At 60.1% G+C, this 226,811-nt stretch carries 205 protein-coding genes, 4 tRNA genes and 1 other RNA gene (2 of these 210 cut by a window edge); 115 read left to right on the forward strand and 95 right to left on the reverse strand.

All coding sequences use genetic code 11. The annotated features are described in order from the left end of the window. From KUV39_RS02135 to KUV39_RS02150, 4 genes are all read right to left on the reverse strand, one after another. Nucleotides 1-7: the 5' end (the start) of an ATP-binding cassette domain-containing protein gene (locus tag KUV39_RS02135; RefSeq protein ID WP_008560427.1), read on the reverse strand. It extends 815 nt beyond the left edge of the window; only the first 7 of its 822 coding nucleotides appear in the window; it begins with the start codon at nucleotides 5-7; the stop codon falls past the left edge of the window. Between the two features lies 1 nt (nucleotide 8). Further along, complete coding sequence (locus KUV39_RS02140) at nucleotides 9-1,115, reverse strand: ABC transporter permease (protein ID WP_008560832.1); 1,107 nt, start codon at nucleotides 1,113-1,115, stop codon at nucleotides 9-11. 90 nt (nucleotides 1,116-1,205) lie between these two features. After that, nucleotides 1,206-2,132, reverse strand: a complete 927-nt coding sequence (locus KUV39_RS02145) for a sugar ABC transporter substrate-binding protein (RefSeq protein ID WP_222458804.1) — start codon at nucleotides 2,130-2,132, stop codon at nucleotides 1,206-1,208. Between the two features lie 157 nt (nucleotides 2,133-2,289). Beyond that, entirely contained in the window at nucleotides 2,290-3,120 is an 831-nt protein-coding gene (locus KUV39_RS02150) for a MurR/RpiR family transcriptional regulator (RefSeq protein ID WP_008560784.1), read from the reverse strand. Nucleotides 3,121-3,200: 80 nt separating this feature from the next. Here KUV39_RS02150 and KUV39_RS02155 point away from each other — a divergent pair, with 80 nt between their 5' ends. Together KUV39_RS02155 and iolG are read left to right on the forward strand one after the other, a co-directional pair. Next, nucleotides 3,201-4,316 carry a Gfo/Idh/MocA family protein gene (locus KUV39_RS02155; RefSeq protein WP_222458805.1) on the forward strand — a complete coding sequence of 372 codons (1,116 nt, stop codon included), beginning with the start codon at nucleotides 3,201-3,203 and terminating at the stop codon, nucleotides 4,314-4,316. Nucleotides 4,317-4,336: 20 nt separating this feature from the next. Further along, a complete protein-coding gene (gene iolG, locus KUV39_RS02160) occupies nucleotides 4,337-5,338 on the forward strand; it encodes an inositol 2-dehydrogenase (RefSeq protein WP_050673374.1) in 1,002 nt (333 codons plus the stop codon). Between the two features lie 159 nt (nucleotides 5,339-5,497). Here the strand turns inward: iolG and KUV39_RS02165 are convergent. After that, nucleotides 5,498-5,573: transfer RNA gene (locus tag KUV39_RS02165), tRNA-Ile, on the reverse strand. Between the two features lie 261 nt (nucleotides 5,574-5,834). On the opposite strand from KUV39_RS02165, the gene purM reads away from it, so the two are divergent. From purM to rnd, 3 genes are all read left to right on the forward strand, one after another. Beyond that, complete coding sequence (gene purM / locus KUV39_RS02170; RefSeq protein WP_222458806.1) at nucleotides 5,835-6,881, forward strand: phosphoribosylformylglycinamidine cyclo-ligase; 1,047 nt, start codon at nucleotides 5,835-5,837, stop codon at nucleotides 6,879-6,881. After that, nucleotides 6,878-7,474, forward strand: coding sequence for a phosphoribosylglycinamide formyltransferase (purN, locus tag KUV39_RS02175; protein WP_008562939.1), 597 nt, complete (start codon nucleotides 6,878-6,880; stop codon nucleotides 7,472-7,474). The genes purM and purN overlap by 4 nt, the downstream gene beginning before the upstream one ends. Nucleotides 7,475-7,588: 114 nt before the next feature. Further along, nucleotides 7,589-8,746, forward strand: a complete 1,158-nt coding sequence (rnd, locus tag KUV39_RS02180; protein ID WP_008559387.1) for a ribonuclease D — start codon at nucleotides 7,589-7,591, stop codon at nucleotides 8,744-8,746. 72 nt (nucleotides 8,747-8,818) lie between these two features. On the opposite strand, the gene KUV39_RS02185 is transcribed toward rnd, so the two are convergent. After that, on the reverse strand, nucleotides 8,819-9,343 hold the full coding sequence (locus KUV39_RS02185) for a hypothetical protein (RefSeq protein ID WP_222458807.1): 525 nt from the start codon (nucleotides 9,341-9,343) through the stop codon (nucleotides 8,819-8,821). A gap of 135 nt (nucleotides 9,344-9,478) precedes the next feature. On the opposite strand from KUV39_RS02185, the gene KUV39_RS02190 reads away from it, so the two are divergent. Further along, nucleotides 9,479-9,889: a SufE family protein gene (locus tag KUV39_RS02190; RefSeq protein WP_008559927.1), complete on the forward strand. Its 411-nt coding sequence runs from the start codon at nucleotides 9,479-9,481 to the stop codon at nucleotides 9,887-9,889. On the opposite strand, the gene KUV39_RS02195 is transcribed toward KUV39_RS02190, so the two are convergent. Further along, nucleotides 9,886-10,632: a helix-turn-helix transcriptional regulator gene (locus KUV39_RS02195; RefSeq protein WP_222458808.1), complete on the reverse strand. Its 747-nt coding sequence runs from the start codon at nucleotides 10,630-10,632 to the stop codon at nucleotides 9,886-9,888. The genes KUV39_RS02190 and KUV39_RS02195 overlap by 4 nt on opposite strands. Nucleotides 10,633-10,727: 95 nt before the next feature. Here KUV39_RS02195 and KUV39_RS02200 point away from each other — a divergent pair, with 95 nt between their 5' ends. Then, nucleotides 10,728-11,357, forward strand: a complete 630-nt coding sequence (locus KUV39_RS02200; RefSeq protein WP_222458809.1) for a glutathione S-transferase family protein — start codon at nucleotides 10,728-10,730, stop codon at nucleotides 11,355-11,357. A 32-nt stretch (nucleotides 11,358-11,389) separates the two neighbouring features. Here KUV39_RS02200 and KUV39_RS02205 read toward each other — a convergent pair whose 3' ends face one another. Beyond that, entirely contained in the window at nucleotides 11,390-12,112 is a 723-nt protein-coding gene (locus KUV39_RS02205; RefSeq protein ID WP_222458810.1) for a DUF1638 domain-containing protein, read from the reverse strand. A gap of 1 nt (nucleotide 12,113) precedes the next feature. Further along, entirely contained in the window at nucleotides 12,114-12,815 is a 702-nt protein-coding gene (locus tag KUV39_RS02210) for a corrinoid protein (protein WP_008560558.1), read from the reverse strand. 205 nt (nucleotides 12,816-13,020) lie between these two features. Between KUV39_RS02210 and KUV39_RS02215 the strand changes: the two genes are divergently transcribed. After that, nucleotides 13,021-14,133, forward strand: a complete 1,113-nt coding sequence (locus tag KUV39_RS02215) for a PA0069 family radical SAM protein (protein ID WP_419555528.1) — start codon at nucleotides 13,021-13,023, stop codon at nucleotides 14,131-14,133. Between the two features lie 139 nt (nucleotides 14,134-14,272). Here KUV39_RS02215 and bmt read toward each other — a convergent pair whose 3' ends face one another. The 3 genes from bmt to KUV39_RS02230 form a co-directional block, all read right to left on the reverse strand. After that, complete coding sequence (gene bmt / locus KUV39_RS02220; protein ID WP_008561333.1) at nucleotides 14,273-15,295, reverse strand: betaine--homocysteine S-methyltransferase; 1,023 nt, start codon at nucleotides 15,293-15,295, stop codon at nucleotides 14,273-14,275. A gap of 63 nt (nucleotides 15,296-15,358) precedes the next feature. Further along, nucleotides 15,359-17,359, reverse strand: coding sequence for a phosphatidylglycerol lysyltransferase domain-containing protein (locus tag KUV39_RS02225; protein ID WP_222458811.1), 2,001 nt, complete (start codon nucleotides 17,357-17,359; stop codon nucleotides 15,359-15,361). A gap of 144 nt (nucleotides 17,360-17,503) precedes the next feature. Continuing rightward, nucleotides 17,504-17,821 (reverse strand): DUF1476 domain-containing protein, encoded by a 318-nt coding sequence (locus KUV39_RS02230; RefSeq protein WP_008562506.1) that lies wholly within the window; start codon nucleotides 17,819-17,821, stop codon nucleotides 17,504-17,506. A gap of 238 nt (nucleotides 17,822-18,059) precedes the next feature. Between KUV39_RS02230 and purC the strand changes: the two genes are divergently transcribed. The 7 genes from purC (at nucleotide 18,060) to KUV39_RS02265 (ending at nucleotide 27,131) form a co-directional block, all read left to right on the forward strand. Beyond that, complete coding sequence (purC, locus tag KUV39_RS02235) at nucleotides 18,060-18,821, forward strand: phosphoribosylaminoimidazolesuccinocarboxamide synthase (protein WP_222458812.1); 762 nt, start codon at nucleotides 18,060-18,062, stop codon at nucleotides 18,819-18,821. A gap of 108 nt (nucleotides 18,822-18,929) precedes the next feature. Then, nucleotides 18,930-19,160, forward strand: coding sequence for a phosphoribosylformylglycinamidine synthase subunit PurS (purS, locus tag KUV39_RS02240; protein ID WP_008560144.1), 231 nt, complete (start codon nucleotides 18,930-18,932; stop codon nucleotides 19,158-19,160). Further along, nucleotides 19,160-19,828: a phosphoribosylformylglycinamidine synthase subunit PurQ gene (gene purQ / locus KUV39_RS02245; protein ID WP_222458813.1), complete on the forward strand. Its 669-nt coding sequence runs from the start codon at nucleotides 19,160-19,162 to the stop codon at nucleotides 19,826-19,828. The genes purS and purQ overlap by 1 nt, the downstream gene beginning before the upstream one ends. Before the next feature lie 37 nt (nucleotides 19,829-19,865). Then, entirely contained in the window at nucleotides 19,866-21,635 is a 1,770-nt protein-coding gene (locus KUV39_RS02250; protein ID WP_008563116.1) for a sensor histidine kinase, read from the forward strand. A gap of 29 nt (nucleotides 21,636-21,664) precedes the next feature. Continuing rightward, nucleotides 21,665-23,002: a sigma-54-dependent transcriptional regulator gene (locus KUV39_RS02255; protein WP_008562880.1), complete on the forward strand. Its 1,338-nt coding sequence runs from the start codon at nucleotides 21,665-21,667 to the stop codon at nucleotides 23,000-23,002. Nucleotides 23,003-23,608: 606 nt separating this feature from the next. Then, the gene (locus tag KUV39_RS02260; RefSeq protein WP_222458814.1) at nucleotides 23,609-26,653 is read left to right on the forward strand and encodes an Rne/Rng family ribonuclease; all 3,045 of its coding nucleotides are present in this window, start codon (nucleotides 23,609-23,611) and stop codon (nucleotides 26,651-26,653) included. A gap of 67 nt (nucleotides 26,654-26,720) precedes the next feature. Continuing rightward, nucleotides 26,721-27,131 carry a nuclear transport factor 2 family protein gene (locus tag KUV39_RS02265; protein WP_222458815.1) on the forward strand — a complete coding sequence of 137 codons (411 nt, stop codon included), beginning with the start codon at nucleotides 26,721-26,723 and terminating at the stop codon, nucleotides 27,129-27,131. A 74-nt stretch (nucleotides 27,132-27,205) separates the two neighbouring features. Here the strand turns inward: KUV39_RS02265 and KUV39_RS02270 are convergent, their stop codons facing one another. Beyond that, entirely contained in the window at nucleotides 27,206-27,439 is a 234-nt protein-coding gene (locus tag KUV39_RS02270; protein ID WP_222458816.1) for a sulfurtransferase TusA family protein, read from the reverse strand. Nucleotides 27,440-27,532: 93 nt separating this feature from the next. Between KUV39_RS02270 and KUV39_RS02275 the strand changes: the two genes are divergently transcribed. From KUV39_RS02275 to KUV39_RS02285, 3 genes are all read left to right on the forward strand, one after another. Continuing rightward, nucleotides 27,533-28,285 (forward strand): cytochrome c biogenesis CcdA family protein, encoded by a 753-nt coding sequence (locus tag KUV39_RS02275; protein ID WP_008559388.1) that lies wholly within the window; start codon nucleotides 27,533-27,535, stop codon nucleotides 28,283-28,285. 208 nt (nucleotides 28,286-28,493) lie between these two features. After that, complete coding sequence (locus KUV39_RS02280; RefSeq protein ID WP_244998192.1) at nucleotides 28,494-29,726, forward strand: hypothetical protein; 1,233 nt, start codon at nucleotides 28,494-28,496, stop codon at nucleotides 29,724-29,726. Then, nucleotides 29,723-31,186: a cytochrome P450 gene (locus tag KUV39_RS02285; RefSeq protein ID WP_244998193.1), complete on the forward strand. Its 1,464-nt coding sequence runs from the start codon at nucleotides 29,723-29,725 to the stop codon at nucleotides 31,184-31,186. Before KUV39_RS02280 ends, KUV39_RS02285 begins: the two co-directional genes overlap by 4 nt. Nucleotides 31,187-31,387: 201 nt before the next feature. Here KUV39_RS02285 and KUV39_RS02290 read toward each other — a convergent pair whose 3' ends face one another. From KUV39_RS02290 to fumC, 3 genes are read right to left on the reverse strand one after another with little or no spacing between them, the layout of a single operon-like run. Beyond that, entirely contained in the window at nucleotides 31,388-31,606 is a 219-nt protein-coding gene (locus KUV39_RS02290) for a ribbon-helix-helix domain-containing protein (protein WP_008561834.1), read from the reverse strand. Between the two features lie 5 nt (nucleotides 31,607-31,611). Further along, nucleotides 31,612-31,869 carry a DUF4169 family protein gene (locus KUV39_RS02295; RefSeq protein WP_336512797.1) on the reverse strand — a complete coding sequence of 86 codons (258 nt, stop codon included), beginning with the start codon at nucleotides 31,867-31,869 and terminating at the stop codon, nucleotides 31,612-31,614. 21 nt (nucleotides 31,870-31,890) lie between these two features. Next, the gene (gene fumC / locus KUV39_RS02300; RefSeq protein ID WP_008558880.1) at nucleotides 31,891-33,285 is read right to left on the reverse strand and encodes a class II fumarate hydratase; all 1,395 of its coding nucleotides are present in this window, start codon (nucleotides 33,283-33,285) and stop codon (nucleotides 31,891-31,893) included. A 248-nt stretch (nucleotides 33,286-33,533) separates the two neighbouring features. Between fumC and KUV39_RS02305 the strand changes: the two genes are divergently transcribed. Beyond that, nucleotides 33,534-34,103 (forward strand): hypothetical protein, encoded by a 570-nt coding sequence (locus tag KUV39_RS02305; protein ID WP_110732311.1) that lies wholly within the window; start codon nucleotides 33,534-33,536, stop codon nucleotides 34,101-34,103. 195 nt (nucleotides 34,104-34,298) lie between these two features. On the opposite strand, the gene KUV39_RS02310 is transcribed toward KUV39_RS02305, so the two are convergent. From KUV39_RS02310 to KUV39_RS02330, 5 genes are all read right to left on the reverse strand, one after another. Continuing rightward, entirely contained in the window at nucleotides 34,299-34,775 is a 477-nt protein-coding gene (locus KUV39_RS02310; protein ID WP_046210167.1) for an SspB family protein, read from the reverse strand. A 114-nt stretch (nucleotides 34,776-34,889) separates the two neighbouring features. Next, entirely contained in the window at nucleotides 34,890-36,203 is a 1,314-nt protein-coding gene (gene chrA / locus KUV39_RS02315; RefSeq protein WP_222458817.1) for a chromate efflux transporter, read from the reverse strand. 99 nt (nucleotides 36,204-36,302) lie between these two features. After that, on the reverse strand, nucleotides 36,303-36,800 hold the full coding sequence (locus KUV39_RS02320; RefSeq protein WP_222458818.1) for a nuclear transport factor 2 family protein: 498 nt from the start codon (nucleotides 36,798-36,800) through the stop codon (nucleotides 36,303-36,305). A 250-nt stretch (nucleotides 36,801-37,050) separates the two neighbouring features. After that, nucleotides 37,051-37,423, reverse strand: a transfer-messenger RNA (tmRNA) gene (gene ssrA / locus KUV39_RS02325). 75 nt (nucleotides 37,424-37,498) lie between these two features. Next, nucleotides 37,499-38,227, reverse strand: a complete 729-nt coding sequence (locus tag KUV39_RS02330; protein ID WP_008561332.1) for a FadR/GntR family transcriptional regulator — start codon at nucleotides 38,225-38,227, stop codon at nucleotides 37,499-37,501. 142 nt (nucleotides 38,228-38,369) lie between these two features. On the opposite strand from KUV39_RS02330, the gene KUV39_RS02335 reads away from it, so the two are divergent. The 14 genes from KUV39_RS02335 to KUV39_RS02400 all read left to right on the forward strand — a co-directional run bounded on the left by KUV39_RS02335 (nucleotide 38,370) and on the right by KUV39_RS02400 (nucleotide 54,117). Further along, on the forward strand, nucleotides 38,370-39,140 hold the full coding sequence (locus KUV39_RS02335; protein ID WP_244998194.1) for a DUF2182 domain-containing protein: 771 nt from the start codon (nucleotides 38,370-38,372) through the stop codon (nucleotides 39,138-39,140). A gap of 21 nt (nucleotides 39,141-39,161) precedes the next feature. Next, nucleotides 39,162-39,794 carry a DUF1326 domain-containing protein gene (locus KUV39_RS02340; RefSeq protein WP_008559879.1) on the forward strand — a complete coding sequence of 211 codons (633 nt, stop codon included), beginning with the start codon at nucleotides 39,162-39,164 and terminating at the stop codon, nucleotides 39,792-39,794. A gap of 69 nt (nucleotides 39,795-39,863) precedes the next feature. After that, nucleotides 39,864-40,967, forward strand: a complete 1,104-nt coding sequence (locus tag KUV39_RS02345; protein ID WP_222458819.1) for a dimethylsulfoniopropionate demethylase — start codon at nucleotides 39,864-39,866, stop codon at nucleotides 40,965-40,967. Nucleotides 40,968-40,979: 12 nt separating this feature from the next. Beyond that, on the forward strand, nucleotides 40,980-41,972 hold the full coding sequence (gene acuI, locus KUV39_RS02350; RefSeq protein ID WP_046210171.1) for an acryloyl-CoA reductase: 993 nt from the start codon (nucleotides 40,980-40,982) through the stop codon (nucleotides 41,970-41,972). A 216-nt stretch (nucleotides 41,973-42,188) separates the two neighbouring features. Beyond that, nucleotides 42,189-43,835: a BCCT family transporter gene (locus KUV39_RS02355; protein ID WP_222458820.1), complete on the forward strand. Its 1,647-nt coding sequence runs from the start codon at nucleotides 42,189-42,191 to the stop codon at nucleotides 43,833-43,835. 164 nt (nucleotides 43,836-43,999) lie between these two features. Further along, complete coding sequence (locus KUV39_RS02360) at nucleotides 44,000-45,223, forward strand: aminotransferase class V-fold PLP-dependent enzyme (RefSeq protein WP_222458821.1); 1,224 nt, start codon at nucleotides 44,000-44,002, stop codon at nucleotides 45,221-45,223. Between the two features lie 31 nt (nucleotides 45,224-45,254). Next, nucleotides 45,255-46,691 (forward strand): cryptochrome/photolyase family protein, encoded by a 1,437-nt coding sequence (locus tag KUV39_RS02365; RefSeq protein WP_244998195.1) that lies wholly within the window; start codon nucleotides 45,255-45,257, stop codon nucleotides 46,689-46,691. A gap of 113 nt (nucleotides 46,692-46,804) precedes the next feature. Then, on the forward strand, nucleotides 46,805-48,010 hold the full coding sequence (locus KUV39_RS02370) for an SAM-dependent methyltransferase (RefSeq protein WP_222458822.1): 1,206 nt from the start codon (nucleotides 46,805-46,807) through the stop codon (nucleotides 48,008-48,010). Between the two features lie 16 nt (nucleotides 48,011-48,026). Then, nucleotides 48,027-48,467, forward strand: a complete 441-nt coding sequence (locus KUV39_RS02375; protein WP_222458823.1) for a TrgA family protein — start codon at nucleotides 48,027-48,029, stop codon at nucleotides 48,465-48,467. A gap of 28 nt (nucleotides 48,468-48,495) precedes the next feature. Beyond that, on the forward strand, nucleotides 48,496-49,623 hold the full coding sequence (locus KUV39_RS02380) for an NUDIX domain-containing protein (RefSeq protein ID WP_222458824.1): 1,128 nt from the start codon (nucleotides 48,496-48,498) through the stop codon (nucleotides 49,621-49,623). 81 nt (nucleotides 49,624-49,704) lie between these two features. After that, entirely contained in the window at nucleotides 49,705-50,739 is a 1,035-nt protein-coding gene (locus KUV39_RS02385; protein WP_008561129.1) for a cysteine synthase A, read from the forward strand. Then, a complete protein-coding gene (locus KUV39_RS02390) occupies nucleotides 50,736-53,234 on the forward strand; it encodes a DUF3772 domain-containing protein (RefSeq protein WP_244998196.1) in 2,499 nt (832 codons plus the stop codon). The genes KUV39_RS02385 and KUV39_RS02390 overlap by 4 nt, the downstream gene beginning before the upstream one ends. Then, entirely contained in the window at nucleotides 53,227-53,946 is a 720-nt protein-coding gene (locus KUV39_RS02395; protein ID WP_222458825.1) for an alanyl-tRNA editing protein, read from the forward strand. The genes KUV39_RS02390 and KUV39_RS02395 overlap by 8 nt, the downstream gene beginning before the upstream one ends. Nucleotides 53,947-54,027: 81 nt before the next feature. Further along, nucleotides 54,028-54,117 (forward strand) — tRNA-Ser (locus tag KUV39_RS02400). Between the two features lie 534 nt (nucleotides 54,118-54,651). Here the strand turns inward: KUV39_RS02400 and KUV39_RS02405 are convergent. Further along, nucleotides 54,652-57,441 carry a bifunctional aconitate hydratase 2/2-methylisocitrate dehydratase gene (locus KUV39_RS02405; protein WP_222458826.1) on the reverse strand — a complete coding sequence of 930 codons (2,790 nt, stop codon included), beginning with the start codon at nucleotides 57,439-57,441 and terminating at the stop codon, nucleotides 54,652-54,654. Between the two features lie 364 nt (nucleotides 57,442-57,805). Between KUV39_RS02405 and KUV39_RS02410 the strand changes: the two genes are divergently transcribed. The 4 genes from KUV39_RS02410 to KUV39_RS02425 all read left to right on the forward strand — a co-directional run bounded on the left by KUV39_RS02410 (nucleotide 57,806) and on the right by KUV39_RS02425 (nucleotide 62,764). Next, nucleotides 57,806-58,873, forward strand: coding sequence for a LacI family DNA-binding transcriptional regulator (locus KUV39_RS02410; RefSeq protein WP_222458827.1), 1,068 nt, complete (start codon nucleotides 57,806-57,808; stop codon nucleotides 58,871-58,873). A 2-nt stretch (nucleotides 58,874-58,875) separates the two neighbouring features. Further along, entirely contained in the window at nucleotides 58,876-60,180 is a 1,305-nt protein-coding gene (xylA, locus tag KUV39_RS02415; protein WP_222458828.1) for a xylose isomerase, read from the forward strand. A gap of 41 nt (nucleotides 60,181-60,221) precedes the next feature. Beyond that, nucleotides 60,222-61,670: a xylulokinase gene (gene xylB, locus KUV39_RS02420; protein WP_222458829.1), complete on the forward strand. Its 1,449-nt coding sequence runs from the start codon at nucleotides 60,222-60,224 to the stop codon at nucleotides 61,668-61,670. 506 nt (nucleotides 61,671-62,176) lie between these two features. Next, on the forward strand, nucleotides 62,177-62,764 hold the full coding sequence (locus KUV39_RS02425) for a Hint domain-containing protein (RefSeq protein WP_224833306.1): 588 nt from the start codon (nucleotides 62,177-62,179) through the stop codon (nucleotides 62,762-62,764). A gap of 7 nt (nucleotides 62,765-62,771) precedes the next feature. Here the strand turns inward: KUV39_RS02425 and KUV39_RS02430 are convergent, their stop codons facing one another. The 6 genes from KUV39_RS02430 to KUV39_RS02455 form a co-directional block, all read right to left on the reverse strand. Then, nucleotides 62,772-63,386: a nucleotidyltransferase family protein gene (locus tag KUV39_RS02430; protein ID WP_222458830.1), complete on the reverse strand. Its 615-nt coding sequence runs from the start codon at nucleotides 63,384-63,386 to the stop codon at nucleotides 62,772-62,774. Between the two features lie 244 nt (nucleotides 63,387-63,630). Then, nucleotides 63,631-66,048: a GcvT family protein gene (locus KUV39_RS02435; protein ID WP_222458831.1), complete on the reverse strand. Its 2,418-nt coding sequence runs from the start codon at nucleotides 66,046-66,048 to the stop codon at nucleotides 63,631-63,633. A 207-nt stretch (nucleotides 66,049-66,255) separates the two neighbouring features. Then, nucleotides 66,256-67,566, reverse strand: coding sequence for an HlyC/CorC family transporter (locus KUV39_RS02440; protein WP_037302840.1), 1,311 nt, complete (start codon nucleotides 67,564-67,566; stop codon nucleotides 66,256-66,258). Between the two features lie 120 nt (nucleotides 67,567-67,686). Next, on the reverse strand, nucleotides 67,687-68,685 hold the full coding sequence (locus KUV39_RS02445; RefSeq protein ID WP_222458832.1) for a site-specific tyrosine recombinase XerD: 999 nt from the start codon (nucleotides 68,683-68,685) through the stop codon (nucleotides 67,687-67,689). 81 nt (nucleotides 68,686-68,766) lie between these two features. Further along, entirely contained in the window at nucleotides 68,767-70,548 is a 1,782-nt protein-coding gene (locus KUV39_RS02450) for a hypothetical protein (protein WP_222458833.1), read from the reverse strand. Beyond that, nucleotides 70,538-70,687, reverse strand: a complete 150-nt coding sequence (locus KUV39_RS02455) for a hypothetical protein (protein ID WP_008558764.1) — start codon at nucleotides 70,685-70,687, stop codon at nucleotides 70,538-70,540. Before KUV39_RS02455 ends, KUV39_RS02450 begins: the two co-directional genes overlap by 11 nt. Before the next feature lie 82 nt (nucleotides 70,688-70,769). Between KUV39_RS02455 and KUV39_RS02460 the strand changes: the two genes are divergently transcribed. Together KUV39_RS02460 and aroB are read left to right on the forward strand one after the other, a co-directional pair. Next, nucleotides 70,770-71,360, forward strand: coding sequence for a shikimate kinase (locus tag KUV39_RS02460; RefSeq protein WP_008562314.1), 591 nt, complete (start codon nucleotides 70,770-70,772; stop codon nucleotides 71,358-71,360). After that, a complete protein-coding gene (aroB, locus tag KUV39_RS02465; RefSeq protein ID WP_222458834.1) occupies nucleotides 71,360-72,481 on the forward strand; it encodes a 3-dehydroquinate synthase in 1,122 nt (373 codons plus the stop codon). Before KUV39_RS02460 ends, aroB begins: the two co-directional genes overlap by 1 nt. Before the next feature lie 73 nt (nucleotides 72,482-72,554). On the opposite strand, the gene KUV39_RS02470 is transcribed toward aroB, so the two are convergent. Both KUV39_RS02470 and ssb read right to left on the reverse strand, forming a co-directional pair. After that, the gene (locus KUV39_RS02470) at nucleotides 72,555-74,741 is read right to left on the reverse strand and encodes a methyl-accepting chemotaxis protein (RefSeq protein ID WP_222458835.1); all 2,187 of its coding nucleotides are present in this window, start codon (nucleotides 74,739-74,741) and stop codon (nucleotides 72,555-72,557) included. 297 nt (nucleotides 74,742-75,038) lie between these two features. Next, nucleotides 75,039-75,572, reverse strand: coding sequence for a single-stranded DNA-binding protein (gene ssb, locus KUV39_RS02475; RefSeq protein WP_008561849.1), 534 nt, complete (start codon nucleotides 75,570-75,572; stop codon nucleotides 75,039-75,041). Nucleotides 75,573-75,917: 345 nt separating this feature from the next. Here ssb and KUV39_RS02480 point away from each other — a divergent pair, with 345 nt between their 5' ends. Then, a complete protein-coding gene (locus tag KUV39_RS02480; protein ID WP_046210484.1) occupies nucleotides 75,918-76,502 on the forward strand; it encodes a lytic transglycosylase domain-containing protein in 585 nt (194 codons plus the stop codon). Between the two features lie 221 nt (nucleotides 76,503-76,723). Further along, the gene (locus KUV39_RS02485; protein ID WP_046210187.1) at nucleotides 76,724-77,098 is read left to right on the forward strand and encodes a hypothetical protein; all 375 of its coding nucleotides are present in this window, start codon (nucleotides 76,724-76,726) and stop codon (nucleotides 77,096-77,098) included. 113 nt (nucleotides 77,099-77,211) lie between these two features. Here KUV39_RS02485 and KUV39_RS02490 read toward each other — a convergent pair whose 3' ends face one another. From KUV39_RS02490 to miaA, 6 genes are all read right to left on the reverse strand, one after another. After that, nucleotides 77,212-79,299, reverse strand: coding sequence for a dipeptide ABC transporter ATP-binding protein (locus tag KUV39_RS02490; protein ID WP_046210188.1), 2,088 nt, complete (start codon nucleotides 79,297-79,299; stop codon nucleotides 77,212-77,214). 132 nt (nucleotides 79,300-79,431) lie between these two features. Further along, nucleotides 79,432-80,874 carry an ABC transporter permease gene (locus KUV39_RS02495; protein ID WP_222458836.1) on the reverse strand — a complete coding sequence of 481 codons (1,443 nt, stop codon included), beginning with the start codon at nucleotides 80,872-80,874 and terminating at the stop codon, nucleotides 79,432-79,434. 13 nt (nucleotides 80,875-80,887) lie between these two features. Beyond that, complete coding sequence (locus tag KUV39_RS02500; RefSeq protein ID WP_050673407.1) at nucleotides 80,888-81,940, reverse strand: ABC transporter permease; 1,053 nt, start codon at nucleotides 81,938-81,940, stop codon at nucleotides 80,888-80,890. A gap of 134 nt (nucleotides 81,941-82,074) precedes the next feature. Next, on the reverse strand, nucleotides 82,075-83,739 hold the full coding sequence (locus KUV39_RS02505; RefSeq protein WP_222458837.1) for an ABC transporter substrate-binding protein: 1,665 nt from the start codon (nucleotides 83,737-83,739) through the stop codon (nucleotides 82,075-82,077). A 380-nt stretch (nucleotides 83,740-84,119) separates the two neighbouring features. Further along, nucleotides 84,120-84,944, reverse strand: a complete 825-nt coding sequence (locus KUV39_RS02510; RefSeq protein WP_008563124.1) for a helix-turn-helix domain-containing protein — start codon at nucleotides 84,942-84,944, stop codon at nucleotides 84,120-84,122. A 228-nt stretch (nucleotides 84,945-85,172) separates the two neighbouring features. Next, nucleotides 85,173-86,045: a tRNA (adenosine(37)-N6)-dimethylallyltransferase MiaA gene (miaA, locus tag KUV39_RS02515; protein ID WP_222458838.1), complete on the reverse strand. Its 873-nt coding sequence runs from the start codon at nucleotides 86,043-86,045 to the stop codon at nucleotides 85,173-85,175. A 146-nt stretch (nucleotides 86,046-86,191) separates the two neighbouring features. On the opposite strand from miaA, the gene pyrH reads away from it, so the two are divergent. The 13 genes from pyrH (at nucleotide 86,192) to lpxB (ending at nucleotide 98,759) form a co-directional block, all read left to right on the forward strand. Continuing rightward, on the forward strand, nucleotides 86,192-86,941 hold the full coding sequence (gene pyrH, locus KUV39_RS02520; RefSeq protein ID WP_008561591.1) for a UMP kinase: 750 nt from the start codon (nucleotides 86,192-86,194) through the stop codon (nucleotides 86,939-86,941). A 217-nt stretch (nucleotides 86,942-87,158) separates the two neighbouring features. Continuing rightward, nucleotides 87,159-87,722 (forward strand): ribosome recycling factor, encoded by a 564-nt coding sequence (gene frr, locus KUV39_RS02525; RefSeq protein WP_008562913.1) that lies wholly within the window; start codon nucleotides 87,159-87,161, stop codon nucleotides 87,720-87,722. 9 nt (nucleotides 87,723-87,731) lie between these two features. Beyond that, nucleotides 87,732-88,490, forward strand: a complete 759-nt coding sequence (locus KUV39_RS02530; protein ID WP_046210192.1) for an isoprenyl transferase — start codon at nucleotides 87,732-87,734, stop codon at nucleotides 88,488-88,490. After that, entirely contained in the window at nucleotides 88,487-89,278 is a 792-nt protein-coding gene (locus KUV39_RS02535; protein WP_008561828.1) for a phosphatidate cytidylyltransferase, read from the forward strand. The genes KUV39_RS02530 and KUV39_RS02535 overlap by 4 nt, the downstream gene beginning before the upstream one ends. Then, nucleotides 89,278-90,456, forward strand: a complete 1,179-nt coding sequence (gene dxr / locus KUV39_RS02540; RefSeq protein WP_222458839.1) for a 1-deoxy-D-xylulose-5-phosphate reductoisomerase — start codon at nucleotides 89,278-89,280, stop codon at nucleotides 90,454-90,456. The genes KUV39_RS02535 and dxr overlap by 1 nt, the downstream gene beginning before the upstream one ends. Nucleotides 90,457-90,460: 4 nt before the next feature. After that, nucleotides 90,461-91,810 carry an RIP metalloprotease RseP gene (gene rseP / locus KUV39_RS02545; RefSeq protein ID WP_046210195.1) on the forward strand — a complete coding sequence of 450 codons (1,350 nt, stop codon included), beginning with the start codon at nucleotides 90,461-90,463 and terminating at the stop codon, nucleotides 91,808-91,810. A 338-nt stretch (nucleotides 91,811-92,148) separates the two neighbouring features. Continuing rightward, complete coding sequence (locus KUV39_RS18725; RefSeq protein ID WP_261394468.1) at nucleotides 92,149-92,274, forward strand: hypothetical protein; 126 nt, start codon at nucleotides 92,149-92,151, stop codon at nucleotides 92,272-92,274. Nucleotides 92,275-92,400: 126 nt separating this feature from the next. Continuing rightward, the gene (gene bamA / locus KUV39_RS02550) at nucleotides 92,401-94,794 is read left to right on the forward strand and encodes an outer membrane protein assembly factor BamA (protein ID WP_046210196.1); all 2,394 of its coding nucleotides are present in this window, start codon (nucleotides 92,401-92,403) and stop codon (nucleotides 94,792-94,794) included. 5 nt (nucleotides 94,795-94,799) lie between these two features. Then, entirely contained in the window at nucleotides 94,800-95,438 is a 639-nt protein-coding gene (locus KUV39_RS02555; protein ID WP_222458840.1) for an OmpH/Skp family outer membrane protein, read from the forward strand. 107 nt (nucleotides 95,439-95,545) lie between these two features. Next, nucleotides 95,546-96,010: a 3-hydroxyacyl-ACP dehydratase FabZ gene (fabZ, locus tag KUV39_RS02560; RefSeq protein WP_222458841.1), complete on the forward strand. Its 465-nt coding sequence runs from the start codon at nucleotides 95,546-95,548 to the stop codon at nucleotides 96,008-96,010. 4 nt (nucleotides 96,011-96,014) lie between these two features. Then, nucleotides 96,015-96,800 carry an acyl-ACP--UDP-N-acetylglucosamine O-acyltransferase gene (lpxA, locus tag KUV39_RS02565; RefSeq protein ID WP_008560764.1) on the forward strand — a complete coding sequence of 262 codons (786 nt, stop codon included), beginning with the start codon at nucleotides 96,015-96,017 and terminating at the stop codon, nucleotides 96,798-96,800. Between the two features lie 4 nt (nucleotides 96,801-96,804). Next, entirely contained in the window at nucleotides 96,805-97,596 is a 792-nt protein-coding gene (locus tag KUV39_RS02570; RefSeq protein WP_222458842.1) for an LpxI family protein, read from the forward strand. Further along, on the forward strand, nucleotides 97,593-98,759 hold the full coding sequence (lpxB, locus tag KUV39_RS02575; protein WP_222458843.1) for a lipid-A-disaccharide synthase: 1,167 nt from the start codon (nucleotides 97,593-97,595) through the stop codon (nucleotides 98,757-98,759). The genes KUV39_RS02570 and lpxB overlap by 4 nt, the downstream gene beginning before the upstream one ends. Nucleotides 98,760-98,966: 207 nt before the next feature. On the opposite strand, the gene mnmA is transcribed toward lpxB, so the two are convergent. After that, complete coding sequence (gene mnmA, locus KUV39_RS02580; protein ID WP_008560559.1) at nucleotides 98,967-100,112, reverse strand: tRNA 2-thiouridine(34) synthase MnmA; 1,146 nt, start codon at nucleotides 100,110-100,112, stop codon at nucleotides 98,967-98,969. A 146-nt stretch (nucleotides 100,113-100,258) separates the two neighbouring features. Here mnmA and sciP point away from each other — a divergent pair, with 146 nt between their 5' ends. From sciP to KUV39_RS18730, 5 genes are all read left to right on the forward strand, one after another. After that, nucleotides 100,259-100,537 carry a CtrA inhibitor SciP gene (gene sciP, locus KUV39_RS02585; RefSeq protein ID WP_008561967.1) on the forward strand — a complete coding sequence of 93 codons (279 nt, stop codon included), beginning with the start codon at nucleotides 100,259-100,261 and terminating at the stop codon, nucleotides 100,535-100,537. 125 nt (nucleotides 100,538-100,662) lie between these two features. Beyond that, entirely contained in the window at nucleotides 100,663-101,382 is a 720-nt protein-coding gene (gene ctrA, locus KUV39_RS02590) for a response regulator transcription factor CtrA (protein ID WP_008561700.1), read from the forward strand. A gap of 177 nt (nucleotides 101,383-101,559) precedes the next feature. Continuing rightward, the gene (gene ligA, locus KUV39_RS02595; RefSeq protein ID WP_222459049.1) at nucleotides 101,560-103,800 is read left to right on the forward strand and encodes an NAD-dependent DNA ligase LigA; all 2,241 of its coding nucleotides are present in this window, start codon (nucleotides 101,560-101,562) and stop codon (nucleotides 103,798-103,800) included. Further along, nucleotides 103,797-105,887 carry an ATP-dependent DNA helicase RecG gene (gene recG / locus KUV39_RS02600; RefSeq protein WP_222458844.1) on the forward strand — a complete coding sequence of 697 codons (2,091 nt, stop codon included), beginning with the start codon at nucleotides 103,797-103,799 and terminating at the stop codon, nucleotides 105,885-105,887. Before ligA ends, recG begins: the two co-directional genes overlap by 4 nt. A gap of 170 nt (nucleotides 105,888-106,057) precedes the next feature. After that, entirely contained in the window at nucleotides 106,058-106,180 is a 123-nt protein-coding gene (locus KUV39_RS18730) for a hypothetical protein (protein ID WP_008560580.1), read from the forward strand. 398 nt (nucleotides 106,181-106,578) lie between these two features. Here the strand turns inward: KUV39_RS18730 and KUV39_RS02605 are convergent, their stop codons facing one another. Beyond that, nucleotides 106,579-107,031 carry an iron-sulfur cluster assembly scaffold protein gene (locus KUV39_RS02605; protein WP_050686460.1) on the reverse strand — a complete coding sequence of 151 codons (453 nt, stop codon included), beginning with the start codon at nucleotides 107,029-107,031 and terminating at the stop codon, nucleotides 106,579-106,581. A 60-nt stretch (nucleotides 107,032-107,091) separates the two neighbouring features. On the opposite strand from KUV39_RS02605, the gene hisI reads away from it, so the two are divergent. Further along, entirely contained in the window at nucleotides 107,092-107,469 is a 378-nt protein-coding gene (gene hisI / locus KUV39_RS02610) for a phosphoribosyl-AMP cyclohydrolase (RefSeq protein ID WP_008561098.1), read from the forward strand. Nucleotides 107,470-107,513: 44 nt separating this feature from the next. On the opposite strand, the gene gluQRS is transcribed toward hisI, so the two are convergent. The 4 genes from gluQRS to KUV39_RS02630 form a co-directional block, all read right to left on the reverse strand. Continuing rightward, on the reverse strand, nucleotides 107,514-108,377 hold the full coding sequence (gluQRS, locus tag KUV39_RS02615; RefSeq protein ID WP_222458845.1) for a tRNA glutamyl-Q(34) synthetase GluQRS: 864 nt from the start codon (nucleotides 108,375-108,377) through the stop codon (nucleotides 107,514-107,516). Continuing rightward, the gene (locus tag KUV39_RS02620) at nucleotides 108,374-108,988 is read right to left on the reverse strand and encodes a class I SAM-dependent DNA methyltransferase (protein WP_222458846.1); all 615 of its coding nucleotides are present in this window, start codon (nucleotides 108,986-108,988) and stop codon (nucleotides 108,374-108,376) included. Before KUV39_RS02620 ends, gluQRS begins: the two co-directional genes overlap by 4 nt. A 33-nt stretch (nucleotides 108,989-109,021) precedes the next feature. Further along, complete coding sequence (trmFO, locus tag KUV39_RS02625) at nucleotides 109,022-110,365, reverse strand: methylenetetrahydrofolate--tRNA-(uracil(54)-C(5))-methyltransferase (FADH(2)-oxidizing) TrmFO (protein ID WP_222458847.1); 1,344 nt, start codon at nucleotides 110,363-110,365, stop codon at nucleotides 109,022-109,024. 370 nt (nucleotides 110,366-110,735) lie between these two features. Further along, nucleotides 110,736-111,530, reverse strand: a complete 795-nt coding sequence (locus KUV39_RS02630; RefSeq protein WP_222458848.1) for an enoyl-CoA hydratase — start codon at nucleotides 111,528-111,530, stop codon at nucleotides 110,736-110,738. A gap of 64 nt (nucleotides 111,531-111,594) precedes the next feature. Between KUV39_RS02630 and KUV39_RS02635 the strand changes: the two genes are divergently transcribed. Continuing rightward, entirely contained in the window at nucleotides 111,595-112,029 is a 435-nt protein-coding gene (locus KUV39_RS02635; RefSeq protein WP_222458849.1) for a PaaI family thioesterase, read from the forward strand. Nucleotides 112,030-112,031: 2 nt separating this feature from the next. Here the strand turns inward: KUV39_RS02635 and asd are convergent, their stop codons facing one another. From asd to KUV39_RS02655, 4 genes are all read right to left on the reverse strand, one after another. After that, nucleotides 112,032-112,922, reverse strand: a complete 891-nt coding sequence (gene asd / locus KUV39_RS02640; protein ID WP_222458850.1) for an archaetidylserine decarboxylase — start codon at nucleotides 112,920-112,922, stop codon at nucleotides 112,032-112,034. Nucleotides 112,923-113,085: 163 nt separating this feature from the next. After that, nucleotides 113,086-113,949 carry a polyamine aminopropyltransferase gene (speE, locus tag KUV39_RS02645; RefSeq protein ID WP_222458851.1) on the reverse strand — a complete coding sequence of 288 codons (864 nt, stop codon included), beginning with the start codon at nucleotides 113,947-113,949 and terminating at the stop codon, nucleotides 113,086-113,088. Continuing rightward, nucleotides 113,946-114,452 carry an adenosylmethionine decarboxylase gene (speD, locus tag KUV39_RS02650; RefSeq protein WP_046210205.1) on the reverse strand — a complete coding sequence of 169 codons (507 nt, stop codon included), beginning with the start codon at nucleotides 114,450-114,452 and terminating at the stop codon, nucleotides 113,946-113,948. Before speD ends, speE begins: the two co-directional genes overlap by 4 nt. Before the next feature lie 196 nt (nucleotides 114,453-114,648). Beyond that, nucleotides 114,649-114,882, reverse strand: a complete 234-nt coding sequence (locus tag KUV39_RS02655; protein ID WP_222458852.1) for a DUF1127 domain-containing protein — start codon at nucleotides 114,880-114,882, stop codon at nucleotides 114,649-114,651. Nucleotides 114,883-114,973: 91 nt separating this feature from the next. Here KUV39_RS02655 and KUV39_RS02660 point away from each other — a divergent pair, with 91 nt between their 5' ends. The 3 genes from KUV39_RS02660 (at nucleotide 114,974) to rpsI (ending at nucleotide 117,501) form a co-directional block, all read left to right on the forward strand. Continuing rightward, the gene (locus KUV39_RS02660) at nucleotides 114,974-116,389 is read left to right on the forward strand and encodes an aminotransferase-like domain-containing protein (protein ID WP_222458853.1); all 1,416 of its coding nucleotides are present in this window, start codon (nucleotides 114,974-114,976) and stop codon (nucleotides 116,387-116,389) included. Nucleotides 116,390-116,551: 162 nt separating this feature from the next. Then, nucleotides 116,552-117,010 carry a 50S ribosomal protein L13 gene (rplM, locus tag KUV39_RS02665; RefSeq protein WP_037302410.1) on the forward strand — a complete coding sequence of 153 codons (459 nt, stop codon included), beginning with the start codon at nucleotides 116,552-116,554 and terminating at the stop codon, nucleotides 117,008-117,010. A 5-nt stretch (nucleotides 117,011-117,015) separates the two neighbouring features. Next, the gene (gene rpsI / locus KUV39_RS02670; RefSeq protein ID WP_008559248.1) at nucleotides 117,016-117,501 is read left to right on the forward strand and encodes a 30S ribosomal protein S9; all 486 of its coding nucleotides are present in this window, start codon (nucleotides 117,016-117,018) and stop codon (nucleotides 117,499-117,501) included. Nucleotides 117,502-117,640: 139 nt separating this feature from the next. On the opposite strand, the gene KUV39_RS02675 is transcribed toward rpsI, so the two are convergent. The 12 genes from KUV39_RS02675 to guaA form a co-directional block, all read right to left on the reverse strand. Further along, entirely contained in the window at nucleotides 117,641-118,492 is an 852-nt protein-coding gene (locus tag KUV39_RS02675) for a glycosyltransferase family 25 protein (protein WP_222458854.1), read from the reverse strand. Between the two features lie 6 nt (nucleotides 118,493-118,498). After that, complete coding sequence (locus tag KUV39_RS02680; RefSeq protein WP_222458855.1) at nucleotides 118,499-119,320, reverse strand: class I SAM-dependent methyltransferase; 822 nt, start codon at nucleotides 119,318-119,320, stop codon at nucleotides 118,499-118,501. Between the two features lie 113 nt (nucleotides 119,321-119,433). Continuing rightward, entirely contained in the window at nucleotides 119,434-120,051 is a 618-nt protein-coding gene (locus KUV39_RS02685; RefSeq protein ID WP_008560159.1) for a TetR/AcrR family transcriptional regulator, read from the reverse strand. Then, on the reverse strand, nucleotides 120,044-120,913 hold the full coding sequence (gene ppk2 / locus KUV39_RS02690; protein ID WP_050673424.1) for a polyphosphate kinase 2: 870 nt from the start codon (nucleotides 120,911-120,913) through the stop codon (nucleotides 120,044-120,046). Before ppk2 ends, KUV39_RS02685 begins: the two co-directional genes overlap by 8 nt. 60 nt (nucleotides 120,914-120,973) lie before the next feature. Continuing rightward, entirely contained in the window at nucleotides 120,974-122,005 is a 1,032-nt protein-coding gene (locus tag KUV39_RS02695; protein WP_244998197.1) for an alpha/beta fold hydrolase, read from the reverse strand. Beyond that, nucleotides 121,956-122,873, reverse strand: coding sequence for a homoserine O-acetyltransferase MetA (gene metA / locus KUV39_RS02700; RefSeq protein ID WP_008562987.1), 918 nt, complete (start codon nucleotides 122,871-122,873; stop codon nucleotides 121,956-121,958). The genes KUV39_RS02695 and metA overlap by 50 nt, the downstream gene beginning before the upstream one ends. 56 nt (nucleotides 122,874-122,929) lie before the next feature. Further along, the gene (locus tag KUV39_RS02705; RefSeq protein WP_046210209.1) at nucleotides 122,930-123,802 is read right to left on the reverse strand and encodes a hypothetical protein; all 873 of its coding nucleotides are present in this window, start codon (nucleotides 123,800-123,802) and stop codon (nucleotides 122,930-122,932) included. A 174-nt stretch (nucleotides 123,803-123,976) separates the two neighbouring features. Next, nucleotides 123,977-125,122: an OmpP1/FadL family transporter gene (locus KUV39_RS02710; RefSeq protein ID WP_222458856.1), complete on the reverse strand. Its 1,146-nt coding sequence runs from the start codon at nucleotides 125,120-125,122 to the stop codon at nucleotides 123,977-123,979. Nucleotides 125,123-125,242: 120 nt separating this feature from the next. Beyond that, nucleotides 125,243-126,145, reverse strand: coding sequence for a DMT family transporter (locus KUV39_RS02715; RefSeq protein ID WP_222458857.1), 903 nt, complete (start codon nucleotides 126,143-126,145; stop codon nucleotides 125,243-125,245). Between the two features lie 142 nt (nucleotides 126,146-126,287). Further along, entirely contained in the window at nucleotides 126,288-127,058 is a 771-nt protein-coding gene (locus KUV39_RS02720; RefSeq protein WP_244998198.1) for a TylF/MycF family methyltransferase, read from the reverse strand. Next, nucleotides 127,051-127,749 carry a phytanoyl-CoA dioxygenase family protein gene (locus KUV39_RS02725; protein WP_222458858.1) on the reverse strand — a complete coding sequence of 233 codons (699 nt, stop codon included), beginning with the start codon at nucleotides 127,747-127,749 and terminating at the stop codon, nucleotides 127,051-127,053. Before KUV39_RS02725 ends, KUV39_RS02720 begins: the two co-directional genes overlap by 8 nt. Nucleotides 127,750-127,966: 217 nt before the next feature. Beyond that, a complete protein-coding gene (gene guaA / locus KUV39_RS02730) occupies nucleotides 127,967-129,535 on the reverse strand; it encodes a glutamine-hydrolyzing GMP synthase (protein ID WP_037302832.1) in 1,569 nt (522 codons plus the stop codon). Between the two features lie 264 nt (nucleotides 129,536-129,799). Between guaA and KUV39_RS02735 the strand changes: the two genes are divergently transcribed. Continuing rightward, entirely contained in the window at nucleotides 129,800-131,353 is a 1,554-nt protein-coding gene (locus KUV39_RS02735; protein ID WP_222458859.1) for a trimethylamine methyltransferase family protein, read from the forward strand. Between the two features lie 130 nt (nucleotides 131,354-131,483). On the opposite strand, the gene KUV39_RS02740 is transcribed toward KUV39_RS02735, so the two are convergent. Further along, nucleotides 131,484-131,789 (reverse strand): DUF6477 family protein, encoded by a 306-nt coding sequence (locus tag KUV39_RS02740; RefSeq protein ID WP_222458860.1) that lies wholly within the window; start codon nucleotides 131,787-131,789, stop codon nucleotides 131,484-131,486. 238 nt (nucleotides 131,790-132,027) lie between these two features. Here KUV39_RS02740 and KUV39_RS02745 point away from each other — a divergent pair, with 238 nt between their 5' ends. Both KUV39_RS02745 and KUV39_RS02750 read left to right on the forward strand, forming a co-directional pair. Then, complete coding sequence (locus KUV39_RS02745) at nucleotides 132,028-133,116, forward strand: DUF6456 domain-containing protein (protein ID WP_222458861.1); 1,089 nt, start codon at nucleotides 132,028-132,030, stop codon at nucleotides 133,114-133,116. A 44-nt stretch (nucleotides 133,117-133,160) separates the two neighbouring features. After that, complete coding sequence (locus tag KUV39_RS02750; RefSeq protein ID WP_008560091.1) at nucleotides 133,161-134,093, forward strand: LysR substrate-binding domain-containing protein; 933 nt, start codon at nucleotides 133,161-133,163, stop codon at nucleotides 134,091-134,093. Nucleotides 134,094-134,246: 153 nt separating this feature from the next. Here KUV39_RS02750 and KUV39_RS02755 read toward each other — a convergent pair whose 3' ends face one another. Continuing rightward, entirely contained in the window at nucleotides 134,247-134,795 is a 549-nt protein-coding gene (locus KUV39_RS02755; protein WP_037302831.1) for a peroxiredoxin, read from the reverse strand. A 490-nt stretch (nucleotides 134,796-135,285) separates the two neighbouring features. Here KUV39_RS02755 and lipA point away from each other — a divergent pair, with 490 nt between their 5' ends. Together lipA and KUV39_RS02765 are read left to right on the forward strand one after the other, a co-directional pair. Beyond that, the gene (gene lipA, locus KUV39_RS02760; RefSeq protein WP_222458862.1) at nucleotides 135,286-136,236 is read left to right on the forward strand and encodes a lipoyl synthase; all 951 of its coding nucleotides are present in this window, start codon (nucleotides 135,286-135,288) and stop codon (nucleotides 136,234-136,236) included. Continuing rightward, nucleotides 136,233-137,378 (forward strand): amidohydrolase, encoded by a 1,146-nt coding sequence (locus KUV39_RS02765; RefSeq protein WP_222458863.1) that lies wholly within the window; start codon nucleotides 136,233-136,235, stop codon nucleotides 137,376-137,378. The genes lipA and KUV39_RS02765 overlap by 4 nt, the downstream gene beginning before the upstream one ends. Nucleotides 137,379-137,442: 64 nt before the next feature. Here the strand turns inward: KUV39_RS02765 and KUV39_RS02770 are convergent, their stop codons facing one another. Beyond that, nucleotides 137,443-137,793 carry a hypothetical protein gene (locus KUV39_RS02770; protein ID WP_222458864.1) on the reverse strand — a complete coding sequence of 117 codons (351 nt, stop codon included), beginning with the start codon at nucleotides 137,791-137,793 and terminating at the stop codon, nucleotides 137,443-137,445. A gap of 212 nt (nucleotides 137,794-138,005) precedes the next feature. Further along, complete coding sequence (hpt, locus tag KUV39_RS02775) at nucleotides 138,006-138,551, reverse strand: hypoxanthine phosphoribosyltransferase (protein ID WP_008560618.1); 546 nt, start codon at nucleotides 138,549-138,551, stop codon at nucleotides 138,006-138,008. A 73-nt stretch (nucleotides 138,552-138,624) separates the two neighbouring features. Between hpt and KUV39_RS02780 the strand changes: the two genes are divergently transcribed. Next, nucleotides 138,625-139,086 carry a type II toxin-antitoxin system RatA family toxin gene (locus KUV39_RS02780; protein WP_222458865.1) on the forward strand — a complete coding sequence of 154 codons (462 nt, stop codon included), beginning with the start codon at nucleotides 138,625-138,627 and terminating at the stop codon, nucleotides 139,084-139,086. Between the two features lie 101 nt (nucleotides 139,087-139,187). On the opposite strand, the gene KUV39_RS02785 is transcribed toward KUV39_RS02780, so the two are convergent. From KUV39_RS02785 to KUV39_RS02800, 4 genes are all read right to left on the reverse strand, one after another. After that, on the reverse strand, nucleotides 139,188-140,369 hold the full coding sequence (locus tag KUV39_RS02785) for an ammonium transporter (RefSeq protein ID WP_222458866.1): 1,182 nt from the start codon (nucleotides 140,367-140,369) through the stop codon (nucleotides 139,188-139,190). Between the two features lie 276 nt (nucleotides 140,370-140,645). Further along, nucleotides 140,646-141,143 (reverse strand): CinA family protein, encoded by a 498-nt coding sequence (locus tag KUV39_RS02790; RefSeq protein WP_222458867.1) that lies wholly within the window; start codon nucleotides 141,141-141,143, stop codon nucleotides 140,646-140,648. Between the two features lie 14 nt (nucleotides 141,144-141,157). Beyond that, the gene (locus KUV39_RS02795) at nucleotides 141,158-141,664 is read right to left on the reverse strand and encodes a phosphatidylglycerophosphatase A family protein (RefSeq protein ID WP_008559227.1); all 507 of its coding nucleotides are present in this window, start codon (nucleotides 141,662-141,664) and stop codon (nucleotides 141,158-141,160) included. Next, entirely contained in the window at nucleotides 141,661-142,809 is a 1,149-nt protein-coding gene (locus KUV39_RS02800) for a bifunctional 2-C-methyl-D-erythritol 4-phosphate cytidylyltransferase/2-C-methyl-D-erythritol 2,4-cyclodiphosphate synthase (RefSeq protein ID WP_222458868.1), read from the reverse strand. The genes KUV39_RS02795 and KUV39_RS02800 overlap by 4 nt, the downstream gene beginning before the upstream one ends. Before the next feature lie 259 nt (nucleotides 142,810-143,068). Between KUV39_RS02800 and dusB the strand changes: the two genes are divergently transcribed. The 5 genes from dusB to ntrX all read left to right on the forward strand — a co-directional run bounded on the left by dusB (nucleotide 143,069) and on the right by ntrX (nucleotide 150,410). Beyond that, nucleotides 143,069-144,064 (forward strand): tRNA dihydrouridine synthase DusB, encoded by a 996-nt coding sequence (dusB, locus tag KUV39_RS02805; RefSeq protein ID WP_222458869.1) that lies wholly within the window; start codon nucleotides 143,069-143,071, stop codon nucleotides 144,062-144,064. Further along, the gene (locus tag KUV39_RS02810; RefSeq protein ID WP_222458870.1) at nucleotides 144,061-145,218 is read left to right on the forward strand and encodes a two-component system sensor histidine kinase NtrB; all 1,158 of its coding nucleotides are present in this window, start codon (nucleotides 144,061-144,063) and stop codon (nucleotides 145,216-145,218) included. Before dusB ends, KUV39_RS02810 begins: the two co-directional genes overlap by 4 nt. A 6-nt stretch (nucleotides 145,219-145,224) precedes the next feature. Then, complete coding sequence (locus tag KUV39_RS02815) at nucleotides 145,225-146,622, forward strand: sigma-54-dependent Fis family transcriptional regulator (RefSeq protein WP_046210222.1); 1,398 nt, start codon at nucleotides 145,225-145,227, stop codon at nucleotides 146,620-146,622. Between the two features lie 99 nt (nucleotides 146,623-146,721). Continuing rightward, nucleotides 146,722-149,001 (forward strand): sensor histidine kinase NtrY-like, encoded by a 2,280-nt coding sequence (locus KUV39_RS02820; RefSeq protein WP_222458871.1) that lies wholly within the window; start codon nucleotides 146,722-146,724, stop codon nucleotides 148,999-149,001. Then, nucleotides 148,998-150,410 carry a nitrogen assimilation response regulator NtrX gene (ntrX, locus tag KUV39_RS02825; RefSeq protein WP_222458872.1) on the forward strand — a complete coding sequence of 471 codons (1,413 nt, stop codon included), beginning with the start codon at nucleotides 148,998-149,000 and terminating at the stop codon, nucleotides 150,408-150,410. The genes KUV39_RS02820 and ntrX overlap by 4 nt, the downstream gene beginning before the upstream one ends. Before the next feature lie 54 nt (nucleotides 150,411-150,464). Here ntrX and KUV39_RS02830 read toward each other — a convergent pair whose 3' ends face one another. Next, nucleotides 150,465-151,010 (reverse strand): hypothetical protein, encoded by a 546-nt coding sequence (locus tag KUV39_RS02830; RefSeq protein WP_050673442.1) that lies wholly within the window; start codon nucleotides 151,008-151,010, stop codon nucleotides 150,465-150,467. A gap of 15 nt (nucleotides 151,011-151,025) precedes the next feature. On the opposite strand from KUV39_RS02830, the gene trkA reads away from it, so the two are divergent. The 4 genes from trkA to hflX all read left to right on the forward strand — a co-directional run bounded on the left by trkA (nucleotide 151,026) and on the right by hflX (nucleotide 155,634). Continuing rightward, a complete protein-coding gene (gene trkA / locus KUV39_RS02835; protein ID WP_336512801.1) occupies nucleotides 151,026-152,444 on the forward strand; it encodes a Trk system potassium transporter TrkA in 1,419 nt (472 codons plus the stop codon). Beyond that, entirely contained in the window at nucleotides 152,445-153,995 is a 1,551-nt protein-coding gene (locus KUV39_RS02840; RefSeq protein ID WP_222458874.1) for a TrkH family potassium uptake protein, read from the forward strand. Nucleotides 153,996-154,123: 128 nt separating this feature from the next. After that, nucleotides 154,124-154,363, forward strand: coding sequence for an RNA chaperone Hfq (hfq, locus tag KUV39_RS02845; protein WP_008204623.1), 240 nt, complete (start codon nucleotides 154,124-154,126; stop codon nucleotides 154,361-154,363). Beyond that, on the forward strand, nucleotides 154,363-155,634 hold the full coding sequence (gene hflX, locus KUV39_RS02850) for a GTPase HflX (RefSeq protein WP_008560146.1): 1,272 nt from the start codon (nucleotides 154,363-154,365) through the stop codon (nucleotides 155,632-155,634). Before hfq ends, hflX begins: the two co-directional genes overlap by 1 nt. An 88-nt stretch (nucleotides 155,635-155,722) precedes the next feature. On the opposite strand, the gene KUV39_RS02855 is transcribed toward hflX, so the two are convergent. Beyond that, on the reverse strand, nucleotides 155,723-158,200 hold the full coding sequence (locus KUV39_RS02855) for a penicillin acylase family protein (RefSeq protein ID WP_222458875.1): 2,478 nt from the start codon (nucleotides 158,198-158,200) through the stop codon (nucleotides 155,723-155,725). Nucleotides 158,201-158,308: 108 nt separating this feature from the next. On the opposite strand from KUV39_RS02855, the gene KUV39_RS02860 reads away from it, so the two are divergent. After that, entirely contained in the window at nucleotides 158,309-159,211 is a 903-nt protein-coding gene (locus KUV39_RS02860; protein WP_336512806.1) for an NAD(P)-dependent oxidoreductase, read from the forward strand. 88 nt (nucleotides 159,212-159,299) lie between these two features. On the opposite strand, the gene KUV39_RS02865 is transcribed toward KUV39_RS02860, so the two are convergent. Together KUV39_RS02865 and hemB are read right to left on the reverse strand one after the other, a co-directional pair. After that, on the reverse strand, nucleotides 159,300-159,875 hold the full coding sequence (locus KUV39_RS02865; RefSeq protein WP_037302401.1) for a lipid-binding SYLF domain-containing protein: 576 nt from the start codon (nucleotides 159,873-159,875) through the stop codon (nucleotides 159,300-159,302). A 171-nt stretch (nucleotides 159,876-160,046) separates the two neighbouring features. Beyond that, on the reverse strand, nucleotides 160,047-161,045 hold the full coding sequence (gene hemB / locus KUV39_RS02870; protein WP_046210227.1) for a porphobilinogen synthase: 999 nt from the start codon (nucleotides 161,043-161,045) through the stop codon (nucleotides 160,047-160,049). A 197-nt stretch (nucleotides 161,046-161,242) separates the two neighbouring features. On the opposite strand from hemB, the gene KUV39_RS02875 reads away from it, so the two are divergent. Together KUV39_RS02875 and mfd are read left to right on the forward strand one after the other, a co-directional pair. Continuing rightward, nucleotides 161,243-161,767, forward strand: coding sequence for a hypothetical protein (locus KUV39_RS02875; protein WP_008560230.1), 525 nt, complete (start codon nucleotides 161,243-161,245; stop codon nucleotides 161,765-161,767). Between the two features lie 75 nt (nucleotides 161,768-161,842). After that, on the forward strand, nucleotides 161,843-165,304 hold the full coding sequence (gene mfd / locus KUV39_RS02880; RefSeq protein WP_222458877.1) for a transcription-repair coupling factor: 3,462 nt from the start codon (nucleotides 161,843-161,845) through the stop codon (nucleotides 165,302-165,304). Nucleotides 165,305-165,396: 92 nt separating this feature from the next. On the opposite strand, the gene KUV39_RS02885 is transcribed toward mfd, so the two are convergent. The 3 genes from KUV39_RS02885 to KUV39_RS02895 form a co-directional block, all read right to left on the reverse strand. Then, on the reverse strand, nucleotides 165,397-166,620 hold the full coding sequence (locus KUV39_RS02885) for a multidrug effflux MFS transporter (RefSeq protein ID WP_222458878.1): 1,224 nt from the start codon (nucleotides 166,618-166,620) through the stop codon (nucleotides 165,397-165,399). A 218-nt stretch (nucleotides 166,621-166,838) separates the two neighbouring features. After that, the gene (locus KUV39_RS02890) at nucleotides 166,839-167,492 is read right to left on the reverse strand and encodes a DsbA family oxidoreductase (protein ID WP_222458879.1); all 654 of its coding nucleotides are present in this window, start codon (nucleotides 167,490-167,492) and stop codon (nucleotides 166,839-166,841) included. Beyond that, entirely contained in the window at nucleotides 167,489-169,033 is a 1,545-nt protein-coding gene (locus tag KUV39_RS02895) for a class I adenylate-forming enzyme family protein (RefSeq protein WP_222458880.1), read from the reverse strand. Before KUV39_RS02895 ends, KUV39_RS02890 begins: the two co-directional genes overlap by 4 nt. 64 nt (nucleotides 169,034-169,097) lie before the next feature. On the opposite strand from KUV39_RS02895, the gene KUV39_RS02900 reads away from it, so the two are divergent. Next, a complete protein-coding gene (locus tag KUV39_RS02900; protein ID WP_008561209.1) occupies nucleotides 169,098-169,721 on the forward strand; it encodes a helix-turn-helix domain-containing protein in 624 nt (207 codons plus the stop codon). Between the two features lie 13 nt (nucleotides 169,722-169,734). Here the strand turns inward: KUV39_RS02900 and KUV39_RS02905 are convergent, their stop codons facing one another. After that, a complete protein-coding gene (locus tag KUV39_RS02905; RefSeq protein WP_008560703.1) occupies nucleotides 169,735-169,965 on the reverse strand; it encodes a hypothetical protein in 231 nt (76 codons plus the stop codon). A 225-nt stretch (nucleotides 169,966-170,190) separates the two neighbouring features. Then, the gene (locus tag KUV39_RS02910) at nucleotides 170,191-172,017 is read right to left on the reverse strand and encodes an extracellular solute-binding protein (RefSeq protein WP_222458881.1); all 1,827 of its coding nucleotides are present in this window, start codon (nucleotides 172,015-172,017) and stop codon (nucleotides 170,191-170,193) included. A 412-nt stretch (nucleotides 172,018-172,429) separates the two neighbouring features. Here KUV39_RS02910 and KUV39_RS02915 point away from each other — a divergent pair, with 412 nt between their 5' ends. Together KUV39_RS02915 and KUV39_RS02920 are read left to right on the forward strand one after the other, a co-directional pair. Continuing rightward, nucleotides 172,430-173,203, forward strand: a complete 774-nt coding sequence (locus KUV39_RS02915; protein WP_222458882.1) for a 3-hydroxybutyrate dehydrogenase — start codon at nucleotides 172,430-172,432, stop codon at nucleotides 173,201-173,203. A 155-nt stretch (nucleotides 173,204-173,358) separates the two neighbouring features. After that, a complete protein-coding gene (locus tag KUV39_RS02920) occupies nucleotides 173,359-174,387 on the forward strand; it encodes a patatin-like phospholipase family protein (protein ID WP_222458883.1) in 1,029 nt (342 codons plus the stop codon). Between the two features lie 42 nt (nucleotides 174,388-174,429). On the opposite strand, the gene KUV39_RS02925 is transcribed toward KUV39_RS02920, so the two are convergent. From KUV39_RS02925 to KUV39_RS02940, 4 genes are all read right to left on the reverse strand, one after another. Continuing rightward, on the reverse strand, nucleotides 174,430-175,122 hold the full coding sequence (locus tag KUV39_RS02925) for a DUF502 domain-containing protein (RefSeq protein WP_008559618.1): 693 nt from the start codon (nucleotides 175,120-175,122) through the stop codon (nucleotides 174,430-174,432). Nucleotides 175,123-175,205: 83 nt separating this feature from the next. Continuing rightward, nucleotides 175,206-176,120, reverse strand: coding sequence for a pseudouridine-5'-phosphate glycosidase (locus tag KUV39_RS02930; RefSeq protein ID WP_272877462.1), 915 nt, complete (start codon nucleotides 176,118-176,120; stop codon nucleotides 175,206-175,208). Then, nucleotides 176,117-177,022 carry a PfkB family carbohydrate kinase gene (locus KUV39_RS02935; RefSeq protein ID WP_008562565.1) on the reverse strand — a complete coding sequence of 302 codons (906 nt, stop codon included), beginning with the start codon at nucleotides 177,020-177,022 and terminating at the stop codon, nucleotides 176,117-176,119. The genes KUV39_RS02930 and KUV39_RS02935 overlap by 4 nt, the downstream gene beginning before the upstream one ends. 262 nt (nucleotides 177,023-177,284) lie before the next feature. Then, on the reverse strand, nucleotides 177,285-178,103 hold the full coding sequence (locus KUV39_RS02940; RefSeq protein ID WP_222458884.1) for a DUF4198 domain-containing protein: 819 nt from the start codon (nucleotides 178,101-178,103) through the stop codon (nucleotides 177,285-177,287). A 7-nt stretch (nucleotides 178,104-178,110) separates the two neighbouring features. On the opposite strand from KUV39_RS02940, the gene KUV39_RS02945 reads away from it, so the two are divergent. Next, nucleotides 178,111-179,295 carry a HupE/UreJ family protein gene (locus tag KUV39_RS02945; protein ID WP_222459052.1) on the forward strand — a complete coding sequence of 395 codons (1,185 nt, stop codon included), beginning with the start codon at nucleotides 178,111-178,113 and terminating at the stop codon, nucleotides 179,293-179,295. Nucleotides 179,296-179,409: 114 nt separating this feature from the next. On the opposite strand, the gene KUV39_RS02950 is transcribed toward KUV39_RS02945, so the two are convergent. Next, on the reverse strand, nucleotides 179,410-180,045 hold the full coding sequence (locus KUV39_RS02950; RefSeq protein ID WP_008560632.1) for a thiamine phosphate synthase: 636 nt from the start codon (nucleotides 180,043-180,045) through the stop codon (nucleotides 179,410-179,412). Nucleotides 180,046-180,271: 226 nt separating this feature from the next. On the opposite strand from KUV39_RS02950, the gene KUV39_RS02955 reads away from it, so the two are divergent. From KUV39_RS02955 to KUV39_RS02965, 3 genes are all read left to right on the forward strand, one after another. After that, nucleotides 180,272-181,018: an RNA methyltransferase gene (locus KUV39_RS02955; RefSeq protein WP_008560503.1), complete on the forward strand. Its 747-nt coding sequence runs from the start codon at nucleotides 180,272-180,274 to the stop codon at nucleotides 181,016-181,018. 80 nt (nucleotides 181,019-181,098) lie between these two features. Further along, the gene (gene ctaA, locus KUV39_RS02960) at nucleotides 181,099-182,247 is read left to right on the forward strand and encodes a heme A synthase (RefSeq protein ID WP_222458885.1); all 1,149 of its coding nucleotides are present in this window, start codon (nucleotides 181,099-181,101) and stop codon (nucleotides 182,245-182,247) included. A gap of 2 nt (nucleotides 182,248-182,249) precedes the next feature. Next, entirely contained in the window at nucleotides 182,250-183,719 is a 1,470-nt protein-coding gene (locus KUV39_RS02965; RefSeq protein WP_222458886.1) for a carboxypeptidase M32, read from the forward strand. A gap of 60 nt (nucleotides 183,720-183,779) precedes the next feature. Here the strand turns inward: KUV39_RS02965 and KUV39_RS02970 are convergent, their stop codons facing one another. After that, nucleotides 183,780-184,130 (reverse strand): DUF6614 family protein, encoded by a 351-nt coding sequence (locus KUV39_RS02970; protein WP_222458887.1) that lies wholly within the window; start codon nucleotides 184,128-184,130, stop codon nucleotides 183,780-183,782. A 125-nt stretch (nucleotides 184,131-184,255) separates the two neighbouring features. Then, a complete protein-coding gene (gyrA, locus tag KUV39_RS02975; protein WP_244998234.1) occupies nucleotides 184,256-186,967 on the reverse strand; it encodes a DNA gyrase subunit A in 2,712 nt (903 codons plus the stop codon). A gap of 227 nt (nucleotides 186,968-187,194) precedes the next feature. Between gyrA and KUV39_RS02980 the strand changes: the two genes are divergently transcribed. The 3 genes from KUV39_RS02980 to pgl all read left to right on the forward strand — a co-directional run bounded on the left by KUV39_RS02980 (nucleotide 187,195) and on the right by pgl (nucleotide 189,797). Then, entirely contained in the window at nucleotides 187,195-187,467 is a 273-nt protein-coding gene (locus KUV39_RS02980) for an usg protein (RefSeq protein WP_008561063.1), read from the forward strand. Between the two features lie 192 nt (nucleotides 187,468-187,659). After that, nucleotides 187,660-189,129 (forward strand): glucose-6-phosphate dehydrogenase, encoded by a 1,470-nt coding sequence (gene zwf, locus KUV39_RS02985; RefSeq protein WP_209032993.1) that lies wholly within the window; start codon nucleotides 187,660-187,662, stop codon nucleotides 189,127-189,129. Next, nucleotides 189,126-189,797 (forward strand): 6-phosphogluconolactonase, encoded by a 672-nt coding sequence (gene pgl / locus KUV39_RS02990; protein WP_222458889.1) that lies wholly within the window; start codon nucleotides 189,126-189,128, stop codon nucleotides 189,795-189,797. The genes zwf and pgl overlap by 4 nt, the downstream gene beginning before the upstream one ends. A gap of 107 nt (nucleotides 189,798-189,904) precedes the next feature. Here pgl and KUV39_RS02995 read toward each other — a convergent pair whose 3' ends face one another. The 4 genes from KUV39_RS02995 to KUV39_RS03010 all read right to left on the reverse strand — a co-directional run bounded on the left by KUV39_RS02995 (nucleotide 189,905) and on the right by KUV39_RS03010 (nucleotide 194,132). Next, complete coding sequence (locus tag KUV39_RS02995) at nucleotides 189,905-190,381, reverse strand: acyl-CoA thioesterase (RefSeq protein WP_008561909.1); 477 nt, start codon at nucleotides 190,379-190,381, stop codon at nucleotides 189,905-189,907. 190 nt (nucleotides 190,382-190,571) lie between these two features. After that, nucleotides 190,572-190,645, reverse strand: a tRNA-Gly gene (locus tag KUV39_RS03000). 86 nt (nucleotides 190,646-190,731) lie between these two features. Then, entirely contained in the window at nucleotides 190,732-192,816 is a 2,085-nt protein-coding gene (locus KUV39_RS03005) for an ASKHA domain-containing protein (RefSeq protein WP_222458890.1), read from the reverse strand. Nucleotides 192,817-192,941: 125 nt separating this feature from the next. Then, nucleotides 192,942-194,132: a CaiB/BaiF CoA transferase family protein gene (locus KUV39_RS03010; RefSeq protein WP_222458891.1), complete on the reverse strand. Its 1,191-nt coding sequence runs from the start codon at nucleotides 194,130-194,132 to the stop codon at nucleotides 192,942-192,944. Between the two features lie 226 nt (nucleotides 194,133-194,358). Here KUV39_RS03010 and guaB point away from each other — a divergent pair, with 226 nt between their 5' ends. The 3 genes from guaB to KUV39_RS03025 all read left to right on the forward strand — a co-directional run bounded on the left by guaB (nucleotide 194,359) and on the right by KUV39_RS03025 (nucleotide 199,480). Further along, entirely contained in the window at nucleotides 194,359-195,807 is a 1,449-nt protein-coding gene (guaB, locus tag KUV39_RS03015; protein WP_050673459.1) for an IMP dehydrogenase, read from the forward strand. 50 nt (nucleotides 195,808-195,857) lie between these two features. Then, a complete protein-coding gene (locus KUV39_RS03020; RefSeq protein WP_222458892.1) occupies nucleotides 195,858-197,069 on the forward strand; it encodes an RsmB/NOP family class I SAM-dependent RNA methyltransferase in 1,212 nt (403 codons plus the stop codon). 95 nt (nucleotides 197,070-197,164) lie between these two features. After that, on the forward strand, nucleotides 197,165-199,480 hold the full coding sequence (locus KUV39_RS03025) for an ATP-binding response regulator (protein ID WP_050673461.1): 2,316 nt from the start codon (nucleotides 197,165-197,167) through the stop codon (nucleotides 199,478-199,480). 72 nt (nucleotides 199,481-199,552) lie between these two features. On the opposite strand, the gene KUV39_RS03030 is transcribed toward KUV39_RS03025, so the two are convergent. Next, the gene (locus tag KUV39_RS03030; RefSeq protein ID WP_222459053.1) at nucleotides 199,553-200,146 is read right to left on the reverse strand and encodes a gamma-glutamyl kinase; all 594 of its coding nucleotides are present in this window, start codon (nucleotides 200,144-200,146) and stop codon (nucleotides 199,553-199,555) included. A 213-nt stretch (nucleotides 200,147-200,359) separates the two neighbouring features. On the opposite strand from KUV39_RS03030, the gene recA reads away from it, so the two are divergent. The 3 genes from recA (at nucleotide 200,360) to KUV39_RS03045 (ending at nucleotide 204,625) form a co-directional block, all read left to right on the forward strand. Beyond that, nucleotides 200,360-201,427, forward strand: coding sequence for a recombinase RecA (gene recA / locus KUV39_RS03035; RefSeq protein ID WP_008560254.1), 1,068 nt, complete (start codon nucleotides 200,360-200,362; stop codon nucleotides 201,425-201,427). 167 nt (nucleotides 201,428-201,594) lie between these two features. Continuing rightward, on the forward strand, nucleotides 201,595-204,246 hold the full coding sequence (gene alaS, locus KUV39_RS03040) for an alanine--tRNA ligase (protein WP_222458893.1): 2,652 nt from the start codon (nucleotides 201,595-201,597) through the stop codon (nucleotides 204,244-204,246). 91 nt (nucleotides 204,247-204,337) lie between these two features. Then, nucleotides 204,338-204,625, forward strand: a complete 288-nt coding sequence (locus tag KUV39_RS03045) for a DUF1330 domain-containing protein (protein WP_008561696.1) — start codon at nucleotides 204,338-204,340, stop codon at nucleotides 204,623-204,625. 75 nt (nucleotides 204,626-204,700) lie between these two features. Here KUV39_RS03045 and KUV39_RS03050 read toward each other — a convergent pair whose 3' ends face one another. From KUV39_RS03050 to KUV39_RS03075, 6 genes are all read right to left on the reverse strand, one after another. Beyond that, nucleotides 204,701-205,285 carry a VOC family protein gene (locus KUV39_RS03050; protein ID WP_008560834.1) on the reverse strand — a complete coding sequence of 195 codons (585 nt, stop codon included), beginning with the start codon at nucleotides 205,283-205,285 and terminating at the stop codon, nucleotides 204,701-204,703. Between the two features lie 109 nt (nucleotides 205,286-205,394). Next, the gene (gene typA / locus KUV39_RS03055; RefSeq protein WP_222458894.1) at nucleotides 205,395-207,215 is read right to left on the reverse strand and encodes a translational GTPase TypA; all 1,821 of its coding nucleotides are present in this window, start codon (nucleotides 207,213-207,215) and stop codon (nucleotides 205,395-205,397) included. A 135-nt stretch (nucleotides 207,216-207,350) separates the two neighbouring features. Beyond that, a complete protein-coding gene (locus tag KUV39_RS03060) occupies nucleotides 207,351-207,686 on the reverse strand; it encodes an SMR family transporter (protein ID WP_008562763.1) in 336 nt (111 codons plus the stop codon). Nucleotides 207,687-207,732: 46 nt separating this feature from the next. Next, nucleotides 207,733-208,905, reverse strand: a complete 1,173-nt coding sequence (locus KUV39_RS03065) for an HD domain-containing protein (protein ID WP_008560406.1) — start codon at nucleotides 208,903-208,905, stop codon at nucleotides 207,733-207,735. Continuing rightward, nucleotides 208,898-209,146 carry a hypothetical protein gene (locus KUV39_RS03070; protein ID WP_008561023.1) on the reverse strand — a complete coding sequence of 83 codons (249 nt, stop codon included), beginning with the start codon at nucleotides 209,144-209,146 and terminating at the stop codon, nucleotides 208,898-208,900. Before KUV39_RS03070 ends, KUV39_RS03065 begins: the two co-directional genes overlap by 8 nt. Next, nucleotides 209,146-209,799, reverse strand: a complete 654-nt coding sequence (locus KUV39_RS03075; protein ID WP_008559513.1) for an alpha/beta hydrolase — start codon at nucleotides 209,797-209,799, stop codon at nucleotides 209,146-209,148. Before KUV39_RS03075 ends, KUV39_RS03070 begins: the two co-directional genes overlap by 1 nt. Nucleotides 209,800-209,989: 190 nt before the next feature. Between KUV39_RS03075 and iscR the strand changes: the two genes are divergently transcribed. The 10 genes from iscR to KUV39_RS03125 all read left to right on the forward strand — a co-directional run bounded on the left by iscR (nucleotide 209,990) and on the right by KUV39_RS03125 (nucleotide 219,737). Next, a complete protein-coding gene (gene iscR / locus KUV39_RS03080; protein ID WP_037302391.1) occupies nucleotides 209,990-210,448 on the forward strand; it encodes a Fe-S cluster assembly transcriptional regulator IscR in 459 nt (152 codons plus the stop codon). An 86-nt stretch (nucleotides 210,449-210,534) separates the two neighbouring features. Beyond that, nucleotides 210,535-211,578, forward strand: a complete 1,044-nt coding sequence (locus KUV39_RS03085; RefSeq protein ID WP_222458895.1) for a cysteine desulfurase family protein — start codon at nucleotides 210,535-210,537, stop codon at nucleotides 211,576-211,578. 15 nt (nucleotides 211,579-211,593) lie between these two features. Then, the gene (gene sufB, locus KUV39_RS03090; protein WP_046210254.1) at nucleotides 211,594-213,117 is read left to right on the forward strand and encodes a Fe-S cluster assembly protein SufB; all 1,524 of its coding nucleotides are present in this window, start codon (nucleotides 211,594-211,596) and stop codon (nucleotides 213,115-213,117) included. A gap of 38 nt (nucleotides 213,118-213,155) precedes the next feature. Next, nucleotides 213,156-213,470: a heavy metal-binding domain-containing protein gene (locus KUV39_RS03095; protein WP_008560327.1), complete on the forward strand. Its 315-nt coding sequence runs from the start codon at nucleotides 213,156-213,158 to the stop codon at nucleotides 213,468-213,470. Between the two features lie 66 nt (nucleotides 213,471-213,536). Then, complete coding sequence (sufC, locus tag KUV39_RS03100) at nucleotides 213,537-214,295, forward strand: Fe-S cluster assembly ATPase SufC (RefSeq protein ID WP_037302389.1); 759 nt, start codon at nucleotides 213,537-213,539, stop codon at nucleotides 214,293-214,295. Then, nucleotides 214,296-215,576 (forward strand): SufB/SufD family protein, encoded by a 1,281-nt coding sequence (locus tag KUV39_RS03105; protein ID WP_222458896.1) that lies wholly within the window; start codon nucleotides 214,296-214,298, stop codon nucleotides 215,574-215,576. Next, complete coding sequence (locus tag KUV39_RS03110) at nucleotides 215,576-216,067, forward strand: YIP1 family protein (protein WP_222458897.1); 492 nt, start codon at nucleotides 215,576-215,578, stop codon at nucleotides 216,065-216,067. Before KUV39_RS03105 ends, KUV39_RS03110 begins: the two co-directional genes overlap by 1 nt. A gap of 4 nt (nucleotides 216,068-216,071) precedes the next feature. Continuing rightward, the gene (locus KUV39_RS03115) at nucleotides 216,072-216,653 is read left to right on the forward strand and encodes a YIP1 family protein (protein WP_050673469.1); all 582 of its coding nucleotides are present in this window, start codon (nucleotides 216,072-216,074) and stop codon (nucleotides 216,651-216,653) included. After that, nucleotides 216,646-217,866: a cysteine desulfurase gene (locus KUV39_RS03120; RefSeq protein WP_222458898.1), complete on the forward strand. Its 1,221-nt coding sequence runs from the start codon at nucleotides 216,646-216,648 to the stop codon at nucleotides 217,864-217,866. The genes KUV39_RS03115 and KUV39_RS03120 overlap by 8 nt, the downstream gene beginning before the upstream one ends. Before the next feature lie 227 nt (nucleotides 217,867-218,093). Beyond that, entirely contained in the window at nucleotides 218,094-219,737 is a 1,644-nt protein-coding gene (locus tag KUV39_RS03125) for an O-linked N-acetylglucosamine transferase, SPINDLY family protein (RefSeq protein WP_222458899.1), read from the forward strand. A gap of 164 nt (nucleotides 219,738-219,901) precedes the next feature. Here the strand turns inward: KUV39_RS03125 and KUV39_RS03130 are convergent. Further along, nucleotides 219,902-219,991, reverse strand: a tRNA-Ser gene (locus KUV39_RS03130). A gap of 119 nt (nucleotides 219,992-220,110) precedes the next feature. Between KUV39_RS03130 and KUV39_RS03135 the strand changes: the two genes are divergently transcribed. From KUV39_RS03135 to KUV39_RS03165, 7 genes are all read left to right on the forward strand, one after another. Next, nucleotides 220,111-220,962, forward strand: coding sequence for a DUF2059 domain-containing protein (locus KUV39_RS03135; RefSeq protein ID WP_222458900.1), 852 nt, complete (start codon nucleotides 220,111-220,113; stop codon nucleotides 220,960-220,962). A gap of 223 nt (nucleotides 220,963-221,185) precedes the next feature. After that, a complete protein-coding gene (locus tag KUV39_RS03140) occupies nucleotides 221,186-221,773 on the forward strand; it encodes a 50S ribosomal protein L21 (RefSeq protein WP_008562449.1) in 588 nt (195 codons plus the stop codon). 11 nt (nucleotides 221,774-221,784) lie between these two features. Continuing rightward, the gene (gene rpmA / locus KUV39_RS03145) at nucleotides 221,785-222,054 is read left to right on the forward strand and encodes a 50S ribosomal protein L27 (RefSeq protein ID WP_008561540.1); all 270 of its coding nucleotides are present in this window, start codon (nucleotides 221,785-221,787) and stop codon (nucleotides 222,052-222,054) included. Between the two features lie 173 nt (nucleotides 222,055-222,227). Then, nucleotides 222,228-222,767: a GNAT family N-acetyltransferase gene (locus tag KUV39_RS03150; protein ID WP_037302379.1), complete on the forward strand. Its 540-nt coding sequence runs from the start codon at nucleotides 222,228-222,230 to the stop codon at nucleotides 222,765-222,767. A gap of 106 nt (nucleotides 222,768-222,873) precedes the next feature. Continuing rightward, entirely contained in the window at nucleotides 222,874-223,908 is a 1,035-nt protein-coding gene (gene obgE, locus KUV39_RS03155) for a GTPase ObgE (protein ID WP_008562209.1), read from the forward strand. Continuing rightward, a complete protein-coding gene (gene proB, locus KUV39_RS03160) occupies nucleotides 223,896-225,002 on the forward strand; it encodes a glutamate 5-kinase (RefSeq protein ID WP_008559711.1) in 1,107 nt (368 codons plus the stop codon). Before obgE ends, proB begins: the two co-directional genes overlap by 13 nt. Nucleotides 225,003-225,076: 74 nt before the next feature. Continuing rightward, on the forward strand, nucleotides 225,077-226,342 hold the full coding sequence (locus tag KUV39_RS03165; protein WP_222458901.1) for a glutamate-5-semialdehyde dehydrogenase: 1,266 nt from the start codon (nucleotides 225,077-225,079) through the stop codon (nucleotides 226,340-226,342). A 77-nt stretch (nucleotides 226,343-226,419) separates the two neighbouring features. Here the strand turns inward: KUV39_RS03165 and KUV39_RS03170 are convergent, their stop codons facing one another. Next, a protein-coding gene (locus KUV39_RS03170) for a histidine phosphotransferase family protein (protein ID WP_008562428.1) crosses the window boundary here: on the reverse strand, nucleotides 226,420-226,811 show its 3' portion. It continues 205 nt past the right edge of the window; only the last 392 of its 597 coding nucleotides appear in the window; the start codon falls outside the window, past its right edge; it ends in the stop codon at nucleotides 226,420-226,422.

Below are 226,811 nucleotides of genomic sequence, written 5' to 3' on the forward strand. Positions count from 1 at the left end.
GGGTCATATCAACGCTCCCCCGTCACGCGCTTGCGGATATAGTTGTTGAACAGAACCGCGATCAGGAGCATGCCGCCAAGGAAGATCTGGAACCAGTCCTGGTCAAAGTCGGTGTAGGTCAGCCCGATGGTCACCATGCCAAAGATGATGGCGCCAAAGAATGCCCCGATCGCCGAGCCGTAGCCCCCGGTCAGGAGACAGCCGCCGATAACCGCCGCGATGATGGCTTCGAATTCTTTCATGAACCCGCGGCGTGCGTCGGTTGAACCTGCATCCATCACGGTGATGATGGCAACCAATGCGGCACAGATCGCTGTCACCATGAAGAGCGAGATCTTGACCTTTCGCACCGGAACACCGGAATTTGCAGCGGCGTTGCGGTCCCCGCCTGATGCAAACACCCAGTTGCCTTGCGGTGTGCGCAGCAAAACGTAGGTGGCAACCAGCGACAGCGCGATGAACCACAGGATTTCGACTGGAATTCCGGGCACCTTGGGGGTGCCGTTCTTGAAGGTGTCGATCAGGCCGATCTCTGCCAGCGCAACGAAAATCGGACCGAAGGCATCGCCGGAAAAGAAGGGCGCGAGCCAGTCGTCCTGGACTGCGTCACGGACGCCTCGCAGCTGGGTAGAGCCGCCCGACGCAAGTTTCAGACCAACAAGCGACGCGCCACGCAGGACGAAGAGAAACGCCAAGGTCACGATAAAGGAGGGCAGGCCGGTGCGCAGGACAATCATGCCATTCATTGCGCCAAGACCAGCCGCCACCGCCATGGTCAGCGGGATCGCCACAATAAGGGGCAGGCCAAAGGTGACGACACTTGCGCCAAAAATGAGACCTGCAAAAGCCACCATGGAGCCGATGGAGAGGTCAAACTCCCCCCCGATCATCAGCATGGCGGCGCCAATCGCGAGGATGCCCAGCTGGGCTGCGGGGGTCATGAAGTTCATGATGCCAGACAGCGTGAACATGGCGCTGTCGGCGGTGATCAGGAAGAAGGCGGTTACCAGGATAACCCCGGCGATTGCACCCAGTTCGGGCCGCTTCATCAGCCGCGCTCCCAGGCCTTCTTGTTTTAGACGTTCGTCTTGGACGGTTTGGGCCATGTTGGCCATCTCAGGCACTCCCTTCAGACAAAGAGAGGCCGTGGCGCGGCAGAATGCGCCACGGCCCCCTGAATGGATTAAACGTTTCGCGAAAAAGGCTTAGCGGATGCCTTCAGCGCTCAGCTCAACCACTTGGGACGCTTTGTCCGCGGTGATCAGGTTCGGGCCGGAAGGCACGTTGCCGCCGGGGATCAGGCCATAGCTTGCGTTCAGCGCCAGGAAGGAGACCGGCAGGTAACCTTGCAGGAACTGCTGCTGGTCGATTGCGAAGGCCGCTTCGCCTTTGGAGACGCTTTCGAGGAAGCTTGCGGAGAGGTCAAAGGTCGCAACATTGACTTCACCGGTCCGGCCAACCGATGCAACCGCACGGATTGCAGGCTCACCAACCAGCGACGCGCCAAGACCCATCACGGTGTCGATGTCGGGGTTGGATTCGAGCGCGGCTTTCACCTTGGCTTCGACTTCTGCGGGGTCGTTTTGCGTCGGGATCACGTCAACAGACCCGCCAAAACCATCAGAGAACCCCTGGCAGCGCAGGTCGAGCGCAACGTTGCCGACCTCCTGGTTCACACAGATGCCAACGGTGCCACCCATAGAGGCCAGTTTCTCGCCCGCGGCCTTGCCTGCGGTGTATTCGTCCTGACCAACGTGCAGCAGCGCGCCGAGCTCTTTGGACACGTCAGAGCCGGAGTTCATGGAAATCACGGGAATACCTGCCTCGACCGCGCGCTTGATGGACGGTGCCAGTGCGTCGGCGTCAGGGATGGACACGACCAGCCCATCGGGCTCTTGGTTCACAGCTGCGTCGATCAGCTGGCTCATCTGAACCATGTCAAAGGTCTCGGGCGAACGGAAATCAACGTTGGCACCGGTGTGTTCTGCCGCCTTGTCGACGCCGTTTTTGACAACCGACCAGAACGGGTCGTTAGCCTGGCCGTGGGCGACAACAATGATGTCCTGCGCCAGTGCGGGTGCTGCCATTGCGAGTGTTGCGGCAACAGCCGCTGTCTTAACCAAAGTCTTCAATTCTTCCTCCCATATGTGTTGGCCATACGTCTGGCCATCAGGTCCGTAGCGACAGATCTGGGCTACGGTGCCCCTCTCTTTTCGGCCTTCAGCCGAGGGGTGGATCCCTCTCGAATCGCACCCGTGGAAAATTTATTCCATTTTTGAAAAGGCCGAGTCAAGTTGCCTTCCGCTTTTCTGCGGTCAGAACGGAAAGCGCCGTGGTGAGGGTGAGGGAGGCGTTGAGAGAGCGGAAACCCGCGACCTCGTGTTCGCGCACAACAAGGGTTTCGGTCGCGAATTCGAAGAGGGGGCATTTTTCTGAGTCGGTCAGCCCAAAGACCGTCGCCCCGCGTTCAGCGGCGATCCGGGCATCGTTGATCGTGGTCTGCGAAAAGGGGGCGAAAGTCACCGCAAGCATGGCGTCTTCGGGGCTGACCAGGTGGTGATTGCTCAGGTGGCCCACGTGGGTGTGCAGATGCGTGGGGACGTCCAGGTTTTCCAGAAGATACGCCATGTTGCTGACCACGGCAAACGCCCGTCTTGCGCCGATCAGGTGGACAATCCTGGCTTGAGACAGGCCCTCTGCTACCTTTATAAGGCCATCATTTGCAACGGAATTTCCAAGAGAGATGAGCGATTTCTGTCCAGCTTCGGCAAAATCGGCGAGCAGTTGACCGCTGCTGTGGTCCTGATCGGATCGCAGTGTGGCAAGCCGTTCCTCGTAGTCGGGGCGGAAACTGGTGTACTGCTCGCGAAAAAGGGCCTGCATATCGGAATAGCCGCCAAAGCCGAAGACTTGACAGAAGCGCATGTAGACAGAGGGCGCAACGCCCGCTGCCTTGGCCATATCTGAGACAGTCGAGACGGCAACAAGGTGGAGATTGCGGCGGGTGAACGTGGCGCATTGATCCATCCGCTTCGGCAGGGTTCCGATGATTTCATCCAGCCGGTTAATCGCGGCAGTGATGGTTGCTGGCGGCTGCGCTTGCTGGTCATTTTCTGTCACGGGCTGTCCTCTTGCTTGACAGGCTTAGTTTAATCGCTCATCACCAAAAATGGAACAAAAATTCCATATAGGAGGGGATTGTGATTCTACGCCTTGGTCTGATTGGTACCGGATTTATGGGCAAGGCCCACGCGCTTGCCTATCGCGCGGCTGGCGCAGTTTTTGGCGATCTGCCAGAGGTGCAGCTGTCCGTCCTCTGCGATACGCCAGCTGCAAGTGCGCAGAAATACGCACGACAGTTCGGTTTTGCCCGCCCCACCGATGACTGGCGCGCGCTGGTGGCGTCCCCTGACGTTGACGTTGTTTCGATCACCACGCCGAACGGCCTGCACAAGGAGATGGCGCTGGCGGCGATTGCGGCGGGCAAACATGTCCATTGTGAAAAACCCATGGCGTTGACGATTGAAGACGCCGAAGAGATGGAAGCCGCCGCGCGGACAGCCGGCGTTCATACGATGGTGGGGTACAACTACATCCACAATCCAGCGGTGGGACATGCGCGCAAGCTGATCGCGGATGGTGTCATCGGCACCCCGGTCCATTTCCGGGGGTGGGTGGATGAGGACTATCAAGCCGACCCGAATTTGCCCTGGACCTGGCGGGCGCGACGCGCGGATGCGGGGCTGGGCACGCTGGGGGATCTCGGCTGCCATCTGGTGTCGATGTCGCAGGTCCTGATGGGTGAAATTGACAGCCTCATCGCGGACACTCAGATCATTCACAAAACCCGCCCCATGCCTGATGGCTCTGGTCATGGTACGGTTGAAAACGAAGATACCGCCTCGGCCATCTTGCGCTACAAAAACGGTGCACAGGGGACGATGTGTACCTCGCGCTCTGCCTGGGGTCGCAAGAACAAGCTGGATTGGGAAGTCCACGGCACAAAGGGGATGATCACCTTTAGCCAGGAACGACTGAATGAGCTGCAGCTTTTCACCAACGAAGGCCCGCGGGCAGAGCAGGGGTTCCGCACGATCCTGACGGGCGCCGATCACCCGCCCTATGCCGCCTTTTGCCCTGCGCCGGGCCACCAGCTGGGGTTTGGCGATCTAAAGACCATCGAGGTTGCAAATTTCCTGCGTGCTGTTGCGGCCGGACAGGAAACATATCCGAATTTCACGGACGCGCTTGCCATTGAGCGTGTCATTCATGCAATCGACACATCCGCCCGCGACGGCGCACGTGTATCCCTCTGAGTTCCTTGAAAGGACAAATCATGAAAGTTGCTCTCTTTGGTGCGGGGCGCATTGGCAAGGTCCATGCCGCATCGATCAAAACCGACCCGCGCTCCGAACTCGTCGCGGTGACCGATGTCATGACCGAAGCCGCCGAGGCGCTTGCTGCGGAATACGGCATCAAGGCCTGTTCTGCCGACGAAATCCTCGCAGACAGCAGCATCGACGCTATCTTGATTGCATCCTCCACAAACACGCATTCCGATCTGATCGAGGCAGGTGTTAAGGCGGGCAAGGCGATTTTCTGTGAAAAGCCGATCGACCTGTCACTGGAGCGGGCGCATCAGGTCCTCAAGATCGCGGCCAGCCATGACAAGCCGATGATGATGGGCTTCAACCGTCGTTTTGATCCGAACTTCATGGCGCTCAAGGCGGCGCTTGAGGCGGGCGAAATCGGCAAGGGTGAGATGCTGGCCGTCACCTCTTATGACCCCGCGCCACCCCCGGTGAGCTACATCAAGGTCTCTGGCGGTCTTTATCGGGACATGATGATCCACGATTTCGACATGTGCTCTTATCTCTTCGGGATGCCCAAGAGCGTCATGGCTCACGGCTCGTGCCTGGTTGATCCGCAGATTGGTGAAGCAGGCGACATTGACACGGCGGTCGTTGTTCTGACGTATGAAGATGGCCGGATTGCAACCATCCGCAACTCGCGCCGTGCGCCTTATGGCTATGACCAGAGAGTTGAGGTGCTGGGATCGGACGGGACGCTTGCAGCCGAAAATGAGTTGGAAAACACCGTTGTGAAATCCACCACCTCCGGCGTTACCTCAGCCAAGCCGGTCTATTTCTTCCTCGAACGCTACATGCGGGCCTACGGCATTGAATGGTCTGCCTTTGTCGACGCCGTTGTGGACGGCAAGCCGGTCCCCGCAGGCATTCAGGACGGCGTGAATGCGCTTGCCCTTGCTGAGGCTGCAAATCAGTCGCTGCAGTCCGGCCGTCCGGTGGATGTCACGGCAGAGCTGACAGGCGCCTGATCGCCCGAGTGAGCGGCGTAGCAGCCGTTTGAGTGAGCTGACAAGGCCGTGGGTCAGGTGGGTAACTGCCTGACCCTTTTTCGTGCCAAGGGCCAAAGGTGGACCGCCACGACGATCTGTCGCGACTGCAGCGCGATGGCGAGAGGGGATGTGTGGAAATGGTAGGCCCGGCAGGATTCGAACCTGCAACCAAAGCGTTATGAGCGCTCTGCTCTAACCGTTGAGCTACAGGCCCGCCACGGTTTGGTTATGTAATCGCGGCGAAGAGGTCAAGCCGAGATCGCGCCAGACGGGTCTTCTTTTCCCAGGGGAAACAGGCGCTTTGCCCCATTGCCAAACGCAACGGATGCTGTTGCCCGATCATGGGGCGGTTTCCCTGCACGCCGCGGTGAAAATGCGGACTGTCGGCCACGTCTGGGCATGTGGCAGATTCCCTTGTTTCTTTCTTCCCTGCCTTGCGCTAAAGGCTGCGCAACGTCTTTGAAGGAGCACTGAGATGACCAGCGGCAAGAACGGTTTGACCTACGCAGACGCGGGGGTGGATATTGATGCAGGCAACGCTTTGGTGGATCGCATCAAACCCGCCGCGAAACGGACCAACCGTTCTGGCGTGATGAGCGGGCTGGGTGGTTTTGGCGCGCTGTTCGATTTGAAGGACGCCGGATACAACGACCCCATCCTGGTCGGCGCAACGGACGGTGTTGGCACCAAGCTGCGCATCGCCATCGACACTGGTGTCGTGGACGGTGTGGGGATCGATCTGGTTGCGATGTGTGTCAACGATCTGGTTTGCCAAGGCGCAGAGCCGCTGTTCTTCCTCGACTATTTCGCAACTGGAAAGCTGGAAACAGAAACGGCTGCCCGCATCATCGAAGGCATCGCCGAGGGCTGCGTGCGCTCCGGCTGCGCGCTGATCGGTGGTGAGACGGCTGAAATGCCGGGCATGTACCCCAAGGGCGATTTTGACCTCGCGGGCTTTGCCGTCGGCGCAATGGAGCGCGGCACTGCGCTGCCTGCTGATGTGCAGGAGGGGGACGTCCTTTTGGGGCTCGCTTCTGACGGGGTTCATTCCAACGGGTATTCTTTGGTGCGCAAGCTGGTTGAGGTTTCTGGCCTTGGCTGGGACGCAGACTGCCCATTCGGCGAGGGCACATTGGGTGAGGCGCTGCTGACGCCAACCCGTCTTTACGTCAAACAGTGCCTTGCAGCGGTGCGGGCAGGGGGCGTGCATGCGCTGGCCCATATCACCGGCGGCGGTCTGACCGAAAACCTGCCGCGTGTGCTGCCCGAAGATCTGGGGGCGGACATTGACCTGAACGCCTGGGAGCTGCCGCCCGTCTTCAAGTGGATGGCTGAAACCGGCGGTATCGCCGAGGCGGAGATGCTGAAGACCTTCAACTGCGGCATTGGCATGATCCTGTCCGTTTCTGCAGAGCGCGCAGATGAACTGATTCAGGTGCTGGAAGCCGAGGGCGAAACAGTCTCGCGTCTGGGCACTGTGACGGCTGGTGCGGGTATGCGCTACTCGGGCAAGCTGCTGTGAGCCACAAGCGCGTCGCGATCCTGATTTCGGGCGGCGGCTCCAATATGGTGTCGCTGGTCGAGAGCATGACCGGCGATCATCCAGCGCGGCCCTGTCTGGTGTTGTCGAACATTGCCAGTGCTGGCGGGCTGACAAAAGCTGCCGCAGCTGGCATCCCGACCGCTGTGGTGGATCACAAACCCTTCGGCAAGGACCGCGCGGCGTTTGAGGCAGAGCTGGTCAAGCCAATCCTTGACGCTGGCGCCGACATCGTTTGCCTCGCCGGTTTCATGCGCGTGCTGACAGACGGCTTCGTGTCGCAGTTTCAGGGGCGGATGCTGAATATTCATCCCTCGCTGTTGCCCAAGTACACAGGTCTGAACACCCATGCACGGGCGCTGGAGGCAGGTGACCGCCAGCATGGCTGTACCGTTCACGAGGTCACGGCCGTTCTGGATGACGGACCGATCCTGGGGCAGGCGCGCGTGGATGTGGCCGCGGATGATACGCCTGAAACCCTGGCGGCCAAGGTGTTGGTGGAGGAGCACAAACTCTACCCTGCGGTGCTGCGCCGCTATGCGGCAGGGGATCGTACCCCCGTAATTCTCGGCTAAATGTCACACAAGGGCGTCAGCTGCATCCCGCAGCTGGCGCCCAATTGCATTGCGCAAGGCGAGCGCGTATCACCGATGCATATGATGACCTGAATATCTGGATATCTTCGCTTTATGAAAACGATCACGACCACCGATGAATTGGAAACCTTCTGTCAGGAGGCCGCCCAGCACCCATATGTGACGGTGGACACGGAGTTTCTCCGCGAACGCACGTATTTTTCCAAACTCTGTCTCGTCCAGCTGGCCTATCCCGGCAAGGATAACGAAAACGCTGTCCTGGTGGACCCGCTGGCGGATGGCCTGTCACTTGAGCCGCTTTATGCGCTGTTTCGAAACGAGTCCGTGGTCAAGGTCTTTCATGCCGCCCGCCAGGATCTGGAAATCTTCTGGGTTGATGCGCAGGTCTTTCCGACGCCGCTGTTTGACACGCAGGTCGCTGCGATGGTCTGCGGCTTTGGCGAGCAGGTCGGATATGAGACGCTGGTGCGCAAGATCGTCAAGCAGGGCCTGGACAAGACCTCTCGCTTTACGGACTGGTCACGCCGCCCGCTGAGCGATGCGCAGAAAACCTATGCGCTGGCGGATGTGACCCATCTGCGGCAGATTTACGAACATCTTGCAGCTGAACTCAAACGGACGGAGCGGTCTCATTGGGTGGCGGAGGAACTGCAGGTTCTGACCGATCCTGCCACATATGAAATCAATCCCCGCGATGCCTGGCGCCGGGTCAAGACGCGTACCAACTCGGGCAAGTTTCTCGCCGTTGTGCGCGAGCTGGCAGCCTTTCGCGAAACCTATGCCAAAACAAACAACGTGCCCCGTAACCGGGTTTTCAAGGATGATGCGCTGGTTGAGCTTGCCTCGACCAAACCACGCTCCGCGTCTGATCTGGGCAATTCACGGCTCCTGCTGAGAGAGGCGCGCAAGGGCGCGATTGCCGATGGCATCCTTGAGGCCATCGCAAAAGGTGTCGCGTGCCGGGCAAGTGATCTGCCGCAGGTCGATAAGAGCCGCGAAAAGATGCAGGTAAATCCTGCACTTGCAGATCTGCTGCGGGTTCTGTTGAAGGCCAAGACCGAAGCCTCTGGTGTTGCCGCAAAACTGATCGCGCCGAGCGCGGATCTGGATGCGATTGCGGCGGGTCAGCGCAATGTTCCTGCCCTTAATGGATGGCGCCTTGAGGTGTTTGGCGCAGATGCGCTTCGCCTGTGCAACGGCGAGATTGCGCTGGCAGCCAAGGGCCAATCGGTAAAGGTTGTCACGCTCTGACAGCCCGTCATCGGTCTCAAACGAAAAAAGGCGCCGCAACGGGCGCCTTTTTTCGTTTCAGGTCGGGGTCCCTCAGCGGCGGCTTTCCCTTGCGTTCTGCTCGGCAACGACACGGATGCTGCGCACACCGGCCAGCTGCTGACGGGTCAGGCTGACAGCGGCCCGGAGGGTGCGGGTGCGATCACTGCCAACAGGTGTTCTATATCCGGGATAGATGGCGCGGAACGTGAAATCCAGTGTCGCGTCCTTGGTCCGTTCATCGCGGTCAGCCTCGTCCAGGCGCAGCTCAACCCCGTAGGCGCCCTGACGTGCAGCGATCCCGGTGGCATAAACGATGGCCCCTGTTGGCGTCCGCTCCACGCGCATGTCGCTTACGCTTTGGACCAGAACGGTCTGGTCAACGGCCTCGGGGCGGGCAAAGACACTGACCCGGTCTTTTTGCGGGATCAGCGGGTTAACCGGTGCGCTGCTGTCCTCAACCACTTCGACCTCATCCGATCCACCGAACCAGTTCAGTGGGTTGACGCGCGAGTCGCGAAAGCCACAGCCAGACAGTGCCACGGCCCCGATCAGGAGGACTGCGATTGATCTTTGCATGATGGTTCACCCGTTCAATATGTCCACGCTAGTGCTACCCGATTGCAGACCACTTGAAAAGCTGTTGAAAAGCCATTGTTTGCGGCTTAGGTCCACCTGTGTCGCCGGGCAGAAACGAAATGAGGAAAAACCGTCATGGCCAGTGCAGCCTTTGAAGAGATTGTCGAGGATTTCGAGTTTCTCGAGGATTGGGAAGATCGCTATCGCCACGTGATCGAACAGGGCAAGGCGATGGCGCCTCTGGATGATGCGTTGAAGGTGCCGGCCACCAAGGTGGATGGTTGCGCCAGCCAGGTTTGGCTGCACCCGACCATCGAAAACGGCGTGTTCCACTTTGATGGCGAAAGCGATGCGATGATCGTTCGGGGCCTGATCGCGGTGTTGCGCGCGCTTTACAACGGGCTGAGCGTCGCAGAGGTGCTGCAGGTGGATGCACGGGCAGAAATGGGGCGCCTTGGCCTGAATGAACACCTGTCTGCGCAACGCTCAAATGGGCTGACCGCGATGGTGCAGCGCATTCGCGAAACCGCCGCTGCAGCCGCCTAACCCCCTGATCGTGGGGACCAGCCGCAACTGTATTGGTCATTCTCGGCCAGCCAGGCTTCTTCACGGGCGCGCAATTTTGCTATGAACTCCCGCAGGAGTGTCACCCGGCGAGGGCGAAAGCTCTCGTCGGTATTTTTGTATCCGTCGATGCGGGTGACGTGAAAGCTGCGAAAATCCTGTCGTTTGCAGCACCAGGCAAGCAGCATGACACTGCGATCATAATATGACAGGGCAAGCGGATAGATCCGCCGTTCGGTTCGTGCGTCTTTCAGGTCGCGGTAGCCGATGTCCAGCGCCTCTTCGGCCCACATGGCTTCCCGCAAGAGGGTCATGTCAATTGTGGGTGTGGCGGGAGTGTTGAACCGCTGGACCAGATTGACCGCATGCATGGCCTGTCGCTGTTGGCGTTCGGGAAGGGTGGCGAGGATTTTGACCAGGGCGTCATTGGCGGCTTGCGCGAGATCCGCATCACCGCGCTGGTTTACATCCGCCAGACCAAGCGTCAGCGCCTCCAGTTCGATCTGGGTAAAGGTCTGCGGGGGCAATGCGGGATCTTCGACCATCGTATAGCCAAGACCTGCCTCGCCCTCGATCCGGGCACCTGCTGCGCGCAGGCTGTCGATGTCACGATAAATCGTGCGTTCCGAGACCTCCATCGCGGCGGCAAGCCGCGCGGCCGTCACGGGCGGTCTGAGGCCCCGGATAAGGTGCAGAAGACGAAAGAGGCGATCTGTTTTGGCCATGGCTTTCTATCGCAGGTTCATCCTGACAGGAATTGGCAGGAGCCTAGCCACATAAGCCGATCATCAGCAACAGCGAAGTTTGAAAGGTCATTGATATGCCAACGCTTTACCACTCTCCCAACAGCCGGTCTTCCCGTGTGATCGCACAGCTCATGCTCATGAAAAAGCTGGACGCGGTCGAGATCGTAACCGTCGATGTGCCCCGCCATGACGGCGCCGGTCGCCGTGACCCGCGCAACCCCCATCCCGAAGGCAAGGTGCCCTATCTTGTCACCGATGAAGGGCAGGGCATCCGCGAGAGCGCGGCGATCATGATGTATCTGGATGAACTCTTTGGTCAGCCGTTCAGCCCACAGATCGGCTCGCCTGATCGGGGCCGCTATCTCAGCTGGATGGCCTACTCCGGTGGGGTGCTGGAACCGGTTCTGGTGGCGGCCTTTTCCGGTCTGGATCACGCCGCATTCAAGAGCACGTTCCGCAGCATGGAAGAGGTCTGCACAGCGCTGGAGGCTGCGCTGGAGGGGGGCTGCTTTCTCTTGGGGGATGCGCTCTGCGTTGCGGATATTCTGCTGGCATCGCCTTTCCAGTGGGCGCCGCACCTGATGCCGGACAGCCCTGCGATCAAGGCTTGGGTGAAGCGGGTCGATGAGGGTCTTGATGGTGACGCAATAGCGGCGTTCGAGGCCGAGGCGATGAAAGAGCTGAGCGCGCTGGAAGACGCCTGAAGCGCGACGGCAAAAAAGGGGGGTGTGCGGGATCAGTCCCGCGCGCCGCCACCCCACTGCAACATCGCCCCCTCAAGGTCGCCATAGCCGGTGTGGCGATGCTCAAACGCCAGTCCCATCCGGTCGGCGCAGTCTTTCGCCTTGGCAAGAAGATCAGCGTCGGTGATCTGTGACTGGTAGACCAGCTTGGTGTAATTCCCGAACACCATGTCCCGCAGTTCCGGATGCTTATCGAGGCCCATTGGTCGCCAGACAAAGGCGTCAAACTGTTTCACCAGGAAATCGGTCAGGTAGAAGGCGGTGATTTCGCCCTCATCGGTGTGGCGGGCAAAGGTCTCGTTGCCTTCAAAGAAGGAATAGCAATGCGGCCCTGCGATCATCTCGACACCAAGCTCGGCGCATTTGCGCTCCAGCACTCCGCCGGTCCCGCAGTCGGCGTAGACCACATGAATGGTGTCGTAGGTCATGAGATGTTTCGCGACAGCCCCTTCGACAGCATCGACAATCTGTTCAGGATAAAGGTGCAGTTTCGCAGGCAGGCAGGTCAGGTCGATGTGATCCAGTTGATTTGCATCCTTGATGGCAAGGATTTCACGGGCAAGCGCCCCACAGGCAATCAACAGGATACGGCCGGTCTTTTTTTCCGGGGCTGCCAGACCCCGTTCGGTGAGGGAGCTTTCCTCAAGCGAACGCCCTGAGGGCGGTTGGAACGCCGCCCGCTCAGTCAGGCGGGCGGCGCGTCCTTTGCGTGCCAAATCAGGCGCTCATCTGGTTGTGCTTGCGCGAAACAAAGTCCTTGGCCATTTCAACTGCAACGGCGGCATCACGGCAGTAGCCGTCAGCACCGATTGCCTTGCCAAACTCTTCGTTGAGCGGCGCGCCGCCAACCAGAACGATGTAGTCATCGCGCTTGCCTTGCTCGACCATCGTGTCGATCACGACCTTCATGTAGGGCATGGTGGTGGTCAGCAGAGCAGACATGCCGAGGATGTCGGGCTTGTGCTCTTCAAGCGCTTCCAGGTAGTTTTCAACCGGGTTGTTGATGCCGATGTCGACCACCTCAAAGCCTGCGCCTTCCATCATCATGGACACCAGGTTCTTGCCGATGTCGTGGATGTCGCCCTTGACGGTGCCAATGACCATGGAGCCCATGCGCGGCGCACCGGTTTCAGCCAGCAGCGGCTTCAGGATGGCCATGCCGCCCTTCATCGCGTTTGCCGCAAGCAGCACTTCGGGAACGAACAGGATACCGTCACGGAAGTCGGCGCCAACGATGGTCATACCGCCAACCAGTGCTTCGGTCAGGATCTTGTAGGGGGCCCAGCCGCGCTCCAGAAGGATGTTCACACCTTCTTCGATTTCTTCTTTGAGACCATCGTAGAGGTCATCAAACATCTGCTGAACGAGTTCTTCGTCGTTCAGTTCTGCCAGGATGATGTCATCTGCGTCGTCCGACATGGGCGTATTCCTTACTAGGCGGGGGAGTCTCCCCGGCGTGGCATCTTTTTTCCGTATTGGTCCAGATTGTCGCAAGGTGACTGCATTATTTGCGACATTGCCAAGTTCCGAACCGACCTATAGGCGCAAAACTAGCGGATTAATAATGAAGATTTCGCATGCAGATGTTCGGTTCTGCTTGTTTGTTCTTTATTTGTTCTCTCGCATGTCCCATATAGACACCATGTCCGAGTTTTCCGACCAATCCCCCCTGCGTCGCAAAGCGCGCGCCAGTCTCAGCAATGCGGCAGGCCGCTTTGATTTGCAGCGCGCGGCTGTTGATGACGGTTGGTCAAACACGACAGATTCGGACGAGCCCGAGGTCCCGAGGATCGAAACCGACATCCGGTTTGAACAGGCCCGTAGCCTGATCAACTACAACAAATCCCCGGATCTGCCCTTTGACAGGTCAATCAACACCTACAGGGGGTGTGAGCACGGGTGCATCTATTGCTTTGCGAGACCCACACATGCCTACCTTGGCCTTTCGCCGGGACTTGATTTCGAAACCCGGCTGATTGCGCGCCCCAACGCAGCAGAGGTCTTGCGACATGAGCTGTCGTCGCCACGCTACAAGGTTGCGACGCTGGCGATAGGGACCAATACCGATCCCTATCAGCCCTGCGAGCAGGATCTGAAGCTGACGCGGGATTGCCTTCAGGTTCTGTCAGAGTTCGCCCATCCGGTTGCCATCGTAACCAAGGGCGCGCTGGTAGAGCGGGATATCGACATCCTTGCGCCAATGGCCGCGCAGGGCTTGGTGCGTGTCGGGATTTCCGTCACCACGCTTGATCCTGACCTGTCGCGACGGATGGAGCCCCGCGCGCCGTCTCCTGCGCGCCGTCTGGCTGCCATCCGCAGACTGCGGGACGCCGGTATACCCGTGCGCATCATGTGTTCGCCGCTGGTGCCGGGGCTCACCGATCATGAGCTTGAGGCGATGCTGGCAGCAGGAGCCGAGGCCGGGGCAGATGCCGCAAGTTGGATCATGCTGCGCCTGCCGCGCGAGGTTTCAACGCTCTGGCAGGAATGGCTGGCCGAACATGCCCCTTTGCGCGCGGAAAAGGTCATGAACAGGCTTCGGGAAATGCACGGTGGGCGGGACTACGACCCGCGCTGGGGGCAGCGGATGCGGGGCGAGGGGCCGTATGCCGATGTGATCTCCAACCGGTTCAAGACGGCGTGCAAGCGCCTTGGGCTCAATCAACGTTCAGAGCCCCTGCGCAGTGATCTGTTTGCCCGCCCACCGCAGGCAGGCGATCAGTTGGCATTGTTCTGAGCGGGCGCAGATTTTCGCGTCCGTCACGCGCCCGCGCAACAAAAAGGCCCGCAGACACAGCGCGGCATTTGTGCCGATGTGCATCTGCGGGCCCTTGGGCTTTGGGTGTGGGCCTGTTGGCCCGTCAGTTCAGCGCCGATTATGCGCGGCGGCGTCCGCGTCCGCGACGACGCTCACCACCGGCGCTGGCATCGTCACCGGTGCCATCACTGTCGGACGAAAACGGGCCGAGAACCGAAACGATCTGATCGAGGGTTGGGGCATCTCCCCGCGAGCGGGTATCCAGTGCCTCGCGCATGGCGCGCAGGTGTTCCGGCATGGTGCCACAGCAGCCGCCAATGATCTTGGCGCCACAGTCGCGGGCCATTGCTGCGTATTCGCCCATCAGTTCCGGCGTGCCGTCATAATGGATGTGGCCGTCGACGTATTTGGGGATGCCCGCGTTGCCCTTGGAGATGATTGGCCGGGTTGTGCCCTGTGCGGCAAACCCAAGCACGGTGCGCAGGATATCCGAAGCGCCGGTGCCGCAGTTGGCACCATATGCAAGCGGCGCCGGGTCGAAATCCTCGACCAGCTTGGCCATATCAGCAGAGGTCACGCCCATCATGGTGCGCCCGGCGGTGTCAAAGCTCATGGTGCCGCACCAGGGCATATCCGCCAGCTTGAACGCCTCTGCCGCGGCGCGGAATTCTTCTGGTGCAGAAATCGTTTCGAGCCACAGCACGTCAACACCGCCCTCTTTCAGGGCTTCGGCCTGTTCGTGGAACATTTCAACGGCGAGAGCATGGCTCAGCTCTCCAACCGGTTCCATGATTTCCCCGGTCGGACCGACAGAGCCCGCCACCGCGATCTTGCGCTCTGCGCGATCTGCGACATTGCGGCCAAGCTCGGCCCCCGCCATGTTCAGCTCGCGCACACGGCGCTGCGCGTCGTGCAGCTTCAGGCGGGCAGCGGTGCCACCAAAGGTGTTGGTCAGGAACAGATCACTGCCCGCATCAACAGACCCCTGATACAGCGCTTCGATTTTTTTGGGTTCGTCTACGTTCCACAGTTCCGGCGCGTCGCCAGACTGCAGACCCATGTTGAACAGGTTGGTGCCGGTGGCACCATCAGCCAGCAGCGCGTCCTTGCTTTCGAGCAGGGTGATGAAAGTGTTGGTCATGATTTCGTCCTGTCAACGGGGGCGGCGGCGGATCCGCCGGAAAATGGAGAATGGTTCGGTCTTTCATGCCCTGCGGGAGAGGGCAAATGCATTTTCTTCAAGTTCATTATGAGGCGGCTGCGAGGTCGTCTGTTCCACGCCACTGGAGGGCAGGTTTGCGACATATGCGGCTGCGGCCTCCCACGTCATGTCGGCGAGATCCTCTTGGCTGAGGGCCTGCTGCTGCGAAGTGCCGGCGGGGGGCGTCCGGATTGGCTCGGGCCAATGCACCAGGCGGATCAGATCGGCCAGCGCCAGTGCCATCTGGGTCCAATTGGGGGCAGCGGCATAGCGCGGCTCCCAGGTCGGGGCGAAGCTCTCTTTGAAGCGGCGCAGGCCCTTGTCGAAATGCCGTGCCAGCAGGTGATCGGGAACCGCGGCAAGCGACAGGCGGGGGATGGCGCGTGCAGCTGCATCGGTCAACGCAGCCCGGATCAGGGCGTGGCCCGTACCATCAGGGGCGTCGGGGCGCAGGCGAACAAGATCCAGACACCATTCCTCAGCGGCGGCATGAAAGCTCATGAAGCCGACGATCTCGTCGTCCTGCCAGGCAAGAAACACCTCCTGGCGCTGAAGATAGCCGGGCTCAAACCGGCCCATTGTCGTGCCCCTGGCCCGTCCGTGCCGGGCGCGCCAGGCCGCATCAACGTGGCTCATCTGCTCAAGTGGCAGCGCATCGGAGGCGGGCAGAACAACAACGCCCGCTTTTTCGGCCTGACGCAGCTTGCGACGCAGTTGGCGCAGGCGCGGGCCTTGATCCTGAAAACGGTTCGGGCTCAGCACGGCCTCGCTTGCGATGCGCAGAACACGCCAATCAGCCTTGCGGGCGGCCTGAGCACAGACTGCGTCACATTTATAAAGGCACGCTGCGCTGTTGCGGGATCTGGCGTGGTGACGCAGCCCATCGAGGGTTTCGCTGATCCGGCCAGAGATCGGGCCAAAAAGGGCAATGCTTGCCTGTGTTGTATCCAGAACGGCCAGTTGGTTCAGGCCAAAGGCATGGATCCGGCCACCGTTCTGGGCGATGACCTGGGTTTCCGCGCAGGTTCGGTGATGGGGCAGGTGGGCCGCGTCGCGAATGTCGTGCCCCAGTTCATCAACAGACCCCTCTTTTGAAAAGGCTTGCGGGAACAGGAGTGTGGCCCCTGCAACGCAGGCGGGCAGCGCATAGTAGATGAGGCGAAAGGCCACGATCGCTGCAATGATGTCAGCCCCTGCTGTGGTCGGCAAAAGAGCGCAGAGCGCCAGCTCAAACGCGCCTGCACCGCCCGGCGCTGATGAAAGCAACGCCACGCCGAGCGCAATGAAATAGGCTGGCAGCAGCGCCGTCAGGGTGATCTCGCTTCCAGCTGGAAGAAGAAGCCACAGCGCTGTGCCCGCAGCGGTTACGTCAATCAGCGCCCACCCCGCAAATGCAAGCTGCGCGGTGAGCGAGGGCCAGCGCAAAGCTACCGGCCCCATTCGCATCACCGGAAAAACGGCACTCAGGACCAGACCCGTTGCCAGTGCGGCCAACATCAGTGTGCCAATCAGGCGCATTTGGGAGGTGTCACCAACCATCACGAGCGCCGTCGCGCAAATCGCCGCCAACGCCAGCATGAAACTGACAGATACCATCGCCGTCAGGCGTGTTGCGGTCACGGGGCCAAGCCCCGGCATCAGGCGCCAACGCGCAAAGGCTCCGGTGATCAACCCGAACCCGATGGTCTGGGACAAGGCAATGGCCGCCATTCCCGCCCGTCGCGCCCCGCGTCCATCCAGCCCGGTTTGCAGATGCCTGTGGGTAACGCTGTCATAGCGCCCAAGCGCCCAGAAACTGATTGCCGTGGCGATCAAAGCGCCAAGCCATTGATGCAGGGATAACGCGCCCAAAGTCGCGCCGAGCTCGGCAAGATCGGGCAGGGCGACAGTGCGCTGCAGGATGTCGAGGCAGGCAATGGTGACCACCAGCGGCAGCAGAATGCGGATAAACTGTGGTACGTGCCAACGCGCATGTCGCGCGCGGCTGAGCCGAGTGAGTGGCATGACTGTCCCTGGGCACAATTGGTTATAGCCAAAAGCTATAGTCCAGGGAGATTGTTACAGTGTTAACTGCGTAAACTGCGCGCAAATCGATCCGCAAATCCGTCCAGAATGCGCGCAGTCACCCAAGGTGGTCTTGGCTGGTCCTCAGTCGAGGGCGTTCAGGATCTGCGCCTTTGCCTCAAGCAGCAGCTCTGCCCGTTTTGCGCGCACGTCGGCGTCACTGGCCTTGCCCTCCAGATCGCTGTTGACCTTGCGCAGCACATCCTCAAAGCCAGCTTCCTCAAAATCGGCCTTCACAACCTCCTGGGCATAGCTTTCGGCGTCTGCCCCGGATTTGCCAAGCAGATCCGCCGCCCAAAGGCCCAGCAACCTGTTGCATCGGGCCTCGGCCTTGAACTGCATTTCCTCATCATGTGCGAATTTGTTCTCGAACGCCTGTTCGCGATTGTCAAATGTGGTCATAACCCCTCCCACAATACAGATGAAAACACTTACCTTTCAAATATGTGCATGCGCTGGCCCTGCTGCAAGGAAAACCGCCTTCCTTCCTGTCAAAGCGCCAGCAGAAAGGGAGCGGGTGGGGTGAACCACCTGCATTGATGCGAGAATGTGGCAGCAACCTTGCGGCAACGCCCCCCTTGCCTTATGAGGGCGGCAGATCGCGGGATCAGATTCCCGCTCTTTTCCCGAAAGGCTCTGCATGGCACGTCGCAAGAAGATCTACGAAGGCAAGGCAAAGACGCTTTACGAAGGGCCTGAACCAGGCACTATCGTGCAGTATTTCAAAGACGATGCCACAGCATTCAACGCGGAAAAGCACGATGTGATCGAGGGCAAGGGCGTTCTCAACAACATCCTGAGCGAATTCTTCATGCAGGGTCTGGGCCAGATCGGCGTACCGACCCATTTCCTTAAGCGGCTGAACATGCGCGAACAGCTGGTGCGCAGCTGCGAGATCATCCCGCTTGAGGTCATCGTGCGCAACCATGCCGCAGGCTCCATCTGCAAGCGTCTTGGTCTGGAAGAGGGCACCCAGCTGCCGCGCCCGATCGTCGAATATTGCTACAAGGACGATGCGCTTGGCGATCCGCTGGTCACCGAAGAGCATATCGCCGCCTTTGGCTGGGCCAGCCAGCAGGACATGGACGACATCCTGAGCCTCGCGCTGCGCGTCAATGATTTCATGTCCGGCGTGATGCTGGCTGTCGGCATCAAGCTGGTGGACTTCAAGATCGAGATCGGCCGCATCTATGATGGCGATTTCCAGCGACTGGTTGTTGCTGACGAAATCAGCCCCGACAGCTGCCGCCTGTGGGATCTGAAGACCGGCCAGAAGCTCGACAAGGACGTGTTCCGCCGTGATCTTGGCAGCCTGACCGACGCCTATACCGAAGTCGCGCGGCGTCTGGGGGTGATGCCCAACAATCCGCCCGCGCCCGGCAAGCCGACGCTGGTGAACTGATTTAGAACTGCCCAAGATCCCGCCCTGACGAGGGGCGGGATTTTGACTATCTGTCCAACGAAAAGGCCCGATGCCGGGCTTTGTCATCGAAACCTGAGGGAAAACACGATGAAGGCACGTGTGCATGTGATGCTGAAAAACGGAGTTCTGGATCCGCAGGGCGAGGCGGTCCGCCACGCGCTTGGCGCTCTTGGCTTTGACAAGGTGGGCGGCGTGCGCCAGGGCAAGGTGATCGATCTGGATCTGGCCGACGACGCAACCGAGGCGGATGTTGCCGAGATGTGCGAAAAGCTGCTCGCCAACACCGTGATCGAATCCTACAGCATCGAGATGCAGTGATGAAGGCGGCTGTAGTTGTCTTTCCCGGTTCGAACTGTGACCGCGATCTTGCGGTTGCATTTGAACAGGCGGGCTGTGAGGTGTCGATGGTCTGGCACAAGGACAGTGCCCTTCCAGAGGGCGTCGATATTGTCGGCGTGCCCGGTGGTTTTTCCTACGGTGACTATCTGCGCTGCGGTGCCATCGCGGCCCAGTCGCCGATTTGCAAGGCCGTGGTAGAGCACACCAATCGCGGTGGATATGCCATCGGTGTCTGCAATGGGTTTCAGATCCTGACAGAGACCGGCGTTCTGCCAGGGGCGCTGTTGCGCAATGCGGGTCTGAAATACATCTGCCGCACGGTTGATCTGCAGGTGGCGACATCGAACAGCGTCTTCACCGAAGGGTACAAGGCCGGTGACGTGATTGGCGTGCCGATTGCCCACCACGACGGCAACTACTTTGCCGACGCGGAAACCGTTGCGATGCTGGAAGATCAGGATCGCGTGGCGTTCCGCTATGTGGACAACCCGAACGGATCCATTGCCGATGTCGCAGGCATCCTGTCCGAAAACCGCCGTGTGCTTGGCATGATGCCTCACCCGGAACGCGCCGCTGACGAAGGTCACGGTGGCACCGACGGGGCGGCAGTCTTCCGCGCATTGGCAGGGCTCGTCACTGCTGCGTGACTTGTGGACGCGCAGCGGGTTGCGTTAGGTTTTGACCATGACTGCTGCGCGTGACGCATCTTCCGGACCGGATAAGAACCGCTCCCGCACGACCTCGTGGCGGGTGCGCTTTGCGTTGCTGCTGTTGATGGTGGTGGCTGCGGTGACTGTTTGGGTCACGAACCGCGCGCTGACCCACCGTTTTACCGAAAGCACCCGCAACCGCGCCGAGCTGCGCCTGGCGCTTTATTCCGGCAACCTGGTCAGCGAACTGGGGCGCCATGCGATCGTCCCACAGCTTCTGGCGCGCGATCAGGCGCTGATTGCGGCGCTGCAATCCAATGACTTTTCGCTGTCCACGCAGCGGCTGATCTCCTTTGTAGAGGAAATCGGGGCCGCATCCATCATGCTGATGGCAAGCGATGGGCGCACCGTGGCGGCGACCGATCGCAACCGTCTGGGAGAGACCCACCGCAACGCCGCCTATTTCGTGGATGCGCTTCGGGCCAAATCCACCGTGTTTTCTGTTATAGAACGCGAGGTTGGCGGCTATCGCTTTACCTACTCGCGGCGTATCGTCGACACGTCGGGCGTGTTGGGCGTGATCGTGGTCGAGGTGGACCTGCAAAAGTTCGAACGGGCTTGGGCGGGGATTTCCGACGCGGTCATGGTGACCGACAGCACCGGCACCATCATCTTGTCGACGGAATCCCGTTGGCGGGGGCTGGCAGAGAAGGACGCACTTGAACTGCAGCCGCCGGTTGGGGCCATCCAGCGGGCCATTCGCGCCACCACCGACTGGACCGCGCTGCCTGCGGATGCCTACCTGCAGGGCGAAGCCGTGATGCGGCTGGAGTCACGTATCCCCTTTCAGGGTTGGCGGCTCACGTCGTTTACCACCTACGCCTCGATCAGAGAGCGGGTGAACACCGTTCTGGCGCTCGAAATCATGGGATTCGCCATTCTTCTGGCGCTGGCTTTCTATGCGCTTAGCCGACGCACGGCGTTGCGCATGGCATTGTTTCAGCGCGAGTCGGCAGAGCTTCGCGTATTGAACGCCCGCCTGCAGCGGGAAATCGCCGAGCGTGAGCGCATGCAGGAGACACTTGCGGTGGCCGAACAAAGCCTCGCGCAGAGCTCGAAACTGGCCGCTCTGGGGGAGATGTCTGCCGCCGTCAGCCACGAGCTGAACCAGCCGCTGGCCGCGATGAAAACCTATCTGGCGGGTGCGCGACTTCTGCTCAATCGCAACCGCCCCGAAGAGGCGCTCGCGTCCTTTGGTCGGATTGATGATCTGATCGAACGGATGGGGGCGATTACGCGCCAGCTGAAGTCCTATGCCCGCAAGGGCGGCGATGCGTTCAGCCCGGTAAACATGGGGGATGCGCTGGCTTCGAGCCTCTCGATGATGGAGCCACAGCTTCGGCAGCGCCACGTCAAGATCACCCGAACCCTGCCCGAACAGCCGGTCTATGTGATGGGCGACAGGATGCGGATCGAACAGGTGATGGTGAACCTCTTGCGCAACGCGCTAGATGCTACCAAATCAGTGGATGACCCAGAGGTCGAAGTCCTGCTGGCCGCAGGGGAAACCGCGACCTTGTCCGTGCGCGACAATGGGGTGGGCATCAAGGAATTCGAGAGCCTTTTCGAACCTTTCTACACCACCAAGCAGCCCGGAGACGGTGTCGGTTTGGGGCTTGCCATCTCTTCGGGTATCGTAAACGACCTAGGCGGTCGGCTCACCGCCCGCAACGGGCAGAACGGTGGGGCCGTTTTTGAAATGCAATTGCCGATCCTTGTGGATGGCATCGAGGCCGCAGAATAGCGCGGCGTCACGTGATGGAGGGCACGCGAATGGCACAGGCCATGAAAATCGCGATCGTCGATGATGAACAGGATATGCGCCAGTCGATCAGCCAGTGGCTGGCACTGTCGGGCTATGACACGGAAACCTTTGCCAGCGCCGAGGATGCCCTCAAGGTGCTCGGGCCGGATTATCCGGGTATCGTGATCTCTGATATCAAGATGCCGGGCATGGATGGCATGCAGTTCCTCAAAAAGCTGATGGGCAGCGACAGTGCATTGCCTGTCATCATGATCACCGGCCACGGTGACGTGCCGATGGCGGTTGAGGCGATGCGCGTTGGCGCCTTTGACTTCTTGGAAAAACCCTTCAATCCCGACCGCATGTCTGAACTGGCCAAACGGGCAACCGGCGCGCGCCGTCTGACGCTCGACAACCGGGTGTTGCGTCGCGAATTGTCGGATGGCAGCACCATCATGAAAAAGCTCATCGGGTCCAGCCCGGTGATGGAGCGGTTGCGCGAGGATATTCTTGATCTGGGTCAGGCCGACGGCCATGTGCTGATCGACGGCGAGACCGGCACCGGCAAGACGCTGGTTGCCCATGCGTTGCACGCGGTCGGCAGCCGGGCGGGCAAGAAATTCGTCCTGGTTTCCTGTGCCGCGCTGGAGGAGGATGCGCTCTCCAAACGGCTCTTTGGGCCGATGCTGCCGGAAGACAGCATGCTGCCTGCGATCGAAGAGGCCCGTGGTGGTACCCTCGTGCTGGAAGACGTCGAGGCATTGAGCGAGCCACTGCAGGCAAAGCTTTTGAGCGTCATCAACGAGCAGGGCATCCCCGGCGAGACCCGCATCATCGCCATCTCGAACCTTCAGGAGGCAGGCAAGACCTGCGAGGATGTTCTGCGGCCGGATCTGTTTTACCGGCTTGCGGCCCTGCGGATCACGGTGCCGCCGCTGCGCCAGCGTGGCGAGGATATTCTGACGCTGTTCACCCGCCTGTCCGAGCAGTTCTCTGAAGAATACGGCTGTGACGCCCCCCAGGTCAGCGCCCAGGAAGCGGCCCAGCTGTTGCAGGCGCCCTGGCCGGGCAATGTCCGCCAGCTGATCAACATTGCAGAACGCGCGGTCCTGCAGTCGCGTCGCGGCTCTGGCACGATCGCGTCCCTTCTGATGTCCGATCATGAAGAAATGCAGCCTGTGATGACAACCGAGGGCAAGCCGCTCAAGGAATATGTCGAAGCCTTCGAGCGGATGCTGATCGACAACACCATGCGCCGTCACAAGGGCTCCATCGCCAGTGTGATGGAAGAGCTGTGCCTGCCGCGGCGGACGTTGAACGAAAAAATGGCCAAATATGGCCTGCAGCGCTCTGACTACTTGTCTTGATCGAACATTTTCGGGCCACACAGTTGTCTGTCGTGGCCCGAAAATGGCGCTCTGGTTGTTCCAAAAGCTGCGCGGCAAGTGAGCCAGAGAGTGCAGCTTGTCGAATTTTAACGAAAAATTACCCAGTTCACGGCAAAACCGTTCGGAATACACTTTCGCAACGGCCCTGTGACGAATGACCATTGTCATTACCTATCCACAGGTCTTATGCTGCAGAAATGGGGACAAGTCCGTCGTGACCGGGCCCCACATCATGAGATTCGCTGCTTTTGCTTTTGTCCGGCCAGATCCGAGAAAGCAAAGACAGACCGATTGGCCCCGCAATTTCCGGGGCAGCTTACCTCCTGCTGGGCACGTCCCCGCAGGCATATAATCAGGGCAGGGCGCGGATATTCCCACCTGTCGGAGAAGAAACGCGATGACGCGCGCGAGCGAGAACAGCAGACAGGCGGGAGGGCCGGAGCACAGTTCCGGGGCTAACCGCTGTACTGACATGTCCCTTCGTGCGCCAGTTCACATCGCCCAGACAAGTCACCACCCCAATCGTTCACGTCCGCCCGGTAACGGGCCAGATGCGCGCGTGCGCGGTAGGTGCACCAAGGAAACATGGCAAAGAAGATGCTTATTGATGCCACCCACGCGGAGGAAACCCGCGTCGTGGTGGTCGATGGAAACAAGGTCGAGGAATTTGACTTTGAGTCCGAAAACAAGCGCCAGCTCGCTGGCAACATTTATCTCGCAAAAGTAACCCGCGTCGAACCCTCGCTGCAGGCGGCTTTTGTGGACTATGGCGGTAACCGCCATGGCTTCCTCGCGTTTTCCGAGATCCATCCGGATTACTACCAGATCCCCGTCGCGGACCGTGAGGCCCTGATGGAGGAAGAGCGCGCCTATGCCGAAGCGATGCGCGCACGTGACGAGGAAGAGGAAACCAAACCCAAGCGCTCCTCGCGGTCCCGTCGCAGCCGCACCAAGGCCGCAGAGGTCAAATCTGCCGATGTGGTGGAAACCAAGGACGTCACGCCCGAAGGCGACGATCCGACCGCCGCAGAGCCCGCCGCAGCAATCGCTGGGATGGAGACCATCGATCTGACGTCTGATGGGGCGGACGAGGTTGAAAAACTGACAGCCGAGGCTGAAGCGCCGGTTCAGGCACAAGAGACCGATGCAGCCGCAGAGGATGCAACCGTTGCGGCCGAAGCAGAGACCGCAGCAGAGGCCCCCGTGGTCGAGGAAGCCGTCAAAGATGCCTCCGACGCGCCTGAGGTCCAGGACGCTGAGACAGCTGTCGAAGCGGCCACAGAGGACGCAGCAGAAGATGACGCTGCAGATGACATCACCGCAGCGGACGGCTCTGACGACGACGTAAAGGCAGACGACGAAGAGACCGCTGATGGTGACGTGTCCCGCGCCGCAGATGCGACCTCCAAGGACGAGAACATCGAATCCGTCGCGGATGAAGATGACAGCGAAGACATTCGTCCGCCGCGCAAACCACGTCCGCGCCGCTACAAAATCCAGGAAGTGATCAAGGTCCGCCAGGTTCTGCTGGTTCAAGTCGTCAAGGAAGAGCGCGGCAACAAAGGCGCCGCTCTCACCACATATCTGTCACTGGCTGGTCGTTACTGCGTCCTGATGCCCAACACCGCACGCGGTGGCGGGATCTCTCGCAAGATCACCAATGCTGCAGACCGCAAAAAGCTGAAGGAAATCGCCACTGAGTTGGACGTTCCGACAGGCGCGGGCCTGATCGTGCGCACCGCTGGTGCCAAGCGCACCAAGTCCGAGATCAAGCGGGACTATGAATACCTCCAGCGCCTGTGGGAGCAGATCCGCGAGCTGACGCTGAAGTCCATCGCGCCTGCCAAGATCTACGAAGAAGGCGACCTGATCAAACGCTCCATCCGCGATCTCTACAGCCGCGAGATTGACGAGGTTCTGGTCGAGGGCGAGCGCGGTTACCGCATCGCCAAGGACTTCATGAAAATGATCATGCCGTCCCACGCAAAGAACGTGAAAAACTACCAGGACCAGCTGCCGCTGTTTGCCCGCTATCAGGTGGAAACCTACCTCGGTGGGATGTTCAACCCGACCGTGCAGCTGAAATCCGGTGGCTACATCGTGATCGGTGTGACCGAGGCGCTGGTGGCAATCGACGTGAACTCCGGTCGTGCCACCAAGGAAGGCTCGATCGAAGAAACCGCGCTCAAGACCAACCTTGAGGCCGCCGAAGAGGTGGCGCGCCAGCTGCGTTTGCGTGACCTTGCAGGTCTGATCGTCATCGATTTCATCGACATGGACGAGCGCAAGAACAACGCTGCCGTCGAAAAGCGGATGAAAGACAAGCTGAAGACCGACCGCGCCCGCATTCAGGTGGGCCGCATCTCGGGCTTTGGTCTGATGGAAATGTCCCGTCAGCGTCTGCGCCCCGGCATGATCGAGGCCACCACCGCACCATGCCCGCATTGCCACGGCACCGGTCTGATCCGCTCGGATGACTCGCTTGCGCTGTCGATCCTGCGCCAAATCGAAGAGGAAGGCACACGCCGCCGCTCGCGCGAGGTGCTGGTCCGCTGCCCGGTCTCTATCGCAAACTACCTGATGAACCAGAAGCGCGAGCATATCGCTCAGATCGAAGCCCGTTACGGCCTGTCCGTGCGGATCGAAGGCGACGCGCATCTGGTGAGCCCGGACTTCACCCTTGAGAAGTTCAAAACCGCGTCCCGCGTGGTCCCGGTTGCCACGGCGCCCGTCGTTTCTGTCGATACATCCATCATGGATCAGGTCGACGCTGACGAGGCGGAAGAGGCGGAAGCCGCGGAGGCAAGTGAGGCAGAGGCAGCAGAAGTCGCAGTCGAGGCCGAGGGCGAAGGGGAGACCAAACCCAAACGCAAGCGCCGTCGTCGTCGTCGTCGGAAATCTTCTTCCGGTGAAGGGGATGAAAACGCTGCGCAGTCTGCAGAGGGCGATGCAGAGGCGAAAGCTGACGCAGAGGCCGCAGACGGCAAAGATGCCGATGCCGGTCAGGATGATGCCGCAGAGGCAGACGCAGCCGAGGCAAAGACCGCTGACGCGGAAGACGGCGAAGGTGAAAAGAAGAAACGCACCCGAACCCGCACCCGCTCGCGTAGCCGCAAGAAGAAATCGGATGAGGTCGCCGCAGACGCATCCGAGGACACTGCTGCAGCTGACGCGCCGAAGACGGACGATGAGCCGAAAGAAGCTGAGACTGCTGAGGTCGCGGCCGCGGCGGAGGTCAAGGACGACGCTGCCGATGCATCTGTAGAAGCTGCAGCCGAAATCGCAGCAGAGCCCACGCCAGAGGCAGATGCACCGGCAGAGGCAGATGCACCGGCAGAGGACGTCGCTGCACCGGAGGCGGCACCGCTGAACGGCGCGGCTGCTCCAGCTGAGGTCGCAGAAGCAGCAGAGGCGCCCGAAGCTGCCGCCCCCGAGGCCGCAGAAGCCCCCGAGGCAGAGAGCGCCAGCCCCGAGGTTGCGGACATCAAGGCCGAGGAAACCCTCGCCGAAGGGGTCAGCCCGGTAGAGGTTGCGGTCGAAACACCAGAGCCAGCGTTGGCCGAGGCAGAGCCGGAACCGGCCACTCCGCCCAAGCCGAAAAAACGCGGCTGGTGGTCAATCGGTAGCTGATATCAATTCGAAGAAGGCGGGCTCAGGGCTCGCCTTTTTCTTTTTCACCCCATCAATTGGAGAACACATGACGCAACAGCCTGCTGTCGACACCCTGCTTCTGAGCGAACTCATCGCCTGCGAAACCTCCGTCTGGGAGGCGTTGGTCAAAGGTGACGCTGCTGCGGACCTGGCCGCATTGCATCCGGATTTCCTTGGTGTTTACCCATCGGGTTTTGCTGGTCGGGCCGACCACGCCGCGCAATTGGCTGGCGGGCCATCGGTATCGACGTATCGTATCGAACAGCCCCGCATTCTGCGGATTGCTCCGGACTGTGTGCTGCTTGCCTACAAGGCGCAGTATACCCGTGTCGGGACCGAAGAGCCCGCAGCGATGTATGTCAGTTCGATCTGGCAGCGCGGCACGTCAGGCTGGCTCAATATCTTCAGCCAGGACTGCGAGGCATTGCCGGACGGGGCGGAAAACCCACTTCCCTGAACGCAGGTCACAGTACCGGTTTCGTGATCATCCGTGTGACCGAGGCGGTGTTGCAGGTGCGGGGGAAAGCCTGCTCAGCCGCCTTTGCGGATCAGATAGACCTGATGAGCGGAATTGTCGCGGATCTCGACCAGCACGTGACCGGCTTCCTGACAGAAGTGCGGGATATCCACGACCGCCGCCGGATCATCGGCGTGGACCTCAAGAATGCTGCCAATTGTCAATGGTTTCAGCCGCTTGCGCGCCTTGAGGACGGGCAGGGGGCACAGCAGGCCAATGGCGTCTAGGGTCTCAGTCGTATCAGTCATACCTTGCAGATAAGGCGGTTGTTTCATCCTGTCCACAAGGATGTGACCTGCGGCCCCCGTGACCTTTGCCTAGGCGTGGTCTAAGTAGTCTGCATGTTTGGTATTGAAATCATCGACGCAGGTTTGATCCCTGCCATGCTCGTGGCGCTGACCGCTGGATTGATCAGCTTTCTGTCGCCCTGTGTGCTGCCAATTGTTCCGCCGTATCTCGCCTATATGAGCGGGGTGTCTCTGGGTGAAATCCAAGGTACAGCCGCCGCCCGGCGCAAGGCAATCGTGGCAGCGTTGTTCTTTGTCATGGGGCTTTCGACCGTGTTCCTGCTGTTGGGGTTCACGGCGTCGGCCTTTGGGGCGTTTGTCCTGCAAAATCAGGAGTTGTTTGCGCAAATCGCCGGCGTGGTCGTGATTGTCTTCGGCCTGCATTTCCTGTCGGTGTTCCGTATTCCCATCCTCGACCGCGAGGCCCGAATGGATGCCGGCCAATCCGGTGGCTCGGCGGTCGGGGCCTATATTCTTGGTCTGGCCTTTGCCTTTGGCTGGACGCCGTGCATCGGCCCGCAGCTGGGGGCGATCTTGTCAATCGCGGCAACAGAGGCCTCTGTGACGCGCGGGACTGTCCTGCTTGGTGTCTATGCGCTTGGTCTTGGCGTGCCATTTCTTTTGGCCGCGATGTTCCTCAACCGCTCTATGGTGGTGATGAACCGGATCAAGCCCTACATGGGCATCATCGAGAAGGCGATGGGTGCACTGTTGATCTTTGTGGGTCTGATGCTGGTGACAGGGTTGTTCTCGACCTTCTCGTTCTGGCTGCTGGAGACCTTCCCGGCGTTGGCTGCCCTCGGCTGATTTGGCGTGACATCCGAAAGATGAAAGCCCCGCCCGGCAAATGCCCGGCGGGGCTTACTCTTTGTGGGTGCCTTGGCTAAGCTGCGCGGGACAGCATCATCAAGAACAGGTCGGGCAGGCCGTGACCCAGAACAGCGATCGTGATCCAGCGACAGGCACAGCACAACAGGGGCAAATTGAACCCGCAAGAACCGTGCGGCGGCGCAAGATGTTCTATATCCCCGGCTATGATCCCATCCACCCGCGTCGCTACCGCGAGCTGTACCGGAGCGAAGGGGCTGCCCAGGCTGCAATCAGCGGCTATGAAATCGCGCTGAACGCCAAATCCGCAGATGGCGTGGCCACGGACGACGGTCCCCGATACGGCTGGAAGGTTGAGGCCACCATCGACGATTTGCAGACCACCACTGATGTTGAGGTTCTGGTGTGGTCCGACATCGTGCGTGGCTCTATGGCGCCGTCGATTGCGCAGACCTACTGGCAGCTGATCCGAACCGCTTGGATCTACATCTCAACCGGAACGCTGAAACGCTTGATGTGGCTGCGCAAGGGGCCCGTGATTGCGGCGCTTTACCCCGTTGGGGTCTTGATCCTGCAGGCGGTTCTGGCGTTTCTTGTCGCGCTGCTTATTGCGCGCAGCGGACAGGCAGCGGTGGCGCGCATCAGCGACACCAGCTGGGTCGCTGCGGCGGCACAGCTGGTGTTCTGGGGGATTGGCCTTGGGCTGGGCGTTGCGCTGCTGCGGTGGTTTCGGCGGATGGATGGCAAGATCTATGCCTATTATCTCATGCATGACTACGCCCATTCCGCGGCCCTGTCGGGGGCCTATGCACCCGAACTGGAAGAGAGGATTGCCCGTTTCGCAGGGGACATCGCAGTTGCGCTCAATGATCCGCAATATGACGAGGTGCTGGTGGTTGGTCATTCCTCTGGTGCGCACGTCGGAGTGAGCGTGCTGGCGGATGTTCTGCGCATTGGCACCCGCAGCGGTCATGCCGCGCTTGGGTTCCTCAGCCTGGGACAGGTGGTGCCAATGGTGTCTTTTCTGCCGCGCGCCACGCGTTTGCGCCGGGACCTGCGCGATCTGTCGCAGCGCAGGGATCTGACCTGGGTTGATGTGTCTGCGCCCGGTGACGGCTGTTCTTTTGCCCTTTGTGATCCGGTTGCAGTCAGCGGGGTGGCAGACGGTGCTACCCAGGGGCCATTGGTCATCTCTGCGGCCTTTAGCCAGACGCTGAGCCCAGAGCGGTGGGCCGAGCTGCGCTGGCGGTTTTTTCGCCTGCATTTCCAGTATCTCTGCGCCTTTGATGCCCCGGGGGATTACGATTATTTTCAGATCACCGCAGGTCCGCGCAGCTTGCAGGATCGGTACGAGGGGCGCGCGCCCTCGCGCTCTCGTATTGATGTGACGGCGTCGAAATACACCTCGGTCGAGCCATGACAGCGCCCGCGCCCCAACGACACCCACTGCCGCCCCGTGATGCTCCGGCGTCAGACCCGGCGGTTGGTGTCGCCTGTCCGCACCTGTCCAAGGCAACCAACTCCGCCCCGCCCAAGCCGGAGCCACGACCCGACCGCGTGTCGCTTTGGCGCTACCTCCGCCTGTTTCGCGCCGATCTTTTGTCGGCGCAGCCCGCTCGGCTCTACCGGGCCTGGATGGCAGAGTTTCGCACGCCCTTTTTCCGGTCCTTTTTGGTCAATCAGCCCGATCTCATTGATCGGGTGTTGAAGACTGAAGCCGAGACATTTCCAAAATCCGACAGGGTGAGCGAAGGTCTGCGGCCGCTGTTGGGGAGCTCAGTTTTCCTGACCAATGGCGCGAAGTGGAAGCGTCAGCGCCGCATCATCGATCCCGCGTTTGAAGGCGGACGGCTGCGAGACAGTTATCCGTCGATCCATGCGGCCGCCGAAGCCACCGTTGCGCGTCTGGCGACCCTGGATCCGGAGCAACCGGTCGAGATCGAGGCAGAGGCCTCCCATGCTGCCGCCGATGTGATCTTTCGCACGCTGTTTTCCATCCCGATCGAGGACCAACTAGCGCAAGAGGTCTTTCACAGTTTCCGCGCCTATCAGCAGGACCAACCGATCCTCAATCTTGCGGCCTTTCTGCGACTGCCGCGTTGGTTCCCCCGATTTCACCGGCGCAGAAGCCGCGAACATGCGCGCCATATCCGTGGCTTGATCACAGCCCTCACCGAAGAACGGCAACGGCAAATCGCAGAAGGTTGCGCGCCCCGGGATCTGGCGACCAAGATCATGACCACGCCCGACCCCCAAACCGGGCAGTGCTTTTCAGCTGACGAAATGGTGGATCAGGTCGCGATCTTTTTCCTCGCAGGCCACGAAACCAGCGCCTCTGCACTGGCCTGGGCGCTTTACCTTCTGGCCTGCGCGCCTGACTGGCAGGAGGCCGTGGCAGAAGAGGCCCGGGGCGCCGATCTGAGCGAGTTTGCAGCGATGTCCCGCCTCAAAATCAGCCGGGATGTGTTCCGCGAGGCGCTGCGGCTGTATCCGCCGGTGCCGATGATGGTGCGCGAGGCGGCAGAGCCCCGGACCTTCCGCAACAGAAAGGTCCCCAAAGGCGCGCAGATTGTTCTCAGCCCGTGGCACCTGCATCGTCACGAACGCCTGTGGAGCGATCCAGATGGCTTTGATCCCGGTCGCTGGCAGACAGAAAATGGCAAAAGCTGTCAGCGCAGCGCCTACATGCCTTTTTCTGCGGGTCCCAGGGTTTGCACCGGCGCCGGGTTTGCCATGGTTGAAGGGGTGCTGATGCTGTCGATGATCCTGCGGCAGTTCCGGATCTCGCCGGTTCCGGGCAAAACACCTATCCCAGCGGCGCATCTGACAGTGCGATCGAAAAACGGGATCTGGCTGCAGCTGACGCGGCGCGCGCCGTGAACATTCTGAAACGTCATCCAAGACATCCGCGACATCGGATGATGGGCGCAACCTCCTGATTGCAGGCATGATGACTTGGCCCGCGTTTGGACTGCATGGCCCCCCCGATGTTTGAACTCGTGCCGAAAATGGCCGCACCAATACGCCATCGGGAATAACGGGGGCGGGGTATCGGCATGGCAATGCGACGCCGAAGTCCGATCAACGTGACCTTAAACGCCGCAGCACATGCAGCCGTATGGCAGAGGCCAGCCCGCAATCAACCCCGCGTGTTTCATCGATCTCCGCCGCAAGGTCATTGATGGCGCGCCCGTCCGCTGCCGCAATCTCGCGAAAGGCGTCCCAGAACTCGTCCTCCAGCGAAACAGAGGTCCGATGCCCCCGCAAGGTGAGCGAATGTTTGCGTGGCCTTTGGCTCATCCTGATCAGTCGTCGCGCTTGTGGCTGTCGAGCCGCCGACTGTCCTGATCCTGCACCGCCTTGTCGCGCTGTTTCTCTGCCTTGGTGCGACCGAATTTTACCGCATTGCGATCGGCCTGAACCTTCTTGTCGGTCCGGGCCTTGGATTTGCGAAATTGGTTGAGGTTCACGATGTCTGCCATTGTGCCAGAATACTCTGCTCGCAGCGGATTACCAGTGACCAAAGAAAACGCGCTCGGACGAGGGCCGGGCGCGTTTGTCATGTCTGTCTGCTTGGCGCAGGATCAGTCCTTGGGGCCGATCATCTGTTCCGGGCGAACCACGGCGTCAAACGTCGCCTCGTCCACAAAACCCAGTGCAATCGCTTCTTCTTTCAGCGTGGTGCCGTTCTTGTGGGCGGTCTTGGCGACCTTGGTGGCGTTGTCGTAACCGATGGTGGGCGCCAGTGCGGTGACCAGCATCAGGCTTTCCTTCATCAGCTTGTCGATGCGCGGCTCGTTGGCTTGGATGCCGTTCAGCATCCGCTCGGTAAAGCTGTCTGCGGCATCACCCAAAAGCTGGATCGACTGAAGCAGGTTGTAGGACATCATCGGGTTGTAGACGTTCAGCTCAAAATGACCCTGCGAGCCTGCAAATTTGATTGCAGCGTCATTGCCCATCACGTGGGCGGCCACCTGGGTCAGCGCCTCTGCCTGGGTCGGGTTCACCTTGCCCGGCATGATCGACGAGCCCGGTTCGTTTTCCGGCAGGATCAGCTCACCCAGACCAGAGCGGGGGCCAGAGCCGAGGAAGCGGATGTCGTTGGCGATCTTGTAGCAGCTGCCCGCGATGGTCGCGAGCGCGCCAGACAGGAACACCATCGCATCATGCGCGGCCAGCGCCTCGAACTTGTTGGGTGCGGTGACAAAGGGCAGGCCGGTGATCTCGGCCATGTTGGCGGCCACGGTTTCGCCCCAGCCCTTCTGGGTATTCAGGCCAGTGCCGACAGCGGTGCCGCCCTGTGCCAGCTCATAGATGCCGGGCATCGCCGCCTCGACCCGCGCCAGACCCTGACGGATCTGATGGGCGTAGCCGCCGAATTCCTGGCCGAGCGTCAGCGGGGTCGCGTCCTGCGTGTGGGTGCGGCCGATCTTGATGATGTCCTTGAACTCTTCCGCCTTGGCTTCCAGCCCCTCGGCCAGCTTGGTCAGGCCCGGCACCAGCACGTCGCGCACGGACATCGCGGTGGCGATATGCATGGCGGTCGGGAAGGTGTCGTTGGACGACTGGCCCATGTTGCAGTGATCGTTCGGGTGCACCGGATCCTTGGAGCCGATGACACCACCGAGGATCTCGATGGCGCGGTTGGCGATCACCTCGTTGGAGTTCATGTTGGACTGGGTGCCGGAACCCGTCTGCCACACGACCAGCGGGAAGTTGTCATCAAACTTGCCCGCAACCACCTCGCTTGCTGCCTGAATGACCGCATCGGCGATCTTGGCGTCCAGCTTGCCCGACGCCTTGTTGGCCATGGCGCAGGCCTGCTTGATCACGCCAAGCGCGCGCACGATGGCCACCGGCTGTTTTTCCCAGCCGATCGGGAAATTCATGATCGAACGTTGGGTCTGGGCACCCCAGTATTTGTCTGCGGGAACTTCAAGCGGGCCGAAGCTGTCGGTTTCGGTGCGGGTTGCGGACATGTCTGTCTCTCCGTCTGATACTATAACCAGTGACTGAATGTATGCGTCGGTATGCCGTCTAACCGTTGCGGGCTGCGGTGGCAATTGCGCAGTTGCGCGCAGCATAGTCATTCCGGCTGGCGGGTACAGGCCCAATAGGCCATGACCCATTGCACAGCGCCAAAAGAAGCTTAGATTACCCAACATCGAGCCACTCAATTCCGGACCGTCACGAGGACATGCCCTTGAGCCTATTGCGATCTCTGAAAATGCCGCAGATTTCTGCACCGCTGCGCCGCAGTCTTGGTGGCTTTGCTGCGGTGCTGGCGCTGGTTGCAGTGCAGGCCGGCTCGCTTTGTGCCGCAGAGGTGGAGCCATTCTTTGGCCAATACCGTGGCTCGCTTGTGGTGCCAAAGGCGGACGGCACCCGCGAGCGGCGCGATGCGGCCGTGAAGATCGGGCCGGTCGAGGATAATGAGGATGGGTTCTACGTGCAGTGGACCACCACTTCGATCAAACCTGACGGGCGTCGCAAGGCCAAATCCTATGCCATCGAGTTCACGCCAACAGGGCGCGATGACATTTTCGCCGCAGCGATGAAGCGCAACGTGTTTGGCCATACCGTGCAGCTCGACCCGATGAAGGGCGAACCCTATGTCTGGGGACGGATCGTGGGCGATACTTTGACGGTGTTTTCGATGTTTGTCGGCCCGAATGGCGACTATGAAATCCAGCAGTATGACCGGACGCTGGCGGATGGTGGCCTGGAGCTGGTTTATTCGTCCCACCGCAACGGCTTCCCGTTGAAGCGTTTGAAAACCTTCCTGGAGCGGCAGTAGGTCAGCAGATAAACCATTTTTTTACAAATGGTTCTGATCTGATTCTCATGTGGTTCCTCTTGGATGCGAACGGTGTGCCAATGCGCCGTACCCGCCCGTTTATGGCCAGCCACTATCGCTCTTGGTCGCTCATGGCCCGCAAAAAAACGCCCCACCTATCTGGCAGGGCGTTTGATGGAATTACAGCTGATCGGCTTACTTGCGGAAGCTGTCGAGAGAGACAACATCTGCCTCTTTCTTTTCTGCAGCCTCTTCCTGCACCTCGATCTCGATGTCATCATCCAGCCCGTCTTCGGCAACATCGTCCATGTCGTCATCATCGGGCGATTCAAAGCGCAGGCCAAATTCGACCGATGGATCAACAAAGGTCTTGATCGCGTCGTAAGGGATATAAAGAGGCTCGGGCGCGTCGCCAAAGTTCAGCGTGATGGCAAACCCGTCTTCGCCCACATTCAGGTTGTCGAACCAATGCTGCATCACAACAGTCATTTCGCCGGGATAGCGATCAGACAACCAATCCGCCAATTCGGCGTCCGGGTGGGATGTGTCAAAGGTGATGAAGAAATGGTGGTTGCCGGGCAGACCATCCTTGGCCACGCCCTCCAGAACCGAGCGGATCAGCCCACGCATGGCTGAATGCATCAGATTTCCATAGTCAATTTCGCGGGACATTCCGATACCCTTGTTCGATTTGCTTCAGAATACGGATTTCTGGGGGAAACTAAAGAGCCGCTCCGCAAGCTTTCGTAAATTATTTGGGGCGTTTGCGTCGCAGGCTGGCGGTGTTTAAACGATGTGCGACACCGCAACGCCAAGGGTGGCCATGACCGGCAGGATAAGGCTCAGCCGCCCGCGGCAGATCACCCAAACGGCAGGCGCAATCAGCACGAGCATCAGCGCCGCAACATCGAGGCTGGCGATTTGCGGATGGGGCAGGGCCAGCCATGCGCTCTCACTCGCTGTGATCTCGCGGAAAATCACATGCATCAGAAACCATGCAGACAGGTTGAGGATCACCCCGACCACCGCAGCGGTGATGGCTCTGAGCGCGGCACCAAGGCGTGGATGGTTGGTGATCCGTTCGACATGTGGGGCGGCGGCAAAGATCCACAGAAAACATGGCACGAAGGTCGCCCAAAGGGCCACAAGACCGGCCGCAAGTGCCATCCAGACACCGGCCGCCAGCCCACCGGCCAGCATGGCAACAAACTGCGTGACCAGAATCAGCGGACCCGGGGTTGTTTCGGCAAGGCCAAGCGCATCAATCATCTGGCCTGTGTCGATCCAGCCGAAATCGTCGACAACAGTTTGGGACATATAGGCGAGAACGGCATAGGCTCCGCCAAAGGTGACCACTGCCAGTTTGGCAAAGAACCAGCCGATATCGGCAAGAATCTGTGGCCCGGCAATGCTGAGCGCGGCCAGCGGCATCAGCCATAGCGCACCCCACAGCACGATCGGGCGCAATGTGATGGCGGGGTCTTTCATGGGCGCGGTCTTTGCCGCGGCCTGTTCCACTGGGGCACTGCCGTACAGAGCAATGGCGCCAATCAGACCGGCGGTCAGAACCACCAATGGAAATGGCAGGCCAAAGACGAACAGCGCCGCAAACCCAAGCCCCGCAAGCGCCAGATCAAATGGGCCCTTCAGGGCCTTCTTCCGCAGTCGGATGAGGGCCTGGAAAACGATCACGACAACAGCGGCCTTGATGCCCAGAAATCCATCCTGAACAACAGGTTGCGCTCCATAGCTGACATATAGGAATACCAGCGCTGCAATCACCGCTGCACCGGGAAGGACAAACAGCAGCCCGCCAATCAATCCGCCGGGAACGCCGCGCAGACGCCAGCCTGCGTAGGTTGCAAGCTGCATCGCCTCAGGGCCCGGCAGCATCATGCAAAACGACAGGGCGCGCAGGAACTGGTCTTCGCTCAGCCAGGGGCGGTCTTCCACCAGTTCCTTGTGCATCAACGCAATTTGCGCCGCAGGCCCGCCAAAGGACAGAACACCGATCCGGCCAAAGACCTGAAAGAGCTCTCTCAATGACGGATGGGTCGTCGCCTCTGCGTTGGAGCGTGGAGAAGGGGAATGCTGTGTCATGGCAAAATCATGGAGCTACCTGCGTTCGTCACAGCCATAACATCCGCACAGCCCAGAACCAGCGGGAAAGCGACCGAATCTGAGAAAAGACCGTTTGCCTCAGGTGCGTTGCGCAGGTGTTTGGGCGCGCTCGTCGTCGGGGGTGCTGCCGGATTTGCCTGCATCGCTTGCCCAGATCAGCCGCTCACCTGTCATGCAGATCGGCAGGCATTCCGGTGGCAACTGGCCCAGTTGCTCCAGCATGGTCACATAATCAAAGTTCGACAGAAAATCGCGGATCTGACCATCTTTGAATTCAACAACCAACACGCCGAAATAGTCCAGCGGCCCTGCGCCGCCAAACCCGGTCCCGGTGACATGGATGCGCACGCAGCTCAGGTTGCCATCGTCAAGCCCATGTGTCTTTTCCAGTTCCAGCCCGGTCAGGCGGGCCTTCAGTGTCATGACGATTTCGGCATAGTCCTCGGCTGCGGTGACAGCGCCATGCAGCGGGCCTTTCATATTCAGATCAGGATGAAACATCGGCTCGATCAGCTCAGTGCGACCATTGATCCAGACGTCATGGAACCAGGTGTAAAGGCGTTCGTGGTTTTTCATGCAACCTTGACCGATGTGCTAGAACGTTCACGGAAAACTGAACCACAGAGTTTACGAAAAATTCAACGTAAAATTTGCGCTGAACTGCGGAATGTCGCAGGTCGCGGTTGGGACGTATCTGGATCCGTCAACTGACCCCAATGAAGCGACGGCAGCGTTTCATGCGAGGGGGTGCAGAATTTGGCCTTTGGCGCAGGGGATATGCCCGGTCACGTCGAATGGCCGCCAGAATTCATGGTTGGAGAGGGGAAGTGCAGGTTTCTGTTGCCAGGTACCTGCGAACCCCGCCTAACGCGGCTAGGCGCTAGGGCTTAAAGTCGGTTCGACTCGGACTGCTTACGCAGCCAGAGCAACCGGAGCACGATTGTCGTTTGCAATTGTACTGTTTTCGCCGGTAACGGTGGCAGACAGCCGAGACAAAGCTAACCCCTTTAGACGTTCGTCGATCCTATTTCGGCCCCCAGAACCTGAAAATACCCCCAAACGAAGGATACCCCAGTGGTGTTATGGTGGAGCCGCCGGGTACCGCCCCCGGGTCCGATCCGCTTATTACGAGCGCGTTTATGTCCATAGTCCCGAAGGACAGCTCTTATATAGGCGGCAAACTGCAGCTTGCAAAGGGGGGCAGAGGGAAATCCTGCAGGAAATTCTGTTGCTTTCCTGCGCATTATGGTGCCCGCAATCAATGTGTCCTGACCCTAGCGTTTGGCGCGCGCGGCAAAGACATCCGCAGCCAGTTTGCGGGTTTCGTCTTCCAGCGCGCTCAGCCCCTGAACCGCATCAGGCCCATCGCCCGCTTCGATTGCATCAGCGATCCGCGTGTGCAGCGCCAGGATGATCTGCCGGTCACGGGCGGTAAAGGTGATCATGTTCATCAGCGGCTGCATCGCTTCAACCGCGCCTGCAAGCTGATAGGACAGAACCGGATTGCCCGCCCCGTCGACCAGCGCCCTGTGGAAGGCAACATCAGACGCGCAGAATGCCTCATCCGTCAGACCGGGCTGGCCCTGGCGAAAGATCTCTGCGCGCATGGTTGCCAGCTGGTCGGCGCTGCGGCGGGTGGCCGAGAGGGGCGCACAGGCCCGCTCCAGCGCATAGCGCGCTTCGCAGGCCGTGTCGAAACTCACGGCATTCATGCTGAGCAGCAGGGTAGAGGTGGTGATCTGCTGGGAATAGGCGTCCTCGTAATTCAGACGGTTCACAAAGGCACCGCCCGTCGCCCCCCGCTGGGTCCGGATCAGCGACTGCGCAGCAAGCCGTTTCAACGCCTCGCGCACGGTGGGGCGCGAAACCTGAAACTGTTCGGACAACTCTGCCTCGGACGGCAGACGTTCATCCACGATCAGATCCCCGGCCACAATGGCATCGCGAATGGCCTGCGCAATCTGCGCCGACAGGTCGGCTGCGCTGTTGGGGTCAAGTTTCATTTCGGGGCTCCGGCTGCAAGAAATCATTTGTCAGACATTTAAAAGTCTGACATTTGATTCATAGGGGTTGAGTCGCAAGATTGGCAAGCAACTCCTGCACTCGACGCATGAACGCAACCCATCCGAGCAAGGGGCGCCCGCAATGAAAGCAGTCCTGACCCAAAAGATCCGCATGATGCAGGGCTGGCATTGGCTGGGCCTTTTTGCCGTGATCCTGGGGGCCTGGATCGTGCTGTATTTGATGGCGGTGCCTGCGGATCTGCGCGAGGCGGGCCAGATCTATGGCGCTGATTTCTGGCGGGATCTGTGCACGATGACCCCGGATGCGGCGGGCTATCTGCGGATGGTTCTGATGTGGTCCTTGATGTCGGCTGCAATGATGGCGCCGACCGCACTGCCAGCTTTCGCGACCTATGATGACCTCAGCCACGCCGCGCCGGATACCCGGTTTGGTGATCTGGTTGGTGGGTATCTTCTTGTGTGGGGTGGGTTTTCCATCGTCGCGGCCGCGCTGCAGATGCTGTTGTTTCAACTGGGGCTGATTTCTGCGTTTGGCGACAGCCTCTCTGCGGGGCTCAGCGCGGCACTGCTGCTGATTGCGGGGCTTTATCAGTTTTCCAGCGCCAAGGAGGCCTGCCTCAGCAAATGCCGCCGTCCGCTGGTCTTTTTCATGCAGCACTGGGACGAGGGGGCCTTTCGCAATGGTGTGCGGCTGGGGTTGGTATGTCTTGGGTGTTGCTGGGCGCTGATGCTGCTGGCCTTTGTTGGCGGTGTCATGAACGTCGCTTTCATGGGGCTCGCAACCCTCATCATGGTTTTTGAAAAACTGCCCGATCTGGGCCGGTACCTGACACGACCTCTGGGCGTGCTGCTTCTGGGCTGGTCCGCGTGGATCGGGCTCACACTTTTCTGAGATTACTAAGGGAGAGAAAAAATGGCTTTGGATGCTGCGGTCGGGACGGTTCCCTGGACCATCAAGGGGGAGCTGATCCTCAATTGTAACTGTACTGTCTTCTGCCCCTGTGTGGTGTCGCTGGGTCAGCACCCGCCGACCGAGGGCCACTGTCAGGCCTGGGCCGGTGTGCGCATCGACGAGGGGCAATATGGGGACGAAGATCTGTCAGGTCTGAACGTCGGCCTGTTCCTGGAAATTCCGGGCAACATGGGGCGCGGCAACTGGAAAGCGGCGGCGTTCATTGATGATCGTGCCTCTGACGCAGCCTATGACGGCCTGGTCAACATCTTCTCCGGGGCCGCACGCGGCACCACGGGTCTGTTCTCGCTCTTGGTGAGCGAGTTCCTCGGCGCAGAGCGGGCACCGGTTGTCTTTGAAACCGAAGGCAAGGAACGCCGTCTCATGGTCGGCAAAAAGATCCAGGGCGCGGTTGTTCCGGTTGAGGGCAAGGATGGCAAGGACATTGTCGTCACCAATACCGAATACTGGATGGGCCCCGACATCACCGTTGCCAAGGCAACCAAGGGCCGCGTGCGCGCCTTTGGTCGTGTCTGGGATTTTGAAAACCGTTCAGCTGAAATCTGCCAGATCGACTGGCACGGTCCACGCTGATCTTGGGGCAGGCGGCGGGTGGGACCGCCGCCGTATCGCCCCGGTTGCGCCTGGTAGGGAGGAATTGCCATGGCCTTGATCGCACCATCCCGCCGTCTGCGTCGCACACCGTTCTCGGACGGGGTCGAGGCCGCAGGCGTCAAAGGATACACCGTCTACAACCGGATGCTGCTGCCCACCGTCTTTGAAAGCGTCGAAGCAGATTATCACCATCTCAAGCGTCACGTTCAGGTCTGGGATGTCTCTTGCGAGCGCCAGGTCGAGCTGCGTGGCCCGGATGCGGCCCGTCTGATGCAGATGCTGACACCGCGCGATCTGCGCGGCATGACGGCGGGCCAGTGTTTCTATGTCCCCATTGTCGATGAAACCGGGGGAATGCTGAATGATCCTGTGGCGGTCAAACTGTCAGAGGACCGCTGGTGGATCTCGATTGCAGACAGCGACCTGCTGCTCTGGGTCAAGGGGATCGCAAATGGCTGGCGGCTGGATGTTCTGGTGGATGAGCCGGATGTGTCACCTCTGGCAATTCAAGGTCCAAAAGCAGACGAGCTGATGGCGCGCCTGTTCGGTGAGGACATTCGATCCCTGCGGTTCTTTCGCTTTGGCCTCTACCAGTTCGAGGGCCGCGACCTGGTGATCGCGCGCTCTGGTTACTCCAAACAGGGCGGCTACGAGATCTACCTGGAGGGCAGCGACCTGGGTATGCCCTTGTGGAACCGGCTTTTTGAACTGGGCGCAGATCTTGAGGTGCGGGCAGGCTGCCCCAATCTCATTGAGCGGATCGAAGGTGGCTTGCTGAGCTACGGCAACGACATGACCGACGACAACACCCCGCATGAATGCGGTCTGGGCAAGTTCTGCAACACCCACACCGCAATCGGCTGCATTGGGCGCGATGCGCTGTTGCGTGTCGCCAAGGAAGGCCCGGTTCAGCAGATCCGCCCCATCGCGATCAAAGGCGATGCCGTGGGGCCCTGTGACCGGCTGTGGCCTGTCTTCGCAAACGGGCGCAAGGTGGGGCATGTGTCCTCAGCGGCGTGGTCGCCCGATTTCAACACCAACGTGGCCATTGGCATGGTCCGCATGACGCACTGGGACGCGGGCACCGCGCTGGAGGTGGAAACACCGGACGGCATGCGCGCCGCGACAGTGCAGGAAAAATTCTGGATTTAAGGGAGAGACGACATGTTCAATGCATTGGTCGTGAACAAGGATGAAGAAAGCGGCAAGACCTCTGCCGCGGTGGAACAGATCAGCCTCGATCAGCTGCCCGACGGCGAGGTGACGGTGGCGGTGGACTATTCCACCGTGAACTACAAGGACGGGCTGTGCATCGGGCCGGGCGGTGGTCTGGTGCGCAAATATCCCCACGTGCCCGGCATCGATTTTGCCGGCACGGTAGAGACGTCCTCTGATGAGCGTTACAAGCCGGGCGACAAGGTTGTCCTGACCGGCTGGCGCGTCGGCGAAGCTCATTGGGGCGGCTATTCCCAAAAGGCCAACGTGCGCGCCGACTGGCTGGTGCCGCTGCCCGAGGGGCTTGATACCCGTCAGGCAATGGCGGTGGGTACGGCCGGTTTCACGGCAATGCTGGCCGTGATGGCACTGGAAGATCACGGGCTGGTTCCGGGGCACGGTCCGGTTCTGGTAACGGGGGCTGCGGGGGGCGTGGGCTCGGTTGCGACCGCCATCTTGGCCAACCTCGGCTATGAGGTTGCGGCCGTCACCGGCCGACCGGAAACAGCCGACTATCTGAAATCCCTCGGCGCGACCCAGATCGTCGCCCGGGAAGAGATCAACGAGACGGTCAAACGCCCGCTGGAAAGCGAAACCTGGGCAGGCTGCATTGATGCGGTGGGCGGCGATATGCTCGCGCGGGTTCTCGGCCAGATGAAATATGGCGCCTCGGTTTCTGCGGTCGGTCTGGCCGGTGGTGCCGGCCTGCCAGCCACGGTCATTCCCTTCCTGCTGCGAGGGGTGAACCTCCTTGGGATCGACAGCGTGATGCAGCCCTATGACAATCGCCTGCGGGCCTGGCAGCGCATTGCCAAGGATCTGCCGATGGACAAGCTGGAGGCGATGGTCCAGCCCGCAACCCTGTCGGATCTGCCACAACTGGGCAAGGACATCCTGAAAGGCCAGGTCAAGGGCCGCGTTGTGGTCGACGTGAACGCCTGAGCCATCAGGGCGATGTGACAGTCTTGAAAATGCGCGCAGGTTTTGCGCGCATTTTCTGTTTCAACAGGGTCAGTTTTATCTGCTAGCGCGCTGAAAAGCCACAAACAACGCGGGGCGTCCGGATCGGTTCCAGAAAAAATTTCACTTCGGCGGGAACCTGCGCAGCTTTCACTTGTTGGGTTTGTGGACGTTCACAATAACAAGACTGGAACGCGTATGACTGATGAAACGAACAATCAGGGCATCCCGACCCCGGACGGAAGCGCTGATGTAATCGAGACCGACTATGAAATCGGTCAGGACAACCTTGAGGGCTCGGTTGGGCCCATCGGGTTCGACATCCACAATCCTGTATTCATGATCTCCGGCATCGCCGTGATGATGTTTGTATTCTACGCATTGGTGCTGCCAGAGCAGGCTGATGCGTTGTTTGGCTGGCTGCGCGGCACCGTGACCAGCAGTTTCGACTGGTTCTTCCTCAGCGCTGGCAACATCTTTGTGTTGTTCTGCTTTGCGCTTATCGTGACGCCCTGGGGCAGTGTGCGCCTTGGCGGGGACGAGGCCGAACCCGACTACAACTACCTGGGCTGGTTTGCGATGCTGTTTGCGGCAGGCATGGGCATCGGGCTGATGTTTTACGGCGTCAGCGAACCGATGAGCCACTATTCGACTGCGATGGGTGGCATCAGCGTTGGTGAGGATGGCGTCAGAACCGATTGGGCGCCGCTTGGCGCAGCTGCTGGCGATCAGGCAGAGGCGGTGCGCCTTGGCATGGCGGCGACGATCTATCACTGGGGCCTGCACCCTTGGGCGATCTATGCAATCGTGGCGCTGTCCCTTGCGCTGTTTTCCTACAACAAGGGCCTGCCGCTGACCATTCGCTCGGCCTTTTACCCAATCTTCGGCGAACGTGTCTGGGGCTGGACCGGCCATGTCATCGACATCGTGGCGGTGTTTGCGACCCTCTTTGGTCTGGCGACCTCTCTTGGGTTTGGCGCGACACAGGCCAATGCGGGTCTGAACGAATTGTTCGGCGTACCACTCGGCTCGACAACCGAGGTGGTCCTGATCTCGGCCATCACCGCTGTTGCTTTGGTTTCGGTTGTCCGGGGCCTTGATGGCGGGGTGAAGGTGCTGAGCGAGCTGAACATGGGGCTTGCCTTTCTGCTGTTGCTGTTCGTGCTCATTGTTGGGCCGACGCTGCTGATCCTCAGCGGATTTGTCGACAGCCTGGTCGCCTATGTGCAGTATCTGCCGGCCCTTTCCATGCCTTTCGGCCGCGAAGACGTGAACTTCAGCCAGGGCTGGACCGCGTTCTACTGGGCGTGGTGGATCAGCTGGTCGCCGTTTGTGGGTATGTTCATCGCCCGTGTCAGCCGTGGCCGCACCGTCCGTGAGTTCGTGGTCTGCGTTCTGCTGATCCCCAGCCTGGTCTGTGTTCTGTGGATGAGCGTCTTTGGCGGCACCGCGATCCATCAGGTGATCGCAGACGGCTACACCGGTGCGCAGGATGCCGCGCTTGAGCTGAAACTGTTCAAGATGCTGGGCGAGCTGCCCCTGGCGTCCTTGACCTCCTTTGTCGGGATCGTCCTGGTGGTTGTGTTCTTTGTCACCTCATCGGACTCCGGCTCGCTGGTGATCGACACGATCACCGCCGGGGGCAAGGTCGATGCACCGATGCCCCAGCGGGTGTTTTGGTGCGTGTTCGAAGGGGCCGTTGCGATCGTGCTACTTTTGGGTGGCGGTCTGGCCGCCTTGCAGGCGATGGTGATTTCAACCGGACTGTTGTTCACCATTGTACTGCTCTTGATGTGTTGGGCCATCGCGCGCGGCCTGCAGGGAGAGCGCGACCAGATGCGCTGAACCTGCCAGCCATTTTGAAAGCCAACGCCTCGCACCAAACGGTGCGGGGCGTTTTTGTCTGATCAGGGTGGCCCGGCGTTGGATCGGGCCAAACATCACCTCAGTCCTTGACCTGCATGGGGAAGGGCTGCACTGATTTTCTCAGCAAAATGAATGGAGTGATCATGGCCCTCGATATCGACTTTGTCCGCAGTCAGTTCCCGGCATTCAGCGCCGACAGCCTTCGGGGCCAGGCCTTCTTTGAAAACGCGGGGGGCTCTTACACCTGCCAGCCTGTGATCGACCGGCTCAATCGCTACTATGTCGAACGCAAGGTCCAGCCCTATGCGCCCTATGCCGCCTCGCAACTAGCGGGCGCCGAAATGGACGAGGCGCGCAGCCGCCTTGCCGCGATTATGGGGATTGCCACCGAAGAGCTGAGCTTTGGCCCCTCCACAACCCAGAACACCTATGTTCTGGCGCAGGCGTTTCGTCAGTTCATGAAACCGGGTGAGGCGATCATCGTTACCAATCAGGACCACGAAGCCAACACCGGCCCCTGGCGTCGCCTGGCGGACGAGGGGATCGAGATCCGCGAATGGGCGATCAACCCGCAGACCGGTCATCTGGACACCGCCGATCTTGAGACCCTTCTGGATGAAAACGTCCGCCTCGTCTGTTTTCCGCATTGCTCCAACGTGGTGGGAGAGCTGAACCCGGTCACGGAAATCACCGCGCTGGCCCATGCTGCCGGGGCCTTTGTCTGTGTGGATGGAGTTTCATATGCGCCCCACGGCCTGCCCAACGTTGGAGAGCTGGGTCCGGATATCTATCTGTTCTCAGCCTACAAGACCTATGGACCGCATCAGGGCATCATGGTGATCCGGCGCGAATTGGGCGCGCTGTTGCCCAATCAGGCGCATTACTTCAACGCCGACGTTCTCTACAAACGCTTTACCCCAGCCGGACCCGACCACGCGCAGATTGCTGCAAGTGCAGGCATGGCTGATTACATCTCGGCGCTGGCACATCATCACGGCGGGCCAGAGACCGAAGGCGCAGAGCAGGGCGCCTTTGTTCATGATCTCATGCGCGCCCATGAGGTCACGCTGCTGCAACCGCTTCTGGATATGGTGAAGGACCGCAACGATGTGCGCCTTCTTGGTCCATCGGATGCGCAGAGGCGCGCGCCAACCGTTGCGCTCTCGCTCAACCGCGCAGGGGCAGAGGTCGCAGCCGAGCTGTCACAGCACGGCATCATGGCAGGCGGCGGAGATTTCTACGCGGTACGTGCGCTCAAGGCGATGGGTGTGGATACGGACAAAGGTGTGCTGCGGTTGAGTTTCACACATTATACCTCTGAAAAGGAGGTGACACAGTTGATGGAGGCCCTAGATCGCGTGTTGTAAACACATGTGAACAAGGGACCTTGACCGCTCCATGACTGATGGAATTCCGGCAAATGCGCCGGTGATCTGGTGGATCAGGCGCGATTTGCGCCTGTCCGACAACGCAGCCCTGACCGCCGCCGTCGACAGCGGCGCGCCGGTGCTGCCGGTGTTCATCTTTGACAGCCAGGATGAAGATCTCGGCGCGGCCCCGCGCTTTCGTCTGGGGCTCGGGCTTGAACACCTTGCGCAGCGGCTGGAGAGGCGGGGCAGTCGGCTGATCCTGCGGCGCGGCGCGGCGCTTCAGGTGTTGCAGGATCTGCTGAAAGAGACGGGCGCGCAGGCCGTTCACTGGACCCGCGCCTATGATCCGGCCAGCCGGGCGCGCGACACGTTGATTAAAGAAACCTTAAAATCCCAAGGTGTTGCAGCGCATTCCTACAGTGGAAATCTCCTGTTTGAACCCTGGACGGTGGAAACCAAGACGGGGGGGATGTACCGTGTCTATACCCCGTTCTGGCGCGCGGTGCGGGGCCGTGATGTGCCGGGTCTCTTGGCGGCACCCGGGACAATCCCCGCGCCAGAGCAGTGGCCAAACTCCGACCAGCTGGACACATGGAAACTGGCCGCTGCCATGCGCCGGGGCGCGCCTGTGCTGGCGGCCCATTGCCGGGTCGGGGAAGAGGCGGCGCAGGATCGGCTGGATGAATTTATCGAAACCGGCATCGCCCGCTATCAGGATCTGCGCGATCTGCCCGCCGTGGATGGCACATCTGGTCTGTCAGAAAATCTCGCCTGGGGAGAGATCAGCCCGCAACGCATGTGGCACCGAGGGGCAGAGGCAATGGCGCAGGGCGCTGCGGGGGCGGAAACCTTCCTCAAGGAGGTGGTCTGGCGCGAGTTTGCCTATCACCTCATGTTCCACACCCCGCATATCCTGACCAAGAGCTGGCGCGAGGAATGGCAGTCCTTTGCGTGGTCAGAGAACGAAGACACCCCAGAGGTACTGGCCTGGAAACAGGGGCGCACTGGCTACCGCTTTGTCGACGCCGCGATGCGAGAGCTGTATGTGACCGGCAAGATGCACAACCGGGCTCGCATGATCGTTGCGAGCTTTCTGACCAAACATATGCTCACCCATTGGCGGATCGGCCAGAAGTGGTTTGAGCACTGCCTTGTGGATTGGGATCCGGCCTCCAATGCGATGGGCTGGCAGTGGGTGGCGGGCTCCGGGCCGGACGCCGCGCCTTTTTTTCGGGTTTTCAACCCGGATGGCCAATTGGACAAATTCGACCCCAAGGGGCGCTATCAGGCGCAATGGATCGCCGAAGGAAACCCAAACCCGCCAGACACGGCGCGCGCCTTTTTCGCGGCGTGCCCCAAATCCTGGCAGCTCTCTGCGGATATGGCCCGCCCCCGGCCCATCCTTGATCTTAAGGCCGGGCGCGAGCGCGCGCTGGAGGCTTATCAAAACCGCGACAAAGGGTAGGGCGGCCAGCCCGACCCCATCGGCGTTTCCGACAGATCCCTTGCCAGAAACGCCTGATTTGGCCTAGCCTTTTTCAAATCTTGTCATTTGAAGGGAAAGGGGGGTCGCGCCACATGCTGCTCACAACGACCGAAGGACAGAGCAACCTGCCGCGCTATTTCGCGGCCATCTTTGAACGGCTGCAGGCGCTGGAGGTGGGGCAGCTGGACATCAAGCTTTCGGATGGGCGGGTGTTTCGGGTTGTGGGGCGCGAACCCGGACCTGCGGCAGATCTGATCATTCACAACGATGACAGCTTTACCCGGCTTATCCGCGAGGGGGATCTGGGGTTCTCGGATGCTTATCTCGAAGGGTGGTGGAGCACATCGGATCTGCAGGATTTCATGGATCTGGTGCATCTGGGCTATGAACCGGTCTATGACGGCTTTCCGGGCAGCGCCCTGATCCGGGCCTATGAACAGTTCCGTTTCTGGCTGCAGCGCAATCACCGCACCCAGGCGCGGGCAAACATTTCCTATCACTATGACCTTGGGAATGATTTCTACGCGCTCTGGCTTGACGACACGATGACCTATTCCAGCGCAATCTTTGAAACCGGCCAGGAAAGTCTGGAGGCAGCCCAAACCGCTAAATACGCCTCAATGGTGGATCAGATGGGCGTCAAACCCGGTGATCACGTGCTGGAGGTCGGCTGTGGCTGGGGCGGTTTTGCGGAATATGCAGCGCGCGAACGCGGCTTGCGGGTGACGGGGCTGACCATCAGCGAAGAACAGTTGAAGTTCGCGCGCGAGCGCATTGAAAAGGCAGGCCTTTCAGGTCAGGTAGAGCTGCGGATGCAGGACTATCGCGACTGCAAGGGAGAGTTCGACGGCATTGCCTCGATCGAGATGTTCGAGGCGGTCGGGGAAAAATACTGGCCTGCCTATTTCAAGATGATCCGCGACCGGCTGCGCCCCGGTGCACGCGCAACCCTGCAGATCATCACCGTCGGGGACCACCGCTGGGAGGTCTATAAACGCGGCGTTGATTTCATTCAGAAACACATCTTTCCCGGCGGTATGCTGCCTGCGCCAAAGATCCTGCGCGAACAGGTGGAAAACGCGGGGCTGCAGATCGTCAAATCGCTGGAATTCGGTGACAGCTATGACCAGACGCTGCGGCGGTGGCACCACACGTTCAACGACCGTTGGGACGAAGTTGCCGCTATGGGCTTTGACGATCGCTTTAGAAAAATGTGGAACTTCTATCTAACCTCTTGCGCCTCGGCCTTTCGGGCGGGCACTTGTGATGTGACGCAGGTCACGATCTCTCACCGCTGATACGGAAGCCGACACAATGCCCACTGCCGCCCGTTTGATCGCCGCTATCTCTATGGCCCTGGTTGCGATTGTTGCCTCCTACCTCATCATGCCTCTGCTGCCAGAGAAAACCGATTTTGGCTACTTTGTTCCGCTCAATGCAGGGCTTGGTTTGCTGGTCGGTTGGATCTGGGTTGGCCGCAAAACCGGCCACGGATTGGTGAACGCGATCAACAATGGCCTGACTGGCGTGGCTTTGCTGGTCCTTTGGGGTCTGTTCCTGCAAGGCGCGTGGGAAATGTTCCGCCTTGCCATGCGAAACCGATACGATGGTCCTTTTGAGGCGCTTTCAGCGATTTTTGTGATCGCTCTGGATTTCTTTTTTGTCATGGCGGTGCCACATGTGTGGCTGGCGCTTGTGATTGGCGGCGTGTTCTCGGCTTTGCTGACCGAAAACGCCGCAAGACGCTGGCGTTGAGGGCTTGAACTCCAACGGGACTGCGATTTTGGTTGATCTTTTTGTCTATGGCACGCTGCGCCATGTGCCTCTTTTGGAACTGATCCTGGGCCGCACCGGTCCGGACCTTGACGTGCGCGAGGCCCATCTGCCCGGACATGGCGCCTTTGCTGTTGTGGATCAGCCATTTCCGGCCATCGAGGAACGAGAGGGTCACAGGGCGCCGGGACTGCTGCTGCGGGGGCTGAGCCAGGACGACATGGATGCGCTCAACTTCTACGAAGGTGGTTTTGATTACACGCTGCGCCGGATGGACGTGACGCTGCAGGATGGCACGGTTCGCCCGGCGGATGTCTACTTTCCCGAACCGGGGCTTTGGCCCACGGGCGATGTCTGGGATCTGGCGCAGTGGCAAGACAAATGGGGCGCCCTGTCGCTGCGCGCCGCCGAAGAGGTCATGGCCTATCGTGGACGGCTGACCGCCGCCGAGGTCGCCGAGCGGTTCCGCCCGATCCGTATCCGGGCCGCGGCCTGGCTTGCTGCGCAGGACCGTCCGGCTGATCCAGGCCACGACCTGAGCCGTGATGTCGTGGTCCATGCCCATAAACGCGCCTATGTGAATTTCTTCGCGATGGAAGAGATGGATCTGCAATTCCGTCGCTACGATGGCAGCCTCAGCCCGGTGGTCAACCGTGGGGCGGCGCTGGTGGGGCAGGCCTCTGTCGTTCTGCCCTATGATCCGCGCCGCGATGCTGTTTTGCTGATCGAACAATTCCGCGCGGCGACCTATATCGCGGGCTGTCGCACCCCTTGGATGTGGGAGCCGGTTGCGGGGCTGATTGATCCGGGCGAAACCGCAGAGCAGGCCGCCCACCGCGAGGCGCAGGAGGAGGCAGGCCTGTCTCTCACGTCGCTGGAGACGGTCACACGGGCCTATCCGTCAAGCGGAGCATCGGGCGAATTCCTGCATATCTTCGTGGGGATCTGCGATCTGGACACCGTCGGAGAGGGCGGTGGCCTTGATAGCGAAAACGAGGACATTCGCAGCCAGATCCTGAGTTTTGACGCTCTGATGGAGGGCATCGACGCCCAGATCTATCAGGACATGCCACTGGTCACGGCGGCGCTCTGGCTTGCCCGTCACCGCGACCGCCTGCGCCGCGCGCAGACCATGTAACACGAGCTGCAAGCCGGACTGACGGCTTGTGGTCCAACTGCCCCTTGGCTACACCTCAAGGGAATGATCGAAAGGGATACCATGCGCATTGCACATGATCTGGCCGATGCGATCGGCCACACGCCTCTGATCCGTCTGAACCGCGTCAGCGATGAAACCGGGTGCGAGATTCTGGGAAAAGCCGAGTTCATGAACCCCGGCCAATCGGTCAAGGACCGTGCCGCGCTCTACATCATCAAGGATGCCATCGCCCGCGGTGATCTGAAACCCGGCGGAACCATCGTTGAGGGCACGGCAGGCAACACCGGGATCGGCCTTGCGCTGGTGGGTGCCTCCATGGGCTTCAAGACCGTGATCGTGATCCCCGAAACCCAGTCCGAAGAAAAAAAGGACATGCTGCGTCTGGCCGGGGCACAGCTGGTGCAGGTGCCTGCGGCGCCCTATCGCAACCCCAACAACTTTGTGCGCTATTCGGAACGTCTGGCAAAGGAACTGGCCAAGACCGAACCCAACGGCGCGATCTGGGCCAACCAGTTTGACAACGTGGCGAACCGTCAGGCCCACGTCGAAACCACCGGTCCCGAGATCTGGGAGCAGACCGACGGCAAGGTTGACGGCTTTGTCTGTGCGGTTGGCTCTGGCGGCACCTTGGCGGGTGTGGCCGAGGCGCTCCAGCCCAAGGGTGTAAAGATTGGTCTGGCAGATCCGATGGGGGCTGCGCTTTATTCCTACTACACCACGGGCGAGCTCGCCTCTGAAGGTGGCTCCATCGCCGAGGGCATCGGTCAGGTGCGCATCACCAAGAATCTTGACGGATTTAAGCCTGATTTTGCCTATCAGGTGGCCGACGAGGATGCGCTGCCCTATGTGTTTGATCTGCTGCATGAAGAAGGTCTGGTGCTGGGCGGCTCCTCTGCGATCAACATCGCAGGTGCGGTGCGCATGGCAAAGGATCTTGGGCCGGGCAAAACGATCGTGACGGTGCTGTGTGACTATGGCACCCGCTATCAGTCCAAGCTCTTCAACCCGGACTTCCTGCGCGAGAAAAATCTGCCGGTGCCTGATTGGATGACCCATACACCGGCTTCAATTCCCGGTGTATTCGAGGACGTATGACACCTTTAAAAAATCTGTTTTTCAATATGATGGCGGGGCTGATCCTGGTGATTGGCCTCGCTTTCCCACTCTCGGCCCAGACCTCTGAACAGGCGCGCAGCTACTACGATAGCTGGTTGCGGACCGCAGAACGGGCCGAGGATGTCATCGACACCAGCCGCGCCTCAAACATCGCGCTGGAACAGCTGCGCAAGGATCTGACCGACTACCGGCAGACCTTCCAGACCAAGCGCAGTGAAAACGGTGATCGCATTCAGACATTGCAGGGCCAGCTTGATGCCCTCGGACCGGCCCCCGCCGAAGGCGAGAGCGAGCCGGAAGATATCGCGCTCCTGCGCGAGGCTCTGACCAAACAGCTCAACCAGCTGCGCGTGCCCCGCATCGTCGCCGAAGAGGCCTACAGCCGCGCCGACGGCCTGATCAACGAAATCGACAAGATCGTTCGCGACCGGCTGACCAGACGGCTGCTGGAGCGCGGGCCATCCCCGCTGAACCCCGAACACTGGCAGCAGGCGCTGCGCGACATGGGGGTGGCGATCCGGTCGATCGGCAATGAAACCGTGTCACAGCTGCGCAATGATACGACGGGGGAGCGCATTCGTGGCGATCTCGTCGGTATCCTGGCGCTGCTGATCCTCGCCGTGCTGCTGATCCTGCGGGGGCGCCCCTGGGCCCATCGGGCCGGTGATTTCCTGCGTGGCTACGGGGCAAAGGGCACTGGGGTCTGGACCTTTGTGGTCTCGCTCCTTCAGGTGTTCTTGCCGCTGGTTGGCATCATCATCCTTGCCGCTGCCATTGATCTGTCGGGCATTCTGGGCGTGCGGGGCAGTATCTTCCTCGACGCGATGCCCGCCTGGGCCTTTATCATCCTGTCCTTCCACTGGATGGGCGAGCGGCTTTATGCGGCGCGCATTGAAAACGACCTGTTCCCGATCGACGATCGTTACCAGTCGGAAACCCGGTTCCTGATCTGGGCGATGGCGGTGGTTCTTGTCGTGCAGGACGCCTTGGCAACGCTGGAGAGCATCCAGAACATCACCGAGAGCAGCATCGCAGTCTTCAGCTTCCCGCTGATCGTCGCCGCAGCGCTGATCCTGCTGCGGCTGAACCGCATCGGCAGCAAGCAACGACAGGCGCAAGAGGCCCAGAGCGAAGAGGGCGACGAGAGCGCCATTGCAGCCGGCGCCAACCGGGTGATTTCGGTGATCCGGCGGGCCACCTATCTCCTTGGCTTTGCGGCACCGGTGCTTGCGGCTCTGGGGTATATGAACGCGGCCGAGGCGCTGATTTACCCGGCCATGCTGACGCTGGCTGTGCTGGCCGGGCTGTTCGTGTTGCAGCGGTTCTTCTCTGACCTCTACGGGTTTGTCACCGGCAAGGGAGCGGCGGCAAATGACACGCTGTTCAGCGCCCTGATCGGTTTTGCGCTGGCGCTTTTGGCGTTGCCGGTACTGGCGCTCATCTGGGGCGCGCGGGTTGCGGACCTGACAGAGCTGTGGTCGAACTTCCTCAAGGGGTTTCAGATCGGGGATACCAATATCTCTCCGACGGCCTTCATCACCTTTGTTGCGGTTTTTGCCATCGGCTATGCCGTCACACGCATGGTACAGGGCAGCCTGCGCAATACGCTCCTGCCCAAGACACGCATCGACCTTGGCGGCCAGAATGCCATCGTGTCGGGGATGGGCTATGTGGGGATCTTCCTCGCAGCGCTGATCGCCATTTCGATGGCCGGGCTTGATCTGTCATCGCTCGCCATTGTCGCTGGTGCGCTGTCGGTTGGCATCGGTTTTGGTCTGCAGACCATCGTGTCGAACTTTGTCTCCGGCATCATCCTGCTGGTGGAACGTCCGGTGTCCAAGGGCGACTGGATCGAAGTCGGGGGGCTCATGGGCTATGTGCGCGATATCTCCGTCCGCTCCACCCGGATCGAGACCTTTGACCGCACCGACGTGATTGTGCCGAACTCGGACCTGATTACCGGAACCGTCACGAACTACACCCGTGGCAACACCGTGGGCCGGGTGATCGTACCGGTTGGGGTTGCCTATGGCACAGACCCCCGCAAGGTCGAGGCGATTTTGATCGAGGTCGCAAAGTCCCATCCGATGGTGCTGATGAACCCGGCACCTTCGGTGGTGTTCCAGGGCTTTGGCGCCGATAGCCTTGATTTCGAAATCCGCGCCATCCTGCGTGATGTGAACTGGGTTCTGTCGGTGAAATCCGACATGAACTATGACATCGCCCGCCGCTTTGAAGAGGCGGGGATCGAGATCCCGTTTGCACAACGCGACATCTGGATCCGCAACCCCGAAACGCTTGCTCAGGCCGCAGGCCAGGCGTCAGCTGCCGGGCAGGGCGCATCCAGCGGCAAATCCGGCTCCGCATGGTCCGGTGGCAGCTCGAAACCGCCAAAGCCGGATCTGGACGATCTGACACAGCGCGATGACAGCGACAGCACGACAAAAGACGACGGAGACGACGGTGATGACTGATCCCCTGTTCCAACAAGATGCCTACCTGCGCACAGCCGCAGGTCAGGTCATCTCTCACACCGAAGAAGGCGGGCTGGTTCTGAACCAGTCCGTCTTTTATCCAACTGGGGGTGGTCAACCCGGCGACACCGGCGCGCTGAGCTGGGGTGGCGGTCATCTGAACATCATCAACACGGTCAAGGGCGAGGCAGGTGCGATTGTCCTGATCCCCGAGCCAGACGCAGCCTTGCCACCTGTGGGCGCTGACGTCAGCCAGAGCCTCGACTGGGACCGTCGCATGGGCCACATGCGCATCCACACAGCATTGCATCTGTTGTCCGTTGTCCTGCCGCTGCCAGTCTCTGGCGGTGCAATCGGGGCCGAGAAGGGCCGGCTGGATTTCAACATGCCAGAGGCGCCCGAAGACAAGCAGGCGCTCGAAGATGCGCTCAATGCGCTGATTGCCCGCGATCTGGAGGTAACAGAGCGCTGGATCACCGACGCAGAGCTGGATGCCCAGCCCGATCTGGTGAAAACCATGTCGGTTTCACCACCCCGTGGCAGTGGCCGCATCCGCCTTGTTCGCATCGGAACCCAATCCGATCAGATCGACCTGCAACCCTGCGGGGGAACCCACGTCAACCGGACCGGCGAAATCGGGGCTATCCGCCTTGGAAAGGTTGAAAAAAAGGGGAAACAGAACCGTCGCGTCTACATCCATTTGGTCGCGTAACAAGTTCTTTGCAGGAAAGTGAATTTTTTGCTGTTTTCGCTCTTGCAATCCCCCCCGTGATCCGTCAAAAGTCCGCCCAACGGAGAGGTGGCCGAGTGGTCGAAGGCGCACGCCTGGAAAGTGTGTAGGCGGGAAACCGTCTCCAGGGTTCGAATCCCTGTCTCTCCGCCATAACCCCCAAATGGCATCATGTTTCGCGACAACGGCAGCGCCGTATCGCTTGAAGATCTTCGCGTAAGTGTTTGATTTCAAACATGATGTCGGGGTTTGGCGTTTTCCAACCCATGATATCCATCCTATGCCCGCAGGCCGCTTCAGGCGCGGGCCACAGGGCTGTTTTGCCGCTTGTTGATGGTGTGTGGCGCAGTTGGTTTTCGCCCCTCACAGGGGCTCTCTGCGCGCCATTTGACGTTGGCGCTGTTACCGCCTCAATTGTCCGATTTCAGCATGTGGTGTGGTGTCTGTGTCGGGGGCAACCAGACCCGCGCCATGCCTTCCTTCACGCGACAGGGAATCGCGAGGCGGCTCGCCCGCAGAATCACCCGGTATCATCTGGTTAGCCCCCTGATTCCGCCCATCGCAGCCTCAGCGCAAAAAAATTCCAAGAATCAGAGGGTGCAGAATCAAAGCAGAATCAAAAAGGGCGCCGACAGATGTCGACGCCCTGATTTTTTGTCCGCTCCCCGCAGGCGGGGAGGGCGCAGCTTAGAAGTGGACCGAACGGCTACCCGCAGGTTTTTCGACCGGCGGTGCAAATTTGGTCAGGTCGATGCCTTCAACGGCGGTCTTGTATTCTTCCAGCGTGGGCGTGCGGCCCAGGATCGCGGAGAGGACAACAACCGGGGTCGAACCCAGCAGCGACTCGCCCTTCTTCTCGGGCAGGTCCGCCACAACGCGGCCTTGGAACAGGCGGGTCGAGGTTGCCAGAACGGTGTCGCCCTTAGCGGCCTTTTCCTGGTTGCCCATGCAAAGGTTACAGCCCGGACGCTCCAGATAGAGGATGTTGTCATACTCTGTCCGTGCGCTGGTCTTTGGCGCTGCATCGTCGAACTCAAAGCCCGAGTATTTCTGCAGGATCGCCCAGTCGCCTTCTTCCTTCAGCTCATCAATGATGTTGTAGGTCGGCGCGGTCACAACCAGCGGTGCCTTGAACTCGACAGAGCCATTGGCCGCTTCCAGGTTGCGCAGCATCTGAGCCACGATCTTGATGTCGCCCTTGTGCACCATGCAGGAGCCAACAAAGCCCAGATCCACCTTCTTTTCTGCCTTGTAGTAGGAAATCGGGCGGATTGTATCGTGGGTGTAGCGCTTGGAGACGTCCGGGTTGTGAACGTCGGGGTCCGCAATCATCGGCTCGTTGATGGCATCCAGATCAACCACGACTTCGGCGAAATACTTGGCGTTGTGATCCGGGGTCAGGGCTGGAACGTCACCAGACTTGATCTCTGCAATACGCTTGTCTGCGATCTCCAGAAGACGGCCAAGGGTGCCGTTTTCATGGTCCATGCCCTTGTCGATCATGATCTGGATGCGCGATTTCGCCAGTTCCAGAGAGCCGATCAGCGTGTCGTCGTTGGAGATACAGACAGAGGCCTTGGCCTTCATTTCCGCGGTCCAGTCGGTGAAGGTGAACGCCTGGTCAGCCAGCAGCGTGCCGATATGCACCTCGATCACGCGGCCCTGGAACACGTTGTCACCGTGCTGTTCCAGCATCTGCGCCTGGGTTGCGTGCACGACATCGCGGAAATCCATGTGATCGGCCATCTGACCTTTGAAGGTCACTTTGACAGATTCAGGGATCGGCATGGAGGCTTCACCGGTTGCCAGCGCCAGCGCCACGGTGCCGGAGTCGGCGCCAAAGGCCACGCCTTTGGACATGCGGGTGTGGCTGTCGCCGCCGATGATGATCGCGCGGTCATCCACTGTCAGGTCGTTCAGAACCTTGTGAATGACGTCAGTCATCGGGTGATAGACACCCTTGGGGTCGCGACCGGTGACCAGGCCAAAGTCGTTCATGAACTTCATCAGGCGCGGCGTGTTGGCCTGCGCTTTCAGATCCCAGACCGATGCAGTGTGACAGCCCGACTGATAGGCACCATCCACGATGGGCGAGACAACGGTTGCCGCCATCGCTTCGAGTTCCTGCATGGTCATCAGGCCGGTGGTGTCTTGCGAGCCGACGATGTTCACTTTGACGCGCACGTCAGAGCCTGCGTGCAGCGGCTTGTCGGATTTCACGCCCACCGCATTGCGGTTGAAGATCTTTTCAACAGCGGTCAGGCCCTGACCGTCGTTGTGGATCTCCTTGGAGGGGGCAAATGCGGATTTCAGCGGCACGCCAAGGGTTTCGCAGGCAAATGTCTGCAGCTTCTTGCCAAAGACGATGGCATAAGAGCCGCCAGCCTTGATGAATTCCAGCTTCTGCGGGGTAAAGGAGCTCTCAAGCCCGACCAGCTCTTCGCCGTCCGCACTGTAGAGTTTCTTTTCCTTGGTGTTGATCTTCAAAACGGTGCCGGTCGCAACAGAATATTTCTGCTCCAGGATCGGGTTGCCGTCGTTGTTGAGGATCGCCTTGCCGTCCGCGTCGACCTTTTTGACCCAGTTTTTCAGGTCGATGCCGATGCCGCCGGTCACGCCCACGGTGGTCAGAAAGATCGGCGAGATGCCGTTGGTGCCTGCCACGATCGGGGCGTAGTTCACAAAGGGAACATAGGGCGATGCCTGTTTGCCGGTCCACAGCGCCACGTTGTTCACGCCCGACATCCGCGACGAGCCAACGCCCATGGTGCCTTTTTCCGCGATCAGCATGACCTGCTTGGTCGGATGCTGCAGCTTCAGCGCGTTGATCTCTTCCTGCGCTTCCGGGGTGATCATGCATTTGCCGTGCAGTTCACGGTCCGCACGAGAGTGCGCCTGGTTGCCCGGAGACAGCAGGTCGGTCGAGATGTCGCCTTCGGCCGCGATATAGGTGACGACTTCGATTTCCTCGTCGATCTCCGGCAGTTTGGTAAAGAACTCGGCGTCGGAATAGCTTTCCAGGATGTCCTTGGCGACAGCATTGCCTCCCTTGAACCCATCCGCCAGACGCTCCAGATCCGCGTCATACAGGAACACCTGCGTTTTCAGCACTTCACCGGCCTGCGCGGCAATTTTCGCGTCTTCACCCAGCGCCAGATCCAAAAGCACCTCAACCGAAGGGCCGCCTTTCATGTGCGACAGCAGCTCAAAGGCAAAATCAGGGGTGATTTCCGCAACCACTGCCTGGCCCAGGATGATCTCCTTGAGAAAGGCCGCCTTGACGCCGGCCGCGCTGGTGGTGCCGGGCAGGGTGTTGTAGATGAAGAACTGAAGGGAGTCTTCGCGGTGCGCATTGTCGCTGTCCTTGATCTGCTCGATCAGTTCGGCAACCAGTGCGCCATCGTCGATGGGCTTGGGGTGCAGATCCTGCTCTTTGCGCGCCTCGATCTCTTTTAGGTAGTCGGTGTACAAGCTCATGACGATCCCTACAATTTGATATGGTTCAGATGAAACGCCGGAGACGAAAGCCCTGAAAATAAGGGCGACACGCGACTCCTTCGCATTTTGTATGCCGCCGTATACCATCCCGAAGCAACATGCAAGTTTCTCCGCTCTCCTCTGCGCAGATCGGGGCGGGCCGATCATGGCAATGGCTGGGCGAAGACTGTGACATGTGATGCGCCATCAGGGTTAAGATCGGGTTCCGACACGCAGGCAGAATTTGCCCGGGATTTCGGAACAGGGGGCGATGAAATGCGACGCTTGCAGGAAATGATGGACGTCTATCATTAAATGATATACGTCTATCATTATCACAACGACGCAACTGCCGGATCCCGCCATGCGCAAACCAACCCTTCACGATGTCGCTGCCGAGGCCGGGGTGAGCTATGCCACAGCTGATCGCGTGCTGAACAAACGCGGTGGGGTCGCCAAGAAATCCCAAACCCGCGTAGAGGCGGCAATCGCCAAGCTGGGCTATCAGCGCGACATAACCGCAGCCAACCTGTCCCGCAGGCGTCTATACCGGTTCCATGTCCTGCTGCCCAATGCGGCGGGGGGCTTTTTTGCCTCGCTGCGCCAGTTGCTGAGCGAACAGGAAGAGGCCCAGCGCAAGGCGCGGCAGGCGATCACGATCACGCCCGTGCCCCCCTTTGACCCCAAAGCGCTCGCGCTGGAAATTGACCGCGCGGTGGGGGCGGGCTGTGACGGGCTTTGCGTGGTGGCTGTGAACCACCCAGAGGTATCCGCCGCCTTGGGCCGGGCGCGGGCGCAGTCGATCCCGGTGGTGACCCTGGTGGCAGACAGCGCAGAGGGCGATCGTGACTGCTATGTGGGGATTGATAACCGCACCGCAGGGCGCACGGCGGCAGATCTCATCCTGCTTTCCCATCGCAGCCACGCCCAGCGCGGCCTCATTCTGCCGGTGATGGGCAGCCTGCAGGCCCGCGACCACGCCGAACGCTACGCGGGCTTCTGCGAGGTGGTTGCGGATCAGATGGATGTTCTGCCACCGCTGGAGACGGGCGATGATCCGACGCGGTTGAACCAGCTTCTGACTGCAGCCCTCGCCGCAGAGCCGGGGATTACCGGACTATACAATCTGGGGGCCGGGGTTCCGGGCCTGATTGCAGCATTGGACCACCAAGGCAACGACAACATCGCCGGCCGCCCCGTGGTGGTGAGCCACGAACTCTGTGATGCGACCCGCAAGGCCGTCGCTGACGGGCTGATTGATGCGGTGATCGATCAGAAACCCGCACAGGAACTGTCACAGGCGCTCGCCGCCTTAACCGCGCTCAGCGACGGGCTGGCGCTGGATCCCACTGCCGGACAGATCACCCCGGCGGTTCATTTCAAACACAACATGCCCCCGCAGCCTGCGGCCGGGCCAAACAAAGGGGCCTGACCATGGCTGGTTACTTCGATCATATCGCGCCGATTTCCTACGATCCCGACAGCGACGGGCTGGCCTATCGCCATTACAACCCCGACGAAATCGTCATGGGCAAGCGGATGGAGGACCACCTGCGCTTTGCCGTGTGCTACTGGCATAATTTCGTGTGGGAAGGGAACGATCCCTTTGGCGGGCAGACGTTTGATCGGCCTTGGTTCCCGGCCGACACGATGGATCTGGCACGCAAAAAGGCAGATGCCGCCTTTGACATGTTCCGCATTCTTGGCGTGCCCTATTACTGTTTCCATGACCACGACATCCGCCCAGAGGGGGACAGCCTGGCAGAAAGCCATGCCCGGCTGAACGCCATGGGCGATGTGCTGGAACAGAAGATGGCCGATGGTGGCCCGAAACTTCTGTGGGGGACCGCAAATATGTTCTCCAACCGCCGCTATATGGCCGGGGCCAGCACCAATCCCGATCCGGACGTCTTTGCCTACTGCGCCTCCACCGTGCGGGCCTGTATGGATCTGACCCACCGTCTGGGGGGCGAGAACTATGTCCTTTGGGGCGGGCGCGAGGGCTATGAAACGCTGCTCAACACCGATCTGTCGCGCGAGCTGGAGCAGATGGGCCGTTTCCTGTCGATGGTGGTCGACTACAAACACAAGATCGGTTTCCAAGGGGCGATCCTGATCGAACCCAAACCGCAGGAGCCGACCAAGCACCAGTATGACTATGACGTCGCAACCGTTTACGGCTTTCTCAAACGCTTTGGTCTTGAGGACGAGGTGAAGGTCAATATCGAACAGGGCCATGCTATCCTTGCCGGTCACAGCTTTGAACATGAAATCGCCATGGCCAATGCGTTGGGGATCTTTGGGTCCATCGACATGAACCGCAACGACTACCAGTCCGGCTGGGACACCGATCAGTTCCCCAACAACGTGCCAGAGGTGGCGCTGGCCTACTACGAAATCCTGCGCGGCGGTGGCTTTGGCAGCGGCGGCACCAATTTCGACGCCAAGCTGCGCCGCCAGTCCCTGGATGCCGAGGATCTGATTGCCGCCCATGTGGGGGCAATGGATGTCTGCGCCCGCGGCCTGCGCGCCGCCGCCGCCATGCTGGAGAGTGACAGTCTGGAGACGAAGCGCCGCGCGCGCTACGCGGGTTGGGACAGTCCCGAGGCGCAGGGCTATCTGGACAAGGGCGCGACGCTGGACGCCATCGCCGATCAGGCCGAGGCAAAGGCGCTGAACCCGCAGCCGGTGTCGGGCCGTCAGGAACAGCTGGAGGCCCTGGTCAACCGCTTCGTCTGAAGCGACAGACCAGAGCGCCGCAACCGGGAGAGGGGACAGACATGTATCTAGGCATTGATCTTGGCACATCCGGCCTGCGGGCGCTGATGACGGACGCCTCCGGTCAACCCGTTGCCTCAGCCGAGGCGCAGTATTCTGCGCAGCACCCCCATCCCGGTTGGTCAGAGCAGGATCCCGGCAGCTGGATCACCGCGCTGGATCAGGCGATGGCACAGTTGCAGGGCACCCCCGGATACAGCGGCATTCGCGGGATCGCGGTGGCAGGTCACATGCACGGGGCAGTCCTGCTGGATCGCGCCGATCAGGTGCTGCGGCCCTGCATCCTGTGGAACGACACCCGTTCTGCGGCAGAGGCTGCAGAGCTGGACGCGACAGATGAGGTGCGCAGCCTCAGCGGCAATATCGTCTTCCCGGGTTTCACCGCGCCAAAGCTTTTATGGGTACAGCGTCATGAGCCGGAGATTTTTGCGAAAACCGCCAAGGTGCTTTTGCCTGCGGCCTATCTCAATCTGCATCTGACCGGGCGGCATGTGGCGGACATGTCCGACAGTGCGGGCACCTCGTGGCTGGATGTTGGCGCGCGGGACTGGTCGGAACGCCTGCTGAGTGCTGGGCACATGCGGCGCGATCAGATGCCCGATCTGGTCGAGGGCTGCGCGGCGGCGGGCACCCTGCGCGCAGAACTGGCCGCGCACTGGGGGCTTCGCCCTGACGTGGTGGTTTCTGGCGGCGCTGGTGACAATGCCGCTGCGGCCTGTGGCACGGGCGTGATGGCCGAGGGGCAGGGGTTTGTCTCTCTCGGCACCTCAGGCGTGGTGCTGGCCGCCCGTGACGGGTTTCACCCTGATCCGGCAACGGCGGTGCATACCTTCTGCCACGCCATCCCGGATCGCTGGTATCAGATGGGTGTCATGCTGTCGGCCACCGATTGCATGAACTGGCTGGGGCGCATCACCGGGCGCAGCCCTGCAGAGCTGACAGCGCCCATCGGAGACCAGCTTGGCCCACCCGGCACGGCCACCTTCTTTCCCTACCTTTCAGGTGAGCGCACACCACATAACTCTGCCAAGTTGCGTGGTGGCTTTGAGGGACTTGGCGTCCAAACGACCACAGACGATCTCGCGCGGGCGGTGATGGAAGGGGTCAGTTTCGGAATGCGCGATTGTCTTGAGGCGCTGAAGGCCACGGGAGCCGGGCTTGAGCGCTGTCTGGTCATCGGAGGTGGCAGTAAGTCCCTTTACTGGGTGCGTCTGCTGGCAACTGTTTTGAATCTGCCGCTTTGCCTGCCCAAAGATGGCGAATTCGGTGCCGCTTTGGGGGCGGCGCGATTAGCGCGTCTTGCGGTGACGGGCGAGCCCCCCTCGGAGGTCCTGTTGACGCCAGAGATTGCCCAGGTGATCGAGCCCGAGGCCGCACTGCGCGAGCAATATGAGGCCCGCTATCAGCTGTTTCGCAGGCAAACCGCCGCGCGGTTGAAGCCAGTCGCTTGATTTCATTTGATTCGGCGCAATTGCCGCAGCGGATGTGCCGATTGATCGGGGCGAAGGATTCAAGTTGTCTAAAATTGTGTGGATTGTTGCCGGTGGCGCGACAACCCCGTGCGGACCCTTGCCGATGGCGGTGACGGATCACCGGCGCGAGAGGGGCCACCACCCCGACCAATTGTCTGCGCTATGGAAACGGCTGGCCCCGAAATCCGCAGATGCAGGCGCCCGGCTGGGTGCAGGCCGTGGGAAATGGAAACAATAGGTTGGCCTCAGACCTGTTTCCCTGACGGCAGATGGGCTGCTGTGATCCATGATCGTTAAGATTTTGTTCTTTTTTGGACACATCGGCGTGAAGTAACCTGTGTCCAACGCGGCCGGATTTGTCCCGGCGCTCTCTTCATTGCTGCGCAGAGTGTTGCAGCCCAGATCAAACCAGCGAAAGCAGGCCATTGGCCGGTTGCCCCTTGCGCGCAACCGAGGTGGTCGGGCTTTTTAACGGAGACCGTGACGTGCCCTGTTTTACGCCCGGAACACATATTGCGACCCCCTTTGGTGCCTGCGCGGTTGAAGCCCTGAATGTCGGGGACAGGGTCGTGACCCGCGACAACGGCCTGCAAACAATCCGCTGGATCGGTTCGCGTCACCTTGACCATAAAAAGCTGAAGGACGCGGGCGAGTTTCAGCCCGTTCTGATTGCCGAAGGCGCGCTTGGCGATGGGATGCCGGAGCGCGATCTGCTGGTCAGCCCCAATCACCGGGTTCTGATCGCCAATGACAAGACTGCATTCTACTTTGAAAACCGCGAGATCCTGATCGCGGCGAAACATCTGACCGGTCTGAACGGTGTGGATGCGGTGGAAACCAGCAGTATCGAATACATCCATTTCGTCTTTGACCGTCATGAGGTGGTGCTCTCTGATGGGGCCTGGATCGAGAGCTTTCAGCCAGCCGACCAATCCTTGCGAGGGCTGGATCGGGCGCAGCGGCAGGAGGTGCTGGAGCTGTTTCCCGAACTGAAGACGCTGACCCCGAAAACCGCCAGCCCGCAGATTGGTCGGCGCGCCCGCGCAGGCGAGGCGCAGTGGCTGATCCATTGATGTCGCGCTATGGCGCGTCGGTCTGGTTCTGTGCCGCGCGCCAGCTGGCCCAGGCTTCTGGCGTATCCAGATCGGTGAGCGCATGGGAGCCGGGCAGGGGGTGCCGCAGGATCTCTTCGCCGCGCAGAACAGACCGCGCGCCCGCGTCGCCCTGAATGTGCAACAGCGCTTTGAAACAGCGGCTGGGAAAGACAACAGGGTGGCCCATTGTGCCATCTGCACTGGTGGCGCGGTGGATGTGATCTGGGGCCGCGCAGAATGCAGCTGCCATCGTGCTGAGGTCCGCAGTGGTCAGATCCGGCATGTCTGCAGGCACAATCATCACCCCGTCGATGTCTGTCCCAATTTCCCTGATACCCGCGCGGATCGACGCGGCCATGCCCTCTGCTGCGTCGGGCACAGGGATGGGGGTGACAGAGGTATACAGTACAGCTGCGCGGGGATGGTCCGGGGCGGGGAGGGTGACATAGGTCGCAAGCCCGGTGGCCTGCGCCACATCGCAGCGCGCCCGGATCAGGGGGAGCGGGCCGTCTGGGGTGGGCACCATTTCCATCAGCTTGTCGCGCCCCTGCATCCGACGGGAGGCCCCGGCCGCAAGGAGGAGAATGGCGATAGCGGTCATGGTGGTTGTCTCTCCGGTGTCTGGACCGGCGGTTGGGGCCTCCGGTCGGGATATTTTGGGCAAGAAGAAGAAACAGGTCCAGCAAAAGGCGGTGAAAGGTCAGTCTAGCTGACGGAATGTTTCGCGTGCGAAACATTGGGACCGACCTGGGACCCAAGTGTTGCGCATGTGACGTGGGGGAAGCGGTCGCAGCCTGTGCAACAGGGGGCGCAGAAGGTCAGCGTGGCTGACCCTCTGGCGGGGGTTAGCCGCGCATCCGGGCCCCGTCTGCGTCAAAGAGTGGCGATGTGATCAACCGGGCCCGGCGGCGACTGCCGAGGATTTCGATCTCCACCTTCAGCCCCTCTTGTGCGCGCTCTACCGGGACAAACCCCAGTGCGACGGATTTTTGCGCGTGATGCGAATAGCCGCCGGAGGTGCAAAAGCCCACCACCGCGCCATCCAGCCAGATCGGTTCATAGGCGACCACATCGGCGTCGTCTGCGTCGACTTCAAAGGCGCAGAGCTCGCGTGAGGGGCCAGCGTCGCGTTCGGCCTCTGCTGCGGCACGGCCAATGAAATCAACGGGTTTCCTGAAGGAGATAAAGCGATCCAGCCCGGTTTCCGCCGCGGTGTAGTCGGGCGAGAATTCACTCAGCCAAGAGCCGAAGAATTTGTCCAACCGCAGCGACATCATCGCGCGCATGCCAAAGGGTTTCATGCCCAGCGGCTGACCAGCACTCCAGAGCGCATCCCACAGGGCGCGCTGGCTGGGCAGGTCGCAGTAGATCTCATATCCTAGATCACCGGTGTAGCTGACGCGCTGCACGATGCAGTCGGCCATGCCCACGGTCAGGCGGCGCACATCCATGAAGAGCATGTCCGAGACATCGGACCGGGTGCAGGCCTGCAGCACCTCGCGTGCCTTGGGGCCTGCGATCTGAAAACCAGTGCGGGTGTCGGAGATGTTATCAAGGTGAACGCCCGCGTCCATGTTCTGCAGGAACCAGCGCATGTGGTAGGCCTGTGAGCCATAGGAGGCGGTGAGCTGGAACTCTTCCTCACTGAGGCAGGAGATGGTGAAGTCACCGATCAGCCGGCCCTTGGGCGACAGCATCGGGGTCAGCGACAGGCGGCCCACCTGTGGCACCCGGCCGGCCATGATGCGGTCGAGCCAGGCACGGGCGCCGGCGCCCTTGACCAGGTATTTGCCGAAGTTGTGGACCTCGTTGATGCCGACGTTTTCGCGCACGGCCTTCACCTCGCGTGCAGTGGCGTCAAAGGCGTTGGAGCGGCGGAAGGAGGGGGTCTCATACCGCGGCTCGTCTCCTGCCGCGAAATAGTTCGGCACCTCTAGCCCGTATTGCGCGCCCCAGACCGCGCCCATGCCATCAAAGATATCGTACATCGGCGTGGTGCGGAACGGGCGGGCGGCGGGCAGCTCTTCGTTCGGGTAGGCGATGGAGAAGCGTTTTTGATAGTTTTCAATGACTTTGGGCCGGGTGTAGCCCGGGGTGATCCAGTTGCCAAAGCGGGCGCAGTCCATCGCGAATGTGTCACGCTCGCATTCGCCTTCGACCATCCACTGGGCCAGCATCAGGCCAACGCCGCCGCCTTGGGAAAATCCTGCCATGACGGCACAGGCGGACCAGTAGTTGCGCATGCCGGGCACCGGGCCGACCAGCGGGTTGCCGTCGGGGGCAAAGGTGAAGGGCCCGTGGATCACCGATTTGACGCCTGCGCGTTCCAGCGCGGGAAAGCGGTTGTAGGCAAAGGCAATGCTGTCCTCGATCTTGTCGAAGTCATCGGGCAGCAGTTCATGGCCAAAGTCCCACGGGGTGCCATCGACCGCCCAGGGTTTGCAGGGCTGTTCGTAAAACCCGATGCAGAGGCCGCGGCCCTCTTGCCTGAGGTAGCTTTCGCCAGCCGGGTCCATCACATGCGGATGTTCGCCGCCTGCGTCGATGATCGCGGCGATTTCCGGCACCTCATCGGTGACGATATATTGGTGCTCCATCGGGTGCAGCGGGAAGTAGACGCCGGCCATTGCACCGACCTCGCGCGCCCAAAGACCGCCTGCGTTGACGATATGTTCGGCGTGCACGGTGCCCTTGTTCGTGACCACATCCCAGCTGCCGTCGGGGCGCTGGTTGGTCTCTACCACCTTGCAGTGGGTTTCGATCGTGGCGCCGCCCATGCGCGCGGCCTTGGCGTAGGCGTGGGTGGTGCCGGAGGGGTCAAGGTGGCCGTCGAGCGGATCATAAAGCCCGCCAACAATGCCGTCGATATTGGTCACTGGCGCGATCTTGGCGATTTCTTCGGGAGAGACGATCTCTGTCTCCAGCCCCATGAAACGGTGCTTGGCGCGTTCTGCCTTCAGCATGTCGAACCGTTCCTGATCTTCGGCCAGGGTGACGCCGCCCACGTGGTGGAGACCGCAGGACATGCCGGTGATTTCTTCGAGTTCGCGATAGAGCTTGATGGTATAGCCCTGCAGCGCGGCCATGTTGGTGTCGCCATTGAGCGTATGAAAGCCGCCGGCGGCGTGCCAGGTGGAGCCAGACGTCAGCTCGGAACGTTCGATCAGCATGACATCGGACCAGCCGAGTTTGGTCAGATGGTAGAGAACCGAACACCCGACGACACCGCCGCCGATCACTGCTACCCGTGTGGTTGTTTTCATCGCCGTCCCCGTTGTGTCGTGTTTGCACTCGTTGAATATATTCTGGACACATGTGAACAGTAGTCCAGTGGAAAAACGACACTCCCCGTCGGGAACCGGGTATTTGCGGCGGGTTTTGCGTGGCTTTTCGCAAAAAGCGCATGAAAAAGGCCGCTGCCCGGTTGGAGCAGCGGCCATTCAGATCGCAGGCGACAGCTGGTTTTGGGATCAGCGCAGGGGGCGGATCTTCAGCTCTGTCACGCGGTTGCCCTCGCGGGCGGTGACCTCGAAGCGGAAGTTGTGGAAGGAAAACACCTGTCCCACCACCGGAATGGTTTGCGCCTCGTGGATGACGAGGCCTGCGATGGTGTTGGCCTCTTCGTCGGGGAGGTTCCAGTCGGTCGCGCGATTGAGGTCGCGAATGGTGGTCGCCCCATCAACCAGGTAATGGCCATCGGGTGCTTTTTTGACGACGGTTTCTTCATCCGGGTCGAATTCATCGGTGATCTCGCCGACGATTTCTTCGAGGATGTCTTCCAGAGTGATGAGCCCCTGAAGGGTGCCGTATTCATCCACGACCAGCGCAAAATGGGTACGCGCGCGCAGGAACTGGCGCATCTGATCATCAAGCGTTGTGGTTTCCGGGACGAAATAGGGCGGTTTGGTCACGCTGGTGATCTTGAAGTTGCGCAAGGAGGCAGCATCGCCATCCGGGCCACCGATCTGGGCATACATCTCGCGCAAGAGATCCTTGGCGTGGACCACGCCGATGATGTTCTCTGGCTCGTCCTTGAACACCGGCAGGCGGGTGTGGGGCGAGGTGAGGCATTGTTCCAGGATCTTCTGCGGGTCGAGATTGGCATCTATCATCTCGATGTTGGAGCGATGCAGCATGATTTCTTCGACAAAACGGTCGGAGAGATCGAGCGCGCCGAGGATACGGTCGCGGTCTTCCTTTTCCACCACACCTTCGGAGTGACCAAGGTGCAGCGCGCCTGCGATCTCTTCGCGCACCGCCATGATGTGGCTGTCGGGATCAATCCGCACCCCAAACAGGCGCAGCACGCCGCGGACAAGCAGGCGGACCGCCCCCACCACAGGCGCCAGCACCGTGACCAGAACCCCGATCGGAGGCGCCACGGCAGAAGCCGCCTTTTCGGCGTTGGAGATGGCGTAGGTCTTGGGCAGAACCTCGGCAAAGATCAGAACCAGCAGGGTCATCACCAACGTCGCAAGAGCCACGCCGCTTTCGCCAAGGGCGCGGGTGAACAGCGCAGTGGCGAGGGAGGTGGCAAGGATATTGACCAGGTTGTTGCCCAGCAGGATGGAGCCGATCAGGCGTTCGCTGTCTTCGGTGATGGCAAGGGCGCGTTTCGCCCCCTTGGAGCCCTTGTCGGCCTGGCTGCGCAATTTGCCACGCGAGGAGGCCGTCAGCGCGGTTTCAGAGCCGGAAAAGAAGCCGGAAAGAACCAAAAGAAAGACAATTGCGCCTGCTGTGGTCCAGAAAGCGGAATCGGCAAAGGTGGATGTGCTGTCCATCATGTTCCCGAAAGTGTGTTGAGATCCCCATGGTTATGGGGTGCGTAGGGCCATGTCGCAAGGGGCAGCTGCGCCTGTGTCGCAGGTGAAGGGCAAATATTCGGCCTTACCGCGCCGGGCTCAGTCGTTGGTGTCGGCGTCAGTGTCGGTGTCAGGCGCGCCACCCTTGCTGGCTGCGGCGGTGCCCCGGGCGAGTGGATGGTGTTCCAGCACCAGTTCGCTCAGCCGGGCGTCAAGGACATGGGTGTAGATTTCGGTTGTGGCGATATCGGCATGTCCCAAAAGCGCCTGAATGGCGCGCAGGTCTGCACCATTGGCCAACAGATGCGTGGCAAAGGCGTGGCGCAAGGTGTGTGGGGACACTGCCTCGGGGGAGATGCCAGCGGTGACCGCGAACTCTTTTATCAGCAGATAGAACCGGTGCCGCGTCAGGTGGCCGGATTTCCCGCGCGAGGGAAACAGGTATCGCGATGGCGGCGCGCCCTTGGCGACAGCGGCCTCCTCTGCCCTGTCGCGATGTGCCAGCCAAGCGGCAAGCGCATCGCGGGCGGGCGGCGACAGGGGCACCATCCGTTCCTTGCCGCCCTTGCCAAGCACCAGAAGCATCCGCGGATCTCCTCGGGCTGCGGTCACAGGCAGGCCCACCAGTTCGCTCACCCGCATGCCGGTGGCGTAGAGCAGTTCCATCAGGCAGGTGTTTCGGATCCGGTCAGGCAGGTTGCGACCAGACTGGCGCGCGGCGTCCAAGAGTTTGTCGACCTCGATCACCTCCAGCGTCTTGGGCAGTGATTTCTGTCGCCCGGGCCCCTTGATCTGGATCGCCGGGTTGTCGTTGCGCCAGCCTTCGTCAAAGGCGAAGCGGTAGATCTGCTTGATGGCCGAGAGCCTGCGGGCACGGGTGGCACGCGACAGGCCTTCGGCGTCACAGGCGATCAGATAGGATTCGATCTGATCCCGGCTGGCGGTTTCAAAGCCGATTTGTCGCGCGGCGAGCCAAGCTGCCACATCCTTGAGATCGCGACCATAGGCCAGCAGCGTGTTATGTGCGGCGCCAAGATCGGCAGCCTGCGCATCAAGAAAGGTGGAAATCCACTGAAGATCATCACGTGGGGCGGGCATCTGGGGTGCGGTATCCTTTGGCCGGGCGGGTGGCTGAGATCAGAGCACATGTATCGAAATGATGATACCAGGATGTGGCAGTCAGTGCCGCTCCAGCAGCATCAGTTGCAGGGCGGCGCGGCGGGCCGTGTCCTCTAGCCCGACTGCGCGGAACATCGCCAGCGCATCTGTCAGATCGCCAAGATTGCCATCTGCGCCCCGTCCAAACAGGATCATTGCGCGCAAGATCGCCTCTCCCAGTTGGCCGTCTGTCAACAGCGCCTGCAGCTCTGCCGGGGGTTCGCTGCCGTCTGCAAATGCCGCTGCAATGGCCTGATCGCGACCTGTGCGGGCGCGCGCCATATCGGGGACGCCCTGCGCGATCGACGCCCAGAACGCGGCCTGATCCGATCCGCTTGGCGCCTCATGCGAGGCGGTTTCATAGGTCGGGGCCAGCAATCGGATGCGCCAGGCCAGCTCTGCGGCGTCTCCCTCTAGCGGGATCCGGGCGAGCTGGTCTGCGAAGAGATCGGCAAATGCGGTTTCGATCCGCGCGGTCTGCATGGCGCGCCAGGCGGTTGGCAGGGTTTTGGCCACCGCTTCGCTGCTGCCCGTCTGCAGGGCGGTTTCAAAGCGTTGCAGGGCTGCGACCCGATCCCAGACGCCACCAGAGGCGGCAGGGCTGCGTTCACTATATAGGCCAAGCAGGTGATTGGGATTGAGCGCACCAATCCGGGTCAGCCGTTCTGCGGCTTCGAGCTGGGCCTTCCAGCCTGCGATGTCACGCAGGTCGGCGGCGGCAAAGGCGCGGGGCAGGGTGGCGGTCGGGCGACGTTCTCCGATGGTTTCAAACAGGCGGAACGTCAGCGGATCGGAGTGTTTGGGCGCTGGCAGCGGGGCTGCGTCTTCGTAGAAGTCGGGATTGAGGAAGCGATCGAGAAGGTCGAGCTGTGCCTTGGACAACAGCTCCAGAGCCTGCGCCGCCTCCCACAAGAGTACGGCTGTCTGCCAATCGCCAAGCCGGGCCGCGCAGAAGATGCGCGCGGCATAATCCGGGGCGAGATGGGGCTGGCGCTGCAGCGTGGAGCAGGCAATCTGTTCGTCTCCGGTCAAAAGCGTGGCGTTCAGCCAGCGGCGAAAACGGGCCTTGGTTTTGGTCGGGCCTGCCTGCTCGGCCAGCGCCTGGGCCGGATCGGGGGCCCCCAGATCCATCAGACGGTCAAGACGGGCCAGCAGCAGTGTTTCGGCGCCCTCTGCGGGGGCGCGGGTTTCCGACAGCAACAGCGTGAACATGAGCGACTGCATCGCGGGAGAGCGTTCGACGGGGATTGCGTGCAGGAGACGGGCCAGAACCTGCGCGTCGCTGCCGCGCCACAGGTCGACAGGCAACCCCGTGCTGGCAGGTGACACAAGGCCAATCGGGGGCGTGAGACTGGTCAGGGGGGTGACCGTCACCTCTGGCAGGCTGGCTGATCCGGTGACTGGCGGTTCCAGCAGGACGGTTCCGGGCAGGCCGGGGTCTGGCGCTGGCGTGGCGAGCCAGTCAATGGCCGACAACGGATTGCTGCTGCGCGCGTTGGGTTTGGCTGGGCTGGATTGATCCGGGCTGGCCTGCGGCGAGCCGGGCTGTGGCTGGCCCGTCTTTTGGTCGCGGTTTTCGGCGGGGGCAACCGTTGCGGTTTCCGCCCGTGCCAGCGTCGGGGCGGCCATCAATGCAGCGGCCAGCACACACAGGCTCACCCCTGTGCAAAACTGCGCACGAAACCCGCCGGATCGCGGGGCCAGATGGGGCGCAGGGCCACCATCTGGGGGGCAGGAGAGAGAAGAGGCGGGCAGGGCAGCACGCGCCTGCGTTGGGACAGGTTGTCCCGGTTCAATCGGCATTCAACACCACCGGTTTGCGCACTTCCTCGGTCGGGGCATCAAAATCGGCGCCGAACCAGGGGCCGACATAGGCATAAACCACCAGACCAATCGCTGCGAGGATAACAATGTAAAGTAGGTATTTGATCAATCGCCCCATGGGTGTCCCGCTCACTTGCTTCTTTGGCTTTTGTGCAAGTTATATATGGCCTTTTGCGGAATATCACGTCATTCACTAAGTTATGAGCGAAAAAGAGCAAACACCAAGCCGCCCGACGGAGAATCCGGGTCAGTGGCGGCTGAAAAAGACCATTGTCATGGTGGGGATGATGGGCGCTGGCAAGACGGCCGTGGGTCGTGGGCTGGCGGCTCGGCTGGATGTGCCCTTCCTCGACAGCGATCACGAAATCGAAGTGGCCGCAAACCGCACGATCCCGGAAATCTTTGCACGCGACGGCGAGCCATTCTTTCGCCAGAAGGAACGGCAAGTGATCAGCCGCCTGCTGGAGGAGGAACGTGGGGTTCTCTCTACCGGGGGAGGCGCGTTTCTGGCGGAGGAAAATCGCCGGACAATTTCCGAAAAAGGTGTGTCGGTCTGGCTGAAGGCAGATCTTGACGTGCTGTGGAACCGGGTCAAGCACCGCGACACCCGCCCCCTGCTGCGCACCGCCGATCCGCATGCCACGCTGTCTGCGATCTACGCCGAGCGGGTCCCGTTTTATGCGCAGGCAGATCTGGCGGTTGTGTCTGACGGCAAGGCATCGATTGAAGAAATGGTGAGCCGGGTGATCGAAGCGCTCAAGGCGCGCCCGGACGTGTTGGAGTGGACGTAATGGAACAGGTGGTACATGTGCCACTGGGCGATCGCGCCTATGACGTGGTGATCGGACCTGATCTCTTGGCTGGAATTGGCGCGCGGCTAATGCCGATGCTGCGCCGTCGGCGGGTGGCTGTGTTGACGGACGAAACCGTGGCCAGCCACCATCTGGATGCCCTGCGCGCGGGGCTTGCGGCAGCTGAGATCGAGATGGAGGCGCTCGCCCTGCCACCGGGAGAAGCGACCAAGGGCTGGCCGCAGTTCACCCGCGCGGTGGAATGGCTGCTGGAGCAGAAGGTCGAGCGCAATGACATCGTCATCGCCTTTGGTGGCGGCGTGATCGGTGATCTGGCCGGTTTTGCCGCGGCGGTCCTGCGTCGCGGTGTCAGGTTTGTGCAGATCCCGACCTCTCTGCTGGCGCAGGTCGACAGTTCGGTGGGCGGCAAGACTGGGATCAACGCGCCCCAGGGCAAAAACCTGATTGGCGCGTTTCATCAGCCGTCTCTGGTGCTTGCTGACACCGCGCTTCTTGGGACGCTGACAGCGCGTGATTTCCTCGCTGGTTATGGCGAAGTGGTGAAATACGGCCTTTTGGGGGATGCGGCGTTTTTCGATTGGCTGGAAACAAACGGCCCTGCGCTTGCGGCTGGGGATATGGATGCCCGTGTCGAGGCGGTCAGACGCTCTGTTCAGATGAAGGCGGATATCGTCGTGCGCGATGAAACAGAGCAGGGGGACCGCGCCCTTTTGAACCTTGGCCATACGTTCTGCCACGCGTTGGAGGCGGCGACGGGTTATGGCGATCGGCTGTTGCACGGCGAAGGTGTTGCGATTGGTTGTGCGCTGGCGTTTGAACTGTCGTCGCGCATGGGGCTGTGCAGTCAGGAAGACCCCAGCCGGGTGCGGGCGCATCTGAAAGAGATGGGCATGAAGACAGATCTTGCCGACATTCCGGGCGATTTGCCGGATGCGGCGGCGCTGCTGGAGTTGATGGGGCAGGATAAAAAGGTCGTGGACGGCCAGCTGCGCTTTATCCTTGCGCGGGGAATTGGTCAGGCATTTGTGACCTCTGACGTGCCAAGGGAGGCCGTTCTGGAGGTCTTGCAGGACGCATTGGCCGACAAGACCGCGGCCTGACCATAAAGACCAGATCAAAGGTCAAAACAGCCCCCGCCGTGTCGGGGGCTGTTTTATGTTTGTGGCAGTTTGTTCAGGCGACGCGGACGTCGTCGTCATAGGAAGCGGCCGGTTCTGCCATTCCCCAGTCGTCCAATGGCTCTGCCCCGTGGGGCTGGGGCGTCTCGGCGGGCTCCAGTTTGAACTCTCCGATCATGTGATTGAGATCACTGGATTGTTGGAACAGATGGCTGGCAGAGGCGGAAGTTTCCTCTGTCATGGCGACATTGTTCTGGGTCATCCGCTCCATGTCGCTTACTGCGTGGTTGACTTCGCTCAGCTGGCTGGACTGGGATTCCAGGCCCTGAGCGATGGAGACCACCAGATGAGAGATCTCTCTGACCTGGCTGCTGACATCGGCCATTGCCTGTCCCGCCGAAGTGACCAGCCGCGAGCCGGTCTTGACCTGGTTGGAACTGCGGGCGGTGATTTCGTCGATCTGGGAAACCGCATCCGAACACCGCTGTGCGAGACGCTGGACCTCTGAGGCGACGACCGCAAAACCACGGCCGGCTTCGCCTGCGCGCGCGGCCTCAACCCCGGCATTGAGCGCAAGGAGGTTGGTCTGAAAGGCGATGTCCTCGATCACCTTGGTGATCTGAGAGATCTCATTGGAAGAGGTGCGGATTTCTTCCATCGCGCCCACCGTCTGTTGGACGATGTTCTCGCAATCCTGCACCTTGTTCTGGGTGGTTTCGCTCAGCCCTTCGGCCTGTTTGGCGCTTTGAGCGGATTGGCCGACACTTTCGGTGATGCTGTCCATCGCTTCGGAAGAGCGTTCAAGCGCTGCCGCCTGCGATTCCGTGCGGCGGGACAGGTCGTCCATGTTGGCGGCGATGGTTTGGCTGTTTTCGCCAACCGAAAGGGCCGCCTCGCGCACGGTGCTCATTGCGTCCTGCAGGGTTTCTGCCAGCGCGTTGAAGTCGACCTGCAGGCTTTGGAAGTCTTCCGGGAAATCCTTGTCCAGCCGATAGGTCAACGCCTTGTTGCTGACCTGGTTCAAGGCAACGGCAATTTCGTTGGAGACGAACTGCTGTTCCTGCGAGGCGCGTGCCAGGGCCTCGTCTGTTTCGCGTTTCTTGATCGCGTGACCGCGCAGGATCTCTGCCTGACGGGCGATGCTGCCGATCTCGTCCCCGCGTTTCTTGCCGCTGACCTCATGGTCGAGATCGCCCGCGCCAATTTCCTCAAGTGCGGTGGTCACTGTCTTGAGACTGCCGGTGATGTCCCGTGCCACCAGATAGGCGCTGATCAACATCAGGGCCAGAACGGCTGAGAGCCCGGCAAGCGTCTGATAGAACGCCTGTTGATTGCGGGCGTCAAACGCGTGGAAGTCCTCCATCAGCTGCGCGGAAATCTGTTGCTCGATCGCCTGAACCTCGTCAATGGCGGCAGAGGCCAGTTTGTCCCAGCTTTGCGTATTCAGGTTCTCCGGCGGGGTGCCTGCCTTGATTGCCTTTCTGGCGGTGTCAAAAGCCTTGTAGCCCTTGGTTTCCAGACGGGCATCGAACAGGGCCACGCTTTTGGCATCAGACAGCTCGTGAAACACCCGTAGCCGTTCCTTGGACTGCAGATAGGCGATTGTCATCTGGGCAGAGTGGTCTGCGCTCCAGCCCAGGCTATAGCCGACAACCCCGATGGAGCGTTGAAGTTTGTAGGCGTCCTTGGCCATCTGAAGATAGGTGAGGGCCATCGCGCGTTCGGCCAGCTCTGTGTCATGCACCAGCACCTCAAACGCCAGGGCGGTTTCAAGCAGGTGCAGGTTCAAAAGGGTGTAGAACTCCTTGGCGTCGCTTGCGGTCAGGCGGCGCGCGTCCACATCGGTGCGAATGGCGGTCAGCTGCTCCAGTTCGTGGTGGGCTTTTTTGACAAACACGCGGGTGTTTTCATGAAGCTGCGACAGATCCGCGGCTTCGATCAGCGCCAGCATCTGTGCACGGCGTTCTTCAACGATCGCGCGGTTCTCTTTCAGCGTTGCTGGAACTTGGGTGGTGTCTGAGGCCAGGAAATACGCCGTCGTGCCGCGTTCCTCCTGCAATTGGCGCACAAGATCAGATGTCACCAACATGATCTCTTGCGTCTGGGTGGTGTCGAAACTCGCCCGTTTGTTGAGATTGTATAGAACAACCCCGGAAATCCCCATAATGATGAGGAGAGGAATGCCGATCAGAAAGAGGATTTTTGATCTGATCGAGAATGCATGTAGTACCCGAGAAACCATACTGGAACGCTCCGCCTAACTTTAGGTCACTGAACGGGCCTAGCGGCTGAAGTCCTAACGAACTGTTTAACGAACAGGGGTTTAGGAATTTGTTAGGTACCGGAAAACGAACGAAAAATCCGGTTGAAATGGAAAGTGTCCATAAAAATAGGGGGCACAGCGACCTGTGCGGCCCAAGGCTTTGCATAGGTATTCGATCAAATTGTACTGAAAAAAAGCCGGCTCCCTCGGGAACCGGCTTTTCCTTGAAGATGCAGCCGTGAAATCGGTTGCAATCTGACGTTGTTGGCGGGTGACTTAGAACGGGATTTCGTCGTCGTCGATGTTGTGCGAGGCGCCACCCTGATTGCCGCCGCCAAAGCCACCGCCCTGGTTGCCGCTGTCGTAGCCGCCACCGCCATAGCCGCCGCCCTGACCACCGCCATAGCCGCCACCCTGGCCGCCGCCGTAGCCACCGCCACCGCCCTGTCCGCCATCATTGCGGCCATCCAGCATGGTCAGCGTGCCGCCAAGGCCCTGCAGAACAACCTCGGTGGAATAGCGGTCCTGCCCATTCTGGTCCTGCCATTTGCGGGTCTGCAGCTGGCCTTCGATATACACCTTGGAGCCCTTGCGCAGATATTGCTCTGCGACGCGGACGAGACCTTCGGAGAAGATCGCGACCGAGTGCCACTCGGTCTTTTCGCGGCGTTCGCCCGTGTTGCGGTCTTTCCAGGTTTCGGAGGTCGCGATCCGCAGGTTGCAGACCTTGCCGCCGTTCTGGAAGCTGCGCACTTCGGGGTCGCGGCCAAGGTTGCCGATCAGGATGACTTTGTTGACTGAGCCTGCCATGGGATCTGTCCTTTTTGTTCTGTGTGCGGAGAGCGATGCCGCTGTCAGGCAGGGGCTGCCCGACCTTGCTGCATCATGTCCCCGAGGGCGTAAATCGGAGGCACCACGAATCTGGACGCGGCGCGTTGGGGGCCACAGTATCGTTCCGCGGGGAGGCTGAAAACCAGCTAGATGGGGATATATCGGGCCGGGCTGGCCATTTTGCGATGCGGCTGGGCCAAGGGCACGCCTGCCTTTCCATCGATGGTTGCAGGCGGTTCTGTGCAGATCGGCGCGAAGGTGCTTTTCTTTTTAGTCAATCCGGATATAGTTTCGCGCAATCAGGGACAGGGTAAGGCATTTTTCATGCGGAAGCTGTTGGTGGGGGTTGTGTTGGTTGGCGTTGCGTCGGCCCAGGTTGCGACCGCGGATATGTTTAGCACCAAAAGCCAGCGTCAATTGTTCGCCTCGCATGCGCGGGTCTTGGACAGTCGTGCGGCGGGTCAATACAAGAACTCTGTGCGCCTGCAGCCGCCCACGATCCACACGCCATCCAAATACGGCAGTCTGCCCTATACCGGCAAATACCGGGGCCAGTACCTGCAGACTGCGCGTGCCGCCGCCAAGAAACACGGCGTGCCGGAGGATCTGTTTCTGCGGCTGGTCCAGCAGGAAAGCAACTGGAACGCGACCGCCAAGTCGCACAAGGGGGCTCTTGGTCTTGCGCAGCTGATGCCGGGGACGGCGCGGGCGCTTGGGGTGGATCCCCATGATCCCAAGCAGAACCTTGAAGGCGGGGCGCGCTATCTGGCGCAGCAATACCGCAAATTCGGGTCCTGGCGGCTGGCGCTTGCGGCCTATAACGCAGGCCCTGAGGCCGTGCGCAAACATGGTGGCGTGCCACCGTACCGCGAGACCCAGAATTACGTGAAGAAGATCTGGGGCAGCTGATCGGGCAGCTCGCCCTTGCGCCCTGATCTGATGGCCTAGCCCATTGAGTGTGAGCAGTTTTTTGCGCATCCCAGCCAGGTGCTGCGCGGGGGAGCGCTGTCAATCCCTTCGCTGGGATTAATCTTCTGATAATTTTCCTTAATGCCGTGTTAACTCCGCCAAGCCGCCAGAAAGTTGCCTTAATCATTTGTCAACTATTGGCGAAACCAGGAGGAAACCCAGTGTCTTACAAGCGCTTTGACGAACGTCTCACTCAGATGCAATGGCAGCCGCAGGCTGGTCCGTCGCCGCAGATCGTGGACAGCGTCATTGCCGAACGTCACCCGATAACCATTCGCGGGGTGGAGTTCACGCTGGCCGGTGCAATCCTGGGCATTTTGATTGGTGTGGGGCTGAAAGGCATCTACACCCCCGGCGCGCCTTGGGGGCCGGAGAGCGGTTTGACCGGTCTTCTGGTGGGGGGCGCTGCCATCGGGGGGGCGGCTTTGTCGCTGGTGGCGGCTGTGGTTGCGATGCTGCGGCACCGGGAGATGCCACGGCTGATGCAGTTTGCCTCGATGAACCTGCTGATGATCGTGATGCTGCTGCTGAGCTGATCGGGACCATGACATCTGGCTGGGCTTAGACCCGGCCATGAAAAACGGCGCGACAGAGGAGAGCTGTCGCGCCGTTTGTTTTGGTTGCCGGACGATATGGTCGGGCGATTGGCTTACTCTGCCGCGATCTTGATCACGGGTTCCATTTCGTCCAGATCTGCCGCGCTTAGGTGGCATTTCACCTGATGTCCGTCCGCCAGTTGACGCATTGGCGGCACGTCACGTTCACACAGGCCATCGCCCACTTTGGATTTCCAGCGACAGCGTGTCTGGAATGGGCAGCCCGGCGGCGGGTTCATTGCGGATGGAATATCGCCCTCCAGCACGATGTGGCGTTTCTCTACCTTGGTGTCGGCAATCGGCACGGCGCTCAGCAGGGCTTCGGTATAGGGGTGATAGGGCGGGGCAAAGACCTGATCGGTGGTGCCCAGTTCGACCACATGGCCAAGATACATCACCATCACCCGATCGGACAGGTAGCGCACGATCGACAGATCATGAGAGATGAACAGCAGCGTCGTCTTCTGTTCGCGCTGGATCTCCATCAGCAGATCGGTGACGGCCGCCTGAACAGAGACATCCAGCGCCGAAACAGGTTCGTCCGCGACCACGATGCGCGCATCTCCTGCAAAGGCCCGCGCTATGCCGACCCGTTGTTTCTGCCCACCCGAGAGCTGGCGTGGCATCCGGTCGGCAAAGGCGCGTGGCAGCTTGACCAGATCCAATAGCTCCAGCATCCGCTGTTTGCGATCTGCCTCGGAGGATCCGATGCCAAAGATCTCCAGCGCGCGCTGGATCTGGCGCCCCACGGTCATGGAAGGGTTCAGCGTGTCAAAGGGGTTCTGGAACACCATCTGCACGTCTGAAATGGTCTTGGCATCGCGCGCCTCGATCGGGGTGGATTCGATATTCTGCCCATCCAGCTGGATTTGACCGCTGGTGGCTGTCTCCAATCCCATCAGCACCTTGGCAAAGGTGGATTTGCCACAGCCGCTCTCGCCGACGATGGCGAGCGTTTCGCTCTCGCGGGCTTCGAAACTGAGGGTCTCATTGGCCTTCACCACCTTGCGCGCGCCATTGTCAAACAGCGCATTGGCCGAGACCTCATAGTATTTGCGCAGATCGTCGATTTTGAGCACCACGTCGCCAACGTCGGCGCGGGCCTTTTGATCACCGACACTCAGCGGTGCGGCCCAATCGATTTCGTCATGGCGCAGACAGCGGGTGTGATGGCGGTCGTTTCCGGGGATTGCCGCCATCTGGATGTCGCCTGCATCACAGCGCCCCGGTTCGAAATAATCGCACCGCGGGCCAAAGTTGCAGCCGGGTGGGCGTTCGTGGGGCAGGGGGAAATTGCCGGGGATCGCCACCAGTGGGCGGGCATTCTTGTCCGCGCCCGGCAGCGGGATCGAACGGAACAGCGCCTGTGTGTAAGGGTGGCGCATCTCGTCAAAGACGTCGTGGATAGAGCCGCGCTCTACCGCCTCGCCGGAGTACATCACACAGAGCCGGTCACAGGTTTCCAGCACCAGGCCAAGGTTGTGTGAGATGAACAGCATCGAGGTGCCGTATTTCTTGCCCAGATCCTTGACCAGTTCCACCACAGCGGCCTCTACCGTCACATCAAGCGCGGTGGTGGGTTCATCCAGGATCAACAGCGATGGCTTGGACATGAGCGCCATCGCGATCACGATGCGCTGTTGCTGGCCACCTGACAGCTGATGGGGAAAGGAGTTCAGCATCCTTTCCGGGTCGGGCAGGCGCACATCCGTGACCACCTCGAGCGCGCGTCTGTAGGCTTCGGCCTTACTGACCCCCTCGTGGATCATCGGCACTTCCATCAGCTGCTTGCCGATCTTCATCGCCGGATTGAGCGAGGCCATCGGTTCCTGATAGATCATGGCGATTTCATTGCCGCGCACATCGCGCAGTTCTTCGGCCGTCATCTCTGCAAGATCACGGCCCTTGAACTTGATTGAGCCGCCCACGATGCGGCCGTTCTTGCCCAAATCCTGCATGACCCCAAGCGCGACGGTGGATTTGCCGCAGCCGGACTCTCCCACCAGTCCGACCGCTTCACCGGGTTGCACGGCGACCGAAAAATCCATCACCGCAGGAATTTCGCGCAGGCGGGTGAAAAACGAGATCGACAGCTTGTCGATTTCCAGGATCGGACCGTCATAATCTGCCAGTTTGTTCATTGTCTTTTCTCCTTGTTGGAGCGGGAAATCCGTCTTTCCTCTGCTCCAAATATCCCGGGGGCTGCCAACTGTCGCGCCGCTGGTTCAAACCCTGATGGCGGCGGGGCTGGCCCCCGGTCCTGTCGGTTCGGATCAATCACGCAGGCTTTCTTCGCGCAGTCCGTCGGCCAAGAGGTTGAGGCCCAGAACCAGGCTCAGCAGGGCCAGTGCCGGTGGCAGCGGCGGATGCAGGTAGATCGCCAACAGTTTGCGCCCGTCATTGATCGTGCTGCCCCAATCCGGGCTTTCCGGTGGCAGGCCGAGACCAAAGAACCCCAAGGTGCCAAGGAGGATGGTCGTGTAGCCGATCCGCAGGCAGAAATCGACGATCAGCGGTCCGCGCGCATTTGGCAGGATTTCCCACAGCATGATGTACCAGGGCCGTTCTCCACGGGTCTGGGCCGCGGCCACATAGTCGCGGGTCTTGATGTCCAGCGTCAGGCCCCGGACAATGCGAAACACGGTGGGGGAGTTCACGAAGACCACCGACACGAACACGACCAGAATGCCGCCCGGCACGTCAAAGAAATCGAGCGGCCAGAAGGAAATCTTGGATCCCGCCTCGTTGATCAGCGACATGTAGCCCAGAAAACCGGGGATCAGCACCAGGGCCAGCCACAGCATGTTGGCTTGTGGGCGGGTGCGGTAGCGCGAATGCAGCAGGACTCCGGCAAAAACCAGCGGAAAGGCAAAAAGCACAACCGCGATATACTGCGGCAACCCGGTCGCTACGATCTCTGGCGTGACCAAGAGATAGAACAGCAGGATCACCGGAAAGGCGAGCACGAGATTGGCAAGGAACGACAGAAAGGTATCCAGCCGCCCACCATAGTAGCCCGCAGGCAGCCCGAGGGTGATGCCGACCATAAAGGCAAACAGGGTCGCAAGCGGTGCGATCTGCACCACCACCCATGCCCCATCAATCAGGCGGCTGAACACGTCGCGGGCCAGATTGTCTCCGCCCAGCAGATACCACGCCGCCACGCCTGCGTCTTTACTAGCACCTGGGATCGGAGTGCCGGGCAGCTTGTTCTTCATGCCCGAGACCTGAGCAACAGAGTCATGGGGGGCAATCAGGTCCAGCGCGCCAAGAATGCCGGTAAAGACCCAGAACATCACCAGCCCGAAACCGATCATGCCGATGGGGCTGTCAAACAGTTTGCCGTAAAGGCCCAGCCTGCGTTTGAAGCTGATCGAGACGAAGAACAGCAGGGCAAGGGCAATCCACACCGGCAACATCAGCTGCGACATCGCGCCAATGATGCCGCCTGCGGTTCCAAACAGGATGCCAAAGACGATGTGGATCAGCACGATGGCCACCGCCGCCAGAAGGGACAGGCGCACGCCCAGTGCGGCCAGCCCTTCGGGCGTGGCGGTCTGGCCAGGGGCACCATAGGGGCCCTGCGCGCTGGCCCGCATGCCGCCTGCAACGCTGAGGACCATCCAGGCGATGATGCTGACACCAAGGGCGGCGAGGCTGAGAAAAAGGATCGGGGTGAGGAAGGACAGGCTTCCGGTCCAGCTAAGGGGTTCCATGGGGCGTCCTCTCTCAGGAAATCCGGATGCGGGGGTTCAGGTAGACATAGCCGATGTCGGAAATCAGCTGCGTGAGCAGCACGATGACAACGGAGATGACGGATATCCCCAGCAGGAGTTCGATATCGTTGTTGCCTGCCGCTTCGACCAGCGACCAGCCAAAGCCCTTGTAGTTGAACAGTGTCTCGACAATGACGACGCCGCTCAGGAGCCAGGGGAATTGCAACATGATGACGGTAAAGGGTGCAATCAGGGCGTTGCGCAGGGCATGACGCATGACGATGTTGGGAAATGACACCCCCTTGAGCCGCGCGGTGCGGATGTATTGGGCGGTCATGACCTCTGTCATGGAGGCGCGGGTCATTCGCGCGATATAGCCGATCCCGTACAGGGCGATGGTGATGACCGGCAGAAAGAAGTTTTCGATCGTCGGCTCTGTCATTGCGGAGTTCGCGGTCCCCTTGAACCACTTCAGCCCGACGGTGGAAGAGGTGAACACAGCAATGAAAATCACGCCAGAGACATATTCAGGCGTGGCCGTTGTCAGGATCGACGCGGTAGACAGCGACCGGTCCGTCACAGAGCCTTCGCGCATCCCGGCAAGGACGCCGATCACCAGCGCCGTGGGGATCATGACAATCAGAACCCACATCATCAGATAGCCGGTATTGCCAAGGCGGACCTCGATGATGTTCCAGACACTGTCCTTGAAGCGGGTGGAATAGCCCCAGTCCCCCTGCAGCACCCCACAAAAGCGCGGGGCGTTGTCCGCCTCTTCCTGTGAGACCGCACCGGTGATGCATCGGCCGGTTATCCCGTCCTCGGTTGCCCCCCGCCATCCCGGCAGAACCCCCAGCCATTGGCCGTATTTGACCGGCATTGGCTGCAGATACCCGTTCTTGTCGAGCCAGCTGGCGACGGCTTCATCCGACATGCGGAAGTTGCCTTCGGTTTTCGCCAGTTTTTCGAGGTTCGGGTAAAGATTGGTGAGGAAGAACACGATGAACGTGAGGCACAGGGCCGTCAGGATCATCACGCCCGTTCGGCGTAGAATGAAGAGTGCCATGGAATGTCCTGTTGGTCTGTCACGCAGATCGGGGCCGCGCGCGATGAGTTGCGCCGCGCATCATCGGCCAGCTGCGTTTGGGCTGGCAGCCTGCCCCGATGGGGCAGGCCGGTGGCTGGTTCAACCCGGACAGATCAGGCGGCCCAACCCCATTTGTAGTGGTGGTGCTCAAACGAGATGTGCATGTCGGCACCGCTGACGCCTTCGCGCATGTGGCGATAAAGCGAGCGCCAGTAGGGCTGGATAGTCACGCCTTCGTCCTGGATGATGGCTTCCATCTTGGCCATCACTTCGCGCCGCTTGTCGGCGTCTGCGATGGACAGCGCTTCGGCGAGCAGGGCGTCAAACTCTGCGTTGGACCAGCCGAACTCATTCCACGCCTCACCCGAGCGATAGGCCAGCGCATGGATCTGTACGCCCAGCGGGCGGTGGTTCCAGTTGGTGGAGCTGAAGGGATATTTCACCCAGTCATTCCAGAAGGTGGAGCCAGGCAGAACGGTGCGTTTGACCTTGAAACCCGCGTCGCGCAGCTGTGCCGCCACCGCGTCGGTGGTGTTTTTGCGCCAATCATCGTCAATCGAGATGATCTCATGCTCAAAGTCGAGCATGCCCGCCTCTTCCATCAGGGCCTTTGCCGCTGCGGGATCCACCTTGCGTGCTGGCAGTTCGGCGTATTCCGGATGGATCGGACCGACGTGGTGGTTTTCGGCTGGCTGGCCGCGACCGCCATAGCCCAGTTCCAGGCACACGTTGTTGTCGACGGCCATCGCCAGCGCCTGACGAACACGTTTGTCGGCATAGGGTTTCTTGCCGTCCACCTCTGCGAGCTGATTGGGGCGCACGACAATGGTGGACATTGTGACAACTTCGGATTTTACGTAGCCGAGGCCGTCCATCACGTCGATGAACTCTCCAACGGATTCATACAGCAGATCAACCTCGTCGGATTCCAGCGCCGCGAGCCAGGACGCGGAGTCGGTGCCGAAATCGACATATTCGATCCGATCTAGCGCTGGCCGACCAAAGACCGCTTCGCCCCACCAGGTGTGGTCAGTATTGCGATCGAGTGCGGCCTTGACGCCAACCTCCAGCTCGCTCAGCACATAGGGGCCCGTGCCGACATTCTGGGTGAAATCGTCGGTCTGAAAACTGCTGTGGACGATCGCCGCCGGATAATCGGCCATGCCGGGGATCAGCGAGATGTCGGATGTTGGCAGTGTCAGCCGGACGGTATGGCTGTCGACCACCTCGATTGCGCCATCAATTGCCTTGCCGGTATTGCCGTCTACAAGCGTGCCAAAGCGGCCGGCCATGGAGTTGCCTTCCACGTCCTTTTCACACCAGCCCGCGATGTTGCGCGCAACGTCCTCGGCGGTGAAGTCATCCCCGTTGTTCCACTTCACGCCCTTGCGGACATTCAACGTGTAGACGGTGGCATCATCGTTGATCTCCCAACTGTCGAGCAACATGCCACGGATGGAGCCGTCGTTGTTGTACTCTACCAGATATTCCATTGTGCCGCGGGTCAGGTTGCCCATCTGGGACCAGTCGTAGGTGCGCGGATCCTTGAGAGGACGGACCTCCATCTGGCAGCGCATGGTGCCGCCTTCCTTCATGTGGCCGGCGGCCTGAACCGGACTGTCCAGACCGATCAGCCCATAGGCGGCAGAGGCGGAAACACCGAGCGCAGTGGCGCGGGTCAGAAATTCGCGTCTGTCCATCTTCCCCGCAAGTGCTTCAGAGGCATACATCTTTGCGGCCGGGTGGATCGCGGTCCCGGTGATGGTGTCGTTTGTCATGTAACTCTCCCTGTCGTGCCACGTATCTTTCCTCTGGGACGGCTAGGTGCCTGGTCATCTGCCTGGCGCCTGACGTGGTGCTGTTGTCAACAATTGTTGCCCCGTGACGACATTCGGCCCCAGATGCGGTGTCACGTCAATGCGCGAAATCGACGTTTTCACATATTTTTCCGACATTTCAGGGGTCGATTTTTGATTTTTGCGACCTACGGCGTGTCGTTTTTGTCTGGAACTAGGCATAGGTGCCCAGTTCGATGCGGCTGATTTGAGTGGAGATTCTCGCGCATTTTAGGGCAGTCTGTTTGACTGGTCGCGCGGCTCATGCGTTGCGGCCTGCCAGAGCAGCTCTGTGGTCCGGTCGGAGTGATTTGCGGGCGCGCTCAAGCCGCCTTTTTCAGACGCTCACGGGCCTGTTTGCGCAATCGGCTTGGGGTTTCGCCAGTATGCTGGGTGATGAACCGCGTGAAATAGGCCGCACTGCCAAAGCCAAGGGTGGCCGCAATGTCGCGCATCGGGAGGTCGGTTGAAACCAGCAAGCTTCGCGCAGCATGCAACTGACGCTCTGTCAGCAGGGCTCCCGCTGTTTTCCCGGTTTCAGCCTTGCAGACCCGCGTCAGATGGGTCGGCGTGACATTCAGCTCGGTGGCGTGGTCGGCCATGCTGGCATGCTGTGCATAGCACTGAACGATCCGGGCGCAGTAACCTTGCGCCAGCCGCTGGGCTGCGGTCAGTTTCGGCTGAGCCGTGTCCTGCGCAGACAGCAGCCGACGGATATGGATCGCCAGTAGCGCGCCATGTGCCTGCATGGCCCGGTACCAAAGCGCAGGGCGGGTCTGCTGCTCATTCTGCATGGCCTGGATCGCCGCGTTTATCACGGCCTGATCCTGAGCGTCCGGAATGCGCAGCGCGACGGCCTGTTCGGGAAAGTCCATCGGGGTGGATGCCGGGATGATCATCGCCTGACCGATACATTGGCGACCCATTTCCATGGACCATAGTGTGCCCGCAGGAACAAAGATCGCACTATTGGGCCCGAACCCGCGTTGCTGGCCGTTCAGAAAAACCCGACCCTGTCCGCGTGTGATCCAGATGAGTAGGTGATCGTTCAGATCGTGGGCCAGTTCCAACTGCCAGGCGCCGTCAGCGCAAAGCTGGGCGAGGGGGCTGACTTTGATCTCTCCAATATTGGTCGGGTCAAAAGGCATAAGTTCACTGATTATATGTGTGGCATTCAAATTTCTGACCGCACAAGGACACGAAAAAATGATTCTTGCAAGTTTATGAGGCCACTTGTGCTGCACAATCTTGGATTTAGTCAAGAAAGTAATATTTCTCGCACTTAGGGTTCGATATGCGCGCAAAAATTTATTCGAAAAGATCGATACAGCCCATTGGTGTGGGGGCTTGGCGTATAACTATCTGAAAATGCTGAGTTACGCCGGTCGGTGGTGGATCCAGTCCTTCATGCGACCGCGAAACCATGTGCGTTGGCGTTTGGCGAACTGTCGGGTGGCAACAGAGGCCTGTTCGCGGGCGTCGTCTTCGCTGATCTCTCCACGATGGAACGCCATCAACTCGGGCACGCCGATGGCTTTGCACGATGGCAGAGCGGGATCGTAGCGGTCTGCCATCGCCGCGATCTCCGCCATCGCACCGGCCGCCATCATCAGGTCAAAGCGGCGACGGATACGGTCTTCCAGCCAGCTTTTGTCGGTGTCAAAGACGATTGCGGTGCAATCCGCTAAGGACAGATTCGGCGGCGGGGTGTCCGCTTGCCAGTCTGCCAGGCCGCGTCCAGTGGCCGTCAAAACCTCCCAGGCTCGTTGAACACGGGCGCGGTTCAAAAGGTCGATCTTGGCGGCTGTCGGCGCGTCCAGGGCGGCGCGCAATTCTTCCAGGGAAAGGGCATCGCCTGCTGCGCGAACCTCTGGCGGGGTTGCGGGAATATCGGCGAGCCCTTGTGTGAGCGCCGAGAAATAGAGCCCGGTGCCGCCAACAATGATCGGGCGGGGGCCAGATTTGAGAATGGGAAGAACCTCCCGCAGCCAGTGACCGGCGGAGTATTCGGCATCATATGGCAGGTGCCCGTAGAGGCGATGCGGCGCCAGGGCCTCTTCCTCCGCCGAGGGGCGGGCCGTAATGATGCGCCAGCAGTCATAGACCTGGCTGGCATCGGCATTGATGATTACACCGCCTTGGGTTGTTGCAATCTCCAGCGCAAGAGCCGATTTTCCCGATGCAGTGGGGCCGGCAATCAGGACGGGCTTGTCCGGGTCAATCTGGGGCAGCGTCGCTGACAAGCGCATGGGTTGTGTCCTGTTCCTTGGATGTTCCGGCCCGTTGACGGTTCTTGCGGCAAAGGCACGAAAAACATCCCGGCAGCGCATTGATCCCGCCGCCGATTTGCTTCATTTTGCGGCCAAATTAACCCCGTCATATTCCGGAGCGCAACATGCCCCATAACATCGATCAGCCGGAGGCCACGCCGGCGGCAACCTATAAACGTGTGATGCTGAAAATCTCGGGCGAGGCGCTCATGGGGGATCAGGGGTTTGGCCTGCATCCACCGACCGTTCAGCGCATCGCGCAAGAGGTCAAATCGGTCCGCGACATGGGGGTCGAGATCTGCATGGTCATCGGCGGTGGCAACATTTTCCGCGGGCTGTCCGGCTCGGCGCAGGGGATGGAGCGTACAACGGCAGACTATATGGGCATGCTCGCAACGGTGATGAACGCGCTTGCGATGCAATCTGCGCTGGAAGGTCTTGGTGTCTTCACACGTGTCATTTCGGCAATTCGCATGGATGAGGTGGCAGAGCCCTACATCCGCCGCCGCGCGGTGCGCCACCTCGAAAAGAAGCGGGTCTGCATTTTTGCAGCGGGAACCGGCAACCCCTATTTCACGACGGATACAGCTGCGACGCTGCGCGCCAATGAAATGGCCTGCGAAGCGATCTTCATGGGCAAGAACGGCGTCGACGGGGTTTATGACAAAGACCCCAAAGAGCATGATGACGCAGTTCGCTATGACGAGATCAGCTATGACGAAGTGCTGGCCAAGCGCCTGAAGGTCATGGATGCCTCTGCCATCGCGCTGGCGCGTGACAACAATCTGCCGCTCATCGTGTTCCCGCTGGATGAGCCGGGCGGGTTCCGTGGCATTCTGGCCGGGCAGGGCACCTACACGAAGGTGCAGGGCTGACGCCGCCAAAGCGCCGCTTTTGCGAAGTTGATCAAACCGCGTTGCAGCCCCGGCCGTAACGCGGTTTTTTCCTGTCTGCCTTGGCGGGGAGATGGGCCCAAAGTGGCCCAATTCGGGCAAACCCAGGGGTGAAAACCGCCGCATGATCGCTATACAACGCCTTGGCAATGGCTTATGAGCATAGCAAACACCGCCTCAAGTCAGGGGAGAGAGCAGAATGTCTGACGATTTTATTCTTGATACCGATGATCTTCAGCGCCGCATGGATGGCGCAATGGGCAACCTGAAAACCGAATTCGCTTCGTTGCGGACCGGTCGTGCGTCTGCCTCCATGCTGGAGCCGGTCATGGTGGATGCCTATGGCTCCATGACGCCGATCAACCAAGTTGGCACCGTCAACGTGCCCGAACCACGCATGGTTACCGTGAACGTCTGGGACAAGGCCCTGGTTGGCAAGGTTGAAAAGGCCATCCGCGAATCCGGTCTGGGCATCAATCCGCAGCTCAACGGCACCATCATCATGCTGCCGATCCCTGAGCTGAACGAAGAGCGTCGCCGCGAACTGGGCAAGGTTGCAGGTCAATACGCCGAAAGCGCGCGTGTTGCGATCCGCAACGTGCGCCGTGATGGTATGGACCAGATCAAGAAGGCAAAAGCCGACGGCATGTCCGAAGACGATCAGAAACTGTGGGAAGGCGAAGTTCAGGAGCTGACCGACAAGATGATCAAAGCGGTTGATGCGGCTCTGGAAGTGAAACAAGCCGAAATCATGCAGGTCTGATCCTGACTGATGTCACAGAGAGCAGACACCGCCTTGGCGCCTGATCCGGTTGCTCAGACACCGGATCGGGGCCCCAAACATGTTGCGATCATCATGGATGGCAACGGACGCTGGGCCCAGGCGCGGGGTCGGCCGCGTTTGTTCGGGCACCATGCCGGTGCCAAACGTGTGCGGGAGGTGGTGGAATGCTGCCCCGCGCTCGGGGTGAAATACCTCACCATCTTTGCCTTCTCTACCGAGAACTGGAAACGCACCCAGGTTGAGGTTGCGGGCCTGATGAGCCTGTTTCGCCGTTACATCTCCAAGGAGATGAAAGCGCTGTCACAGCGTAATGTGCGGGTGCGCTTCATCGGCGATCGGGTTCGGCTCGACAAGAAACTGGTGGGTCTGATGGATCAGCTGGAGCAGGAAACCTCCTGCAATGACGGCACCCATCTGACCATCGCGTTGAATTATGGCGGGCGGGACGAGGTGGCGCGCGCCACCAAGCGTCTGGCGCGTGACGTGGCTGAAGGGCGGCTCAATCCCGATGACGTGGATGAAGAAACCCTTCCGAAATACCTTGATACCCATGTGTTGCCCGATCCCGATCTGGTGATCCGCACCAGTGGAGAAGCGCGGATTTCGAACTTCCTGCTGTGGCAGTCCGCCTATGCAGAGTACGAGTTCATCGACACGCTGTGGCCGGACTTCTCTGCCGAGGAGCTAAAGCGCCTGTGCGATGCCTACGGTCAGCGGGACCGCCGATTTGGTGCGGTGAAACCATGAGCCGGGCGGAGCGTTGGGCCGATCTGATGCCGCGGCTGATTTCTGCGGTGGTGATGATTGCGGTTGGCGGCTTTGCCGTTTGGCGCGGCGGGGTGATCTTTGATGTGCTGATTGCCGCCTCCTGCGGCGGCATGATGTGGGAACTCTTGCGGATGGTTGCGCCGCATCGGCAGGGGCTTGCACTGCCACTTGGCGTTTTGGCGATGGGGGCTGTCCTGGCGGCGTCGCTTCTTGGCGGAACCTATGGGTTGGCGATGTTGCTGGTGCCTGTGCTGCTGGGGGTGATCGGGCTGGATCAGCGGCGTGGCACATTCGCAGGCTTTGGCCTTTGGGTGATGTTTGCCGCCTTTGCCTTTATCTGGATGCGTAGCGCCCTTGGGCTGGACTGGATGGTCTGGCTGGTCGCGGTTGTGGTCGCAACCGATGTCGCGGGCTATTTCGCAGGCAAGGCGCTTGGCGGACCCAAGTTCTGGCCCCGCGTCAGCCCCAAGAAGACATGGTCTGGCACCGCTGCCGGATGGCTGGCCGCAGCGGCGGTGGGCGCGGTATTTGCCGCCGAGGCGGGCATCGGCCTTGGTGTGGTGGTGTTGTCGGTCCTTGTCTCTATGGCGAGCCAGGCAGGCGACGTTGCTGAAAGCGCGCTCAAACGCAAGATGGGCGTCAAGGATTCAAGCGGGCTGATCCCCGGTCATGGCGGTCTGTTTGACCGTTTCGACGGTATGCTGGGTGCGGCGGCGATGGTGCTGCTGGTGCTGAGCATCTGGGGGCTGCCCGGCGGGGCAATGTAATGCGAAAGATCTCTATTTTCGGGGCCACCGGATCCATTGGTCAAAGCACGATCGATCTGATCCGGCGGGCCCCTGATGCCTATGATGTGGTGGCCCTGACAGGGGGCGGCAATATTGCGCAGCTGGCGCGTGATGCGATTGCGCTGCGGGCAGATGTGGCCGTTACCGCCTATCCAGACCAGCTGGATGCACTGCGCGCGGCCCTGGCCGGCCATGATATCGAGGCCTCGGCTGGGCCATCAGCCCTGATCGAGGCTGCGCAGCGGCCCGCAGATTGGGTGATGTCGGCCATTGTCGGCGCGGCGGGGCTTGCCCCTGGTCTGGAAGCGCTGAAGCAGGGGGCAACGCTGGCGCTTGCCAACAAGGAGTCGCTGGTCTGTGCCGGCTCTCTCTTGCTGGAGACGGCGCGGCGGCACAATGCGCGCATCCTGCCGGTCGACAGCGAACACTCGGCGGTGTTTCAGGGGCTGGTGGGCGAGGACATGGCCGCGGTTGAGCGGATCGTCATCACCGCCTCTGGCGGGGCCTTCCGCGATTGGCCACTTGCGGATCTGAAAACCGCCACGGTGGCGCAGGCGTCCTCTCACCCCAATTGGGATATGGGGCAGCGCATCACGATCGACAGCGCGTCCATGTTCAACAAGGCGCTGGAGGTTATTGAAACACGAGAGTTTTTCGACGTGCGACCCGAGCAGATCGAGGTGGTGGTTCATCCTGAATCCATCGTCCATGCGCTGGTGGGGTTCAACGATGGCGCCTTGATGGCGCATCTTGGCGCGCCGGATATGCGCCATGCCATCGGCTATGCGCTGCACTGGCCCGACCGTCGCGATCTGCCGGTGGAGCGTCTCGACCTGGCAAAGCTCACACAGCTGACATTCCGCGCGCCGGATCCTGCCCGCTATCCCGCCTTGCAGCTTGCCTATGATGTGATGGCGCGCGGAGGTCTCATGGGAGCGGTCTTTAACGCGGCCAAAGAACGGGCTCTCGATCATTTTATCGCCGGGCGTATCGGATTTCTTGATATGGCCACATTGGTGGCACAGGTGTTGGCGCAAGTGGACGAGCGGGCAGGCGAGTACGGCATTGATGATGCCATGACCCTTGATACCGTGACCCGCATGGACCATCTCGCCAGAGGTGAGGTCGACAACGCAATTTTGAAACAGACAGGGTAAACCATTGGATCTTGTTTCCTTCCTGCCGCAACTCGGCGGTTTCTTCTATGTGATTGCCAGCTTCGTGGTTGCGCTTTCGGTGATCGTGGCAGTGCACGAATATGGCCACTACATTGTCGGCCGTTGGTCTGGCATCCACGCCGAGGTGTTTTCGCTGGGGTTTGGCCCCGTTCTGTTCAGCCGCGTGGACAAACGCGGCACCCGCTGGCAGATCGCTTTGCTGCCGTTTGGCGGCTACGTGAAGTTCCTTGGCGATTCCGATGCGGCGTCCGGCAAGGACGCTGCCGCAATGGCAGAGGCATCGGCTGATCCGGTTGCGCTGCGACGCACCATGCATGGCGCCCCCCTGTGGGCCCGTGCGGCAACCGTTGCTGCGGGGCCGGTGTTCAACTTTGTCATGTCCGCAGTTATTTTCGCTGGTGTGTTTTTTGCCTCTGGCACCATCCGCAATCCGCTGACGGTTGCAGATGTGATGCCGCTTCCGGGGTTGGAGCAGGATTTGCAGGCGGGCGACCAGCTGTTGCAGGTCGAGGGCATCTCGGTCCCCTCGCTTGAAGATAGTGCCGCCTGGGAAGGCTTCCGCACGTCTGTTCCGGAACAGCAGCCGCTGCGCTATACCGTGCTGCGCGATGGCCAGCAGGCAGAGGTGCAGGGCCCTTATCCCTGGCCGCCGCATGTGCGGGGTGTCGCCCCCCGCAGCGCAGCGGCAGATGCGGATTTGCAGCCGGGTGATGTGATTGTTGCGGTAAACGGCGCGCCGATCTTTGCCTTTGACCAGCTCAAGCGGGCAGTTGAAGGCGGCGAGGGTGCTGAGTTGCAGCTGGAGATCTGGCGTGATGGAGACACCTTTGCCACCGCACTGACGCCGCGCCGGGTGGATGAACCACAGGCAGATGGCGGGTTTGCGACCCAGTGGCGGATGGGCATCGTCGGTGGTCTGGCCTTTGAACCGGCCTCCGAGGCCGTCAGCCTGAGCGATGCAATCATTGCCGGGGGCGCGCAGGTTTGGGGCGTAGTGGACATGTCCCTGTCCGGCCTGACCCATATGATCACCGGCGCGATCAGCACCTGTAATTTGTCCGGCCCCATCGGTATTGCGGAAACCTCTGGCGCGATGGCCAGCCAGGGCGCAGAGAGCTTCATTCGGTTTATTGCGGTCCTGTCGACGGCTGTAGGCTTGCTGAACCTCTTTCCTATTCCGGCGCTGGATGGTGGGCATCTGATGTTTTACGCCTACGAGGCAGTTACCGGCAAACCGCCAAGTGATGGTGTGATGCGGGTGCTGATGACCTTTGGCATCGCCGCGATCCTGACGCTGATGCTGTTTGCTTTGGGCAATGATCTGTTCTGCTGAGCGGGAAACCAGACGACTTAGCGAGGGCTGCCGAGCAATCGGTGGCCCTTTTTCGTAGGTGATCTTTCGTGGGTGGCATTCATGGCCCGTCGTGAAAGGTCGCGTTTGGGACCGGTCGGCGCCAGGGGGTGACAGGGCGCTGGGTACTGAGCGTCAGGGAATTGGATAGAACTTTAACGATCTCATCCAAGGCTGTGGCCCTTTGCGCCCAACTGTCGCCACATTCCCCGATTAACCCTTTGGTAATCTGCTGGTGGGCAGCGCATGGGCGGGTCTTTGCCGGTTTTGCGCTGTGGCAGATGTGGGAAAGTTGACATCAACGGGGGAGAGTGGACGCCATGAGTAGCCTGCATATCACCAATACGGGATTTGGCCTGTTTGTACGCCTGAATTGGGACCGCGCACTGTCGGTTGCGACAATTCTTGGGGCGCTGGTTGCAGGTGCATGGATCGGCAGTCTCTGACTTTTCAAGCTGTTGGACGCTCTTTTGCGCGTGGGTTGAACCCACGCGCCTTTTTGTTGGTTTTGACAACAGCGAATAAACCCGATACGCACGTTTCAAAGCTGTTAAAAAATCGGGTTTTGAACGATGGTTCGGGGGAAAGTCGCGGGTAAATCCTGTGGAGGGCGCACATTGGGTGCCCATATTTTGTATAAAAACGTATCTGCGGCAGCGCTGGCTGTTGCCCTGGGATTTGCCCTGGCGCCTGATTTCGCGGCCGCTCAGAGCTATAGTTTCACAAACGTTCAGGTTGAGGGCAATCAGCGCATTCAAACCTCGACAATCGTTGCCTACACCGGCATCGAGCGTGGCAAATCCGTGAGCGCGGGCGAGTTGAATGACGCCTACCAGCGCATTCTGGACAGCGGTGTGTTCGAGAGCGTGGAAATCGTGCCGCGCGGCAACACGCTGGTCATCAAAGTCACCGAATTCCCGACCATCAGCCGGATCAGCTTTGAAGGCAACCGCCGCATCAAGGATGACGCACTGCTGGCGCTGATCGAGTCTTCGCCGCGCCGGGTCTTCAATCCGACCGTCGCAGAGCGCGACGCCGCCGCCCTGGCTGAGGCCTATGGTGCCCAGGGGCGTCTTGCTTCGACCGTGACGCCGCGCATCATCCGCCGCAGCGACAACCGCGTCGATCTGGTGTTTGAGATCTCTGAAGGCGACACCACTGAGGTGGAGCGCGTGTCCTTTGTGGGCAACCGAGTGTTCTCTGACCGCCGTCTGCGTCGGGTTCTGGAAACCAAACAGGCAGGCCTGCTGCGCACTTTCATTCGCGCTGATACCCTGATTGAGGATCGCCTGCAGTTCGACCGCCAGGTCCTGCGCGATTTCTACCTATCGCGCGGCTATGTCGATGTGCGGGTCAACAGCACCAACGCCGAAGTCACCGAAGAACGCGATGGTGTGTTTCTTGTGGTTGATATCACCGAAGGCCAGCAGTTCACCTTTGGCGACATTTCCGTCACCAGTGAGATGTCTGAGGCAGACGCGGATGAGTTCCGCGATGTCCTGCGTCTGCGCCCCGGCGTTGTCTACAATCCAGCGCTTGTCGAAAACGCGATCACCCGACTGGAGACGCTCGCAATCCGCAAGGGGATCGACTTCCTGCGTGCCGAGCCGCGGGTCACACGCAATGACCGTGATCTGACGCTGGATGTCGAATTTGTCCTGACCCGTGGACCCCGCGTCTTTGTCGAGCGGATCGACATTGAAGGAAACACAACCACGCTGGATCGCGTCATCCGTCGGCAATTCCGCACGGTTGAGGGCGATCCCTTCAACCCGCGCGAAATCCGCGAAAGCGCAGAGCGCATCCGCGCGCTCGGTTTCTTTGAAACTGCAGAGGTCGAAGTTCGCGAAGGCAGCTCGCCCAGCGAGGTTGTCGTTGATGTGGACGTGGTCGAACAACCAACCGGTTCGTTGAGCCTTGGCGGCGCGTATTCCGTCGATGACGGTTTTGGTCTGGCTTTGGGGTTGTCGGAAAACAACTTCCTGGGTCGCGGGCAGCGTCTGTCTTTCAATATCTCGACAGCGCAGGACGCCGAGGAATACACTCTTGGCTTTACCGAACCCTTCCTGCTTGGCCGCGATCTGCGGTTTGACTTGGATCTCGGTCTGGCCGAAACGGACTCCAGCTTCTCGGAGTATGACACCAAACGGGCATTCTTCTCGCCTGCGCTGACATTCAACACCTCGGAAAGCACCCGTCTTCAGGTCCGCTATACCTGGGATATGGACGAGATGATCAGCCGGGGGAATGACACGAACGGGACACCGCTTGCAGGCCCGGTCGTTCGCAGCGAAATTGCGCAGGGCGAACAAAACGCCAGCACCATTGGCTTTACTTACACCTACGACAGCCGCCTGAACGGGTTGGACTCCAACCGCAGCTTCTTGTTTGAGGTTGGCGCAGATTACGCCGGGCTTGGCGGCGATCAGGAGTATGTGCGCACCACAGCCAAGATTGTTGCGCAGCGCCGCATCCTGAACGATGAAGTCACTCTGCGGGCAACCATCGAAGCAGGTGCCTTCAGCTGGCAGGGCGATGGCTTTAGCCGGTCGATTGATCGATTTGTTCTGTCCCCCAGCATTCTGCGCGGCTTTGAACCCGGTGGTGTTGGTCCGCGCGATCAGTCCTCCAATGGGGCGGGTGGCAATTACAACGACTTCCTCGGCGGCAATTATTACGCGGTGGCGCGTCTTGATGCAGAGTTCCCGCTGGGTCTGCCTGAAGAGATCGGTCTGCGGGGTGGTCTTTTCTACGACGTCGGCAACCTGTGGGGGCTGAACAACGCCAACACCGGCGCATCCAGTGCGATTGTCGGGCGTGAAGGGTCGTTCCGCCACGTCGTCGGCTTCTCGCTTCTGTGGACCACCGGCTTTGGCCCGCTGCGCTTTAACTTCTCCAAAGCGCTCAAGAAAGAAGACTTCGATGAAGAACAGAACTTTGACCTGACCTTGCAGGCGCGGTTCTGATCGTAATGGAGATGGCTGTGGACACACGGCACATGAGGGCGCTGGCGGGATGGCTGGCGCCTTTTGTGTGCGCGGTTGCGACGGTTTCCGGTACGGTGGCAAATGCACAGTCCCCGGGGCTGCCCGGCGTGGGCTTCTCCATGGGAGAGCCATATCAGCTGGGTGCGCCACAAACGGGGCTTTTGACGATTCAGTCTGACCGGCTTTATGCCGAGAGCGCCTTTGGTCAGCGCATCGCCCGCGAGCTGGAAGCAGAAGGCGCTGTTCTTACTGCAGAAAACCGCCGCATCGAGGCCGAACTGCGGGCAGAGGAACTGGACCTTACCGCGCGTCGGACCGAAATGGACCCAGCGGCCTTTCGTACGCTGGCTGATGCCTTTGACGAAAAGGTTCAGGAAACCCGCCGCAGCCAGGACCGCAAGCTGCGGGAGATCAACCAGATGGGCGAGGATGCCCGACGCGAGTTTTTTGCCGCCTCATTGCCCATTCTTCAGCAGATCATGCGTGAGGCAGGGGCCGGTGCGATCCTCGAACACGCCAGCGTGTTTCTCAGCTCGGATGCGTCGGATGTGACGGATCTGGCAATCGCCCGCATCAATGACGTCCTGGGCGATGGGACAGCACCGGAAGACGGCAACGAATAGCCTGCACACTGTCACGGCTGCTGCATCGTGGCAGGGCGGCCTACGCTTGCCCCGGCGGCGGGCAGTTGCTAGGACATAGTCAACATTCAGAAAACGGGAAAACCGCAATGACAACCGAGCTGAAAAGCGCCGACATTCATCTGATCCAACGGATCCTGCCGCACCGCTACCCGTTCCTGCTGGTGGACAAGGTTGTCGAGATCGATGGCTATTCCTCGGCCTGCGGCATCAAGAATGTCACCATGAACGAGCCGCATTTTCAGGGGCATTTCCCGGGAACGCCGATCATGCCGGGCGTCACCATCGTCGAGGCGATGGCCCAGACCGCTGGCGTGATGCTGGGCGTTGGCATGGACATGATCGACACCGAGCTGCTGATCTACTTCATGAACATCGACAAGTGCAAATTCCGCCGCAAGGTCATCCCCGGTGATGTTCTGAAAATGCGGGTTGAAACCACCCGTGGCAAGCCGGGCGGCAAGATTTTCAAATTCAAGGGTGTCGCAACCGTGGATGGCGAAGTCGCAGCAGAGGCCGAGTTCTCTGCCATGGTCGATCTGCAAAAGGACTGATCGCATGAGCCAGATCCATCCCAGCGCGGTGGTCGAAGAGGGGGCCAAGATCGGCGCGGACTGTATCATCGGTCCGTTCTGTCTGGTTGGCGCCGAGGTTGTTCTTGGTGACCGGGTTGAGCTGAAAAGCCATGTAGTCGTCACCGGCGATACCGAAATAGGGGCCGACACCATCGTCTTTCCCTTCGCCGTGCTGGGCGAGGTGCCGCAGGATCTGAAATTCAAGGGCGAGAAGAGCCGCACCGTGATTGGGGAACGTAACCGGATCCGCGAACATGTGACGGTAAATGCCGGCACCGAAGGTGGCGGCGGCGTGACACGTATCGGGGACGACGGTCTGTTCATGGCCGGTTGCCACATCGCCCATGATGCGCAGATCGGCGATCGGGTGATCGTGGTGAATTCGGCAGCTGTGGCCGGGCACTGTGTTCTGGAAGATGACGTGATCATCGGGGGGCTTTCCGGGATCCACCAATGGGTCCGCATCGGCCGAGGCGCCATTATCGGCGCGGTGACCATGGTGACAAACGATGTGATCCCCTATGGTCTTGTGCAGGCTCCGCGCGGTGAGCTGGATGGTCTCAACCTTGTTGGTCTCAAGCGGCGTGGTGTGCAGCGTTCTGACATCACGGCGCTGCGTGCGGCCTTTCAGATGCTTGCGCAGGGCGAAGGCACCTTTCAGGAACGCGCCCGTCGGCTGGGCGCTGAAACCGAAAGCGCCTATGTGCAGGAAATCGTTGAATTCATCACGGGCGAGAGCGATCGTTCTTTCCTGACTCCGGGGGGCTGAGCAGGTGCTGGCACTTATTGCGGGCCAGGGGGCATTGCCTGCTGAACTGGCCCACCGTCTGAAAGACCGCCCGCTGGTCTGTGCAATGCGCGGCTCAGAACCGGACCACATCGAGGCAGAGCTGACTTTTCGCCTTGAACAGCTGGGCAGCTTTATCGCCCGGCTGACCGCCTCGGGGGTGACAGAGATTTGCCTCGCTGGCGCCGTGCGCAGACCGGCGATTGATCCGTCCGAAATTGATGCCGAAACCATGCCATTGGTGCCGATCCTGCAGGGCGCGATTGCCGCCGGTGATGATGGCGCGCTGAGGGCGATCATCGGGATTTTCGAGCAAGCCGGGCTGAGCGTGCGCGCCGCGCATGAGGTGGCACCGGATCTGCTGATGGGCGAGGGCGTTCCGACGGAAATCCAGCCAGGTGAGCTGGATCGCCCGGACGCCGACCGTGGCGCCGAAGTGGTTGAGGCAATGAGCCGGGCAGATGTTGGTCAATCCTGTGCCATCCGCCGTGGCCAAGCGATTTCCGTCGAGAACCTTTTTGGCACCGACTGGATGTTGCGCGCCCTGGCCCAACGTCCGGATGGGACTGGCGGCTTGCTGTTCAAGGCACCCAAACCCGACCAGGACCGCCGCGCCGATTTGCCCACGATCGGGCCGCAGACTGTTGAACTTGCGGCGCAGGCCGGGCTCTCTGGGATTGTGCTGGAGGCAGGCGGGGTGATCGTCTTGTCGCAGGGCGAGGTGATTGCAACCTGCAATCGTCTGGGCCTGTTTCTCTGGCTGCGCCCCGCAGCATGAGCTTGCGGGTCTTCATCCTTGCGGGGGAGCCTTCGGGCGACCGTCTGGGTGGGGCCCTGATGGCGGGTCTGCGCGCATTGCGTCCTGATGTGACCTTTGAAGGCATTGGCGGGCCGCTCATGGCAGAGCAGGGCCTGACCTCGCGGTTCGATATGTCCGAACTGTCGGTCATGGGGCTGGCAGAGGTGCTGCCGAAATATCGTCATCTCAAACGCCGGATTCGTGAAACCGCCGATGCGGTGATCGAAAGTCGGCCGGATGTGATGATTACCATCGACAGTCCCGACTTCTCCCTGCGGGTTGCGGCACTGGTGAAAGACGCCTGCAACGTGCGCACTGTTCACTATGTTGCCCCATCTGTCTGGGCATGGCGCCCCAAACGCGCCCAGAAGATGGCCAAGGTGATCGACCATGTTCTGGCCCTGTTGCCGTTTGAGCCCCCTTATATGGAGGCTGCGGGCATGGAATGTGATTTTGTCGGCCATCCGGTGGTTGCGGAACCGCAGGCCAGTGGAGCCGAGATTGCAGCATTTCGCGCGGCGTATGATCTGGATGATGCGCCGTTTGTTCTGGCCTTGCCCGGATCGCGTCGCTCTGAGGTGAGCCGCCTTGCACCGGTTTTCGGCGCCGCTCTGCGCCAGTTTCAGCAGACCCATGCCGAATACCGCATCGTAGTGCCTGCCGCCGCGCCGGTTGCCGATCTGGTGCGCGCAGAGCTGAGCGAATGGTCCGATACCGCACTGGTGATCGACCCCAACACGCTGGAGCCTGAGGTGGCCAAGGCCCACAAACGTGCAGCCTTTGCCGAGGCAGAGCTGGCCCTTGCAGCGTCTGGGACCGTCTCTCTCGAACTTGCGGCAGCCCGCACACCGATGGTGATTGCCTATAAATTCCAGTGGCTGACCTGGCAGATCATGCGCCGGATGGCGCTGATCGACACCGTGACGCTGGTCAATCTCGTCAGTGACACCCGCGTTGTTCCAGAGCGGCTTGGCCCGGACTGCACCCCTGACAAGATCGCCAAGGCGCTGAAAAAAGTGAAGGCAGATCCGACGGCGCAGGCCGCTGCGATGGCCACCACGATGGACCGTCTGGGAGAGGGCGGAGAGGCGCCAGGCCTGCGTGCCGCGCGTGCGGTTCTGGCGCGTCTGCCGCATAGCTGACGGTCTGCGCGCAATCCTGAAACTGTCTATGGGCTAACCTGATATCTGGTGGCACAACGAATGTGGCTAGCCAGATTTGGTGTGTTTGATGCGATTTTGGAAACAGACTGGTAAATTTCCACGGCCGCTCAGCGATAGATCCTGACCAAAGTGTTAACGCCCCGCCCTGCACCGGAGCAGGGCGTTAACCTCATCTTAGTAAACGACTCAGTTACCTTTCCAGATCCAGCCGCCGCCATAGATGCGAGAGCCTTCACCAGCATAGAAAACACAGGCCTGGCCGGGGGATACGCCTTCCTCCGGGGTCAAAAGCTCGACCTCGGCCTCGGTTTCGGAAATCGGGCGGATGATGGCCTCACGCGGGGGGCGGGTGGAGCGGACTTTGACCTTCAGGTGCCACTCCGGCTGGCTGGTAAACGGAGCATCCCCAAGCCAGTTGATCTCGCGCACGGGGATGGTGCGGGTCGCCAGCATTTCTTTTGGCCCCACAACAACTTGCTTGTTGTCCACATCCAGCTTGACCACGTATAGCGGTTCGCTCAGCCCGCCGATGCCAAGACCACGGCGCTGGCCGATCGTATAGTGAATCACCCCGTTGTGCTGACCCAACACGCGGCCATCGGCATGAACGATTTCACCCGGTTCCGCCGCACCGGGACGCAATTTTTCGATCACGCTGGCATAATCGCCGTTTGGCACGAAACAGATATCCTGACTGTCAGGTTTGTCGGCCACGGCCAGGCCGTACTGCGCGGCCATTTCGCGGGTGGCATCCTTGGACGGCAGATGGCCCAGCGGAAAGCGCAGGTAATCCAGCTGCTCAGGTGTCGTGGAAAACAGGAAATAGCTCTGGTCGCGATTGGCGTCTTCGGCGGAATGCAGTTCCGGCCCGTGAGCGCCCATCTTGCGCTGAATATAATGTCCGGTGGCCATGCAATCGGCTTCCAGATCGCGTGCGGTTTCCAGAAGATCCTTGAATTTCACCCGTTCGTTACAGCGGATGCAGGGGACCGGGGTTGCACCAGCCAGATAGCTGTCAGCGAATTCATCGATAACGGCATCCTTAAAAATGTTCTCATAATCGAGAACATAATGCGGGAATCCCCGTTCCTCCGCCACGCGGCGGGCATCGTGAATATCGATGCCGGCACAACAGGCGCCCTTTTTTGCTAGGGCCGCTCCGTGGTCATAAAGCTGCAGCGTCACACCCACCACATCATAGCCCTGATCGGCCAAATATGCAGCAACTACAGAGCTGTCGACGCCACCCGACATGGCCACGACCACCCGTGTTTCGGACGGGGGTTTGGCAAAGCCAAGCGAATTCAGCGGGGGATTGGACTCCTGCGCCATCAGGCACTCCTCGAAATCAGGGGGATAGACGCCGCAGAATATAGGAAAATCCTAACGATCCTCAAGGGGTGAGCTTCACCGGTCCTTAAGGCGTTTGGGTGAAATATGGCGAACCACATTCGTTGATCCACACGAAGGAAACGGTGATGTTCTTGAAGAAAGTTGATGGCCCGCGCGCTGTGACCTTGCCGGATGGCACGGTGATGACACGTGCGGATCTGCCGCCTGAGACGACCAGACGCTGGGTTGCGTCACGAAAGGCCGCGGTCGTGCGCGGTGTGCTCTATGGATTGATCCCCCAAAACGAGGCGATGCGCCGCTACGGGCTGAGCGAAGAGGAATTTCGCAGCTGGGTTTCAGCCGTTGCCGACTTTGGCGAAGACGCGCTGAAGGCCACCCGATTGAAAGACTACCGCAAACAATGACGCAAAAATTTTAATCAGTCTTGAGCTAAAGGCGCAAATTAACCATCATGGTAACGGGCCGTTAACTTTTTTCCATCAAGGTTAACTCGACCTGAGGGAAACAGTGTACAGGCGGAGAAAATAATATGCGCATTCTTCTTGTTGAGGATGATCCGACAACGGCGAAGAGCATTGAGTTGATGCTGACTCATGCGAACCTCAACGTGTATTCGACCGATCTCGGCGAAGAGGGGATCGATCTTGCAAAGCTCTATGACTATGACCTGATCCTGCTGGATCTGGGCTTGCCGGATATGAACGGCCACGAGGTGCTGCGTCAGCTGCGGATGGCACGTATCGAAACCCCGATCCTGATCCTGTCCGGTGCAGATGACACCGAGAACAAGATCAAGGGATTTGGTTTTGGTGCGGACGATTACCTGACCAAACCGTTCCACCGCGAAGAGCTGGTGGCCCGTATCCATGCGATCATCCGTCGTTCCAAAGGACATTCGCAGTCGATTATCAACACCGGCAAGATCTCGGTTAATCTGGATGCCAAAACCGTGGAAGTGGGCGGCAAGGCCGTGCATCTGACCGGCAAGGAATACCAGATGCTGGAGCTTCTGAGCCTGCGCAAGGGGACGACCCTGACCAAGGAAATGTTCCTGAACCACCTTTATGGCGGTATGGACGAGCCAGAGCTGAAGATCATCGATGTCTTCATCTGCAAGCTGCGCAAGAAGCTGAGCACCGCAACCGGTGGCGAGAACTACATCGAAACCGTCTGGGGCCGTGGCTATGTGCTGCGCGATCCGCAGGACGACCAGATGACCGGCGGTCATCGCATGGCAGTGGGCGCCTGATCCGGCGCTCCCCTCCCATCTTCTGCAGATGTAGATCGGAACAATCCCGCTTCGGCGGGATTTTTCGTGTTCGCCACACCCATTTTGCGCAGGCCGCGTCTGGACCTGTCCCCACCATCGCCCTATCACCTAAGCAAAGACAAGAAAGAGGCGACGGACGTGACACTGCCAGGCGATATGGATCCCCAATCTCTCACTCTGGAAGAGGCCCGCCCGCTGTTTGAGCAGCTGCAAGAGGAGCTGCGCGCCGCTGATCTGGCCTATCACCAGAAAGATGCGCCTGAAATCAGCGATGCCGACTACGACGCGAAAAAGCGCCAGTATCGCGCGCTGGCAGAGGCTTTTCCCGACCTCGCAGCCGAGGCCACCGAACTTGACACCGTGGGGGCGCCCGTGGCCTCCGGCTTTGGCAAGATCACCCATGCCCAGCGAATGATGTCGCTTGGCAATGCCTTTGACGACGATGATGTTGCCGATTTCGACAAGGGGTTGCGAAAATACCTTGGCCTTTCGGCGTCTGAGCCTCTGGCCTATACGGCCGAGCCAAAGATTGACGGGCTGTCACTGTCGCTGCGCTATGAGAACGGCACCCTTGTTCACGCAGCAACCCGCGGCGATGGGGCGGTGGGCGAAAATGTCACCGCAAACGCCCGCACCATCGACGACATTCCGCAGGAAATCCCCAACGCCCCGGCAATCCTTGAGGTGCGGGGCGAGGTCTACATGAGCCACGAGGATTTCGCAGCCCTCAACGAACGCCACGAGGCCCGCGGTGGCAAGACATTCGCCAACCCCCGCAACGCAGCCGCCGGTTCTCTGCGGCAACTGGATGCCGAAATCACCCGTGCCCGTCCGCTGCGGTTCTTTGCCTACAGCTGGGGAGAGCTGTCTGAACCTTTGGGCGAAACGCAGTTCGATGCGCTGGCGCGGTTGCGGGAGATGGGGTTTCAGACCAACCCGCTGACCCGGCATTGCACCTCGGTTGCGGATCTGATTGCCCATTACCGCAAGATCGAGGAACAGCGCGCAACCCTGGGCTATGACATTGACGGGGTGGTCTACAAGGTCGACGCGCTTGCCTTGCAGGACCGTCTCGGGTTCCGCTCGACAACACCGCGGTGGGCGATTGCGCATAAATTCCCTGCGGAACTGGCCTGGACCCGGCTTGAGGGGATCGACATTCAGGTCGGCCGCACCGGTGCATTGAGCCCGGTTGCCCGGCTGCAGCCGGTTACCGTCGGCGGCGTCGTGGTGTCTAACGCGACGCTGCACAACGAAGATTACATTGCCGGTCTGGATTCCAAGGGGGAAGAGATCCGCGATGGGAAGGACATTCGCATCGGAGATTGGGTGCAGGTCTATCGTGCGGGCGATGTGATCCCCAAAATCGCGGATGTCGACCTGTCCAAGCGACCTGACGGGGCAGAAGCCTATGCCTTTCCAACCACTTGCCCGCAATGCGACAGCCCCGCTGTCCGCGAGGAGGGCGACGCCGTGCGCCGGTGCACCGGTGGCTTGATTTGCCCTGCGCAAGCCGTTGAAAAACTGAAGCATTTCGTATCTCGCAAGGCGTTTGATATCGATGGTCTTGGGGCCAAGCAGATTGAAATGTTCTATGGGGACGAGACGTTGGCGATCAAAACGCCTGCCGACATCTTTTCCCTGCAGGCCCGCGATGCTCAGAACCTGACCAAGCTGAAGAACCGCGATGGCTGGGGCGAGACCTCTGCCGCCAATCTCTTTGCCGCGATTGAAGACAAGCGGGAGATTGCGCTGGCCCGGCTGATTTTCGGTCTTGGTATCCGCCATGTGGGCGAGGTCGGCGCGCGGGATCTGGCGCTGCATTACATGGATTGGGATGCGATGGCGGAAGCCGTCGATACGGCGCGCCCGGCCGCCTTGGCCCATCGCGCGGCTGACGAGGCAGAGGACGCCGAGCGGATTGCAGCGGCTCAGGCCAACAGGCGCGCCCGCATCAAGGAGGTGCGCGACAGTGCCATCGCCCAATGTGACGTTCCCCCCGCTGCCCGGGCAGCCTGGGAGGATCTCACCGGGATTGATGGTATCGGCGCGACCCTTGGCCTGTCGTTGTCAGATGCCTTTGCCAATGCCGATGAACGGGCGGCGTTTGATGCATTGCGGGCCTATCTGACCATCATACCGCCAGAAGCCCCGCAAAAGGACAGCCCGGTCGCAGGCAAAACCGTTGTGTTTACCGGCACCTTGGAAAAAATGACCCGAGCCGAGGCAAAGGCCCGCGCAGAAGGGCTTGGCGCCAAGGTTGCCGGGTCTGTGTCCAAGAAAACGGATATTCTGGTGGCAGGCCCCGGCGCCGGATCAAAGGAGCAAAAAGCCCGCGATCTGGGAATTCGTATCCTTGACGAGGACGGCTGGCTTACATTGATCGAGGGCGCATGAGCGGCAGACCGGAGATCCTGTTTCCGCTTTTTGCGGGCGTGGAAACCTTGCAGGGGGTTGGGCCGAAGACCGCCCAGCACCTGTCCCAGATTGCAATAGAGTCGCCCCGTGACCTGTTGTATTCCTTGCCTTATTCCGTTGTGGACAGGCGGAGGCGCACGACGATCCAAGGGCTTGATTTTCCATCTGTTGCAACCGTTGAGGTCACGATCGGCACCCATCGCCCGGCCCGCAACAAGGGGGGCGCCTACCGGATCAATGTGACAGATGCGGAAACGGAATTTCAGCTGGTCTTTTTTCATGGCCGCAGCCGCTATCTTGAGGCGCAGCTGCCTGAAGGGTCGCGCCGGGTGGTTTCGGGAAAGCTGGAGCTGTTTGACGGGCTTGCGCAGATGGTCCACCCGGATCACATGGTTGCGCTGGCTGACGCTGATGACATCCCCGATTTCGAACCGGTTTACCATCTCACCCACGGGGTGTCGCAGAAGACGATGTTCAAGGCCGCGCAAAGCGCGCTGCAGCGGCTTCCGGATCTGCCGGAGTGGATAGACCCATCGCAAATGCGCAAAGAAGAGTGGCCTGCATGGCAGGACGCTCTGACAAAATCGCACAACCCTGAGGGGCCTGATGATCTGATGGCAGAGGCGCCCGCACGGGCGCGGTTGGCGTATGATGAACTGTTCTCTCATCAGTTGACGTTGGCGCTGGCCCGACAACAGGACCGGGCTTTGCCCGGCCGGGTGTCTCTTGCCACAGGGCAGTTGCAGTCGCGGGTGCTTTCGGCGCTGCCGTATCGACCGACCGGGGCCCAGGCGCGCGCAATTGAAGAGATCAGCGCCGATATGGCCCGGCCTGAACGGATGAACCGACTGCTTCAGGGCGATGTTGGCGCGGGTAAAACCTTGGTTGCTTTCATGGCGTTGCTGGTCGCAGTTGAAGCAGGCGGGCAGGGGGTGATGATGGCCCCGACCGAGATCCTCGCCCGCCAGCACCTGGAGGCGCTGCGCCCGCTTGCCGAAGACGCAGGTGTCGTGCTGGAGATCCTGACCGGCCGTGACAAGGGGCGCGAACGCAAGGCAAAATGTGCCGCTCTTGCCCGTGGGGACATTCACATTCTGGTCGGCACTCATGCGCTGTTCCAGCCCGATGTCGCCTTCCGCGATCTGCGGCTGGCTATCGTTGACGAACAGCACCGGTTTGGCGTGCGCCAACGGATGGAGCTGGCAGAGAAAGGCAAGGGCGCAGATGTTCTGGTCATGACCGCCACGCCCATTCCCCGCTCGCTTGCGCTGACCCAATACGGCGATATGGAGGTCTCGGTGCTGGACGAAAAACCACCGGGGCGCAAACCGATCAAGACCGCCATCATCAGCACGGAGCGGATGGACGAGGTGGTCAGCCATCTGCGCCGCGCGATTGATGAGGGGCGCCAATGCTATTGGGTTTGCCCGCTGGTGGAGGAATCCGAGGTCATGGACCTCACCGCTGCCGAGGAACGGTTCAAGCGGCTCCGTGCGGTGTTGGGGGATGGGGTGGTTGGGCTTGTCCACGGTCAGATGCTCCCAGCTGAAAAAGACGCTGCGATGGCGGCCTTTCAGGCGGGCGAAACCAAGGTACTGGTTGCGACAACGGTGATCGAGGTCGGTGTGAACGTGCCCAATGCCTCTATCATGGTGATTGAGCGGGCGGAGATTTTTGGCCTGGCCCAATTGCACCAGCTGCGCGGACGGGTGGGACGGGGCAGTGCGGATTCCACTTGTCTGCTGCTTTATCAGGCGCCGCTCAGCAAGGGCGGGCAGAAGCGGCTGGAAATCCTGCGCGAAACAGAAGACGGCTTTCGGATTTCGGAAACCGATCTTGAAATGCGTGGGGCCGGTGATGTCATCGGCACGGCGCAGTCCGGCCTGCCGCGATTCCGCATCGCCGATCTGGAGCGTCAGGCGGGGCTGATGTCAGTGGCCCAAAGCGATGCCCGCGCCCTATTGGCGAGTGACCCCGATCTGTCCAGCCCGCGGGGGCAGGCGGCGCGTGTTCTGTTGTGGCTGATGAAACAGGATCAGGCGATCCGTTTGATTTCCGTGGGTTAGGGTGCGTTCCTCATTTGTTCCGGTCGCGCAGTTGCGATGTATGGAACAAGGTGTTCTCCTGTGTTCGCAAATGTTCTCATAAAGTTCTTTACATGCCGGTCTGTATGTGAGAACAAATAGGCAACAACACCGCCAGAGAGCGAACGCAAGACAGACAGGAGGCCAGAGCCATGATTGCCCAGATCAAGACAACTGTTCAGAATGCCCACTCGACTTTGTTGCAGGACGCCATTGGCGCGGCCGCGCTTGTTGTGATGTTGCTGGCGGGGTTGCATCTGCCGGGCCTCCTTTGACCGTCTGCCTGCAGGGCGTGTTCGAAGCACAATACGCCCAAGGTGCCGATGTTCCCTGATTTCTCTTTTTCCTGATCGCACTCTTCATGCCGGATGGGGCCGCATGTCCCGAAGAACCAGAATGGATCGCCTGTCTGTTCTGGTGGGCCTGCCTCAGGCCTTAATGGTTTCATCCGGGTCCCGCATAAGAGAGCTGACCTGCCGCCGCTGCCCATTTGGGTCAGCGGCGGTTTTTTTGGGGCGGGACGCCCAGATCAGCTGATGCAAGGTCTGCGGTCGTGTCCGTCACGAAAACTACCGCAAGACAGGGCCCGCGCCAGCTGAGAGGCGCCACCACGCCAGATGGGGCAACCAAAATGGGCGCAGGTTCAGAACAACAACAGCGTGTTGGGGTGCGATCAGGCGCAGGTTTGTTCGCGGTAGGACTGCATCGCCTCAAGCGTGGCATCCAGCGCCAGCATGATAGACGCATGGCGGTTTTTGAAATCGCGGGCGGGGATCAACACCTCGAACCCATCAAAAGGGGCATCCGGCACGGGACCGTTTTCTGTCAGCATCGCCTTGAGCTGCTGGCGGCCGGTCTCTACCTGATCGAGCGTACATCCGATGATGACCTCGCCCACCACAGCAGCGGCTGCCTGACCAAGGGCACAGGCCTTCACGTCCTGACCAAATCCGGTGATCGTGTTGTCCTCGATCTGCAAATCCACGGTGACGGTTGAGCCGCACAAAGGCGAACGTTTCTTGACCGAAACGTCTGGGCTCTCCAGCCGATCAAGATGTGGAATATCTGCGGCCAGTGCCAGGATACGCCCGGAGTAGAGTTTGATCAGATCGGTTTCGCCGGACATGAGTGCACCTCGGCCTTTCCCTTGCTCGCTGTTCCTCATACATAGGGGGCCAGTTTCCAGATGCAAAAGGTTTTTGTCATGTCCTTTGATCCTCTTAGCCTAAAGTACAACGAGGCCGGTCTGGTGCCCTGCATCGCGCAGGACGACGAAACCGGCGAGGTGCTTATGATGGCGTGGATGAATGCGGATGCCGTCACCAAGACGCTTGAGACGAAAAAGGTCACCTATTGGTCCCGCTCGCGGCAGGCATTCTGGATCAAGGGTGAGAGCTCGGGCCATGTTCAGGAACTGGTTGATCTGCGGGTCGATTGTGACCGCGATTGCCTTTTGGCGGTGGTCCGTCAGACCGGCCCTGCCTGTCACACCAACCGCCGCAGCTGTTTCTATACCGCGATCCGGGATGGCGAAGAAGTCGAGCTGATGAAGCCGATGGTCTGAGGCTGCTGCGGTGGTAAAGCCCCTGATAGGTTGTCTGTTGCGGCCTACAGGGGGGCCTGTGGCAGGCCGACCATGGCGCGAATGTCCTGCGGGCGCGCACCATCTTCGCGGCGATATTTTGCAATAGCGCGGGCATCATCGCGTTTGGCAAGCCGTTTGCCCTGATCATCCCGTATCAGCCCGTGGTGGTGGTAGATGGGTGTCGGCAGGCCAAGCAGCGCCTGCAAAAGCACATGGATCTGTGTTGCCTCAAACAGATCTTTTCCCCGCACCACATGGGTGATGTTCTGATCGCTGTCATCCACCACGACAGACAGGTGATAGGCGCTGCCCATGCCGCGGCGCACCAGGATGATGTCGCTAACCGCGGCAATCAGTTGATCGGGCTCCAGCATGTGTTGGCCGGCGTGGGCCTCTCCGGTTTCCTGGAAATGGCGCAGCGGCGCGGCCTGGACCGCCTTTTCCATATTCAGTCGGATCACATCGTGAGGGCCCGCATCTGCCATGCTGCGGTCCCGGCAGGTGCCCGGATAGATGCGTCCATCAGGGCCGAATTGCGGCACCCCTTCCTGTGGTGCACCGGCGGCTGCCTCGATGTCGCGGCGATTGCAGCGGCAGGGATAGGTCAGGCCGAGCGCCGTGAGCTGCGCCAGGGCGGCGCTGTAGCGCGGCAGGCGCAGGGATTGTTGCATCACCGGCTCTGGCCAGCTGAGGCCAAGCCAATGCAGATCGTCATAGATCTGCTGGGTCCAGGAGGCGCGCGATCGGGAGGTGTCGATATCCTCGATCCGCAACAGAAACCGCCCGCCCGCGGCCCGGGCCATATCCGCAGCGAGCAAGGCGGAATAGGCATGCCCCAGATGGAGAGGTCCGGTTGGGGATGGCGCAAATCGGGTGGTGAATGTCACGCTTTCTCAATCACATAGACGGTCGACTTAAGGTTCAGGCCGGGGAGATGATCCCCGTGGTCCCGAAATAGCAGCCGTGCAGCACAACAGTCCAGCCATTCATTCAGCTTGCCGGTGTAAGCAGGATCCGCAAGCGCATGATCGTTCAGTGAAAACACAAACAGACCGGCCTTTGGCAGCGCGTGCAGGATCATGTCAAAGACCTGCGGAGGCGCCGCGCCGGTGCCCAGGACGCCGCAGCCGCTGATCTGACGATAGGCGCCTTTGGGGATCGGGCTGGGATCGGCCACGTCAATGGCGATGAGGCGGCGATAGATGTCCTTGGCTTCGGCTTCGGCGCGCATTTCTGACGCGGGCTCCATCCCGTCGAGGGTAGAAAACCCCGCTGCACGCAGCGCGAGACCAGAGAGCCCCGTCCCGCAGCCGAAATCAAGGATCGGCTCAGAGCGATCCTTTGCATAGCGCGCCCAGGCCGCAGCAATGCGGCCCGGCGTTGCGTACCCGTTTTCAGCAATTTCGCTGTCGTAGGAAGCGGCCCATTGATTGTAGTGCTCCATGGTCGCTTCCGGTGTTTCAAGGCCATAGGCCTTGTCCAGAAACTTGTCCGTCATGCAGGCAGCTTAGGCGCTGCCTGCAAGCAGCGTCTAGGAAAAGTTTGCAAGCCAGTCCTGCCAGGCCAGTTTGGCCCGGTCGGTATAGGCTTTATAGCGGTCCTTGCGTCCGCGCCGCCCGCCTTTCAGGCCGTCAACAGGCTGGAACAGGCCAAAGTTCACGTTCATCGGCTGAAAGGTCTTGGCCTCGGCACCGCCTGTGATGTGATGGATCAACGCCCCCATCGCGCTGTCCTGGGGCACGACCGGCAGGGTCTTGCCCAGGATCTCAGCCGCCGCAAGACGGCCAGCCAGCAGCCCCATGGCCGCGCTTTCGACATAGCCCTCAACCCCGGTGATTTGGCCGGCAAACCGGATATGGGGCTTGGACTTCAGGCGCATTTCGCTGTCCAGCAGGGTGGGCGAGTTGAGGAAGGTATTGCGATGAATGCCGCCAAGGCGGGCAAAGCTCGCGTTCTCCAGCCCCGGAATCATCCGCAACACTTCGGTCTGGGCGCCGTATTTCATTTTGGTCTGAAAGCCGACGATGTTGAACAGCGTGCCAAGCGCATTGTCCCGGCGCAGCTGGACAACCGCATGGGCCTTGACGTCCGGTTGATGCGGGTTGGTCAGGCCGACAGGCTTCATCGGACCGTGGCGCAGGGTCTCGCGTCCGCGTTCGGCCATCACCTCGATCGGGAGGCAGCCGTCGAAATAGCCTGCGGTCTCACCTTCGTGGAATTCCGTTTTGTCTGCCGCCAAGAGCGCGTCGATGAACGCCTCGTACTGGTCCTTGTCCATCGGGCAGTTGAGATAGGCCGTGCGCTCTTCCTCGGTCTCACCCTTGTCATAGCGCGATTGCATCCAGGCCTTCGACATATCGATGCTTTCGGCGTAGACGATTGGCGCGATTGCATCAAAAAAGGCCAGCGCCTCGGTTCCGGTTTCACGCTGGATGGCCTGTCCCAGGCTGGGAGAGGTCAGCGGCCCGGTAGCAAAGATCCAGTGGCCGTCTTCCGGCAGTTCTGTCACTTCTTCATAAGACACCGTGACATTCGGCAGCGCCTTCAGCCGTGCGGTAACGGTTTCGGCAAAGGGGTTGCGGTCCACGGCAAGCGCGCCACCAGCGGGCAGGCGATGCTGTTCTGCGGTGGACATGATCAGGCCGTTTGCCGCCCGCATTTCCCAATGCAGCAGCCCGACGGCGTTCTGTTCATCATCGTCCGAGCGGAAGGAGTTGGAGCAAACCATCTCGCCAAGGTTGCCGGTTTGATGCGCAAAGGTTTCCACCTTGGGGCGCATTTCATGCAGCACCACGTCCACGCCCATATGAGCCGCCTGCCAGGCCGCCTCCGAGCCGGCCATGCCGCCGCCCACGATATGCAATTGTTTTGTCATGTTGCGCCACATAGGGCAGTGGCGCGCCTCGCGCAATATTTCCGGTGCGTTTGGGTGGGCTTTTGGCCTGAAATCTGCACCACAGGCGGACCATCATCGCACGATGCGGCAGCGTGAATGCTGTGTCAGGGAAAGCTGGGTGAATTGGGGTCGCTGGGGAACTGTCTGGCCGGAGGAGAGATCCGGTTGGAGGGACGGTCCGCATCAGCGACCCTAATTGTGACCGAGTTTACGAAAATTTGCCATAAACCCTGCCCAATCTTTGCCATGATCTTGCCTTGTTTGAAAGACCCGACATGGAAACAATAAATCCCGATTGGTAAACAAAGCCTAAAATTTTGCAGACCTTTGAGATTTATTTTCCCAAAACTCAGGCTTTGCTCCAGCTTGGGGGCCGTTTTTGCAGGAATGCGTCGATGCCCTCGATGGTGTCATCCAGCATCAGATTCTCGACCATGACCGCGCCGGTGTAGGCATAGGCGTCTGCTGTGGGCAGCGACAGTTGGTCGTAAAACGCCCGTTTGCCAATCCGCACGGCAGCCCCCAATTTACTGGCGACGGTCTCGGCAAGGGCGCGGGTTTCGGCTTCCAGCTGTTCGGGTGGGGCCGTGCGATTGATAAGGCCCAGCTCTGCGGCCCGGCTTGCATCAATGAATTCGCCCGTGGTCAGCATCTCGAACGCCTGCTTGCGGTGGATGTTGCGGCTGAGCGCCACCATCGGCGTTGAACAGAACAGCCCGATGTTGACGCCGTTCACGCCAAAGCGCGTGCCCTCTGCCGCCACCGCCAGATCGCAGGAGGCGACAAGCTGGCAACCAGCGGCGGTTGCGATCCCGTGGACCTGGGCGATAACGGGCTGGGGGATCTGTTGCAGGCCCAGCATCACCTCGGTGCAGCGAGAGAAGAGATCGGCAAAATAGGCTGCGCCGCCATCCTCTGCCTGCCGCCCGGCTGTCATCTCGCGCAGGTCATGGCCCGCGCAGAATGCCTTGCCCCGCCCGGCGATCACCACAACACGTGTGTCCGTGTCCGTGTCCTTGTGCAGGCGATCAATTTCGGCCTTCAGGGCTGCCAGCATTTCGTCAGACAGTGCGTTCAGCCGCTCGGGCGCATTCAGATGCAGGGTTGCGATCCCGTTGCTGTCGTGACGTTCCAGAATTGCCATCTTGTGTCCTCCCTCGGATTGAGGCCAACGTTAGGCAAAGAGAACAATTCTGGGAAGGAAAACCATGGGTCTGGCATTTGATGCCGCAGGGTTGGGTGATTACCTGCATGAGGTGTTTGCCGAGGTGGCAAATGATTTTGTCATCGAGCGGCTGGATGAAGAGGGCATCACCATGCGCCTGGTTGTGGATGATCGTCACCTGCGTCCGGGTGGCACCATTTCCGGACCTTCGATGTTTGCGCTGGCGGATGTGACGATCTACGCGCTGGTCTTGTCGCGTATCGGGCGTGAGGCGCTGGCGGTGACGACCAATGCCTCCTTTGATTTCATGCGCAAACCTGCAGGCGGCACCCCGTTGGTGGCCGAGGGCAAGCTGCTCAAGCTGGGGCGTCAGTTGGCGGTTGGCGACGTGCTGATCTACTCGCAAGGGGATCCGCAGCCCGTTGCGCGCTCTACCATGACCTACGCAATTCCGCCCAAAAAGGCAGGCACCGCCTGACCCTAGATCGCAGTGGCGAGGGGTTGGCCCACTTTCACCAGTGTTTCGCGACCCTTGGCACTGTTGGTGACCAGATCATAGCTGAACTGCACGCGGCCCGGTTCAAACACCACAACCACGGTCGAGCCACCGAATTTGAAATAGCCCTTTTCGTCCATCTTCTCGACCGCGCCGCTGGTGCGGGTATTGACGATGGAGCCCACACCAAACGCGCCGACCTCGACAAAGGCGTAGGTGCCGATCATGTCGGTCTCGATCAGGGTCCAGCTGCGCTTGTTTTCGCCAAAGACATCTGGCCCGGCCCCCAGCGCAATGGGGTTCACCGAATGCAGCGCGCCGGAAATGTCCTGCGCTGCCGTGATCCGGCCCGATGCCGGAAAGTGGTAGCGATGATAATCTGCCGGGCACAGCCGCACGATGGCCAGGGCCCCGCCGATGAAGCGTTCCCCGATCTGCGGCAGCATGCTGCGCACCGACATCGGATGGCCCTTGACGGGGACAAACACATCCTCGGCCAGTTCGGGAAATACCAGCACACGCCCATCGGCAGGGCTGACAACCTGCTTGGGATCGGGATCAAAGGGGCGGGCTTCCGGTTTCAGGTTTCGTGCGAAGAAGTCATTGAAATTTTGATACGTTTCAACGGGTTGCGTGGCCTCTTTCATGTCGATTGACAGCTCGTCCACCACCGCAGAGATCTTGCCCCGCGACAGCCGGGAGTCAAACCAAGCCCCCATGATGCGGCTGATAAGGGCCGAGCGGAACAGCAGTTTCTCGACGGGTTTGGCACTGGCGTTCTGATAGGCCCAGCGGATCCATTTTTCGCCCAGCACCACCTCTTCGAAGGTTTCGCCGGTCTCACGGTCTACAACAAGGATCGGATCGCGCTGCATTGTGGGTCTGCCAGATTTTGTTTCGCTCCCGTCGCGCCTAGCAAAGACTGGCAGTCAGGCCAAGGGGGATTGGTGCGCGCCGCTAGGGGCGGGACCGTCCAAGGGGCGGGAGTGGCGGTCAAGCCAAAGAAAAAGGGGGCCGAAGCCCCCTGATGCCTGTCCCTTACGGGAACAGCTTTTTCACGTAGTTCGGCAAGGCAAACGCGGCCTTGTGAACCTCCGGGTTGTAATACCCGGTGTCAAAGTCGGCCGCCGCAAAGCGGGCTTCCAGATCCTCAAGGCTCACCAGACGGGCCTTGTCGGAGTGGCTGCCCCAGCCAAAGGCCATCGGGCCGCCGGCATAGGTCGGAACCGAGGCAAGATAGCAGGACGCATCTGCAAACAACGCCTGAAAGGCGCGCAGTGTTCCGGTCAGTTCGTCGCCCTGCATGAAGGGAACGCCGTTCTGGGTGACGATGATGCCATCCTCAGTGAGCGACCGCGCGGCGTGGCCATAGAAGGTGTCGGTGAACAGCACTTCGCCGGGGCCGATCGGGTCGGTCGAATCGACGATGATCACGTCGAATTTTTCGGTGTTCTCTTTCATGAAGAGCGCACCGTCATTGATCACCAGATTAAGACGCGGATCGTCAAAGGCGCCGTCGCTCAGCATCGGCAGATATTCTTTGGAGAAATCCACCACCCCTGCGTCGATCTCGACCATGGTGACATGTTCGACCGATGTGTGGCGCAGCGCTTCGCGGGCCATGCCGCCGTCGCCGCCACCGATGATCAGCACACGTTTTGCATTGCCATGGGCCAGGATCGGCACATGGGTCAGCATCTCGTGGTAGATGAAGTTGTCACCCTCGGTGGTCTGAACCACGTCATCCAGCGTCAGAATGCGGCCGAACTGACCGTTCTGAAACACCTTCAGGCGCTGGTGTTCGGTGTTGCTGTCATACAGCATCTCATCCACGCGCAGACGCTGGGCGTAATGCGCGTGCAGACCTTCGGTGACCCACTCCTGCTTGTCAGAGGTGGTCATGCCGCCACCTCTTTCGCAATCAGCTCTTCGCCGCGCAGCAGTTCGCGCACTTCCACGGTGTCGGTGTCAAAGGCGTCTTTCAGCACATCGACAGCCTTCCAAGGCTCTGCATCGCCACACATAAAGACGTCAAACGCGCCATAGCCGATTTCCGGCCAGGTGTGTACGGAGATGTGGCTCTCGGCGAGCACGGCTACGCCAGAGACGCCTTGGGGCGAGAATTTGTGGGTGTGAATGTGCAGCAGAGTTGCGCCGCAGACCTCAACACATTTGCGGAAGGCATTCTGGATGCGGGTTTCGCAGTCCAGGCCAGTGCCGTTCATCACTTCGATGATCAGATGGGTGCCTGCAAAAACCTTGCCATCCTTGCGGATGAAATGGTCTTCGCGATCCGATTCCACAATAGCGTCGAGATTCGCGGGTGTTACACCGCGGGCGGTATCTTCCTCATGGGCGCCTGTCTCCAGACCGATCCCCAGTTGGAAGAGGTTGGCGTCTTTCATGACACTCCCCTTCGTTCCAGTAGATGACAATCCAGCCGGCCCTTAGCGCCCCCCCGGATAAGAGTCCGGGGTTGGGATCGGTACCGAAAGTGAGGGGGCATCTATTGTGGGTGCGGGATTCTTTCAAGACTTTTTTTACGAAAATAAAAAAGGCCGGGGCGGGCCCCGGCCATGAGGTGGTTCCGTTGCCCGGGGATCATGGGCGCCAGAACGGAAGAGTGGCTTGGTAATGTGCCTCGGCGCGGCTCAGCCCGACATCATCGAGCTGTTCCTGGCTCAGCGCAGCAAGGACACGGCGGGTCCGCTGTCGGACCGTCCATTTCGTGATCAGGACCGCAAAGGCGACGGCTGCCTCTGCCAGCACCGGCAGGGCAGGGCGGCTGGAAAGGTAAAGCATGTCTGGGGATGTCGTCTTTGTGTACTGTGTCATGGTAATTTCCTATTGTACTGATACAATCCTGTGTTAATGTAACAATCACTGCGTACAATTTGCGGACTGCATTGTCTAAGGAAGGATTGTAATGGGTACAATTTGGCCAAATGCGCTCACATCGGACCTTTCTGGTCGGGCTGGTCCGAAATACCAGCGTGTCGCTGATACAATCCGAGGTGCGATCGAGGATGGTACGCTTTGTATCGGTACAAAGCTGCCCCCGGTGCGAGAGCTGGCCTATCAGCTGAAGATCACCCCTGGGACCGTTGCGCGCGCTTACACCATGTTGACGGATGCCGGGCTCTTGCAGGCAGAGGTGGGGCGCGGGACATTTGTGGCAGAGCCGGAAAACAAAGTGCCAGATGATGTCTGGTCGCGGCAGCTTCACCTGCTTGAGGCGCAAAATCCGGGACATGTCAGCCTGTTCAGCCCGCGCCTGGTGGATGTGGGCCAGGTGGCTGCGCTGCGCGAAGCGATGGTCAAGGTGTCCCAGGCAGATCCGCTGCTGTTTCTGGACTATCCAACCCGCGACGCCTATGAGCCGGTGCGCGAGGTGGTGGCAGAGTGGCTGTCGGATGATCTGCTGGGCAATGTGCATCAAAATGACGTCGTGCTGACGCATGGGGGCCAGAACGGGATCCTGACGGTACTGCAGACCGTTCTGGAAGGGGCGCAGCCGACCATCCTTGTCGAAGATCTGTCTTATGCCGGTTTTCGCCGCGCGGCAGACCTGGCACGGGCGCGGGTTGTTGGGGTGGCAATGGATGAAAAGGGCATCCTGCCCGAGTCACTGGAGCTGGCGATCCGCAAGACCGGCGCCACCGTTTTGTGCACCAGCCCGGAAGTGCACAATCCAACGGGGCTCTATACCCCGTTGGAGCGGCGCAAGCGGATCGTCGAGATTGCCCGCCGCCATGAGGTGCAGATCATCGAAGATGATTGCTATCGTATGGGAGAAGCGCGCGCGCCAAGCTATCGTGTGCTTGCGCCAGAGCTGGGTTGGCATGTGACCTCTTTTTCAAAGACCATCACCCCGGCATTGCGAGTGGGTTTTGCACTGGCCCCAAAGGGGCGCGCAGCCGATCTGCGACGCACAGCTGAATACAGCTACTTCGGTATTGCCCAACCGCTGGCAGAGCTGACCCGCATCCTGCTGTCCGATCCCCGTACACCGCAGCTGGTGCGCGATGTGCGCAAAGAGATGGCCAAATATGTCCGCATCGCCGTCAATGCGCTTGGCAGTTTTGAACTGGTCTGGTCGGACAGCGTGCCGTTTTTGTGGTTGATGCTTCCCTCTGGCTGGCGTGCGGCGGCCTTTACCCGCGCTGCGGAGGCGCAAGGGGTGCAGATCAGGTCGGCGGATGAATTTGCCCTGCGGGATGGCCGCGCGCCCAATGCGGTGCGCATCGCCATCAATGGCCATGTCACCATAGCCCGTTTTGAGGACGCGATGACCCGTCTCAGAACCCTTTTGGACAATCCGCCGGAGCAAATCAGCGTTTAAGCGTGGGGTATTATATTACCTATTTTGCAAGCCATTGAAAACGCATGATTTTATGTGGATTTGGGGTGTTGACCTGCGCTTTTATCCACCGTAAACCCCGTCCATCGAATTCGGGTGGCCCGTGATGGGTTTGCCCTTAACGTCAAACAGGATTTACCTGATATGAAAACCTTCTCTGCTACCCCGGCAGACATCGACAAGAAGTGGATCATCATCGACGCCGAGGGCGTGGTGCTGGGCCGTCTTGCATCGATCGTCGCCATGCGTCTGCGTGGCAAGCACAAGCCGTCCTTCACTCCGCACATGGACATGGGCGACAACGTCATCGTGATCAACGCTGACAAGGTTCAGATGACCGGCAAGAAGCGCGAAGAGCACTTCTACTGGCACACTGGCCACCCCGGCGGCATCAAATCCCGCACCAAACAGCAGATCCTGGAAGGCGCGCACCCTGAGCGCGTGGTTTACCAGGCTGTTAAGCGCATGCTGCCCGGCAACCGTCTGTCCCGTCAGCAAATGACCAACCTGCGTATCTACGCTGGTGCCCAGCACCCGCACGAAGCCCAGGCCCCCGAAGTTCTGGACGTCAAGTCCATGAACAAGAAAAACACCCGGAGCTGAGACCGATGGCTGATCAGATCAACACTCTCGAAGAGCTCGCAGCTGCAACCGGTGTGGAAGCAGTCGCTGAAGAAACCATCGTTCGTGAACCCGTTCGTGACGAACTGGGCCGCGCCTATGCGACCGGCAAGCGTAAAGACGCTGTTGCCCGTGTCTGGATCAAGCCGGGCTCCGGTAAGGTCTCTGTGAACGGCAAAGAGCTGAACGCATATTTCGCACGTCCCGTTCTGCAGATGATCCTGCGCCAGCCGTTCCAGGTTGCCGGTGTCGAGGACCAGTTCGACGTTTACGCAACCGTCAAAGGCGGTGGCCTGTCCGGTCAGGCCGGTGCGGTCAAGCACGGCATCTCCAAAGCGCTGCAGCTTTATGATCCGTCCCTGCGTGGCGCACTGAAAGCCGCTGGCTTCCTGACCCGCGACAGCCGCGTTGTTGAGCGTAAGAAGTTCGGCCGCCGCAAGGCCCGTCGTTCCTTCCAGTTCTCCAAGCGTTAAGCTTACGGACCAAGATTTTGGAAAAGGCCGCAGCACTCTGCGGCCTTTTTATTTTGCGCCCACCCGGCAATCGCCAGCCATGTCGGCTGCTGGCGGGGTGAAAAAAAACCGCCCAGATGGGCGGTTTTCTCTTATGGGATCAATCCCACCTGAGCTGTTTGTTTAAATCTGGACGACCCCACCGGTATTTGGACTGGTCCGCCTTCTTTATCTCAGCTGCGGCTTTCTTTCGGTGGCGCATCCGTAGGATCTCTTTGCGAAGACGATACAGCAGGGGACCGGAAAACCGACGGTCCTTGCGGGTTCTGACATCTGTCCGCTTGGTTGCCTTGAGGAAATCGGGAATGTCACGGCTCGAATCCGCGTAAGAGCCGAATTGGGCCTGAACAGCTGCGGCGGGCTCAATCTGGTAAATCGGGTGGGTGTGCCCTCGGGCACCACGAGCGGCTGGATCTGGGTCGAACAGGTAATCATCAACTGTGCGTTCAATGCGGGCGGTCGCCGCCATGTCGGCTGCCGTGTCAGGATCGACGACATATGCGGCCGCGCTTGGGGCCAGTGTTTTGATCTGGTTGAGCTGATATCCGCCATCTGTGGCCGTGCCCGTGCGGCGCAACATGGGGGTTGCAACGGCGTCCAATCTGACAATTCCCTTCGGTCCGTTGGCCATCAACTCTGACGCGATCCGGCCAAAATCATCCGAAAACAGAAGATCATCCTCAAGCACCAGTCCAGGCTGGCCAGACGCAGCAATCCGCTTCCAACAGTCCATGTGACTGCGGAAGATTTCGATATCGCTTGCCGGGAGATCCCAGCGATCGCTCATCCAGCGGCCTGGGGTGAATTCCGCAGGGGGCGTCCAGTCTGGAGCCTTGATGTCCACGCAAAGGGCGCGTTGAACCTCAGTGCCTGGCAGCAGACGCGACAGCTCGCTCAGCATATGAGCGCGTCGATCCGGTGCCCGGTCAAGATTGATCAGAAAAACGTTCATGTTGAGTCACCAGAACTTTGGAAAATCACGAACTGGCAGATCGTGACTGTTTGGCGCGTCAAGTGGGTGCGGATAAGGGGCAGGCGACAGCGGCTTGGCCTTTATCCGATCCTTGCGGAGCAAAGTGAGTTCCAGCAGTGGTGGGATCTGACGACCAAGAATCGTAACAGGAGGCGTGACCGTATTTGGGTGAAGATGACAAATAACGTGGTTCTCGCACAGCAAGTCCATGAAAGACGCCAGTTCCGACCGGCGTGATCCAAGCAACATCCTATCGATTTCGTGCAGCTCAATGGCGATGATCCGGAACCGATCCAGAAGAGCGCGCGGTGTCGCTGGCAGGACGCTGTATTCAAAACCTTCGATGTCCATCTGCAGCAACAAATCACCCGAGGGAGATGTGCGGTTGACCCAAGATTCAAACGACATGAAGGTCTCCGCCGGACCATTGCCGATCATCATCTTTTCGAAGTGCATATTGGGGGCAAGGTTACGGGGTTCTTCGACGGTTCCATCGGCCAGAAAACACTCGATACCCCGCAATGCGATTTCTAAGTCAAACCCAACGGTCTCATCCACACCGGGAGAGTAGAGCGCTTGGATGCCGTCAAAGTCGTCGGGAAGCAGATAGCCGCCATCGAGATCGCCGCCCACACGAACCAAAGGAAGGCCGCTTTCCCAAGGTGAGAACCGAGACATCAGGGTCTCAATTTCAGCCCGCTCGCCCGATGTCAGCTTGGCTTCTATTGCCTTCGCCGTCTCGTTGGCGCGCTTCTCTCCCCGGAGAAACTTCCGCCGGTGGTTCCATTTCGACAGCAAGCTCTTCATCTTAGGCCTTGTTTTCTATGAGTTATGTCAGGTGCAAATGCTGGGCGTGGCTGATGCGTTGGTGGCGCGTGCCGGGCCCGTTTCGTCTGCCCTATCAGATGGCAGTAACAGGTTCACCTGTCCGGTTCAATCAGGCCCAGTCCGCGCAGATAGATGCCGATGCCGCTCTCCAAAAGATCTTCGGGGGGGAAGGGGGAGGCGGCGCCGGGGGAGTTGCGCGCATATAGCTCGACCACCCCGTGGCTCATGGCCATGACATGGGCCGAAAACATCGATGCGGGTGGGCGCTTTTCGGCGGGGATGTGCTGGCTCAGATCAGAGGCCGCGCGCTCAAGGATGCCGCGCGCGCGGGCTGCGGCCTCGGCCAGCTCCGGGGTGCGGTTGACGGAAATGCCGCTTTCAAACATTGCGATGTAATGGCCTGGATGTTTGCGCGCAAAGGCGAGATAGGCGCGCCCGGTTGCCTCAAATGCGGCCAGTGCAGAGGGCTGGTATTTGTCGTAGGCGTGCTGCATCAGATCGGCAAACATGATGTAACCCTGTCGGCCGGCTTCTGCGATCAGATCCTCACGCCCATCGAAATGGCGGTAAACGGCAGCGGGCGTCACCCCTGCCTGTTTTGCGGCTTCCGACAGGGTAAAGCCCGTGGGGCCCTTTGCCTCGATCAGGTGGAGCGCGGCCTCGACCAGCGCCTGCCGGAGGTTGCCGTGATGATAGCCGCGTTTAGGCATTCCACAGATCCGGTCCGCCGCAGATGCCCGCGTCAATCACGCCAAGCGCCTCGTGGTCTTTGTTGGCATAGTCGATGCGGCTCAGGACACTGCGGATGGCCGCGAGGCGGGCGCGGCGTTTGTCGTCGGAGCGGACAATGGTCCAGGGCGCATGGGGGGTATGGCTGCGGCTGAGCGTGTCGCCAATCGCGGCTGTGTATTCGTCCCAAAGGGACAGCCCCTTGACGTCAATGGAACTCAGCTTCCATTGCTTCAGCGGGTCGCGCTCGCGGGCAAGAAACCGGCGCAGCTGCTCTGCGCGACCCACATTCAGCCAGATCTTGAACAGCTGGATGCCATCCTCTGTCAGCGCCTCTTCAAAGCCGCCAACCTGATGAAAGAAATGTTCTTTCTGGGCCTCGGTGCAAAAGCCGAAAACAGGCTCGACCACACCGCGATTGTACCAGCTGCGATCAAAGAACGTCAGCTCTCCGGCCGAGGGGAGATGGGCGATATAGCGCTGGAAATACCATTGGCTGCGCTCTTGCTCTGTGGGTTTGGACAGGGCCACGATCCGGGCGCCACGCGGGTTCAGGTTTTCGCGAAACCGCTTGATCGTGCCCCCTTTGCCAGCCGCGTCGCGCCCCTCAAACAGGATCGCAATCCGCGCACCGCTGTCGCGCACCCAGGACTGGAGCTTTACCAATTCGATCTGCAGCGCCTGCATCTGTTTTTCATACGCCTTGCGCCCCATCCGCTCGTCATAGGGATAGCTGGGGTCCAGAACGTCGTCCTTGTCGGCGGCGCCAATCGCGTCACGGATGTCCTGTGGCGCATCTTCTTCGTAAAAGCGGCTGATGGCACCGTCAAAGGGCAGGGGCATATGAAATTCCTTCTGTCTTCTAACCCTTATATGGGGCTTTGGCGCGAAATGTGAATCGTTTTAACGAAGACGTGCCTGCGCTGCTGCCCGTTCTGCGGCGCGGTCGACCGCGGCAACGACGGCCTCGGTCGCGACCTGATGGGGCATATGGCCAATCCCATCCAGCACCGTGAGGTTGACCGCCTGCGCATCGCGTTTCAATTGCCGGGCGTGCAGATCAAGGCTGACAGTTGTGTCTGCGCTGCCGTGGACGGCCTCGATCGGGAGGCGGAGCGCAGGGTAACGGGGGGCCATTGCGGTGATTTCTGCCAGCAGGTTTGCCCGTTGCAGCGCATTGGCCCGCATGGCAGAGCGGCGCAAGGTGAGCCCCGGGCCAAAGTGGTCGAAATAACCCTCTGGAACCGGCTGGGGTTCAAACACTTCGGTCAGGGTGTCGCGGATGGTCTGGCGCGGCACAAAGGCCGTCAGCAGGGGTACCACCAGCGCCTGACCCAAAGGCGACGATGTGATCTTGTAAAACCGGCTGAGGGGCGTGGGCCAGGGGTGGGATACCCCCCCGACAGTCACCAGCGCAGAGAGAGAGCCAGGCGCATCCAGCGCCCAGGCAAGCGCAACCCCGCCACCATAGCTCTGGCCCAGAACGATTGGCGCCCGCACGTCGAGTTGGGCAACGGCACCGCGGATCAGTCGGGCCTGTTCGGCCAGGCTCGCGCCGGTGTGGTCGGCCCGGCTGCTGTAGCCCAGGCCGGGCCGGTCAACGATCACGATGCGGTAGCGATCGCGCAGCGCCGGGGCGAGCCGGAAGCTCATATCGCGAATATGGCCGCTGGCGCCGTGGATCAGCACCAGGTCCGGGGCAGGGGCGTCAGACGACCATCCGGCAGGCTGGCCCAAGTCCAGAACATGGACCTGCTCGCCCGTGACCTCCAGAAACTGGCCTTGCGGCGGATAGTTTGCCACCGCCACCGCCTCGCGCACCGATGCCCGCCACAATGTGACGCCCGCACCCAGCGCGAGGACAAGTGATGTCGCCAGCACGGCCTTAGCGGCCGATCTCTGCCAGATCGAAGGGGGTCGACTGGTAGATGTCATTGATCCAGTTGCCATAAAGAAGATGGGCATGGCTGCGCCATCTGTTCTGGGGTTTGCGGCTCGGGTCGTCGTCAGGGTAGTAGTTGATCGGAACATTGATCGGCGTGCCGCTTTCGACATCGCGATCATATTCCTGTTTCAACGTATCACTGTCGTATTCGAAGTGATTGAAAATATAGAGCGCACGATGACCCGGATCCTGCACCAGACAGGGGCCGACTTCGGGGCTGCCGAGAAGGGTGGTCAGACCGGGGCGCGCATCAATTTCATCCTGACGGATTTCGGTCCAGCGCGAAACGGGGATCACACAATCATCAGAGAACCCGCGCAGATAGGGGGATGCGGGGTCCATGTTCTGGTGACGGAAACAGCCGAATGCCTTGTGATCCAGCATGTGTTTTTTCACGCCGTGGAAGTAGTTGATCATCGCCATCCCACCCCAGCAGACGCCAAAGGTGGAGTGGACATTGGTCTGGGTCCAGTCAAAGACCTCGCGCAGTTCGTCCCAATAGGTCACATCGTCAAACGGCAGGTGCTCAATCGGGGCGCCGGTGATGATGAGCCCGTCAAATCGCTCGTCCTTGATCTCCTGAAACGGGCGATAGAACTCTGCCATATGCTCGGCGGCAGTATTGCGGGTCTGATGTTCTGTCATGCGGATCAGTGACAGTTCGATCTGCAGCGGCGTTGCACCGATCAGGCGGGCAAACTGGTTTTCCGTCTGAATTTTCTTGGGCATCAGGTTCAGCAACCCGATGCGCAGGGGGCGGATGTCCTGACGTGCCGCCTGATCCGGCGACATGACCATCACGCCTTCGTTCGTGAGAACGTCATAGGCGGGCAGGTCAGCGGGGATCTTGATCGGCATGTCTTATCCTTTTTTGTCGTATGGCGGCCTCGTTCTGAGGTCCGGGATGGTGAGATCTAGAAGGCCTGTGCCCGAAGCTCAAGGGCGTTGGCGATCACGTCTGTGAAATCAGCCTCACTTCGAACCGAGGCAATCTGGTCGGCGGTGACCGTAACCCCCCAGTTTTTCGCCATCGCCTCATAGCGGGGCTGGCGGTGTGCCAGGGCCTGGGCATAGGTCCAGCGGATAAAGGTGTCGGGGTCGACCTGTTCCTCGGATAGGGCGTTTTCCTTTAGATACTCTTGCCAGACCCGCGCGAGGAAGGCCGGCTGATAGGCCATCGGCTTGGGCGCTCTGTCAAAGCGGCGGATCAATTCCTGGGTGTGGGCCTCGTCCCCTTTGATCCAGACCATCAGCGTCTGCTGCGACAGCTGCGTCAGCAGCGGATCGCTTGGATCGTCGGCCTCAACCCATTCGCAGATGCTGCCGCCGGTGTCACAGATGAAGTTGGGATAATCGTAAAGCCGTTCGGCCCGGTCGATGAAATAGCCGGTGTCGCGCAGCGCATTCAGCTCGGCGGTGCGGAACTGGTCCTGACGGCGGGTATACTCCGCCATCGGCAGCCCGCCTTTGTCCGGGTTGCCGGGTTTGCCAAGATAAGAGGCAACGGGGGTCAGATTTTCGAAGCTGATGTTTGAGCCGATATAGATGGAATCCGACAGCAGCAGATCGCGCAAAAACGGGACTTTCATCGCCTCTGCCTTGGCATTGTCGGCGATGTATTCGCCCATGTAGCGGGTGCCGATGCGGTAATCGATCGAATAGTGAAACCAGCTCCCCGCACCCCGCAGGATGTTGGAGATATATGTTTTGCCCAGACCGGACATGCCAAAGAACAAAACCCGTTTCTGGGGCGCGTTGCGCCACTCTTCGGCAGAGGAATAAAGCATCTGAAATCCGGTCCCTTTTGGTTCTTTGCCTTGCTACTGACCAATGTCGCGTGGGTCAATCGCGACCAGATGTCCCGCGTTCGCCTGCCCAAGCTGCGGACAAATGAAAACCCCCGCATCACCGGGATGCAGGGGCTGTCTGGACACCGCGCTGGGGCGCGGCCTGTCACGGGATCAGAAGCTGTAGCCGACTTTCACGCCAAAGCTGACCGCGTCATTGTCGCTGAAGTCTGCAACGCCAACGCCACCGGGCGCTGCGATTGCGTCACCCAGACGGGTGTAGCGGATGCCCGCAGAGATCTTCATCTTGTCCTGAGTGTACTGAACGCCCAGGCGGATCGCCTCGTAGCCGTGGGTCGGCGCGAGAGGGGACACCAGGTTGTCGCCGTCCACATCAGCGTAGATCACCGCGATAGAGGCAGACCAGTTCTCGTTGAACTTGCGGCCAACACCCAATGTGTAGGTGACGGAATCGTCAAGATCGATCAGATCGATGGAGCGGCTCGCTTGGGTGCTGAGGCCCGGCACGACGAGATCGGTGACGCTGTGCTCGGCCCAGCGAATGCCACCAAACAGCAGCGTGTCTTCGGCGATCCCGGTCTGCAGGTCCAGATTGACGGACTGCGGCGTCTTGGTCTTGGTCGAGGTTCCAACCGATGCGCCGGTTGCAAAGGTTTCGGTCAGGCTGAAATCATGTTCGATTTCAGAGGAGTAGGTCAGAGCAGCGCGCAGCGCGATCTCGGGGATTTCATAAGCAACGCCTGCGACCCAGCCAAAGGCTCCGTCTTTGTTGACCCGCACGTTGTACTGGCTACCGATCGAGCTGTAGGCGCCACCTGCGAGGTTGATCGCACCGTCGATTTCCTGATAGCGGATCCCGCCGTGAACGCTGAAGTTCTCGTTGAATTTGTAGCGCAGCAGAGCCGTGAGCGAGTTGGAATCTGCAACCGCCGTGGTGCCGCCCAGCAGCGCAGAGCTGCCAACGGGGTAGTTCACGTCAACACCCCAGGGCTGGTCGAAGATCAGCGCAAAGGACAGCTGCTCGTTCAGGTCACGTTTGTAGCCTGCGCCAAACATGTTGAAACGGTCGCCAACATCACCGGTCGCAGAGCGGAACGGGTTGAGCGTGGTGCCCGCGGTGCTGGTGGCGCGGTCATTGCCCGAAAGGTCCACGGATGTGGTCGCGACGGAAAACTCCGCGTAGTTGCCCTCTTCAAAGATGATGCCGATGGGCTGGCCGGTGCGGTCCAGGCCGCTCGCCATGGCCGTCCCGGCGGAAACCAGCGCAAGAGCCGCTGATGTTGCAAGATAGCGTTTCATTGTTCCTCCCTGTCCAGGCCATATCTGCCTGGTTGTAACTAGCTTGGGACGCTAGCAAGGGCGTTTTTTTCGGTCAACGTTGACGCAGAGGCAATTAGCGGCAGGGTGCAAACCGCTCTGTCAGTGTGATTTTTTGGCGCCATTTGCACCCGACAACCGGCCGGCTGCATCGAGAATATTGATGTAGTTCGCAGCAAAAATCACGCAGGCACCAAGCAGGATCCACAGGTCAAGTGCCTCACCATAAAGGATCATTCCAAGGATCGCGATTGTTGGCAGGCGCGCAAAATCCACCGGAACAACAACCGTCGCAGGCGCAACAGACAGCGCGTTGGTCATGCAGAAATGTGCCGCCAGACCCGCACAGCCGATCACCAGCAGCCAAGGCGACGTTGCGGCATCAGGCACAGCAATGTCACCGTCCCAGCCTGCCATTGCCACCCCCATCACCAGTTGCATCAGCGTCAGCCACAGCAGGATAGAGGCAATCCCTTCATGGCGGGTCAGCCGCTTGGTAAAGATGATGGTCAGCGCAAAGAAGATTGCCGAACCCGCAGCGGTCACGATCCCTGCATTCAGGGTTTCCGGGCTGGGGCGGGCCACAATCAGGATCCCGATGAAGCCAAGGGTCGCTGCCAGCACTTTCGGGCGGGTCATCCGCTCGCCCAGCAGAAGCGGAGACAGGATCAGCACCCAGAGGGGAGAGGTGAACTCCAGCGCAAAAACCTGCGCCAGCGGGATCAGCGTCACCGCAAAAAACCAGAGGTTCTGGCCAGTGAAATGAGCAGCATTGCGGATCAGATGCAGCCCCAGCCTGTCCCGGCGCACCTTGTGCCAGGATTGGCTGATCGTAAGGATCGCCACGACGATGACCAGCCCCACCAGACTGCGGTAGGTCATGATCTCAAACGTATCAAGCGTCAGCCCCGCCTCACGCCCTGCAATGGCCATAGACGAAAACGACACAATCGCCCCCACCATCCAAAGCGCGGCCTTGCCAATCTGCGCGTCCTGCTCTGCCATTGTGCCCCCGATCTCCTTTTAGCAGGAGAAAGGGGTAAAACCGATGTTGGGTCAATAGTTGCTGTCAGAAATGGGTGGCTATGGCGTCTCTCGTGACGGTCTATGTGTGTCTACACGCAGCGATCAGGCAGAGGGCGTCCGTTTATTCGATCACGGCATATGACACATAACTATCGAAACTGAAACGCTTTATCCGGATATTTTTTAGCCCGAGCACTTCATCCACCGCGCGAGTCTCACCTGGAAACATCTTTGCGTTCAGTTCATCAAAAACAATGACCGCACCTTTAGGCATTCGCGGAACAAAGGTTTCCAGTAGTACTTTGGTTGGCTCGTAAAGATCGACATCCAGATAAAGCAGACTCACAACCAAATGTGGGTTATCTTCAAGGTAGGCTGGCGCAGTCTCTGCAATGTCACCCTGAACCAACTCAACTTTCGGTATGTGATTTAGCGGGCGATTTAGATCGTAGGTGCGGACCGCCTCGTTCACCCGGTCTAGTGGAGAGCCTTTGAGCTCGCCAACTTTGGTCAATGTGCCGTCGTTGCCACGCAAATCTTTGGCATCTACCGATGGAAATCCACCGAATGTATCAAAGCCGATTACCTTGCGGGTGTGGTTGGCTGGTTCCAGGATCGATGATAATTTTGCCCAAGCCATCGTCCCACCTCCGTGAAGTACCCCGCCCTCGACAATGGAGCCATTCACGTGAAGAACTTTCTGAAAAAGTTCATATTTTGTCAGGAACTTCGCAATGGACTGCCTTGAGGCGTATTTGGGAAATGCATCAAGGCGGTCAACAACGCTGTCGGTGTCCGAGAGAAATAGTTTCTCCATAGCTGCAAATTGGTTCAAGTCGCCTGCTGATTGGTTGCGAGGTTCCCGGCTATGTTTCACCATGGTTTCAGACATTTATTGTTCCTTTCATCAACTTCGAATGCGATCCGGCGTTCGAGGATGAGTAACGTAGTTGAATTGAGTAGCGGATCTGATCTGAAATGTTCAAGTTTGATGAGTGGACCAGATATGAGCTGAAAAACAAGGCACCGCCGCGTTCCATTTCGACAATACTTATTAGCTGATCAAAGATCCCCGTCGGTAGTGATTTCTTGCCGACTTTATAGGTATGGGGGATGGGGCCTGTTTTATGGCTGGACGTCATGACCGAGAGCGCACCGGTATGTGCATACGTATCTTGCAACGGTATCCAGACCGTTAGCTCTTTTTTGTTTCCTTGTACGTAGAAGTCATCCTGATGCCAGAAAGCGAGCTCTTTGTTCTCAAAGGGAACGTCAATTCTAAGTGGAACCTTTCGGTACAACACAGGGGCGTCAAGGAAATCCTTAACCACTGCTGTGATCTTAGGATTGCGCCCGAGGTCAAGGATGGCCGGGTGGTCTCTGATCGAGTCGTAAACCAAGGTGACAACCTCTGGTTTACGAATTGCAAATTCAACCCAGGCGCGATCCTGAATGGACTTCGCTTGGGGCAAATGCTCCCGAATTTTGTCCAGGATAAGTGTATCAATTGCCGATAAATCTTCAGGCGCAAGAAGACCCTTTGAAAGATGCCAGCCGTGGCGGTCATAATCCGTGTCGTTCACTCAATTAACCTTCCAGCTACACTGCTCCGCTTCGCACGACGCCGGAGACCCCAACGGCCTGAGTGGCCAAGATCCAAAGCGACTGCTCCGATTTTCTCCGAAGGTCGTAACTATTTTACTAATATCGAAGTGAATTTCATTCCACCGGCCCCGATAGGACCACCGGGGCTCCAAAGAAAAACCCCGGCCGCGGGGGCCGGGGTTTTATAGGATCAGATCATTCCCACTCGATGGTGCCGGGAGGCTTCGAGGTGATGTCGTAGGTGCAGCGGTTGATGCCTTTGACTTCGTTGATGATCCGGGTCGCGGTTTCGCCGAGGAACTCGTGGCTGAACGGGTAGTAGTCCGCGGTCATGCCATCAACCGAGGTCACCGCGCGCAGCGCACAGGCATAATCATAGGTGCGCCCGTCGCCCATCACGCCAACGGTGCGAACCGGCAGGATCGCCACAAACGCCTGCCAGATTTCGTCGTAAAGACCGTGCTTGCGGATCTGGTCGATGTAGATCGCATCCGCTTCGCGCAGGATCTCCAGCTTTTCGCGGGTGATCTCGCCGGGGCAGCGGATCGCCAGACCCGGTCCGGGGAAGGGGTGGCGGCCGATGAAGCTCTGCGGCAGGCCCAGTTCGCGGCCAAGCGCGCGGACCTCGTCCTTGAACAGCTCGCGCAGAGGTTCCACCAGCTTCAGACCCATCTTTTCCGGCAGGCCGCCCACGTTGTGGTGGGATTTGATGGTCACCGAAGGCCCGCCCGAGAAGGACACCGATTCAATCACATCGGGGTAAAGCGTGCCCTGCGCCAGGAACTCGGCACCCTCGATGGTGTCGGCGTGTTTCTGGAACACGTCGATGAACAGCTTGCCGATGATCTTGCGCTTGGTTTCCGGGTCCGACTGGCCATCCAGTTCACCCAGGAACAGGTCGCTTTCATCCGCGTGGATCAGCTGGATGTTGTAGTTGTCACGGAACATCGTGACGACCTCTTCGGCCTCGTTTTTGCGCAGAAGGCCGTGGTCGACGAACACACAGGTCAGCTGATCGCCAATCGCCTCGTGGATCAGGATCGCTGCAACCGAGCTGTCAACGCCGCCGGAGAGGCCGCAGATGACTTTCTTGTCGCCAACCTGATCGCGGATCGCCTGGATCGCCTGCTCGCGGTAGGCGCCCATCGTCCAATCGCCGGTGAAACCCGCGATTTTGACAAAGTTCTCATAGAGTTTCGCACCATTCGGGGTGTGATGCACTTCCGGGTGGAACTGAACTGCGTAGAAATTGCGCGACACATCCGCGGTGATCGCAAAAGGCGCGTTGGGGGAGGTGCCATAGACCTCAAAGCCGGGTGCGATTTCGCTGACGTGGTCGCCATGAGACATCCAGACCTGTTCGCGGTCGCTGTCATCTGCAAACCAGCCATCCAAAAGGGGCAGGCTGTCGACCGTGGGGGTGACATAGGCACGACCAAATTCAGCGGTGCCATGACCCGACAGCACTTTGCCGCCAAGCTGGTGCATCATCACCTGCTGGCCATAGCAGATCCCGAGGATCGGCACACCCAGATCAAAAATCTCCTGTGGCGCACGGGGGCTGCCCTCGCGGGTCACGCTGTCCGGGCCACCAGAAAAGATCACGGCCTTGGGCGCCATCTCGCGCACAAAGTCCATCGTGACATTCTGATAGGGGTGGATTTCGCAATAGACGTTCAGCTCGCGCAGGCGGCGCGCAATCAGCTGCGTGACCTGGCTGCCAAAGTCGATGATGAGAAGGCGGTCGTGGGATGTCTCTGTCATGCACGCGCCATAGGGCAGCGGCGCGGATTTCGCAAGGTATTTTCGCGGCTGCGCGCCAGGATCGCGGATCAATTCGACCGACCGCAGCACAGAACAGCAAGGGGGCCATGTTTTGCGGCGCGATCCTGCGCGAACCTGTCGGAAATTGTGGGAAACCTGACCGAAATGTCGCTTTTCAACGCCAGAGGACGTAAATCTGCGGCGCTTGTTTTGCGTGGCGGGATAATCACCGATGCAACGAAATGCCTGTGGTGAGGAAAAACCATGACAGATGCAGCTTCTGCAGCCCCCCGTCGTCGTGCCCGTGGAGGCGGTGGTGCCGCGCGCCGCGCTGAGCGCACTGGCGTCAAGATCGAGACCGCAAAGTACATCGAGCGCAACATCCCGAACTTTGAAGTTCTGAGCGAGGAAGCGCTGCAGGTCATCGAGACCAACGCAGATATCATTCTGGAAGAAGTCGGCGTCAACTTTGTTGATAACCCGGCCGCATTGGAGCGCTGGCGCGCAGCAGGTGCAACAGTTGAAGGCGAGCGCGTGCGCATCCCGCGTGGCCTGGCCCGCGAACTGTGCAAAACCGCCCCTTCCGAGTTCACCCAGTACGCCCGCAACCCCGAAAAATCGGTTGTGGTTGGCGGCAAGAACATGGTGCTGGCGCCTGTCTACGGCCCTCCGTTCGTGCGCGATGCCAAAGGCGGCCGCCGTTACGCGACGCTGGATGATTTCCAGAAGTTCGTGAAACTCGGCTATATGTCGAAGTGGCTGCACCACTCTGGTGGTACCGTTTGCGAGCCGACCGATGTGCCGGTGAACAAGCGTCACCTCGACATGCTGATGGCCCATATGACCCTGAGCGACAAGCCGTTCATGGGCTCTGTGACCGACCCAAGCCGCGCCAAGGATTCCGTCGAGATGTGCGAAATCCTGTTCGGCAAGGAATTCGTGCGCGACAACACGGTGATGACCTCGCTCATCAACATCAACTCGCCGATGACTTTTGACGATGTGATGATGGGCGCTCTGGAAGTCTATGCCGAGCACAATCAGGCCTGCATCATCTCGCCCTTCATCGTGGGCGGTGCAATGGCGCCGGTGTCGATTGCCGGCACCCTGACACAGGTTCTGGCCGAAGTTCTGGCCGGTGTGGCCTATAGCCAGCTGGTGCGTCCGGGTGCGCCGGTGATCTTTGGCGCGATGGTGACATCGATCGACATGAACTCTGGTGCGCCGACCTTTGGCACGCCCGAAACCTCGCATATCACCTATGGCGCAGGTCAGCTGGCACGTCGCATGAACCTGCCGTATCGTTCGGCCGGGTCTTTCTGTGGCTCCAAACTGCCGGATGCGCAGGCCGCCTATGAGACCGCGAACTCGCTGAACATGGGTCTTCTGTCCGGTGTGAACTTCCAGCTGCACTCCTGTGGTTGGCTCGAAGGTGGTCTGGTGGCCGACTTTGAAAAGTTCGTCATGGACGCCGATCAGCTGGGTGTGCTTCACGGGCTCGCCAAGGGCGTCGAGATCGACGAAAACGCGCAAGCGATGGACGCGATCCGCGAAGTGGGCCCCGGCGGTCACTATCTCGGCTGTGCCCACACTCAGGCGAACTTCAAGGATGCCTTCTGGAAGACAGAGCTTCTGGACTACAAGCCGTTTGAGACCTGGGAAGAAGAAGGCGCGCGCGACACCATCGCCCTGGCGAGCAACCGTGTTGAAACGCTGCTGAACGCCTATCAGGCGCCGGCCATCGATCCTGAGATCCTGGCCAAGCTCGAAGCCTATGTGGCCGAGAAGAAGGCCTCCATGCCGGACGCCTTTATTTAAGGCACGACAGCGCTGGCCGGATGTCTCCGGCTGGTGCGCCCTTGCAAACATGCGGCGGTCCTTTGGGCCGCCGTTTTTGTTTTTCCGTGGCGGGATTTCCTGTTCGCAAGTCAGGGAAAATCTGGCCACATCAGTCGCTTTGCGCATCAGCCGTCCCGATTTTGCGGAGATTTTCAGCCTCTCCCACCAGGGCGATCAGCACGCCGATATGGGAGCGGGCCGAATAGGCCGGATCCTTGCCGCTGCGCAGGTGATCGCATTGGCGTTCCAAATCCAGCAGCAGCACGGCCGCCGCTGCTGGGCGAGGTAGCGGATTTGCCCCCAAAATAGGGCCAAGATGGCGATCGCGGTGATAGTGGCAAAGCCCTGCTTTGGCCGCCTGGACCAGCAGGCGGGGGCGTGACAGCTGGCTCAATTGGGTCAGAACATCTTGCATCTTCCTCTCCTCTCTCAGGCTGAATTTGGCCGATCTTACCACAACCAAAGCGGGTGTTGCGGCGGTGGCCCGTTTGGCGAACGCACTGTTGAATATTGATTGAGACAAATTTGAAAATAATGATGACCTACCTGGGACTGTTGTTTGAAATCAGGTCAGTAGGTGAAAGGAGGGTGGTGGATAAACGCAGGAGACCGCTGGGAGGATGGTCCCGTCTGTTCAAAAGTGGGGTGAGAAAATGCAAACTATGGATGTGTCGAATCTGCCAGAGTGGGTGCCCGACGAGGCGACCCGCTATCTTGAACACACGCTTGCGGGCCGCTCTATCCGGCTGCTGGCCAAACAGGCGGGTTGCCACCCGTCGACAATCCTCCGTCAGGTGCGGCGCATTGAACGGCGACGCGAAGATCCGCTGGTGGACGGTGCGCTCAGCAATCTTGCTGCCCAGCACTATGGGTCAGAGACCCCGGCAGCAGAGCTGACCGGGCCACATCCCCTGTCGGCGCGGGCGCTGGCCTTTGGGGCCGCGCTTGGAAGCGAGGAGGCGTTTGAGCTGGAAGTGGTGGAAACACTGACCTGTCTCAGCCCCAAGGGCGCGGTGCTGGCGGTTGCGGATGGCATGGACAAGGCCGTGGTCGTGCGTGACATGGCGGCGATCACCGAACAGGGAGGCGAAGCGCGCTTGGTGGTGGAGCGGACCCTGGCCGAGGCGCTGGCTCTGCGAAACTGGATCGCCTGCCCATGCCGCGGCCGGATCAGCCGCTACCGGATCACGCAGGAGGGACGCAATGCGCTGAGCCGGATAGTGGCTGGCTGCGAAAACCGGGCGCGCGCGCAACGCGACAGTGCCGTCAATGCCAGCCGCGCCGCAGCCCGCCTGCGCAAACGTCGCCGCCGGGTGCGCTATGGCTTGGCGGAAACCCCGCTGCACATGCTGGCCCGCCGCCTTGATGAAAAGGGCGCCCCCTTTCTGACACCGGATCTGGTCCGCGCGGGAGAGCGGTTTCGCGAGGATTTCGAACTGGCCGAGGTCGCCGAACATCTGGGTGAGCGTGCGAGTGCGCCCATCGGGATCGGTCACAACCGGCGCGGACCGGGGCAGGCGGCGGTTGCAGCAAAGGAGCGGGCCGCACAGGCGATGTCAGCGCTTGGGGAGGGGCTGAGTGACATCGTGGTGCGCTGCTGTTGCCAATTGGAGGGGCTGGAGGCGGCAGAACGGCAACTGGGCTGGTCTGCGCGCTCGGGCAAGGTCGTGTTGCGGATCGCTTTGCAGCAGCTAAGGCTGCACTACGACAGGCAGCAAACCCCGGATGAGCTGATCGGCTGATAATTCAGGGTTGTTGGTGGGGTTGTTTGTGATAACTCACGCCTATGAACTTTACGCTTCGTCAGCTCAGCTATTTCAAGTCCCTCAGCCAGCACCGCAATTTCGGGCGTGCGGCTGAGGCATCACATGTGTCGCAACCTGCCTTGTCCGTGCAAATCCGAAGTCTGGAAGAGGCGATGGGGGGTGCGCTTGTGGAACGCAGGGCGCGGGATGTGATCCTGACGCCTCTTGGCCGACAGGTTCTGGAGATGGCCGATACCGTGCTGGACGCGGCCCGCAGTCTGGACCGCCTGGCGCGTGATCAGGGGGTGGGGCAGCGCAGCCTTGCGCTGGGGGTGATCCCGACGCTGGCACCCTATCTGCTGCCCGGAACGCTTGCCAATCTGCGGGCGCGCGATGTGCAGCTGACGGTGCAGGTGCGCGAAGCACGCACAGAACGGTTGCTGTCGCTGTTGCAGGCGGGAGAGTTGGACGCCGCGATCCTTGCGCTGCCCAGTGGCGCGGCAGACCTGGTGGAGGTGGAGCTGTTCACCGACCGCTTCCTGCTGGCCGGTTCTGCCGGGCGGTTGGCGCAGATGGAGGCAGGCAAGGCCCAGCTGCGGCCCAGTGATCTGCGCACCGAACAGCTGATGCTGCTGGAGGATGGTCATTGTTTGACCGATCAGGCACTGGAGGTCTGCGGGATGCAGCGTGCGGCGCCGGGCATCAACATGGGGGCAGGGTCGCTGGGGACGTTGTCTCGACTGGTGGCTGCAGGCTTTGGTCTGACGCTGATGCCAGAACTGGCTGTGCGGGCCGAATGCGAGGCCGCCCAAGGGCTTGCGGTTCAACGGTTTCCAAATCCGGAACCGTTTCGCCGGATCGGACTGGTGCGCCGCCGCTCAAGCAGTGGCGGCGAGTGGTTTGATCAGCTGGCAGATGTGGTGCGGGATGTGGGGGAAGCCATCGTACAGGACAGCCGCAAAGTGGCAAGCTGACAGGGCAAGGCTGGCAGGGCAAAGCTGGCAGGGCCAATCCGACAGGGCCAAGCTGATGGGGCCATGCGGATGGGGCAGGCAATGAAAAACGGGCGCTGATCGCACAGCGCCCGTCTTCCGTAATGATTGCAGGCCGTCTGGCCCGAGAAACGCTTAGGCTGCGACTTCTGCCTTGGCTTCTTTCAGGTGCTTCAGCACGTTTTCCGGGGAGGACACGCCATAGGGGTCTTCGCCGTGGTTGTCGCACAGGCCCGGCTCTTCGAACCATGCTTCGACAACGCCGTCGTTGACGATGGCAGCATAGCGCCAGGAGCGGTTGCCAAAGCCCAGGTTGTCCTTGGCGACCAGCATGCCGATGCGGCGGGTGAACTCACCAGAGCCATCCGGGATCACCTGCACGTTTTCGAGGTTCTGTGCACGCGCCCAGGCGTTCATCACAAAGCTGTCGTTGACGGACATGCAGTAAACCGCGTCGATGCCTTCTGCGGTGAAATCGCCATAGCCTTTTTCAAAGCCGGGCAGCTGGTAGGTGGAGCAGGTCGGGGTGAAAGCGCCCGGCAGCGAGAACAGAACCACGCGTTTGCCAGCAAAATAATCGGCAGTGGTCTTGTCTTCCCAGCGGAACGGGTTGTCGCCGCCGATGGACTCGTCACGTACACGGGTGCGGAAGGTAACGTCGGGCAGTTTTACGCCAGCTTTCATCATCAAGCTCCTTCAAATCAGATGGGTTTGGCCCGGACTTATAATAGTTCTAAATCGCCCGCAACGGGATAATCGCCGCATCTGCACGGTATTGCGGATTGCGGCTATCCTTATGTTGCAGTTTGTAAATTCCCCAGGATGTGATGCCGTTTTTCTGCGCGCGCGTGACGCAGCTTGGGCGCGTATTTTGCAATGCGGCAATAGCGGGCGGCTATGCGACTCGTCTCGTATTTTGTCGCACCTGTTGCCCCAAGCGCGCGCCAAAACCGCCAGGCCCTGCGCAGATCTGTGGGCTGGACTGCGACGCAAGGCAGCAATGCAGGTCATGCACGGCTGCTATGCGGAAAGGTTTTGCAAACAGAAACAGGAGGTTACAGGCACTGCGCCGGGCGGTTAGTTTTGTGAAACCTTGTGCACAAGACTGGTCGTGTCAACAACGAGCGTCTATGTTACCAATCAGCCAAGAAAACATGCCGCAAGGGAACATCCCGTGAGAGACCTAAAAATCCCCGAGCAACGCCACCCGGAAAAGGCCCATCGCCCTGACAATGCTCAGCCGAAAAAGCCAAGCTGGATCCGCGTCAAGGCGCCAGGGGGCAAAGGCTATGCTGAAACGCATAAGATCATGCGCGAAAATAACCTCGTCACCGTCTGTGAAGAGGCAGGTTGCCCCAACGTTGGTGAATGTTGGAGCCAGGGCCACGCAACCATGATGATCATGGGCGAGATTTGTACCCGCGGGTGCACCTTCTGCAACATTGCGACCGGTCGTCCCGACACGCTGGACGCATTTGAACCGGGTCGTGTGGCCCATGCGGTGCAGAAACTGGGGTTGAACCATGTCGTCATCACCTCGGTCGACCGTGACGATCTTGAAGATGGCGGTGCTGACCATTTCGCACAGACCATCCGGGCCGTGCGTCACCGCAGCCCCTCAACCACAATCGAGATCCTGACACCCGATTTCCTGAAATGCGCGCCTGAGGTGCTGGAAACCGTGGTCGAGGCAAAGCCCGATGTGTTCAACCACAACTTGGAAACCGTGCCGGGGCTATACCCCGGGGTGCGTCCCGGTGCGCGCTATTTCCACTCTCTTCGTCTGTTGCAGCGGGTCAAGGAACTGGATCCGTCGATCTTTACCAAATCGGGCATCATGGTTGGCCTTGGCGAAAATGCGCAGGAGGTGAAGCAGGTGATGGATGACATGCGCGCGGCGGATGTCGATTTCCTGACCATTGGTCAGTACCTGCAGCCGACACCGAAACACCACGCAGTGGATCGGTTCGTGACGCCGGAGGAGTTCGCGGCCTATGAAAAAGCCGCCTATGGCAAGGGCTTCATCATGGTTTCGGCGACGCCGCTCACACGCTCGTCCTACCATGCGGGCGATGATTTTGCCCGCCTGCGCGAGGCCCGCAACAACAAGCTCGGCCTGGCATGACGCCGGACCGTCTGGCGCAGCTGACCGGGCTGCGCCATGCTCTGCACCAGATCCCGGAGGTGTCGGGGGCAGAGGCAAAGACCGCCGCCTATATCACCACCTATCTGCGCGCGTATGCGCCTGATCGCCTGCTGACCGGGCTTGGCGGTCATGGGGTGGCTGCGGTTTATGATGGCGCGGCAGACGGGCCGACGGTCATGATCCGGTGCGAGCTGGATGGCCTGCCGATCGAGGAGCTGTCCGATCAGCCTTATCGGTCGACCCATGCAGGGCGTGGGCATCTGTGCGGGCATGATGGCCATATGACCATGGTTGCCGCCTTGGCAGAGGATCTGGCGGCAAAACGTCCAGCGCGGGGTCGTGTTGTGCTGATGTTCCAGCCGGCCGAAGAAACCGGCAAGGGCGCCCCTGCGGTTGTCGCGGATCCGGCCTTTGGCGAGATTGCACCGGACTATGCGTTTTCCCTTCATAATCTGCCGGGCCTGGCAGTTGGCCAGATTGCCCTGTGCAGCGGGCCTGCCAATTGTGCATCGCGGGGGATGCGGATCCGGCTGAGCGGTCGCACCTCTCATGCTGCTGCACCTCAGGACGGCCTGTCTCCCGCCGGTGCGATGGCGCAGCTGTTGCCGGGGCTGGTGGCGCTTGGCGGTGGGACGGACTTTGGAGCTGACTACGCGCTTGTGACGCTGACCCACGCGCGCCTGGGAGAGGCCACATTCGGGATTGCCCCCGGTGAGGGAGAGGTCTGGGCGACACTGCGAACGGTCAATGACACCCGCATGGCGCAGCTGATCGAAGAGGCCACGGCCCTGGTCGGCAAGGTCTGCGCAGAGCAGGGTCTTGGTCATGAGATCAGTTTTGATGATGTGTTTGAGGCCTGCACCAACAACCCTGAGGCCGTAGCCGTGTTGCAGAAAGCCTGCGAACGGGTCGGGCTGGGGGTCGCCATGCAGGATCGCCCGCAGCGCTGGTCCGAGGACTTTGGCCAGTTTGGCAAGGGGGCGAAGGCCGCGATGTTCTGGCTCGGCTCGGGCGAGGATCAGCCGCAATTGCACAACCCCGATTATGATTTCCCGGATGCGGCCATCCCTGTGGGGGCCGGCCTGTTCCGGGCGGTTGTGTCAGAGCTTCTAGACGGCTGATTTTTTGAAAATTCATTTTTAACAGGCCCTTGGCGGGGCCTGCTAATGTTCGCGGACGCGCGTGTCAGTTGGTCAGCGCATCAACCAGGGCGACGGCACCCACAATGGCGAGCGTGTCGCGCACCACCTCGTAGATGCGGTCATCCTTGCGCACGTAGCGATGGCCCGGCTCTGGCGGGGCGAGCCCCCAGCGGGCGTAGTCGTCGATGTAGACATAGTCACCGCTGATCCGCTCTGTCCCCTTGTGCCGCTTCTTATATTGCTTCTTGATCTGGCCGGGGGCGTGGTGTGCGGCGCTGTTGTTGTGGCCGGGCGCCCATTTCGGCGGTGCCGCGTTGACGGCGGTCGGGGCAAGGGCGGGCGTCAGTGTCAGGGCTGCCGCGGTTGCTGCGGCGGCAAAATGCTTCATGGACATTGCGGATCTCCTTGTGATCTCTGCGTTTGGACATCACATGGGGGTGTCTGCTGTGAATGGCAAATCGCCTGCGCTGCTTTGCGCTGATGAGGGGTGGTGGATCGGCGAGCGGTTGCCGGTTCCCGCGCGCAAGAAAAAAGGCGCGGACTGTGCGCGCCTTTCAACAATCAGCCGTGCCGGGGGTCTTTGACAGACCGCCACGGCGGCCGGTCTCAGCCTTCGTCGGTAAAGCGGACCTTGCCGATAAAGGGTAGGTTGCGGTTGCGTTGAGCGTAGTCGATTCCGTAACCCACCACAAATTCGTCAGGGATCTCAAAGCCGATCCAGTCGGAGCGGAAATCAACCTCGCGGCGCGACGGTTTGTCCAGCAATGCGATCGATTTCAGGCGCGCGGGCTGGCGGCTGCGCAAAAGCTGTGTGACGTGGTTCAGTGTGTGGCCGGTATCGACGATATCCTCGACGACCAACACGTCGCGCCCTTCAATTGCGCCGCGCAAGTCCTTGAGAATGCGCACTTCTCGACTGCTTTCCATCGCGTCACCGTAAGAGGACGCCTCAAGAAAGTCGACTTCGATCGGCAGATCCAACTCGCGCACGAGATCGGCGATAAAGACGAAACTGCCGCGCAAAAGACCAACAACAACCAGCTTGTCGGTGCCTTTGAATTCACGTTTGATTTCGGCGCTGAGCTCTTCGATCCGCGCTGCAATGGCTTTGGCTGAGATCATCACATCGATGACATATGGCCGCTGTGTCATGGGTGCCCCCTTGAAATTCCCGCGCGTTCATATGACATGACGCCCGACGATCATAGCAGGAAATTTGCCACAGATGCCTACCCATTCAGAAACCCGGCCAATGCCTTACACCGCGCAGCAGATGTATGATCTGGTTGCTGATGTGGCTGAGTACCCGAAGTTTCTGCCCTGGTGCGCTGCCGCCCGGATCCGCAGCCGGACCCCGCTGGCCGGTGGTGCGGGGGATGCGGAGGTTATGGAGGCGGATCTGGTTATCTCCTTCAAGGTGTTCCGCGAACGGTTCGGCAGCAGGGTGACGCTGTTTCCGGGCGAAAAGAAGATCGACACAGAATATCTGGATGGACCGTTTCGATACATGAAATCGAACTGGGCCTTTGCTGATCGCGAAGATGGCGGCTGTGATGTGTCGTTCTTTGTGGATTTTGAATTCAAGAACGCAGTGCTGCAGGGCATCATTGGTGTGGTGTTCAACGAGGCGATGCAGCGGATCGTGCGCGCCTTTGAGCGGCGCGCGGCCGAGCTTTACGGGTCATGATCTGCGTGCACTGAAATGTGCGTCGTAATCCGTTGATTCCATAAGGAAATGCAAAACGGGCCCGCAGTGCAGGCCCGTTTTTTGTTTTGTGATATTGTGATTTAGCTGGTCATGTCATAGGCGCGTTCACCGTGGACAGAGATATCCAGACCGTTTGTCTCTGTCTCCAGATCCACGCGCAGGGGTGTGATGGCAGCCACCAGTTTGACCAGCACCACGGTCACGACCGCCGTGAAGATCCCGACCACCGCAAGACCACCCAGCTGGGCAATCCAGGTGCCCTGACCGAAGACCGCGATCATGATGGTGCCGAAGATGCCGCCAACGCCATGCACCGCAAAGACATCAAGCGTATCGTCGATCTTCAGGAGGTTGCGGACCAGGTTCACAGCCTCCTGGCAGAGGATGCCTGCAACCGCGCCGATCACCAGCGCCTCAACCGGGCCAACAAAGCCGGAGGCCGGTGTGATAGAGGCAAGACCCGCAATGGTGCCGGTGACCAGGCCCACCATCGATGCCTTGCCGTATTTGATCTTTTCCCACAGCGCCCAGGTCAGAGAAGCGGTCGCCGCTGAGATATGGGTGACGGTCAGCGCCATTGCGGCCCCGCCATCTGCCGCCAGCTGCGAGCCACCGTTAAAGCCGAACCAGCCGACCCACAGCATGGCCGCGCCAATAAAGACGTAGCCGGGATTATGGGGTGGTGTGGTGCGGTTTTTGCGCGGGCCGAGGAAAACAGCGATGATCAACGCTGCAAGACCTGCGGTTTCATGGACCACGATACCCCCGGCAAAGTCGCGCACGCCGATTTCGCCAAAGATGCCGCCATCGGCCATCATGCCGCCGCCCCAGATCCAGTGCACGACAGGTGCGTAGCACAGCAGCATCCAGAGACCGGAGAACACCAGCACGAAGCCAAAGCCCACACGTTCGACATAGGCGCCGACGATCAGCGCGGGGGTGATGATCGCAAATGTCATCTGAAAGGCAAAGAACAGCACTTCGGGCAGGGTGCCAGACAGGCTGTCGGCGGTGACACCGGACAGGAACATCTTGTCCAGACCGCCCCAGAAGCCAGAGCTCCCGCCACCAAAGGCGATGGAGTAGCCGAAGGCGAGCCACAGAACGCTCATCAAACAGGCAATTGCGTAGCACTGCATAAAGACGCTGAGTACATTTCGGGCACGTACCAGCCCGCCATAAAACAGGGCGAGCCCCGGCAGTGTCATGAAGAGGACCAGGGCCGTGGCCACGATGATCCATGCTGTATCGGCTGCGTTCATCCGCTTTTCCTTCCGCGCGTCTCGCTTGGTTGATCGAACTGCGGACGTTCAAACCGGATGCAGGGCGTTGAAAAAAGCGGCAGCTGCGATTTGGGCGCCTGAAAAACGGGCTTTTGTTAAAATGCCCGGAAATTGGGCGCAAACCGGGTGCGGGTGCACAAAATGCAGTCCGGATTGGAATTGCGCCGATTGGGCTGTCGTTTGCGGCAGGTGTCGGGGCGCAAATGGTGACGGTTGCGGCTGTTGCGCCTTTGCGTCTTGCCGGTTGTGGTGGGGTCAGCCGGCGCGGGTGAGGGCCGAGAGGACCAGCGCCAGCGCGTGGTCACGGGTCGCTGCACGCACGCCAGCGCGGCCAAGCGCGCCAAACTCGACCGTCTCGACCAGAGTATCCTGTCCGCGTTGCGCAAGGCCAAAGCAGACCCGCCCCTCTGGCTTATGCTCTGATCCGCCGGGGCCTGCGATCCCGGTTACTGCGACTGCAAGGGTGGTGCCAGAACGGCTCAGCGCGCCTTCGGCCATCTGGACTGCGACCTCTTCGCTGACGGCGCCCACCGCCTCCAGCGTGGCGGAGGACACGCCCAGCATGTCCATCTTGGCCTGATTGGAATAGGTGACATATCCCCGGTCCACCACAGCGGAGGAGCCCGCAACATCGGTCAGTGCCGCTGAAATCATGCCGGCGGTACAGCTTTCGGCGGTGGCAATGGTGACGCCTTCTGTCTTGGCGCGCTCGATGATGTCGATGGCCAGCGGTGAGATCTCGGCGTCACGCATGCCTATTGCTCCTGTCAGAGGCCAAGGAGGCCGTGGAAAATACCGGCAAGCACTGCAACACCAATAGCGGCGAGGATGCCCGCGATAATGTCATCCATCATCACACCTGTCGCGCCTTTCTGGCGGTCGGCCCAGCCCACGGGGCCGGGTTTCCAGACATCAAACAGGCGGAACAGACCAAAGGCAGCGATCCAGCCGGGCCAAAGCGCCGTGATTGCGATGTCATGGGCCCAGGCGGGATAGGAAATCGCCCAAAGCGCGATGAATTGGCCTGCGACCTCGTCCAGGACAAATTCGGATGGATCCATGTTTTCGCGATTGCGGGTCATGGCTTCGGCCGCCCAGACCCCGACAACCATACAGATCACGGTGGCCAGAGCCAGAAGCAGAAAGCCACCGAGCTGATGCAGCGCATAGGCCATCGGCAAAGCGGCGAGCGATCCCCAGGTGCCGGGGGCAGGGCGCAGATACCCGACACCGCCGACAGTGCCGATCAGAAAGGCAAGGCGCGAGGTTTTCATGGTTTCACCACACAGGCGGTCGCGATGGCTGCGATGCCTTCTGAGCGACCGGTAAAGCCCAGCCGTTCTGATGTGGTTGCCTTGATCGACACCCGAGAGATATCGATCGACAGGATCTCTGCCACTGCGGCGCGCATGGCTGGGGCGTGAGGGGTGATTTTGGGAAACTCGCACACCAGAGTGCAGTCCACGTTGGAGATCTGATAGCCCTTGGAACGGGCAAGTTCGGCGGCGTGGCGCAGGAAGATATCGCTGGCTGCGCCTTTCCACTGCGGATCGCTGGGTGGAAAGTGGCGGCCAATGTCGCCCTCTGCCAGCGCACCATAGAGGGCGTCGGTGATGGCATGCAGTCCTACGTCCGCGTCCGAGTGACCCTGAAGGCCGCGATCATGGGCGACGGGCACCCCGCAGAGAATGACCTCATCCCCCGCTCCGAACCGGTGAACATCATAGCCATTGCCAAGCCTTACATCCATGTCGCCCCCTAAAATGCGTGCGGCCCGGTCAAAATCTTCCGGGCGGGTGATTTTCATATTGTCGGGGTCGCCCGGAATGATGGCGACGTCAAGCCCCGCAGCGCGCGCCACTTCAACGTCGTCGGCGGCATCACCCCCCGTTTCGGCGAGGGCCGCATGGGCAGAGATGATCGCATCCAGGCGGAACCCCTGTGGCGTCTGCGCGCCATATAGGCCGGTGCGATCTTCTGTGCCAGTCACCTTGGCCTCTGCACCGCGCCACAGCGCATCCGTGACAGGCAGAGCAGGCGCGGCGGCAAGACCGGTGTCAAGCGCCGCGGATACCGCGTGGATGACGCGGGAGGAGACACAGGGGCGCGCGGCGTCATGAATGAGCACCTTCTGGATCGGGCTGTCTTTCAGGGTAGCGAGACCGTTGGCCACGGATTGGGCGCGGGTCTGGCCCCCTTTCGCCAGGGTGATATCGGCAACAGAGCCGAATTCGGCCCAGAACTGGTCGTCATCAGGGGACAGAACCAGGACAATCTGGCGCACGCCAGCAGTGCGAAAGGCGGCCAATGTCCAGTCGATCACCCGCTTTCCGGCCAGCGGTCGCCATTGTTTCGGCACCCCACCCCCCGCACGCGTTCCGCGCCCGGCTGCAACGATCAGGGCGGCTGTGGTGTCCATTTGTTGGGCAAATCCGACAGTAGGGTCGACTGAAGCGGCAGGTTGTGTCGCGTCGGGAAGGGGCGTATCGGCAGGCATGGTCAGGCTCTTTCCGTTTTGGGAATTGTTTAGGAGGTGATGCAGACGGAGGCAATCACCCCCTGTAGACTGCCTAAAAATTAGGCAAATGCCACTTTATGTAGCCTTGCAGCCGGGGGCTTCATTGTCGCATAGCTGAGCCCTCCGCTAAATATCAACCATATGCACAAGGATTAGGCAGTTGTCCTTTACACTGGGTACCACCTCTCTCACGCCCCCGATTGCTCTGGCTCCGATGGCCGGAATCACGGATCGCCCGTTTCGCGATCTGGTGCGCGGCTTTGGCGTGGGGCTCATGGTGAGCGAAATGGTGGCAAGCCAGGAAATGGTGCAGGCCAAGCCGGGCGTGCGGGAACGGGCCGAACTGAGCGCAGATGTGGAAAACACAGCCGTGCAGCTGGCGGGTCGTGATGCCTATTGGATGGCAGAGGCGGCGCGCCAGGTAGAAGACCGTGGCGCCAAGGTCATCGATATAAACATGGGGTGTCCCGCAAAGAAGGTGACAAACGGCTATTCCGGCTCTGCCCTGCTCAAGACGCCAGATCATGCGCTGTCGCTTATCGAGGCGGTTGTCGGGGCGGTGTCTGTGCCCGTCACGCTAAAGACGCGGCTGGGGTGGGACGACAACAGTCTCAACGCCGCCGACGTGGCCCGCCGTGCGCAAAATGCGGGGGTGCAGATGGTCACGATCCACGGACGCACGCGGTGCCAGTTCTACAAGGGCTCTGCCGACTGGGGGGCTATCTCCGAGGTGAAGGCGGCATTGGATGTGCCGCTGTTGGCCAATGGCGATATCATCGACACCGCTACTGCCCGCGAGGCGCTGAAACGCTCTGGTGCTGATGGGGTGATGATTGGTCGTGGCGCGCAGGGCAAACCGTGGCTCCTGGCTCAGGTGGCGCATGACATCTGGGGAAGCGAGGCGCCACAGATCCCGACAGGCGCTGATCTGGTACGACTGGTGAGCGACCACTATGAGGCGATGCTGGCCTTTTACGGTCTGGACCTTGGGATCCGCGTCGCCCGCAAACATCTGGGCTGGTATATGGACGAGGCGGCAACGCCCGCGCCGTTGCGCCGCGACATCCTGACAGCCAAGGATCCAAAGGATGTTTTGCGGCTTTTGCCCGATGCGCTGCTGGGCTCTGCCCCCGCAACGGGAGGGGCCGCAGCATGACAGAGGGCGGCAAGGCGATGACAGAGCAGGCGCCATCGGATTGGAACGGGTCGGACAGTGCGCTTTGGGCGGCCCTTCCGGTGCCTGCGTTTCTGATTGATGATGCGGCCTGCATCGTCGATGTGAACACTGCCGCCGAGGGGTTTTTGAACACCTCCCAAAAGGCGCTGCGGGGCAAGCTGATCTGGGATCATGTCATCATCGCGCCAAAGATTGACGAAGCCGTTGACCGTGCAAGAGAGGCGGGAACGCCGCTGTTTGTAAATGATATCGACGTGGGGGCACCGGGACGCGCGCCGCTGCAATGCAATGTGCAGGTCGCCCGGGTGCAGGGGCAGGGTGCGATTGCGGGGCATATGTTGATCCTGATGTCGCCCCGCGAGCTGGCCGCACGGATGACCCAGAACCATTCGGCGAAATCCGCAGCCCAATCCGCGATCGGCATGGCAGAGATGCTGGCCCATGAGATCAAGAACCCCCTGGCCGGGATCACCGGTGCGGCCCAGCTGTTGTCGATGGGGCTGAGTGGCGGGGATCTTGAGCTTACCGATCTCATCGTGAGCGAAAGCCGACGCATCGTTAAGCTGCTGGAGCAGGTCGAACAATTCGGCAATCACTCCGAACCCGCCTTTCAGGAGGTCAATCTCCACGATGTGCTGGATCGCGCCCGTCGCTCTGCGTTGCTGGGGTTTGGGGCGCATATGACCATCATCGAGGATTATGACCCCTCTCTGCCGATGGCTTGGGGGGATGCAGATCAGCTGTTGCAGGTTGTCTTGAACCTGCTCAAGAACGCCTCTGAGGCGGCTGATCCTGTAGGCGGGACCATTCGGATCCGGACCTTCTATGAGCATTCCTTTCGCCTGCGTCGCAGTGACGGCTCGGGCAAGCTGCTGCCGTTGCAGATTGAAATATCTGATGATGGTCCCGGCCTGCCTGATAGCATCCGCGATGATATCTTTGACCCCTTTGTGTCGGGCCGCGAGAACGGCACCGGTCTGGGGCTCGCACTGGTGAGCAAGATCATCGCCGATCATCAGGGGTGGATCTCTGTCACATCCGAACCCGGCAAAACCGTATTCCGCCTGTCCCTGTCGCGTGTGCCAACCACGCCCAAGGCCCGGCCCACACCCATACCCATACCGCAGGAGTAACTGACCATGGACGGCACCGTTCTTGTCGCAGATGATGATCGCACCATTCGCACGGTCCTGACCCAGGCCCTGACGCGGGCAGGGTGCAAGGTCCACGCGACCTCCTCTCTCACCACTTTGATGCGCTGGGTGGGAGAGGGCAAAGGCGATGTCGTCATCTCGGATGTCATGATGCCGGACGGAAACGGGCTGGAGATGCTGCCGAAGATTGCCGAAGATCGACCCGGCCTGCCGGTGATCGTGATTTCTGCGCAAAACACCATCATGACAGCGATCAAGGCGGCCGAGGCGGAGGCCTATGATTACCTGCCCAAGCCTTTTGATTTGCCGGAATTGATGAAGCGCACGGCCAAGGCTCTGTCGGAAAAACGGTCGCCGCAGGGCGCTGGGCGCACCGAGCCGCTGAGCCAGGCGGATACGGTTGGCGAAAGCGCGGAAGATCTGCCGCTGGTTGGGCGGACCGAAGTGATGCAGGCGCTTTATCGGCTGGTGGCGCGGGTGATGAACACGGATATCCCGTTGATGATCACGGGAGAGAGCGGAACCGGAAAATCACTGATCGCCCGGTCGATCCACGATCTGTCTGATCGCCGGACCCTACCGTTTGTGCGCGCTGAGGCGGCGGATCTCATTGCGCTTGATGGTCCTGCACGGTTGCTGAACGAAGCGCGTGGTGGGACGCTGTTGCTGGATGAAATCGCCGACCTGCCGGAAGAGGCGCAGGCGCGGGTGGTGCGCATGATGGACGCCCCCGGCGATCGTCAGCCCCGCTTTATTGCCACCAGTCAGGAAAACCTTGCTGCGGCGATGGAGGCAGGCAAACTGCGTCAGGATCTCTACTACCGGATCAGTGGCACCGAACTTGCGGTGCCTGCGCTGCGGGCGCGGGTCGATGATATTCCGCTGCTCTGTGCACATTTCCTGACACGGGCCGAAAACGAAGGCGCGCCGCACCGTCAGTTGGGCGAGACTGCCCGCGAACCGCTGCGCCAATTCCCCTGGCCCGGAAACGTGCGCCAGCTGGAGAATGTGGTGCGGCGTCTTGCCCTGACAGCGCGCAGCGAGGAGATCACCGTTGAAGAGGTCCAGTCGGCGCTGGGCGCGCAATCTGGCGGCGAACCAGTTGCCGCGGGTGGCGCGCCGCTCAGCACCGAAAAACTCTCGGAATCAGTGGCCCGCCATCTGCAGCGTTATTTTGATCTGCACGGCGATATGCTGCCGCCTCCGGGGCTCTACGCCCGTATTCTGCGCGAAGTTGAGACGCCGTTGATCGAAATTTCGCTGGCGATGACCGGCGGAAATCAGGCCAAATGCGCGGATTTACTTGGCATTAACCGCAATACGTTGCGCAAGAAGATCACGGACCTTGATATTGAGGTGACACGCCGTCGCAAACTGATGTAATATCGCCACAGAACCGTGGCAAATCAGTGAAGGTGCTGGTTTCGATCACGAGATATGGCGGTTGGCCAGAATGGCCACACATCAGGATGAGGGCAGTACGTGGCGCAGAGGTCACATCTTCGCTCGGCATATGGGCCGTTTGCTGCCCTTGACCGGTGGCGCAGAACACGCAGGGCGCGCAATTTCGGCGCGCTTGGGCTTGTGGTGCTTGGCCCCGTTTTGGCGGTGGCGACTTTTCTCATTATCGGGCCGTTTTCCCAAGGGGCCGCGTCGCTGTCGCTGCGGCTGATCCTGCTTGCCGATTTGGTCTATGTGCTGGCGATTGCAGCACTGGTTCTGACGCAGGTGGGACGCCTGATTGCGGCCCGCCGGGCCAAATCTGCTGGATCGCGGCTGCACTTGCGGTTGATCGGGGCGTTTGCCTTCCTTGCGCTGACGCCCACGGTCATTGTGGCACTTTTTGCGGGTTTGACGGTGAACGTCGGACTTGAGGGCTGGTTTTCGGACCGGGTGCGACAGGTGGTCGGCAGTTCGCTTGCCGCGGCAGAGGCGTATCAGGCGCAGCAGGAACGCGACCTGTCAGAGGATGCCAGCGCGCTTGCCCGCTATATCGACAACAGCCGGAACCGGAACTTCTTTATTTCTGATGGGCAGCTGCGGCAGGTGCTGACACAGGGCCAGCTGCAGATCCAGCGTGGATTGCAGGAAGCCTATGTCATCGACGGCGCGGGAAACATCCGCGCCCGCGGGGAGCGGTCCTATGAGTTCGATTTTGAAACCCCGGACGCAGGGGACATCAGCGAGGCAACTTTTGACGGGCTGAAACTGGTTCAGGACTGGGACAACAACGAATTCCGTGCCCTAGTCCGGTTGGATGCCTTTGTGGACCGCTTTTTGTATGTCAGCCGTGACGTCGATGGCGAACTGCTCAGCCTTTTGGATGATACCAAGGAAACTGCGCATCTTTATCAGCAGTTGGAAAACGAACGCGGGCGGGTCCTGTTTGAATTCGGCCTTTTGTATCTGGGCTTTGCCGTGATCTTGATCCTTGCGGCGATGTGGCTTGGGATGTGGTTCGCAGAGCGGCTGTCCCGGCCCGTGGGGCGTCTGACCATCGCCGCACGCCGGGTGGGGACGGGCAATTTGAATGTGCAGGTTCCGGAAGAAGAGGGCGATGACGAGATTGCCCAGCTTGGTCGCTATTTCAACCAGATGACCGAAGAACTGCGCGGGCAGCGAGATGAGCTGCTGGAAAACACCCGCCAGATTGAACGGCGCCGTCGGTTGTTTGACTCGGTTCTGATGTCCGTCACCTCCGGCGTTGTTGGTCTGGATGACGAGGGGCGCGTGACCTTTGTGAACCGCTCGGCAGAGCGCCTGCTGGATTGGAACGAGGATCGGCAATCTCTTGCCTTGGCGGTTGCGGTGCCTGAATTCGGCCCCCTGTTTCAGGAGCTGAGCGAGAGCGGCAGTGATGTTGTGCAGGGAGAGGTCAAGGTGACCCGTCAGGGCCAGCTGGAAAATCTCCTGGTTCGCATGTCCCCTCGTCGCAGCGGAGAGGGCAACCTGGAAGGCTATGTTGTGGCCTTTGACGATGTGACGGATCTTGTCAGCGCCCAGCGGATGGCAGCATGGGGCGATGTCGCACGCAGGATCGCCCATGAGATCAAGAATCCGCTTACCCCGATCCAGCTGAGCGCTGAACGCATCAAACGCAAGTTCGCACCCAAGCTGGGCGAGGAAAACAGCGATTTGCTGCAATCGATGACGGATGTGATCGTGCGCCAGACCAATGACCTGCGCCGGATTGTCGATGAATTTTCAAAGTTCGCGCGCATGCCCGAACCCGATCGCCGGGAGGAGGATCTGGTCCAGCTTCTGCGCGAGGCGGTGACATTGCAGAAAGCCGGGCAGCCGGATCTGACCATCACGGCGGATCTGCCGAGCGCGCCGATGATGGCGGATCTTGACGCGACGATGATTGGCCAAGCGCTGACCAATTTGATCAAGAACGCCGGGGAAGCCGTTGAAAGCCTTTCCAAAAAGGGAACAGTGCCAGATCTGAAGCCAGAGATCCGTATCGCGGTTTCGGCGCAGAAATCGGGCTATGAGGTGACTATTGCCGACAATGGCATCGGTCTGCCGGAGGATCGGGCACGGTTGTTCGAACCCTATGTGACAACGCGGGACGAGGGCACCGGCCTTGGCCTGCCGATTGTAAAGAAAATTATCGAAGAACACGGCGGTACGCTGGCGCTGGAGGATGCGCCGGTCTTTGACGGTCAGAGCCATTTTGGTGCCATGGCCGTCATCCGCCTGCCTGCAAAGAGTGAGGTTGCAGGCCAACAGAAGAGTACAGTGAAAGCAGGTCTGACATGAGTGATATTCTGATTGTTGATGATGAACGGGACATCCGCGAGCTGGTTTCCGATATTCTTGAGGATGAGGGCTATGCCACGCGCAAGGCCGGGAGTTCTGAGGAATGTATGGCAGCCCTCAACGAGGAGGCGCCTGCGCTCCTGATCCTGGATATCTGGCTAAAGGACAGCCAGATGGATGGCATCGATATCCTCAAGGTCGTCAAGCGGGACATGCCCGACATTCCTGTGGTCATCATTTCCGGTCACGGGAACATTGAAATCGCGGTGGCCGCGATCAAGCAGGGCGCCTATGATTTCATAGAAAAACCGTTCAACATCGATCAGTTGCTGGTCGTTATTCGCCGGGCGATGGAGACGTCGCAGTTGCGGCGTGAAAACTCTGACCTGAAGCGCAAGGACTCTGGCGTCACCGAAATGATCGGGGCCTCTGCCGCATTCCGGGCGCTGGTCGGTCAGTTGGACAAGGTGACGAAATCCAACGGCCGGGTGATGCTGACCGGACCGGCAGGCAGCGGCAAGGAGATCGCTGCGCGCTATATCCATATGCAATCCAACCGCGCCTCGGCGCCGTTTGTGACTGTGAACTGCGCCAGCATTGAGCCGGACCGCATGGAAGAGGTGCTGTTTGGGCGCGAGAGCGCAGAGCGCGGGGTTGAGCCTGGGCTTCTTGAGCAGGCCCACGGTGGGGTCGTCTTCTTTGACGAGGTGGCCGATATGCCCCTTGGCACCCAGTCCAAAATCCTGCGTGTGCTGGTTGATCAGCAATTCCAGCGGGTGGGCGGCAGTGAAAAGATCAAGGTTGATTTGCGGGTTATTTCGTCCACGAACAAGGACTTGGAGCGCGAGATTGAAGCGGATCGCTTCCGTCAGGAGCTGTATCATCGCCTGAACGTCGTTCCGATCCCTGTGCCTTCGTTGGCAGATCGGCGCGAGGATATTCCCCTGTTGGCCGATCACTTCATCCGCCACTTCAACGAACATCAGGGCCTGCCGCTGCGCATGCTGAGCGATGATGCGGTAGCGTTGATGCAAACCATGATCTGGCCCGGCAACGTGCGGCAGCTGAAGAACATGGTCGAACGGGTGCTGATCCTCGGCGACAGCTCTGGCCCGATCGAGCCCAAAGATCTCCCGCGGGAGGAAGAGCCGCAGGAAGATCAGGGGCGGGTGGTGCTGTCCGGTGCGCTTGCAACCCTGCCGCTGCGCGAGGCGCGTGAGGCGTTTGAGCGAGAGTATCTTCTGACCCAGATCAACCGCTTTGGTGGCAATATCAGCCGCACGGCATCATTTGTCGGGATGGAGCGTTCTGCCCTGCACCGAAAGCTGAAATCGCTGGGGGTTGTGACCTCCAACAAGGCTGGCGCGCGGATCGCCCATGTCGAAAAAGAAGAAGACATGGCCGAGTGATCTCGCAAAAGCGCAAATAAACAATGGATTACGGGCCGTTCTTCGGCCCGTTTTTCATTCGGGGGCTATTGCGATTTTCGGTTGCTGGCCCCTTTGGGGGATCGCACAGGACGCCGGACCAATCGGTGGAAGAGTACGGCTCTGATAGGTGGCCAGTTGATCCGCCAGTTTCTGAGGGCAGCGTTTCAGGGCGACGCTTTGATAGCCCTTCGCCGCCATGCAGGACAACTCGACCCGCTTGCGCAACTCGGCATTGACATCGACGGTGTAGATTTCGCCGTCCTCCCAATACCCGGCGGTCCGATAGCAGCGGCCTTGCCTGCAGATTTCCCGCCCTGGGTAAAACACCGGCGGGCGTTGTCGGATCTGGTTGGCAACGGGGGCGTCTTTCAAGGCTTCCACCTCGCATGCGAGCAGGTCAGCATCGCGGCGCGAGACCTCAGCGCCATCTTTCCAATAGACCGGGACAGGCCCGCAACCCGCAAGGAGCATCGCCAAGGATAGCCCGGCAAACATATGATTTCGCATGGACATAGGAGGAGCTTGGACCAATTGCTGGCATAAGACAATTGAATTGACCGTGTCGGCGGCTTCTGTCATTCAAATCAGGCAGTTTTGGGCTTTGGCGCCCTATGTGGCGCACCAGGGGACAGGCACATGAAGGTTATTATCTGTGGCGCAGGCCAGGTTGGCTGGCAGATTGCCCGCCATCTGTCGGGAGAGCACAACGATGTCACCGTTGTCGACAACAACCCCGAACTGGTGCGGCGTGCAACAGATACCCTTGATGTTCAAGGGATTGCTGGCTTTGCCTCTTATCCCGATGTGCTGACACGCGCAGGTGCCCGTGATGCTGACATGATCATCGCGGCGACCCATTCGGATGAGGTCAACATGGTCATCTGCCAGATGGCCCATTCGGTGTTTTCGATCCAGCGCAAGATCGCGCGCCTTCGCTCAAAAAGCTATCTGGAGGCGATTTACTCTGATCTGTATCGCCGCGATCACCTGCCGATTGATGTGGTGATCAGCCCGGAACGTGAAGTCGCTGCCGCGGCAATGCAGCGCCTGTCTGCCCCTGCGGCGTTTGACACTGAGATGTTCATGGAGGGCAAGGCCCAGCTTCTTGGTGTGCACATCGACGAGGACTGCCCGGTGGTGAACACTCCGCTGCGCCAGTTGACGGATCTGTTTTCCACGCTGCGCGCCATCGTGGTCGGGATCCGCCGCGATGGGACGCTGTTTGCGCCAGAGCCGGGAGACCAGTTGTTTGTGGGCGACAGCGCCTATGTGTTCGCCCATGTCGATGACGTGAGCCGCACCATCGAAGTATTTGGCAAGCAACAGAAAAAACAGGATCGGATGGTGATTGTCGGTGGCGGTAACGTCGGGCTGGAGGTTGCCAAGGCGCTAGAGGCCCGGACCGGCCGCGTGCGCGCCAAGATGATCGAACGCAACCGCACATGTGCCGAGAAAGCCGCCGAAACGCTGGAGCGTACGATTGTTCTGAACGGCGACGGTCTTGACCGCAGTCTCATGATCGAGGCGGGGATCGACCGGGCGGATGCGATGCTGGCGGTGACGGATGACGACAAGGTCAATATGCTTGCCGCGGTGCGCGCCAAGGCCGAAGGGTGCCCCTTTGCCATTGCGCTGATCAACGACCCTACGCTGGTGCCGTTGATGGCGCCGCTTGGGATTGACGCCTATATCAACCCGCGTGCCACCACCGTGAGCTCAATCCTGCGCCATATCCGCTATGGTCGCGTGCGGCAGGTTTACTCCATCGGCGACGCCGAGGCAGAGGTGATCGAGGCCGAGGTCATGTCGACCTCGCCCATGGCGGGGCAGATGATCCGCGATATCGACTTTCCCGAAGGGGTTCTGGTTGGGGCCGTCAGCAAAAATGGTGAGGTCATGCGCCCGACGGGGGGAATGCGGATTGACGAGGGCGATGTGATTGCCCTGTTTGCGATGGCCGACGACGTGCCAGAGGTCGAGCGCCTGATGCAGGTCTCGATCGATTTCTTCTAAATGGCCCGGCCCCGACATCTGCAGAAATCAAAGGACCGCGGCATCCTGCGGTTGCCGCTGTTTCTGCTGATCCTTGGCGTCGCCTCGCTGGCGATGTGGGTGTCGGCCCTGCACGGGCTGATCCTGGACGATCACAAGACATCGCGCAGTTTCTTTTACGCGGGCATTATCGGGATCATGGTTGTGGTTCTTGTGGGCCTGTCGATGGGCAACCGCGTCCCGCGCTATTCTATGCCCGGCCAGCTGACATCGCTCTTGGCGAGCTTTGCGGTTTTGCCGGCCTTTCTTGCCGTTCCGGTTTACGAGGCGATCGGCAACACCACCTATCTGAACGCCTATGTCGATATGGTTGGCGCCATTACCACCACCGGGCTTGATGTGTTTTCTGATCCTGGCCGCCTCCCGCCGAGCGTGCATCTGTGGCGCGCTCTGGTTGGCTGGCTTGGCGGGCTTTTGATGTGGGTCGCAGCCTCGGCCATTTTGGCCCCGCTCTCGCTGGGTGGGTTTGAGGTCACGGCCAAGGGCGAACCGGGGCGGGGGACAGCCACACCGCTGCATATGCAACGGGCCGATCCGCGGCGTAAACTTGTTGTTGTGACCCAAACGCTTGCGCCGCTTTATGCGGGTTTGACGCTGGTTTTGTGGATCCTTCTGATCGTGACGGGAGAGGGCGCGCTGTCTGCTCTGAGCCATGCGATGTCGGTGATGGCAACGTCCGGCATTTCAGCGGTTGGTGGGGTCGAGAACGGCTCCAGCGGGCTGGGCGGCGAGATGGTCATGTTTTTGTTCATGTTCTTCGCCCTGTCGCGTCTGACATTTTCCTCGGACACCGTGACAAGTGGTCACAGCCGTCTTGATCGCGACCCGGAGTTCCGGATCGGTCTGCTGATCGTCTGTGGCGTGCCGCTGCTGTTGTTCCTGCGTCACTGGATCGCGACGTTTGAAGTGTCGACAAACACCAATGAGCTGGAGCAGGCGCTGCGATCCCTTTGGGGGGCGACCTTTACGGTGTTGTCTTTCCTGTCGACCACCGGGTTTGAGAGCGCTGATTGGGAAACCGCGCGCCAGTGGTCCGGGCTCAATACACCCGGCATGATCCTATTGGGGTTGTCCGTGATCGGCGGAGGCGTCGCAACGACCGCTGGCGGGGTCAAGCTGCTGCGGGTTTATGCCCTATATCTCAATGGTCTGCGGGAAATGGAGCGGTTGGTTCATCCGTCCTCTGTCAGCAACGAGGGGCGGGGAAACCGGCGCCTGCAAAAGGGCGGTGCCTTTGTGGCCTGGGTGTTTTTCATGCTGTTTGCGGTGTCGCTTGCGGTCATCAGTATCGCTCTGGCGGCGGTGGGTGCAGATTTCGAGCAGGCGATGATTCTGACCATTGCAACGCTGTCGACCACCGGGCCGCTGACAGAAATCGCAGGCACCGCGCCGATCAACCTGATTGAACTGACAGCTGCTGCAAAATTAATCCTTTGTTTTGCGATGGTCTTGGGGCGCCTTGAAACCCTCGCAATCATCGCGCTGATGACACCAAACCTCTGGCGTAGCTAGGAGTTCGTGGTTAACGTGGGTTGAGCGCGCGTGATTTTCCGGTGGAAAGTCCCCATTTCTGCGTTCATAGTATTTTGACACGACGCGCTGGTCCGCAGCGCAGCAAGAAAAAAGGCGAGATAACAATAATGGCTTCGGACAGACAGAATCTTCAGGATGCCTTCCTGAACCACGTTCGTAAAACCAAGGTTCCGGTCACAATTTTCCTGATCAACGGCGTTAAGCTGCAGGGCGTGATCACATGGTTTGACAATTTCTGTGTCCTGCTGCGTCGGGACGGGCAATCGCAATTGGTTTATAAGCACGCCATTTCGACAATCATGCCCGCCCAGCCGATCAGCCTCTATGAAGGTGAAGACGCCTCTTGATGGAGCATGACCGGACGCCCACCCGTGCCTGGGTGGTGCATCCTGATATCAAATCTGATCGCGATCGTCGCGATGCCGTGTCCGCCCTCGAAGAAGGCGTGGCACTTGCAAAAGCCTTGCCCGATATCGAAGTGATCGGCTCTGACGTCGTGCGCCTGCCCAAGGCACACGCGGGGATGCTGTTTGGCTCGGGCAAGATTGAAGAATTGCGGGACCAGTTCAAAGCCAATGAGGTTGAGCTGGTCCTGATTGATGGACCGGTATCCCCGGTTCAGCAGCGAAATCTGGAAAAGGCGTGGAAAGTCAAGATCCTCGACCGGACCGGGCTGATCCTTGAGATCTTCTCGGACCGGGCGCGCACCCGTGAGGGTGTGCTGCAGGTGGAGATGGCCGCGCTGAGTTACCAACGCACCCGTCTGGTTCGGGCCTGGACCCACCTTGAACGCCAGCGGGGCGGTTTGGGGTTTGTCGGCGGTCCCGGTGAAACCCAGATCGAAGCGGACCGTCGCGCCATTGATGAACAGCTGGTACGCCTGCGCCGTCAGCTGGACAAGGTGGTCAAGACACGGACGCTGCACCGGGCTGCCCGCGCCAAGGTGCCGTATCCGATTGTTGCGCTTGTCGGCTATACCAACGCAGGCAAATCGACGCTGTTTAACAGGCTTACGGGCGCTGAGGTGATGGCGAAGGACATGCTGTTTGCCACGCTTGACCCGACCATGCGCCGGGTTGAACTGCCGGACGGACCGGAGATCATCCTGTCGGACACTGTTGGGTTCATTTCTGACCTGCCGACCGAGCTGGTCGCTGCGTTCCGCGCCACGCTGGAAGAAGTTCTGGCCGCGGATGTGGTCGTCCATGTGCGCGACATCAGCCACGAGGAAAGCCAGAACCAGGCGGATGATGTTGAGGCGATCCTGACGTCCCTTGGGGTCGATGACAGCCGTGCGCGGATCGAGGTCTGGAACAAGCTGGATCTCCTGAGCGAGGACGAAGCAGAAGCCAGACGTCAGAGAGCCGAGCGCGAAGACGGCATTCATGCGATCTCGGCAATCAGCGGAGAGGGGCTGCCCCGTCTTCTTGCAGACATCGCGGAAAAGCTGCGATCAGTTCGCCATGAAGATGATATCACCCTGACATTTGCGCAAGGCAAACAGCGGGCATGGCTGTTTGAACAGGATGTCGTGCAAAAGGAAGTGCAGACCGAAACCGGTTTTGAACTGACCGTTTTGTGGACAGAGACGCAAAAGAAACGGTTTGCCGGGCTCTGACAACGGGCCGCAAAACCCTTGAAAAACCCCCGCTGACAAATGGGTCGGCGGGGGTTTTGATTTTTTATCAGACTGTTACGCGTGATACTTAATTCACTGGCAGCAATCTGGTGATGCCAACGGCGGCAGCACGTGCCAGATCTTCATCCAGAGACATTGGAATATACTCGCCCCGACGCCACAGTTGCGACATGTCATCGTAGTGGCGAGACAGGAAATGACCGGACTGTCCGGTTGACAGGATAAAGACCGAACTGTCCGGATCGGCAAAATCATAAACGCCGCGATAGCCCGCAGCGTGGACATTGTGGAAGGGGGTGGGAGCCTCTCCAGATGTGCGGCCACGCTGGAGCGTGTTGTCGCCACCGCTGGTGGACTGCGTGATGTTCAAAAAGACCCGCAGGAACGGCACTTCGCCCAGGACCTCATGGTTCTGGGTGGCTTGGTGGGCATCCCCCCACCGCAGGGATTCCAAGGCTGTTCCATAGGTTTCTTCGATCCAGATCAGCGCATCATCCAGCGCAAGGCGGGCAATGTCGGTGCAGGTCTCACGCGGGGCGCTCTGGCGGACGTCGCACCATTCGGCGGCACCCTGGACATTGCGATAAACGCGTTCAAGGAACAGCGGGTCGACGTGCTTGAACTCTGCTTCCAAGGGGCCGAGATCGTCGGTGATCAGGCGTTTTTGCAAAGCTCGGACCCAGGCCGCATAGATGAGCGGCTCCGGCAGGTGCTCGTTCATCTCGCCGTTCCATTCAGACAACAGGGACAGTGCGATCTGGCGTTGACGCTCGCGGGTCCCCTCGGCGGCGGCCTCTCCCGTGAACCACAGATCTGCACCAATCAGCGGCAACAGGGTGCGCGCCGTGTAGGAGACGGTGTCGAGCTGGGCTTCAATGAAACTGTCGCGGGTGTGAACCTGACGATCCTGCATCAACCGCTGCCATCTGTTGATCCGCTGGGTGTCGCCCCATTCAAACGAGACGTGATTGGGGAACGGGCGGTCCAGCAGCTTGTTGTTGGTATTGCCCAGAATGCCGCCAACCGGTTCGACAAATTCAGGGTTCGCCGCGTATGGCGCGCGGCCCAGCCAGCGATTTTCGGCGCGCCAGCCCTGACTGGGAAGGCGGCCCTGGCTTTGGTGGCGGGCGTCACGGGCCGGGATGGCTCCGACGGTTTTCAGCGCGATACTGTTGCGGTCCGCAAGCGTGATGTTTTGCGACGGAGCGATGAAACCTTCCCCAATTTCAATGGCTTCCTCGACGGAGTTCGCGCGCATCAGCGCAAGTGCTGCGCTGACAGACGTGTCTTGCGGGCTGAGGCCGGTCCAGCCAAGGCTGATGACATGGCCCGGCGGTGTGATGCTGCCAAGGTTAAAGAGCGAGCGCGGCAGGACAGGTCCGTTGTCAGTCCATCGCAGGGTCAGCGTGACGGGTGTTTCGTCCTTGATGTTGATGATCGAGGGGCGGGTTTCAAACCGTTTGTAGCCATCCGGGGTCAGATATTCTTCGGGGTTTTCCGGGTTTAGCTGTTCGATGAACAGATCCTGATCGTCCATATAGGAAGAGGTCACCCCCCAGCCCATCAGATCAGAGCGCCCCGTCAGGACCGCGGGGATACCGGGAATTGTCGCGCCGATGATCCCGCCGGTGCCAAGTTCGAGGCGGGCCAGATACCAGATGCCCGGAGCCGTGAGCTCCAGATGGGGATCATTGGCAAGGAGCGTCCCGCCAGCGGCGGACCGATTGGGGGCTGCGGCCCAAGCGTTTGAGGCGCCCGCCTGACCACGCGGCGCAACGGGCATCAGCGGCAGATCGGGAAAGAGCGCGGTCGCAGCCGCGTGGCGATTGAGGCTGGGAAAGAGGGCGGCGTATTCGGGCAGGGCGGCAATGCCCTTGCCCGGGGCATCGGGGAGGATATCGCGCAGCCGCTCTGGATCAGGAAGGGCGAGCGAGACGCGGGCGCGCAGGATCTCCTCCTGCATATGGCCGGACAGCTTCAGTGCCATGAGCTTCATCAATGCAATGCTGTCTGCCGGCTGCCACGGCGCCATCGGGACGTTGAACAGGAACATCTCTGGCGCGCCGCGACCCAGCGCGTCGTCGTTGATCTCCTGAAGCCGCGCGTTGACCCCGGCCGAATAGGCCTGCAACGCGGTCATCGCTTCGGGTGTCTGGGCCGAAACCGATTGCTGGGCGAGGCGATAGATGTCGAGCCTGCGCACCAGCGTGTCGACAGGAACAGTGCGGCTGCCGAAGATTTCAGAAAGCCGCCCCTTGGCGGTGCGCCGCAGGACGGTCATCTGCCACAACCGATCCTGCGCATGGGCATAGCCCAGCCCGAAATAGACGTCTTCGTCGCTGGCGCCATAGCTGCCAAAGATATGTGGCACATTGGCGTTGTCGCGCACGATCTCGACCGGGGCGAGCAGCCCGGGCAGGGTGATTTCCTTGTCATAATCGGGCAAGGATTGAGCGGCCAGGAAATAGATCAGGCCAAGCCCCAGAACAGATAGCAGAATCAGGCCAGCGGCGAAGCGGAGAAGCCAGCGAAAGAGCAGTTGCATCGGTGGTGCAGTTCCTCAGGAATTTGATGTTATTTGCCTGATTGCGGCGCATATTTTTTTGCCCGTGCAGATTGCGCCGCAGCGCCCGGCTGTTAGGGTGACGCCAACATAGGACAAGACGCATCAGGGGAAAAGCAGATGGCAAAGGTTGCATTCTTGGGTTTGGGTGTCATGGGATACCCGATGGCAGGACATCTGGTGAAGGCAGGCCATGAGGTCACTGTCTATAACCGGACCACCGCCAAGGCGGAGGCTTGGGTCAAGGAACACGGCGGCACCTTGGGCGCAACCCCGGCAGAGGCGGCGAAAGGCGCTGATTTTGTCATGGCCTGCGTTGGCAATGATGACGACTTGCGCAGCGTCTGTCTTGGAGAGACCGGTGCATTTGGCGCGATGTCGGAGGGGGCGGTTTTTGTCGACCACACGACAGTGTCTGCCAAGGTGACGCGCGAGCTGTTTTCCGCAGCCGCAGAGGCGGGGCTTTCTTTTGTCGATGCGCCGATTTCAGGCGGGCAGGCTGGTGCCGAGAACGGGGTGCTGTCCGTCATGTGTGGTGGCGATCAGGTGGCCTATGACAAGGCAGAACCCATCATTGATGCCTATGCCCGGATCTGTCGTCGGATTGGCGACAGCGGTGCGGGGCAGATGACCAAGATGTGCAACCAGATTGCCATTGCGGGGCTGGTTCAGGGCCTGAGTGAGGCGCTGCATTTCGCGGACAAGGCGGGTCTGGACGGGCGCGCGGTGGTTGAGGTCATCAGCCAGGGCGCTGCAGGAAGCTGGCAGATGGTGAACCGCCACGAGACCATGCTGGACGATCATTTCGAGCACGGCTTTGCAGTGGACTGGATGCGCAAGGATCTTGGGATCTGTCTGGACGCTGCCGATGAAACCGGGGCCAGCCTGCCGGTCACGGCGCTAGTGGATCAGTTCTATAAGGACGTTCAGAAACTGGGCGGTGGTCGCTGGGACACCTCTAGCCTTTATAAGCGTCTGAAAGCGCTGGATTAAAAGGTATCTGGCCCGCACTGCGACACGCTAACGAAAATGGCCTTTCCCGATGGAAAGGCCATTTCAATTTCAAACGCTGCAACAGCGATCAGGGAATGATACGGGTGTATTTGGTTCCCTCCAGCGTCGCACCGAGGCGCAGGCCAGCCTGAGCAAAAACCGCCGCCAGGATCGGCGCGTTCAGCGTATTGGTGTCTGCTGCCAGCGAATTGCCTTCGTCGCGCAGAACATATTCCAGATCCGCACCAGCCGCCCAGCCAGAGGAGCGGCGGAAGTTCGACAGCGCGTCCTGGGTCATGAAGAACAGGACATGGGCGTATTGCTGGGCGCCGATTTGCAGACCCGCGTTGCCCTTTACGGTGGAATAATAATCCACGGTCACGCCATCAATGCGCAGCGCCCCGCGCCCAAAGGCACCACCGACGAAAAAGCCTGCTTCTGTCACGAGCGGCATGATCAACATACCAGTGGATTTTTCGGCCAAGGTGACGGCACCTGGGTATTGGCTGTACATCTGGCTCAGGGTGGCGTCGACCCGGGCGTCGATCTTGGACGCGTTGGAATTGCCGATGCCGTTGCCACATGCGGCGGTAACGCCAGCACCGGCAAGCGCACCAAGCGCGAAACCGCGCCGTGTCATACGGGAAGAAAAAGAGCTGCTCATCGTGGTTGCCTGTTTGTCTGGGCGGGCCCCTGTGGGCCGTTCACGTTATTGAAACCGGCCAGTTGCCTGACTCTGCGCCAATGTATACGCGGAAAGCTGCCGCCTGTCATCTATCTCCCAAGAGAGATCAGCGGCTTCCTGCCTGCAATTTAACGTGATTTCTTGACGTCGTCAGCCGTTCAGCAGCCGCGCAGCGGCGGGCGCATAGTAGGTCAGGATGCCGTCACAGCCTGCGCGTTTGAAGGCCATCAGGCTCTCAAGCATGATCCGCTCGCCGTCAATCCACCCGTTCTGGGCGGCGGCCTCGATCATCGCGTATTCGCCAGACACCTGATAGGCAAAGGTCGGAGCGCCAAAGGTGGATTTGACCCGCTGACAAATGTCGAGATAGGCAATACCCGGCTTGATCATGACCATATCGGCGCCCTCGCTAAGGTCGCGTTCGATCATCCGCAGGGCCTCGTCCGTATTGCCGGGGTCCATTTGATAGGTCTTCTTGTCCCCTTTCAGCGCACCAGATGCCCCAACCGCATCGCGGAACGGACCGTAATAGGCCGAGGCATATTTGGCGGCATAAGACAGGATGGTGACGTTGCGGTGGCCCGCTGTTTCAAGGGCGCGGCGCATGGCGCCAATACGGCCATCCATCATGTCAGAGGGGCCGATGATATCGGCGCCAGCATCGGCCTGCGCGAGGGTCATCTTGACCAGAGCTTCGACGGTTTCGTCATTGACGATTTCGCCATCCACGACATACCCGTCATGGCCGTTGATATTGTAGGGATCCAGGGCGACATCGGTCATGACCGCGATATCGGGCGCGACGGATTTGATGGCGCGGATCGCCCGGTTGACCAGATTGTCGGGGCTCCATGCCTCGGCACAGTCTTCGGTCTTGAGCGCAGGATCGGTGTAGGGAAACAGGCAGATTGCGGGAATGCCAAGCGCCTGAGCCTCTTGCGCGGCCTCCTTGATCTTGTCGATGCTGCGGCGGGTCACACCGGGCATGGAGGGGATCGGCTCTTCGATGCCGTCGCCGTCGCGTACGAAAACCGGCCAGATCAGATCATCCGTTGTCAGCGTGTTCTCCCGCACCAGATTGCGAAGGGCAGGCGTCGCGCGCAGGCGGCGCGGGCGGGCAGCGGGAAAGGCGGCAACGGTGGGCTTCATTTCGTCCTCGTGTCTGCGGATCTGCCTGCGTCCGCAGGCGTATTTTCCCCTGCGTGACACGGAACGCCCGGCATCACAAGTGGCACATTCGCCGCGCCACGCCAGACGAGAGCTTCGTTGCATGGCCCAACCCCTTGTGCCGACAGGCTTTGCAGTGGATATAGGGGCCACCGACAGCACAACAGAAGGGCCATGCTTTGGATCTGTTTCACACCTTGACCGAGCTGATCGATATGCGGTCCTTTTCCAATCTGTGGTACTGGATCGCGCTTGCTGTCGTATGGTCGTCGGCCAGCCATTGGATCCTGGGGGTGCCATTCGACATGGTTTACCGCTCGCGCAAGCAGGGTGGACAGGCGATGGATGATCTTGAGGCGATCGTGCGCGTCAACGTGAACAGAATGATGTATATCACTGAAATGTCTGGGCATTGGGTGCTGGGTGTCAGCTGTTTCGTGCTGGCGATGCTGGGCATGTTGGGGTTTGTCTACAGCGTGGAATTTGCTCAGGCTGTGTTTCTTTTGGCCTTTCCGATGGCTTTTGTCGGGCTAATTAACTGGGCCGCTGCCCGTCGCATCAATCGCGATGGGCTGGAAGGTGAGGCACTCGCACGGCAGCTGAGCCTGACCCGGCTGTTTGTCCAGTTGGTCGGGATGCTGGCGATTTTCGTGACAGCCCTTTGGGGCATGTATCAGAACCTGCAGATTGGCTTTCTTGGCTGATCGGCAGAGAGCTGGGCTCATCCATATTGCATGATGGGGCGTCCTGCCCTGAACCGGAAGAGAGAGAGACGTAGCATGGCGCAACAGGCGATCATTGCAGGCGGCGCCCCGGAAGGGTTTGATGCCAAGCTGATCCTGAAAGAACTCGCTAAATCCGGCGGGCCGGTGGTCCATGTGGCGCGAGACGACAAGCGGATGGAGGCGATGCGTGCGGCGCTGGCGTTTTTTGCGCCCGACATGCCGGTGATTTCCTTCCCCGGTTGGGATTGTCTGCCGTATGATCGCGTTTCGCCCAATGCGGATATCGCGGCGGCGCGGATGGCGACGCTTGCAGCCTTGGTGCATCAAATGCCGGGTCAGTTTGTACTGTTGACCACGCTTAATGCCGCCACCCAGCGCGTGCCCGCCCGGCAGGTGTTGCGCGACGCGGCGTTCACTGCACAGGTGGATCATCGGATTGATGAAGGAGCGTTGCGTGACTATCTGACACGTATGGGTTTCACCAAGAGCCCAACTGTCATGGAACCCGGCGATTTCGCAGTTCGGGGCGGCATTATTGATATCTTCCCTCCGGGGCAAGCTGGTCCCGTTCGGCTTGATCTTTTTGGGGATGTCCTGGATGGCGCGCGCCGGTTTGATCCCGCCACGCAGCGCACCACCGAGAAGCTGGACCTGATCGAGCTGGCGCCGGTGTCCGAGGTGATCCTTGACGAGGCGGCGATTACCCGGTTTCGCCAGAACTACCGAATTGAATTTGGCGCTGCCGGAACCGATGACCCGCTTTACGAAGCTGTCTCGGCCGGGCGGAAATATCAGGGGTTGGAGCATTGGTTGCCGTTCTTCCACGAAGAGCTGGAAACCCTGTTTGACTATCTGCCGGGCGCAACGGTCACGCTGGACGACCAGGTGACGCCCGCCCGTCTGGCGCGTTGGGACAGCATCACTGACCAATATGAGACGCGCAAGATCGCGATGGCCCAGAAGGGGCGGATGGATACGGTCTATAAACCGGTGCCGCCGGGGCTTTTGTATCTTGATGATCCCGCATGGGAGGCGGCGGTCGCAAGCCACAGGGTGATCCAGTTCCATCCGCTGCCCCAGGCCACTGGACCGGGGGTGATTGACGCAGGCGGACGGATCGGGCGCAATTTTTCGCCCGAGCGGCAGTTGGAAAATGTAAGCCTTTTCAAAACGCTGGCAGATCATATTAAGGCGCGGATGCAGGTTGGCCCTGTGGTTGTTGCCTCTTATTCCGAAGGTGCGAGGGAACGTCTGACCGGGCTGATCGAGGATGAGGGGCTGGCGGAGGTTATCGCAATCCGTGATGGCACGCGGATCGGGAAATCCGGTCTGCACCTCGCTGTCTGGGCGCTGGAACACGGGTTTGAGACTGACGAACTTACCGTGATTTCAGAACAGGACGTGCTGGGGGATCGCCTGATCCGCGCCCCGAAGAAGCGCCGCAAGGCCGAGAATTTTTTGACTGAAACGCAGTCGTTGTCGCCCGGCGATCTTGTGGTGCATGTCGACCACGGGATCGGCCGTTACAAGGGGCTGGAGGTGGTGACTGCCGCCGGGGCGGCGCATGAATGCATTCTCCTGGAATACGCCGAACAGGCCAAGCTGTACCTGCCGGTTGAGAACATCGAACTGCTGTCGAAATACGGCCATGATGAAGGTCTCTTGGATCGGCTCGGTGGCGGCGCGTGGCAGGCCAAGAAGGCCAAGCTGAAAGAGCGCATCCGCGAGATGGCAGACCGGCTGATCCGGGTGGCCGCTGAACGGGCCCTGCGCAAGGCGCCGATGATGGACCCGCCGCCACATGCGTGGGAAGAGTTCTCGGCCCGCTTTCCCTATCAGGAAACCGACGATCAGCTGCGCGCGATTGGCGAGGTGATGGCGGATCTGAACTCCGGCATGCCGATGGATCGTCTGATCTGTGGCGACGTGGGCTTTGGCAAGACAGAGGTTGCCATGCGCGCAGCTTTTGTTGCGGCAATGTCGGGGGTTCAGGTTGCAGTTGTGGCACCGACCACGTTGTTGGCCCGCCAGCATGCTGCTGGTTTTGCGCAGCGCTTTCGCGGGTTTCCTTTGGAAGTCAGGCAGTTGTCCCGCTTTGTTACAGCAAAGGAGGCGGCAAAGACCCGCGAGGGCCTTGCCAAGGGGACGGTGGACATCGTGGTCGGCACCCATGCGTTGTTGGCCAAGACCGTCAAGTTTCAGAACCTTGGCCTGCTGATCATTGATGAAGAACAGCACTTTGGCGTGGCGCATAAGGAACGGCTGAAACAGATGCGCAGCGACATTCATGTGCTGACGCTGACAGCCACCCCGATCCCGCGCACGCTGCAGCTCAGCCTGACGGGGGTGCGCGATCTGTCGATCATCGGCACGCCGCCTGTCGACCGGCTGGCGATCCGAACCTATGTGAGCGAATTTGATGCGGTGACGATCCGGGAGGCGCTCCTGCGTGAACATTACCGGGGCGGGCAGAGCTTTTATGTCGTTCCCCGGATCACGGACCTGCCAGAGATCGAAGCCTTCCTGCAGGAGCAACTGCCGGAACTCAGCTATGTTGTGGCCCACGGTCAGCTTGCTGCGGGCGATCTGGATGAGCGCATGAATGCGTTCTACGACGGAAAATACGACGTTCTGCTTGCCACCACGATTGTGGAATCCGGGCTGGATATCCCAACGGCCAACACGATGGTTGTGCACCGGGCCGATATGTTTGGCCTCGCGCAGCTCTATCAGATCCGGGGCCGGGTGGGGCGCTCCAAAACGCGAGCCTATGCCTATCTCACAACCAAACCGCGCGTGCGTCTGACCCCCGGCGCAGAAAAGCGTCTGCGGGTTCTGGGGTCGCTTGATACGTTGGGGGCAGGTTTCTCGCTTGCGTCGCAGGATCTCGACATTCGTGGGGCGGGCAACCTGTTGGGAGAGGAACAGTCCGGGCAGATGCGCGATGTCGGCTATGAGCTCTATCAATCCATGCTGGAGGAGGCGATTGCCAAGATCAAATCCGGCGAGCTGGAAGGGCTTAGCGCGGCGGACGATCAATGGGCGCCGCAGATCAACCTGGGGGTGCCTGTTCTGATCCCCGAAGACTACGTGCCGGATCTGGATGTGCGTCTTGGCTTGTACCGGCGCCTGTCGGATCTCAGCACAAAGGTGGAGCTGGAAGGCTTTGCTGCCGAGTTGATCGACCGCTTTGGCCCGCTCCCCAAGGAGGTCAACACCCTGATGCTCGTCGTGCGGATCAAGGCGATGTGCAAACGCGCGGGCATTGCCAAGCTGGACGGTGGCCCCAAAGGTGCAACCATACAGTTCCACAACGACAAATTTGCCTCGCCTCAGGGGCTGGTGGAGTTCATTCAGGCCCAGGATGGGTTGGCCAAGGTGAAGGACAACAAAATCGTTGTGCGGCGTGATTGGAAAAAGGACAGCGACAAGATCAAAGGGGCCTTTGCAATCGCACGGGATCTTGCTGAGAAGGTTGTCGCGGAAAAGAAGCGCAGCAAAGCCAAAAGCAGCTGACGTTCGGGCTCCAGACGCGTTGACTAACCCGACATGAAAAAGCCCCGCCAACATATGGCGGGGCTTTGGTTTTTTGCGGGGACGTGGCTGCGTTACTCGGCCGGATGGCGCATTTCGACCCGCGCCATGTGCAGCATGATCAGAAAGGCCAATGCGACCATCAGCAGGATGGCACCGGTGAGCGGCGCAATGGATCCGTCGAACAGCAGACCAACGGTCGCGGCGGCGGCCGCAGCAAAGATGGTAGAGACACCACCAACAATCGATGCGGCCATGCCTGCGATATGTCCCATTGGTTCCATCGCCATGGCGTTGAGGTTGCCCAATGTAAGGCCAGCCATGAAGAAGACGCTGGTCTGCCAGGCAACAAACAGACCGAACATCGTATCATTGGGCAGATGCAGGCTCTCTAGCAGCAACATCAGAGCAGACAGCCCGATCTGGCCAGACAGCGCCCAGGTCACCATCCGCCGCATGCCAAGGCGGACGACGACAGAGGCATTGATCAGGCTGCCAGTGCCCGACATCAACGCAATGAAGCCAAACCAGAACGGAAAGCTCTCGGCGCGATCAAAGACGACATCATAGATCGGCTGTACCAGCGTGATCATGCAAAACAGCATTGCCAGACACAGGCACTGGACCAGCATCGACAGCCGTACTGTCGGATGTTGGATCATCTCAACCAGAGCCGCCATCAGCTGCGGCAGGCGGAAAGGCCGGCGGCTTTCAACTGCGAGCGGTTCAGGCAGGCGCAGGCCCATCCACAGAATAATGATCAGCGCAAAAAGCGCGAAAGCGAGGAAGATCGCGCGCCAGCTGGTCAGAAAGATGATACCGGCGCCAAGCATCGGCGCGATTGCCGGGACAAGGGTAAAGATCATCATCGCAATGGACATCATCTTGGCCATTTCCCGGCCCGAATAGAGATCGCGCACAATGGCCAGCGCCACCACCCGTGGTCCCGCGGCTCCAAGGCCCATGACGACGCGGCTCAGCAGCAGCATTTCAACCGACGAACTTTCCCAGGCAGTGACGGCTGCTCCGATGTAAAGAAGGGCTGCGGCAAAAATCACGTTCTTTCGGCCAAACGCGTCGGACAGCGGGCCTGTGAAAAATGTACCAATCCCCATCCCAAGGGCAAAAGCGGCAATGACCAACTGCGCCCGGTTGACGTTGTCGGGGCTCAGGGTCTGGCCGATTTCCGGCAGAGCAGGCAGCATGGCGTCGATCGAAAATGCGACCGTTGCGAACATCATCGCGATCAATGCAATGAACTCCGCCTTGGACATGGCGTGTTTTGTATTCTCTGTCATTTGAAACCTTTCGCGACACTTCAGGAGACCCGGTCATCGGGGGCTATCTGGGCATCGCCGTGTCTTGCGCTAACACATCTTGGCAGATGGGGCCAGCGCAGGTCATGCACAGGTGACTGTGCATCCGTGTCGGGCCATCAGGACATCAGGCCGTCCAACCGGCGCGGTGAGGCGCCGGGAGTGTGGTTTTTGAACAGGGGCAGGCAGATGGGCTGGGGTCAGTCCTGGTCTGCGGCCAGTTGTGACTGAATGTCTGCGATCACCTGCTTCCACAGTTCGGGAGGCTGGGCACCGGGGACGGCATGTTGATTTGCGACGATATAGGTGGGCACCGAGCTCACCCCCATCTTGCGGGAATGCGCGTCGCGGTCGCGGATTTCACCGACCTCTGTATCGCCTTGCAGCAGGCGCAGCGTCACATCGCGTTCCATCCCGCAGGCAGCGGCAATATCGGCCAGAACCTCATGATCGCCGATGTCTTTTGCATCCACGAAATACGCCTGGAACAAGGCGTCAACCACATCGTTTTGCTTGCCCTCGATCCCGGCCCAATGGATCAGGCGGTGGGCATCCAATGTGTTGGGAGTGCGCTGCATGGCTTCGAAATTGATGGTCAGCCCGGCCTTTTCTGCATGTTCCACCACCGGGGCATAGGCCCGTACGGCGCCCTCTTTGCCGCCGAACTTACCCTCAAGATAGGCGCGGCGATCCATACCCTCGCGGGGCATGTCGGGGTTCAGCTGGAAGGGGTGCCATTCGATCACAAACGGATGGTCGCCCGCCTCTGCCAGCGCTTTGTCCAGATGGGTCTTGCCGATGTAGCACCAGGGGCAGATCGGGTCAGACAGGATATCAAGCTTCACGACGCTCATGTTGGTGTCCTTTGCATCAGGCGGGTGTAGAGATCGGGCAGGGCCCGACGCAGGAGTTTCCCATTTGCCCCGGTGGGCAGCTGGTCCACGCGCACATAGGCGCGGGGCTGCTTGTAACGTGCGAGATGCTGATTTGCAAAAGCCAGCAGCGTGTCGGCAGTCACATCCTCGGCACCGTTAAAAAACGCGGCAATGATCTGGGTGTCTTGTGCGACAGGAACCGCGGCGACAGCGATCTGGGTCAGGCCGGGGTGGCGCATCAGGGTTGCTTCCACTTCCATCGGCGAAACACGATAGCCGCCCGCGTTCATCACGTCATCATTGCGGCCGAGGTAGTGGATCAGCCCATCATGGCTCATGGTGCCGCGATCGCCGGTTAGAAACCAGCCATTGCAGAGCCGTGCCTCTGTGGCTTCGGGGGCGTCGAAATAGCCGATCATGAGGCCCGGATCGCTCTGGTCGATGGCGATGATCCCGGGGGTGTCCAGCGGCGCAGGCGCGCCCGTGTCGTCCAGTACTGCGATCCGGCGACCGGGTTGTGGCCGCCCCAGTGCCGAAACAGGAGCCGGGTTGGTGGGGCTGGCAGAGATGAAGGTGGAGCATTCGGACATTCCGAACGCCTCGTAGATGGGCGTACCGGTGGTGGCCTGCCAGTCCGCAGCAAGGGGCGCAGGCAGTTTTTCCCCGGCAGATAGCGCATGGCGCAGGCTCGGCATTTTCGGCAGCGCCCGGGATTTGAGCATCTTGCGGTACACCCCCGGCGCAGCGGCAACAAGCGTGGCACGGTGATGTGCCATCAGATCCGGCAGCGCCTCCAGCGGGGTGCCTGCCCGTGGGATCAGCGAGGTGGCCCCCATGCTCCACGGGTCCATCAATCCGGTGCCAAGGGTGAAGGTCCAGTTGAACGCGCCTGCGTGCATTAGGCGATCGTCTGCGCGAAGGTCGTACCAATGGCGGATCATCATCTGCCGTGCCCAGATTGCGCGGTGGGCGTGAACAACTGCGCGCGGATTTCCGCCGGTGCCGGAGGTGTAGACAATATAGGCGGGGCGATCCGGCGCACCGTAGGCAAATTCGCAAGGTGGCAGGGATTGCATCTGCCTGAGTGAGTCGGCGGGGATCTCCCTTGGGTGATCAGGTGACGCTACGGCCGGGTCGCGCAGAATGGCGCGCGGGGTCAGTTCGTCGATCATGCGCTGGACTTCGGGCTCTGTCAGCTGGGACGAGGTGGGCACCGGCACCAGCCCAACAGCAATGGCCCCCAGATAGGCAATCGGAAACAGCGGGTCGTTTCCAAGCCGCAAAAGAACCCGATCACCCGGCTCTAGCCCCTCACCAAGAAGGCCCGTGCCTGTCCCCAGTACCGCCTGGCGCAGCGCGCCATAGGTCCAGCTCTCGACGTGGTCAGGCCCAAGCAGATCCAGCGCAGGGGCATCGTCCGCGGCAACGCGGCCCGAGGCCCCTTGATTGAGGACATAATCAGCCAGGTTGAAAGGAGCGGGGCAGGGCGGATGCGCCCCGTCATCAAAAAGCGAAAGCATGTTGTTTGGCTAACGGCTCAATCCCTACGTTGCAAGATTGTCCACAGCACCCTATAGGGTCACAATGACCTCTCGTGATCCCAAATCGCTCATCACTATCGCCCGCGCTTCGGGCGAGGATGTCTCGGCAGAGCCTCTGGATCTGGGCGCGCGTGTCCGCGAGCTGCGCAAGGCCCGTGACTGGACACTGGAATATGCCGCCAATCAGGCGGGGCTGGCCCGATCGACTCTGTCCAAGATTGAAAACGGCCAGATGTCACCGACTTATGAGGCGCTGAAAAAGCTGGCTGAAGGGTTGCAGATCACCATTCCGCAGCTGTTCACACAGCCGCAGCGTGATCAGATCAACGGGCGACTGTCTGTCACAAAGCTGGGTCAGGGCTCTGCCCATGCAACCGCGACCTACGAACACGAACTGCTTGCTGACAGCCTGAGCCGCAAGCAGATGCTGCCCTATCGCGCAAGGGTGCGTGCCCGGTCGATGGATGAATTCGACGGTTGGGTGCGGCACGACGGGGAGGAATTCCTGTATGTTCTGACCGGGGTGGTCAGGCTCTATACCGAATTCTACGAGCCGATCGAAATGCGCCGGGGTGACAGCGCCTATTACGACGCCGCGATGGGCCATAACGTGATTTCGCTGAGCGACGAAGACGCCACCATTCTTTGGGTGACGTCGCTGGCCTGATCAGGCGTGGCGATCAGCTGACCTGGCGTTCCAGTTCGCGGTGGAGGCTTTCGGTGTAAAGAAAGTCATCAACCTCCTCGCGGGCTTCATTCAGGGTAAGATGATGCGTGCGGGCGAGATATGCGACGAACTTGTCCTTGTCATCTAGCAGAGAGGGCGCTTGGCGGGTCTCGAGATGCGGAAACCGTTGTTTGATACGGGGCATCCTGTCGAACCAGCTGCGGCAGGCTGTTTGAACAGGCATTTGAGGGGCTCCCTTGGGGTTCGGGGTTAGGGGTGTTCTTATGAGTGGACGCCCAGCCTAACACTTTTTTGTGAAATTTGAAACGTGTGGCTTTTGTGCCAAGGGGCGTCGGCAGGATTTGACTGATTGGACAGCTACGCGGCAGCGGGCATCGGTATCGGGCAAAAGAAAACCCGCCACACATTTCAGCGTGACGGGTAAGGCGCTTAGGTCGCGGCTGAGGGTTTACTTGCTCTCATACCACCAGACTTCGGGCATATAACCGATGCCGTCTCCGCTGACGGGCAGGGTTTGGGGGAACTTCAGTTCCTTGACATGGGCGATGCGCCCTTCGGAATACTGCCAGATCGGGATGACATAGCGGCCGGCGGTCAGCAGACGATCCAGCGCGCGGGCCGCAGCGATGAAGTCCTCGCGGCTTTTGGAGATCAACATCGCGTCAATCATTGCATCCACGGCCGGATCCGACACGCCAGTCAGATTGCGCGAGCCTTCCTGATCCGCACTTGCGCTCCCCCAGTAGAGATACTGTTCATTGCCGGGGCTGAGTGACATGGCCCTGCGGAAGAACGTCAGGTCAAAATCAAAGGCACGCTGGCGTTCGACGAACTGGGCGCTGTCCACCACATCAGCGGTGAGAGTGACGCCAAGACGCTCAAGGGCGCGGGCGTAGATTTCGACGACCGACCGCATCTCGCCTTCGCCGAGGTTGCCGGGCGTCAGAAGCACCTGCAGCTCCAACGCTTCGCCGCTCGCATTGCGCATGACACCGTCAACAACGGTCCAGCCCGCCTCTGCCATCAGCTTGGTTGCGGCCCTGAGGTTTTTGCGATTGCGTTCGCTGCCATCGCTTTCGGGAAAGCGGTAGCCTTCCATAGCGCCGGGAACCAGCGTGTCCGCGAACGGGGAGAGCAGATCCTCGACCTTGCCCTCAGCCGCGCCGGGCTGCATCGCAAGATAGGAATTGGAGAAATAGGACGAGATACGGGGCTGGGTGCCGCCAGTCAGGGTCTCGTTCATATATTCAAAGTTGAAGGCGAGGATCAGCGCTTCGCGGACGCGCCAGTCATCCAAAGGGGCGCGGCGGGTGTTGAAGCCAAGACCCGTCATCCCCGATGGCTTGCCGTTGGGCACGAGGGTCTTGACGACATCGCCATTTGCGACCGCGGGGAAATCATAGGCGCGATCCCATTTGGCGGCATTGAATTCGCGGATCGCCGATATCTCGCCCGCCTTGAAGGCCTCGAGCAGCACGGTTTGGTCGCCGTAGAAATCCAGCCGGATTTCGTCAAAATTGTTGGTCCCCCGACGGAACGGCAGGTCATTGCCCCAATAGTCCTTGTTCCGTTCGAAGGTGATGTAACGGCCGGGCTCAAAGCCTGCGACCACATAGGGGCCAGATCCGATTGGGGCCTCGTCCAGACCGGAGTCGGCAAAGTCCTTTGTTGCCCACTGCGATTTCTTCAGAATGGGGCGGAGGCCTGCGATCAGGGCCAGTTCCCTGTTTTCCTCGTTGAAGGTGATGCGCAGGCTGCGTTCGCCCGTCTGCTCAATGCTGTCGATCTGGTTCCAGAACCGGCGATAGCGGATATGACCTTCGGTGCCGAGCGTTTCATAGGACCACAGGACATCCTCAACCGTGACTGGCGAGCCGTCAGAGAATCGGGCCTCTGGTCGCAGGGTGAATTCAACCCATGAGCGATCATCTGGCACCTCGATCGACTCGGCTAAGAGGCCATAGAGGGTGAAAGCCTCATCCTGCGAGCGTCCCATCAGGCTTTCATAGCCCCAGAACCGCATCTGCCAGGGGGGCGTGCCTTTCTGTGCAAAGGGGTTCAGTGTGTCAAAGCCTCCGGTGTTGCCAAACACCACGGTGCCGCCCTTGGGGGCATCCGGGTTTGCGTAGGGTAAAGACACAAAATCCGGTGGAAGGGCAGGCTGGCCATACATAGCTATGCCATGTGCTGATTCGGCTGACGCCAGATTTGAGCCCGCCATCAGCATGATTCCCGCCAAGGCTGGCCGAACTAAAGAGAAAAATTTATGTCGCACTTTTTTAGCAACCCCGCTCTGCCCTTATTTTCATGAAGTCAGACGCTAGCCCTGCTTGCGCGGCAATTCAAACTTTTAGCTTGGATGAAAGAGAGAAATTGCTTATACATGAGTCACTGCTCGATAGGTTTCTTGCCTGTATGAAACCTGCCTCAATAACTTAACGCCCGCTTCGTGCGGGCGTTTTTTTTGGCCTATCGGCGGCTGAACACGCCATCATGCCGACAGGATTCATCTGCGATGTGCGGGAGACGCTGCATTGCGGAGGCTCCTTTTGCAGGTTTCCTGCGCGGGATGCCAGAGGGAATTCGCACAATTTCTGTGCAACTTTCAGGTTACGACAGACGTTCCCTTTGCAGGTGCAGCATGCCACAGTTGCACAGACGCATTTTCGCAAAAAGGGATGAGTGGAATGACGCTGAAGGGCAAATGTGCAGTGATCACCGGGTCGAACTCTGGGATCGGGCTTGGGGTTGCGCGGGAGATGGCGCGGGCTGGGGCGGATGTGGTTTTGAACTCCTTCACCGATCGGGAAGAAGACCATGCGCTGGCAGCCGAGATCGCCAAGGAATTTGACGTGGACGCGCGCTACATTCAGGCGGATATGTCCGATGCAGAGGCCTGCCGTGCATTGATCACCCAGGCGGGACGCTGCGACATCCTGATCAACAATGCAGGCATTCAGCATGTCGCCCCGGTCGATGAGTTCCCGGTCGACAAATGGAACGCCATTCTTGCAATCAACCTGTCGTCTGCGTTCCACACGGCCGCCGCCGCCCTGCCAATGATGCGCGAGGCAGGCTGGGGCCGCGTCATCAATATTGCTTCGGCGCACGGGTTGACGGCCTCGCCCTATAAATCGGCCTATGTGGCGGCAAAACACGGCGTTGTCGGACTGACCAAGACCATCGCACTGGAAACCGCAGAAGAGCCGATCACCGCAAACGCGATTTGCCCGGGCTATGTGCTCACCCCGCTGGTTGAGGCGCAAATTCCGGACACGATGGAAAAATACAATATGGGCCGGGAAGAGGTCATCAAAAGGGTCATGCTGGAGCGGCAGCCGAGCCGTGAATTTGCAACCGTCGAGCAGCTGGGGGGCACTGCGGTGTTCCTGTGCTCAGATGCGGCTGCGCAGATGACCGGCACAACCCTGAGCGTGGATGGCGGCTGGACCGCGCTTTGATCCACGGTGGAGGGGGGGCCAGCCCCCTCTTGCCCGATGGGCAATTCACCCCCGGAGTATTTCGGGAAAGATGATGGGCAACGGGCCCTTGGGCGCTGGACCCGGCAGGTCACGGCGCGCCACATGTAGTGCGTCACACATAGCAAGGAGCTCGCATGACACGGCGGATCAATCTGGCCCTTCAGGGCGGCGGAGCGCATGGGGCCTTTACCTGGGGTGTGTTGGACCGCCTGCTGGAGGTGGGTGATCTTGAGATTGCGGCCATCACCGGTACGTCTGCGGGGGCGCTGAACGGCGCGGCACTCAAGGCGGGGCTGGCGCATGGTGGCAGAGAGGGCGCGCGGTCTTGTCTGGACCATCTGTGGCAGCGGATGGGCGCAGTCGGAGACATGCGCTTTGCCCACTGGCTGGCTGGGCTAGACGCGGCGCCGATCCTTGGAATGCTGGACTGGATCGCGCCGTTTTCCCCGCGTGAGACAATGGGACAGCTGCTGTCGCCCTACAGCTATGGGCCGTTTTACCGCAATCCGTTGCGGCCCGTGGTGGAGGGGTTCAATTTCGCCGAAGTCTGCGCCGCCGAGGGGCCGCAGTTGTTTATCTGCGCGACCTCGGTCAGGACTGGTAAGGTGCGGGTGTTTTCTGGCGACGAGGTCAGCACCGACGCAATCCTTGCCTCTGCCTGTCTGCCGAATCTGTTTCAGGCGGTCGAAATCGAGGATCCGGCGACCGGTCGGATGGAGCCTTATTGGGATGGTGGCTACACCGGCAATCCCGCGCTGTTTCCGCTCTATCAGCCTGAACTGCCGTCGGATGTGGTGATCGTGAGCATCAATCCGTTGGAACGGGATGAACTGCCGCGCACGCCGCAGCAGATTCAGAACCGGATCAACGAAATCAGTTTCAATTCATCGCTCCTGCGGGAGCTGCGTGCCATTGCCTTTGTGCAGCGGTTGCTGGCCGAGGGGCGAATGGAGGCGGGCCAGATGAAACGGGTTCTGGTGCACCGGATCGCGGATGATGATCTGATGCGGCAGCTGTCGGTTCACACCAAGCTGATCCCGATCCCGCAGATCCTGGCCAAGCTGAAGACCGCGGGTCGGGCCGCTGCCGAGCGCTTTCTGGAAGGGGACGCCGCGCATATCGGCGTGCGCTCCACTGTCGATCTGACTGAGATGTTCGGCTAGCCGCTGCATCGGCTTGCCCGCCGTTGTCCTGGTGCCCTTGGATCAGGTCTCGACCAACTCAGGGGGCTGGGTCGGATCCTTGGCGTTGGGGTAAACAAGCCCCGCCGAAATCACCAGTTTGGCGGCATCTTCGACCGACATATCGAGGATGATCACATCCTCTTCCGGGAAAAAGAGAAGGAAGCCGGAGGTTGGGTTGGGCGTTGTTGGGACAAAGATGCTGAGCAGCTTGCCACCGGTTTCAGCGCGGCCCGAAATCTCGCCCTTGGCGGTGGTCGACACAAAGCCGATCGCCCAGATGCCACGGCGGGGATACTGGATCAGGCAGGCGGTTTCAAAGCTGCGTTCGCTTTGCGCAAAGACGGTTTCGGAGATCTGCTTGATCCCCGAGTAGATCGACCGCACGACCGGCATCCGATCCACCAGGCTTTCGGCAAACCCGATGAGAGAGCGGCCAATGATGCCTTTTGCGATCCAGCCGACGATGATGGTGAACAGCAAAAAGATGATCAGGCCAACACCGCGCAGGTTGATGCCGATATACTGTTCGGGACGGAAGGTCTGTGGCACCAGCGGCAGCACAACCCCGTCGATCCATCCCATGACTGTCCAAAGCAGCCAGATGGTCAGGCCGACAGGGGCGATGACAACAATCCCGGTAAAGAATGATGAGCGCAGTCGGGCAAACAGACCGGGACGGCGCGGTGCAGTTTCATCATCAAAGGGTGTGGTCATCGTCGTCAAATACCAGTGAGGAACAAAAGGAAGCTAGGCAGGGTTCTGCGCAACCGCAATGGGCAGCTGCGCAGAAACACGCATTATTGCTTCAGAGTGACCAATTCCTTGGCGATTTCTGCAGCAAGGCGGGCATTGTTGCGAACAAGGGCAATGTTTGCCTTCAAGGAACGACCATCTGTCATCTCAAAGATGCGTTGCAGCAGGAAGGGGGTCACGGCTTTGCCGACGACGCCCTGTGAATCCGCTTCGGCCTGGGCCTGGGCGAGAATGGGCGCGAGGGCCTCGGCTGCGATCTGGTCATCTGCCGGGATCGGGTTTGCGATCAGCTGGCCACCTGGCAGGTCCATCGCCTGACGGGTGGCATGGGCGCGGGCGATTTCTGCGGCGCTATCCATCCGCAGCGGTGCCGCGAGATCGGAGGTTGCAGACCAGAACGCAGGGAAGCTGTCCTGCCCGTAGGCGATAACCGGTACCCCCTGAGTTTCCAGAACCTCAAGAGTTTTGGGAAGGTCAAGGATCGCCTTGGCGCCAGCCGCGACGACGGTGACCGGTGTTTGAGCCAGCTCCATCAGGTCGGCAGAGATGTCAAAGCTGGTTTCGGCGCCCTTGTGCACACCACCGATGCCGCCGGTCGCAAAGACGCTGATGCCTGCCATGCGCGCAGCGATCATGGTTGCAGCGACAGTGGTCGCCCCGGTGCCGCCGGTGGCGATACAGGCGGGCATGTCTGCACGCGAGATCTTGGCGACGTTCTTGGCCTGGCCAAGCGCCTGCAGCTGATCCGCCTCAAGGCCGATGTGCAGAACTCCGTCGATCACGGCCATGGTTGCAGGCACGGCACCTGCGGCGCGGATATCGTCCTCGACCTGGGCTGCGACCTCGACGTTTTGCGGGTAGGGCATGCCGTGGGTGATGATGGTGCTTTCCAGCGCGACGATGGCTTGGCCTGCCTCACGGGCGGCGGCAACTTCGGCCGAGAATGTCATGTTGATCAAAGCGGGGGTTCTCCTGAAACATAGGTGGCGGCGGCCTTCAAGGCGGACGCCAGCGAGGTGGCGCGGTCTTCGCCGCGGGCCTCTGCTGCGATATGCGCAGCCATGAAGGTATCGCCTGCGCCTGTGACGCGGGCAACGGTGACGCGCGGGGGCGTCTGGGTGATGAGACCGTTCTGGTCGGCTTCGGTGGCACTGCTGCCGCCGTCGGTCACCAGAACGCGGGCAGCGCCGCGATCCAGCATGGCGCGCGCGGCGGTGGCACTGTCGGTGAATTCCTCCTGACAAAGCAGCCCTGCCTCTTCGAGGTTCACATAAAGTGTTCCGTGACTGCGGGTGAGGAAGGGGCGCAAGCGTTCGGCCTTGCCGGGCGATGCCGGGGCAACACGCAGATCGGCCTTGGCAAACAGGGGATCGGCGACGATATCGTCCAGCAGCGACAGCGTAAGATTGCCATCCAGCGCAATTGGCCCGGCATAGGGTGCATCTGCATGGCCCAGACTGCCATCACCAAGGGGGCGCAGGATCTTGGCGCCGGCCGCCTCAAGCGAATGGGCATCCGCAATCGCCGCAATCAACCCGTTGGCGCCCTCAACCGCCATGTAGCGGTCCGTTGGCAGATCTTCGGAGCGGTAGAGGTGGTCGGTGATCAGGCCAAGGTGGGTGCAGGCATTGACCAGCTCATCGCCTTCGGCATCGCGGCCAACTGCGCTGAGCAGGGCAGGGCGCAGGCCAAAGCGGGCAAGGGTCATGGCGATGTTCATCGCAACACCACCGGGCAAGCGGGTGATCCGGCCCGGCATGTCAGAACCGCGCTGCATCTCTGCAGGACAACGGCCGATGATATCCCACAGGACAGAACCGATGCACAGGATATCGGGCTGCGGCGCGGCAGCTTGGGACATGGTCTGATCCGGGGTCTCGGCGGGAGAGTTAGAGGGATGTGTCATGGCGGCTGTATTGCCGCGTTTTTCTGGCTCCTGCAAGGCGCAACCGTGTGCGGTAACAGACCGTTTTAATCCAGTTCATCGCATTGGTGGATTTTCCGCCCTGAAAAAGGCGGGTGCGCAGAACAGGGTTTTGTCTTGGGCTTGTTATCGTGGGGCCAGATGTAGTGGTGCCTGACGCCATTGCGGTCTGCACTATTGGTCCGGCCGCCTTGGCCTGTCAGTTCGGGACCGCGAAGGTGAGCGCGGCCCAATGGGTGGCCCAGACCGCGCCAGTGCCACTGGCGGGATCCCGGGGTTCAAGCATAACCGCATCCAGAAGATAGCTGTTGCCCCGACTGACGGGGATCACTGCGATGCCATCTGCATTTGTCTTGAGCTTCGTGATGGTCACATCGCCTGTCTCTGTGCGTTCAAAGACTTCGATCTGGGCATCGGGGCGGGGCGCGGTTTGATAGTAAAGGCGCACAGGCAGCCCGTCGTCCAGGTTGTCGGTGTAGGGATTTTTCAACGCCACAAACTCCACCAGCAGCCCCTCTGGTTGGTCCTGTCCCGCGCCATCCCCTACGGCGACAAGGGATTTTGCGTGGCGGGTGTAGATTTCTGAAAACCCGTCGCGCGGCAACCCTCGCGCCGTGTGGCGGGCCTCGACGTTGGCAAATCCCTTGTGGCGGGCGAATTCTGCAAATTCCTCCCATGTGTCATAGGTCAGGCTGTCGGGCTGTGTTTCATGGAGAAGAACGGCCAAACCGGGTGCGGGATCGTCAAGCTGGAGCGCAGGTGTGTCCCCCAACCGCCCAACATAAGGCACAACGCCTGCGGGTGTCCTGATGTCAAACCGGTCGATGTCCTGCGTCAGATAGGGGAGGCGAAATCCCTTGAACCGTTGCCCGTTTTTCAGGTCTGCCTGGAGAGATCCGCCTAATTCCACTTGATATTTTTCCGGAGCGATCCAAAACTCATGTGAAAGAGCCGCACCTGCAATGGGAAGGGTGAGAACACCCGCGACGGCTGCAACGATGGGGCGGAGGATGGACATGGCGTGGATGGAACCTCTGGCTCTGGTGGTGCACAGCGCGCGGTCTGGACCCGCAAACGTGACGCAGACGCTACGGTCTTTTGTGCTGTGTTTTGCGCTGACAATCAGCACCTTTCTTGCTGCTTACTCTAGCGGAGCAGCCCACGAAGTCACGCCGACGATTGCGGATTTCGAGATTGCGGATGGCCAGCTGACCCTCGAACTGCGTCTCAACATCGAGGCATTCGTGGCAGGGATCAACCTTGACGGGATGGAGAACACGGACACAGCGGCACAGGCGCAGGACTACGACAGCTTGCGCGCTCTCAGCGAGGCCGAGTTAAAGCCAATGGTGGCGCTTTTTGCGGAGGATTGGCTAAGCACGCTGGAGGTATACGCCGGTGGGGATATCCCGCTCAGCCTTCAGTCCGTGACCATCCCAGAGGTCGGCGATGTGGAGTTCCCTCGCAGCAGTGTGTTGATCGTGACCGGGCCGGTTGATGGCGCCGCCCGCGGGTTGAAGATTGGCTGGCCCAAGGGGTCCGGTGGTGTGGTTCTGCGTCAGAATGGGGTGGAAGACCCCTACACAGGTTATCTGCAGGGCGGGGAAGTGACGCCGACGATTCCGATTTCAGGCGGCCTGGCCCAGAGCCCGCAGCAGGCGTTCGTCGATTATATTCCCGTCGGATACACCCACATCCTGCCCAAGGGGCTGGATCATATTCTGTTCGTTCTGGGGCTTTTCTTTTTCAGCACACGGCTGCGCCCGCTGATTTGGCAAATCAGCGCGTTTACGGTGGCGCATACAATCACCCTGGCGCTTGGGGCGCTTGGCTGGATCAGGATAGACCCGGCCATCGTTGAGCCGCTCATCGCCGCATCCATCGTTTTTGTCGCGGTCGAAAACGTCTTTGCCCGCAAATTGCACAGCTGGCGCACCTTGGTGATCTTCGGGTTTGGATTACTGCATGGGCTTGGCTTTGCATCGGTTCTGGCAGAGTTCGGCCTGCCTGACGCCCAGTTTCTGCCGGCGCTTCTTGGCTTTAATGTGGGGGTGGAGCTGGGCCAGCTCACGGTGGTTGGTGTGGCCTATGCGCTGTTTGGATTTTGGTTCTGGGGTCATCCCAAGTACCGGGGCAGAGTTGCGATCCCTGCGAGCTTCACGATCGCTCTTATTGGTGCCTATTGGTTTGCTGAACGGGTGTTTCTCTAACAAACCCGGTTCCTCTAACAAACCCGGACTGTCGCGTCGGGATGAAAAAAGGGCCGCGTCAGCATATGCTGGGCGGCCCTGTTTTTCGATAAATGGGTTTGAGTACGGGGGCGATCAGCCCTCCATCGCGGCCATCAGCTTGCGCAGGCTTGCGATGTGGTCTTCCTCGCGCCAGATCTCGTCCCCGATGCCGAAGAAATCGGTATAAGGCGCGAGCTCGCGAACGATATCAACGGTCAGACCACCTTCGGCCACGACCGGCACCTCGATCATCTGCGACCACCACTCAAACAGATCTTTCTGGGCTTGGTTGCCGTCACCCAGACCAGAGGTGCCAACGGGGCCAAAGCTCACGTAGTCCGCACCCGCCTCAGCTGCTGTCAGGCCATCGTGGCGAGACGCGGCACAGAAGCTGCCGACAATTGCATCCGGCCCAAGCGCCTTGCGCGCCGTACGGACAGGGCGCGCTGCGTCGGACAGATGCACGCCATCCAGCCCCAGACGCTCTGCGAGGATCTGATGGTCGGTGATGACAATCGCAACATCGCGGGCATGGGCCACAGCGCGAAGAGCGTCACCTGCACGGCTCAGCGTGTCTTCATCCCGGCTGGCCAGTTCAAGGCGCACACAGGCGATCTCGACCTCGTCCAATACACGGGCCAGCTGGTCGGGGAACCGGCCAAGCTCAAAGCTCGCCGGGGTGGTCAGATAGATCTGCGGCGTTTCGGGGGCGTCAGCGGGGCTGTCCATGGGGAGGGCTCCTGTTCAGTGGTTGACGGTGTTTAGCGCATTTGCCACCGGACGCAAGGATTTGGCGACAAGCTGGGGCGCGAAAATCCAGATCCCGTGGCAGCTTCGGCGCAGTCATCTGACGGTTCTGTCCAGGATATAGCCGCTTTGGCCGAGAAGTCGCCCCCTTGCTCTTGCCCATTTGGCGCCTGCCGATTAGAGCAAAGCAGATTTTTTGGAGAGATGGATGCCAAGCGACACACCTCAACCCGCCTTTGTCCTTGTCCGCCCCCAGATGGGTGAAAACATCGGAGCAGCTGCCCGGGCGATGTGGAATTTTGGTCTCGACCGGATGCGCATTGTGGCGCCGCGTGATGGCTGGCCCAATCAAAAGGCGGTTGCCATGGCCTCCGGGGCGGGGCGTCTGCTGGACGAGGCGCAGCTGTCAGCGACGCTGGCCGACAGTCTGGAGGATTGCGATTTCGTCTTTGCCACCACCGCGCGTCCGCGCGAGCTGACGAAACCGGTCTACAGCCCGGAAGCAGCGATGAAGCTGGCCGCAGAGAAAACCGCCGCCGGCCAGAAAGTCGCGGTGATGTTCGGCCCGGAACGCGCGGGTCTGGAAAACGAGGATGTCGCGCGGGCCAACGCCATTATCACTGTGCCGGTCAATCCTGAATTCGCGTCGCTCAACCTTGGTCAGTGCGTCTTGCTGACCGCCTATGAATGGCGTCGTCAGGTGGAAGAGGTCGTGGATGTGACCACCGACCTCGGCAAATCCGACTGGGCCAACCACGCGGATGTGGATGCGCTGGTCAATCACTACGAGGGCCGGCTGGAAGAGGCGGGCTTTTTCTTTCCGCCAGAAAAGGCACCGGGCATGAAGGTGGTCTTTCGCAACCTGTTCAGCCGCCTGCCGCTGACGCGGGCGGATGTGCAGATGCTGCACGGCGTGATGCGACAGATGGTCCGTTGGAAAGAAAAACGCGACTGAACGGTCATTTGGCCGCGAACCCTGCACTGGACGGGGGCTGACCTGCGGCCTAGCTTGACGGGAAATTGGAAGAGGCAAGCATGAGCAAGCGCAGCATTTTCGAGGACGTCTCTGGCGATCAGCCGCAGGAGCGCCCGCAAGCCCAACCCGGTGGGATCGATCGCGCCCGTCGCGGCGCACGGGGCGCCATACGTGCCTGGCTGTCGGTTCTGTTCGCTCTGGTCGTGGCGATGATCGTCGTGGGGGGGCTGACACGGTTGACCGACAGCGGGTTGTCGATCACCGAATGGCGGCCCGTCACCGGTGCAATCCCACCCCTGAGCGAGGCCGACTGGCAGGCTGAGTTCGAAAAGTACAAACAGATCGACCAATGGCGCATCCAGAACCAGTGGATGCAGCTTGAAGACTTCAAGGTCATCTATTGGTGGGAATGGGGCCATCGTCAGCTTGGCCGTGTAATCGGGCTGATCTGGGCTGTTGGCTTCCTCGGCTTTGCGGTTGCGCGCCAGATCCCAGTTGGTTGGGCTGGCAAGCTGTTGCTGCTCGGTCTCCTGGGCGGGCTGCAGGGCGGTATCGGCTGGTGGATGGTGGCCTCTGGCGTGACGCAGGGCGAGGGGATGACTGCGGTTGCCTCTTATCGTCTGGCGACACACCTTGGCCTTGCCTTTGTGATCCTTGGGGTGATTTCCTGGTATATGTTCCAGCTTGGTCGGGAAGAACGCGACCTGATGCAGGCGCGGCGTGCCAAAGAAAGCAAGCTGTTCAGCCTTTCAACAGGCCTTTTGCACTTCAGCTTTTTGCAGATCATCCTTGGCGCCTTGGTTGCAGGTATCGACGCAGGGCGGTCTTATACAGACTGGCCGCTGATGGGGGGGCAGATCATTCCGCCGGATCCCTTTATGATCGAGCCGCTGTGGAAGAACTTCTTTGAAAACCCCGGCCTTGTGCAGTTCATCCACCGTGTGAGCGGCTATCTCCTCCTTGCCTTTGGCGTTGTGGTCTGGCTGCGAGGACGAAACAGCGCCCATCCGCGCACGCAATTTGCCTTTAACGCGGTATTTGCGGCCTTGCTGTTGCAAATGGTGCTTGGCATCGTGACCGTGCTTTACGCCGCACCGTGGCAGATTGCGATCTTGCACCAGCTGATGGCCGTTTGCCTTTGGGTGCTGATCCTGCGCGCCCGGTTCCTGTCGGCATACCCGATTGCCACTTCGATCAAGGATTACTGAGCATGACCGCATTTGATGAACTGATGGCCTTTGAACGCGACACACAGGCCTTGGGCCAGATTGCTGGTCGCCTCGGCTGGGATCAGGAAACCATGATGCCCCGCGGTGCCGCCCCCCAACGCGGCGAAGAGATGGCCGCAATCGAAGCGGTTCTTCATGCCCGGCGGTCAGATCCGCGGGTGGCAGATTGGCTGGCCGCTGCGGTCGCCCCGGATGAGGTTGGCGAGGCCCAGCTGCGCGAAATCCGCCGCAGTTACGACCGGGCGGTCAAGGTTCCCGCCGATCTGGCCAAGCGGATTGCGCGTGTGACCTCTGAGGCGCAGGGCAAATGGGCAGCGGCCCGCGCGGCAGAAGACGTGGCCGCATTCCTGCCGGTTCTGGAAGAGGTGGTTTCTCTCAAACGGGAAGAAGGTCAGGCGCTGGCCGCAGGCGGTAACGTCTATGATGCGATGGTCGCCGACTACGAACACGGGACAACCGGTGCCGAGATCGCGGATCTCTTTGATGCAATGCGCCCGCGTCTGGTGGACCTGCGGGCCCGTGTACTGGACAAACCCGCGCCCCAAGGTGTTAGCGGCCATTTCGACGCTGACAAGCAGATGGCGCTGACCACCACTTTGGCAGAGACGTTTGGCTACAAGATGAGCCACGGACGGGTGGACAAGGCGGTCCATCCTTTCTGTTCGGGCAGCGGCCTTGACGTGCGCGTCACCACCCGGACCAGTGACGACGATCCGTTCAATTGTTTTTACTCGACCATCCACGAAGTCGGTCATGCTGCTTATGAGCAGAACATCGATCATGCGTATCTGCTGACCCCATTGGGTCGCGGCGTGTCGATGGGGGTGCACGAGAGCCAGAGCCGGATCTACGAAAATCAGCTCGGCCGCAGCCGGGCCTTTACCGGTTGGTTGTTCGACCAGATGCGTGCGGAGTTTGGCGAGTTCGGTATCGCGGATGCAGATGCCTTTTATGCGGCGGTGAATGCCGTGCAGAACGGCTATATCCGGACCGAAGCGGACGAACTGCAGTATAACCTGCATGTGATGCTGCGCTTTGATCTGGAGCGTGCGTTGATGTCGGGTGATCTGCAGGTCCAGGATCTGGAAGCCGCCTGGAATGATCGCTTTGCCGCAGATTTTGGCTATGACGTAGACAAGCCGTCAAACGGCTGCCTGCAGGATGTCCACTGGTCGGTTGGACTGTTTGGTTATTTCCCGACCTACAGCCTTGGCAATGTCTATGCGGGGTGTCTGTATCAGGCGCTGCGTCAGGCGGTGCCGGATTTGGATGCCCAGCTTGCATCAGGCGATACCGTTGCTGCGACCAGCTGGCTGCGGGACAATCTGCAAACGCATGGTGGCCTGCGCAGCCCGGTCGAGACCATCACCCACGCCGCAGGCATGGCGCCGAGCCCGGAACCCCTGCTTGCCTATCTGGAAGAGAAATTCGGCGCGCTCTACGGTCTTTGATCGCAGCGCACGTGAACCAGAAAACCCCTGCCATCTGGCAGGGGTTTTGTGTTTTTACCGTCAGATCAATGCCATACGCTCTGCCCTTTCCGGATCAGGAAAGGGGCGGTAAAGTCCAAAGTCAGCCGCAGCGATCAATGTGTTCACATTGGCATAGAGCCGTTCGACATTTTCGTCCATCTCACCAAGGACGCGGAAGGCCTGGTCAAGTTGCGACATATCCGTGAACTCGATCTCTAGCAGAAAGTCGCGGTTTGTATCGCTGGCAAGGTTCAGTTTGCGACGCAACAGACGCCAGGTCTGAATGACACCACGTTCCTCGAGGTATCCCATCCACTGGTCTACCGCATTGGCAAAGACGAGGGCCTTGGCCTCGTGGTGAAGATCAATCGAGCAGTGATAGAGATTCATGCGTCGCCTTCCTTTCCCGATGGCGTTTCCACGACATGAAAGGCTGCCCGAAACTGATTAGCCTTTGATTAACAAAAACGCCGCCCGGTTGGGGCGGCGTTTTGACTGGGTTTGTCTTACGGTCCTCAGCTTTCGCCGGTGTCCGCCTCATCCTCGTCCGATTGCTCGGCAATCCAGGCAACAGAGACGACTTCTTCGCCCTTGCCAGTATTGAAGACCCGCACGCCACCGGCAGAGCGGGAGCGGAAGGAAATGCCATCGATCGGCACCCGGATCGACTGCCCCTTCGAGGTCGCGAGCATGATCTGGTCGTCCATCTCAACCGGGAAGGAAGCCACGATAGCACCACCGCGCATTGCCTTGTCCATTGCGGTGACGCCCATGCCGCCGCGCCCACGGACCGGATAGTCGTGGCTAGAGCTCAGCTTGCCCGAACCACCGGATGTGATGGTCAGGATCAGGTTTTCTGCCGCCGACATCTCGGCATAGCGGTCCTGGCTGATGGCACCTGCAACCACATCTTCGTCGTCGCTCTCGCCATCGTCGGCAATCCCGGCCACGGCGCGGCGCATCTTGAGATAGGCCGCGCGTTCCTCGGGGGAGGCTTCGAAATGGCGGATCACCGACATCGAGACAACGTGATCGTCACCGTTGAGCCTGATGCCCCGAACACCGGTGGACTCACGGCTGTTGAAGACACGAACATCCGTGGTGCGGAATCGGATCGCACGACCGGAATCGGTGAACAGCATCACGTCGTCATCTTCGGAACAGATACGCGCATTGACCAGTTTGACAGAGCCGTCCTCTGGCAGTTTCATCGCGATCTTGCCGTTGCGGCGGACATTTGTGAAGTCCGACAGGCGGTTGCGCCGCACGTCACCTGCGCTGGTGGCAAAGATCACCTGCAGTTTTTCCCAATCCTCGTCCGGCACATCGACCGGCATGATCGCTGCAATGGACACACCTGTGGGGATCGGCAGGATATTCACGATCGCCTTGCCCTTGGAGGTACGGCCACCCTGCGGCAGACGCCAGGTCTTGAGCTTGTAGACCATCCCATCGGTGGTGAAGAACAGCAGCTGGGTGTGGGTATTGGCCACGAAGAGGTTGGTAACAACATCCTCTTCCTTGGTCTGCATCCCAGACAGCCCCTTGCCACCGCGTTTCTGCGCGCGGAAATCGGCCAGCGGGGTCCGCTTGATGTAGCCGCCAGATGTGATCGTCACGACCATATCTTCGCGCTCGATCAGATCCTCGTCTTCCATGTCGCCGGACCAGTCGACGATCTCGGTGCGACGGGGAACGGCGAAGTTGTCGCGCACTTCGCGCAGCTCGTCCGAGATGATGCCCAGGATCCGCTCGCGGGAGGACAGGATTTCAAGGTATTCCTTGATCTTGCCTGCCAGTTCTTCCAGCTCATCGGTGACTTCCTTGACACCGATCTGTGTCAGACGCTGCAACCGAAGTTCCAGAATGGCACGGGCCTGCACCTCAGAGAGGTTATAGGTGCCATCGTCATTCATGGTGTGGGTCGGATCGTCGATCAGGCGGATGTAGGGTGCGATATCGCTCGCAGGCCAGCGGCGTGTCATCAGCTTGTGACGGGCCTCAGCAGCATCGGCAGAGGCGCGGATGGTCGCAACCACCTCGTCCACATTGGATACTGCCACAGCGAGGCCGCACAGGATGTGGCTGCGTTCACGGGCCTTGCGCAGGTCATATGCGGTGCGGCGGGCAACCACGTCTTCGCGGAAGTCGATGAAGGACGTCAGGAAGCGGCGCAGGGTCAGCTGTTCTGGCCGGCCACCATTCAACGCCAGCATGTTGCAGCCGAACGACGTCTGCATGGGCGAGAAGCGATACAGCTGGTTCAGCACCACCTCGGGGGTTGCGTCACGCTTGAGTTCGACAACAACCCGCACCCCGTTGCGGTCGGATTCATCCTGAACGTGGGCCACGCCTTCGATCCGTTTTTCGCGGACCTGCTCGGCTATCTTTTCGATCATCGCGGCCTTGTTGACCTGATAGGGGATTTCTTCGACCACGATCGCGTAGCGGTCCTTGCGGATCTCCTCGACCTTGGTCTTGGCCCGGATGATGACACTGCCACGGCCCTCCAGATACGCCTTGCGCGCACCAGAGCGGCCCAGCATCACACCACCGGTGGGGAAATCGGGGCCGGGAATGTACTCGATCAGCTGTTCGCTGGTCAGGTCCGGATCCTCAATAAGGGCCAGGGTGGCATCCACCACCTCACCGAGGTTGTGAGGCGGGATGTTGGTCGCCATGCCAACCGCAATACCCCCGGCGCCGTTGACCAGCATGTTTGGGAAGCGGGCGGGCAGGACCGTTGGTTCACGGTCCTTGCCATCGTAGTTGTCCTGAAAATCAACCGTGTCTTTTTCGATGTCGGCCAGGATCGACGCGGCCGGCTTGTCCATGCGGACTTCGGTGTAACGCATCGCCGCCGGATTATCGCCGTCCATCGAGCCAAAGTTGCCCTGACCGTCCAGAAGCGGCAGCGACATGGAGAAGTCCTGCGCCATCCGCACAAGGGCGTCATAGATCGCGCTGTCACCATGGGGGTGGTATTTACCCATGACATCGCCAACCGGACGGGCCGACTTGCGATAGGGTTTGTCATGGCTGTTGCCGACTTCGTGCATGGCGTACAGAATCCGGCGGTGAACCGGTTTCAGACCATCACGCAGGTCGGGAATGGCGCGGCTGACAATAACCGACATCGCATAGTCGAGATACGAGTTGCGCATCTCGGTTTCAATGGAAACCGTCGGGCCATCATACTGAGGCCGCTCAGGTTTATTTTCGTCCATGTTTTCAGGAGTTTCCGGCGTATCGCTCACGTTGGCTGCCCGTAGTTATTGCTGGGTCTATATCTTGTGTCTGCACCTTAACAGCAAGGGCATATAAGGCGCAAGCAAGCTGGCTGATCTTGGCGTCATTCCTCGCCGTATTTCTGCCAAGCGGCTGTATTTGTACGAGATTAACGAATTTTATGATATGCTTACGACATGGGGGGTGTCCGTAGAGGAGACCTGAAATGGAGAAAAGCGAAACAGAGCTGATGTTGAAGGGCTACGGTCTGACCACGGCCGAAATGACATATCACATGCCCGACCACATCCATGTGCTCAATACCTTTGTCTGGCAGGACTATGATCTGGCGCCCGATCATCCGCGCCTGTTTGAATTTATCGAGTTCTGGCAGCGCGAGATCGAGGGCCCGTTGCATTCGGTCCGCTTTACCCATCGCAAAATGATCAGCCCCGGTGAATGGCGCAACGTCAAGGGCGTGCTGCATCTTCATTCGTGACCGCTGTGCTGGAATGTAAGGCATAATTCCGACCATACGGCACGCGTGGGCTTCTGATCTGTTTTCTTTTGCCCTCAGTCGCTTATACTGTCACCGACTAAGCTGGCAGCCCTGCGCTATGGTCCTGATTTGTCAGGCTGTCTTTGATCTATCCGGCGCAGCAGGCGCGCCCCGCGGCAAAGAGGCAGGCCCATGGTTTCCCGAGTTATTCCGGTCGACCCATTTGATCTGGTGGTTTTTGGGGGAACTGGCGATCTGGCACAGCGCAAGATCCTGCCGGCCCTGTTTCGGCGCCACTGTGACGAGCAGCTGCCCGATGGCGCCCGCATCATTGGTGCCGCGCGCAGCGATCTGACCCGCGAAAGCTATCAGGCGCTGGTGGCCGAAGCGCTGCAAACCCATTGCGGCGCAGTGGCGCCGGACCAGCTGGCCCGGTTTCTGGATCGCGTCCTTTATCTCAGGGTTGATGCAACCGACCCGGCGGGGTGGCAGGCGCTCACACAGGAATTGGGCAAGCCACGCCAGGATCGGGTGCGGGTGTTCTATTTTTCTGTTGGCCCATCGCTGTTTGCGCCGCTGGCGGAACAGATCTGGGCGCATGAGCTGGCCGACGATCAGACCCGGATCGTGGTCGAAAAGCCCTTTGGTCATGACCTCGCGTCTGCGCGGGCCTTGAACCAGACCCTTGCCAGTCATTTTGACGAAAGCCAGATTTACCGGATCGACCATTATCTGGGCAAGGAAACCGTTCAGAACCTCATGGCGATCCGGTTTGGCAATATGTTGTTTGAGCCGCTGTGGAACAGCCAATACGTCGACCACATCCAGATCACGGTGGCAGAGACTGTGGGCGTTGGCGGGCGTGAGGCGTATTACGACAAATCCGGTGCGATGCGGGACATGATGCAGAACCACCTGATGCAGCTTCTCTGTCTCATTGCGATGGAGCCACCGGCCAAATTCGACCCCGATGCCGTGCGCGATGAAAAGCTGAAAGTGATCCGTGCGCTGGAGCCTGTGGAGCCGCATCATATCGTTCGCGGCCAGTATGTTGCCCCAAGTGGTGCAACCGGTTCGGATCTGACGTACCGCGAAACCGTGGGCGCGCCACGCAGCACCACAGAGAGCTATGTCGCGCTCAAGGCGCATATCAGCAACTGGCGGTGGGCGGGAACGCCGTTCTACCTGCGGACGGGCAAACGTCTGGTGGCGCGGTCTTCTGTTATCAACGTCTTTTTCAAGGATGCGCCGCACTCGATCTTTGGCGCGGATGCGGGGCGGCATGCGAACCTGCTGACCATCCGTCTGCAGCCCGACGAGGGCATCACCCTGAAAGTGACCATCAAAGAGCCGGGGCCGGGCGGGATGCGGTTGATGGACGTGCCCTTGGACATGAGCTTCGCCCAGGCCCTGGGGGACAACATTCACGGCGCACCGGACGCGTATGAGCGGCTGATCACCGATGTGATACGGGGCAATCAGACCTTGTTCATGCGCGGCGATGAGGTCGAGGCCGCCTGGGCCTGGACGGATCCGATCATTGCGGGCTGGACATCTCGTGGGGATGTGCCAAAACCCTATGATAGCGGTAGCACCGGCCCCGGCGACGCCGATCTGCTGATGCGCCGTGACCAACGAGACTGGCGGGGGATCAACCCATGAAAATTTCCGAATACGCAGACCGTGACATGCTGGCCATCGATGTGGCCAATCAGATTGCGGGCGACCTCAAGACGCATTTGCTGCACCATGACAGCGCGTCGATTGCGGTGGCGGGCGGAACAACCCCAGCCCCGATTTTTGACGACCTTTGCGCCGCAGATATCGACTGGGATCGCGTGCGCCTGATGGCAACCGATGAACGCTGGGTGCCTGCCAACAGCGAGCGTTCGAATGCTCGCATGATCCGCGAGCGGCTCCTTGTTGATCGCGCTGCCGCGGCCCGGTTTCTGCCGTTCCACGTTCCCGCGCGTGCGCCCGAAGATGTTCTGGCCGAGGTTGAAAGCATGATCGAGCCTGAGCTGCCGCTGTCGGTTGTCCTGCTTGGTATGGGCGAAGACATGCACACGGCTTCGTTGTTTCCGGGGGTTGACGGGCTGGAGGCTGCGCTGGCCGCGAATGCACCCATCCTTGCGGTCATGCGCCCTGACAGCCAGCCAGAGCCCCGCATCAGCCTGTCAGCCCGGGTTCTGGATGCTGCGATTTCCAAACATCTGGTGATTTACGGCGATGCCAAGCGCGAAGCGTTGGAGCGCGCCAAATCGCTGCCACCGGAAGAGGCGCCAATTCGGGCCGTCTTGTCAGAAATGACAGTGCACTGGGCCCCCTGAGCCCGCGCGCAAGGAACACATGCGCGTGTGTGCGGTGCCTTTACGCATGTTTGCAGAACATGTTCGCAAATTTGGGCCGTCCCGTTTGGGAGGACCTATTTTTATGCTCAGCCTTCGGCGACGGCGCCGTCACGTTCGATCAGGGATTGGCGCAAGGGGTCGGGCAGGGGATAGCCTGACTGTCCATCTGGCGTGCGCAAGACCATCACACCGGTCATTGTTGCGCGCAGATCGCCGGACCAGATCTGCTGCTCCATGATGTAAGATGTGCGGCGAAACGAAACGACGCGGGCAGTGGTGATGTAATCCTCGTCCAGCACCATTTCCTTGACGTAGTGGATATTGGCGTTGCGCACGACATTGCGCGGGGCTGGCATCCCATCAAAGAAGGGTGCGAAGAAGCGGTTGAAATACGCCACGCGCAGGGTTTCAAACCAGCTGAGATAGGCCTTGTTGTTGACGTGGTGCAGGATATCCAGTTCGGAAAACCGCACCCGGTCGGCCATAGCCAGCGGCTGAGGCTCTGTCAGGCCATGTTCGATCTGCGCTTCAGCGCTGAGTGGGGTGTGATAAATCAGCTCCATTGCGCCTGCCTAGGCGGAATGTCCCAGCTGCGCAAGGGCTGGCGGGTTTCATGCACCGATCCGGTATGCTGATCGGCGTCGGGGTGGACGAATATGATCGGCACACAAAAAAGCCGACTGATTTCAGTCGGCTACGTAATGTCCGTGGTCTGCGCTGGAATGGACCCTCGAATGGACACTCGGGGTTTGCTGGAGCGGGTAACGGGAATCGAACCCGTAACTAAAGCTTGGGAAGCTGCCGTGATACCTTTTCACCATACCCGCATCCGTGTTGCTGGGAGTAGCGAATTCGCCGGGGCGGGTCAAGCGCACAACACGCTGATTGCCCCGGCAAAATCGTTTTCCTTCACCTAGCCGCGACGGCGGCGACGGCGGCGCCCTCCGTCCTCAGCTGCGTCACCGCCACCGCTGTTGAAATTCACCTGCGGCAGTGTCACGACCGTGCCCAGGATCGGGAAGGGCTCGGCAGAGTTGGGGATGGCAGACGCGTTGACGAAATGCTCTTGGAAACGTGGCTCCACAGCGGTTTCGATCTTTTCGATGTTGCGGACGGTTTCCTCGATTTCGCCGCGCGCTTCGAGGTTCAGCAATGCAATCCGTGCGCCGGTGCCAGCGGCGTTGCCTGCCGATGTGACCTTGTCCAGTTCACAATCCGGGATCATGCCAAGAACCATGGCGTGTTTGACTGAGATATGCGCCCCAAAGGCACCGGCGAGCACAACGCGGTCGACCTTTTCCACGCCGAATTTGTCCATCAGGAGCCGGGCACCGGAATAAAGCGCAGCCTTGGCCATCTGGATTGCGCGGATGTCCGGGTTGGTGACGGTGATCGTCGGGCCGCCCTCGGCGGAGCCGTCCCACAGCATGTAGGCATTGGTGCGCCCATCCTGAATGCAGCGTGCCGTGCCGGTTTGTTCGGCCGAGCCGATCAGGCCAGAGGCATCCAGCACGCCAGCCATGCGCATTTCGGCAATTGCCTCGATGATGCCGGAACCGCAGATGCCGGTTATGCCGGTCGTCGCGATAGACTGGGCAAAGCCCTCTTCATCCGACCACACATCCGAACCGATCACGCGGAAACGTGGTTCTTTGGTTTCCGGGTTGATTTCGACGCGTTCGATGGCGCCCGGGGCGGCGCGTTGACCGCTGGAGATCTGGGCGCCTTCAAACGCAGGACCAGTGGGGGAGGAACAGGCCAGAACCTTTTCCTTGTTGCCAAGCAGGATCTCGGCGTTGGTGCCCACATCAACAACCAGCACCAGATCCTCTGATTTGTCCGGCGCCTCTGAAAGGGCGACCGCCGCAGCATCCGCGCCGACGTGACCGGCGATGCAGGGCAGCAGGTAGACACGGGCGGCCGGGTGAATGTTGAGGTTCAGTTCAATCGCCCGCAGCGACAGCGCGTTGGAGGTTGCCAGCGCAAAGGGGGCCTGACCCAGCTCAAACGGGTCGATGCCGAGGAACAGGTGATGCATCACCGGATTGCAGACAAACACTGCATCCACGATCAGCGCCTTGTCGATTTCCGCTTCGGCGGCGATTTGGGTGAACAGCGCGTTCATGCCCTCGCGCACGGCGGCTGTCATTTCCTGATCGCCGCCCTTGTTCATCATGGAATAGGACACCCGGCTCATCAGGTCTTCGCCAAAACGGATCTGCGGGTTCATGATCCCGGAGGAGGCAACCACCTGGCCGGTTTTCAGGTCGCACAAATGGGCCGCGATGGTGGTGGAGCCAAGATCCACCGCAAGACCATAGACAGAGCCTTCGTAATAGCTGGGCCAGATGTGCATGATCTTGGGGGACTGGCTGGCATCACCCAGATGCACGGCGACTGTCACCTTCCAGTTGCCCTTGCGCAGGGCCGGCTGCAGGCACTGCAGGATATGAAGATCGGTTTGCACGCCCTTCAGACCCCACTGGCTGTCCAGCGCCTCGATCAGCCGCTCCATGTCGCCGGTCGGTTTGTGCATGTCGGGTTCTTCGACCTCGACATAATACAGCCGCGTCGATGGGTTCATGGTGACTTCACGCGCTTCGGCGCGCTTGCGCACCACTTGGCGGTGCACCTGACTTTCTGGCGGGACGTCAATCACCACATCCCCCTGAACGGTTGCCTGACAGCCAAGGCGGCGCCCGTCGATCAGCCCGCGTTTGTCCTTGTAGCGCTGTTCGACCTTGTTCCACTCGCTCAGCGCATCATCCGAAACGCTTACCCCATGCTTGGAAAACTCTCCGTACGACGGGGTGATCTGGCACTTGGAGCAGATGCCGCGACCACCGCAGACAGAGTCGAGATCGACCCCAAGTTGGCGGGCCGCTGTCAGGACGGGCGTTCCAACGGGAAAGCGGCCGCGCTTGCCCGATGGGGTGAACACCACCAACGGATCGGTTGCGGATGCCTGGGTCGGGTCGGTGACGGGATCGTTTGCCATGCCTCTACCTATGTTCGTGCGCATTTTGCGGGAGCATATGGCGTTTTGCGCTCAGGGAAAGCCGGGCCGCGTCATTTTCATGCCCGCTGGCGTCATTTATGTCTGGATTTGGCGCAGTTTAGCGCTCAGGTGTCGCTATGGTCGTCTTGTGTCGCGCCATTGGCGAGCCATTTCAGGATGTCTTTGCGATTGCCATCAAGGCTGGGTGCGGGTCGGCGGGTCACAGGATCGGGCAGGGCTGAGAGTTTGACCGGATTGCCTGCTGCCTTGTACTGCGGATGGCCGTCTGCGTCGCACACATCGACCACCATATTGCGTGCAAGGATCTGTGGGTCCTGCATGACCTGCGCCACATCCTGAATGGGACCGGTGGGGATGCCTGCGCGCTGCAGCTCTTGGATCCAGTGCTGTTTGGGCTTGTCCAGCGTCACTGCCTCAATCAGCCGTTTCAACAGCCGCGCATTTTCACAGCGGGCCAAGTTGGTGGCAAACCGCGGATCTTCTGCAAGAGGCAGGCCAAGCGTCTTGCACAGGCCCGCGAAAAGCGCGTCATTGCCCGCGGCAATCACAAACAGCCCGTCGCGGGCATGAAAGGTTTCAAATGGCGTGATCGACGGATGGCGCGCACCGGACGGGCGGGGGGAATGGCCCGTCACAGAGGTGATGGCGACCGCATGTTCCAGCAACGCGAGCTGGCTGTCGAGCATGGACACGTCAACCTTCTGTCCGGGCGCGCCGGATTTGACGGCATAAAGCGCAGCAAGAACCCCCTGACACAGGAACATGCCCGCTGCGATATCGCCGATAGAGGCCCCGACGCGCACTGGGTCGCGGTCTTTTTCCCCGGTGATCGACATGACGCCTCCGCGGGCCTGAACCACCATGTCATAGGCAGGGCGCAACCGGTCCGGGCCGGTGTGGCCAAAACCTGAGACAGCGCCATAGATCAGGTTTGGAAACCGCGCATGCAGCGCCTCCCACCCATAACCGAGCCGCTCCATGACGCCGGGGCGAAAATTCTCAAGGATCACGTCGGCGCGCTCCAGCAGCTGATCAAAGATCACCCGATCGGTTTCGGCCCGCAGGTCCAGCGCGATGCTTTCCTTGCCGTGATTGATGGTCGCAAAATAGGCGCTTGCGCCATCTTTGAACGGCGGAAAGGCGCGGGTATCGTCGCCAAGGCCGGGACGCTCTACCTTGATGATGCGCGCACCCAGATCCTGCAGCCCCATAGAGGCATATGGCCCGGCGAGGACATGGGTAAGGTCTAGGACAACGACCCCCTCCAATGGGCGGCAGCAAGTGTCGTCTGGCATGGCTCTGGGGCTCCGATCTTATCTGTTCGCGTGTCCCATGCTGACAGCAGGAGAGCCGCCCCGCCTTGATCCATGTCAGCAAAGACCGGCGGCCCCGTGACAGGCAAACGGATCGTTTCGGCGCAGGGGCGTGAATTCTCCGGTTTTTCTCGAATCGGGCTCTTTCCCATCTGCGGCATCTGTGCCATAGGGTCATCGCCAACGGGGTTTTGCATGGGGATAGCAAATGCAGATTCGTGAGGCTCTCACATTCGACGATGTTCTTCTGGTACCAGGTGCGTCCAGCGTTCTGCCGAGCACGGCTGACACGCGCACGCGGGTGACAAATTCCATCTCCCTCAACATTCCGCTGCTCAGCTCGGCGATGGATACGGTGACGGAATCCCGCATGGCGATCGCCATGGCGCAGGCTGGCGGCATGGGCGTCATTCACAAGAACCTTGATCTGGAAGAGCAGGCCCGCCAGGTCCGCCGCGTCAAGCGTTTCGAGAGCGGGATCGTCTACAACCCGATCACCCTGACGGCAGATCAGACACTGGCGGACGCCAAGGCGCTGCAGGAACGTTACCGCGTGACCGGTTTCCCGGTCGTCGATGGCGAGGGCCGTGTCGTTGGCATCGTGACCAATCGCGACATGCGCTTTGCCACCGATGACAACACGCCTGTCTCGGTGATGATGACCTCTGACAACCTCGCCGTGATGCAAGAGCCGGCCGAGTTGGAAGAAGCCAAGTCGATGATGAAGGCGCGCCGCATCGAAAAGCTGCTGGTGACAGACAAGAACGGCAAGCTGACCGGTCTTCTGACGCTGAAAGACACCGAACAGGCCGTTCTCAACCCCACTGCCTGCAAGGATGAACTGGGTCGTCTGCGCGTTGCGGCCGCCAGCTCTGTTGGTGACAGCGGTTTTGCCCGCTCTGAGGCGCTGATTGATGCTGGTGTCGATATCGTGGTGGTGGACACCGCGCATGGACACTCCGAAGGGGTGATCGAGGCGGTCAAGCGCATCAAGGCGCTGTCGTCCAAGGTGCAGGTCGTGGCGGGTAACGTCGCGACAGCCGCAGCCACCAAGGCGCTGATCGATGCGGGCGCGGATGCCGTCAAGGTCGGGATTGGTCCGGGCTCCATCTGCACCACCCGGATGGTTGCAGGTGTCGGTGTTCCGCAGCTGACCGCGATCATGGATTGTGCCGGCGCCGCTGGTGACATTCCGATCATCGCGGATGGTGGTATCAAATTCTCTGGTGATTTCGCCAAGGCCATTGCCGCCGGCGCGTCCTGCGCGATGGTTGGCTCGATGATCGCGGGAACGGATGAATCGCCGGGCGAAGTGATCCTGTATCAGGGCCGTTCCTTCAAATCCTACCGCGGCATGGGATCGCTCGGCGCGATGGCGCGTGGCTCTGCTGACCGGTATTTCCAGAAGGATGCCGCCAGTGACAAACTCGTGCCCGAAGGCATCGAGGGGCAGGTGGCCTACAAAGGGGCTGCAGGTGCGGTAATTCACCAGCTGGTTGGCGGTCTGCGTGCAGCGATGGGCTACACAGGCTGTGCAACCGTTGATGAGATGCGCAAGAACTGCGAGTTTGTCCGCATCACTGGCGCCGGTCTCAAGGAAAGCCACGTCCATGACGTGCAGATCACGCGTGAAAGCCCGAACTACCGTATCGGCTAAAAACAGGAGCGCTGCCGGATGACCGTGATGCATCGCCATGAGGCTGGGGCATGACCCCGGCAGCCCGCCGACAGGCCGCAATCGAAATCCTCGACCAGATCCTGGCCGGGGAACCTGCGGAGAAACAGCTGACAGCCTGGGCGCGACGTAGCCGCTTTGCCGGATCCAAGGATCGGGCAGCGGTGCGCGACCACGTATTTGACGCGCTGCGGTGCTTGCGTTCCTTTGCGGCCCTTGGTGGCGGGGGCGGGGTGGATGTGATCGATCACACAAACACCACCGGTCGCCAGCTGATGCTGGGCGCATTGCGCGCCGAAGGTGTGGAGCCTGACACGCTGTTCACTGGTGAAGGTCATGGGCCTTCTGCACTTAACGATGATGAACGTGCAGCGCTCGCGCGGGTGCCAGAGCTGTCCGATGCGGAACGGCTGGATATTCCGCAATGGCTCTGGCCGTTGTTTTCTGAGAGCCTGGGTGATGGGGTTGAGGCGGCAGGCAGGGCCCTGCAGAGCCGGGCGCCAGTGCATCTGCGCGTCAACCGCCGTCATCCGGATCAGGCCGAGGCAGTTGCCCGACTCGCATCCGAAGGCATCCTGGCGGAGCCGCACCCTGCGGCGGACACTGCATTGAACGTCACCGAAGGTGCCCGCAAGCTGCGCAACTCTCTTGCCTATGCTCACGGGCTGGTGGAGCTGCAGGACGCTGCCAGTCAGGCGGTGATCGAGGCGCTGCCGCTTGCGGATGGGATGCGGGTGCTGGACTATTGCGCCGGCGGTGGCGGCAAAAGCCTGGCGCTGGCGGCGCGGGCAAAGATCGACCTTTATGCCCATGATATTGCGGCACAACGGATGAAAGACCTGCCAGTCCGTGCAGAGCGTGCGGGCGTCAAGGTAACCCTGCTGGAGCCGCGGAAAACCGGCGCAAAGGCCCCTTATGACCTGGTGCTGTGTGATGCGCCTTGTTCTGGCTCCGGATCTTGGCGCCGCGCCCCCGAGGGCAAGTGGCGGCTCAGCCAGTCCCAGCTCGACACTCTGTGTCAGACCCAAAGCGCCATTCTTGATGAGGCCGCTGAACTGGTCGCTGACGGCGGCGTTTTGGCCTATGCAACATGCTCCATGCTGTCGGTCGAAAACCGCAAGCAGGTTGATGATTTTCTCGCACGCCGCTCTGGCTGGCAGTTGCAGAGCGATCACGGCTGGCAGGTGCAGGGCGGCAGCGACGGTTTCTATGTTGCGGTACTGCGCCGTATCGGCAACGATTAAACCCAGAGAGATCCAATAAAATTACTGCAACCTTAACGCAGTCTTAACCTTATTCGTCGCGATATGGGCGCACTTGATCCATTGAGGGAGCCGCAATGAACGGACGTCGAACTTCCCCCGTTCCCGAGTTGCGCGTTTACACGCCTGAACATGCACGTCTTGCGGCTGTGCTGGTTTTGTCTGCGATGGTGATCACCGCACCTTGGGTGTTGAACACGCCCGAGTGGATCACACGCGGGTTGATTGCTGTTGGTCTGACGCTGGTGGCGGTGGCGCTGTTGATGCTGATCCAGGCACGGACGCGCCTGAAAGCCCGTGCAATGGCGACGGAGCTTTTGACTGGCTTCATCGACAAGGATGCGACGCCCACTTTTGTCACCGATGAAGATGGCGTCGTGCATGCCTCCAACGGTGCTGCGGCCAAGCGGTTTGAAGATGGCGATACCGAAACCCTAGCTGGGACCATGCGCTCTATCCTTGCCAACCCCTCTGCGGTTCTGTTCCGGCTGCAAAGCCGCGCCCGCGTAGAAGGGGCCGCGCGCGAAGATATCGTAACCCGCCGTGGGCATGTCCGTCTGGCAGTGCACCAAATGCAAGGTGGCAGCTTTTTGTGGCGGGTAGAGGAAATCGCTGATCGCCCGACAACAGGGCGCAATGCCGACAATGTGCCGATCCCGATGTTGACCGTCGGCCGCACCGGGACCGTTTTGTTCATGAACGAAGCCGCGCGTGCTCTGATTGGTGAACGGGTGAAATCGACAGACCGTCTTTTCACGTCGCTGCCGGTGCTGTCTGGGCAAATCAACACCATGAGCACGAAATCCGGTCCGGTTGAGGTTCTGGTTCAGGAAAAGAACCGCAGCCAGGGCCGCAGCGAACTCTATTTCCTCGCGCTTGATCCATCCGAAGCCAACAGTGGCAAGGCACCGCTGGAAAGCCTGCCGGTTCCTTTTGTAAAGGTGTCGCCGGATGGCACCGTGTTGTCCGCCAACAAGCTCGGCATGCAGCTTCTTGGCACCAAAACCACGAAGAACCTGAAGATTGGCCAGCTGATGGAGGGTCTTGGTCGCCCGATGGCAGATTGGCTGCGGGACACTGCCGAGGGCCATGCCTCGCATAAATCTGAGTTCCTGCGTCTTTCGCGTCGCGACAAGGAGGTCTTTGTCCAGGTGACGCTGACCCGTGTCGTGGAAGAGGGCGAAACAGTTCTGATCGCGGTGTTGAATGACGCCACTGAACTGAAGACCCTCGAGGCGCAGTTTGTTCAAAGCCAGAAAATGCAGGCCATCGGTCAGCTCGCGGGCGGTGTTGCGCATGACTTCAACAACCTGCTGACGGCGATTTCAGGCCATTGCGACCTTTTGCTTCTCCGGCACGATCAGGGCGATCAGGATTTCGGTGATCTGATCCAGATCCACGAAAACGCCAACCGTGCCGCCGCATTGGTGAGCCAGCTTCTCGCCTTCTCGCGCAAGCAGACCTTGCAGCCGGAAGTGCTGGACGTGCGTGACACGCTGTCTGACCTCACCCATCTGCTGAACCGCCTTGTGGGTGAAAAGATTACCCTGACGCTCAGCCATGATCCGGTCATGCGCTCGATCCGGGCGGACAAGCGCCAGCTGGAGCAGGTGCTGATGAACCTTGTGGTGAACGCGCGCGATGCAATGCCTCAGGGTGGTGAAATCCGGGTTGAGACGGAAGCCGTTGTTCTGGACGAACCGCTGGAGCGTGATCGCGCCGTTGTTCCCCCCGGCGACTGGGTCACCGTGAAGGTCTCTGACGAAGGGGTCGGGATCGCGCCGGACAAACTGCAGAAGGTGTTTGAACCCTTCTACACTACCAAACGCACCGGCGAGGGGACAGGTCTTGGTCTGTCGACCGCCTACGGGATCATCAAACAGACCGGCGGCTATATCTTTGTCGACTCGATCAAGGATCAGGGCACCCAGTTCACGTTGTATTTCCCGGTGAACAGCCAGGCCGAACCGGAAGTTGTGAAGCCAGAGGCCGAAGCCGGTGCAAAGCCCACCCCCGCAGCCCAGCATGGCGAGGGTGTCGTGCTGCTGGTCGAGGACGAGGCCCCGGTCCGCGCCTTTGCATCCCGTGCGTTGCGGATGCGCGGCTATACCGTGCTGGAAGCCGACTCTGCCGAGGATGCGCTGCGCACCCTGGAAGACCCCGGTCTGACGGTGGATGTCTTTGTCACCGATGTGGTGATGCCGGGAATGGACGGGCCCAGCTGGGTGCGCGAGGCGCTGAAAACCCGACCGGACACGCGGGTCGTCTTTGTCTCGGGCTACGCCGAAGGCGCCTTTGGCGAAGAAGAGCCGTCGGTGCCGAACTCGGTCTTCCTGCCCAAACCCTTCTCGCTCAACCAGTTGACCGAAACGGTCCACGAACAGCTGCACTAGCGACCATCTGGCATGAAAAAAACGCGCGGTCCGGACGGATGGCGCGTTTTTTCTTTCTGCGGGCTGCTCAGATCAGCTGATGCTGTCGTAAAGGGCAAACTCCTCCGCCCGCTTGCGCCGGACAAGGGCAAGCGTCTCGTCACTGGGCGCAAGGTCCCGGGCAGGGCTCACGTTCAGCTGCGGCAGCTCAAACCGGTAGCCAAGCCGCGTCTCAAGAAAGGCTTGCAGCTTCTGCGGCTCTTCATATCGAAACAAATGGCGCACGGCGCAGCCATTGGGTTGGGGCGCAAGGAACCTGGCCTGGCTTCCGACATCTGCGTGGCGGGGCGGCTTGCCACGGCAGGCATCCCGCAGGAACGCGTCAAACGAAATGTCGGCCGTGCTGTTGGGGTGGCCTGCCAGTGCGTCGCGTTGGCGAAAGCGATACCATGACCCCAGCCAGCTGATCGGCTCTCGCATGACCGCGACCAGCTCCATCTCGGCGTTGCACACCTTGTCAAACATCGGCCGAATCCAGCGGTTGTAGCGATAGACCGGGGCGTGTTTCAGCTCGGGCGGGTTTGAAATCGCCACATCCGCCCGGCTCGCCAAGGCGGCGTGATAGGCCGTGGTGCCGGTTTTCGGCACCGAAAGCAGCGCCAGACGTTCTTTGAAAAAGATCAGCATACCGTGAAAAGCCTGCTCAAATACCCGTGGTTCTCCCTTCAATAACACTCTCTTAACCATGTTGGCTACCAACTCGGAGAGAGAACAAAGAAGAACATCCAGCGAAGTTCTTCTTGCAATGTTCCTGTTTTGATCTCATATAGAACATGAGGTGAACAAAGCAGTGATTGCCGCCCGCCTGCGGGTGTGACACATAGGAAGGGACAAGGGACTATGGCGGATCTTTTGACCATGAAAGACAACAAGAAAAGCGGCGACAAACAAAAGGCGCTCGACAGCGCCCTGGCGCAGATTGAACGGCAGTTCGGTAAGGGCTCCATCATGAAGCTCGGCGATGGCAACCCCCTGAACGAGATCGAGGCGTCTTCGACCGGCTCGCTGGGGCTTGATATCGCACTTGGCATTGGTGGCCTGCCGATGGGACGGATCGTTGAAATCTACGGTCCTGAAAGCTCGGGCAAGACCACGCTGACGTTGCACTGCATCGCAGAACAACAAAAGAAAGGCGGCGTTTGCGCCTTTGTGGATGCGGAACACGCGCTGGACCCGCAATATGCGGCCAAGCTGGGCGTTGATCTGGACGAACTGCTGATTTCGCAGCCCGATACCGGCGAACAGGCCCTGGAAATCACCGACACGCTGGTGCGGTCGGGCGCGGTCAACATGGTCATCGTCGACTCTGTTGCTGCACTGACACCCAAGTCGGAGCTGGAAGGCGACATGGGCGACAGCAATGTGGGTGTTCAGGCCCGCCTGATGAGCCAGGCCATGCGCAAGCTGACCGGTTCCATCAGCCGCTCCAACTGTATGGTAATCTTCATTAACCAGATCCGGATGAAAATCGGCGTGATGTTCGGCTCGCCCGAAACCACAACTGGCGGTAACGCACTGAAGTTCTATTCCTCCGTCCGTCTGGACATCCGCCGGATCGGTGCCATCAAGGACCGCGACGAAGTGGTCGGCAACGCGACCCGCGTCAAGGTGGTCAAGAACAAGGTCGCACCGCCCTTCAAGCAGGTTGAATTCGACATCATGTATGGCGAAGGCATCTCGAAGATGGGTGAGCTGCTTGATCTTGGTGTTGCGGCTGGTGTGGTTGCAAAATCCGGTGCCTGGTTCTCTTACGGCGACGAACGGATCGGGCAGGGCCGCGAGAATGCCAAGACGTTTCTGCGGGAAAACCCTCATATCGCCTATGATATCGAGGACAAGATCCGTGCAGCGCATGGTCTGGAATTCGATCGACCCGAGGGCGGTGACGACGATATCCTTGAGGCGTAAACGCCGAAAACCGCATGAAATTTTGATCAAATCAGGGCGTGGAGGCTTCCGCGCCCTTTTTCGTTCGAATTCACCCTTGGTTTTGCGCCTTGCAGTGCTGGACAGGCCGGAAGGCTGGGGCTACACCTGCCGGGACCGCTGAGACAGCCAGCAAAGAGATCCCGTATATGCCGACGCTCAATGATATCCGTTCAACCTTTCTGAACTACTTTGCCAAACAGGGCCACGAGGTTGTGTCCTCCAGTCCGTTGGTGCCGCGCAATGACCCGACCCTGATGTTCACCAACTCGGGCATGGTGCAGTTCAAGAACCTGTTCACAGGACTTGAAACCCGCGACTACACCCGCGCAACAACATCGCAGAAATGCGTCCGCGCCGGGGGCAAGCACAATGACCTCGACAATGTGGGCTATACCGCGCGCCACCACACATTCTTTGAGATGCTCGGGAACTTCTCCTTTGGTGACTACTTCAAGGAAGAGGCGATCCCGTTTGCATGGGAACTGATCACCAAGGAATTCGGGATCGACAAGTCAAAGCTGCTGACGACCGTCTACCACACCGATGACGAAGCCTTTGAGATCTGGAAAAAGGTCGGTGTACCGGAAGATCGCATCATCCGCATCGATACCTCTGACAACTTCTGGCAGATGGGGCCGACCGGACCCTGTGGTCCCTGCACCGAGATCTTTTATGACCATGGTGATCACATCTGGGGCGGCCCTCCGGGCAGCGCGGATGAGGACGGCGACCGTTTCATCGAAATCTGGAACGTCGTGTTCATGCAGAATGAGCAGTTCGAAGACGGCTCGATGAAGGCGCTGGACATGCAGTCGATCGACACCGGCATGGGGCTGGAGCGGATTGGCGCATTGCTGCAGGGCAGCCATGACAACTACGACACCGACCTGTTCAAGGCGCTGATCGAAGCCTCGGCCGACGTGACCAATGTCGATCCTTATGGCGACCAGAACGTCCATCACCGGGTCATCGCAGATCACCTGCGGTCGACCTCTTTCCTGATCTCGGATGGTGTGATGCCGTCCAATGATGGCCGCGGCTACGTGCTGCGCCGCATCATGCGCCGGGCGATGCGCCACGCGCATCTTCTTGGCGCCAAGGATCCGGTTATGCATCGCCTTGTGCCTGCGTTGGTTCAGCAGATGGGCGCAGCCTATCCGGAGCTGGGTCGGGCGCAGTCGATGATCGAAGAGACGCTGTTGCAGGAAGAAACGCGCTTCAAACAGACGCTGGATCGCGGTCTGAAACTGCTGGATGATGAACTGGCCGACCTTGATGAAGGCGCACCGCTGCCGGGTGAGGCTGCGTTCAAACTCTACGACACATACGGCTTTCCGCTTGATCTGACACAGGATGCGCTGCGCGAAAAGGGCCGCACTGTTGACACCGACGGCTTTGACAGCGCGATGGCCGAGCAAAAGGCCAAGGCGCGCGCGGCTTGGGCGGGCTCTGGTGAAAGCGCGGATAGCACGATCTGGTTCGATGTTGCCGATCAGGCCGGTACCACCGATTTCCTTGGCTATGAGACCGAGGCCGCAGAGGGTCAGGTCATGGCGCTGGTTGTTGACGGTGGCCAAGTGTCCGAGGCCGGTGCAGGCACGGATGTGCAGGTCGTTCTGAACCAGACGCCGTTTTATGCAGAATCCGGTGGTCAGGTTGGCGACAGCGGTGAAATCCGTGTGGACGGTGGCGTTGTGCGCGTCAGTGACACCAAGAAGGCTGCTGGCGTGTTCATCCACTTTGGTAAGGTGGAAAGCGGCATGATCACCAAGGGGGCCGCTGCCCAGCTTGAGGTGGATCACGCGCGTCGCTCTGCGATCCGCTCGAACCACTCGGCGACCCACCTCCTGCACGAGGCGCTGCGCGAGGTGCTGGGTGAGCATGTGGCACAGCGCGGCTCGCTGAACGCGGATGACCGTCTGCGGTTCGATTTCAGCCACAACAAGGCGCTGAGCCTGGATGAGATCCGGACCGTTGAGCAGCAGGTGAACCACTTCATCCGCCAGAATTCGACCGTGGAAACCCGTATCATGACCCCTGATGATGCACGTGCGCTTGGCGCGCAGGCGTTGTTTGGCGAAAAATACGGCGACGAGGTTCGCGTGGTGTCGATGGGTAAGGCGCCCACTGGCAAGGGGCAGGACGGCCAGACCTGGTCGCTGGAGCTGTGTGGCGGTACGCATGTCAAACAGACCGGTGATATCGGGACATTTGTTGTGTTGGGTGACAGCGCCAGCAGCGCAGGTGTGCGCCGTATCGAGGCCCTGACCGGCGCAGAGGCGTTCCAATACCTGACGGGTCAGGATCACCTTCTGGCTCAGGCGGCGCTGGAACTGAAGGCACAGCCCGGCGATGTGCCAGAGCGCATCAAGGCGCTGCTGGATGAACGCAAGGCATTGCAAAACGAAGTTTCTCAGCTGAAACAGCAGGTTGCAATGGGTGGCGGCGCTGGTGGCGGAGTTGAAACCAAAGACATCGGCGGCAAGACCTTCCTTGGTCAGGCGCTCGAAGGTGTCTCTGGCAAGGATCTGCGTGGTCTGATCGATGCGCACAAGCAGAAGATCGGTTCTGGCGTGATCCTGCTGATTGCCAACGACGGCGGTAAGGTCGCGGTCGCCGCAGGTGTCACCGACGATCTGACGTCTGAGGTTTCCGCCGTTGACGTGCTGAAAGCGGCCGTTCCGGCGGTTGGCGGCAAGGGGGGCGGTGGCCGTCCTGACATGGCGCAAGGCGGCGGCAAGGACTTCTCTGGTGCGCAAGACGCGCTGAAGGCCGCAGAGGCATTCCTCGCGGGCTGAGCCTGCATTGACCAATAGGTCAAAAAACACTTGGTCTTTCCGGCAAACATCGTAACCTGCCGGAAAGATCGTTTGACAAAGGAAGCCCCCAATGCCCGCACTCTGGATTGCCCATGTGACCGTGACCGACGCCGATGCATACGGCAAATACGCCGAGCTGGCGGGTCCGGCGATTGCCAAACACGGCGGAGAGTTCATCGCGCGGGGTGGTAAATTCGTGCAGCTCGAGGGAAAGGAACGGCCGCGCAATGTTGTGGCAAAGTTCGCAAGCGTCGAGGCGGCTGTCGATTGCTACAACAGCCCGGAATACCAAGAGGCGCTGAGCCATGCCAAAGGTGCGTCCGAGCGCGAATTGATGGTCGTTGAAACCACTGCCTAAGCCGCGCACTATTTTAGACCTTTTGAAGAGCGGCCTTTTGCGGTCGCTCTTTTACTTTTGAAGGATAGAGGCGCCTCAGGCGTAGGGGTTCTTGGCGGATCGGTCTTCTGAAAGGCTGGATTGGCTGCGCTGGACGAGATCTTCGATCGCTTCGGCCAGGTGTTTTTCCTGAATGTTGTAATCGCCGCTGGCAACCCGGATCCGGTGTGCAGCGATCATGACATCTGCATGGGTACAGCCGACAGGGGGTTCAAACCGGTAGCAGGCCAGTTCAATCAGCAATCCCATCGGATCCTTGAAGTAGATGGAATCCATGAACCCGCGATCACGCGGGCCGGAATGGCCAATACCCCGTTCCTCCAATCGCTCGACCGCCTGGCTGAAGGTGGCTTTTGACACGTTAAAGGCCAAATGATGCACACAGCCGGGATCCGTCGGGGTCCGCTTGCGGTCAGGGGTGCGGTTTTCATTGGTAAAGACCGTGATCAGCCGCCCATCACCCGGATCAAAATACAAATGTCCCTCGTCCGGATCATCCAGATTGGGTTGATCAAATATGAAGGGCATGCCCAGCACGCCTTCCCAGAAATCAATGGACGTTTGCCGGTCTGCGCCGGTGAGGGTGATATGGTGAACACCCTGAACCTGAATTTTCCGCATTCTGTGCCCTTTGCCAAACGGGTTGTGTGACAACGGTAGCACGCCGCTGCTGGATAGCAAAAAGGCCGCCCTGACAGGCGGCCTTTCTCAATGTCAAATCTGCGTGACGTTACGCGTTGGCTTTGGCCATGCGCTTGCGCTCGTGCGGGTCGAGGTAACGCTTGCGCAGACGCACAGTGTTGGGGGTGACCTCTACCAGTTCGTCGTCATCGATATAGGCGATGGCTTCTTCAAGGCTGAGCGTCATCGGCGTGGTCAGGCGCACCGCGTCGTCGGAACCAGAGGCCCGCACGTTGGTGAGCTTCTTGCCTTTCAGCGGGTTCACTTCCAGGTCGTTGTCACGGCTGTGTTCGCCGATGATCATCCCCTGATACACATCTTCCTGCGCGCCGATCATCATCTTGCCACGTTCTTCGAGGTTCCACAGAGCATAGGCCACCGAGGTGCCGTTTTCCATGGAGATCAGAACGCCTGCGCGACGGCCGGGGATGGTGCCCTTGTGAGGGGTCCAGCCGTGGAACACGCGGTTCAAAACGCCGGTGCCGCGGGTGTCTGTCAGGAACTCACCGTGATAGCCGATCAGGCCACGCGACGGGACATGCGCGATGATGCGGGTCTTGCCTGCGCCGGCGGGCTTCATCTCGACCAGTTCACCTTTGCGGTGACCGGTGAGTTTCTCGATCACGACGCCAGAGTATTCGTCATCCACGTCGATAGTGGCTTCTTCGACCGGTTCCATGCGAACGCCGTCTTCTTCCTTGAAGAGAACCTGCGGACGCGAGATGGACAGCTCAAAGCCTTCACGACGCATGTTTTCGATCAGAACACCCATCTGAAGTTCACCGCGACCGGCGACTTCAAAGGCTTCACCGCCGGGGGTGTCGGTGACCTGAATGGCGACATTCGATTCCGCTTCCTTCAGCAGGCGGTCGCGGATCACACGGGACTGGACTTTTTTGCCGTCACGACCAGCCAGCGGGCTGTCGTTGATGCCGAAGGTCACGGTGATGGTCGGCGGATCGATCGGCTGGGCGGGCAGGGGCTCGTTCACGGAGGTGTCGAGCAGAGAGTCCGCAACGGTAGCCTTGCTCATGCCCGCAATCGACACGATATCGCCGGCCTCTGCCACGTCGATCGGCTGCTGCGACAGACCGCGGAACGCCAGAACCTTGGTGCAGCGGAAGTTTTCGATCAGCTCGCCTTCGCGGCTCAGCGCCTTGAGGCTATCGCCAGCTTTCAATGTACCCGCTTCGACACGACCGGTCAGGATGCGGCCCATGAACGGATCAGAGCCAAGCGTGGTTGCCAGCATCTGGAACGGCTCGTCCTTGCGGTCCAGCTGTTTGGGGGCGGGAACATGTTCAACGATCAGGTTGAACAGGGCAGAGAGATCCTTGCGCGGCCCGTCAAGCTCCATGTCGGCCCAGCCGGCACGGCCAGAGGCATACATGGACGGGAAGTCCAGCTGTTCGTCATCGGCGCCCAGGTTTGCAAAAAGGTCAAAACACTGGTCCAGCGCGCGATCAGGCTCACCATCGGGTTTGTCGACTTTGTTCACCACCACGATCGGGCGCAGGCCCAGGGCCAGCGCCTTGGAGGTCACGAACTTGGTCTGCGGCATCGGGCCTTCAGCGGCGTCCACCAGCAGAACCACACCGTCCACCATGGACAGGATGCGTTCAACTTCGCCACCAAAGTCGGCGTGGCCGGGGGTGTCGACGATATTGATGCGGGTGCCGTTCCATTCAACCGAGGTTGCCTTGGCCAGAATGGTGATGCCGCGCTCGCGTTCCAGATCGTTGCTGTCCATGGCGCGTTCCGCCACAGCCTGGTTTTCGCGGAAGGCACCGGATTGTTTCAGAAGCTCGTCAACCAGCGTGGTTTTGCCGTGGTCAACGTGCGCGATGATCGCAATATTGCGCAGGTCCATAGGTGTCAGCCTTTGTAAGGAAGTTGCCGCGCGCATAGCGCGATACCGGGACAAAGGCCAGAGCAAATGCATCTTTTTGGCGCCCAAGAGGCGGCAGCGTTGCGCCGACGCGCAAAATCCCGGCTTTGTCTTGCCTCAGTGACCAGAGGTTTTCGAGAAAAGATGGATGATCAGAATGCCTGCCATGATCAACCCAAGACCAAGGACAGCAGGCAGGTCCAGTTTCTGACCAAATACCAGCCAACCGATGACCGCGATAAAGAAAATCCCAAGGCCCGACCAGATCGCATAGACGATACCCACCGGCATATGCCGGAGCGTCAGCGCCATCAGGTAAAATGCCAGCCCGTAGCCGATCACCACCAGAATAGAGGGGCCGAGGCGGGTGAACTGCTGGCTTGCCTGCAGGGCCGTTGTTCCGATCGTCTCTGCGATCACGGCAAAGACAAGATACACATAATGGAGCGGCATCAGACTCTCCGGGTGAGTTAGGCTCGAGCAGGCCTGAAGGATCAGGTCAGTCGCGGGCGTTTTCGGCAAACCACGGGGCGACGCGGTTGTGAACATAGGTCCAGACAGCTGGCGCGCCGCGTGTCACCTTTTGGCCGACGCGGGTGTCAAGCTGCTCAAGCGTCACGTCATAGTCGATCCAGCTGCCACCACCCGTCAGCAGGTTCAACAGAACCGGCTGCACCCGGTCGACGGCCTTGGCATAGATCGCCTCGTTTGTCTCGGCGGCCTCAAATTCCTGCCAGATGTGCCGGAAGGCGGCCGCCTGTGCATCGGGCAAAAGCCCAAACAGGCGCTTGGCTGCGGCCTCTTCGCGGGCTTCGATTTCTGCCAATTGTTCTGCGGTCAAGCCAGAGTGGATCGGGACATCACCGGCGTCGATCTCAACAATGTCATGCAGCAACAGCATCTGCAGAACCTTGGCCATATCGATGGGCGCGTGGCTGTGTTCGGCAAGAACCCAAGCATAAAGCATGATGTGCCAGCTGTGTTCAGCCGAGTTTTCACGACGGCTGCCATCGCCGATCTTTGTGGCCCTGTTAACGCCTTTGAGGGCGTCGGCCGCGTTGAGGAAGGCCAGCGGCTGTGTGATCCGATCATCGGGTTTGGCCCCTTCAAGAAGCGCAACCGCGTGATGGTATACCTCGGGAAAATGGTCCTTCAGTGCCGCCGCACGGCCCCCAAACAGGTTGTTGCGAACAATTTCGACGTGAAAGTCAGGCACGTCCGCATTGCACAAGGTCTGGAAAATTGGCTGGCAGTGATCGATCCGCTTGGCCCAGCGTGCATCAGCTGTCTCAGCGGCGTCAAATTCGCGCCACAGGCCATGCATGAAAACGGATTGATCCGCTGGCAAAAGGGCAAACAGGCGCGTGGCCGCTGCGGCTTCTGCATCTGCAACTGCGGTCCAGTCGATGTCATCGCCAATTGGATGGTCGCCTGCGTCAATCTCAACCAGGTCATGGAGCAGCAGCATCTGCACCACGCGGGAAATCGACACATCTGCAGGAGCAAATGGCGCAAAGGCGAGCGCATAGAGCGCGAGGTGCCAGCTATGTTCGGCGGCGTTTTCCTCGCGAGAGCCATCCAGAATAAGGTTTTGCCGTTTTACCCTTCGCAGCTTGTCCGCCTCCAGGAGAAATTGGAATTGGCGGTCAAGTCGCGCTTGTGGGTCAGTCATGCTCTGGTGCCTTGGATGCTATTTTTGCCTTTGCGGCGTTGATCTTGTCATTGAGAAACGCGCGCGCCTTACGCTCGGCAAGGCGCACGCGCATTTCTGTCAGGAATGCCTCTTCCAACGATTGAGACGCGGCCCCAAGAACCTGGCTCACCTCCATATACAGGCGCTCTTCGCCGGTGGCGTCCTGCACCTTGAGGGTGTCCGCCGCCAGTTTCTGTGCCAGCGTCTCGATCGTGCTCATCAGCGGGAGTTCTCCGTCAGACGGCGTTTGACGTAATCGGAGACATTGTTGATCATCGGATCCATGTGGGGATCCTGGAAGAAGTGATCGGCGCCCTCGATTTCGGTGTGGGTGATGGTGATCCCCTTCTGCTCGTGCAGTTTGTTCACCAGATTGGTGGTGTCTGCAGGAGGCGCCACACGGTCCGCTGTACCGTTGATGATCAGGCCAGAAGACGGGCAGGGCGCGAGGAAGGAGAAATCATACATGTTGGCCGGCGGCGCAACAGAGATGAACCCGGTGATTTCAGGACGACGCATCAACAGCTGCATGCCAATCCAGGCCCCAAAGGAAAAGCCGGCAACCCAGCAGTGTTTGGAGTTGGAGTTCATGGACTGCAGGTAATCAAGGGCCGATGCAGCATCGGACAGCTCGCCCACACCCTGATCATATTCGCCTTGCGAGCGGCCAACGCCGCGGAAGTTGAACCGCAGAACCGTGAAGCCCATGTTGTAAAAGGCGTAATGCAGGTTGTAGACGACCTTGTTGTTCATCGTCCCGCCAAACTGCGGGTGCGGATGCAGCACAATGGCGATCGGCGCGTCTCTTTCTTTTTGCGGGTGATAGCGGCCTTCCAGGCGGCCTTCGGGTCCGGGAAAAATGACCTCAGGCATGGGTGAGTGAATCCTACTCTTATTTTCTGCGGATGCTGTTCGGGAAAACTTGACGAATTCCGTCGGGCACCTTAGAACGGTTCTAATTGATGGCAGAGGCCAAGTCACGCTGCCGTCCCGCTGAGATACGCATTGCAGCGTTCAAGGTCAATCTTTTCGCTGCTTTGTCCCGTTCTGGAGATTTGAAAACATGAAACTTTCGACGAAAGGACGGTATGCGATGGTGGCGCTGGCTGACATCGCGCTTCAGCCAGAGGGGCATTTGGTGGTTTTGGGGGACATTTCCAAGCGCCAAGATATCTCTTTGCCGTATCTTGAGCAGCTGTTCGTGAAACTGCGGCGTGCCGGTCTTGTTGACTCTGTCCGGGGTCCGGGTGGCGGCTATCGGCTTGCCCGCCCGGCATCTGAAATCCGGGTTGTCGATGTGCTTGGCGCCGTGGATGAGACGGTGGATGCCATGCACAAGGGGGCGGGGGCCTCTGGTGGTCTGTCGGGGAGTCGGGCGCAGTCGCTGACCAATCGGCTTTGGGAGGGGTTGAGTGCACATGTCTATGTGTTCCTTCATCAGACCCGGCTCTCTGATGTGATCAAGAACGACCTTGCGCCATGCCCCGCGGTGCCGAACCTTTTCGCCGTGGTGGACGATTGATCCCCGCACAACCCCTGCCAAATCAGGTGTAATTTTTGTTTCCCGCCCGCCAAGGGCGGGTCAACCACAGGACAGACAGACACGCAATGTCGCGCCTCTATCTAGATCATAACGCCACAACGCCAATTTGCGCTGCTGCAAAGGCTGCGATGGTCGACGCGATGGAGGTTTGCGGAAATCCATCTTCGGTGCACGCCGAAGGTCGCGCAGCCAAGGCCGTGATCGAACGGGCCCGCACCCAGATTGCCGCGGCCTTTGGTGCAGATGGCGCCGATATCGTGTTTACCTCCGGGTCAACCGAAGGGGCGCAGCTGGCGATGGCGGGGCGAAATCTGCACGCCGCTGCAGTTGAACATGACGCTGTAAGGGCCTGGTCTGTCGAGGATTTGCAGGTTTCCGATACCGGCGCAGTCAGCGTTCTGGATCCGGCAATCTCTGCGCTTCAACTGGCAAATTCCGAAACCGGCGTGATCCAGACTCTGCCGCAGGGGTTGGCTGTCACGGATGCGACACAGGCCTTTGGCAAACTGCCGGTCGCGTTCAACTGGATGGGGGCAACCATGGCGCTGATTTCGGCGCATAAACTGGGTGGGCCCAAGGGTGTCGGCGCTGTCGTTTTGAAACGCGGCACGGATCTGGCAGCACAGATTAAGGGGGGCGGACAGGAAATGGGCCGCCGCTCTGGTACGGAAAATGTTGTCGGTATCGCAGGTTTTGGCGCCGCTGCGGAGGCGGCGGCGAAACTGCTGGCGGACGGCGTCTGGGAGCAGGTTGCCGCGCTGCGCGACATTATGGAGGCGGCCCTTGCAGAGGGTAGCCCCGAGACTATTTTCGTAGGGAAATCTGCAAAACGGCTACCCAACACCAGCTGCTTTGCGACCCCGGGATGGAAAGGCGAGACACAGGTCATGCAAATGGATCTGGCCGGTTTCGCGATCAGCGCGGGCAGCGCCTGTTCCAGCGGAAAGGTGCGCGCAAGCGCCGTTCTGACCTCGATGGGGTATGACGAGACAACCGCCCAGAGCGCCGTGCGCGTGTCCCTGGGCCCCGAGACAACAGAAACAGATGTGCTGCGCTTTGCTGAAGCGTGGTGCGCCAAACAGAAGAAACACCGCGCCCGCGTGGCGTGACTGCAGGAGATGACCATGGCCGCTTTGGATGATGTTCAGGTAAAAGAAGGCGTTGATCAGGAAACTGTCGATGCCGTGCGCGAAGTTGGTGGCGCCTATAAATACGGTTGGGAAACCGACATCGAGATGGAATATGCCCCCAAGGGCGTGAACCCCGATATCGTGCGCCTGATTTCCGACAAGAACGAAGAGCCCGAGTGGATGACCGAATGGCGTCTGCAGGCCTTTGAGCGTTGGGAGAAGATGGAAGAGCCGAACTGGGCGATGGTGAATTACCCGGAAATCGACTTTCAGGACCAGTATTACTATGCCCGTCCCAAGTCGATGGAAGTGAAGCCCAAGTCGCTGGATGAGGTCGACCCCAAGCTGCTGGCCACCTACGAAAAGCTGGGTATCCCCCTGAAAGAGCAGATGATCCTTGCTGGTGTCGAAGGCGCAGAAGACATGCCCGCCGAAGGCCGCAAGGTTGCTGTGGATGCGGTGTTTGATTCCGTTTCGGTCGGCACCACCTTTCAGGCGGAGCTGAAGAAGGCAGGCGTTATTTTCTGCTCCATCTCCGAAGCCATCCGCGAGCATCCCGAACTGGTCAAGAAATACCTCGGCTCTGTTGTTCCGGTTACCGACAACTTCTATGCGACGCTAAACTCTGCCGTGTTCTCCGATGGTTCGTTCGTCTACGTGCCGCCGGGCGTGCGCTGCCCGATGGAGCTGTCGACCTATTTCCGCATCAACGCCGAAAACACAGGTCAGTTCGAACGCACGCTGATCATCGCGGACAAGGGCTCTTATGTGTCCTACCTCGAAGGCTGCACCGCACCCCAGCGCGACACCGCGCAGCTGCACGCCGCGGTGGTGGAAATCATCATCGAAGAAGACGCCGAAGTGAAATATTCCACCGTTCAGAACTGGTATCCCGGTGATGAGAACGGCAAGGGCGGTATCTATAACTTTGTGACCAAGCGCGCTGACTGCCGCGGCGACCGCTCCAAGGTGATGTGGACTCAGGTGGAAACCGGCTCTGCCGTGACCTGGAAATACCCTTCCTGCATCCTGCGCGGCGAGGAAAGCCAAGGCGAGTTCTATTCGATCGCGATTGCCAACAACATGCAGCAGGCCGACACCGGCACCAAGATGGTGCACCTGGGCAAAAACACCAAGTCGCGCATCGTGTCCAAGGGCATTTCTGCCGGCAAGGCGCAGAACACCTATCGTGGTCTGGTGTCGATGCACCCCAAAGCCAAAGACAGCCGCAACTACACCCAGTGTGACAGCTTGCTGATCGGCGACAAATGCGGGGCGCACACGGTTCCCTATATCGAGGTCAAGAACAACTCCTCCCGTGTGGAGCATGAGGCGACCACCTCCAAGGTGGATGATGACCAGCTGTTCTACTGCCGCCAGCGCGGCATGGACGAGGAAGAGGCGGTGGCCCTGGTGGTCAACGGCTTCTGTAAGGACGTGCTGCAGGCCCTGCCGATGGAGTTCGCCATGGAAGCGCAGCAGCTGGTCGCGATCTCGCTGGAAGGGTCTGTCGGATAATGACGGGCCCCTGGGCATCAACGCATGGAGGCAAGGGCATGATTGTCACAACCACACCAAACGTCGAAGGCTACCAGATCGCCGAATACAAGGGCATCGTGGTGGGTGAAGCAATCATGGGCGCCAATGTTGTGCGCGATGTCTTTGCCTCGATCACCGACATCGTGGGCGGCCGCTCCGGCGCTTATGAAAGCAAGCTGCAGGACGCGCGCGAAACCGCGCTGGCAGAGCTCGAGGACCGCGCCCGCGCCAAAGGTGCCAATGCGGTTGTCGGTGTCGATCTGGACTATGAGGTGGTCGGCCAATCCATGCTGATGGTCTCGGCCAGCGGAACAGCCGTGGTGCTCGGCTAAGGAATTCGCCCTTCGGGGCACAGGAACAACCGGGGTTCGCCCCGAAGAGATATAAACGAGGAAAAAATGCTCGAAATCAAAAACCTGCACGTCAAACTTGAAGAAGAGGACAAGCAGATCCTCAAGGGCGTCAACCTCACCGTGGAAGCGGGTAAGGTGCATGCCATCATGGGTCCAAACGGCTCCGGCAAGTCCACGCTGTCCTATGTTCTGTCCGGTCGTGACGGCTATGAAGTCACCGACGGTGAAGCAACGCTCGCGGGTGAAGACATTCTGGAAATGGAGCCGGAAGAGCGCGCCGCAGCCGGTATTTTCCTTGCATTCCAATACCCTGTGGAAATCCCGGGCGTTGGCAACATGACCTTCCTGCGCACCGCAGTGAACGCGCAGCGCAAGGCCCGTGGTGAAGAAGAGCTGAGCGCGTCCGATTTCCTGAAGGATGTGCGCGCAAAGGCCAAGACCCTTAAGATCGATGCGGAAATGCTGAAGCGTCCGGTCAACGTCGGCTTCTCCGGTGGTGAGAAAAAGCGCAACGAAATCCTGCAGATGGCGATGCTGGAACCGAAGATGTGCATCCTGGACGAGACCGACTCCGGTCTTGACGTGGACGCGATGAAACTGGTTTCCGAAGGCGTGAACGCGCTGCGTGACGAAGGCCGTGGCTTCCTCGTCATCACCCACTATCAGCGTCTGCTGGACCACATCAAACCTGATGTCGTTCACATCATGGCAGACGGCCGTATCATCAAGACCGGTGGCCCCGAGCTGGCGCTGGAAGTTGAAAACAACGGCTATGCGGACATTCTGGCGGAAGAGGGTGTGTAAATGGCGCTTCCCGAACGCAAGCAAAACGATACCGACGCCCGTCTGGCAGCGATGACGCTGCCGGAAGGTGGCTGTCTGGCAGAGGCACGCAAGGCCGCCCTGTCGCGTGTGCAGACCATGGGTCTGCCCAACCGCCGCGATGAATATTGGAAATACACCCGTCCCGACACGCTGGTGCAGGCCGACGCGCCGACAGCGGCCGTCTTTGACGCGGGCGAAGCCCCGATGTTTGACGAGTTTGACCGCCTCAAAGTGGTTTTTGTCGATGGTGTGTTTGACGCAGAGGCCTCTGATGATCTGAGCCTTGAGGGGATCAGCATCGAACGGATCGCTGATATCTGTGACAAAGATATCCATTGGGCCAAGGACTTGTACGGTGTTCTTGAAGCCCGCGGTCAAACCCCGGTGGCCCGTCCGCTGGCGGCTCTGAACACGGCCTTCGCCCAGGATGGCGTTGTGATCCGCGTGACTGGCACCCCTTCGAAGCCGGTGAACCTGGTGTATCGTCACGGCTCAGACAGTTCCGACGCGATCCTGCACCATGTTGTGCGTGTCGAAAGCGGTGCGTCTGCGACCATTCTGGAAAACGGCCCAGCTGCATCGCGCTTTAACAAATGTATGGAAGTTGATGTTGCGGACGGCGGCGCCCTGCATCTGGTTCGTGCGCAAGGACGCGATCACGAACGCCGCGCTGCAACGCATCTGTTTGCACGCCTCGGTACGGAATCCGTGTTCAAGGCCTTCACGCTGACTGTGAATGGCGTCCTGACCCGCAATGAGGCCGTGATCGAACTGACCGGCGACGATGCTGTTGCGCACATCGCAGGTGCCTGTGTCGGGGACGGTGATTTTCATCACGATGACACCGTGTTCATCACCCATGACGCGGTGAACTGCGAAAGCCGCCAGGTGTTCAAGAAGGTGCTGCGCAACGGGGCAACCGGTGTGTTCCAGGGCAAGATCCTGGTGAAGGAAGGCGCGCAAAAGACTGATGGATATCAGATTTCCCAGTCGTTGCTGTTGGATGACGACAGTCAGTTCCTCGCCAAGCCTGAGCTGGAAATCTATGCCGATGACGTTGCCTGCTCGCATGGCTCCACCTCCGGTGCGATCGATGAGGAAGGCCTGTTCTACCTCCGCTCGCGCGGTGTGCCGGCGGATGTTGCAACCGATCTTCTGACACTCGCATTTCTGGCCGAGGCTGTGGAAGAGATCGAAGACGACGAGATCGCCGCAGCGCTTGTTGCGCGTCTCGAGGGCTGGCTGGCCCGCCGCCGCTGATGTCCATAACGCAGGACATCGTTGCAACCTACAAGGGGCCGCGCAAGGTAATTGCGCGGCGTCTTGCCATGGGGTTGCGAGAGGATCGGCTGCTGGCGATCCTCATGGCGGGGTGTGCGCTTGCCTTTATCGCGCAGATGCCCGTCCGTGCGCGTGAGGCGCATCTGACCGGGCAGGAGTTGAATATGCTTCTGGGCGGCTCGCTGCTCGGGCTTATCTTTATTGCGCCCTTGCTTTTCTATACGCTTTCCCTTGTAATCCATTGGATTGCAAGGGTTCTGGGTGGAAAAGGTGACAGCGCGCACGCCCGTTTTGCGCTGTTCTGGGCCTTTCTCGCGGCCAGCCCGCTGATGCTGCTGAATGGTCTGGTTGCAGGCTTTATCGGAAGCGGGGTCGAGCTTACCCTCGTGGGCGGCCTGTGGTTTGCAGCGTTCATGTGGTTCTGGATCAGCGGCATGGCGCAGTCCTACTGGGCAAAGACAGGTGAGTGATCGGATGGTTCCGTTTCAAACCCTTGTGGGTCTGACGTTTCAGGCCCCGACCGAGGCAGCCCGGCAAATCCTGTCGGTGAACTGGCCGCGCGAGGCCTTGTGGCTGGGGCTCGCGCTGACGGCTGTCGTGAATACGCTGGTGCTGCGGGTTGCAGACGCGATGTCGCCTGCGCAGGCAGGGCTCACCTCTGCTATCCCGGCTGTGGCATATGCCGGCGCGGTCTTTGGTCTGCATGCGGCGACCTGTGCGCTGATGACCTGGACCGGGCGTTGGCTGGGTGGAAAGGCGCGGTTCAGCGATCTTCTGGCGCTGACTGTCTGGCTCAATGCGTTGCAGATCGGACTGCTGGTCGCCGTGATCCTGTTGCATGGGATCCTGCCGCTTGCCGCCTCGCTGATTGCGTTGCTGACAAATTTCGCCATGCTGGCGATCTTTATGTTGTTCATCAAGGAAGCACATCAATTTGCGTCGATCTGGCGGGCCATCGGCACCGTGTTCATGTCGGCGTTGATCGTTCTGTTCCTTCTGACATTCCTTGTTGGGGCGCAGGCCCCTGAAATTCTGGGGCTACCCGACCATGTATGACGTCGAAAAAATCCGTTCCGATTTCCCGATCCTGTCGCGCGAGGTGAATGGCAAACCGCTGACCTATCTCGACAACGGGGCGTCTGCGCAGAAACCCCAGGTCGTGATCGACGCGATCACGCGAGCCTATGCTGAGGAATATTCCAATGTTCACCGTGGCTTGCACTATCTTTCTAATCTCGCGACAGAGAAATACGAAACCGTCAGGGGCACCATCGCGCGGTTTCTGAATGCCGGCCACGAAGACCACATTGTCATGAACTCCGGGACCACCGAGGGCATCAACACCATCGCCTATGGCTGGGCGATGCCCAATCTGGAAGCGGGTGACGAGATCATTCTGAGCGTGATGGAGCATCACGCCAACATCGTGCCCTGGCATTTCTTGCGCGAACGGCAGGGGGTGGTGATCAAATGGGTTGAGACAGCGCCAGATGGCAGCCTGGACCCACAGTCGGTGATCGATGCCATCACGCCCAAGACAAAGCTCATCGCAATCACCCAATGTTCCAACGTCTTGGGCACGATTGTTGATGTGAAATCCATCTGTCATGCCGCAGGAGACCGCGGCGTGGCAACGCTGGTGGATGGATCACAGGGCGCCGTCCACATGCCGGTGGATGTACAGGATATCGGCTGTGATTTCTACGCCATCACTGGGCACAAGCTCTATGGTCCGTCGTCATCAGGCGCCATCTACATCCGGCCAGAGCGGATGGCCGAGATGCGGCCGTTTATGGGTGGCGGCGACATGATCAAGGAAGTCAGCCGCGACCGTGTCATCTACAATGACGCCCCGATGAAGTTTGAGGCCGGCACACCTGGTATTGTCCAGATGATCGGTCTGGGGGTTGCACTGGATTACATGATGGGTGTTGGGATGGATAAGATTGCAGCCCATGAGGCGGATCTGAAATCCTATGCCAGCGAACGACTGTCCGGTCTGAACTGGGTGAGCGTTCAGGGCCAGGCCCTTGAAAAGGCGGCGATTTTCAGCTTTACGCTGGAAGGGGCGGCGCATGCACATGACATCTCTACCATTCTCGACAAAAAAGGTGTCGCGGTCCGGGCAGGTCAACATTGCGCCGGCCCGTTGATGGAGCATCTTGGCGTTGCCGCGACCTGCCGGGCGTCCTTTGGGATGTACAACACGCGGGCAGAGGTGGACGTTCTGGTTGATGCTCTTGAACTGGCGCATGAGCTGTTTGCCTGACCTGAAAAGGATCAATCGCTGCGAAAATCGCATCTTAAGATCGCCATCCCTTGGGTGGCGATTTTTTTGTTGGGCCGGCCTTACGGCGGGACGTCGTGCGTGGAGGGATCGGCAGGGCTATCGCGACGGATAAAAGCCCGCAAATTACGTCACCGGCTGTCGCAACCTAAGCGGATCTTAAGAAATTTCCGAAAGGTTGAAGCGATCTGTCCGCAAAGGAGCTCGCTGTGACTGTCGCCTTTCCAAACGGGGTCAATTGCCCGCTCTACACCCATGCCGTCGCCATGATGCGCAGTGCTGAATTTCCCTCTGCAGAGGCGCTGATGCGCCAATCCCTTCAAAGCGAGGGGGAAACGGCAATCAGCTATCACTATCTGGCCGAAATCGTGGCCTCTGATCCGGCGCGTATCCGTGAGGCGATTGGTTGGCAGCAAAAGGCGCTGTCTCTGGCGCCACATAATTCCGTGTTCATCGCGGCGCTTGGCTCGCGGCTCAGGGATGGCGGGCTTGAGAAGGAGGCGCTTGAGGTCCTCGAATATGCGCTTGAGGTGGATGAGAACAATGCAATTGCCTTGCCGCTTATCTTGCGGCTCAGGCGACAGTTTCTTGCCTGGACTGATGCGGAACAGGAAACCGCGACCCTGCAGCGCCAGCTTTCCCACCAGCACAAATTCGCACCTCTGACATTGCTGACGCTGATCGACGACCCAGAGTTGCAACTGGCGAACGCTCGGCTTGCTGCGCCTGTGAGCCGCCAAATTGACCTACGCCCACATCCACCCGGCGACAGGATCCGGGTTGGCTATTTTTCAGCGGATATTTACGATCACCCGACGATGCATCTGTTCGAGGGCGCATTGCGTGCCCATGATCGTGACCGGTTTGAGTTCTTTGTCTACGATCTGGCCCCGCGAGAGGGCGGCTATCAGCAGCTGGTACAGGAGATCGCTGACACCTATCGCGACGTTTCGGCCATTTCTGCGGGGCAGATTGCTGAGGTTGCGCGGCGCGATCAGATCGACATTGCGATTGATCTGAAGGGAGACACGTTTCAGTCCCGACCGGAGATTTTTGCCCACCGCGCGGCGCCAGCGCAGGTGTCATTTCTGGGCTTTCCCGGCACCTCGGGGATGGCCGACATGGATTTCATGGTTGCCGACGCCATCACCATCCCGCCAGAGGCAGAGCACTGCTACAGCGAACGCATTCTACGCATGCCGCAGTGCTATCAACCCAATACCAATCCGCGTTACAGCCCTGCGGACACGAATATGCGCGACCGTTTCGGCATTCCGCAGGATCGGTTTGTCTTTGCGACGTTCAACAACATCTACAAGATCGGCCCGCGGGAGTTTGCAACCTGGATGGAGATCCTGAAGGCCGCGCCTGACTCTGTTTTGGTGTTCTATCTCAGCAATCTTGATCTGAAAGACAGGTTGATTGCCAAGGTCAAGGCCGCAGGGGTTGATCCTGCTCGTGTGATCCTGACGGGACCGCTGCCCCAGAAAGACCACTTGGACCGGATCTCTCAGGTCGACCTTTGTCTGGATTGTTTCAGCTACAACGCCCATACCACCGCTTCGGATGCGATCTGGTGCGGGGTGCCAATCCTCACATTATGTGGAGAGCAGTTCGCTGCGCGCGTCGCCACCAGCATTCTGCATGCTGCAAATTTGGCCGAGCTGTCGGTCACGTCTGTGGCTGACTATGTTCAGTTAGCAGCCGCGCTCGCCAAGGATCCGGAGCGTCTTTCCCGGATCAAACGCCAACTCAGGGAGGAAAGAGACCAGCTGCCGCTGTTTGATACCCAGACATGGACCCGCGATTTCGAGGGGCTGTTGGAGGCGGTGTATCAAGAGAGCCGTGCCTAGGCAGGGCTTGATCCGCGAGGGTAGGGGCGGGAACGGTCTATTTGCGTAATTTCTGACCGCGTGCTGGGGGAGATCGACATTGAGCCCGGCAGCAGCCTGTCCGCGATTACGATCGCGACGGCACGGGCACGTCCGGTGGCGGTCATTCTCAATCTGAGGAAAAGTGGCGGAGAGACAGGGATTCGAACCCTGGGTCCCCGTGAAGGGACAACGGTTTTCGAGACCGCCCCGTTCGACCACTCCGGCACCTCTCCGCGGGGGGTGAGAGCGCGTTTAAAGAGGATTGAGCAGGGGCGCAAGGGGGGAATTCGCGCTTTTGGCGGGAATTTTCAATTTTGATTGTCTCGGGGGCGAAAACGCTTAGGTTTCTGGTATGACCTATGCTTCTCGAACACGCCTAATCCAGGGAGTAGGGGCGCTAGCCCTTGTTCTTGCATTCTTTTTCTCAACCGTTGCTGCACAGGCAGCGGATCGGGCAAAGGTGATTGCCTTTCTCGAAACGACCGGGTTCGACGTGGCACTTGATAGTATTGCCCATTCGGCAGAGCTGGCGCCGGATATGCTGGGGATTGATGCTGGCGCCTTTGGTTCCGCCTGGGTGCGTCTGTCGCAGGATGTCTTTGACCGCGACGAGATGCGCGAAACGGCGATCACCATTCTGGAGGAGACACTGGCAGAAGAGGCGCTGGCTCATGCTGCGGATTTCTATGCCAGTCCCCTGGGTGCGCGGCTGGTTGCCGCAGAGAACGCCTCGCACCGGGTTGAAGATGATGACGCCAAACAGCAGGCAGGGATGCGGATCATCAGCGATCTTGTGGCCGATGGCAGCAGCAGACCGCAGTTGTTTCAGCGGATGGGAGAGGCGATTGATGCCGCTGATGCCGGTGTGAAGGCGCTGCAGGAAATCCAGTTCCGCTTTCTCATGGCGGCCAGCGCTGCGGGGGTCATTGACCTGCAGCTGGATGGCGATGGCTTGCGTGCGTTCATGGCCGATCAGGAGGGGGCAACACGCATGGCGATGCAGGCTGCAAACATGGCCGCAAGCGCCTATACCTACCAGGGTTTCAGCGATGCCGAGCTTGACCAGTACATTGACGCGCTGGAGCATCCGCTGATGCAACAGGTTTATGCGCTGCTGAACGCGGTCCAGTATGAGATTACGGCCAACCGATTTGAGGCTTTGGCCTATCGTCTGCAGGATCTGCAGCCCGCGCAGGATCTGTGATCTGACGCCATCACCGTGGTGGCGCAATTGCCGCCGAAAACGGGTTGACTTATCCACACGATCACCGCATAAGCCCGCATCCCGGCCCGGAATCTCTGTGCCGGGGTTTATTTGTCATACGCCCCGAGGGGGGCGCGCTGTTCGAGGTGGCCCTGGGCCGAAACACTGGACGCATCTGATGCGAAAGGGACCGTAGGACGCGGGTAGAAAAGGAAAGACGCATATGTTTGCGGTCCTCAAAACCGGCGGCAAGCAGTACAAAGTTCAACCCGGCGACCTGCTGCGTGTTGAAAAACTGGCTGCTGATGCTGGCGAAACAATCCAGTTCAACGACATTCTGATGCTCGGTGGTGATGCACCGGTTGTGGGTGCGCCTTTTGTTGACGGTGCTGCGGTTCAGGCCGAAGTTGTCGATCAGATCAAAGGCGAGAAGGTCATTCACTTTGTGAAGCGCCGTCGTAAGCACTCCTCCAAGCGCACCAAAGGTCACCGTCAGAAGCTGACTCTGGTCAAGATCACCGAGATCCTGGCATCCGGCGCTGACAAATCCGGCGTAAAAGCTGCATCCGGCCAAGGCGCTGCTCCGGCAGCTGGCAAAGCCGCTCCTGCAGCTAAGGCAGCACCTGCTGCTGGCGACAAACTGACCGACCTGAACGGTGTTGGTCCGGCTGCTGCCAAGAAGCTGGAAGAAGCTGGTCTGACCACCTTCGCCCAGATCGCAGCCTTGTCTGAAGCAGACATTGCTGGTATCGAAGGCATCAAAGTGAAACCCGAGTGGGTTGAGCAAGCCAAAGAACTGGCTAAAGGCTAAGGAGAGACAGAATGGCACATAAAAAAGCTGGCGGTTCCTCCCGTAACGGTCGCGACTCAGCTGGTCGCCGCCTTGGCGTGAAACTGTACGGTGGCCAGGCGGCCATCGCAGGCAACATCATCATTCGTCAGCGCGGCACCAAGTTCTGGCCGGGCGAAGGCGTTGGTCTGGGCAAAGATCACACCATCTTTGCGACCACCGATGGTGCAGTCACCTTCCACAAAGGCCTGAAAGGCCGCACTTTCGTATCGGTTCTGCCAGTGGCGGAGGCCGCTGAATAAGCCGACCCGCAAGGTGGATGAAAATCAGGGGATCGGCGATACCGCCGGTCCCTTTTTTGTTTTGACCCGTATTTGGCGAATTTGCCTAACGAGATATCAATGGCACCGTGTTATCTGCGCGGCATTGGATCGTTTCTGGCGCGCCTTTGGTCGTCTTCGAGAGGAGCGAGGACATGAGTTTGGATGAGAGTGTTATGGAACAGAAGGTCATTGATGCTGGTCGCTTTGTGCTGCGCCCGCTGCGCAAATCCGATGAGGGGCTGATTGCGCATTACGTCAGCGACGAGCGCGTGGCTCGGATGACCAGCGCCATTCCCCATCCGCTCCCGCCCGGAGCGATCGAGGCCTTTGTGACACGCGCGATGGATCCCACCCGTGAAGAGGATGTCTGGGCCATCGACAGCACGTCCGAAGGTGGTGAAGAGCTGAAGGGCATCATCAGCCTCAAACGGCTGGACCGTGACCAAAGCGAGGTTGGCTATTGGATCGCCCCGGTGTTTTGGAACAACGGCCTGGCTTCGGCGGCGTTGCAGACACTTGTCGAAACCAACCCACAGAATTGCAGCACGCTGTTTGCGACGGCCTTTCAGGACAACCCGGCCGCAGCGCGCGTGCTGACGCATTGCGGGTTTGAATACCTCGGTGATGCCGAAACATACTCCGTTGCGCGCGATGCCACGGTTCCGACCTGGACCTACAGCCGAAAACTCTGATTGGCGCGCCGCAGCGTTTGCGTTAAATCGGGGCAACCGGCCCAAGTTTGGGCCAGCCCCAAATCACCCTGCCGTGCAGCGGTAGGATCATCAGCAAGGAGCTGACATGAAATTCCTCGATCTGGCCAAAGTCTACATTCGCTCCGGTTCGGGCGGGAACGGCTGCGTCAGCTTTCGCCGCGAAAAGTTTATGGAATACGGTGGTCCCGATGGTGGCGACGGCGGCCGGGGTGGATCTGTCTGGGTTGAGGTGACTGAGGGGCTCAATACCCTCATCGACTTCCGTTACCAGCAGCATTTCTTTGCCAAAAACGGCCAGTCCGGCATGGGCCGTCAGCGCACCGGCAAGGATGGCGATGACATCGTGTTGCGGGTTCCGGTCGGCACAGAAATCATGGACGAAGATCAGGAAACCGTACTGGCGGACCTGACCGAGGTTGGCGAGCGTTTTCTGTTGGCCAAGGGTGGCAACGGCGGCTTTGGCAACCTGCATTTCAAAAGCGCGACCAACCAGGCGCCGCGGCGTGCAAACCCCGGTCAGGAAGGCATCGATCGCACCATTTGGCTGCGGCTGAAGCTGATCGCGGATGTGGGCCTTTTGGGTCTGCCGAACGCAGGCAAATCCACGTTCCTGTCTGCGACCTCCAACGCGCGGCCAAAGATCGCTGACTATCCCTTTACCACGCTGCACCCCAACCTTGGCGTTGTCGGCATTGATGGCGTTGAATTCGTGGTTGCCGACATTCCCGGCCTGATCGCCGGCGCTCATGAGGGGCGTGGTATCGGCGACCGTTTCCTTGGTCATGTGGAACGCTGCGCTGTGCTGTTGCATCTGGTTGATGGCACATCGGATACCGTTGCCGAGGATTACGAGACCATCATCAACGAGCTGGAAGCCTACGGTGGTGAGTTGGCTGACAAGCCGCGCATTACCGCGCTGAACAAGGTGGACAGCCTTGATGACGAAGAGCGCGCCGCAGCAAAAGCAGAGCTGGAAGCCGCAGTTGGCGGCCCAGTCTTCATGATGTCGGGCGTGAGCCGTGAAGGGCTGAACGAGGTTCTGCGGGCGATGCGGACCGAGATCGACGAGGATCGTCTGCGTCAGAAACCTCAGGAGGAGCAGGGCTCTTGGCAACCCTGAGCGATGCGAAACGCGTTGTCGTAAAGATCGGCTCAGCCCTTTTGGTCGACCGGTCAACCGGCACATTGCGGGCGTCTTGGCTGCACGCATTGGCAGAGGACGTGGCGTGGCTCAAGGGGATGGGCAAGGATGTGATCCTTGTTTCGTCGGGTTCAATCGCGCTGGGGCGCGGCGCCCTTGGTCTGCCGTCGCAGGATCTGCCGCTTGAGCAATCGCAGGCCGCGGCGGCGGTGGGCCAGATCCGGCTTGCCCGCGCTTACGAAGAGGCGCTGGCCCCGCATGACATTACGACCGCGCAGGTTCTTGTTACGCTGGAAGACAGCGAAAACCGGCGCCGGTATCTCAATTCGCGCGCAACACTTGAGACGCTGATTGGACTGGGTGTCGTGCCCATCGTCAACGAAAACGACACCATCGCGACCGATGAAATTCGCTATGGCGATAACGACCGCCTGGCCGCGCAGGTCGCGGTGACGGTCGGCGCAGATGCGTTGATCCTGTTGTCCGACGTTGATGGGTTCTACACCGCCAATCCGGTTCTGGATCCCAGCGCCCGCCGCTATGACCAGATCGATGTGATCACGCCTGAGATCGAGGCGATGGCCGGGGATGGTGTTTCCGGGCTGTCCAAAGGGGGCATGATCACCAAGCTGCTGGCAGCCAAGATGGCGACGGCGGCTGGCTGTGCCATGGCAATCACAGAAGGTTCGCCTGATAACCCTCTGAAAATGCTAGAAAACGGTGCTGCGTGCACGTGGTTCACAGCGCAGGACGATCCCCATCTTGCTCGCAAACGCTGGATCGCGGCAATGAAAACGCGCGGCGTATTGGCTGTTGATGCCGGTGCTGCAAAGGCGCTGCTGAACGGCAACAGCCTTCTGCCTGCTGGTATTTTGCATATCGAAGGAGACTTTGGCCGCGGTGATCCGCTGGCCATCCTGGGCCCAGACGGGCGGAAATTGGGGCAGGGGCTCAGCCGGTATACATCGGAAGAGGCCGCTGCCATCCGGGGCTGCCAGTCGAGCGAGATCGAGGCAATTCTGGGCTATGCCGGGCGCGCGGCTGTCATCCATCGCGATGATATGGCGCTGTGAGCGGTTTCCGTGATAGGGCTGTCCCAGCCTGACCACCGACGGTGGCGAATTGGGTCCAACAAGGGTTTCTAAGAATGACTGACGCACAAGATATTGCCGCGTTGATGGCCGACATCGGCAAACGTGCAAAGCAGGCGGCTGCAAAACTGGCTACAGCATCCGCAGATTGCAAAGAAAAAGCACTGAATGCCGCAGCAGATGCTGTTTGGGCCAACCGCGCGGACATTATGGCAGAAAACGCCAAGGATCTGGAATTTGGCCGCAACAAGGGCCTGTCGCCCGCAATGATGGATCGCCTTGCCCTGGATGAAGAGCGCATTGGTGGCATCGTCGCGGGTCTGCGTGCGGTTGCAGCCCAAGCTGATCCTGTTGGCGAGGTACTGGCGGAATGGACCCAGCCCTCTGGTCTGAACATTCAGCGGGTGCGTACACCGCTTGGCGTCATCGGCGTGATCTACGAAAGCCGACCGAACGTGACCGCCGATGCCGGCGCGCTGTGCCTGAAATCGGGCAATGCAGTGATCTTGCGGGGCGGGTCAGAGAGCTTTCACTCCAGCCAGGCCATTCACCGTTGTCTCGTCGAAGGGCTGCGCGCGGCGGATTTGCCGGAGGATGCAGTGCAACTGGTGCCAACGCGGGACCGTGCAGCGGTGCAGTGCCTGCTGACCATGACGGACACGGTGGATGTGATCGTGCCCCGTGGTGGCAAGGGGTTGGTCGGTCTCGTCCAGCGTGAAGCCCGTGTGCCGGTCTTTGCGCATTTGGAGGGGATTGTGCATATCTACCTCGACAAGGCTGCAGATCCGCAAAAGGCGCTGGATGTCGTGCTAAACGCAAAGACCCGCCGCACCGGAATTTGTGGTGCTGCTGAATGCCTTCTGATCCATCGCGATATTGCACCGACCCTCGGTGCAGAGGTGCTGGCCGCGCTCGCGGCAGCCGGGGTCGAAATTCGCGCCGAAAGTGGCCTGCCGGGGCCCGACGGAATGGTCGCCGCAAATGCGGATGATTGGGGGCGGGAATACCTGGATTCCATCATCGCGGCCAAACAGGTGGACAGCATTGATGATGCGATTGCCCACATCCGCACCCATCACTCGCAGCACACCGACTGCATCATCACCGAGGACGGTCGCGCGGTAGAGCAGTTCTTTGCCGAGCTGGACAGTGCCATCCTGATGCACAATGCCTCAACCCAGTTCGCAGATGGCGGGGAATTCGGCATGGGTGCAGAGATCGGGATCGCAACTGGCAAAATGCATGCGCGCGGGCCTGTTGGTGCGGCACAACTGACCAGCTTTAAGTATCTTGTGCGTGGCAACGGCGCCGTTCGGGCCTAACACTACGCAAAGTGTGAACTTGAAAAAGGCGCCGCAAGCGATTGCGGCGCCTTGATTTTTTCCAGTTTCGTGAAGCGTCAGAAGTGAATGGTCACACGTTCAAGCGTCTGTTCCACCCGAACCGTGCGGCCCAAGTCGCGGGCGGCCTCTGGCAGCATGGCAAACTGGACCAGCGCGGGTGTCACTGTTGCAGATGAGCTGCCACCGCTCACACGGGCCCAAAGCTCGTCATCGATGTTCAACTTGCTCCCCTCGCCAATGACGGTCCATTTGCCATCTGCGCAGAGGATATTGACGTTGCCGCCATAGGGCAGTCCGGTTTCAAGACAAAGACCAGCCAAAAGCGCCAGACGCACCTCAGCGCGGGTTGCGGGTTCCTGCGGTGTCCATTGGTATTTCAAGCGACCGCCCTTGGAGATGTCCTCGAGCACGGAAACCACCTCGGCCCGGCTGATCTGCTGTTCGCTGG

The sequence above is a fragment of the Phaeobacter italicus genome, assembly GCF_019801785.1.
GTDB classification, from domain to species: domain Bacteria; phylum Pseudomonadota; class Alphaproteobacteria; order Rhodobacterales; family Rhodobacteraceae; genus Phaeobacter; species Phaeobacter italicus.

What these genes read in the sequence shown, in the direction of transcription:
- KUV39_RS02140 (WP_008560832.1), bottom strand. Translation starts at nt 1,115, where the DNA reads ATGGCCAACATGGCCCAAACCGTCCAAGACGAACGTCTAAAACAAGAA.
- iolG (WP_050673374.1), top strand. Translation starts at nt 4,337, where the DNA reads ATGAAAGTTGCTCTCTTTGGTGCGGGGCGCATTGGCAAGGTCCATGCC.
- purM (WP_222458806.1), top strand. Translation starts at nt 5,835, where the DNA reads ATGACCAGCGGCAAGAACGGTTTGACCTACGCAGACGCGGGGGTGGAT.
- rnd (WP_008559387.1), top strand. Translation starts at nt 7,589, where the DNA reads ATGAAAACGATCACGACCACCGATGAATTGGAAACCTTCTGTCAGGAG.
- KUV39_RS02185 (WP_222458807.1), bottom strand. Translation starts at nt 9,343, where the DNA reads ATGCAAAGATCAATCGCAGTCCTCCTGATCGGGGCCGTGGCACTGTCT.
- KUV39_RS02190 (WP_008559927.1), top strand. Translation starts at nt 9,479, where the DNA reads ATGGCCAGTGCAGCCTTTGAAGAGATTGTCGAGGATTTCGAGTTTCTC.
- KUV39_RS02195 (WP_222458808.1), bottom strand. Translation starts at nt 10,632, where the DNA reads ATGGCCAAAACAGATCGCCTCTTTCGTCTTCTGCACCTTATCCGGGGC.
- KUV39_RS02200 (WP_222458809.1), top strand. Translation starts at nt 10,728, where the DNA reads ATGCCAACGCTTTACCACTCTCCCAACAGCCGGTCTTCCCGTGTGATC.
- KUV39_RS02210 (WP_008560558.1), bottom strand. Translation starts at nt 12,815, where the DNA reads ATGTCGGACGACGCAGATGACATCATCCTGGCAGAACTGAACGACGAA.
- KUV39_RS02215 (WP_419555528.1), top strand. Translation starts at nt 13,021, where the DNA reads ATGTCCCATATAGACACCATGTCCGAGTTTTCCGACCAATCCCCCCTG.
- bmt (WP_008561333.1), bottom strand. Translation starts at nt 15,295, where the DNA reads ATGACCAACACTTTCATCACCCTGCTCGAAAGCAAGGACGCGCTGCTG.
- KUV39_RS02225 (WP_222458811.1), bottom strand. Translation starts at nt 17,359, where the DNA reads ATGCCACTCACTCGGCTCAGCCGCGCGCGACATGCGCGTTGGCACGTA.
- KUV39_RS02230 (WP_008562506.1), bottom strand. Translation starts at nt 17,821, where the DNA reads ATGACCACATTTGACAATCGCGAACAGGCGTTCGAGAACAAATTCGCA.
- purC (WP_222458812.1), top strand. Translation starts at nt 18,060, where the DNA reads ATGGCACGTCGCAAGAAGATCTACGAAGGCAAGGCAAAGACGCTTTAC.
- purS (WP_008560144.1), top strand. Translation starts at nt 18,930, where the DNA reads ATGAAGGCACGTGTGCATGTGATGCTGAAAAACGGAGTTCTGGATCCG.
- purQ (WP_222458813.1), top strand. Translation starts at nt 19,160, where the DNA reads ATGAAGGCGGCTGTAGTTGTCTTTCCCGGTTCGAACTGTGACCGCGAT.
- KUV39_RS02250 (WP_008563116.1), top strand. Translation starts at nt 19,866, where the DNA reads ATGACTGCTGCGCGTGACGCATCTTCCGGACCGGATAAGAACCGCTCC.
- KUV39_RS02255 (WP_008562880.1), top strand. Translation starts at nt 21,665, where the DNA reads ATGGCACAGGCCATGAAAATCGCGATCGTCGATGATGAACAGGATATG.
- KUV39_RS02260 (WP_222458814.1), top strand. Translation starts at nt 23,609, where the DNA reads ATGGCAAAGAAGATGCTTATTGATGCCACCCACGCGGAGGAAACCCGC.
- KUV39_RS02265 (WP_222458815.1), top strand. Translation starts at nt 26,721, where the DNA reads ATGACGCAACAGCCTGCTGTCGACACCCTGCTTCTGAGCGAACTCATC.
- KUV39_RS02270 (WP_222458816.1), bottom strand. Translation starts at nt 27,439, where the DNA reads ATGACTGATACGACTGAGACCCTAGACGCCATTGGCCTGCTGTGCCCC.
- KUV39_RS02275 (WP_008559388.1), top strand. Translation starts at nt 27,533, where the DNA reads ATGTTTGGTATTGAAATCATCGACGCAGGTTTGATCCCTGCCATGCTC.
- KUV39_RS02280 (WP_244998192.1), top strand. Translation starts at nt 28,494, where the DNA reads ATGTTCTATATCCCCGGCTATGATCCCATCCACCCGCGTCGCTACCGC.
- KUV39_RS02285 (WP_244998193.1), top strand. Translation starts at nt 29,723, where the DNA reads ATGACAGCGCCCGCGCCCCAACGACACCCACTGCCGCCCCGTGATGCT.
- KUV39_RS02290 (WP_008561834.1), bottom strand. Translation starts at nt 31,606, where the DNA reads ATGAGCCAAAGGCCACGCAAACATTCGCTCACCTTGCGGGGGCATCGG.
- KUV39_RS02295 (WP_336512797.1), bottom strand. Translation starts at nt 31,869, where the DNA reads ATGACAAACGCGCCCGGCCCTCGTCCGAGCGCGTTTTCTTTGGTCACT.
- fumC (WP_008558880.1), bottom strand. Translation starts at nt 33,285, where the DNA reads ATGTCCGCAACCCGCACCGAAACCGACAGCTTCGGCCCGCTTGAAGTT.
- KUV39_RS02305 (WP_110732311.1), top strand. Translation starts at nt 33,534, where the DNA reads ATGCCGCAGATTTCTGCACCGCTGCGCCGCAGTCTTGGTGGCTTTGCT.
- KUV39_RS02310 (WP_046210167.1), bottom strand. Translation starts at nt 34,775, where the DNA reads ATGTCCCGCGAAATTGACTATGGAAATCTGATGCATTCAGCCATGCGT.
- chrA (WP_222458817.1), bottom strand. Translation starts at nt 36,203, where the DNA reads ATGACACAGCATTCCCCTTCTCCACGCTCCAACGCAGAGGCGACGACC.
- KUV39_RS02320 (WP_222458818.1), bottom strand. Translation starts at nt 36,800, where the DNA reads ATGAAAAACCACGAACGCCTTTACACCTGGTTCCATGACGTCTGGATC.
- KUV39_RS02330 (WP_008561332.1), bottom strand. Translation starts at nt 38,227, where the DNA reads ATGAAACTTGACCCCAACAGCGCAGCCGACCTGTCGGCGCAGATTGCG.
- KUV39_RS02335 (WP_244998194.1), top strand. Translation starts at nt 38,370, where the DNA reads ATGAAAGCAGTCCTGACCCAAAAGATCCGCATGATGCAGGGCTGGCAT.
- KUV39_RS02340 (WP_008559879.1), top strand. Translation starts at nt 39,162, where the DNA reads ATGGCTTTGGATGCTGCGGTCGGGACGGTTCCCTGGACCATCAAGGGG.
- KUV39_RS02345 (WP_222458819.1), top strand. Translation starts at nt 39,864, where the DNA reads ATGGCCTTGATCGCACCATCCCGCCGTCTGCGTCGCACACCGTTCTCG.
- acuI (WP_046210171.1), top strand. Translation starts at nt 40,980, where the DNA reads ATGTTCAATGCATTGGTCGTGAACAAGGATGAAGAAAGCGGCAAGACC.
- KUV39_RS02355 (WP_222458820.1), top strand. Translation starts at nt 42,189, where the DNA reads ATGACTGATGAAACGAACAATCAGGGCATCCCGACCCCGGACGGAAGC.
- KUV39_RS02360 (WP_222458821.1), top strand. Translation starts at nt 44,000, where the DNA reads ATGGCCCTCGATATCGACTTTGTCCGCAGTCAGTTCCCGGCATTCAGC.
- KUV39_RS02365 (WP_244998195.1), top strand. Translation starts at nt 45,255, where the DNA reads ATGACTGATGGAATTCCGGCAAATGCGCCGGTGATCTGGTGGATCAGG.
- KUV39_RS02370 (WP_222458822.1), top strand. Translation starts at nt 46,805, where the DNA reads ATGCTGCTCACAACGACCGAAGGACAGAGCAACCTGCCGCGCTATTTC.
- KUV39_RS02375 (WP_222458823.1), top strand. Translation starts at nt 48,027, where the DNA reads ATGCCCACTGCCGCCCGTTTGATCGCCGCTATCTCTATGGCCCTGGTT.
- KUV39_RS02385 (WP_008561129.1), top strand. Translation starts at nt 49,705, where the DNA reads ATGCGCATTGCACATGATCTGGCCGATGCGATCGGCCACACGCCTCTG.
- KUV39_RS02390 (WP_244998196.1), top strand. Translation starts at nt 50,736, where the DNA reads ATGACACCTTTAAAAAATCTGTTTTTCAATATGATGGCGGGGCTGATC.
- KUV39_RS02395 (WP_222458825.1), top strand. Translation starts at nt 53,227, where the DNA reads ATGACTGATCCCCTGTTCCAACAAGATGCCTACCTGCGCACAGCCGCA.
- KUV39_RS02405 (WP_222458826.1), bottom strand. Translation starts at nt 57,441, where the DNA reads ATGAGCTTGTACACCGACTACCTAAAAGAGATCGAGGCGCGCAAAGAG.
- KUV39_RS02410 (WP_222458827.1), top strand. Translation starts at nt 57,806, where the DNA reads ATGCGCAAACCAACCCTTCACGATGTCGCTGCCGAGGCCGGGGTGAGC.
- xylA (WP_222458828.1), top strand. Translation starts at nt 58,876, where the DNA reads ATGGCTGGTTACTTCGATCATATCGCGCCGATTTCCTACGATCCCGAC.
- xylB (WP_222458829.1), top strand. Translation starts at nt 60,222, where the DNA reads ATGTATCTAGGCATTGATCTTGGCACATCCGGCCTGCGGGCGCTGATG.
- KUV39_RS02430 (WP_222458830.1), bottom strand. Translation starts at nt 63,386, where the DNA reads ATGACCGCTATCGCCATTCTCCTCCTTGCGGCCGGGGCCTCCCGTCGG.
- KUV39_RS02435 (WP_222458831.1), bottom strand. Translation starts at nt 66,048, where the DNA reads ATGAAAACAACCACACGGGTAGCAGTGATCGGCGGCGGTGTCGTCGGG.
- KUV39_RS02440 (WP_037302840.1), bottom strand. Translation starts at nt 67,566, where the DNA reads ATGGACAGCACATCCACCTTTGCCGATTCCGCTTTCTGGACCACAGCA.
- KUV39_RS02445 (WP_222458832.1), bottom strand. Translation starts at nt 68,685, where the DNA reads ATGCCCGCCCCACGTGATGATCTTCAGTGGATTTCCACCTTTCTTGAT.
- KUV39_RS02450 (WP_222458833.1), bottom strand. Translation starts at nt 70,548, where the DNA reads ATGCCGATTGAACCGGGACAACCTGTCCCAACGCAGGCGCGTGCTGCC.
- KUV39_RS02455 (WP_008558764.1), bottom strand. Translation starts at nt 70,687, where the DNA reads ATGGGGCGATTGATCAAATACCTACTTTACATTGTTATCCTCGCAGCG.
- KUV39_RS02460 (WP_008562314.1), top strand. Translation starts at nt 70,770, where the DNA reads ATGAGCGAAAAAGAGCAAACACCAAGCCGCCCGACGGAGAATCCGGGT.
- aroB (WP_222458834.1), top strand. Translation starts at nt 71,360, where the DNA reads ATGGAACAGGTGGTACATGTGCCACTGGGCGATCGCGCCTATGACGTG.
- KUV39_RS02470 (WP_222458835.1), bottom strand. Translation starts at nt 74,741, where the DNA reads ATGGTTTCTCGGGTACTACATGCATTCTCGATCAGATCAAAAATCCTC.
- ssb (WP_008561849.1), bottom strand. Translation starts at nt 75,572, where the DNA reads ATGGCAGGCTCAGTCAACAAAGTCATCCTGATCGGCAACCTTGGCCGC.
- KUV39_RS02480 (WP_046210484.1), top strand. Translation starts at nt 75,918, where the DNA reads ATGCGGAAGCTGTTGGTGGGGGTTGTGTTGGTTGGCGTTGCGTCGGCC.
- KUV39_RS02490 (WP_046210188.1), bottom strand. Translation starts at nt 79,299, where the DNA reads ATGAACAAACTGGCAGATTATGACGGTCCGATCCTGGAAATCGACAAG.
- KUV39_RS02495 (WP_222458836.1), bottom strand. Translation starts at nt 80,874, where the DNA reads ATGGAACCCCTTAGCTGGACCGGAAGCCTGTCCTTCCTCACCCCGATC.
- KUV39_RS02500 (WP_050673407.1), bottom strand. Translation starts at nt 81,940, where the DNA reads ATGGCACTCTTCATTCTACGCCGAACGGGCGTGATGATCCTGACGGCC.
- KUV39_RS02505 (WP_222458837.1), bottom strand. Translation starts at nt 83,739, where the DNA reads ATGACAAACGACACCATCACCGGGACCGCGATCCACCCGGCCGCAAAG.
- KUV39_RS02510 (WP_008563124.1), bottom strand. Translation starts at nt 84,944, where the DNA reads ATGCCTTTTGACCCGACCAATATTGGAGAGATCAAAGTCAGCCCCCTC.
- miaA (WP_222458838.1), bottom strand. Translation starts at nt 86,045, where the DNA reads ATGCGCTTGTCAGCGACGCTGCCCCAGATTGACCCGGACAAGCCCGTC.
- pyrH (WP_008561591.1), top strand. Translation starts at nt 86,192, where the DNA reads ATGCCCCATAACATCGATCAGCCGGAGGCCACGCCGGCGGCAACCTAT.
- frr (WP_008562913.1), top strand. Translation starts at nt 87,159, where the DNA reads ATGTCTGACGATTTTATTCTTGATACCGATGATCTTCAGCGCCGCATG.
- KUV39_RS02530 (WP_046210192.1), top strand. Translation starts at nt 87,732, where the DNA reads ATGTCACAGAGAGCAGACACCGCCTTGGCGCCTGATCCGGTTGCTCAG.
- KUV39_RS02535 (WP_008561828.1), top strand. Translation starts at nt 88,487, where the DNA reads ATGAGCCGGGCGGAGCGTTGGGCCGATCTGATGCCGCGGCTGATTTCT.
- dxr (WP_222458839.1), top strand. Translation starts at nt 89,278, where the DNA reads ATGCGAAAGATCTCTATTTTCGGGGCCACCGGATCCATTGGTCAAAGC.
- KUV39_RS18725 (WP_261394468.1), top strand. Translation starts at nt 92,149, where the DNA reads ATGAGTAGCCTGCATATCACCAATACGGGATTTGGCCTGTTTGTACGC.
- bamA (WP_046210196.1), top strand. Translation starts at nt 92,401, where the DNA reads ATGGTTCGGGGGAAAGTCGCGGGTAAATCCTGTGGAGGGCGCACATTG.
- KUV39_RS02555 (WP_222458840.1), top strand. Translation starts at nt 94,800, where the DNA reads ATGGAGATGGCTGTGGACACACGGCACATGAGGGCGCTGGCGGGATGG.
- fabZ (WP_222458841.1), top strand. Translation starts at nt 95,546, where the DNA reads ATGACAACCGAGCTGAAAAGCGCCGACATTCATCTGATCCAACGGATC.
- lpxA (WP_008560764.1), top strand. Translation starts at nt 96,015, where the DNA reads ATGAGCCAGATCCATCCCAGCGCGGTGGTCGAAGAGGGGGCCAAGATC.
- lpxB (WP_222458843.1), top strand. Translation starts at nt 97,593, where the DNA reads ATGAGCTTGCGGGTCTTCATCCTTGCGGGGGAGCCTTCGGGCGACCGT.
- mnmA (WP_008560559.1), bottom strand. Translation starts at nt 100,112, where the DNA reads ATGGCGCAGGAGTCCAATCCCCCGCTGAATTCGCTTGGCTTTGCCAAA.
- sciP (WP_008561967.1), top strand. Translation starts at nt 100,259, where the DNA reads ATGTTCTTGAAGAAAGTTGATGGCCCGCGCGCTGTGACCTTGCCGGAT.
- ctrA (WP_008561700.1), top strand. Translation starts at nt 100,663, where the DNA reads ATGCGCATTCTTCTTGTTGAGGATGATCCGACAACGGCGAAGAGCATT.
- ligA (WP_222459049.1), top strand. Translation starts at nt 101,560, where the DNA reads ATGGATCCCCAATCTCTCACTCTGGAAGAGGCCCGCCCGCTGTTTGAG.
- recG (WP_222458844.1), top strand. Translation starts at nt 103,797, where the DNA reads ATGAGCGGCAGACCGGAGATCCTGTTTCCGCTTTTTGCGGGCGTGGAA.
- KUV39_RS18730 (WP_008560580.1), top strand. Translation starts at nt 106,058, where the DNA reads ATGATTGCCCAGATCAAGACAACTGTTCAGAATGCCCACTCGACTTTG.
- KUV39_RS02605 (WP_050686460.1), bottom strand. Translation starts at nt 107,031, where the DNA reads ATGTCCGGCGAAACCGATCTGATCAAACTCTACTCCGGGCGTATCCTG.
- hisI (WP_008561098.1), top strand. Translation starts at nt 107,092, where the DNA reads ATGCAAAAGGTTTTTGTCATGTCCTTTGATCCTCTTAGCCTAAAGTAC.
- KUV39_RS02620 (WP_222458846.1), bottom strand. Translation starts at nt 108,988, where the DNA reads ATGACGGACAAGTTTCTGGACAAGGCCTATGGCCTTGAAACACCGGAA.
- trmFO (WP_222458847.1), bottom strand. Translation starts at nt 110,365, where the DNA reads ATGACAAAACAATTGCATATCGTGGGCGGCGGCATGGCCGGCTCGGAG.
- KUV39_RS02630 (WP_222458848.1), bottom strand. Translation starts at nt 111,530, where the DNA reads ATGGCAATTCTGGAACGTCACGACAGCAACGGGATCGCAACCCTGCAT.
- KUV39_RS02635 (WP_222458849.1), top strand. Translation starts at nt 111,595, where the DNA reads ATGGGTCTGGCATTTGATGCCGCAGGGTTGGGTGATTACCTGCATGAG.
- asd (WP_222458850.1), bottom strand. Translation starts at nt 112,922, where the DNA reads ATGCAGCGCGATCCGATCCTTGTTGTAGACCGTGAGACCGGCGAAACC.
- speE (WP_222458851.1), bottom strand. Translation starts at nt 113,949, where the DNA reads ATGACCACCTCTGACAAGCAGGAGTGGGTCACCGAAGGTCTGCACGCG.
- speD (WP_046210205.1), bottom strand. Translation starts at nt 114,452, where the DNA reads ATGAAAGACGCCAACCTCTTCCAACTGGGGATCGGTCTGGAGACAGGC.
- KUV39_RS02655 (WP_222458852.1), bottom strand. Translation starts at nt 114,882, where the DNA reads ATGACACAGTACACAAAGACGACATCCCCAGACATGCTTTACCTTTCC.
- KUV39_RS02660 (WP_222458853.1), top strand. Translation starts at nt 114,974, where the DNA reads ATGGGTACAATTTGGCCAAATGCGCTCACATCGGACCTTTCTGGTCGG.
- rplM (WP_037302410.1), top strand. Translation starts at nt 116,552, where the DNA reads ATGAAAACCTTCTCTGCTACCCCGGCAGACATCGACAAGAAGTGGATC.
- rpsI (WP_008559248.1), top strand. Translation starts at nt 117,016, where the DNA reads ATGGCTGATCAGATCAACACTCTCGAAGAGCTCGCAGCTGCAACCGGT.
- KUV39_RS02675 (WP_222458854.1), bottom strand. Translation starts at nt 118,492, where the DNA reads ATGAACGTTTTTCTGATCAATCTTGACCGGGCACCGGATCGACGCGCT.
- KUV39_RS02680 (WP_222458855.1), bottom strand. Translation starts at nt 119,320, where the DNA reads ATGAAGAGCTTGCTGTCGAAATGGAACCACCGGCGGAAGTTTCTCCGG.
- KUV39_RS02685 (WP_008560159.1), bottom strand. Translation starts at nt 120,051, where the DNA reads ATGCCTAAACGCGGCTATCATCACGGCAACCTCCGGCAGGCGCTGGTC.
- ppk2 (WP_050673424.1), bottom strand. Translation starts at nt 120,913, where the DNA reads ATGCCCCTGCCCTTTGACGGTGCCATCAGCCGCTTTTACGAAGAAGAT.
- KUV39_RS02695 (WP_244998197.1), bottom strand. Translation starts at nt 122,005, where the DNA reads ATGACATCTACCAGTCGACCCCCTTCGATCTGGCAGAGATCGGCCGCT.
- metA (WP_008562987.1), bottom strand. Translation starts at nt 122,873, where the DNA reads ATGCCGATCAAGATCCCCGCTGACCTGCCCGCCTATGACGTTCTCACG.
- KUV39_RS02705 (WP_046210209.1), bottom strand. Translation starts at nt 123,802, where the DNA reads ATGCTTTATTCCTCTGCCGAAGAGTGGCGCAACGCGCCCCAGAAACGG.
- KUV39_RS02710 (WP_222458856.1), bottom strand. Translation starts at nt 125,122, where the DNA reads ATGAAACGCTATCTTGCAACATCAGCGGCTCTTGCGCTGGTTTCCGCC.
- KUV39_RS02715 (WP_222458857.1), bottom strand. Translation starts at nt 126,145, where the DNA reads ATGGCAGAGCAGGACGCGCAGATTGGCAAGGCCGCGCTTTGGATGGTG.
- KUV39_RS02720 (WP_244998198.1), bottom strand. Translation starts at nt 127,058, where the DNA reads ATGTCTGAAACCATGGTGAAACATAGCCGGGAACCTCGCAACCAATCA.
- guaA (WP_037302832.1), bottom strand. Translation starts at nt 129,535, where the DNA reads ATGACAGAGACATCCCACGACCGCCTTCTCATCATCGACTTTGGCAGC.
- KUV39_RS02735 (WP_222458859.1), top strand. Translation starts at nt 129,800, where the DNA reads ATGACAGATGCAGCTTCTGCAGCCCCCCGTCGTCGTGCCCGTGGAGGC.
- KUV39_RS02740 (WP_222458860.1), bottom strand. Translation starts at nt 131,789, where the DNA reads ATGCAAGATGTTCTGACCCAATTGAGCCAGCTGTCACGCCCCCGCCTG.
- KUV39_RS02745 (WP_222458861.1), top strand. Translation starts at nt 132,028, where the DNA reads ATGCAAACTATGGATGTGTCGAATCTGCCAGAGTGGGTGCCCGACGAG.
- KUV39_RS02750 (WP_008560091.1), top strand. Translation starts at nt 133,161, where the DNA reads ATGAACTTTACGCTTCGTCAGCTCAGCTATTTCAAGTCCCTCAGCCAG.
- KUV39_RS02755 (WP_037302831.1), bottom strand. Translation starts at nt 134,795, where the DNA reads ATGAAAGCTGGCGTAAAACTGCCCGACGTTACCTTCCGCACCCGTGTA.
- KUV39_RS02765 (WP_222458863.1), top strand. Translation starts at nt 136,233, where the DNA reads ATGACGCCGGACCGTCTGGCGCAGCTGACCGGGCTGCGCCATGCTCTG.
- KUV39_RS02770 (WP_222458864.1), bottom strand. Translation starts at nt 137,793, where the DNA reads ATGTCCATGAAGCATTTTGCCGCCGCAGCAACCGCGGCAGCCCTGACA.
- hpt (WP_008560618.1), bottom strand. Translation starts at nt 138,551, where the DNA reads ATGACACAGCGGCCATATGTCATCGATGTGATGATCTCAGCCAAAGCC.
- KUV39_RS02780 (WP_222458865.1), top strand. Translation starts at nt 138,625, where the DNA reads ATGCCTACCCATTCAGAAACCCGGCCAATGCCTTACACCGCGCAGCAG.
- KUV39_RS02785 (WP_222458866.1), bottom strand. Translation starts at nt 140,369, where the DNA reads ATGAACGCAGCCGATACAGCATGGATCATCGTGGCCACGGCCCTGGTC.
- KUV39_RS02790 (WP_222458867.1), bottom strand. Translation starts at nt 141,143, where the DNA reads ATGCGTGACGCCGAGATCTCACCGCTGGCCATCGACATCATCGAGCGC.
- KUV39_RS02795 (WP_008559227.1), bottom strand. Translation starts at nt 141,664, where the DNA reads ATGAAAACCTCGCGCCTTGCCTTTCTGATCGGCACTGTCGGCGGTGTC.
- KUV39_RS02800 (WP_222458868.1), bottom strand. Translation starts at nt 142,809, where the DNA reads ATGGACACCACAGCCGCCCTGATCGTTGCAGCCGGGCGCGGAACGCGT.
- KUV39_RS02810 (WP_222458870.1), top strand. Translation starts at nt 144,061, where the DNA reads ATGACAGAGGGCGGCAAGGCGATGACAGAGCAGGCGCCATCGGATTGG.
- KUV39_RS02815 (WP_046210222.1), top strand. Translation starts at nt 145,225, where the DNA reads ATGGACGGCACCGTTCTTGTCGCAGATGATGATCGCACCATTCGCACG.
- ntrX (WP_222458872.1), top strand. Translation starts at nt 148,998, where the DNA reads ATGAGTGATATTCTGATTGTTGATGATGAACGGGACATCCGCGAGCTG.
- KUV39_RS02830 (WP_050673442.1), bottom strand. Translation starts at nt 151,010, where the DNA reads ATGACAGAAGCCGCCGACACGGTCAATTCAATTGTCTTATGCCAGCAA.
- KUV39_RS02840 (WP_222458874.1), top strand. Translation starts at nt 152,445, where the DNA reads ATGGCCCGGCCCCGACATCTGCAGAAATCAAAGGACCGCGGCATCCTG.
- hfq (WP_008204623.1), top strand. Translation starts at nt 154,124, where the DNA reads ATGGCTTCGGACAGACAGAATCTTCAGGATGCCTTCCTGAACCACGTT.
- hflX (WP_008560146.1), top strand. Translation starts at nt 154,363, where the DNA reads ATGGAGCATGACCGGACGCCCACCCGTGCCTGGGTGGTGCATCCTGAT.
- KUV39_RS02855 (WP_222458875.1), bottom strand. Translation starts at nt 158,200, where the DNA reads ATGCAACTGCTCTTTCGCTGGCTTCTCCGCTTCGCCGCTGGCCTGATT.
- KUV39_RS02865 (WP_037302401.1), bottom strand. Translation starts at nt 159,875, where the DNA reads ATGAGCAGCTCTTTTTCTTCCCGTATGACACGGCGCGGTTTCGCGCTT.
- hemB (WP_046210227.1), bottom strand. Translation starts at nt 161,045, where the DNA reads ATGAAGCCCACCGTTGCCGCCTTTCCCGCTGCCCGCCCGCGCCGCCTG.
- mfd (WP_222458877.1), top strand. Translation starts at nt 161,843, where the DNA reads ATGGCGCAACAGGCGATCATTGCAGGCGGCGCCCCGGAAGGGTTTGAT.
- KUV39_RS02885 (WP_222458878.1), bottom strand. Translation starts at nt 166,620, where the DNA reads ATGACAGAGAATACAAAACACGCCATGTCCAAGGCGGAGTTCATTGCA.
- KUV39_RS02890 (WP_222458879.1), bottom strand. Translation starts at nt 167,492, where the DNA reads ATGAGCGTCGTGAAGCTTGATATCCTGTCTGACCCGATCTGCCCCTGG.
- KUV39_RS02895 (WP_222458880.1), bottom strand. Translation starts at nt 169,033, where the DNA reads ATGCTTTCGCTTTTTGATGACGGGGCGCATCCGCCCTGCCCCGCTCCT.
- KUV39_RS02900 (WP_008561209.1), top strand. Translation starts at nt 169,098, where the DNA reads ATGACCTCTCGTGATCCCAAATCGCTCATCACTATCGCCCGCGCTTCG.
- KUV39_RS02905 (WP_008560703.1), bottom strand. Translation starts at nt 169,965, where the DNA reads ATGCCTGTTCAAACAGCCTGCCGCAGCTGGTTCGACAGGATGCCCCGT.
- KUV39_RS02915 (WP_222458882.1), top strand. Translation starts at nt 172,430, where the DNA reads ATGACGCTGAAGGGCAAATGTGCAGTGATCACCGGGTCGAACTCTGGG.
- KUV39_RS02920 (WP_222458883.1), top strand. Translation starts at nt 173,359, where the DNA reads ATGACACGGCGGATCAATCTGGCCCTTCAGGGCGGCGGAGCGCATGGG.
- KUV39_RS02925 (WP_008559618.1), bottom strand. Translation starts at nt 175,122, where the DNA reads ATGACCACACCCTTTGATGATGAAACTGCACCGCGCCGTCCCGGTCTG.
- KUV39_RS02935 (WP_008562565.1), bottom strand. Translation starts at nt 177,022, where the DNA reads ATGTCCCAAGCTGCCGCGCCGCAGCCCGATATCCTGTGCATCGGTTCT.
- KUV39_RS02940 (WP_222458884.1), bottom strand. Translation starts at nt 178,103, where the DNA reads ATGTCCATCCTCCGCCCCATCGTTGCAGCCGTCGCGGGTGTTCTCACC.
- KUV39_RS02945 (WP_222459052.1), top strand. Translation starts at nt 178,111, where the DNA reads ATGGAACCTCTGGCTCTGGTGGTGCACAGCGCGCGGTCTGGACCCGCA.
- KUV39_RS02950 (WP_008560632.1), bottom strand. Translation starts at nt 180,045, where the DNA reads ATGGACAGCCCCGCTGACGCCCCCGAAACGCCGCAGATCTATCTGACC.
- KUV39_RS02955 (WP_008560503.1), top strand. Translation starts at nt 180,272, where the DNA reads ATGCCAAGCGACACACCTCAACCCGCCTTTGTCCTTGTCCGCCCCCAG.
- ctaA (WP_222458885.1), top strand. Translation starts at nt 181,099, where the DNA reads ATGAGCAAGCGCAGCATTTTCGAGGACGTCTCTGGCGATCAGCCGCAG.
- KUV39_RS02965 (WP_222458886.1), top strand. Translation starts at nt 182,250, where the DNA reads ATGACCGCATTTGATGAACTGATGGCCTTTGAACGCGACACACAGGCC.
- KUV39_RS02970 (WP_222458887.1), bottom strand. Translation starts at nt 184,130, where the DNA reads ATGAATCTCTATCACTGCTCGATTGATCTTCACCACGAGGCCAAGGCC.
- gyrA (WP_244998234.1), bottom strand. Translation starts at nt 186,967, where the DNA reads ATGGACGAAAATAAACCTGAGCGGCCTCAGTATGATGGCCCGACGGTT.
- KUV39_RS02980 (WP_008561063.1), top strand. Translation starts at nt 187,195, where the DNA reads ATGGAGAAAAGCGAAACAGAGCTGATGTTGAAGGGCTACGGTCTGACC.
- zwf (WP_209032993.1), top strand. Translation starts at nt 187,660, where the DNA reads ATGGTTTCCCGAGTTATTCCGGTCGACCCATTTGATCTGGTGGTTTTT.
- pgl (WP_222458889.1), top strand. Translation starts at nt 189,126, where the DNA reads ATGAAAATTTCCGAATACGCAGACCGTGACATGCTGGCCATCGATGTG.
- KUV39_RS02995 (WP_008561909.1), bottom strand. Translation starts at nt 190,381, where the DNA reads ATGGAGCTGATTTATCACACCCCACTCAGCGCTGAAGCGCAGATCGAA.
- KUV39_RS03005 (WP_222458890.1), bottom strand. Translation starts at nt 192,816, where the DNA reads ATGGCAAACGATCCCGTCACCGACCCGACCCAGGCATCCGCAACCGAT.
- KUV39_RS03010 (WP_222458891.1), bottom strand. Translation starts at nt 194,132, where the DNA reads ATGCCAGACGACACTTGCTGCCGCCCATTGGAGGGGGTCGTTGTCCTA.
- guaB (WP_050673459.1), top strand. Translation starts at nt 194,359, where the DNA reads ATGCAGATTCGTGAGGCTCTCACATTCGACGATGTTCTTCTGGTACCA.
- KUV39_RS03020 (WP_222458892.1), top strand. Translation starts at nt 195,858, where the DNA reads ATGACCCCGGCAGCCCGCCGACAGGCCGCAATCGAAATCCTCGACCAG.
- KUV39_RS03025 (WP_050673461.1), top strand. Translation starts at nt 197,165, where the DNA reads ATGAACGGACGTCGAACTTCCCCCGTTCCCGAGTTGCGCGTTTACACG.
- KUV39_RS03030 (WP_222459053.1), bottom strand. Translation starts at nt 200,146, where the DNA reads ATGCTGATCTTTTTCAAAGAACGTCTGGCGCTGCTTTCGGTGCCGAAA.
- recA (WP_008560254.1), top strand. Translation starts at nt 200,360, where the DNA reads ATGGCGGATCTTTTGACCATGAAAGACAACAAGAAAAGCGGCGACAAA.
- alaS (WP_222458893.1), top strand. Translation starts at nt 201,595, where the DNA reads ATGCCGACGCTCAATGATATCCGTTCAACCTTTCTGAACTACTTTGCC.
- KUV39_RS03045 (WP_008561696.1), top strand. Translation starts at nt 204,338, where the DNA reads ATGCCCGCACTCTGGATTGCCCATGTGACCGTGACCGACGCCGATGCA.
- KUV39_RS03050 (WP_008560834.1), bottom strand. Translation starts at nt 205,285, where the DNA reads ATGCGGAAAATTCAGGTTCAGGGTGTTCACCATATCACCCTCACCGGC.
- typA (WP_222458894.1), bottom strand. Translation starts at nt 207,215, where the DNA reads ATGGACCTGCGCAATATTGCGATCATCGCGCACGTTGACCACGGCAAA.
- KUV39_RS03060 (WP_008562763.1), bottom strand. Translation starts at nt 207,686, where the DNA reads ATGCCGCTCCATTATGTGTATCTTGTCTTTGCCGTGATCGCAGAGACG.
- KUV39_RS03065 (WP_008560406.1), bottom strand. Translation starts at nt 208,905, where the DNA reads ATGACTGACCCACAAGCGCGACTTGACCGCCAATTCCAATTTCTCCTG.
- KUV39_RS03070 (WP_008561023.1), bottom strand. Translation starts at nt 209,146, where the DNA reads ATGAGCACGATCGAGACGCTGGCACAGAAACTGGCGGCGGACACCCTC.
- KUV39_RS03075 (WP_008559513.1), bottom strand. Translation starts at nt 209,799, where the DNA reads ATGCCTGAGGTCATTTTTCCCGGACCCGAAGGCCGCCTGGAAGGCCGC.
- iscR (WP_037302391.1), top strand. Translation starts at nt 209,990, where the DNA reads ATGAAACTTTCGACGAAAGGACGGTATGCGATGGTGGCGCTGGCTGAC.
- KUV39_RS03085 (WP_222458895.1), top strand. Translation starts at nt 210,535, where the DNA reads ATGTCGCGCCTCTATCTAGATCATAACGCCACAACGCCAATTTGCGCT.
- sufB (WP_046210254.1), top strand. Translation starts at nt 211,594, where the DNA reads ATGGCCGCTTTGGATGATGTTCAGGTAAAAGAAGGCGTTGATCAGGAA.
- KUV39_RS03095 (WP_008560327.1), top strand. Translation starts at nt 213,156, where the DNA reads ATGATTGTCACAACCACACCAAACGTCGAAGGCTACCAGATCGCCGAA.
- sufC (WP_037302389.1), top strand. Translation starts at nt 213,537, where the DNA reads ATGCTCGAAATCAAAAACCTGCACGTCAAACTTGAAGAAGAGGACAAG.
- KUV39_RS03105 (WP_222458896.1), top strand. Translation starts at nt 214,296, where the DNA reads ATGGCGCTTCCCGAACGCAAGCAAAACGATACCGACGCCCGTCTGGCA.
- KUV39_RS03110 (WP_222458897.1), top strand. Translation starts at nt 215,576, where the DNA reads ATGTCCATAACGCAGGACATCGTTGCAACCTACAAGGGGCCGCGCAAG.
- KUV39_RS03115 (WP_050673469.1), top strand. Translation starts at nt 216,072, where the DNA reads ATGGTTCCGTTTCAAACCCTTGTGGGTCTGACGTTTCAGGCCCCGACC.
- KUV39_RS03120 (WP_222458898.1), top strand. Translation starts at nt 216,646, where the DNA reads ATGTATGACGTCGAAAAAATCCGTTCCGATTTCCCGATCCTGTCGCGC.
- KUV39_RS03135 (WP_222458900.1), top strand. Translation starts at nt 220,111, where the DNA reads ATGACCTATGCTTCTCGAACACGCCTAATCCAGGGAGTAGGGGCGCTA.
- KUV39_RS03140 (WP_008562449.1), top strand. Translation starts at nt 221,186, where the DNA reads ATGTTTGCGGTCCTCAAAACCGGCGGCAAGCAGTACAAAGTTCAACCC.
- rpmA (WP_008561540.1), top strand. Translation starts at nt 221,785, where the DNA reads ATGGCACATAAAAAAGCTGGCGGTTCCTCCCGTAACGGTCGCGACTCA.
- KUV39_RS03150 (WP_037302379.1), top strand. Translation starts at nt 222,228, where the DNA reads ATGAGTTTGGATGAGAGTGTTATGGAACAGAAGGTCATTGATGCTGGT.
- obgE (WP_008562209.1), top strand. Translation starts at nt 222,874, where the DNA reads ATGAAATTCCTCGATCTGGCCAAAGTCTACATTCGCTCCGGTTCGGGC.
- KUV39_RS03165 (WP_222458901.1), top strand. Translation starts at nt 225,077, where the DNA reads ATGACTGACGCACAAGATATTGCCGCGTTGATGGCCGACATCGGCAAA.